The following is a 230,686-nucleotide window of genomic DNA, read 5'->3' as shown; positions in this document are numbered from 1 at the left end:
TTCGTGGGCGCGGCGAGCGCCCTCATGTCGATCTTCACCGACGACGGCACGCCGCCAGACCGCGCGCTCGATTCGCTCGTCGACATTTATGTGCTGTGCCGCCTGATCGTGATCGTGAGCGGCTTCTTCCTGCAGCCGGCCGCGCCGCGTCTGCGCCTGTTGCGCATGAGCGATGCGTGGGCCGTGTTCGTGCATCGCTGGGTGATCCGCATTGTCAGCGTGGTCGGCGTCGGCTCGGCGATTGCGGAAATCGGGCAATCGCTCGGCCTGAACGAAGCCGCGCATCTCGCGTTGATGAAGGTCGTCGCGCTCGCCGGCCACGTGATGCTCTCGATCCTGATCCTGCAATGCGCGAAGCCGGTCGGCGAACTGATCCGGCAGCGCGCCGCTACGCGGCCATCGCTCGAAATGTTCGGCAATGCGCTCGCCGATGCATGGGCGTGGCTCTCGGTGTTCGTCGTGATGGCGCTGTGGTTCGTCTGGGCGCTCGACGTGCGCAACGGCTATCACGCGCTGCTGCATCTGGGCGGCGCGTCGCTCGCGGTGCTGGTGGGTGCGCGCGTGCTCGCCATCGTGATCTTCGGTGCACTGGCGCGGCTCTTCAACGGACGCGAAGACGCCGACCGCTCGCTCGTGAACCGGCATGCGTACCGCTACTATCCGCTCGCCCGACGCGTGGTGGCGTGGATCATCGGCATCGTGACCGCGCTTGCGTTGCTCGCGGTATGGGGCGTCGATGTCGGCGAACTGTTCCGCGACGGCAGCGTCGGCCACCGGCTCGCGTCGGCCATCGTCACGATCGGCGTGGCGGCCGTGATCGCGCTGCTCGTGTGGGAAAGCGTGAACGTATCGGTCGAACGGCGGCTCGATCGCTGGACCACGACCGGCGACCTCGTGCGCGCCGCGCGCCTGCGCACGCTGCTGCCGATGCTGCGCACCGGCCTCTTCTGCGTGATCGCTCTCGTCGTCGTGCTGACCGGGCTGAGCCAGCTCGGCGTGAACATCGGGCCGCTTCTTGCGGGCGCGAGCATCTTCGGCGTGGCGCTCGGCTTCGGCTCGCAAAAACTCGTGCAGGACTTCATCACAGGCATTTTTCTGTTGATGGAAAACGCGATGCAGGTCGGCGACTGGGTCACGCTCGCGGGCGTGTCCGGCACCGTCGAATATCTGTCGATCCGCACGGTGCGTCTGCGCGGCAGCGACGGCTCGCTGTATACCGTGCCGTTCAGTTCGGTATCGACGGTCAACAACACCAATCGCGGCATCGGCAATGCGGCTGTCCGCGTCAACATCGTATTCGGCCAGGACGTGGATCTCGCGATCGACACGCTCAAGGAAATCGGCGCCGGCCTGCGCGAGGAGGAGAAGTTCAAGGACGGCATTCTGTCCGACTTCAGCTTCTGGGGCGTCGACGCGGTGGACGGCTCGGCCGTCACACTGGCCGGCCAGATGCAATGCCGCGACTCGGCTCGCTGGGGCGTGCAGCGCGAATTCAACCGGCGCATTCTCGACCGCTTCCGCGAACGCGGCATCGAAATCGCCAATCCGCAGCGCAACCTGCTGACGTGGGACCCGGAGAGCGTCGCGCCGCGCGTCGAAGCGGGCGAGCCGCCGAAGCAGGAACCGCAGCAGGAACCTTCGACGCATGCTTCCGGCGACGGTGCTTCGTCCGATGGCGCATCAAAGGGCGACGCGCCGGTGGAAGACCAGATCCCCGTCGACTCGAAGCCCGCGGGCGGGCCAGGCACGCCCGCGAATCCGGGACCGACCTCGCCGCACGAGTGACGTACTGACTGACAGGGCGCCGGGCGCGCGCTATCTATTGAACCTGCCACCAGCGAGGCAACAGGCGGCGCACCTCGGGCCGCCTGTACCGGTCGTCGATCAGATGCACGACGCCCTCGTCGTGCTCCGTGCGAATCACGCGCCCCGCCGCCTGCACCACCTTCTGCAAACCGGGGTACAGGTACATGTATTCGTAGCCGCTGCCGAAGCGCGCCTCCATCGTGCGGCGCATCTGTTCGTTCACTTCGTTCATTTGCGGCAAGCCGAGCGTCGCGATGAATGCGCCGATCAACTGCTGACCGACCAGATCGACGCCCTCGGAAAACGCACCGCCCAGCACCGCGAAGCCGACGCCCTGGTCGGTGCCGCGAAAGCGCGCGAGAAATGCGTCGCGGGCGGCTTCGTCCATGCCCGGCTCCTGCGCCCAGACAGGCACGTCAGGATTGCGTTCGCGCATCAGCGCGACGACGCGTTGCAAATACTCGAAACTACTCAGGAACCCCAGGTAATTGCCGGGCTGCGCCGTGTACTGCCTCGCAATCAACTCGACGATAGGTTCCAGCGAACGGTCGCGATCGCGCCAACGCGTCGACACGTTGCCCGCAACCCGCACTTGCAATTGCTCCGCGCGAAACGGCCCTTCGACGTCGAGCCATGACGTGTCCTCGGCAAGCCCCAACGTATCGCGGTAAAAATGATGCGGGCTCAGCGTGCCGGAGAACATGACCGTGGTGCGCGCGGCGGCGTAGCGCGGCGCGAGAAACGGCGCGGGAATCACATTGCGCACGCACAGCACGCAACTGGTTTTATCGCGCGGTGCGTGGCGGTCTGTCGTCAGCATGATGTCGAAAATCGAATGCTCGCCGAACTGTTCGGCGAGCGCGACGAAATGCATCGCGTCGAAGAAGAAACGCAGCGACGTTTGATCGATGGAAAGCGGTGCTTCGGCAAGCTGATCCGTCACCGCGCCGATCAGATTCTGCGCGGCCGATAACAGCTTGCCCGGTACGTCGGCGTAGACCTCGTATGAAGCGGTCTGCGCGCGCTTGAGCGCATTCCATTCGCGTTGCAAGCGTTCGAGCGGCTTGCGCAACGTGGGCGGCGCCGTGTTGCGCGCAAGCCGCAACGCCGCCTGATCCAGCGACGCCGTGTACATGCGGCGCGCGCGATCGAGCAGATTGTGCGCCTCGTCGACGAGCACGCCGACGCGCCACTGGTTGATCTGCGTGAGCGCGTAAAGCATCGCGCTGCTGTCGTAGTAATAGTTGTAGTCGCCGACTACGACGTCGGCCCAGCGCGCGAGTTCCTGCGCGAGGTAGTACGGGCAGACGTCATGCGCGAGCGCCGCTGCGCGCACCGCGGCGCGATCGAGACGCGGCCCGGCAAGCGCCGCGCTCCGTGCCGCGTCGAGCCGGTCATAAAAGCCGCGCGCGAGCGGACACGACTCGCCGTTGCACGCCTTGTCCGGATGCTCGCAGGCCTTGTCGCGCGCGACGAGTTCAAGCGTTCGCAGCGGCAACGGCGCAGCGCTCCGGCGCAGCGTTTCGATTGCATCGAGTGCGAGCGCGCGGCCTGGCGTCTTCGCGGTCAGAAAGAACACGCGATCGATCTGCTCCGCCGCGCAGGCCTTCAGCAACGGAAAGATCGTAGCGAGCGTCTTGCCGATGCCCGTCGGCGCCTGCGCCATCAGCGGCTTGCCGTCGCGCGCCGCACGATAGACGGACACCGCCAGTTCGCGCTGGCCGCTGCGAAACTGCGCGTGCGGAAACTGCAATGCGCCGAGCGCGGCATTGCGTGCCGCACGATGCGCTTCCTCCTGCACGGCCCAGTCGAGAAAGCGCTCGCATTGTTCGACGAAAAAAACCTCGAGCTCGCGCGCCGTATGCGTTTGCGTCAGCAACGTTTCCTTCTGACTGCCGACGTCGAAATAAACCAGCGCGACGGTCAATTGGCCAAGTCCGCGCGCGCGGCACAGCATATGTCCGTACACCAGCGCCTGCGCCCAATGCAGCGTGCGGTGATTCGCGGGCATGCGTTCGAGATCGCCGCGATGCGTCTTGATCTCTTCGAGACGATTGGCCGCCGGGTCGTAGCCGTCGGCGCGGCCTCGCACGGTCAGATTGCGATGCGTGGCAGTCAGCGTCATTTCGCTTTCGTAGCCGCTCGCGCGACGCCCCGCGACGGTCACGTGCCCCGCCATGCCTTCGAGCGAAGTCGGCGCGGGCGTGAACCGCAGATCGAGGTCGCCGCGTCTTGCGGTGAACTCGCACATCGCTCGCACGGCGACGATGTAGCTCATGCCGTGGGCTCCGCTGTGAATGTGGCGGGCGTGGCATTGCACTCGGCTTCGTCGGCCCAACGCACGACGACCACGCGCACCGGCATGCCATGCTGCACACAGTAAGCGAGCCAGCGGATCTGGTTGTCCTGCAAGCGGTCGCCGGGTCCCTTCACTTCGATCAACTCATAACGGCGCTCGGCGGGCCAGAAGCGGATCAGGTCGGGCAACCCCGAGCGATTGCCGCGCACATCGCGCAACAGACGTTCGAACCACGACCTCAGATGCGCGGCGGGCAGACAGTCGAGCGCCGTTGTCACGAGTTCGGGCGTGAGCAATCCCCAGAACACGAACGGCGATTGCACGCCGTCCTTCTCATGCAGATGCCGCAGAATCGTCTCGCGATACGCGCCGTTATCGAGTTGAGCCAGGCACGTGGCGAACTGCACGGCACGGCGCGCATGAAAATCCGGCGCGTGAAGATCGGCGGGACCGCGTTGAAACGGATGGAAAAACGCACCGGGCAACGCGGCGAATACTGGCTCCCAGCAGAGCAGGCCGAATAGCGAATTGATCAGCGCATTCTCGACGTAATGCACCGGCGCGGCGTCGCAAGCCAGATGATCGCGCACGACGAATTCGACGGCCTGCGGCGCTTGCGGCCTCGGCAACGTCAACGTGCTGCGCTCGGCCGCGCGCGCCGCCTGCACGCGAACCGCCGGCTCACCGAGCTTGCGCTGCAAACGCGGCAACATGCGTGCGATACGTTGCGCCTCTTCCTCGCTTTCCGGCGATGCCGCGGCCTGCGACGCGAGCGCGAGCGCCGCATCGAAACGTTCGCCGCGCTCGAGCACACGCATGCGCCGATGACGCGCGCCAGGCCACGCGCAACTCTCGTACACGGCGAGCGCCGATGGCCACATCTGCCGCCGTTCGCAATACTGGCCGATGCGAAACAGCAGCTTCGCGCGGCGCGTTTCGAGCCACGAGTTAGACGTTTCGACTGCACGAACGCGCGCGACAAGGGCGTCGATCGCATCGCTGTGCACTTCGTAATTAATCAGCGATGCGAACGATTCTATCGATTCAAGCTGATCGCGACATGCCTGCAACGCGAGATACACCTCGACGTCCGCGCGCTGCTGAAATGCACGCGACGCCGGCCCGAACGCGACTTTCTCGTACTGGAGCACGCCAAGATCGGCGAGCACGAACTCGGACCAGTCCTGCTGCAGATTGCCGAAGAACATCAGCCGAAAACGCTCGCAGAGCGGCGCAATGTCGACACGAAACACGCGATCGCTCGAATGCGCATGCCATGCGGACAACGGACGCGCGGCGGCACCGCCGTTCTCGCCCTCGTCTCCTTCCGCATAAAACGGACGCAATGCATCCAGCAACTCGGGCTTGCGCAGGCTGCGCGCGCCGGGAATCATGGCAAGCGCGTCCGCGAAAATATTCAGCAATTCGGCGCGCGTGGTGAGTGCAAAGAGATCGTCGAGCGTTAGATGCGGCGCCGCGTCCAGCCAGCCGAGCGCAGTAACAGGCGCGGCGGCGCGTAACGGGCAGCCGATTTCGTCGTAAGCCAGGCGGCTCGCACGAAACAGCGTGCCCTTGCGCATCAGCATGCGGACCAGCAATGCGCGCGACGCTTGCGGCAATGACGCAAACGCGCCGAGAAAAGCGCGCTCGCCTGCATCGAGCAGATCGTCGTAACGTTGCGCGAGCCATGCAAGCGCACGCTCGAAGTTCAGCAGATAGTAAGGAGCGCCGGCGAGGGAATCCGGCGGAGCATCGGTTGCCACGGAGTTTGCAGGACCTGTACGTTTATACAGTGATGATAGCAAACTCCACTGCCGCTACGGCTTTGCCGCGAGCCACACCACCGTCAGCGAACGCACGCCCTGCGCGCCGCGAATCAGCACGCCTTCAATGTCCGCGGTCGCGGACGGCCCCGTGACCAGCGCCGCATAACGCGCATCGCGGAAGTCGTTGCGCCGGTAAACGTCCTGCAAACCGTCCACCAGTTGCGCCGGATCGAGCAGCACCACGAGATGCTGCACGATGTAACCCAACGCGTTGACCACGTACTCGCGTTCGCTGAACCACACCGAGCCCGTCTCCGCGACGCCGAAACGCGCGCGCACCACGCCGACGTCGATGTCCTGCAGCGATGCGGGTTCGGTGTCGGCGGTCAGCATGCGCGTGCCGGGCACTTCGGCTGTAGCCGATGCGATCGACACGGCCGCGCCGAACCGCTCGCGGATCAACGCGGCGACATCGGACGCGGCTTGCGCTTGCACGCATGTGCCGCCCATCATTTGCAATGCAGCCGCGAAGCGCTCGCGCAGATCGCCGCCCATCGCGGGAAAGAGCGGCACATCGGGACGCGGACGCGCGGCCGGTTGCGCCTGCCGCACTTTCGCGAGAAAAGCCTCACGCGTTGCCATCGCCACCTCCGCGGTTTTTCTTGTACCAGGCGTGGAAGGTCTGCTTCGGCGCCTCGGGCAACTCGCGTTGCCTGCCCCAGATATTCAGCGGGTTATACAGCACGAAATTCGGCAGCCGCCGCAATGCGCCGCTCATCGACGCGACGGTCGCGCGATACAAGGTCGGACTCGCCAGCAGGCGCCCCGCCATCTTCAACACTTCCTGCTTCACGAACGGCACTTCATGACGCTCGGCGATTACCGTGCGCCATTTGTAGATCTGCTCGTGAATATTGATCTTCACCGGACACACGTTCGTGCAACTGCCGTTGAGCGTCGACGCAAACGGCAACGCGCTATAGCGCTTCAGATCGAAGGTCGGGTTGATGATCGCGCCGATCGGCCCGGAGTAAGTGCCGCCATACGACAGCCCGCCGCTGCGCCGGTAGACCGGGCACGTATTCATGCATGCGCCGCAGCGGATGCATTTGAGCGAGTACCAGAAGTCGTCCATCGCGAGCCGCTCCGAGCGGCCATGATCGACGAGGATGTAATGCATCTCCGTGCCCGGACGCGGCGCGCGGAAATGCGACGTGTATTGCGTGATCGGCGAACCCAGCGCGCTGCGCGACAGCATGCGGATAAACACGCCGAGGTCCGCGACCTTGGGAATCAGCTTCTCGATACCGATCGACGCGATATGCAACGGCGGCACGTTCGCCGAAAGATCCGCGTTGCCTTCGTTCGTGCACACCACGACCGTGCCCGTCTCCGCGACGGCGAAATTGCAGCCCGTCATACCGGCCGTTTTTTCGCGCACGAAATAAGGCCGCGTATTCATGCGCTGGCTTTCCGCGAGATAGTGGATATCGCTATTGTTCGGGTCGGTGCCGATGGTTCGGCCGAACAGTTGCGCCACGTCCGCGCGCAACTTGTGGACCGCGGGCACGACCATATGGCTCGGGTCCTGATGATCGAGTTGCTGGATGCGCTCGCCGAGATCGGTTTCCATCACCGTAATGCCGCGCGGTTCGAGATACTCGCGCATCTTGCATTCGTCGGTGAGCATCGACTTACTTTTGACCAGCGTGGTCATGCCGCGCGCGGACATGATCTGATAGACGAGCGCGTTGTGCTCTTCCGCCGTGGACGCCCAATGCACCACGACCCCGTTCGCCTTCGCTGCCGCGGCAAACTGTTCGAGGTACTCGGACAAATTCGACAGCGTATGTTCCTTGATGCCCGAGGCGAGTTCGCGCAGCGTCTCCCATTCGGCAATGCCGTGCGCCTGCGCGTCGCGCTTCTCACGCAAATCCCACAGACGCTTGTCGTGAAACGCAACGTGTTCAGTCTTCCTGATGAACTCGCCGGCTGCCTTCGCGTGGTCGATGCGGCTCATGCGCGTGCCCCGTTCAGCACCTGAGCGATGTGGATGAAGCGCGCGTCGGCCTTCATGCGTTCCGCGCAGCCTTGCTGATGCATCAGACACGACATGTCGCCCGATACGATGTATTGCGCGCCTGCGTTCAGATGATCGCGCACCTTGTCCTGCCCCATGCGCACGGAGACAGGCTCTTCAGTGACAGAGAAAGTGCCGCCAAAACCGCAGCATTCATCCGGTCTGGATGGTTTGACGAACTCGATGCCCTTCACGCCTTCGAGCAACGTGCGTGGTTTCGAAAACGGCTGCCCCGCGACTTCCGATACCGACGCTTCCTTCAGATGCCGCAACGCGCTGCAACTGTTATGCAAGCCGACGCGATACGGAAACTCAGCCCACGGAAATTCGCGCGCGCCGACCACGTCATGCAGAAACTCGACGAGTTCATAAGCACCTGCGCGCACGTTTCTGACTTCATCCGTCTGCTCGATCGCGGTCAGATGCTCGCGCACGTGATGGATACAGCTCGCCGAAGGTCCGACGATGTAGTCATAGCCCGCGAAGTTGCGCGCAAACACGCGCTCGGCGCCGGCCGCGTCCGCGTGCGCGCCGCTATTGGCCATCGGCTGGCCGCAACAGGTTTGCTCCTGCGGATAGTCGACCTCGATGCCGAAGCGCTCCAGCAATTCGAGTGTGGCGATGCCGACCTCGGGGTAAAACGCGTCGATAAAGCACGGAATAAAGAGGGCGACTTTCATGAGTTCATTGGACGGAACGCGGCAGGAGACAACGCCGGCGGTCATGTTGGCAAGGTTGGTCAGCTTGGTCTGACCAAAAATATAAGGAAGTCGCCGGTTCGTGTCAATCGGAACATCGCGACGGGCGCTGAGCGACAGGCGCCCGCGACCGCCCATAAACGTCTACAGCTTCGCCGCGTCTTCCTGATAAATCTCGCGCACGAAGGCGAGATGCCGTTCAGCGGCCTTGCGCGCTTTTTGCGCGTCGCGCGCCATGACCGCGTCGTAGATGGCCTGATGCTGGCTCATCAACTGCTTTTCCATCGCCTCGTCGTAATCGATCAGCCGATGGTACTGGCGCATGCCTTCGCGAATCAGCGTATGGATGCCGTGCATGACATGCGCAAGCGCGATGTTGTGCGTGGAGTCGGCAATGGCGAGGTGAAACGCGGCGTCCAGTTCCGCGAGATTGTCACGATCCTGCGATCGCGACGCCGCCTTCAACGCTTCGAACGCGGCCCTGATCTTGCGAAGATCGGCGGCTGTCGCGCGTTCGGCGGCATACACCGTCGAAATGGATTCGAGCCCCTGGCGCAATTCGAGAATATCGGCACTGGTACGCGGATTCTGCAAAAGCAGTTCGGCGAGCGGCCCCGAAATGAGCGGCGCGGTGAGTTCCACCACCGTAAAACCGCCGCGCCCTGACGTGGCGATATAACCGTCCGACTCGAGCCGGATCAGCGCCTCACGCAGCGAGGGCCGCGACACCGCCAGTTGCGTGGCGAGATCGCGTTCCGCCGGCAAGCGGTCGCCCGGCATCAGCACGCCGTCCGAGATCAATTGCTTGATCTGATCGGCGACCACGTCGGAAAGCCGCTTGCGCGTGAAGGACTGAATCGGGCGAAAGTGCATAGGCGGCGGCTCATAAAGCCGGATGGTTCAAGGTTCGTTGGCGAATGCAAGGCACTTGCAGGCACTTGCGGAATCGCGAATGAATTATACCGTCGCCACAAACGCCGCAATCCGCTTGCATGCCTCGGCAAGACGTGCTTCATCCACGACGAAGCCGAGGCGCACGAAGCCGTTAGCGGTCTCGCCGAACGCGCTTGCATCGAGCACCGACACGCCTTGCGCGCGAAACAGCCGCCACGTGAAATCCATCGTATCGAGACCTGTGCCGCTGACGTCGACCATCATGAACATGCCGGCTTCGGGAAGCAGGCAGCGCAAGCGCGGAATGCGGCTCAAGTGTTCGAACACGACGTCGCGGCGGCGCCGGTAAATCTCGCGCATTTCATCGACGATTCGCGCCTTCTCTTGCAGCGCCGTCTGCGCGGCCTGCTGGATGAAACCCGGCAAGCCGTACAGCATCGCGAGCGCGAGCCGCCCCATGTGTTCGATCAATTGCGTCGGCCCGATTGCCCAACCGACGCGCCAGCCGGCCATCGCATGCGATTTCGACAGACTGCCTAGCGTCACTGTGCGCTCCGCCATGCCGGGCAGCGACATGATGCTCACATGTTCGCGCTCGAACGTGAGGTCGGCATAGACTTCGTCGGACAGCACCCACAGATCGTGCTCGCAGGCGACGCGCGCGATCCGCTCGAGATCCGCGCGCGGCATGACGACGCCCGTCGGATTGCAGGGCGTCGCGAAGAAGATCGCCTTGGTGCGCGAGGTGACCGCTCTTTCGAGCGCGTCGCAGTCGAGGTGGAACGCACGCGCGGGGTCCACCGGCACCGGCACGAGCGTCGCGCCCGCCGCACGCACGCAGGCTTCGTACGTGAGGTACATCGGCTCGGGAACGATGACTTCGTCGCCTGCTTCGAGCAGACACAGCGACGTGGCGAACACGCCGTTTTGCGCGCCCGCGGTGAGGATCACGTTGGCCGGCGCGACGGCGACGCCGCTCATGCGCGAGTGTTCGCTCGCAATCGCCGCACGCAACGGATCGCGGCCGGAGACCGCGCTGTAGTGCGTATCGCCGCCGCGCAACGCGTCGATGGCGCGCTCGACGATCGGCGCGGGCGTCGCAAAGTCGGGGTCTCCGACGCTGAGCACGATCACGTCCTCGCCCTTCGCGGCCGCCTGCTGCGCGACCCGATGAATTTCCCACGCCGACGTGCGCCTGCCTTGCAAACCCTCAACCCGACTCGAATACTTCATCGCGCTCACCCGTTTCCGATTTGACCCGCCAATGTAATGGGGCGTGCGCGAAACGTCCAGATACGAAAAAGCGCCACGCGGGCGGACAGCCTCGCGTGGCGCTTCAGTTTCGATCGAATCACCGCATGCAACAAACGTCGAGCCGACTCAATTCGCGACTCAAACTCGCGGCTCAAACCTGGCGGCGCAACTCCGCCGGCGGCACTTTCATCAGATGACGATACTTCGCGACCGTGCGGCGCGCGACGAGCACGCCCTGATCGGCGAGCATCTTCGCAAGCGTTACATCGGACAGCGGATCGCGCGTGTTTTCCGCGGCGATCATTTCCTTGAGCAGCGCGCGCACTGCGGCGGCGGAACAGGTGCCGCCGCTTTCCGTGCCGAGTTCGCGCGGGAAGAAATGCTTGAATTCGAAAATGCCGCGGGGCGTGGCCATATATTTGTTGCCCGTCGCGCGCGAGATGGTCGATTCGTGAAGACCGAGTTCGTCGGCGACATCGCGCAGCACCATCGGCTTCAGCGCGATTTCGCCGTACTGGAAGAACGCCTTCTGATGCGCGACGATGCATTCGGCCACGCGTTGAATCGTATCGAAGCGTTGTTGCGCATTCCTGATCAACCAGCGGGCTTCCTGAAGCTGCTGCGCGAGCGGCGAACGGCTCGCGCCCGCGGACTGCGCGAACAGCTCGGCATACATGCGGTGAATCCGCGCGCGCGGCTGCACGGCGGGGTTGATCGTCACGACCCACTTGTTGCGCACCTGACGCACGATCACATCGGGCACGACGTAGTTGTCCTCGGTACGGCCATAGCAATTGCCCGGCTTCGGGTCGAGCTTGCGCACGAGCGCGCAGGCCACGCGCAGTTCTTCCGCGCTGCAGCCAATCTGCTTCTGCAATTCAGCCTGCTCGCGACGCGCGAGCCGTTCGAGATGATGCTCGACGATCTGCCGCGCGACGTCGCGCCCCGGCGTCTCCGCGGGCAACGCGTTGACCTGCAGCAGCAGGCATTCCGACAGCGAACGTGCGCCGAGACCCGGACGGTCGAGCGATTGCACGAGGCGCAGCGCCACCAGCAATTCTTCTTCGGTCAACTCGGGCTCGAGATCGACGCTGTCCGCGAGATCCGCGAGGTCCTGGCGTAGATAACCGTCGTCGTCGAGCGCCTCGATGATGAAGCGCGCGACGGCGCGATCGCGGTCGTCCAGCCGGTAAAGACGCAGCGCGTCATGCAACTGCTCGCGCAAGGTCGGCTGCGAGCGCGCCCATTCGGCGGGATCGCTGCCGTCGGAATCGCCGTTCTGGCGTGCCGAACTGCGGCTGCTGTAGTCGCCCGAGAAGTCTCCCGGCATGTCGTCCGGGCCGCCGCTGTCGAGCGTCTCGCTCGTCACCGCTTCGGCGGGCAATGCGTCGGGCTCGGCGGCCGCGACCGCATCGGTGGCGGGCAGCGCGCCGGCTTCGTCGGGGGTCGGCGTTGCGAGCGCGACGTCTTCCGTTTCCGACGAATCGTATTCGAGGAAGGGGTTCGTATCGAGCGCGGTTCGCAACTCCTGCTGGAACTCCAGAGACGATAGCTGCAACAGACGCACGGACTGCTGCAAGCGCGGCGTGAGTGCAAGAGACTGCCTTGTGCGAAGTTCAATTGAAGGCATCGTGTTGAGGTCCCATGAATAGCTGAAGTAAAGAGCAACCTGAACAGAGCAACTGCCGTACCAGCTTTTGCAACACGCTGTTTTTTCTAGCCTTTGCTTTTTCGGGCTTGCGAATTGCGGCCCCGCGCGGCGCCTTTTTTACAAGCGAGGCGGCAAATTCCGGGTTCACTTCTTATCTTTTGCTCCGCCCTTTCGTGGCGTGCTGAGCGCTTATTCATCAGCGGAAAAGCGCCGCTGCAATCGGGGCTCGACCGGCTTTGCACTGCGCGGACTGATCCCCGGGCACAGACTTTGCGACCCGGCTCTATGTGGACGGACGTGCGTCCTCGCATCCGGCGCTAATCGTTTAACGACTGAGGCGCAACGACTGCGAAGACCCGGCCGGTGTCGATAACGGGCCCTGACGGAACCGTAGCGGCAACGATCCCACGCGAGTCATCGGCGGCGCAGGCCGCGATCGACCGCAGGCAACAAGACCGCCATTTCATCAACACCCGAAGGAGGAACCATGAAGACCATCCATCTGTTGAAGACCGCAGGCAGCATCGCGTGTGTCGCATTCGCACTGAACGCTACCGCGCAAACCAGCGCCTCGGCGCCGCCCGCATCGTCGGAAAGCATCGGTCAGCATATCGACGACGGCACGATCACCACCAAGGTCAAGGCAGAACTGCTGGGCGCGAAGAACGTGAAGTCCACGCATATCCATGTGAAGACGCGCAAGGGCGTCGTGTGGCTCACGGGCACCGTGCCTTCCGCCGACGATAAACTCGCCGCCCAGGACGTCGTGGAAGGCGTGAAGGGTGTGACGAGCGTCAAGAACCGCCTGAAAATCGCAGCCGAGTAAATGCGGTTGCAGCAAGCCCGGCGCGTTTCATGAATTCCGCGCCGGGCAAAGAGAAAGCCGTCCGCATGCGGACGGCTTTTTTGCGTGAACGCGAGGCTTAGCCGTTAGCTCTTCGCCGCATACTGATCGCGCAGATCACGCACGCGGTCGTGGTTCTGCAGCACGCCCTGATATTGACGCTCAACGATCGCGCGCACATCCGCGGGCAATTCTTTTTCGAGCGCGTCGTGATAGCTCTTCTTCGCGACGTCCTCGCCCTTCTCGACCTCGACGAGTATCTGATGATCGCTGCGGTCCGTCACCGCCGACTTCATGTCGACCCAACCGCGATGCAGCGCGCCGCTCACGCTGCCACCCGTTTCCGGCTTGCCGCCCAAACGCTGAACCACATCCTGCAGTTCGCGTGCGCCGCGGGCGCAGTCTTCGGCACGCGTGAGGAAGAGCGTCTTCAACTGCGTGTCGCGCGCATCTTCGGCTGCCTTGCGAAAGCCCTTTTCTCCATCCTTCGATGTTTCGACGAGATCGTTCAGCACGGAAACAACGTTCGTAGCCATTCAATACCTCCAAGGGGTTTCGTTAATCGCGGAATCCGTCGCGAGGGTTAGCGCGTGTGTCGTTATGCGCGTGCCCTGCTTTGTCGTGAACTGCTCATGAATGCACGCGACGGAGTTCACTCAACTACTCGCACGGCGCGTGCCTGGCGTGTCGAACGACGCATGCACAGCAAGCTGTTGGGATTGGCATGTGCGTTGCTCCCTTCATCTCGCCCGCGCGATGTCATGCAGTGCACAAGAGTTGAAAAGAATCGCGGGCAGCAACGACAGGGAGAGCAACATCATGAAGATCAGCAGCGCAGAGCTTCTGGCCACCGTCGCGATCGTCACGTCGGCGGGGGTGTTTCAGATTCGTCAGCATATGGAGCCGCCTACAGGCGTTACCGCAAGCACGCCCGAAAGCGTACGAACAGCGCCTTCGTCGTGCGGCACGTCGCGCAACGGCATCATTCCGGCTTCATGCGAGCCGGCGCGCGAGCAACCGCCGGCGGAGCATGCGCTGCCTTTGCCGCAGCGCGGCGCCGCACGCGTCTGGGTATGAACCGCAAGGGTCCAAGGCAAGCTGTACGCGTGTTCCGCGGTTTGCGGTCCGTAATCGGCATAGGGGACGGCCATGAGGCCGTACCCCTGCCACACCACCCGGCATGCGGGTCCGCACCGGGCGGTTCGGGAAGTTGAGGTTATGAGAGTCGGGGTACGCCCAGTTGGTCGAAGTAGGCGATGGTCAGCACGCGCTTGAGCGCACCGTCGCTATTGCGCCACCAGCAACGACTGTTCGCCGCCACTTGTCGCGCCACAGCGGCCGATGCCCCCAGCGCACGCAGTTCCCGGTAGATGGTGGTGCCACGGCGCCAGTGTTTGAGATGGATCGCGCGCAACCGGTGACGCAGCCACTCATCCAGTGCCAACCACACACCGGGTGTTTGCGCCAACCTGAAGTACGCCTTCCAGCCTTGCACGTAAGGCCGTAGCTGTTCCACCACTTTCTTCATGCTGCGCCCGCCAGAGCGATGGGTCAGTTCACGGATGCGGTGTTTGAACGCCAGCAGCGGTTTGGCCGCCACCTTGCGTTTGACCACCCCACCCGCAGCCACCCACAGGCTGTAGCCCAGAAACTTGCGACCAAACACACTGGCCACCGCGCTTTTGGTCTCGTTGACCTTCAGCCGCAGTCGCCCATACAGACGCCGCAGCAGTGCCATCACCCGCTCACCCGCCCGGCGGCTACGAACATAGACATTCGCGTCGTCGGCGTAGCGCGCGAAGCAATGACCCCGCCGCTCCAGTTCCTTATCCACTTCGTCGAGCAGCACGTTGGCCAGCAACGGGGACAGTGGTCCGCCTTGCGGCGTGCCCTGATCCCGTTGCTGGACCACTCCGCCATCCATGATGCCGCTGCTCAGATACGCCCGGATCAGCCGGATTACGCCGGCATCATCGATTCGCTTCTGTAGACGGTCAATCAGGATGTCGTGGTTGACCCGGTCAAAGAATTTCTCCAGATCAACGTCCACCACGATTCGCCGACCCGACTGCACGTACGACTGCGCGGCTAACACCGCGTCGTGCGCACGCCGTCCAGGCCGGAAGCCGTGGCTGTGCTCGCTGAAGGTAGGGTCCAGAACCGGCTGCAGCACCTGTAGCAGCGCCTGCTGGATCAACCGGTCCGTTACCGTCGGGATGCCAAGCTCGCGCTCGCCTCCATCCGGCTTCGGTATCGTCACCCGACGTACCGGGCTGGGCCGGTACGTCCCCTTGAGCAACTGTTCACGGATCGCGGGCCACGCCGTCACCAGATGACGCGACGTCTGGTCAACGTCCAGACCGTCCACGCCAGCGGCTCCCTTGTTGGACCGGACCCGTTTGAACGCCTGCTTCAGGTTCTCTCCTGTCAGCGCCGCTTCCAGCAGCGCCGACCCTGTGTCCCCGGATTCATGTCGCGGGCAGCAGGCTTCATCGCTAGTCGGTGTACGCCGTGCAGCTTCACCGCACGTGACCCCCACCCGCCCCGCTTGCGCGGGCATCTGACGCATTGCCTGTCGCATCGACATGACGCTGGACACTCCTTCCCGTTTAGCCCTTCGTCACCAGCTTCGGCCTCATCAACCTGTCCTGTGACTACTACGGCCTCTGCTGACTTCTCGCTCCGGCTCGACGCCGTTGCCCTTTCAGGCACGAGGCGAGATCTCCCCAGGTAAGAACGCAATCCTTCACCGCACAACCGCCGCATTTACGTTGCCTGATCCTTGACCACGAGAGCTTCGCGCTTCTTTGCACGCTCGCCCTGATCGGCACCGCCTCATATCCGGTTCTTGTTCATCGGCTCGCGGTTTCGCTCCACGCTTCCTCCCCACGCTCGGTCGCCCTCACGCAGTTGCGCTTCACTTCGTTCGCTGTGGTCAACTCACGATGGGACTTGCACCCACAAGACTGCGCCCATGCTGGGCGCACAAAGAAAAGGCCCGACATTAAGTTGTCGGGCCTACTCGCTGTTACGCAGCGCTCGTACGAGCGTCCATCAAGCACGCTTCTCGCTGTACTCATTGAGCGGCACCGGCTGCTTCAACGGATCGAAGTCGGCCCAGCGCCCCTGCTGCCAACGGCCCGTCGCACGCTCGATCGACACACCGCCCGCTTCACGCAGCACGCGCGCCGCCTCGAGCTGATTGTCGGGCGATACGTGCACGGCGACGAGCACGCCCGAATCGCGCGCCTCCTGGTGAAACACCGCGCCGTTTCCTGCGTCGCCGTCCTTGCGTGTGCGCCACATAGCGCCGGCAAGCGAGCCGATATAGGCACCGACGCCCGCCGCGATCACAGAGACAAGCAGCGGTGCCGAGAACGCCGCAAAGATGCCGACGCCGATGATCGCGCCCGCCACCGCGCCGACCGTCACGCCGAGACCGGCGCCCTTCGGCGCGCCTTTCGCACCGGCGTCGGTATGCACGTCGCCGCCAATCGGAAAACGCGCATGCTGACCGCGCGGATTGACGAAGAAAAGCGTGACGTCTTCTTCGACGAAGCCTGCATTGAAGAGTTTTTGCGCCGCTTCCTCAGCGGCGGGAAAAGTCGTAAAGCGTGCTGCGACGATGAGTGACATAAGGCCTCCTTGCATCGTGATGCGTTTTTACAGACGACGCTCGCGAACCGCGGTGCGCCTTGTGGCGAGGAGTTGACGAAGACCGGCGGCGAGCAGCGGAGCAGCCGAGCAGCGGCGCGATGGACTCAGGCAGCGTTGCCGCGATCGGGTTCCATGCCTTCCACCCGGAACAGTCCGCTATGCAAGATTACGCCTTCGCCGTTGTTCTGGTCGAGCGCTTCGGCGCATACCGAACGGATCCGGTTGCGGCCCTTGTCGAAGGCCTCCATCAAGGCGCTTTCGAGCGGCGACTGTGCGCCGAAGTGATCCTCGAGCGCCTCGACGGTAATCGCGCAGACAACCGGTTCGCCGTCCACGCGCGCCATGAAGCGAACCGTCAGGTTCGCGCCGTCGAAGGTCGGCTTGTCGTCGGGGAAAGTGATCTGCATAAGGGAGTCCTCATAGGCAGGCCGCGGCAGGATAGCGTTCATGATGAAGAACCCTTCATGGTGCCGGCGAGCTGCTTCGCCATCTCGAGATGATGCTTGATGACGGGCAGCGCGCGCGCCGCCGCAGCCTTCAGTTGCGAGTCGGTGCCGCTCTGGCTTTGCTGCTGGAACAGATCGACCGCTCGCTGATGCGCCTCGACCCCGACCTGCTCGACGTACGCTTCATCGAACTGCTGGCCCTTGAGCGTTTGCAGTTTGCCGACGAGTGCCGAATCGGCCGCACCCGCCGCCGGCAGCCGCTTCTTCGCGGCGAGCGCGGCCATGCTTTGCGAGAGCTTTGTATGATCGGTGATCATCTGCTGCGCGAACTTCTTCACACGCGGATCACGCGAATTCTTCAACGCGATCTTGCTCGCGGCGATTTCGGTGGCGTCGGATTGCGAAGCGTCCTGGATGAACTGCTGATCCGCGGGCGAGAGCTGCGTGCCGCCCGCGGGCGCATCGCTTGCAGGGGCGTCGCTTGCCTGCGCGTGGACCGCGCCGGCCGACGCCACGCCAAGACCGAGCGCGACAGTCATCACTTGTAGGGAATACCGTAGTTTCATGCTTTTTCTCCCTTGCTTACGGAGTCACCGGCGCTGCTCGCTCGCCGCATGCGCGAATCGCGTTGCACCGCTCATGCCGCCTTGCGTTTCGACAGTTGCCCGATCAGCGCCTTGTTGAATGCGGGAATGTCATCGGGCTTGCGGCTCGAAATCAGGTTGTTGTCTTCCACCACTTCCTGATCGACCCATGTGCCGCCCGCGTTGCGAATGTCGTCCTGCAGACTCGGCCAACTCGTCACCGTTCGACCCTTGATGATTCCCGCCGATACGGGCAGCCACGTGCCGTGGCAAATCACCGCGATCGGCTTCTTCGCGCTGTCGGCGGCTTTGACGAAGGCCTGCGCCTGCGGCAGCAGACGAATCGCATCGCCGTTCACCACGCCGCCTGGCAACACGACCGCGTCGTAGTCGTCGGCGGTGGCTTTGTCGAAAGTCGAATCGACGTCGACCGTGTCGCCTTTCTCGACATGCTTGAAGCCCTGGATCTTGCCCGGCTTCTGTGAAATCACATGCACGGTCGCGCCCGCTTCGGCAAGCGCGCGTTTCGGCTCGACCAGTTCCGCCTGTTCGAAACCGTCCACTGCGAGTACCGCTATCTTCAGACCGTCGAGGCTGTTAGCCATTGCGTTCTCTCCTTCAGTTCCAGTGCGGGGCGGCACGCGTTCGACGCGGCCGCCTCCGTGATTCGCTACTCATTGACTATGCGGCAGCAAGGCATGTGCCTGCCGCCCGCGCGTGCCCGTTGATCTGGCTGCGCCGCCCGCTGGGCCGGCGTTGCGGCGCGTTGGGTGTGAACCGGACAGGTCGATTAAAGACCGGTGGGGTCCTCGTCGAGACCGTCGTCGCCGTCATCGGCTGCCGATGGCCGCACGATGTGATCGGGCTCGATGTCGCGATCGGGATCGAGCGTCGAATCGCCGTCGGCTGCGGCGCGCTCGCCCGTGCCGGCGCGATCGGTGTCGCTGGCGAGTTCGGCTTCCCCGGTTTCGAGCGCGTGATTGTCCAGTTCAGTTTCGACGTCGAACTCGTGACGCTTCTCGCCGGCGACATCGCTGCCGCTATCGGACGAATCGCTCGGTCCCAACGTGCCCGTCGTGCCGGAGGTCTGCTTCACCACCTGTTGCGGCTCTTCATCGGGATTCAGCGTGCTGCTCATGGCGCTCTCCTTTTCGGTTGGCTTTGCGTTTGCGTTGCGCTTGCGCTTGCGTTGATACGTATGACGTTGTTCGCAAGGACCGTTCCGCCCGCACACTCGCAGCGTATGCGCCAGGCACCGGCCTTGCTCCGGGCCATCACTGGCGCAACGCGCTTCACGCTTGAAAGTTCTACCTGCGAAGATGGCTATGACGAACAGCACAACTCAAAACGGTCATGCATCGACCGACGACAGCGCGAAGCAGGCCGCGCCCGCCGCGATGCCGCCTGGTTTGCGCCACGCCGACGACAGCAAGCCTGGCTACACACGCAAGCGCGAGAAAGAAGGCTTCGCGTATTTCGACGTCGAAGGAAAACGCATTGAGGACGAAGCGGAAATCCAGCGCATCAACTCGCTTGCGATTCCGCCCGCCTATGAGGACGTATGGATTTGCCCCGATCCGCGCGGCCACATTCAGGCGACCGGACGCGACGTGCGCGGCCGCAAGCAATACCGTTATCACCCGCGTTGGCGCGAAACGCGCGACGCGGACAAGTACGAACGCATGGCGGAATTCGGCCGCGCGTTGCCAAGGATTCGCGCCCGCGTCGCGCGCGATCTCGAACTGCCGGGCATGCCTGCCGACAAGGTGTTCGCGGCCGTCGTGCGGCTGCTCGATACGACGCTTGTGCGCGTCGGCAGCGTCGAATATGCGCGCGAAAACCAGTCATACGGTTTGACGACGCTGCGCAAGAAACATGTGAAGGTCGAAGCGGGACAGTTGCGTTTCAGGTTTCGCGGCAAGAGCGGCATCGAGCACGACGTCACGGTCGACGACCCACGCGTGAAGCGCATCGTGCGGCGCTGTGCGGAACTGCCGGGGCACGACCTGTTCCAGTATCTCGACGACGACGGCACGCGCCGCACCGTCGGCTCCGCCGACATCAACGACTATCTGCGCCGTGCAAGCGGCGCCGACTTCACCGCGAAAGACTATCGGACGTGGGCCGGCAGCGTGTATGCGCTCGCAACGCTGCGGCGGCTCGTGTGCGAGAGCGCCACGGAAGCGCGGCGCCATATCGTCGCGACCGTGAAGGAAGTCGCGGGCCTGCTGCGCAATACGCCCGCTGTCTGCCGGCGCTGCTATATCCATCCGGCCGTCATCAGCGCATTCGAAGCCGACGAATTGCAGACCTTGCCGCCGGGCCAGTCGAGGCGCGGTCTGAAAGTGGATGAAGTGGCGTTTGCCGCGTTGCTCGCACATGCGGAAAAACGCGCGGCGAAACTCGCGCGTCAGGCGGGCGCGAAGGGCCGCAAGCTGCGCGAAGCACAAGCCGCCGACAGCATCAACGGCTCGATTTCGACGCTGCTTCAGAAGTCGCGTGTGATTCGCAAGGAAGCGAACAAGGCAGCAGCGAAAGCCGGCGCAAATACCGGCCGGGCTGCCCGCGCTAAGGTCAACGAGGAAGTCACGGGAAAGGCCAGCCGGAAAGCCGGCGCGCGAAGCGCCCGGCGAGCTGCGGGGGAGCGCGTCGGCTCGCCGCCGCCCGCGGACAAACCGGCTGCGAGTTGAATCGGCTCACTTCGGATCAGCGCTGCGCTGCATGATTGCACCGCGTACACCGCGCAATTAGTTCGGGCAACGAATCACATTTTCTCTTCGAATGCGGCCATCACGAGCCACACGTCGCGCTCGCCGTCGCGGATTTCCGCGGCCAACGCATAAGGATCGCGCGGATCGCAAATCTGCGCGAGCGCTTCATGCGCGATCTCGCCGTTGGGGAACACGCGCTCGGTCAAGGGCCGGACTTCCTGCTTGCCTTCGAACATGCGCTGATCCCTGCGATACACGAGCGTCTGCGATTTCCAGTCGCGAAAGCATTCGAGTACATGCGCGAAATCGCCGCCGCAGATGTTCGACTGATAGTGAATTCGGTTGTTCATGATGAGGTCTCCCACAGATGCGTGGATTCATGATGCTCACCATGAATCGAGCAATCGACATGCCGAGCGCATTCTTTACAACGCGTTCGAAAGCACGGCACCGGCGCAGGAATTTCAATGGGGCGCGCATCATTTACGCGGACCGCGCGAGCGCGTGGCAAACGCTTGGCGAAAGCGGACGAGGAACGCGCGTTGCTGCACTCGTCATCACCCCCAAACCTGCGAAGGAGACAGATCATGGTCATGCAAAGTCAGACGCAAGGCACGCAAGGCGCACGCATCGTCGGTAAAGGCAGCGCGACGGCGGAAGGCCCGGGCCCGGACGTAATGGCGGCAGACACACTCGACGACAACAGAGTGCTCAGCAGCGACGGCGAGGATATCGGCAAGATCAAGGACATCATGCTCGACGTGCGCTCAGGGCGTATCGCGTATGCAGTGCTTTCGAGCGGCGGCTTCCTCGGCATCGGCGACAAACTGCTCGCCATTCCGTGGCACGCGCTCACGCTCGACACCGAGCAGAAATGCTTCGTGCTGAACATGCCGGCCGAGCGCGTGAAAAACGCGCCGGGGTTCGACAAGGACCATTGGCCGTCGATGGCGGACGCGACATGGGCCACGTCCGTGCACCAGTACTACGGCAGCGAGCCGTACTGGAGCCGCGACCGTTTCGATATGCGCGATGACGCCGGCGTCGGCGATATTCCGGCAGGCTCGTCGGACGCGCCGGAAGCCGGTGGCGTGAAGCTGTAATCGGCGAGGCACGCGAAACCGCGCGGTTCGCTGCGCGGTTTATAGACTACGCGCCGGCATGCCGCCGTTGCGGCGGCCGGCGCTTTTAATTTCGAACGAGAGAACGGCGTCGCGAATAGCGCATCACGAATCGCGCATCACGAATCGCGCATCACGCATGCAAAGCGAGTACGACCCGCAAACAGCACCAGACATCTGGCAAAGGAGGCGGCTCCGATGGCCACCAGCAAGACCACACGCAAGACGAAGCGCCCGAAGGCGCGAAGCCGGTCCGGACGTCCGCCGCGGCAACGTCACGCGCAGGCTCATGCGGCGCAGCACAAGAAGGCGTCGCGCGCGAACGGCGGCAAGAGCCCGCACAAGTGGTCGCATCACGTGATGGAAACGAGCGACGCGATGGACCTCCAGCGGGACATCTTCAAGAACGGCAACGCGGACGAAATCGCACAGTCGCTCAAACAGTCGTCGACGAAAAGCCGCCGCCGCAAAGGCACACCGTTTCAATCGGCGATGTCGATGCTCAACTTCTACATCAACCGCGCGGGCCGAAACCTGCCAAAAACTCGCCGCGCAACGCTGGAGCAAGCCAAGCGCAAGCTGCGCGAAGCGTTTGGACGCGCGCCCTGAAGCCGCTTTCGTCCGCATCCATTCGCCTTTCACCGCATTCATGCGCGCTCTGACGCATCATATGCGCTGCCATGCCCTCATGTGCGCGTGACGCATCAAGGCTTGCGCCCTTCCACCCCGGCCGGCACGCGCCGTTTGCATGCCGGCCTTGACTGGATGCTCATGCACGAAACTTTGTGGTTTCTCATCGTCGGCTCCGTGCTCGTTTTCATGGGCGTGGCCGCGACGACGCTGCGCCGCCTGCCCGTCAGCGCGGCGATGGTGTATGTCGCGATCGGCTACGCGCTCGGGCCGCCTGGTGTCGGGCTGCTGCATCTCGACATGGCCGCCGACGCGCACTTGCTGCGCATGCTCACCGAAGTCGCGCTGCTGGTGTCGCTCTTCGCGATCGGGTTGCGCCTGCGCGTCGGCGTGCTCGACAAACTGTGGATGGTGCCGCTGCGTCTCGGCTTTCTTGCGATGCTCGCGACCGTGCCGCTGCTCGCCCTCTTCTGCGTGTACGTGCTTCATCTCGGCTGGGGGCCCGCGATTCTGCTGGCCGCGATTCTCGCGCCGACGGACCCGGTGCTTGCCCACGACGTTCAGGTGCATAACCCCGGCGATCACGATCTGTTGCGATTCGCGCTCTCCGGCGAAGGCGGTCTGAACGACGGCATCGCGTTGCCTTTCGCGATGATCGGCCTCGCGTTTTGCGCGATGCACGGCGCGGGCGCGGGCGACGTGCTCAACCTTAAACTCGCCGCGTCCGCCGTGTGGGGCGTGCTCGGCGCCATCGCGATCGGCGCGCTGCTCGGCTGGGTGACGACGCATGCGGTCGCCTGGCTGCGCACGCGCTTTGCGCATGCGCTCGGCCTCGAAGGTTTCTTCGCGCTCGGGTTGATCGGCCTGTCGTTCGGCGCGGCGCAGCTCGCGCACACCTACGGTTTTCTCGCGGTGTTCGCGGCGGGCGTGTCGATGCGCCGCGTCGAATATCGCGCGAGCGGCGGCACGTCGCCGCGCGAAACGATCGGCACCGTCGATTCCGCCGACGTCGAAGCGACCGCGTCCGATCCCGACAAGGCGCACGCGTTCATGACCGAGTCGGTGCTCGGCTTCACGATCGAACTGGAACGTATCGCCGAAGTGATCATCATGGCGATGGTCGGCAACGTGCTCGCCACGCTCGCCGCGCCGCTCTTCACGTGGCAGGCGCTCGCGCTCGTCATTGCGCTCTTCATGTTCGTGCGGCCGGCGTCGGTCGCGTTGTCGTTGATCGGCTCGGCCGCTTCGCCGACGCAGCGCCGCCTGATGAGCTGGTTCGGGATTCGCGGCGTGGGCTCGTTCTACTACCTCGCGTATTCGCTCGAACACGGGCCAGCCGCCGACATCAAGCCGCTCGTGCCGCTCGCGCTCGCGGTGGTGACTGCGTCGGTGGTGATTCACGGCGTGTCGGCGACGCCGCTGATGAACCGCTACCGCCGGCTGCGTCGTAGCGAAAGCTAGAATACGGGCGGCCTTTCGCCGCACGCGTACCTTTCGTTTTCACCAGCCTTTGCTACCTCGCCCGCCGATGACTCCTTCCGATCACCCAGCACGAACGAAACGCGCAAGCGCCGGCGAGTCGCTGTTCGCCTTCCTCAAATCGCTGCCGTTCGGCGAGCGGCTCGTCGAAGGCAGTTTGATGGCATTGCAGGCGGTGACGGGCGCGAGCCTCGCGTTCGGCATCGGCCAGGCGCTCCACACCGAGCAGGCGTTCTGGGCCGCGATCACCGCCATTGCCGTGAGCCAGCACAGCTATATCGACACGCGCAAGCTGTCGCGCGATCAGTTCATCGGCGCGATGGTCGGCGGGCTGTGCGGGCTCGCGGGCGCGACGCTCGGCGACGGCTATTTCGCGGCCTACGCGGCGACGGTGGCGGCGGCCATCGTGATCTGCTGGATCGTCAACGTGGGCAGCGCGGCGCGGCTCGGCGGCATCACCGCGACCATCATGCTGCTGGTGCCTGGCATCGGCCCCGCGTGGGACAGGGCGATCCTGCGCCTCGGCGAAGTGACGCTGGGCACCGTGTGCGCGTTGCTGGTCGCATGGTTGATGTCGGTTGTCGAAAAACGCGTGTTCGGCGCGGGTGACGATGGGCGCTGAGGGCCAGGGTTCGCCGTCCGCGCCAGGCAGTTGCAGCCGGCGCGTTGTCGTGCGGTGGACGTCGGTAGCGGCGCGGCGTCACGTCGACGGTTTGCTGAAACGCTTTGCCGAGCGCCGCTTCAGATTGATAGCGCATCGTTTCGTCGATTTCCGCAACGCTGCGCTGTGTCCGGCGCTGCGGATCGCAGGCGATCGTCGATCGTCATACGGGTTTGCATGAGGAAATCCGTGCAACGGATCGCGCAGCGCGTTCAGCAGCAAGGCCGACGAACCCGGCGTATCGACGAAGCGGCCGCACTTCACGCAAAGCGTCACACCAGACGGCGCGCTTCCTCCAGTTGCTTGCGGCGCGCCTCGCCCTGGCGCGCGAGCATCCAGCCCGGATACTCGGCGGGCAGCGCGCTCACCTGATCGAGCTTCGCCAGGTCGTCAGCGGTGAGCGCGACGCCGGTGGCCGCGATGTTGTCGTCGAGTTGCTCGACTTTCTTCGCGCCGACGATCACCGACGTCACCACCCGTTGATGCAGCAGCCACGCCAGCGCGATCTGAGCGACCGACACGCGCTTAGCTTCGGCGATCTCGCGCATCGCGTCGATACAGCCGTACGCGCGTTCGCGATCGACCGGCGGGAAGTCGAACGTGGTGCGCCGGCTGCCCGCTTCACCCTGCTGCTCGCGGCCGTATTTGCCGCTCAGCAGCCCGCCCGCGAGCGGACTCCATACCATCAGTCCGAGGCCTTCGCTTTGCAGCATCGGCACCAGTTCGCGCTCGAGGTCGCGGCCCGCGACGGTGTAATAAGCCTGAAGGGTTTCGAAGCGCGCGAGCCCCAGACGCTCGGCGATGCCAAGCGCCTTCACGATCTGCCAGGCCGCCCAGTTCGACACGCCGACATAGCGCACGTGGCCGTGCTGCACGAGCGTATCGAGCGCGCGCACGGTTTCCTCGATCGGCGTGGCCGGATCGAAACCGTGAATCTGATACAGATCGACGTGATCGAGTTGCAGGCGCTTCAAACTGGCCTTCACTCCGTCGATGATGTGATACCGCGACGCGCCCCGCGCATTCGGAAACTCTCCGGTCGGGCCGAACACCTTGGTGGCCACCACGACCTTGTCGCGCGGCACCTTGAGATTTTTCAGCGCCTGGCCTGTGATCTGCTCCGAGAGACCTTCGGCATAGACATCGGCGGTGTCGATGAAATTGATGCCCGCGTCGAGCGCCCGGCCGACCAGCCGCTCGGCGTCCGCCTGCTGCAAATCGCCGATCTGCTTCCACATGCCTTCGCCGCCGCCGAAGGTCATCGTGCCGAGACACAGTTCTGAAACGAAGACGCCGGTACGGCCAAGCTGGTTGTATCGCATTGTCGGAACTCCGTTGTGGGTGAGTGGACGGGTTAGCCGTAAAGGGTACTGGAATTGGGTCGGGTCGGTTGGGTGGCGGGCGCAGCAAGTTTGCGGTCGAACCATCGACCGATGCAGCATTTGGCAAACCCCATCGAAACCTGCGAGACTGATTTCCCCATCCCGCGACTGCGGTTTTCTCGCAACGCAGGGGGTTTTCCGTCGTCTGGATATTGGGCATCGCGTCCCCATCTAAACACGTATGACTTCAGCCGCCACCGCCACCACGACAGCCGCCACGCCGCCCGCTGCGCATGCAGCCGAGCACGGCGGCCCGCTCGCGGCCTTCCACCCCGCGGTGGCCGGCTGGTTCCTGAAGACCTTCCCCGCGCCGACCGACGCGCAAGCCGCCGCGTGGCCGCAAATCCGCCGTGGCCGCTCGACGCTCGTCGCCGCGCCGACGGGTTCCGGCAAAACGCTCACCGCGTTCCTGTCCGCGCTCGACGATCTTGTCCAGCAAGGTCTCGCGAACCACGGCGCGCTGCCCGACGAAACGCTGGTGGTCTACGTGTCGCCGCTCAAGGCGCTTTCCAACGACATCCGCCTCAACCTGCAGATACCGTTGCAAGGCATCGCCGCCGAACTCGACGCGCGCGGGCTGCCGCCGCTCGACATCCGCACCGCCGTGCGCACCGGCGACACCACGCAGCAGGAGCGCAACGCGCTCCGAAAGCGCGCGCCGCACATTCTCGTCACCACGCCCGAATCGCTGTACGTGCTGCTCGGCTCGGACTCGGGCCGGCGGATGCTGTCGACCGTGCGTACCGTGATCGTCGATGAAATCCATGCACTCGCGGGCAGCAAGCGCGGCAGCCATCTGGCGCTCAGCCTCGAGCGGCTCGACGCGTTGTGCGGGCGCCGTCTGCCGCGTATCGGCCTGTCCGCGACGCAAAAACCGGTGAGCGCGGTTGCGCGATTTCTCGTAGGCGGCGCGAGTATCGACAGCGACGTTCCGGCTGATTGCGCGATCATCGACGTCGGCCATATCCGCGCGCGCGATCTCGCGCTGGAAATCCCGCCCGTGCCGCTCGAAGCGGTGATGCCGAACGAAGTCTGGGAGCGCGTCTACGACCGGCTCGCCGAACTCGTCGCGCTGCATCGCACGACGCTGATCTTCGTCAACACGCGGCGCATGGCCGAACGCGCCGCGCGTCATCTGACCGAGCGGCTCGGCAAGGAGGCCGTCGCCGCGCACCACGGCAGCCTCGCGAAAGAGCATCGCTTCGACGCCGAACAGCGGCTCAAGCGCGGCGAACTGCGGGTGCTGATCGCGACGGCGTCGCTGGAACTCGGCATCGATATCGGCGACGTCGATCTGGTCTGCCAGATGGGTTCGCCGCGCGCGATCGCGCCGTTTCTGCAACGCGTCGGACGCTCGGGCCACCAGGTCGGCGGCATGCCCAAAGGCCGGCTTTTCCCGACTTCGCGCGACGATCTGATCGAATGCGCCGCGCTGCTCGATTGCGTGCGGCGCGGCGAACTGGACGCGCTGCGCATTCCGCGCGCGCCGCTCGACGTGCTCGCGCAACAGATCGTCGCCGAGGTGTCGAGCGCCGAATGGAGCGAGGACGCGCTGTTCGACCTGATGCGACGCGCCGCGCCCTACGCGGAACTCACGCGCGAGCAGTACGACGCGGTGCTGCGCATGCTCGCCGAGGGCTACACGAGCCGCAACGGACCGCGCGCCGCCTACCTGCATCGCGACGTGGTGAGCGGCACGTTGCGCGGGCGGCGCGGCGGCAAACTCGTCGCCGTGACTTCGGGCGGCACGATTCCCGAGAACGCCGACTATGCGGTCGTGCTCGAGCCGCAAGCGATCAACGTCGGTACGGTCAACGAAGATTTCGCGGTCGAAAGTCTCGCCGGCGATGTGTTCCAGCTCGGCAACGCGTCGTACCGGATTCTGCGGATCGAAAGCGGCCGCGTGCGCGTCGAGGATGCGCAAGGCCAGCCGCCCAACATCCCGTTCTGGCTCGGCGAGGCGCCGGGCCGCAGCGATGAATTGTCGTTGGGCGTCGCGCGGCTGCGCGAGCAGATCGGGCGGCTGCTGGAGGCGGACGAGCCGACGGCGGCGGCTGCGCTGCTCGACGCGGACGAGGCGGCGACGGCCTCCGCGGCGCCGCTCATTGCGCAGTCGCCGAAGACGCGAGCGCGGTTGCAAAGCAAGCGGGCAACGAATGGCGAATCGCCCGCCGAAGCCAAGCAAGCCAAGCAACCCACAGAAGTCACCCTAGCGACACAACCCCGCAACGACCCCATGTCCGCGCGCCTCGAACGCGCGATCGACTGGCTCATCGCCGAGCTCGGCCTCGACGAAGCCGCGGCGCGTCAGATCGTCGACTATCTCGCGCGGGCGCGCGCCGCACTGGGCGTGCTGCCGACGCATGACACGCTGGTGATGGAGCGTTTCTTCGACGAATCGGGCGGCACGCAGCTCGTGATTCATGCGCCGTTCGGCAGCCGCGTGAATCGCGCGTGGGGCCTCGCGCTGCGCAAGCGCTTTTGCCGCCAGTTCAACTTCGAGCTGCAAGCGGCCGCGACCGAAGACGCGATCGTGCTGTCGCTGACCGGCAGCCACTCGTTCGTGCTCGACGAAGTGTGGCGCTATCTGCATTCGGCGAGCGCCGAACATCTGCTGATCCAGGCGCTGCTCGACGCGCCGCTTTTCGGCGTGCGCTGGCGCTGGAACGCGACGACCGCGCTCGGACTGCCGCGCTACACCGGTGGACGCAAGACGGCGCCGCAATTGCAGCGCATGCGCAGCGAGGATCTGCTGACGAGCGTCTTTCCCGAACAGGCCGCGTGTCTCGAGAACGTGGTCGGCGAGCGCGAACTGCCGCGTCATCCGCTAGTCGATCAGACCGTCGACGACTGTCTGCACGACGCGATGGACAGCGAGCGGTGGATCGCGCTGTTGCGCCGTATCGAAAGCGGCGACGTGCGGCTCGTCGCGCGCGATCTGCCTGCGCCCTCGCCGCTTGCCGCCGAAATCCTCAACGCGAAGCCCTACGCTTATCTCGACGACGCGCCCATCGAGGAGCGTCGCACGCAGGCCGTGCTCAACCGCCGCTGGACCGATCCGTCGAGCGCCGACGACCTCGGCGCGCTCGACCCCGACGCGATTGCGAGCGTGCGCGACGAAGCCTGGCCGCAGGCGCGCAGCGTCGACGAAATGCACGAGGCGCTCACGGGCCTCGCGTGCATCACCGAGGCCGAGGCACGCGGGAACGAAGGCTGGCCGCAATGGCTCGAGTCGCTCGCGCAGTCGGGCCGCGCGACCCGCCTGCAAATTGCCGCCGACGCCGCCGACGCCGCGCTGTGGCTGCCCGCCGAACGGCTCACCTGCTTCGCCGCGCTTTATCCGGAGCCGGACGGCCCGCGCTTCGCACCGCCGCTGACCGCGCCGAAGGGCTACGCCGACGAGTGGAGCGCCGACGACGCCCTCGTCGACGTGCTGCGCGCGCGGCTCACAGGCTTCGGTCCACTGCCCGCCGCTGCGATTGCGGACACGCTGCGGCTGCCGCAGACATCGGTCGAACAGGCGCTCATCCGCCTCGAAGCCGAAGGCTATGTGATGCGCGGCCGCTTCACGCCGCAAGCGCTCCAGGCACCCGACGCACCCGGCGACGAATGGTGCGAGCGGCACCTGCTCGCGCGCATCCACCGCTACACGGTCAAGCGCTTGCGCCGCGAAATCGAGCCGGTCGAACGCCACGACTTCATGCGTTTCCTGTTCGAGTGGCAGCATCTGACGCCGGACACGCGCAGCGAAGGCCGCGATGCGCTCGCGGCCGTGCTCGAACAACTGGAAGGTTTCGAGGCCGCGGCCAGCGCCTGGGAGGAAGACATTCTGCCCGCACGCGTGAAGGCGTACACGAATACTTCGCTCGACGAACTATGCCGCGCCGGCAAGATCGTCTGGACGCGGCTCACCGAGCGCTCGCGCAGCGCAGCGGGCCCCGTGCGCGGCACGCCTATCGTGTTGCTGCCGCGTCCACAGGTGCGCGTGTGGAGCGCACTGATCGATCCGGCGCGTCAGCCGGAGTTGTCGCCGCGCGCGCAAGCGGTTCACGACGCGCTGTCGCAACACGGCGCGATGTTCTTCGACGAATTGCTGCACGAACTTCGCGTCTTGCGTATCGAACTGGAAAACGCGCTCGGTGAACTGGTGGCGGCCGGTCTCGTGAACTCGGACAGTTTCGCGGGCCTGCGCGCGCTGCTCAAGCCGGCCGCCAAACGCAATGCTTATTCCGGCAGCCGGCGTGTGCGCTCGACGGCGCTGATCGGCGGAATGGACGATGCCGGGCGTTGGGCGCTCGTCAACCGCCCTGTTCCGGCGGCCGTCAGCGCGAACGAGACGCCGCCGCAATCACTGCAAAGTCAGCGGCGGCGCACGTTGCCGCCCGAGATCGTCGAACATGTCGCGATGACGTTGCTGCGGCGCTACGGTGTCGTTTTCTGGCGCCTGCTCGAGCGCGAAGCCGATTGGCTGCCGCCGTGGCGCGATCTGCTTCGTGTATATCAGCGGCTCGAAGCGCGCGGCGTGATTCGCGGCGGCCGCTTCGTCAATGGATTGGCCGGCGAGCAATTCGCGTTGCCCGAAGCGATTCCGTTGCTGCGCGAAGTACGAAGGCATGCGAACGATGGTGCTTTTGTGTGCGTCGGCGGCACCGATCCGTTGAATCTGGCGGGCACGCTGCTGGTCGGGGAACGGGTGCCGGCTGTGGGCGGCAACCGCGTTCTGTATCGTGACGGCGTCGTCGTGGCCACGCTGGTGGCGGGCGCGTTCTGGTTCGACGCGTCGCTCGAAGCAAGCCCGGCTGAGCGCGAGCGCGCGCGGAGCTGGCTGACGCGGCGCTTCTGATGCCTGGCGCCGCGTGAGCAGCGTGAGCCGCATCAGCCGCGCGCCCCATGCCCCATGCGCGACGCCCCGATGTAAAGAATGCCTCACCACGCACCCTCCCCACTCCCTTTTACCGATCGACGCGCGCGCCACACAACCGCGCGTCCTTCATTGTTTTATGGCCCGAATTTCAGTGGCTTCGCTACAATGGGCCCGTCTTTAAGTATGATGAAGACTGTCTGCCGCTATCCGCCATCAGGGCCGAACGGCACACCGCCCGGGGATTCCATGAATGACGACCAACACGAGCAGGTGCTTTTTGCGCAGTTCGGCACAAGCAGCCCTTGCTGGCGTCTGTCGAGCGACAGCAACGCGCTCGAACTGACGCCAGTCACCGGGGACGTGCCGGCCAACGTGGCCATTCCGCTGAATCCCCAGCAGGCATCGCAAATCCGTTGCCTCACGGGCATCACCTCGCATGTGGTTCTCGACGTTCGCCTGTTCGGCGAGCCGCTGCGGCTGCATCTCGTCGGCAGAAAAATCAACAGCATCAGTTGGGCGGGCACGGCCTCGGCTTATGACGACACGGAGTCGGTCGCGCGCGATCTGATGCATGGTTTGTCGTTCGCCGAGCAGGTCGTGTCGGAAGTCAATTCAGTGGTCGTGATCGTCGACCGGCATGGGCGAATCCAGCGCTTTAACCGCCTCGCCGAAGAACTGACGGGCGTGAAGGAAGAGAACATCATCGGGCGCAATGTGTGGGCGCTGTTCATGTCCTCGGAAGACGGCGCGGCGTCGAGTCAGAACATTGCGGGCTTCTTCAATCGCGGCGTGTCGTATGAAGTCGAGCGGCGCGTGAAGACGCTGCACGGCGAGCGGCTCTTCCTGTTTCGCAACAAGTTCGTGCAAAGCGGCAGCGGCATCGACGAGCAATATCTGATCTGCTCGGGCACCGACATCACCGAAGAACGTCTCGCGCAGGAACGCCTGAGGCAACTCGCCAACACCGACTCGCTCACCGGCCTGCCGAATCGCAATGCGATTCAGGACTACATTCGCACCGCGATCGAAGAAGCGGCGCCGGGCGAATCGGTGGGCGTGCTGTTTCTCGATCTCGACAACTTCAAGAAGGTCAACGATCACTACGGCCACGTATTCGGCGACCGTCTGATTCGCGACGTGTCGGCCGCCATCGGCATGTGCCTGAACGAAGGCGACACGCTCGCGCGGCTCGGCGGCGACGAGTTCATCGTGCTCGCGGCAAAAGGCACGGCGCACGAACTGGAAGCGACCGCGCAGCGCATCCTCGAACGCATGCGTACGCCGTTCAGCCTCGGGCTCGTCGAAGTCTATACGGGCTGCTCGATCGGCATCGCGCGCTATCCGGAACACGGCGACAACCTGGAGTCGCTGATCCGCTCGGCCGATACCGCCATGTACGTCGCCAAGGACGAAGGCAAGCGCACGCATCGCGTGTTCTCGCCGGAGATGAACCGCAAGGTCGCCGAGTACATGTGGCTCGACACGAACTTGCGGCGCGGCCTCGACGAAGGCCAACTGACGCTGCACTATCAGCCGAAGCTGGTGCTTTCAACCGGCGTGGTGCAAGGCGTCGAAGCGCTGGTCCGCTGGAATTCGCCGGAGCGCGGGCAGATCATGCCGGCCGAATTCATTCGTTATGCCGAGGAGTCGGGACTGATCGGCGTGCTCGGCCGCTGGGTCATGGAAACGGCCGCCAAACAGGCCGCCAAATGGAAAGCGGACGGCTACAACCTGCGCATCGCCATCAACGTGTCGGCGCGGCAACTGGTGGACACCGCCGTGGTCCGGCATTTCACCGAAGCGCTCGCCGCGGCCAATCTCGAACCCTGCCTCGTCGATGTCGAGTTGACCGAGAGCTGCCTGATCGAAGACGAAGCCGCGGCCATCGACCTCATCAAGCACTTCCGCCAGATCGGCGCGCAGGTGCATCTGGACGACTTCGGCACCGGCTATTCGTCGCTGTCGCAACTGGGCCGCATTCCGCTTGACGTCATCAAGCTCGACCGCAGTTTCGTGCGCTCGATCAACGCCGATACGAAAGCGCAAGCGCTGGTGCGCTCGATGGTCGTGGTCGCGCAGGAACTCGGCTTCAAGGTGGTCGCCGAAGGCATCGAGACCGAATCGGAAGAAGCCTTCATGAAGGGGCTGGGCGTCGAGTATGTGCAAGGCTATCTGTACGCTCACCCGATGCCCGCCGCCGATTTCGAGCGCTGGTTGCAGGACCGGCAGAAGCTCAGGCTGATCGCCTGAGCCTGTCAGCCGCGACGGGCACGGCGGGCCGCATCGCGATTGAGTGCGCTTGAATGCGCTTGGTGCGATAGAGTCAGCCGAAATTGGCCGCGCTCGCGGCCGTCTGCCGCAGGTTGGACGTGCGGCGGTTTTGCAGCATCACGAGCCGTTCCATGAAGGCGAGATCCTTCTCTTCGATCATGAACGCGGCGTCGACCCAATCCTCGGTGATCTCCATCAACTCGGCGCGCGGCAGTTGCAGCACGCGCTGACGTGCACGCAGCATCGCGCGGATGCCGTTCATTTTCGGCTTGAGCGTGTCCATGAACGTGCGGGTCGCCATATACGCGTCGCCCGGTTCGAACAACTGATCGACGAGCCCTTTTTCCTGATGCCACTCGGCCGTATGCGATTCGCCGCCGCCGATCAGTTCCTCGGCGAGGCGCATGCCGGCCTTGCGCGCGACGAGCGAATAGCCGCCCATGCCGGGGAACAGATTGAAGGCGATTTCGGGAAAGCCCATGCGCGCGTCCGACTGCGCGAGCAGGAAGTGATGCGCGAGCGCCGCCTCGAAGCCACCGCCGAGCGCCGTGCCCTCCACCATTGCAATCGAGATCGCGCCGGTATCGAAACCGCGCGCCGCCGCATGAACGCAGTCGACGCAAGCGCGCGCGTAGGCCATCAGCGCCTGACGCTTGCCCGAGCGGATCGCGTCGGCGAAGAAATCGAGGTCGCCGCCCACGTTGTAGATGTTCGGAATCAGCGAACCCGTCACCCAGAAATCGATCGGCAAGCCCGACTCGCGCGCTGCCTGCGCGAGCCCGAGAATGTCGTGCACCAGATCGAGATTGAAACAGGGACGCGGCTGCGCACGCAGCATCATCCACATGACATTGCGGCCTTCTTCGTAGTAAGCGGCGATTTGCGACAGATTGCCGGCTTCGAGGAACGGGCGGCAGGCGTGGTGGTTATGCAGATTCATTTTGAACGGTCCTTTAAGGTTAAACACTGATATTGCAGTGCGAGCCTAAAACAGACCGGAATCCGATGGGAGCGGGATAACCAACAGAGCAACGCAAGGAAATGTCAAACCCTTGCGCGGCGGGCGTCGCAGCGGGGCGATTCCGTGCCGTGACGTGCGCTGGCGCGCAAACGCTTGCGCGGCCAAAATGGTGCGAGATAGCGCGATGTTTTGCGCTATCGATGGAAAGGCCCGGTGGCGCGTGTGAGTGAAAATGCGCGTTGAAAAGGTGAAAGAAAAAGCAATAAAGGCCGATTAGACGAGCCAGTCGAAATTGCTGCTTGCGAATGGGGTTTTGTTGGTGGGGTGGCAGACGGAATATGTATATTGCATGAACGCGAAACCGCTCGTCCGGGCGATGAAGGCTATTGGAGCAACGCCGACCAGCGCGCGACTTCATCCGCGCTCATGCCGACCGCGAGTGCCGCCGCAGAGATCTGCGTCCACGTGGCGGCGTCGACGGGAACGCCGTTGGCTTCGCGCTCCGCGCGCGTGACGCGTTCCGGTTCGCCCGGCTCATAGATGCGCTCGGTGCCCACCGCGAGCGGCGAAGCCTTGACCCATGCGATGAAGGCGTCGGCTTCGGCTTGCGCGTCGGGGGCATCGAACGCGGCCGGATCGACGATGACCGACAGCATGCAGTTGATGATCGCGTTAGTCGTGCCGAGCGTGTCCGCATGCGTGGTGAAGCCGCCCGCGAGCGCGCCGCTGAATATCTCGCACATGGCCGCGAGCCCGAAGCCCTTGTGGCCGCCGAACGGCGTCAGCGATCCGAACGGCGCCTCGTGCATGACCTTGGGATCGGCGGTCGGCACGCCTTCATGGTCGACGAGCGCGCCGGCCGGCACCTGCTTGCGCTGGTTATACGCGACCCGCGTCTTGCCGTAAGCCACGGTGCTGGTCGCGAAGTCGAGCACGAGCGGCGGCTTGCCGGGCCGCGGATAAGCTGCGCAAAACGGATTCGTGCCGATACGGCGGTCGGCGCCGCCGAACGGCGCGACGAGCGGATCGCCGGCCACATTGACGAAGTGAAACGACACGAGCCCGGCGCGCGCGCACTGCTCGGCCCAGTGACCGATGCGGCCGATGTGATGCGCGCCACGCAAGCCCACCGCGCAAATGCCGATGCGCTGCGCGCGAGCGATGCCCGCTTCCATCGCCTCGAAGGCAACCACCTGGCCGAAGCCCTTGTGGCCTTCCACGGTGAGCACGGCGCCCGCGTCCTTGACGACTTCCGCATGCAGATTCAGTTGCAGTTGCCCGTCGGCCAGCGAAGCCGCATAGCGCGGAATCATGCCGACGCCGTGCGAATCGTGCCCCGTGAGGTTCGCCGCCACCAGATGATCCGCGACCAGCTCGGCTTCGCGCGGCGCGCTGCCGGCCCGCTCCCAGATCGCGCTCACGTAGGCGTGCAGTTGGTCGGCCGCAATGCGGGGCGTGCTGGATCGAGCGAGATTGTTATCGGTCATACGAAGTTAGGCGCTCGAAATCGAGCGCTCGAGTTGGGCACTTATCGGCAGCGAAAATTAGCAACGAAGATCAGCAACGAAAATCCGCCCCCTCAAGGCGCGGCTGCAATCACCTCAGCCACCGCCGCCGTAAGTTTCCTGCCATACGGCACATGCAGAAACTCATTCGGGCCATGTGCGTTCGACTTCGGTCCCAACACGCCGCAGACCATGAATTGCGACTTCGGGAAGCCCGCTTTGAGCACGTTCATCAGCGGGATCGTGCCGCCCTGCCCCATGTAGGCGACATCGGCGCCGTAATGCTCGCGCGATGCGTCGTTGAGCGCGGTGGCGAGCCACGGCGCGAGGTCGGGCGCGCTCCAGCCGCTCGCCGCGCCCGCGTCCGGCTTGAACGTCACCTTCGCGTTGTACGGCGGGTCGAATTCGAGCAGCGCCTTGAGTTCCGCGACGGCCTTCTCCGCTTCGATCAGCGGCGGCAGCCGCAGCGACAGCTTGAATGCGGTACGCGGACGCAGCACATTGCCGGCGTCGGCGAGCGCGGGCAAGCCGGCCGCGCCGGTCACCGACAGCGACGGACGCCACGTCGAATTAAGCAACGCCTCTTTCGGATCGGTCGTGGTGGGCAGCACCTGACGGCCGTCCTGGCCGCAAGCCCACGGCAGCTTCTTCCACACATCGTCGCCGAGGATCTGTGCAGTGGCTTCGGCTTCACGCAGACGGTCGGCGGGAATCGGGCTGTGAAAACCCTTCGGCAGCAGCGTGCCGTTAGCGGCGTCTTCAAGCCGGTCGAACAGTTGCCGCATGATGCGGAAGCTCGACGGCGCGATGCCGCCGTAGCCGCCCGAGTGGATGCCTTCGTCGAGCACCTGCACCTCGAGATCGCCGGCGACGAGTCCGCGCAGCGACGTCGTAAGCCACAATTGATCGTAATTGCCCGCGCCCGAATCGAGGCACACGACGAGCCCGACGTTGCCGAGCCGTTCGCGCAGCGCGTCGACGTAAGGCAGCAGATCGTAGCTGCCGGACTCCTCGCAGGTTTCGATCAGGCCGACGCAGCGCGGTCGCTCGACGCCTTGCGCGTCCAGCGCGGCGATCGCGGTGATGCTCGCGTAGATCGCGTAGCCGTCGTCGGCGCCACCGCGCCCATAGAGCTTGTCGTTCTCGAGCTTCGGCGTCCACGGACCCAGGTCGCTGCGCCAGCCGTCGAACTCCGGCTGCTTGTCCAGATGGCCGTACAGCACGATGGTTTCGTCGCTGCCGGAACGCGTGGCCGGCGTCTCGAAGAAAATCACCGGCGTGCGGCCCGGCAAGCGCACGATCTCCAGCTTCAGGCCGCGCACCGGCTGCTGCTCGACCCATTGCGCGGCGTCGGTAATCACGCGCTCCAGGTAACCGTGCTTGACCCACTCGGGATCGAACGCCGGGCTCTTGGCCGGCACTGCGATGTAGTCGGTCAGCGCGGGCACGATCTCGTCGTTCCATTTGCGGTCCACGAACTCGCGGAGTGTGTCGGGATTAAGGCGCTGCGTCTGCTGGGTCGTATCGTCGGAGATCATGGTCGCGGTCCGTAACGGTTTCGTTCACTCGAAACGAACATGATAGTCCTGATGGCGAATGTGCTGAAGGGTTCGTCGCTTATCGGTGCAGTGCTGCACGCGCGGAAGCCTTTCAACGAAGCTGCACGTGGCAAACAATCGCGCGACAATCGATGTGAGGTGCCTACGTCGCGTAAGACACGCAGGTCGCGTTTCGGGGAGGCGGCATATGAATGAGCGTGTTGCCATTCAGATCATCGCCGTGGTGATCGCGCTGGCGCTGTATTTCCTGCCGGCGATTCTGGCCGACCGCCGCAAGCGCGTCGACGTGCTGACGCTCGCGCTGTTCAACGCGTGCATGGGCTGGACGGTGCTTGGCTGGCTGCTCGCGCTCTACTGGGCGTTGCAGCCGAACCCGCCGAAGGATCTCGCGGGCGAGGTGGTGGAAAAACGGAAGCTGGTGCGGATGCGCGCGTTTTCGTCGGCGCTGCTGCTACGCGTGCAAAGACGCGACACGGCGCGCGATCATCCCGACAGATAACAAGCGCGCAGCCGTGCGCTCACAGACGACGGCCTTACGCCGCGCGGCCGATCCGATTCCACTGCACGGAGCCGGCCGGAATGCAGCGCGGCTCGGCGCGCACGCTGGAAGGCGAAAACATTTCGCGGCGCAGTTCGCCGTGGTCGTCGAACCATTCGCAGATCAGCCACTCGCCAGGATTGAGCGCCACCGGTCCCGCATACGTGACAGTCATGCGCGGGCCTCCGTCTTTCAACGTGACGACGTCGCCGGCGGTGAAGCAGGCGGGCGGCGCGGCAAGTGCGTCAATGGTAGCGGTTAGCATTTTCAATCCTCTACGGAACCGTTGGCAGTATTTGAATGATTGCGCCAGGCATCGGTCCGACTTGTTCAGGACCGACTGAAGAACACCTCTAAAGCGCGTTCAGATTAACAATCGAAATTAAAGACGGCAAGCGCTTTTTATTGAAAGCGATTTCATAGCGGCGATAAAGACATTATGACGCACTGCAATTGCGGGTTAAACCGGAGGCGCTCCCCGCAAGGCCCGCGGACAGCCGTGTGCGGGAGCGCACAGACCGCAAGAATTACTGCCACGGGCCGTGGTGCGGGTAGAAACTGCATGGCCAAAAATGCTTCATAAGTGAAACAGATTTCGGCGCGGATAACGACATGATGCTATTTGCCAGCGATTCTCAATTACCTATGAATGACTCGCTCATCGGTAAATGCGCTGCAATTAAAAATGAAAACCGTGTGAAACAGCTTAATAATTTTCGCGATGTTATAGCGATGAAATCGATTACCTGGCGCGTCGTTTTCAAAGCGTGCGCGCCGAGCGCCGCAACACGAGCTGCTGATGGCGCACGAGCAGCACGCTCAAGCCGATGCAAACAAACATCAGCACCGCGTTAATGGCCAGGCTCAACTGGAACGCGTGGGCGTACGCGGCCGGCGTCGAACCTGCGCCGCTCCCGCCGAGTGCGCCGAAGAATGCGCCGCTGATCGCTGCGGTGCCGAACGCCGAGCCGATCTGCAAGGTCGATGAAACCACGCCCGACGCAAGCCCCGCTTTTTCGGGTGCGACTTCGAGCAGCACGATGCGCATGATCGACGGTAGCAGCAAACCATGACCGACGCCCGCGCACACGAGACCCGCGTAGAACGCGAGGTCCGGCGCGGCGGCTTCGCTTGCGGCCCAGCCGGTTATCGTGAAGCCTAGCGTCATCATCGAAAAGCCCAGCGTGAGCACATGCCCGCCGATGCGCTTCACGACCGCCGGCGAAGTCAGCGGCCCGATCACGAAGCCGATCGCGAACGGCATGATGGCGATACCGGACGCGAGCGGCGTCCAGTGAAGGCCGGTTTGCAGATAGATGCCGTAGGTCAGGAAAAACGCGCTGTTGCAATAGAACAGAAACGCGAGCACGAGGCCAAGCGCGAACGCGCGGTTGCGGAACAATTGCAGATCGACGAGCGGATGCCCGCCGCCGCGCTCCACGCGCTTTTCGGTGGCGACGAAGAGCGCGAACGCCGGCACCGCGAGAGCGAACATCGCGAAGGTCCATGCGGGCCAGCCGGCATCGCGGCCGTGCGTCATCGGATAGATCACGAGCAGCAACACCGCGGAAAGCAGCGCGACGCCCTTCATGTCGAGGCCGGTGCGCGTGGCCGGCTGGTTCTCGGGCACGAACTTCCAGGTGCCGAAAAACGCCGCGACACCGATCGGAATATTGATCAGGAAGATGATTCGCCAGTCGAGGCCGAATGGGTGATACGTAATCAGCGCGCCGCCGCCGAGCTGCCCGACGATCGACGAGAGGCCGAATACGAAGCCGTAAAAACTCATCACGCGCGTTTGCTGATGCAGCGGCACGACGGCGCGGATCGTGGCGAGCACTTGCGGCGCCATGATCGCCGCGGCCATGCCCTGGACGATGCGCGAGATCACCAGCATGTGGCCGCTCGTCGCGAAACCGCACAGCGCCGACGCGATCACGAAGGCGGCCATGCCCGTCATGAACATGCGGCGCCGGCCGAACAGATCGCCGAGCCGTCCGCCGGTAATCAGCAGGACCGCGTACACCGACGCGTAGGCGGATACGACGAGTTGCAGTTGCGCGTCGGTCGCGTTCAGGCCGGTGCGAATCGACGGCAGCGCGAGGTTGACGATGAAGTAGTCGAGCGGCGCGAGAAAAGCGCCGACGAACAGCACGGCCAGTGCAAGGCCCTGGCGCGCGAAGCGCGGCGCGGGCGGGTCGGCCGCAGGCGCGGTGTGCGCGCCGTGCGCGGCGCTCGCCGCAACCGAGCCGGGACACACGGCGACACGCGAGGCGCTGCAACCTGCTGCGCGTGACACGCCGGCCAACGCAGCGGACGAAGAGGACGAGATAGACGAAGACGGCGAAACAGGCTCAGATTTCATGACTGATCGTTCAATAAATCGGCAAAAAAATTTAGACGAGGGCTCGCATCGCGACATCGACGATACCGGTCAGCGCGTCTTCCTTATGGGCGACGCGGCCCAGCACGCGCAGACCCTGCATGACGCACAGCAGGAAATCGCCGACGGCTTTTTCGTCGAGCGTGGAATTGAATGCGCCGCTTGCCTGACCGCGGATCACCGATGCCGCCAGCAACGTAGCCATGCGGCGCTGAATGGCGGCGACGCGGCTGCGCAACTCGTCGTCGCCGGGCTGCATTTCGAGCGTGGTGTTGGTGATGAAGCAGCTCCGCTCGCCGGACAACCCGCACGCGACCCGCGCGTAATGCAGCAATGCATTGCGCAGCGCCTCTTCCGGCGGCACCGGCGCGTTCAGCCGCTCGGCGAGACGCGCCACCGAGCCCTCGGCGTAATGATCGAGCGCGGCGAGCATGATGCCGTGCTTGTCGCCGAATACGCCGTACAGACTGCCCCGCTGCAGACCGGTGGCTTTGCAAAGGTCGTCGATGGAGGTGGCGTGATAGCCGTGGTTCCAGAACACCTGGCTTGCGCTGGCGAGCACGGCGTGCGTGTCGAACTCGCGTGGCCGGCCGCGCGAGCCGATAGGCCCCGCCTTCTTCGGCGAGGAATGGGGTTGACCGGTTGGCTTCATGCAACCGATATTATGACTAACCGTTCAACAAATCAACCCGGAATCTCGTAGGCTGCGCGGCGCGTGCATTGTCACTTGTCCCTGCACAATAGACCGCAAAAATTGAGCAATAGACTCGGAAACGCCGCGGGACTGCCGCGCGTTAGGCCTCGAAAAATGGAAGCTGTTTTGAATCTTTGGTTGTCGGCTGCTTTCGCGCAGGGTCGACCATGGATACTCACCGTTGCAATAGTTCCAGACGTCTTTGCCTCGCCCGCAGAGCCGCACCGACGCTCGATCAGCGTCTTTGGCTCTTGCGACAATAAGGCGCAAATAAGGCGCAAAACGCAGAGATATCGGCAGGCATGCACAGGGCCAGCAGCTATTCTTCAGACGCTGTGACCAACGCATTTGCGCTCGGCTCTGCGGGTCATCTGCAGCCCTTCCGCTCGTACGCGGAGAAGGGGGGTGTATGTCACATCCAAAACTTGCTCGGCCTGCGCGACGCACACTGCGGCGTCAACATTCAAACGCAGCCTTCCTGCTGGCCATCGGCATTTCGCTGAGTGGGCTGTCCCTGACACCTGTGGCGCTCGCGGCGGGCGGCCTTCCACAAGGCGGCACATATGTGGCCGGCACCGGCGCGATCGCAAGCCAGGGCAACGGCCTCCTGATCACGCAGCCAGGTTCAACGCGCGGGGTGATCGACTGGAACAGCTTTTCGATCGGCAAAACCAACAGCGTCACGTTCGATAACGGCTCCGGCGCGACGCTGAACCGGGTGACGGGTGGTTCACCCTCTGCCATCCTCGGCAGGCTCGGTGCGACGGGCAGCGTCTATTTGATCAATCCGCAGGGAATCGTCGTCGGACCATCGGGCGTTATTACGACCGGCGGACGTTTCGTTGCGTCGACGCTGGACATCTGCAACGACGCGTTCATGCAGGGCAGCGGATCGCTCACGCTGTCGGGCACCTCGAACGCATCCGTGATCAATCTCGGCAAGATCAGTTCGAGCGGCGGCGACATATTCCTGATTGCGCGACACGACGTCGTCAACGCCGGCACGGTCGCAGCGCTCAACGGCACGGCGGAGCTGGCCACGGGCGAGCAGGTGCTGCTGCAGGATTCGGCCGGCAGCAAGCAGGTGTTCGTGCAGACAGGCAGTCAGGGCACGGTCTCCAACAAGGGGCGGATAACCGCCGCTCAGATCAGTCTGCAGGCCGCCGACGGCAATGTGTATGCGTTGGCGGGAAGAGGCACGCGTATCCGCGCGACGGGCACCGCGAGCCGCGACGGCCATGTGTGGCTCGTCGCCGACAGCGGCCGTGTCGGGCAGTTCGGCAAGATCGCCGCAAGCAACGCCGACGGCAGCGGCGGAACGGTCGACATGCAAGCGGCGCAACTGGAATTGGGCGGGCACGCGGTGGTGCATGCACGCCAGTGGAATCTCTCGACGCCTGCTTTCACAATCGACGGCGCCGCTGCGCATGCGTTGCGGCGCAGCCTGAACTCGGGCACCTCTGTCGATATCACCGCGACGGGTGCCAACGGCGCGACGGGCGACCTGGGTGTCGCATCGAGCGTGCGCTGGCACGGTCCCGCTTCTCTCACGCTTGCCGCCTACCACGACGTCTCCATAGCGACGAGTACCACCCTCGCGAACGACGGCGCAGGCAATCTGACCTTGCGCGCCGACGCATCGGGCATCGACAACGGCGGCAGCGTCATCAACAACGGCACGATCGACTGGTCGAAGAGTACGGGCATCGTCCGCGCGCTCTACGACATGAACGGCAGCTATACCGCCGGGGATAAACCTCGCAAACGCCGCATGGACAGCGGCTCCGTATAGCGGTCTCGTCACGCAGGTGACCGGCTATAAGCTGGTCAATTCGTTGACCGACCTGCAGAACGTCTCGCTCGACCTCGCGGGCAACTATGCGGTGGGCAAAGATCTCGACGCCAGTGCGACCGATACCTCATTCGCTTTCTCTTCGCTCGGCAATGCCACCACTCCCTTCTCCGGACAATTCGACGGCATGGGCCACGTTATAGACAGGTTTTCACAGCGCGAACAAGGTTCGCCGGTGCCGGGGCTGGGACTGTTCGGTGTGATCGGGCCGACGGGAGTCGTGCGCAATGTGGGGATGACGAATGCGAAGCTCAGCACGTATGTCTATTTTCCAGCGGGAATCGCTTTCGGCATTCTGGCCGGCCTGAACCAGGGCACGATCACGTACGCCTATACGAGCGGGACGCGCGGCACCGCATCGTTCGAAGGTGCGACGAGCGGTGGACTGGTGGGACGCAACGACGGCCTGATCGAGCGCTCGTGGAGCAGCGCGTTCGTCGGGTCGGCCGGTTTGCTCGGCGGACTGGTCGGCCTCAATGAAGGGACAATTCTGCAATCCTATGCAACCGGCGTTGCGAGTGCGGGCAATCACGGCGTGGCCGGAGCGCTGGCAGGCTTCAACGGCGGTAGCATCTCCCAGTCGTATGCAACGGGCACCTCATATGGCAGTCTGAGCACCGGCGGCCTCGTCTATGAGAACGCCGGCACAATCGAGCAGTCGTTTGCGGCCGGGCTGGTGCAAGGTTATTGCTGCGCGCCGCCGGATACGCCCACCAGCTTCGGCGGCATCGCGGCGTACAACCACCCGGACCCCAACGCGGGGATCTCCGCCAACGTCTACTGGGACAAACAGACGACGACCCGCAGCGTCAGCGCCGGAACCGGCCCGCAACTGCCGGCATCCAACGGCCTCACCACCGCGCAGATGAGCGATCCGGCAAGCTTCGTCGGCTGGGACTTCGGACCGACCGGCGCGTGGGTCATGCCGGCCGGCGCGAGTCACCCTGTCCTGCGCTGGCAACCGGGCCATTAACCGGGCTATTGGCCGACCTATTCACTTTCGCACCGAGCCGCCCTTCCTTCATCCTGGCGGGATGTGCCTGGTTGCGGCCAGTGGCGCCTTTGCTGTTGATGCAATTTGCGCTGCCGCTGGCGGCAATACTGCTCAACGGTGTCTCGTAGTACAGCTTGCCAGCGCGGCGCAATCAGGCGGTAACCGCTAGAATCTGCGGTTTTAGACAGGAATACGCCAATGTCTTTTGCGTCGCTTGGCCTGATCGATCCCTTGCTGCGTAACATGCGGGACCTCAATTACCAGACACCTACGCCGGTGCAGGCCAAGGCGATTCCTGCTGTGCTCAGTGGCAAGGACGTCATGGCTGCGGCACAAACCGGTACTGGAAAAACGGCGGGTTTTGCGCTGCCGCTGTTGCAACGGCTGGGGCAACAGGGCCCGGCGGTGTCGAGCAACCGCGCGCGTGTTCTGGTGCTGGTGCCCACCCGTGAACTGGCTGAACAAGTGCTGCAAAGCTTTATCGATTACGGTAAAGGCCTCGATTTACGATTTCTGGCCGCCTACGGCGGTGTGAGCGTCAACCCGCAGATGATGAAGTTGCGCAAAGGCGTCGACGTGCTCGTTGCCACGCCGGGCCGTTTGCTCGATCTCAATCGCCAGAACGCAGTGCAGTTCGATCAGGTACAAACGCTGGTACTGGATGAAGCCGACCGCATGCTGGATCTGGGCTTTGCGCGCGAGCTCAACGCTGTGTTCGCTGCGTTGCCCGCAGAGCGCCAGACGTTGCTGTTCTCCGCCACGTTTACGGATGATATCCGCGCCCTGGCGGCGGGCATTCTGCGTGGCCCCGTCGACATCAGCGTCAGCCCGCCCAATGCCACGGCCAGCAAAATCAGGCAGTGGGTGGTGCCGGTGGATAAAAGGAACAAGCCTGATCTCTTCATGCACCTTGTGGCTCAGAACAACTGGGAGCACGCGCTGGTGTTCGTCAAGACCCGCAATGGCGTGGATTACCTGGCGGCCATGCTGGATGAAGCGGGCTATGCGGTCGACACCATCCACGGCGACAAACCGCAACCCGCGCGCATGCGTGCGCTCGAGCGCTTCAAGACGGGCGAAGTCAATATGCTGGTCGCCACCGATGTGGCTGCGCGCGGGCTGGATATCGACGACCTGCCGCTGGTGATCAACGTTGATCTGCCGATCGTGGCGCAAGACTATGTGCACCGCATTGGCCGTACCGGCCGCGCTGGCGCCAGCGGCGTAGCGGTGTCCCTTGTGTGTGCCGACGAAGCGCCGCAACTGGCCGCGATTGAAGCGCTGATCCGGCAAACGCTGCGCCGTGAAGAGGAGCCGGGTTTTGAAGCCGAACACCGCGTGCCGCAAACCAGTGCGATGGGCGAGACCATCAAGAAACCCAAAAAGCCCAAGAAGCCCAAAGCGCCACAGGCTGCGCCGGGCGCCAGCCAACTGACCAGCAAAAAGCCGCGCCCGCAAATTGGCGAAAACAAACGCAAGCCTGCGGCGCAGCGCGCAGTGGCCGCGGATAAAGCCACAAGGTTGTCCAGCGGTAGTCCATTCAGCGTGCAAAAGCCGCGCAGCAAAGCCGCCAGCAAACCAGTTGCGAATTCAGCCAAGCCGGCTGGCAAACTCGCTGGTGGCCGCGGCAAACGCCAACCCTGATCCGTGGGGATGAGTAAGCGCAGCCCTGGAACAGCGTGGCGGCATGCGGCCAGCTTGCAGGCAAACCGTCCTGGAGCTAGATCCGCTCCGCGAGCGCACCGGCCAGAAAATCCGTCGCACTGCGCACGCGGGTCGGCACAAACCGTCGCTTGGGCCAGATCAAGCTGACCTCCCTTGGCTGCTGCACGAAATCATCCAGTACGGTGACGATGTCCGATTGCTGGAACTCGCCGACCAGCGAAGCGCGGTGAAACATGCCGATGCCGACGCCGGCCAGCACGCCCGCAAGAATCGTCTCCACGCTATTGGACGACAGATTGCCCCGCACCGGCAAATTGAACGGCCCCTGCGGCCCGGCGAACGGCCAGTCCGTCATCTCGCGATAGACCAGACAGTTGTGATCCGCGAGATCGGCAGGAGTACGAGGTACACCGTGCTGCTCGAAATAACGGCGCGATCCGGCGCACACGAGTGAGGTGGCAGCCACACGACGCACCACCGAATCGGGCTCTTCAACGGGACTCACGCGAATCGCAAGATCGATCCTGTCTTCCACCATATCCCGCACGGCGTCCGACAGCACCATATCGATCCGCAAGCCAGGATGTCGCGCCAGCAATCCGGGAATCAGTGGAAGCACGTGCAGGCGACCGAACGTCGACGGCGCCGCGATCCTGATGAGGCCCGAAACCTCGAGCGTGGTGCTGGTCAGCTCGCTATCCGCGACCTGGATCTCGTCCACCAGTGGACGCATGCGGTCGTAGTACAGCCGCCCCTGATCGGTCAGCGTCACCTTGCGCGTACTGCGACGGAGCAGCGCCACGCCGAGGCGCTTTTCCAGCGCGTTCACGGCCTTACTGATGGCGGACTGCGACTCGCCAATCCTTCGCGCGGCTGCGGAAAAGCCGCTTGCCTCCACGACGGCAAAAAATGCGTTCAATTCGTCAAACCGATCCATCCCGCGACTCCGGCTACGTCCATTCGTCAACTAATTCCAGTTTGGAATAGATCCTATGATAGTTAGCGTGATTATCATTCGATTCGGCGCAAATTACTATTCTCCGCAAGCTAACTCAAAGCAGGAGAACAAAGATGAACGGGGCTCGCTCCGCGTAGGCGGCTCGCTCGTACAGGCGAGAGGCCGCAACTGGGCGCCGCTCATCTTCCAGGATCTCATCAAACCCGAGTGAGTCCCGCGCCGGGCCTCACTCGGCAGCATCAATCCATCGCTCACCCGTTAGAGAACCACCATGTACGAAACAATCAAGTGGCCCGAGGAGATGAAACCGAGCCGCTCTCCGATCCATTTCACCAACGAGCTCGAGGTCTCGGCATCCGTCGAAACAATCTGGTCCCTGCTCACCGATTTCGACTCCTGGCCAGCTTTCTATCCCGGCGTTCAGCACGTGCAGCCGCTTGACGGAGGCGATCACTTTGGCCTTGGTACGACATTCGAGACGAACCTCGCCGGCCAGGACGTCTTCGCATCCGTGCAGGAGTTCGAGCCGATGACCCGCATCGCGTGGGGCGGCTATCCCAAGGTCTCCACAACGTCCAGGGCCTACCACGCCTGGATCATCACGCCTACCGCAAGCGGGTGTCATCTGTGGACCGAAGAGACGATGCAGGGACCGCACTGGCTGGAACTCGCGAAGCAGGCACCCGATGTGTTCTGGCTCACCCACGAGAAGCTGCTCAGGAACCTCGCGGAGATCGCCACCGCGCGTGAGCATTCCCGCGGCTAACCCAACCGAAAAAGAGGGATTCGATACATGATCGACAAAGTCAACTGGCCGGAACGCTATGACCCGCGTACCTCGGCAATTTACGCGCTCAACGACATCGACGTGAAAGCGCCACCGCAAGTGGTTTGGAAACTGCTCGTCGACGCGGAGCGCTGGTCGCGATACTTTCCGGCCGAAGATCAGGTCCGGATATTGTCCGGCGAGTCGGAACTCGCGCTCGGCACACGCTACAGCCGCGTGACGGTCGGCTATCCGATGTCACTGGTCGTCACTGAATGCGTGCCGAATCGCCGGCTCGCGTGGGCCACAACGGTCGATGGCGATGAAACGGGTTCGAGCGCCTATCACGGCTGGGTGATCACGCCAACGAAAGAAGGTTGTCACCTGCTGACCGAAGAGACACAGCAAGGCCAGTTCTTTGTGGAACTGATCGGTAGCAGACATCCTGGCGCGCTCTATCGCTATCACCAGGATTGGGTCGAGTGCCTTGCCCGGGCCGCCGAAGCAGAACTAGAAGCAGAACGGAGATAAGCGCTATGAAGATCGAACTCAATGGCCGCAAGGCAATCGTTACGGGCTCCACTGCCGGCATCGGACGGGCAATTGCCGAAGGGCTCGCGCGCGCGGGCGCTGCGGTCGTACTTAATGGCCGAACCCAGGAGCGGGTCGATGCTGCGCTGCGCGAGATGCGCGCCATTCTGCCGACTGCGGAATTGACCGGCATTGCCGCCGACGTCGCGACACCCGAACGCTGCGCGGCCCTGTTTGCACACGCGCCGGAGGCCGACATTCTTGTCAACAACGCAGGGACAGCGCGGCTAAACGACTTTTTCGCACAGGACGACAGCGAATGGCTCGACCTCTTCCAGCTCAACGTGATGAGCGGCGTTCGCACCGCCCGCTATTACGTGCCCAAAATGGCGAAGCAGGGCTGGGGGCGCGTCGTGTTCGTCAGTAGCGAGTCAGGGCTGAATATCCCGAAAGAAATGATCGACTACGGCGTGACCAAGACCGCGATGCTCGCGGTGTCGAGGGGGCTGGCCGAACTGGTTGCCGGTACAGGCGTGACCGTCAATGCCGTGCTGCCCGGCCCGACCAACTCTGAGATCCTTTCGAACTGGATGAAGGCGACCGCGCGAGAGCAAGGGATCACGCAAGAGCAGGCTGAACAACAGTTCCTGAAGAACTCGCGGCCCACATCGCTGATCAATCGTTTCGCCACTACGGACGAAGTTGCGAACATGGTTGTGTATGCATGCTCTGAGCAGGCGTCCGCAACGACGGGTGCAGCGTTGCGTGTCGATGGGGGCGTGGTTCGTTCAATTGCGTGATTGCATGGGCAGATATTCACTATCCATGAGCCGCATGCCACGACTCACGCGAAACCTGCACAACAAAGTCCCTATTGAGCTTCTCGATCCTCGGACATCCCAGCAATGCGAGGTCTACGTCGATCTCTCTTCTTAGCAACTGCAACGCATGCCGAACGCCCGCATGACCGCCGACGGCCAGGCCGTACATCGCTGGTCTGCCCACGAGGACCATACGCGCTCCCAGCGACAGCGCCTTTATAACGTCTGTGCCGCGGCGAACGCCACTGTCGAGGATAACCGGCATGTCGCCGGCAACGGCAGTAATGGCCGGAAGCGCATCGAGCGTTGCAAGCGCGCCGTCGAGCTGCCGCCCGCCGTGATTAGAGACAATAATGCCGTCCGCGCCTGCCTGTTTGGCCCGCAGGGCATCGTCGGGATGAAGGATTCCCTTCACCACCAGAGTCCCTTTCCACTGACTTCGAATCCAGTGGATGTCGTTCCAGCAGAGCGCTGCACGGCCACTGCGGTGGTCGCCGGTCGCGCCGGTGATGATCGGTCCGCCCCGGTTGGCCGTGAAGTTTTCGAAATGCGGAACACCTTGCGTAAGCAGCGTGCGTCCAAACGTCGACAGAAGCCATCTGGGCCTTGCCAGACCACCATAGACCAGGCGGCGGCTTAGCCGCAGCGGTACGCTGAAACCGTTGCGCAGTTCGTTTTCCCGTTGCGCGGCCAATGGCACGTCAACAGTAATCACAAGAACACCGAACCCGGCCCTTTCGATACGCGCGAGCAATGGCGTGATCGTCGATCGGTCGGCACTCAAATACCCCTGATACCAACTGCCGGGTGCTGCCATTGCCACCTTTTCGAGGGGAACGGTCGACGCTGCGCTCAGAACGAAGGGCACTTTCGCGTCGCGAGCGGCCGCCGCGAGTTGCAGGTCACCCTCATAGGCACAGAGCCCGGCGAGCCCCATCGGCGCTATTCCCACCGGCGACGTGTAACGTTGCCCAAAAATCTCCACTTCCTGCGAGCGCTCGGCGACGCCAGTAAGCATTCTCGGTACGAGTACCCAGCGATTGAAAGCCGTGCGGTTTCCCACTACGGCGCGGTGGTCTTCCGCCCCACCGCTTACATAGCCGAAAATGCTGGCCGGCAGCCGCCGGGACGCGCTTCGCTCCAGGTCCGCGATCGACAGGTGATTGCTGAGACGCATCAGACCCCCGGACCGATAATCATATTTGGCGTGAGCAGGTTGGGATCGGTGCGCAGGACGAGAACTGCCGGGCGGCCTGCCTCGCGTGCGCGTTGGAATGCGTCTGGAAAGTCCACCGTGCGCTCAACGCTTTCCGCGTAAGCACCATAAGCGCGGGCAAGTCCGACAAAATCGGGACTCTGCAATGTCGTGCCAATGACCCGTCCAGGATAGTGACGATGCTGATGCATTCGAATGCTGCCGTACATGCCGTTATCGACAACGATCACAATGACTCGCGCATCGTACTGCACGGCAGTTGCCAGTTCCTGACCGGTCATGAGGAAGCATCCATCTCCAGCGAAACAGACCGCAGGCCGATCAGGTTTCTGAAGCGCCGCGGCGATGGCGGCGGGCAATCCATATCCCATCGCGCCACTCGTTGGAGCAAGCTGAGTGCGCCAACCGCGATAACGGAAGAATCGTTGAACCCAGAGTGTATAGTTGCCCGCGCCGTTGCTTACGATCGCATCCTCGGGCAACGCTTCGTCGATGTGAGCCATGACAGCGCCCAGATCGATTGAACCGCTATTAGGGGGAGGCGCGCGTCGAGCCTCATAGTCGGCGTGCGCGGCCTGCGTCCAATCGGTCCACACGGGCTTGTTCGGCGATTCAAGCCTGGCGACGGCGCGCGCGAATTCCGCCATACCCGAATTGATGGGGAGATCCGCCCGGTACACACGTCCCAGTTCGTTCGCGTCGCGATGCACATGCACGAGCTTCACTGCGGGCGTTGGGATAGAAAAAAGCTCGTAGCCGAGGGTGCTCGTCTCGCCGAGGCGAGGTCCAATCGCAAGCAGCAAATCCGCTTCCCGTAAGCGCGCGGCAAGCGCCGGGTCCATTCCCAGACCCGCTTCGCCGGCGTAATGTCGATCGCGGTTGTCATACAGGTCTTGTCGCCGGAATGTGCAGACAACCGGCAAATCGAACCTGGTCACGAACTGGCGGAGATCGTCGCAGGCCTCGCGGCTCCAGGCCCCGCCGCCGAGAAGAACGATCGGCTTGCATGCCTCGGACAGCAGCTTCTCAACGCGGGCCAACTGTTCGCTCGCCGGTTGCATGGTGATCGTCTGATAAGGGAGTGGGGGCACGGCCTTTTCTACTGGTGCGGTTTCAACGAGCATGTCTTCCGGCAAGGCGATCACCACAGGCCCCGGACGACCCGACGTTGCGACGTGGAAGGCGCGGCTGATCAACTCGGGGATCCGGGCTGCCGAATCGATTTGAGTGACCCACTTGGCCACCTGACCAAACATCTGCCGGTAGTCGATTTCCTGCCACGCTTCCCTCTCGAGCGTATCGCGTGCGACTTGCCCAACAAAAACGATCATGGGCGTGGAATCTTGCCGCGCGGTGTGTATTCCGATTGATGCGTTTGTCGCCCCTGGCCCTCGCGTCACGAAACAGACGCCAGGTCGATTGGTCAGCTTGCCATGCGCCTCCGCCATGTTCGCGGCTCCACTCTCGTGCCTGCAAACCACGAGCTTGATGTCATCTGCGACATCGTACAGAGCGTCCAGCACCGCCAAAAAGCTCTCGCCTGGAACGGTGAAGATCGTGTTGACCGACTGCGCACGCAATGCATCGACCAGGATGCGTGCGCCGGTAATGTCCCGGTTTTCGTTTGCCATACGTGTCTTTTGAAAAACAGTCAGAGTTTCGTCAGTCGCCCGTCCAGCACCAAAGCTTCGCATCGCTAATCGTCACGCTCCAGGCATGCCGGCTTCGCTTCTTCGGCTCGCCTCCAGATTGCCTCGTGTTTCCGGGACGATGAATGCCCCGACGAGGAAGAGCGCCGAAACACCGAGAAGAAACCACGACAGCGTCGCGGGCAACTGCTGCTCGCTTGCTGAGAGAAGCGAGACGAACGTCGGCATCATGCCGCCAAGCGCAAATCCGATATTCCACGAAAGCCCGGTGCCGCTCGCCCGAATCGCTGTGGGGAAGCGCTCATTCAGAAAGATCAGCAGCGGCGCGTAACTTGCCCCGCCTAGAACTGCGAGGAGCAGCGTGTAGCCCGCCAATAGAGGCACGCTGTCTGTCTTCGTCATCAATATGTACAGGATGGGAAGCAGTGCAAGGCGCAGAACGCCCGCTCCGATGAATACTTTCTTTCGGCCGAAAAAGTCACTCGCCGCACCGATTGCTATCGCTGCTGCTATTGAAAGCAAACCAGTCGCCATGAGAATGGTTGAAGTCGTACCGTTCGGCAGGTGCTTGACGACCTTCAGGAAGGTCGGCAAATAGCCAGAGCAGAGGTAATAACCCGCACCGCTAGACGTTGTCATGATGACGTTGACGATCATGACCCGGCGATATTCGGAGGAAAAGAGTGTTCGCAGCGGCGAAGATTGCTTCGACACGGCGGCCTTGCGTGCAGCCTTTCGCGCATGCTGCTCTTTCCAGAACGGAGACTCCTCGAGTCTCAGGAACAACAGCGCGCCGAGGAGCGAGGTTATCAATCCGGCAAAGAACATGACGCGCCATCCCCACACTTCGAATTGCGGACCCGGAAACAGCGCCGACGCGATGAAAAAGACAATAGAGGCAAGCAGTCCGCCGATGCCGGCCCCACCCCCGCCGATCAGGCCCGAAACCGCGCCTCGCCAGTGAGGCGGCACGGATTCCGTCCCCAACGTGTGCGAGGAAGCAACGACACCGCCCACAAACACGCCCTGCACCAGGCGAAGAAGCACAAACAGGATGGGCGCTATGACACCAGCCTGTGCAATCGTCGGCAGCGTCCCAAACACGGCCGTGCTTATGCCCACGCCGAACACGGCAATCTGCATTGCACGCTTGCGCCCATTCCGGTCCGCGTACGATCCAAAGAGAGCGGAGCCGATGGGCCGCATCAGCAGCGTCACGGCGAACGACGCATACACGCCTGCGAGAGACAGCGTTGGATGATCCGATGGAAAGAACAGTTTGCCGACGACAGGCGCGACATACAGCAGAATGAACAGGTCAAACAGGTCGAGCGCCCATCCAAAACAGGATGCGGCGGCGGCTATAACAATGCTTCTATTGCTTTGCGTCGCCGTATTCCGCGCGCCAGCTAATGTCGTTTCCATCAATTGTCTCCTTCAATGTACGTCGCCAGAAACGTCAAGGTGTTGCCGGTAGCCGTTGTCCGCGGCGTCATGTTTGTTTGTTGTTGTGCTGCGGATGGCTGAGTGCTTCGGGCCTAGCTGCCGCGAAACACCGGTTTGCGCTTGCCGTGGAAAGCCTCCACTCCCTCGCGGAAATCGTCCGACGCGCGCAGCCGGCTATAGCAATGCCCTTCGAGTTCGATCGCAATCGAGAGCGGCGAGTCTTCCGTATCGTTCAGCAGCTTCTTCGCGGTGCGTTGCGCGAGCGGCGAGAACGCGCGCAGTTCGTCGACGAGCGCATCGGTCGCCGACTCCAGTTCCGCATCGGCTACGCAGTCCACCGCGATGCCCCAGTCGTACGCCTGCTTGCCCGGGATGCGGCGCGAGCGCATCACGATGTCCTTCGTGCGGCCGATGCCGACCATCGACTGCAAACGCGCCGAGCCGCCCGAGCCGGGAATCTGGCCGAGCTTCTGCTCCGGCAGCGCATAAAACGTCGTATCGGTGACGATGCGGAAATCGCATGCCAGCGACAACTCGAAGCCCACGCCGAAGCAGAAGCCGCGATTCGCCGCGATCACCGGTTTCGAGCAGCGCGCGGGCGCCGCGATATTCCACGCGAGCTTCGATACGTGTTCCGGCGACGCTTCCAGAAAGCCCTTGATGTCGCCGCCGCTCGAGAAGTGCTCCCCCTTCGCGCGCACGACGATCACGCGCACGCGGTCGTCCTCGTCGAGGGCTTCGAACACGGCGCGCAACTGGTCGCGTGCGTGCATCGAAATGACGTTGAACGGCGGACGGTGCAGCACGATGTCCGCGCGCTCGCGCTGCGCGTCGATGTCGACCGAGAAGCCGTCGAGATCTTGCAGCAGCGTCTGGCCGCGGTGGTTGAGATCGCTCATTGTGGGTTACTCCTTGGTGATTGTGGTTTCTGCAGGTCGTGCGGCCTGCGTATTCGAATCGGTCGTGTACTCGCCCGCTTGCAGCTTGCGGCGCAGAATCTTGCCGACCGGCGACTTCGGAATGTCGTCGACGAAAACGTAATCGCGCGGACGCTTGAAGTTGACGAGATCGGACTGGCGGCACCATGCATCGAGCGATTCCGAATCGACGTACTCGCGGCGCTTGATGAAAGCAACCACGCGCTGGCCCCAGCGCTCGTCCTTGACGCCTGCGACCGCGACTTCGTCGACGGCGGGATGCAGCGACAACAGCGATTCGATATCCACCGGCGAGATGTTTTCTCCGCCGCTGATGATCATGTCGTCGACGCGGCCCGTCACATAGAGATCGCCGTCGCGGTCGAGATAGCCTGTGTCTCCGGTGAAGTACCAGCCGTCGCGCAAGCTCTTCGCATCCGCGTCCGGACGATGCCAGTAGCCTTCGAAAGCTTCGTCGCCGAGCAGGTCGACGATGATCTGCCCTTCTTCGCCGGTGTCGGCGAGCTCATCGGGCGAAAGAGCATCGAGCTTCACCACGCGCAGCCGCGTATTGATGCCCGCGCGGCCCGCGCTGCCGGGTTTCCTGGTTGCATCCTGATCGATGCTGAACGTGTAGACCTCGGACGAACCATAGTGGTTGACGAACAGCTCCGGCTCGAACGCGGCCGAGAGGCGCTTGAGCAGGCCGTCGTTCATCGGTGCGCCGGCGAAGCCGAGCTTTCTGACCGACGAGGTATCCGTGTTCGGGAACGCGCTGTCGGCAAGCAGATCGTGATAAAGCGTCGGGACCAGATAGAGGCAGGTGAGCGCGTGCTTCGAGATGCATTCGAGCGCGAGCTTCGCGTTCCAGCGCCGCACGCAAACGAAAAGGCCATCCACGAGCGCCATGGCGAGCAGCGAGCGCACGCCCATCGTGTGATAGAGCGGCATTACGCCGAGCGTGCGTTCGCCGCGCCGGTAGAGGTTTTGCGCGACGTGCGCGAGCGCGCCCGCGCGTTCGTGCCGATGCCGGCGCGGCACGCCCTTCCCTTTGCCCGTCGTGCCCGATGTGTAGAGGATCAGCGAGATGTCGTCGGCGGTGGCGTGCGTCGTGTCGCTCGCAGCGCCGCTGCGCGTTCGTTCGACGATGAGCGTATCGAACGTGGCGGTGGCACCCGAAGCATCGTCGAGTCCGATGCGCGGCACTTTTTGTGCGGCGGCGCTCTGCGCGACGGCAGCGGCGCTGACGGGTTCGTAGACGATCGCCTTCGCTCCCGAGTCGGTCACGCAGTAGTCCAGTTCGTCCGGCTTCGCGCGCCAGTTGATCGGCACGATGACGATGCCTGCAAACTGTCCGGCCCAATGCAGCGTCGCCATTTCCCAGCGGTTTTGCAGCACGACGAGCAGCCGGTCGCCGCGTTGCAGGCCCAGTTCGCGCAGACCGTCGGCGACACTCAGGATCATGCGATGCCACTGCGCGTAGGTCAGTTGCACATCGCCATCGACGAGCGCGAGCGCGTGCGGGCTACGCTCGACGCTCTGCAGGAACGTGCGTCCGAGATCAAGCATGTTCGACCTCCGTCGTGCCTGCCTCGGCCCGGCGGCGCGCCGCAACGTCGAGCACCGCGGCCACGATGGGTGTGTAACCCGTACAGCGGCAGATATGACCCGACAGCATCTGCCGCACCTGCTCTTCGGATGGATTCGGCACGCGCCGCAGATAATCCGCGCACGACATCAAAATTCCCGCCGTGCAGAAGCCGCATTGCAGCGCGTGATGCCGCTGGAACGCCTGCTGAAGGTCGCCAAGCGTCTGATCGGGCGCGAGGCCCTCGACGGTATCGATACGCCGGCCATTGGCCTGCACGGCAAGCATCAGACACGAGCGCGCCGCGACGCCATCGACCTGCACGGTACATGCGCCGCATACGCCATGCTCGCAGCCGACGTGCGTGCCCGTCGCGCCGAGTTCGTGCCGAATGAAGTCCGACAGCAGTTCGCGCGGCTCGCAATGGCCGCTTCGTTCGCGGCCGTTCAGCGTCAGCGCGATCCGCTGCGCTTCGCCGTGCCGCATGATGGTGTCCGTCTTGCTCACTTTGCCTCCTCGATCACGCGCCATCCGAGTTGCCGCACCAGATTCCGGCGATATTTCGCGCCGATGTGCGCGTCGTCCTGCGCGTTCAGTTTCCAGCTCAAATCGTTCAGTGCGCCGCGCAGGTCGTCGCCTTGCAGACGAGGCCATTGCTCAGTGACCGGCCGGTCCGCGACGCCGCCGACTGCGATACGGATCGACTCGTCGGTGACGACGGCCGCACACGCGACGATCGCGAAATCGCCGTGCCGCGCGGAAAATTCCGTGAACGCGTAGCGCTCGCCCGGGCGGCGCAGCGGAAAGCGCACCGCTTCAACAAGTTCATCCGGCTCGCGCGCGGTCATCAGCATTCCCTGAAAGAAGTCCTGCGCGGCGAGCGTGCGGCGCTTTCTTCGCGAGCGCAGCATCACGTCGCCGCCAAGCGCGGAAAGCACGAGTGGCAACTCCGCGCTCGGGTCCGCATGCGCGATCGAACCGCACACGGTCCCGCGATTGCGAATCTGGAAGTGCGAGATATGCGGGAAAGCCATCGCGAGCAGCGGCGCTTCGTCGGCGAGCGTGCTGCGCCATTCGACGCTGCCTTGCGTCGCCGCGGCGTTCACGACGAGATGCCCCGCTTGCGTGTCGACGCGCACGGCATCGAGCTCCGCAGTACGCGAAATGTCGATAAGCACCTTGGGCTGTGCGAGCCGCATATTGAGCACTGCCATCAGCGACTGGCCGCCTGCCAGCACGCGCGCGTCTTCGCCGTATTGCGCGAGCGCGTCGAGCGCGTCTTGCGCGGTCATCGCGCGCAGGTAATCGAACGGTGCGGGCTTCATGCGTGTCTCCTGAAACGGGCGAGGAGTCTTGCGATCCACGATCCATGCGCTTCTACCGGCTTGCCCGCCGCCTGCCGTCCGAGCGATTCGAACAACTGCTTCAGCACGACCTTCGCAGCGCCTTCGAGCATGCGCGCGCCGACCGCCGCGACCTTGCCCGACACCTGGGCTTCGTAGTCGTACGTGAGCCGCGTGCCGCTGCCGTGCGGCGTCAGTTCGACGAGACCGTTGCCGCGCGCGCTGCCGAGCGGCGAGATGCCCGCACCCGCGAGACGCAGGCGACGCGGCGCCTCGATCTCCGACAAGCCGATACGCGCTTCGAAACGGGCCTTGATCATGCCGACGCCGACGGTCACGTCCGCGCGATACTGGTTCGGTGCCGTTTCTTCGAGCGCGTGGCAGCCGGGAATGACGTTCGCCAGCGCCTTCGGATCGAGCAGCACGGCGAACACGGCTTCGGGCGTCGCGGGCAGATCGACCGCGCCCTGCGCCGTCAGCGCGCGTCCGCCGCCCGGCGTCGCGGGCTTCGTGGCAGGCGCTTCGCGATATTCCGGCCGCGACGGTTCGGGATCGTCGATGCCGATCATCGCCATCACTTTGGGCGGCGTGAGCGGCAAGCGAATGTCTTCGACACCGAGCGCATCCGCCACCGCATTCGCGATGCACGGCGGCGTGCTCATGTTGTTGCCTTCGCCGAGGCCCTTCGCGCCGAGCGGCGTGAAAGGCGAAGGCGTTTCCAGATGCACGATGAGCGGATCGGGCACTTCGCATGTCGTCGGCATCAGATAGTCGGCGAGCGTGCCCGACTGGAAGCTGCCGTCCGCGCCGTAGCGGAACTCTTCCATCAGCGCCGCGCCGACGCCTTGCGCGAACGCACCGCGAATCTGGCCATCGGCGAGTGCGGGGTTCAGGATGGTGCCGGCGTCGTGCACGGTCACATAGCGGTCGATGCGCACGCGTCCGGTCGTGCGATCCACTTCGACACCGCACATGTCGAATGCGAAGCCATACGCGGCCGATGTATTGATGCGGTCGTGTTCGTCGGGCGCATCCATGTGCGGCGGCGACCAGAACACGGTTTCGCGCAGGCCCGGCTCTTCGCCTTCGGGCAGGAGCGCGGGCGCCCAGTGCGGCGCATTGCTCGCTGCGCGCGCGAACGGCAACGCGCGGTCGGCGGCGTCGCGCGGATAGACGCGCCCGCCTTCGAAGCGCACGTCGTTCGCCGCGCAGTCGAACTGCCTGGCGAGCACGCGCGCGAGTTTGTCGCGCACGCGCGTCGCGGCGAGATGCACGGTGCCTGCCACCGCGCCCGCGAAGCGGCTCGAATAATTGCCCGCCGCGACGGACCAGGCGTCCTTGTGCGTATCGAACTCGACATTGACGACGATGTCCTTCGGATCGAGCCCGAGCACGTCGGCGACGACTTGCGCGCACACCGTCATGTGGCCCTGGCCTGCGGGCGTCGACGCGATGGTCACCACCACGCCGCCGAGCAGATCGACGCTGACCGTCGCGCTCGCGATCGCGCCGTTCTTCGGTCCGGCTTTTTTGCGCGCGTCGGCGGGCATCACAGTCGTGATGTAGCCCATGTTGGAGACCGACGGCTCCACGATCGCCGCGAAGCCTATGCCATAGAACCGCCCTGCGCGTCGCGCGGCGTTGCGGCGCGCGACGAGTTCGTGGTATCCGCCATCGTCGATCGAACGGCGCAGCGCTTCCTGATAGTTGCCCGAATCGAGCAGCGCGCCCGCTGCCGCGCGATACGGGAAGGCATCGGCGGGAACGAAGTTGCGGCGATAGACGTCGAGCACATCGAGCTTCAACTCGATGGCGATGCGCTGGATCAGCCGCTCCAGTGCGAAGTACACCTGCGGTCCGCCGAAGCCGCGCACGAGTCCGGTCGGCGTCTTGTTGGTCAACACGACGCGGTTGCGCACGAGCAGATTCGGGATGGCGTACGCGCCCGTCAGACAGCCGTGCATCCGGTAAAACGTCGCGGGCTCGGGCGCGCGCACGTAGCCGCCGACGTCTTCCAGTTGATCGTAGGACAGCGCGACGATGCGGCCATCCGCTTCGACCGCCGCTTCAATTGTCGAGAGGCGCGCGGTCGCCGATGTGGCCGCGCTCAAATGCTCGAGCCGGTCCTCGACCCATTTCACCGGCGCGCCCGCCTTGCGCGACGCGAGGCACATCAGCACCACGTACGGAAACACGGCCTGCTTCACGCCGAAACTGCCGCCGGAATCGCGCGGTGCCTTATGACGCAGACGATTGGCGGGCACGTTCAACGCCATCGCCATGACGGCGTGCAGCGAGAACGGTCCCATGAAATTCGACGTGACGTCGTAGCCTTCATCGCCGGAAAGGTACTCGGCGATGACTACGCCGCACTCGATCGGCGCACAGGTATTGCGCGGATAATGCGCGACCAGCTTCACGCGATGCGGCGCGCGTTCGAAGGCCGCTTCGGGCTCGCCGTAGCGGAAGTGCCGGTCGCTGATGACGTTGCTGCCTACGCGCTCGTGCAGCGCGGGGCCTTCGTTGCTCGCGGCCTGTTCGATCGACGTCACGGGATCGAGCATCGCATAGTCGACCTTGATGAGATCGAGCGCGTCTTCGGCGAGCGCACGCGATTCCGCCATCACGACCGCGACCGGCTCGCCGACGTAGCGCACGCGGTCCATCGCGAGCGCCCACTGCTCCATTGGCGACTTCACGCCGACGACGAAGGGACGCGACCACGCACGCAGATCGTCGCGCGTTAGCACGGCGCGCACGCCGGCGAGTTTGGCTGCGGCTTGCGTATCGATCGACAGGATCTCCGCGTGCGCGTGCGGCGAACGCAGAATCGCGGCGTGCAGCGTGCCCGGCTTCACAGCGATGTCGTCGCCATAGCGACCGCGGCCTGTCAGGATCGCAGGGTCTTCGAGGCGCTGCATCGAGCGCCCGATGTGACGCCGCGGTGTGCTCGCGTCGCGCGTCCCGTTGTCGGCGACACGCGCGTTTATGTCGGCAAATGCGGTTTCGCGCTGATTCATGACGTTACTCCTCACGCGCGGCGCGGCCGCCGAATTCGTCGGCAAGACCGTTCCAGCGGCGCGCAATTTCCTCATGGTCGATACCGAACAGATCGAGAATCCGCCCGACCGTGTGATCGACCACGTCCTCGATGGTCTGCGGATGCGCGTAGAACGCGGGCACCGGCGGCATCACGATCGCGCCCATTTCCGTGGCGAGCGTCATGTTGCGCAGATGCGCGAGATTGAGCGGCGTTTCGCGCGCGACCAGCACGAGGCGGCGGCGCTCCTTGAGCATCACATCGGCCGCGCGAGTGAGCAGGTTGTCCGCGAAACCGTTCGCGACACTCGCAAGCGTTTTCATCGAACACGGGGCGATCACCATGCCTTCGGTCAGAAACGATCCGCTCGCGACCGCGGCGCCAATGTCGCGTACGTTGTGCACGACGTCGGCGAGCGCGTCGATGTCGCCGCGCGCAAGGCCGAGTTCCTGCGCCGCCGTCACCGCGCCGGATGCGGACACGACCAGATGCGTTTCGTGCGTGCCGAGGCGGCGCAACGCGGCGAGCAGGCGCACGCCGATCACAGCGCCGCTCGCACCCGAAATACCGACGACGATGCGCTTCTTGCGTTCAGTCATGATCGCGCGACAAGTAGGCGTCGAACGCGCTGTTGTCAGCGGCGACGAGTGTGTGCAGATCCACCGAGTCTTGCCCCGGAATGCGCACGCGTGTGAACACATGCGCGGGATACACGACGGGGCGCGTCGCATCGAGGCCCATCTTTGCGCTCACGCCTTGCAGATGCGACGGCGCGTCGTCGGGTTGGCCGACGGTCGTCGACGGATCGAGCGGCGAACCCTGCGCGCCTTCGATCACAACGAGATCGCGGTCGGCCTGGAAGCGCGTCGCGATGGCCCATTCGATTTCGGCGGGATCGTGCACGTTCACATCGGTATCGACAACGACGACCTGCTTGATGTCGTAATGCGCGCCGAACGCGCACAGAATGACGTTCTTCGCTTCGCCTTCGCGCTTCTTGTCGAACTGCACCCACAGGTGATAGCGGCACACGCCGCCGACAGACAGATGAACGTCCTTCACCGCCGGATGGCTGCGCTGCAGATGCGCGAGCAGCGTTGCTTCGCGCGGAATTGCGCCCAGCAGCAGATGCTCCATTTCGGCGGGCACGATCGTATGAAAGATCGGATCGCGCCGATGCGTCACCGCGGTCACCTCGATGACTTCGCGCGCTTCCCTCGCGCTGTAGTACTTCGGAAACTCGCCGAACGGGCCCTCGGGCTCGCGGACGTTCGGCAGAATCCGCCCTTCGATGACGATCTCCGCAAACGCCGGCACGTGCACACCATTCGTCACACATTGCGCGACCGGCAGCGGCGCACCATGCAGCGCGCCCGCAATTTCCAGCTCGTCATGATCGATGGGTGTGATCGCTTGCGACGCAAGCATCGTGAGCGGATCGACACCGATCGCGATTGCTACGTCGAGCGCGTCGCCTGCAGCTTCTGCCTCGCGATGAAATGCGTAGAGATGCCGCGGCAGCAGCAGGATCGCCATGCGATTCTGGCCATGCACCTGAATGCGGTTGATCGAAACGTTCTGCACGCCGGTGCGCGGATTGCGCGCGATCACGAGGCCCGCCGTAAGGTAGGGGCCGTTGTCGTACTCGCTGTGCGTGGGAATCGGCAGCAGCGCGTGAAGATCGATGCCGCTCGTATGCACCACTTGCTGACACGGCGCCTCTTCACGTCCGACGACTTTCGATTCGAGCGGCGCGGCGGCCGCAGCGGAGAAACGCGCGAGCAACGCGGATTCGTCGACGCCCATCGCTTCCGCAATCCACGCACGCTTCGACATGAAACCGCTGACGACGGGCACCGCATGGCCGCCCGGCTGCGTGAAGAAGGCCGCCTGCGTGCCGTCGAGGCACTTGGCGATCGCGGCGAGTTCGTGCTCGAGCGCAACGGGCTTGTCGATCGCCGCGACGCGGCCGCTCCGACTCAGATGTGCAAGCCAGTGACGCAAGGTGCGCGCAGGCCCGACGTCGTTCGCCGGGGCGCCCAGGGACGTCATCGGCGAGCTTTCGCGTGAATTCATTTTGAGTCTCTCTCCATTGCTGCCGGCCTCGGAGGTGCTAACACCGGCAGATTGAAGAGCAGAATATCGACGCCACGGTATAAGCGATAATATTAATTTTTGAACCTAGGCATCAGAAGTACTGATGTCCGTACGGATACTGATGCAAGACAGTCCCCGTTTTGATACCAAGTAAAAAAGGGAAGATGGACCGGGCTTTTGATACGCGCCAACGGTACGAATCGCAGCACACCGGCAAATATGTTGATACCTCGACTCATCGCGTATCAGCGCATATGATTGGCGAAACAGGTATCACGACGAGCGCTGCCCAATGGATCTCAAACAAATTCAGTACTTCATCGCTCTCTTCGAAGACGGATCGGTAACTCGTGCGGCCAAACGGCTAAACATAGTTCAACCGGCTTTGAGCATGCAGATCGCCAAGCTCGAAGACGAGTTGAAGCAGACCTTGTTCGAGCGCGGCGCACATGGAATGACTCCAACTGCTGCCGGCCGTTTGATGTATCGCCTTTATTTGCCGATCATGCGCGATCTCAAGCAAGCGCAGACACAACTGATGCAGCGCGATGAGGTCGTGTCTGGACACGTTTCCCTGGGACTGATTGCGTCTGTCAGCGAGAGCGTGCTTGCGGATGCGCTTTCGCGCTTTCACGAGCAGTACCCGCACGTCGAAGTAACGGTAGCCGACGGCTACAGTGCGACTTTTATCGATCTCGTGACAGGCGGACAGCTTGAAGCCGCGTTGATCAACCGGCCACGCGCCCGCTTATCTCTCGACTCGGAGCCATTGCTGGACGAAGAAATGGTGTTGGCAACCGGCGTGAATGGCGGACCCACATTGCCGCCCGTCATTGAGCTCGCACAAGTGCAGGAACTGGATCTTGTGTTGCCGACAAAACGTCACGGCTTGCGCGGCGTGCTCGACGCGGCCGCGCAATCCGCAGACGTGCTTCTGGCGCCCCGTTTCGAGATCGATGTTCTGAGCGCCATCGTCAAGCTCGTCGAAAACACGGGGTTCGCCACGATTCTTCCTCGCATCGTGGTCGAACGTTCGGTGCAGCGCGGCACCATGCGCGCGCATCCGATCCTTGCGCCGCGAATCGTGCGGCACATCGTGCGAATCAGTCACCCTCGCCGTCCGATAAGTGCTGCTACGGAAGCGCTAACAGCGATCATTGCCGACGAACTACGGAAGGTATCGGCCGGCGCATCCGACCCTGTCGATTCTTAACAACCACGCCCACTGGATAGTTAAATGGAAAGAGACGCTATGAATTGGATCGCCGGCGAATGGGCCGGCAAGCCCGTGCTCGCAAGCTCCGATCCTTCGAACGGAGAGACGCTCGGCCGGTTCGTCAGCTCGAACACGCAAGACGCGGACGCCGCCGTCTCGGCTGCCCGCCATACGTTCGATCACACAACGTGGGCACAGGATGCCCGTCGACGGCAGGATGTTCTGCTTCGCTGGGCGCAAGCTCTCGAGTTGTCGGTGGAACCGCTAGCGGAATTGCTGACGCATGAAAACGGCAAGACTATTGGGCAGGCGCGAGGAGAAATGCGCGCCGCAATTTCCGAAGTGCGCTACTACGCGGGACTCGCGCGCCACATTGCCGGTCACGTCATCGAGCCCGAGCCAGGCACCATCTCGACGATGTTGCGCGAGGCCGCCGGCGTTGCTGCGATCATCGTGCCGTGGAACGCTCCCGCCGTGCTGCTCGTGCGGTCCCTTGCGCCCGCCCTCGCTGCCGGATGCACGGCCATCGTCAAGCCGGCTGCCCAGACGTCATTGATCACCGCGGCAATGATCCGTTGTCTCGACCAGCCGGCGCTTCCCGCCGGTGCTGTCAATCTGCTTCTCGAAAACGGCGCAGAAGCCGCTGCGCGACTGGTCGAGTCCGCCGATGTCGATGTGATCAGCTTTACGGGTTCGACGGAAGTCGGCAAGCGAATCATGCGCGCCGCTGCAGACAGCATGAAGCGATTGTCGCTTGAGCTGGGCGGCAAATCGTGTTGTCTCGTCTTCGAGGACAGCGACGTTAAGGCCATTGCACCTCGTCTTGCCCGGGCCGCGACCATCATCTCCGGACAACAATGCACCGCTGCACGGCGAATACTCGTGCATGTGTCAAAGGCGGACCAAATGCGAGACGAACTCGTCAAAGCACTCGCAAGCCTCAAGGTTGGCCCAGGGATCGATCCCGCTTCCGACATTGGCGCGCTGATCGATGCTGCGTCCCGCGACGCTGTCCAGACCACGGTTGAACGAGCGTGTGACCTTGCAGATCGCGTGCTCTTGCGCGGGACTTCGAGCGGACCGGGCGCCTTTCTGTCACCGACGCTGGTCGAGCACGGAGAACCTCACGCCTTCTTTTGCCAGGACGAGATCTTTGGCCCGTTCGTCACGTTAGAGACCTTTGTGACCGAAAAGGAAGCCGTTGAAAAGGCAAACAACACCGTTTTTGGCCTGTCCGCGAGCGTGTGGACCCACGACTCGGCTCGGGCTTTCCGGATTGCGCGTGCGCTGCGTGATGGGACCGTCTGGATCAACGACCACAACAGGTTGTTCGCAGAGGCCGAAACTGGCGGCTATCGGCAGAGCGGACTGGGCCGGTTGCACGGCTATGACGCGCTAGCGGACTTCACGGAGATCAAGCATATCTGTGTCGGTGCAGGAGTCCTGGAAGGCATCGAAGTGCTTGGCTCGTGACGGAATCAGATAACCATTGACCTCGATTGCAAAAAAGCGCGATGACCCAAATCAGAACACGGCACGCAAATATGGGTCCCGCGTGCATCAGGATGGCGGGCTTAAGGGAATGCGTGACGGTCTGGATCGGCCTGCTTTTCCAATACGGACGGACTCAGCCGTCGCCAGCCTACTCTCCGAACCCCACCATGTTCCGGCGCCTTAGCTGCGCCACATCGCGAAGTGGAGGCGCCCCAAAGAGCCGGCTATATTCGCGGCTGAATTGGGAAGGGCTGTCATACCCGACCCTGATCGCCACCGACCCAACATCGCCGTTCTGCCCAAGTAACATTCTCCGGGCCTCTTGCAGTCGCAACTGTTTCTGGTATTGCAGCGGGCTCAGCGTCGTGACGTTCTTGAAGTGGTGATGGAGCGACGACACGCTCATGTTCACGTGCTGCGCGAGCATCTCCATCCGCAAAACCTCGGTGTAGTGATTCTGGATCCACTCAATCGCCCGCGCGATCCGGTTCGTCGGACTCCCGTTGACGGCGATATGCCGCAGCCGCTTGCCCTGCTCGCTTGTCATCAGCCGATAGAGCAGCTCCTTCACGATAAGCGGCGCGAGAACCGGGATGTCATTCGGAGTATCGAGCAATCGCGCGAGCCGCAGCGCCGCATCGAAAACCGGCGCCGACAGCGAGCCGACGGCGATGCCTTCGCCCGCCGACGCGGCGCCCGGTTCCGGCAGACGCACTTGCGTCGCCAGCTCGGCGATGCACTGCGGATCGAGTGCGAGCTTCACGCACAGGTACGGCGCGTCGGACGACGCTCGCGTCACCCGCGACGTCATCGGCAGATCGACGGACGTCACGAGGCAATGCAGATGATCGTAGTCGTAAGCCTGCCCTCCGACCACGACCCGCTTGGCGCCTTGCGCCGCGAATACCAACGCGGGGCTCGCCACGCCGCAGCCGAGATCGACGGGCGTGGAGTACCGGTAGAACGCCAGCGAGGGAATCGCCGTCTGATGCGCGCCGTCCACGGGCGCGAAGCGGCTGACGAGCGCGGCAAGCTCGCGGCGTGCCGTTTCGCGCGACGCCGAAGCATCCAGCCAGGAAGAATTCTGTTTCATGCGCGTTGAGCTCCGTTGACGGAACCGAGCATAACCAGGCGCTGCCGCGCAACGACGGTTGTGCTGCTCCATTTGCAGCATTGTTCAATAATTTTGCAGGATTGTGTAAGCGCAACGGCACGCACTCGGTCACACTGCCGCGTACACCCGGCGCCAAGTTCGGGCCTTCCCCACGGAGAGGTTCCATGTCCACATCGTTTGTCCTGAACGGCAAGAACGTTACGCTCGATGCCGATCCCACTACCCCGCTTCTCTGGGCGATTCGCGAGAACGCGGGCCTGCACGGCACGAAGTTCGGTTGCGGCATGGCGCAATGCGGCGCCTGCACGGTTCATCTGGAAGGCGAAGCCACGCGTTCGTGCGTGCTGCCGCTCGCCGCCGTCGCGGGTAAGCGCATCACGACTATCGAAGGTATCGAAAGCCGGCCTGCGAAAGCGATCCAGGCGGCATGGGTCAAGCTGCAGGTGCCGCAGTGCGGATACTGTCAGTCCGGTCAGATCATGTCCGCGACCGCCTTGCTCGAACGCAACGCCACGCCCACCGACGCCGACATCGACGCCGCGATGAACGGCAATCTGTGCCGCTGCGCGACCTACGCCCGCATACGCGCGGCCATTCACGAAGCCGCCGCCACCCTGAAGGCCTGACCATGACGACCGATCTCGATCTCCCGGATGCCGTGCGCCCGTCGCGCCGGACCTTCCTCAAAGCAGCCGGCGCAGTCGCGGCAGTCGGCCTCACCATCGGCTTCGAATGGGCGGGTACGGGCCGCCGCGCGCTCGCCGCCACGGCGCCCGAGGCGGCGTTCGCACCCAACGCCTTCCTGCGCGTCGCGCCGGACAACAGCGTGACCGTCATCGCGAAGCACGTCGAGATGGGCCAGGGCGCGTACACCGGCATCGCGACGATCGTCGCCGAGGAACTGGATGCGAACTGGCAGGACGTCCGCGTCGAAAGCGCCCCCGCTGACGCGAAGCGCTACGCGAATCTCGCGTTCGGCATGCAGGGCACGGGCGGCAGTTCGGCGATGGCCAACTCGTGGATGCAATTGCGCGAAGCCGGCGCGAAAGCGCGCGCGATGCTGGTCTCCGCCGCCGCCGCGCAGTGGCGGACGCCTGCGTCCGAGCTGACGACGCGCGACGGCAGCGTTCATCACGCGGCCACGAACCGGACCGCGACGTACGGCTCGCTCGCGTCGGCCGCGGCCCGGCTACCGGTGCCGGACAAGGTCGCGCTCAAATCACCGAAGGATTTTCGTTTGATCGGCCACCAGGCGCCGCGCGTCGACGTCCCTCCGAAAACCGACGGCACCGCGCAGTTCACGCTCGACGTGACGTTTCCCGGCATGCTGGTCGCGTTGCTGCAGCGTCCGCCTCTCTTCGGCGCGACGGTCAGATCGTTCGACGCGTCGGCTGCGAAAGCCGTGCCGGGCGTGGTTTCGGTCGTGCAGGTGCCGGGCGGCGTAGCGGTGGTCGCGAAGGGCTTCTGGGCGGCCAAGCAGGGCCGCGACGCCCTGAAGATCGAATGGGACGATTCGAAGGCCGAGAAGCGCAGCTCGGACGCGATCATGGCCGAATACCGGCAGCTCGCCGAACAGCCCGGCGCATCCGCCCGCAAGGACGGCGATGCGACGCAGGCGCTCGCGGGCGCAGCGAAGAAGATCTCCGCCACCTACTCGTTCCCCTACCTTGCTCACGCGCCGATGGAGCCGCTCGACGCCGTCGTCAAGCTCACCGCCGATAGCTGCGAGATCTGGGCCGGCGACCAGTTCCAGACGGTCGACCAGGGCAATGCCGCGCGCACGGCGGGGCTCGACCCGCAGCAGGTCAAGATTCACACGTTGTATGCGGGCGGCAGCTTCGGGCGGCGCGCGAACGCGCGGTCGGACTATATCGTCGAGGCCGTGTCGATCGCCAGGGCGCTGGGCGCGAACGGCACGCCCGTCAAGCTGCAGTGGACCCGCGAGGACGACATCCACGGCGGCTTCTACCGGCCGATGTACTTCCACAAGCTCGACGCGGGCCTGAGCGCGGACGGCAAACTGGTCGGCTGGCGGCACAGGATCGTCGGCCAGTCGATCCTCGGCGGCACGCCGTTCGCGAGCGCCATGATCAAGAACGGCATCGACGCGACCTCCGTCGAGGGAGCCGCCAACATGGCATACGCGATTCCGAACATCTCGGTCGAACTGACGACCACGCAGACCGGCGTGCCGGTGCTGTGGTGGCGGGTGGTCGGCAGCTCGCACACGGCGTTCGCGGTTGAGGCGTTCATTGACGAAGCCGCGCATGCAGCGGGCAAGGACCCGTTCGTGTTCCGCCGCGATCTGCTCGCGCACGAACCGCGCATGCGGGCCGTGCTCGAACTCGCCGCGCGGAAAGCGGGCTGGGACCCGGCCAAACCGTTGCCGAAAGGCCGCGGACGCGGCATCGCAGTGGCCGAGGCGTTCAAGACGTTCGTCGCGCAGGTTGCGGAAGTCTCCGTCGACAAGGACGGTAACGTGAAGATAGAGCGTGTCGTCTGCGCGGTGGATTGCGGTACGCCCATCAATCCCGACATCATCGCAGCACAGATGGAAGGCGGGATCGGCTTCGGTCTCGGCGCGGTGTTGCACAGCGCGATCACGCTGAAGGACGGCAAGGTCGAGCAGAACAACTTCGACGGCTACCAGGTACTGCGAATCGCCGAGATGCCCAAGGTCGAAGTGCATATCGTGCCCTCGGGCGAGGCGCCCACGGGTGTAGGCGAGCCGGGTGTCGCGCCAGTCGGACCCGCGGTCGCGAATGCGATTTTTGCAGCCACCGGCGAACGGCTTCACAGCTTGCCGTTTCCGGCCGCTGCGAAGAAAAGCGCCTGACGGTCGATTCTTCCGCCCCTTTGACGCCGAGTGTTCGGCCTGTCCTACGTGAAGGTGACGTCGCGAACGGTTCCATACGTGGATCCGTTCGTGCCTCGCTCAAAGGGGGTTGGAAAATCAGGCGGTAGCGTCGCTGAATGCACCGTCGTCGAACGATGAGCGCGTTGAACAGCGTCGCGGTATCGGTCGCACCTTGGGACTCGCTGGAGGGCTCCGACGGCTGGCGGCACGGATCAAAGTTCAATGTTCGACTTGCCAGCGCAGCACCGGATGCGTGGCGCCGGCCGGCATCGCCCACGCGCCATCGCTGCCGAAGTTCCAGCCCACGAAGCTCTTTGGGTCGCTCATCTGCGCAGTGGTCAGTCCGTTCGAAGCGGGCAGATTCCCGCCGCTCTGGGCCTCTCCTGTCGTTTCGGTATTCCAGTACACGTCGCTGCCAAGACCGGTGCAAGATATGCAGACGCCACCGCGCAGGGTTGAGTAGACGCCGCCTGTCGCGAACGCCTCCGATACCGTTCCGCTGTTGTCGTGTACAAGCCCGGCGGATGAGCCACGCGACGCAACCGCGTACACGATGCCAGTAGCGTAGGACTGCGATATCGTTCCCTGATTGTCATAGACCAGACCGCCACCTGCGCTGCCGTGGTAGACCCTGGCACTGCTTCCGGAACGCCCGATCGTTCCATAATTGGTGCCGACGAGGCCGCCCATCGACGTGGTCGAGAAATTGGACTGCGGGCCGATGACGCCCGACGTAAACGTATTCATAATTTTGCCGTGATTGCTCATGGCAAGAATGCCGGCGAACAGTCCGGACGGTAGTGAATATCCCGCTGACGCGTCGAGGAGGCTGACGTCGCGCACTACGGCGTTTGCGGCAATATCACTGATGAACGAGATGTCTGGATGGAGATTCGACACGCTATGCCACATGCCGTCGAACTGCCCGGTGAACGCAGTCTTGCTCGCGAAGCCGAGCGTCTTGAATGCGTAACCCGTCGCGTCGATGTCGTGGCCGAGCGCGTAGTTGCCGTTCATATCGCTCTCGATGTTCTGAAGATCCTGCGCCGTATTGACCAGCTTGTAGCCGGTGATCTGCGTAACCAGTCCACTGTAGTCGGGCGCCACCCACGCACTGTTCGCGAGCAGGGTGCCGGGCGAATAACTGCCGTTCATGTCATACAGCGCGCTCACCGTGCCGGTGCTTCGCGACCAGTCGATCGTGCCGTTGTTCGTAAGGCTGCCGCCATTGTTCACGCTCGCCGCGTCCGTGCGCAGTGTCAGCGCGCCGCTGCCCTGGTTGCTCAACGTGACGCCCGGGCTGACTGTCAGGCTATGCGCCGCGTTCAGCGCGAGCGATGCGCCGCCGGTCCATTGAATGCTTTGATCAGCAACGAGGTCGCCGCTCTGGCCGTTCGCGCCGGTGGTCGTCATCGAAATGGATGTGCCGTCGTTGAGGCTTCGCGTGAAGGAGCGCGATGCGCCGTTGTCGAACGTGTAGGTGGGCAGCCTGACGTTCCACTGACCCGCCACGACCTTCGCGAAGTCGCCCCAGAAGGTGAAGAGCCCGGTGTCCATATCGACCGTGCCGCCTTTGCCGTCCGCGTTCTTCGCGGCGATGTTGCCCGCGAGAATCACCTGTCCTCTCGGACCGGCGACGAGCCACACGTGACCGTCGCGCAAAGCGGTGCCGGTCGCGCGCAAGACGTCGGCGTTGCCGGCGAGCGCGTAGATGTTGCCATCGACGGCCTGAAGGTTCAGCTGCGCCGCTTCCACTGCACCCGTGTTGACGATCGCGCCGCCGCTCGCCGTCTGCACGAACAGCTGTTGCGAACTCGACGAGTCCTGCAAGAGCACCTTGTTGCCTACCGCGATCTCGGCGGTGCCATTCGGCGCGCTGATGTTGCCGTAGTTGTCGACTTCGCTCGCGGCAATAAGCAGCACATCGCCGTTGGTCGACCCAATGTTGCCGAGATTCACCACGCGCTGCGTCGACTGACCGGAAAACGTGAGAGGACCGCCGGCCATAAACGATTCGTTGTCGGTGTCGAGTGTCGAGGCAACGAAGCGCCCGCCTGTTGTGATTACGCCCTGCTGACCGACCACCACGCCTTGCGGGTTGATCAGATAGACACTGCCCGTTGCGTTGAGCTTGCCGAGAAGCATCGACGGCGTGCCGCCTGTTACGCGATTGAGCGTCGCGCCCGCGCCGTTGTCGATGTTGACGGTATTGGTCTTGCCGATCGAGAAACTGTTCCAGTTAATCACGCCGCGCGATGAGCCCGGTTGCGTGATGGTCAGTCTATTGCCGGAAGTCGAGATGGAGCCGCTACCGCTTACGTAGGCGCCGCCTTGCGGCAGGACGCCGGCGGCGAGCACCGGGGCGGCGCACGAAAGACCTAGAAGGCAGACGATGACGGAGACAGCAGGTAGGCTCCGCGCACCATCGGGCGCGAGCAGTGACGATGTATTGAGCGGCATATTTTCCTTTCCTGCAAAAGGATTGGGATGCCACTCGGCCCAGCGGGGTGTTTCAGGGTGTGGCCTTCAAAGCATAGACATAACCTGAGTACTTAACTAACAGCAAACTTTCAACGTTTTGCGACGTCATTCCCTGACTTTGCGCCGGATTTGACGAACTGCATATGGGCACGACAGCCACACTGGATTGCTACGAGTCGGACGACGGGAAGACGTCGTGGCGGCTGTATGAAGAGCTGTTCGAGTCGGGCGCGGTCGACCTCGAACTCACCGCGCAGGCGCAGACCCGCCTCGTGATGCGCCTGCCACTCGACATGGCCAAGCGTCTGGCGACCGCGAACGTTACGACCCGAAGCGGCGAGGTCGGCAGGACCTGCCACAAAATTTTCCGAAAACATTGTCGATTCCCGACCATCAGCTTCGTCGTCAGTACATACCCACTCAAAGGACCTCCTATGAAATACCTCGGATTGGCCTACTTCACCCCCGAAAGGTTTGCCGCGATGCCACCGGACGACGTCAAGGAACTGGTGAGCCGATGCCCCGCGTTGGACGAGAAGATGCGCGCTACCGGCAAGGTTCTGATTTCCGCGTCGCTTGGCGATCTGGACGGCTGGAGGACACTTCGCCCGCGCAGTGGCAAAACGCAAGTGACCGATGGACCGTACACCGAGTCGAAGGAAGTCGTGGGCGGCCTGTTTATCATCGAAGCAGATAGCCTTGACGAGGCGTTGCGCATCGCGTCCATGCACCCGGCCGCCACTCTGGGCGAGGAAGGCGGATGGGCCGTTGAACTTATCCCCATGGATTTCTACCTGGCTCGATAACTGCCGCAGCGCCTGTCTCAGGAATGAGTGGGCGCCTTTCCACAAACACGTTCCAGGCTTCGTCGTTTCTGCCCCACAGTGCGCGTTCCCTATCGGACCGGGAGGAATGGCGCGCGCTGGGTCCTATCAAGCAGGTAATGCGGACCAGGTCAGGTTAGAAGGTATGACGAACGCCGACCGCAAAAGTATTGCCAGTGGGGTGCGCGCTCAGCTTGTCGTAAGAGTAGATCGCGTAGATGTCCGTCCGTTTGGACAGGACGTGGTCGTAACCAAGCTCTTCGGAGTTCCAGCAGGGTGTATCCGCGGCCTTCGTGCGGTCCATCTGAGGGCTACCAGGCGCTGGGTGAGTTGGTGATGCTACGCGTGCCTTGTCACCCCGGCGTCGGCCACTTTCGCTCGGCGGTTGCGAAGGACTCGTTGAGTTCGTTGCCGCTCGTCGCGTCCTTCGTGTAATTGAACGTGCCCTCGTCGCGAATCTCATGCGCGGCGCGCAAGAAGGCGCCGAGCGCCGCGCGCGCCAGCGAGCCGCCGACGCTCACGCGGCGCACGCCCATCGATTGCAATTCATCGACGCTGAGCAGCACGCCCTGCAAGCCCATCAACACGTTGACGGGACGTTCCAGTGCGTTCACCACGGCGGCGATTTCCTCGCGCGTCTTGAGCCCCGGCGCATACAGTACGTCGGCGCCCGCTTCCTGATAGGCGAGCAGGCGGCGGATCGTGTCGTCGAGGTCCGGACGCCCGCACAGGTAGTTCTCGGCGCGCGCCGTCAGCGTGAACGGAAACGGTTGCGCGCGGGCGGCTTCGACCGCCGCGCGCACGCGCTCGACGGCGGCCTCGAATGGATAGATGGGTTCGTCGGCGCGGCCAGTCGCGTCCTCGATCGAGCCGCCGACCACGCCCGCCTGCGCCGCCAGGTGGATGGTCTTCACGCACTCCTCGGGCGCGTCGCCGAAGCCGTTTTCCAGATCGGCGCTGACGGGCAGATCGGTCGCACGCGCGATTTCGGCGAGGTGGACAATCATCTGCGCGCGGCCTACTGCGTTATCCGGCAAGCCGCGCGAAAACGCATAGCCGGCGCTGCTGGTGGCGAGCGCCTTGAAGCCGGCCAGCGCGAGCAGCCGCGCCGAGCCGATGTCCCACGGGTTAGGAATGACGAACGCTTCTTGCGCTGCGTGCAGCGCCTGGAATTGCGCCGCTTTTTCGGCCTGGTTTTTCATCGCGGATGCCATTGAGAAGCGCCGCGCCGGCGCAAGATGCCGGCACTGCGGCGCGGGTTGCCGGGAAGTTTTGAAGCGCGGCGAGGCGATGCAATGCGATGCGCGCCGGCATCGCTCGCCGCTAACCGCGTGCCGAGGTCCGCTCAGGTTTCGAGCTTCGCGTCCATCGTGATGGTCGCGTTCAGCACCTTCGACACCGGACAGCCCGCCTTCGCGTCCGCGGTGGCTTTGTCGAACGCAGCCTTGTCGCCGCCGGGAATTTTCACCGCGACGTCCAGATGCACGGCGGTGATCGTGAAGCCGCCGCCGTCCTTGTCGAGCGAAATGGTTGCGGTCGTGCCGATACGTTCCGGCGTGATGCCCGCCTTGCCCAGTTCCGCCGACAACGCCATCGAGAAGCAGCCCGCATGCGCGGCCGCGATCAGCTCTTCCGGATTGGTGCCGATGCCGTCCGCGAAGCGCGTGGAAAACGAATATTGAGTCTCCTTGAGGACGCCGCTGTCGGTGGAAATGGAGCCCTTGCCGTCTTGCAGACCGCCTTGCCAGACTGCTGATGCCTTGCGCTTCATCGTTCTCTCCTGTTTGTGCCCTGCTTCGCACGCTGCACGACTGATCGCGAGTACCGCCGCGGCGGTCCAGCCCGAGGTTTCCGCGGCTTGAGGCGTCGGTCGCGAGTGCGGCGCTGCGTGACGGGCGCGGACGTGGACCGACCTTCATCATAGGCGGTTCCGTGTGCCAATGCCGTGAAGGTGTCCATGCGCCCGCGACGGCCTGGCGCGATACGGCCGCCAAGCCGTCCCGCTGCCGACGAAAAAAACTATTCGGCGAACGGCAGACTCTGTTGCCCGTTGGCGCGCATGTCGAACACGTTGAGCGTCATCGCGACGAGCGCATAGTAGCCGAGAAGCCCGACGAGATTGATCACGACCTCATGCCCGAAGCGCGCGAGCGCCCTCGCATACGTCGCGTCGGACACGCGCTTCGTGTCGTACAGTTCGCTTGCGAAGTCGTAGATAAGCGCGTCGTCCGCGTCTTCGAAGTCGGGCTGCAGTCCGTTGCGGATCGCTTCCGCGTCGGCTTCGCGCACGCCCGCCTCGAGCGCAATCGGATAGTGGATGTACCACTCGGCCTGCGCCTGCCAGCGCGCCGCCGTCACGAGAATCGCGAGTTCGGACAGACGCAGCGGCAAGCCCGTGCGATAGCGGCAGAACGCGCCCAGGCGCTGCGCCTGCTGCGCGAGTTCCGGGCTATGAATCCAGCCGAGAAAGGGTCCGTTCAGGTTGCCGCGCGGCCCGGACAAAATCTCGTCGAGAACGGCCTTTTGTTCGGGCGTCGCATCGGATAGCTGGAAGGCGGGCAGGCGCTCGGTCATGGTGGTCTTTCTCTCTCTGGTGAAAATGAAGGCAATCGCAGCGGACGATTGCAACCGCGGCGGGCGGGGCCTACGCTCACATGGCGGCCAGCGCGCCGTCGATCGCATCGGCGAGGCGGCTCACGATTTCGTCGATGTCGCGCGCGGTGCAGATAAACGGCGGCGCGAGCAGCACATGATCGCCGATCTTGCCGTCGACCGTGCCGCCCATCGGATACACCAACAAGCCGCGCGCGAATGCTTCGCGGCGAATCGCGGCATGCAGCTTCAGGCTTGCGTCGAAAGGCGCCTTGGTCTCGCGGTCGCTGACCAGTTCGACGCCGACAAAAAGTCCGCGCCCGCGCACGTCGCCGATATGCGGATGCTTCGCATAATGCTCGCGCAACAGCCCGCGCAATTGCTCGCCGCGCGCGAGAACGTTGGGCAAGAGCTTGTCGTCGGCGATCACGCGCTGGACTTCGAGCGCCGCGGCGCAAGCGGTCGCGTGACCGATGTACGTGTGGCCATGCTGAAAAAAGCCCGTTCCGCCGACAATAGCCCGATAGATCCGATCGCTCACGAGCACAGCGCCGATCGGCTGATAACCGGCGCCGAGTCCCTTGGCGATGGTCAGGATGTCCGGCGCGACGCCGTCTTCCTCGCACGCGTACAGATAGCCGGTGCGGCCCATGCCCGACATGATTTCATCGAGAATCAGCAGCACGCCATAGCGGTCGCACACCGCGCGAATCTTGCGGAAGTATTCGCGCACCGGCGGCACCGCGCCGGCAGTCGCGCCGACCACCGTTTCCGCGACGAAAGCCGCCACCGAATCGGCGCCGAGTTCGAGAATCTTCTGCTCGAGTTCATCGGCGAGTCGCTGGGCGAATTCGGTCTCGGTTTCGTCCGCGCGCTGCTCGCGATATGCGTAACACGGGCTCACGTGATGCGCTTCGATCAGCATCGGCAGGAACGGCTCGCGCCGCCACGCGTTGCCGCCAATCGCGAGCGCTCCGAGCGTGTTGCCGTGATAACTCTGCCGCCGCGCGATGAAATGACGCCGGCCCGGCTCGCCCTTTTCGACGAAGTATTGCCGCGCGAGCTTCAGCGCGGCCTCGATTGCCTCCGAGCCGCCCGACACGAAATACACGTGCTCGAGACCTTGCGGCGCGGCGGCGACGAGCCGGTCCGCGAGTTCCTCGGCGGGCTGCGTCGTGAAGAACGACGTGTGCGCGTAGGGCAACTGTTGCGCCTGCCGTTTGATCGCGTCGATCACGCGCTGGTTGCTGTGGCCGAGGCACGACACGGCGGCGCCGCCCGATGCGTCGATATAGCGCTTGCCGGTGGAGTCGATGATCTCGATGCCGTCGCCGGCAACGGCAATCGGCAACGACTGCTTCGGCGAACGATGAAATACGGTGGACATGGCTTTCACTTATGAAGAATGGCGGCGCTCGATGAGGAAGCGGACTGAGGCGCCGTGCGGGGAATGAACGTGTCGAAGACGCGCTGGCCGTCGCGCACGACCTGCATCGACACGCCTGCATTGCCGATTTCGAAGAGCGCGGTGGCCAACGTGTTTTCGTCGTCGGGATCGGAGGGATCGTCGCGATAGACCGGCAAGCCCGCAGCCGCGCGATCGTGCAGCATGGCCAGCAACGCGTCTCCATTCAGCGGACCGGCCGCGGCGCGCAACAGCGCATCCACGCGAAGCTGCCTGTCGCGAGACGACTCGGTGACGATCTGCGCCTGCGTTTCGCAGCCCGCGTGAATCATATGGTTCGCGTGACCGGCGCGCGTGCCGACGCTTTGCACCGAGCAGCGCTGCGCGGTGGCCTCAACGCTGAACACGCGCGGGTCTCCGGTGCAACCGAGCGTGTGATGAAAGCCGCTCGCAGCCGGCGCAGTGCGCAGCGTGTGCAGCGCTTCGTCGAGCGAGCCGGCGTCGAGAACGGCCCGCGCCAGAATCATGCGCGGCACGCCGACCGTGGGCGTGCGAATACGCAAGTTGTTGATCGTCTGCACGAGGCCGGCGCGGTTCGCCGCGAACGTATGTCCGGGCAGCGAGCCTGGGTAATAGAAGCTCACGAAGCCCGGCTTGCCGATGGGCTGCACGTCGACCAATACACAGCGCTCGCGCAGGAAAGGATCGCCGTCTTCGTTATGGGCGATGAGGCGTGCATCGGCTCCAATGGCGGCGAGCGTCGTGCAGCCGTCGGGCACGTGATGAATCAGTTCGCCACGGCAGTTCCATAGCAGGACGTCTTCGACAGGCCAGCGCAGGCCCGCCGCCATGCCCTCCAGTTCGGTCAGCAACGCTGGAAAGTGGACACGGGCCGCGTCGCGCAGCGCCGCTACGAAGGACGCGCCGCGCCATCGGCTGACCGCGCGCCACGCGCTGCTTTGCGCCATGTAATCGGCGAACACGGGCTTTGCCAGTTCGCCGAGGGCGTAGCCGATTTCATACGGCTCGCCTTTTATCTCCACCACTTGCAAATTTCGCATGAATCGCACCGCTCCCGCTCACTCAACAATCGGTACGCATTTATACGTTGAAACAACATTTGTTGTCAAACAGGATAAAACGGCACCACCGGTCGTCGAGGAACGGAAATCAAGGCACGTAAGCGCCCTTCGCGTGCAGCGATTGTTCGGCGATGCCGAGTTGCTCGACGGCGTCGGCGCCTTCGAGTGCGAGCAGATGCGCGACCAGCGATTCGGCGATGGCCGTGGCCGCCACGAGCGACGGAAAGAACGAGGGGCTTTCGTGCGAGAAGATCAACACCTTGTCCGCATTGAGCGCGATGGGCGACACGGCGCTGTCGGTGATCGCAATGAGCTTGCTGCCCTTTTCGAGCGCGGCTTCGGCGACGCGCGCGGCTTCGACGGAATACGGCGCGAAACTGATCACGATGGTGGCGCTGTCGCGCTCCACGGTGCGCAGTTGCATTTCCAGCGTGCCGGCCTCGCCGTTGAGCAGCGACACCGACGAGCGAAAGAACCGATAGCCGTACACGAGCCCGAAGGCGACGGAGTAGCACGAGCGGAAACCGGCGACATGAACATGCGGCGCGCGCCGCAAGAGCCGCGCCGCCTCGACGATTGCGCGGCCGTTGTGCGCCGCGGTGACTTCGAGATTGTGCTGCTGCGCGACGAGCAGATCGTTGGCGAGCGCGTCTTTCGATTTGACCAGCGAGCGCGCGCGGCTCGTCAGCGGCTCGGGCCGCGTGCGCACGCGTGCGACGAACAGGTTGCGCAATTCGTTCCAGCCAGGAAAGCCGAGCTGCTGCGAAAGACGCACGAGCGACGCCGGCTGCACCTGCGCGCGCTCCGCGACTTTGCGCATCGACGAGACCGCGACTTCGTCCGGATGATCGAGCAGGAAGCCCGCGCCCATCTGGAATTGCGGACTCAGTTCGGAGAAGCGCGCCCGGATCAGGGCGGCGAGCTGGTCGAAACTGTCTGGCATGCGATGGTCCGGCGAAGGGTTGTAGAGGCGACAACAAATGTTACCACCGGGGGGTGGGCACAGAAGCGCGGTGCGCCTTCTGGTGGCTCGCAAACAATACCTGTGCTGTCGCAATTCAACTTGTCCTGGCAAAACTTCGCAAATCAAACTGGCCTATGGCTCGCCAGACCGGACCAAGATTCGAAATTCAAACTGGTCTGAGAGCCGTAGCCCGTTGATTCCAAAGCACGCCTTCCCAGCGGACCGTGACGCAACAAACATGTTCCAAACTACGCCGCGCGGCTGTTGCAATATTTACAAGCGAGAGCACCATAACGGAAACGCAAATTCGGCCATCGCCAACCGCCGTGCAATCAATAGGCTAGCTGAAGCGCTTGCAAACAAAACTGGCCTGCGAGAAAGCAGTTGCAAACGATATCTGGCCTGGTCAAAGAACCTATAACCATCTGATTTACAAATGTTTTCGACGCTGTCAGTTTTTGTTGGAGCGCGAAAGAGTATTTCGACTCTTGTCGTGAGCGGCTTAGGATTGAATCAACAAAAAAGCCTCAGTCGTTGACCGAGGCGTCGTTGGGCAATCGATGGAATCAGTACGCTGTTGACCAGAGCAGCCGGTCATACCCGAACGGTCTCGGTCCACAGGAGCTATCCCCCTCTCCGCGGATTAGGTGGACGCCCTACCATCGGTAGCCTTGGCGGCTGCGGCTTTCGCGGCCGCAGCCCTTAGCAACCTCCGCTGTCCGCTCGGCAAAATTCGTGGTGAGTCGCCCCGGCCAAGCATTGTCTTGGGAATGGTATGCACCTCGATTTTTGCGCATCTTACGGAGCGAGTCTTCCTCGCTAGCACAAAAATATGATGCGCTTATCCGCGCTGCACCGCAGATGGGCCATAGTCGAACCGGTCGGCCCCATGAACTTCCGTCGCCGCAGCGACCTACTTTTCGTGATTACGCTGGCGCCGGCGCAGTGTCGCTTCCGGCGAATAACGCGGTGTTGTTGCGGTCACGCTCCACTTTTATGAGGGCTTTCCGCGGGATTGTAAGTGCGCCTTGCCGCTTGACGTTTTCGACGGCTTGCGTGGTGCATTAGCGGCAAACCGTTCGCAATTCTTCGTCGATTTGCCATCGGGGTCCGTTTTATGGATTCAACACGGAAGGCGCGACGGTGCACCAAGGCGTCATTCAGAACTGGGGGCGTCAGGGCATGATGGGCAGAGCGCCAGTGACGGCGTGCGACATGGCGCGCTCACCCCCGCATTCAATTGCCTGCGATGCCAGTTGAACGCCCGCGCTGCGTTAGCGACGCGCTCGACGGCCGCAGCCTCGTCTCGCTGGCTCTTATCTGCTCCATCAGTGCTTCGTCTATCCGTTATTTCGGTGCATCGCTCGGTGCCTTTGACACTCCGGCCGGTCGGCCGTCACGCCGTGCCTTGTGCGCTCCCTGCTGGCTCGTTCGCCAATTGTCCGTCCGGCTCCGGCAGTGGCTGCGGCTCGACCAGTTTCCACTGCAGCCCTTCTTGAACTACCGGCGCCCAGTTCCGCCAACTGAAGAAGCTGCTCGGGTGACGAACAAACAAGAGTCTCACCTGCCGGCCGCTCTTCGTGCGAACAGTCCCTGTGCTTGGACGGAATCGACCGACTTTCGCCGGATGCCGCCTAATAAGGCATTCCAGTTCGCGTGCGCTCGAAGCCAGTCGCAGTGAGCTGACCGACTCCACTCCAAATACGAGGCATTGCTCGACACCGAGCACGTCGAACAAGTCCAGAGCGGCGCCCCACCCTTTCTGATATTGGTCTTGACTCGGACGATGCTTCACAGTTTGCATCGCATCCAGCACGAGGTTGTGATAAGCAACGGATGACCAGAGCGTCTGCTTCTGCGTATCGCTCGGATTGCGCCGCTGGAATATAGCTCGCTCAATGTTGCGAACGTAACGTGAGTTCCTGTCAAAATCCAGGGCGAGGTTACTGTGGGTCTCGCGTAGAGCGGAGGTCAGCGCATAGCGCTTGTCAAACGCCTCGCCCTTGGACCAGCGGTAGACGCTCTCGCCCAATATCAACGTTTCAACAGTTGTGCGCGCAAACTCACTGCCCACCCAAGGCCACCACTTAAGATGCTCGCGAACTTGGAATAGCGGGTCGAACGACAGGTCTAAGTAATTCATAGGGACTTGTTTATCTATTCTTCTTCCGCGCGAGGCGTTGGATTGCGAGCACGCCTGCTTCCATTTTCGCGCGCGCTGAACTGTTCGCAGAATGTACGTAAATTTTGGGTGGCCGGAAGCCTCGCAGTTCGACGGCCTCTTCTATCCACCGTACCACGTCGTACCCAGTGCCGCGCTCGTCGTCCCCGAGGTCATGGTCGAGGCTAATCTCGTCGACGGCTCCGGTTTCAAGCAACCTGATTGCCTCTTGTGGCCAGTAGCCGCTTCTGTCATGCGCCTCTGCTCGATGAAAGCCGGTTTGACTATCCCGTTTGCTCTGGACATGCACGGGCGCCTCGTTGCCGCGGGCGACCTGCCCAGGCACGCTGCGGGTCCGTTCCTTTGCGCTGCCTGCCAAAGCCCGGTGATTCTGAAGCAAGGGGAAGTGCGGGTCTGGTATTTTTCACACTTGCCCGGCTCGGACTGCGGAAGCGGTTTCGAAACGGCCCTCCACCTGCTGGCAAAACAGATTCTGCTTGAGCATTGGCACCTGCGCGTGCCGGCACTGGTCTGCGTAGATGATAGTTCGCTCGATGAGAACATCACGGTGTGCGACGAGCACACCATTCGCTGGCATGCGGCGGGCGAACCTGAGAAATGGATGGATGGCATCCGGCCGGATTTCGTGGCCGACTACGGCGACCAGTTGCTCATCATCGAAGTCGTCGTAACGCACGAGCCCGATACCAACAAGCTGGCTCAGCTCGACCGTCTCGCGATGCCAGCCCTCGAAATTAACCTGTCCGACGTCGCACGCAACATCACCATCGACGCACTGACACACCGTATCGTCGACACGGTCGACGGCAAGCGATGGCTTTTCTATCCAGGGTGGGCCGAGGCACAGGCCCTGCTCGACGCTCGGTTCGTGGAAGAAGAAGCTCGACTCAAGGAAGAGGAAGTCGAGGTTGCGGCAAAACTTGCACAGGAACGAGCGCAGGCGCCGCGTGAACGCGCAGCGGCCCTGGCGCGACAGGCCGCTGCCCGGCAAAAGATTGAGCAGGCGAACGAGCGGTTTCGCGAAGCTCCGGACGCGGACAAGCGGACGTACCTGGCTTGGAAGCTCGGTCTCGCCGAACGGGACTGGCCACCGGCGTTCGGCAGCACGGTGCGCGGCGCCTCCTCCGTAAAGGCGAATGCTCGAACTTGGCAAGCCGACGTCTTCCGGAAGTTCATCCACGGCCAGCGGGTCTTACGCACAATGCCCGAGTTGACCGTCGACCGGGTGGCCGAATGGCTAGCTCAGCGCTATGCGGTCTTGCCGTCTGCATCGACCTCTCTCCGGGTCGCGGTATGGGACTTCCTGTCCTTGCTCGAAACGCACGGTTATCTTCGTCGGAAGGTTCGCCAGGAATTTGAGATTCTGAATGACGTGCTCCTCGCGGAAGGACAACTCGAACCCACCCATGCGCGAAGTCCGGCCGTATCAGCGACGCGTGGGTTGTTTTGGACGTGCAATATTGTGGGCGAAACGGAAATCCGACATGCGGCTAAGCAGACCGATGTGCAAGTTCCGGACACGGTGATTCGACGCATGAAGAGAACTCAGAAAACGGCGAGCATTCGCCTCAGCAAGGGTGAATACGCGCACGGCGTGTCGGTGGCTTTGAGCCTGCCGCTCGAGCAGACGGTTGAGCTGCTGGTGGCGGCCGGTGTCTTCGTGCGCGTCTGACGGCGTTTTTATACAACCAGGCGCTTGCGGGTTGCTCGCGGGAATCAGCGCAAGAGCTGGTGCGCGCCCCCCAGCAACGTGACTGCGGTCAGATTCCCACGATGTTCTCGTGAAACCAGTCGTTGAACGTGTCGAACCCTTGCACAGTAAGTCCAAGTCGATTCGAATTCTCGCAGGCACGCACCAGCATCCAGCACGCGGCTTCCTCAAGGTCTGCAACGAAATGCGGCTCGTCGGCGCTGTCAAAGTGCCGCAGCGCGTTGAAAACTCGGTTCTCCGTTTGGGCAAAATTCTGTTTGGTCAGCGGCTGTCCGTGAAGCTGCATATGCACCAACGCTGACAGGTCGAATTCACAGTCCAGCACAGCCTGCTCACCTCTGTGCCGCAACGCCTGCCCAAACACACGCTCGGCAGCGCCAGACAACGTGATGGCCGAAGCGAAGCTTCGATGTTCGAGGAACAGCACTAGGGCTGACTCGAGCTGCTCGCGCGCGAGGTCAATCCGGTTGCAAGTTTGCGAGCTCATCAAGGGGTTCCTCAGGATGTACGGGAGACGATACGCTCATTATGCGAATGCTGCGGCGTCAATCCGCCAGCGGTTGCAGAACTTCGCTTCTGGTGACCGCAGCGTCGGAGCCGGAAGCGATGCCAGTCCAACGACTTTTACTTCGTAAGTCGCCAAGCTGGCGCCAGATTGCGGTGCTCGCGAATCACGCTTTGGGCAAGGCCTAATGCAGCGACGCCCTCCAGTCCGTTCGTCGAGCGTTTTGGCGTGGGCGCACTTGCGAACCGACAGCCGCTGATTGCAGTATCGGTAAAACGCGTTACCGACGGATGGGCGAGTGTTCGGAACGGTTCGTCAAACCGGTGACGAACATAGTGGGTCGCAGCACACAGGACCAGCTTTCAGACCAGGGAGCCGCCGTGTATTATTGTTCTCGATTTGTCGTGCGGCTCCAAGGCCTAGTGCAATTCAATCGTTGCTTGGCATAGTTGCAGTTTGTGTTGACCGCGTTGCCAAAGCGCGATGACGTACAGACGCTCGGGCTGATGGAAGCGTTGCAGCTTCGGCCCCCGCGGGGGCACGCATTTTAATGCGACGCTGGTCATGCAACCGAGTGCCGCCCCGGGCGGCACGGCGGACGGCAAATGTCTCAAAGACATCGCGAATGTCAGTGCATCCATATCAAACTTTGGGCTTACAGATGCGCCATGTCTATCTTGACCACAACTTCGTCACGCGACAGCAAATGGCGTTCGGCCGTTGTGGCAATAGTGGTGCGAGTTCGAACCGTCATCACGCGCGCTCCGCGTCGTGCCTGTCTTGATGTCAACGCTCACACCATCGACAGCTCACTTCGGCTCACGATTCGATTGTGCGGAAAGGACCGCTCTTATGTGGGGCCTGAGTCGCCGTACCTGGAACTGGAACACGAACGTATAACTTAAGTACAAGGTCACGGAAGTAATGATGGTCAGATTGCTACTCGAAATTCTGGGCTCTGCTAGGCGATTGAAAAGAACTGTCGATACTCCGGCGAAGACAAGCCATCCTAAGAAAAGCCGGAACTGGCTGCGGCCTTCCGCGGTCCCCGCGAGCGCCCGCGCAGCCTTCCGTATGACCTCCTTACGCTCTCCGCGAGGAACGCAGGCAAGTTCCGGAACCGAGCTGTACGAGAAGTAGATGTGCATCGTGATGTCCTCTGCGCCAAACGCTCCCTCTATCGCTCTATCGTCACGTCATGGACGCGCGACATCGTCAGGCCGTAGTTGTCGATTTCGAACAGCCTGACCGAGATGTTGTAGTCATAGAGAAAGGCTTCTCGAACCTGATACTTTGGTTCATCCGTACGAGATACTGCCCGGCAACTAACGTCCACCGCATCGCCGGTCAATCCTCGAAACAGCTTTGACGCTGGATATTTCCCGTACGTTTCACATTCGTAGTTACTGACATCGTCAGTTGATGGCTGCGTTGCTGGCATCTGGAACATGCTGTCGGGTTTAGGCACAAAGTTGCTTTCGCTCGCCTTCGGAAATTGCGAACGAGGAAACAACTGTGGTGACAAAATTCGAATTCCAGTCCCGACCTCCTGATTCCTCAATCCTGCGAACCCGTACTCTGTCTGAAAGAATCCCCAGACAGTCTGCTTGCCTTCATCAGCACGGCTCAAAAAGCTCGCGACAGTGCCCGAGTCGTCAAGATTCCAGTACGTTTTGCGATACCTACCAGCGACTTCGGGGTGTGAGCGGTTCTCCCACTCTCCTTCTATTACCAACCTCCGGAAACCTAATTGTCGGGTCCTCGGCGGCGGGAGTCGGCTGGCTAGCTCCGCAGGCAACTTGTCTCTCCCGAATTCATCGTTGGCGTAATCGTCCGCTGTCTGCAGGACATGCGTGCTGGCAAGACCATGCCAAGGCGACGATAAGAAATCCCAAGTCGCCACGGTCCTAGCAGGCTCTGGCGCATTAAGAAATGCACGAATTGTTGCCAATGCCGCGATGCACGAATGCTTGCCCTCGAAGATTGCGGGCATGTCTTGCATCTCGCTCGCATCAATCTCTTTGGTCTTTCGGAGTTCCGCCTGGCTGAGCATTTCGACGGTGCTGTCTGCATCCAGCGCCTGAGCGATTGAGTACGATTCCTTCGGACCCTCGACGTGCGCCGTCCTTTGGACGGCGGAATTGACCACCGACAGAAGGGCATCAAGCTGTTTGGCCGACAGGACGTTGGCGCCAACCGGCGGTCCGTCTCCTCCGCGCATCTTGCTGCACTCGTCTGGCTTTAATCCCGATATTGCGCTCAGAAGCACACGGAGCAGCGCCTCGCGCTCACGAGGCGATAACGCGGTGCCCAACCGGCGCATCAAGGAACCGCTGCCGCCCGGCTCGCCGCTTGATGACGCCACGACTGTCTGCCACGCCGGGTCTGTTGCAATTTGAATCAACCATCGCTTAATGACTTTTCCAGCGTCGCTGTTTGGCTCAAAACCAAACCGCCTTACCTGCGCATTAAGCGTGTCGTCGGCGGGCGCGGGAATGGCAGGCGCTGCAGCTGTCACGGCGTATGGGCGAGCTCCATCCACGGCAACAGCCGCTTGGCCCGACAGAAAAAGACAGACGCCGACGGCGAAAAGTGGGAGCTTGCTCATGGATTGTACTTGGGTGATAGGCAGCGCCGACGAGAGCTACTGATATAAGGTCGTCCGACAGTGATAACCCACATACATGCGGCGCGCTAGTCGGAGAGTTCCTGCAATCTAGGCAGATTTGTCAGCCACCTTGCTTCTTGAACAGTCGCTCGTGCATCCAGCCTTCGTTGGTTGCAACCAGAACCGCCTTGTCTCCAGGGGACCCAGTCACATCATGTGGGACTGATGGGTATGCGGCCTGTATTGCAGGCTGGTTCATCCACGCCGGAGCGTCATCGACCTCGTAGAGGTAGTTGACCTGCGAAATCTTAGTGCCGAACATGTCCGCCGGCTGAGTGAAGTTCTCGACATCCTTCACCTTGTACTTGCCACCACAGAAGGCATCCCAGTTGCCCAAGTTGCCGGCCGCACCCTTGACGAGATACTTCTTGCCCTCGTCGGTTAGCGAGTATTGCACTCCCGGCACCAGCTGATTGCCGAACATAGCCTTGACCTCAGTGTCTTTGGCCGTGAGTAGGCCCGCGCTCACCAGCGCTGCGGCTTTCTCTGGCGCGCTAATGAAGTCCATGCCGCCCGACTTCTGAAGCGTGAAAGGCAATTCTTTGGCGGGCACCATGACGCACACGCCTTTCTTGGTATCAAGATAGTCTTGGATAGCAGACTGGAAATTGCTCTTATTCGCATCCTGCTTGCTACCGCAGCCAGCCAAAGCCAAAAGACTACAAGTAGCGGCCGCAATAACACTTGCCTTCAACATTCAATCACCCCTATGCGTCATGGATATTTATTTGGTCGCGTTCGACAACGCGCGGCAACAATTATCTCTGCCTTATGTCTTTGCTCCAAGCCGGTTGTGATTATTTCCCCTCAATTTGTTCAACCTGGGCCAGGATTGGCAACGGATACATCCCCAGCCCATGGGTTTCGATGAAGTACGCTCCAAAGAACCGCTGCCTCAGCGTTCTGCGCACGGACTCGTGGACACAGAAGTCGCTCAACGCTTTTCAGTATCGGACCGTCTACTACAGCCCGGAGAGCGGCGAGAGCCAGGCTCTGTTCTATGAGTTCATAAATCAGGACGGTTCGTGGCTATTGAATAACGCGTACTACTGACCGGACTAACATGGTGCCGACTCTATATCCAGAACATCCCGCAGCTGGTCCGCGCGACAGCGACATTGTTGTCATATTGGACTCATACCCGTTACCAGCATCGGGCGCAACAGAGCCGTTCGTTGTTGGCAATGAAGGTCAGGTGGCATTGGCATATCGAGTCGCGCCAGTCGACGTGGAGCGATTCGGACTTCCCGCCGATAATAATGAACCATTCTGCGTTCTGCTCTTCCAGAGGGCGGCGTTTCATCGGCTTGGCCCTCCGAACGATGAAGGGTTAGGTAGACATCCGTTGGCGGCTGCGGGGCTGCAGTGGTACTCGATACACGAGGTACTTAACTCGTCCTTTATGAGGGACCATTGGAAGCTTGCGTCTCCGCATCACCTAGGTCGCCATTTTGTTTTGACGTTTCAGGACAGCACGTTTGAGTGCGTGGCGGCCGACTGCGTTATTGCCGGAGTGTATGGCTCACGGAGCATCGCTGCCCGGGAAGCGTGTGGTCACTTCTGCTGACGACACGCGCGATGAGCGCCTGGCAGCGCACATCCTCGACTGTGACTTTCGAACACACAGGCTTGTCCGCTCCCGAGCAGCCACCCCTTACGGTGTTACCAATTTCGCACCGCCGTTTTACCTGTGTCCAATCGAACCGTCGACCGAACTCTTCGACCGCATCTGCTGGGCACGGTTCATCTGTTACTTGGTCTTGACCCAAGCAACAGAATGTCTACCAGTCGCTTCGCACTTTGCTGCCAGTCGGGAGCTGAAGCAACGTTCGCCACGCCGACCAGTGCGCGCAACAAGTCCAAAGGTTCCACGTCTGCGCGGATGTCTCCACTCTCGACCGCACGCGACACAAGTGTCTGGATTGCCGCCTTGATTTGCTTTCCCGAAGATTCGAACAGCTCCGTCGTGGCTCCGCCGACGATTGAGTTCAGCGCCGTCGCAATGATTTTCTTCGTCGCGATGTAGTCGACGAACAGCAACATCCATTCTCTCAGCGCCTTGTCAGCTGGCAGCTCCTGTGTAAGCCGTCGCTCCTCTTCCGCCAGGCTTTGGACCTCGGCGCGGTAGACGCTCTCAAGCAATGCCTCGCGGGTTGGGAAGTGGCGATAGAGCGTTCCGGGCCCTACACCAGCCTGCCGCGCGACCTCATCGAGGCTAATGTGGCCTCCTTCGTTGGTGAAGGCCTTCTTTGCCTCTTCAAGGATGCGCTCACGGTTGCGCAGCGCGTCGGCTCGTGGCTTTTTCTCTTTGGGCGTGGACGCAGTCATGGTGCAATTCGCACTTGCAGACGGAGGGACAGTCCGCTTAGTATATTGAAAACGGAGACGGTCTCCGTTTTATGGAATTGTAAAGACGGCCTCAATCTTACAGTGACGAGGGAAAGCATGACGAAGCAGTTGGGAGCGACATCGACGACTGACGATGTATTGTCGGGCACACGGCTGGACGGAAAGCGGATTCTCGTCACGGGCGCATCCGCGGGACTTGGCGTCGAGACCGCGCGAGCCCTCGCGGCACGCGGTGCAACGGTCGTCGGCGCTGCGAGAGATTTGGATAAAGCAGGACGTGCAATCACCGCTGCGCGGCAGGAAGCCGTTGCGGGCGGCGGCAGCATCGAACTGGTTGAACTGGACCTGGCGAGCCTTGCTAGCGTTAGGGCCTGCAGTGACAAACTGCTCGCCGAGGCTAAGCCGTTTGACATCATCATCGCGAATGCGGGCGTCATGGCTACACCTTCGGGAAAGACCGCGGACGGCTTCGAGACGCAATTTGGGACCAATCACCTAGGGCATTTTGTGCTTGTGAACCGGCTCGCGTCCCTGCTCCCGGACGGAGGACGCGTGGTGGTGCTCGCATCTTCAGGCCACCGGTTCGCGAACGTTGACCTTGACGACCCGGGCTTCGAGCGTACGCAATACGAGCCGTTCGTGGCGTACGGCCGCTCGAAAACCGCAAACATTCTTTTCGCAGTTGCGTTCGACCAGCGGCATCGAGCCAGAGGCGTACGAGCGGCGGCTGTCCATCCTGGGGGAATCCGGACCGAACTCGGACGGCACATGGGCGAAGAACAGCTGACACATATGGTCGACGCGATTAACAAGCAACTCGCGTCTGAAGAGAAAGCGCCTTTCCAGTTCAAGACCATCCCACAAGGCGCGGCCACGTCTGTCTGGGCTGCTGCGGTAGCGTCCGGTGAAGAGGTCGGTGGCCGATACTGTGAGAACTGCCACGCGAGCGAGGTTGTTCCTGACGATGCAGTGATTACCCCTGTTAGCGAGGGTGTTCGAACCTATGCCCTCGACCCGGCTAACGCGGAAGCGCTCTGGCGTAAGAGCGAGCAATTGGTAGGAGAAACGTTTCCTCCGGCTGCGTGACCGTGACAACGGGTCGCCAAGTCTAGCCTACAGAGGAGGTCGCTAGTGGCAGCCTCCGCTCTTATTGGCTGCGTGCATACTTCGATGCAAGCTCACGGTCCAGTACGCTGTCGAAAGAGATGCCGGTTATGTGGTCGCTAGTTGCTGCCAGTGATTTGATAAAAGTGCGCACTGCCGCCGGCGGCTTGTTGTAGCTCGGTGACCTGACCCGCAGCGGATAGCCGCTATCCACCAGTGGCGCGAGGACAGCGTCCAGCGCGCTCTGCCGAATCAAACACCGGTCCTTCGCACTGTTGTGCGCCACCGAATCTGACGAGAGTTCGTCCCGCACCACGAATACGGCTTGGACCTCGGGGATGAGTTCCGGTATTCCATCGGCCCAAGCTACCGCAGTTGTGAGTTCTCCGTTGACGGCAAGCAGCATGATTCTCGGCACAAATAGCGATTGGCCGAACTTCGCCTGCGTCTGCTCGATGAGCAAGTTCCATCGCCAGATGCGTTCGAGGTCGGCGGAAGGCAGCGTATAGAGTTTGCGCGTCGGTTGCTGCATCTGAAGGATGCCTCCATACGCGGCCTCGTTGCCCGTATTCCATCCCGAGAGAAAGCGCTCTCTCGCGTAGGAAACCATCCCGCCCATCTGGGGGTCCTCAACTTTGGGCGAGAAACGAGCAACGAACGCGCGTACCTCTGGCTCGGCCTCCAAGCCGAATACATGAGGCCGGAAATAGTTCATGTTGAAGGCGACGCGGCTAACACGGTCCACCGCCGAATCGCGCGGCCAGTTGAACTGGAAATACACGCCAGTATTTGCGTTTTGATAAACGGCTGCGTCATTCACCTGATAATGCGGCCGCTCCCTGAAATGACGCTCAATGTCCGCGCATAGCGTAGGTTGTGACAAGTCAAAATAGAGGTCGTAGCTCATACTAGCTCTCGGTCGATTATGTGGCGCTGATACCGGTGACTTGCGATGGTCATCCAGATTCGTTGGCGCGGTGGCCCTTGACTATCTGGTCCTGCCGATGGACCCAATGTGCACGCCGAGTCGGCTGATGGACTGATGCACCAGAACTGCGGTTGCGCCGCTCCAATATTGCGCGTCGTACGTGTCACAGACCTTGACTGCGTGCCGCAAAGTCGGCTCCTGCACGACCAGGAATCTCTTGCAACCCTTGCGCGTATCGCGCATTTCCATCTGAAAAGGCCGCTCGTAGACGTATTCTTGCGCCGGAGCGATGCGCATTTCGAACGACTGCGCGTAATGACCAACGACTGTTGTAGAGCCGGCGATAAGCAACACGGCCGCAGCAATGTCGCTAAGCCAGACGGCGGCATTAGCGCGGACCGGGCGCGCGAACCACTGGGCTACAACAAAAATCAAGCATGCCGTGCCCAAAGCTGCAAAGACGGCCATTGCGGACCTTGCCCAACCTCCATACGGTGCAAGCCCGTCGAGGTAATAGCGGTCTCCGTCTAGCAAATAGTCCACTATTGGCAAGCAGACTGACGTGAAGACGCAACCACCGATGAGCCAATGTTGGCTTAATGAGCGTCGCCGCTCCTGCGGCAAGTTATCGTCGGTAATTCGTGAGCGTGACCAGGCGTCCAGCCTTACAGCGACGCCAATCGTATCCCCTTCGGATTCGCTACCGGCGAATCGTTGACGAGCGCCAGCGTAATGCAGTTCAATCTTGAAACGTGGGACCTTCCTGGTAACCTTGACACACGTGGCAGTGAACGGTCCCGGGTATCGCCATGTCCAGAAAGCCTGCCTAACCGCCCCTGAAGCCGTTATATGAATTGGCGACCTAAGAACGCCGTAGTGAACAACGGCATGTAAGAGGACGCCAAAACCTAGCAGGCACACAGGAACAAGGAGCCAGCCTTCCGACAAGAGGCTGGGTCTCGCAACGCATGCTGCATAACCGACGAGTGCGAGAGCCATAGCTGCAGCGGCGATGCAAAGTGCAGACGACCACTGGGACCCGCGAGAGTAGCTGGCAGTAACGCCGTTATAGTCTTCGTTCAACCGGAGCATTTCTGACGTTCTCTCTGTCCAAGACCAACATTCGCCGGTCATGTGCCGCATAGATGCAGGTCGTTCACCGTAACTGGCACACGCGTGATGCGTCCTTCATTTACCTGCAGCTCATCGATGACAAGCCGCGTCGGATTTTGGGGGACGTGAACACTGTCAACTCATAGTCCTTGAGTGCCATTCCGACACCCCACGAATTCTTTCAACGGAGTCAATAACGGCATAATCAACGCAAGACTTTAACCGCACAACGTGGCGAGGTCAGCAGCTTTGTCTCAGTCGTGTATTGACAGGCCGATGACAAGGACCACGGCGTCGACTTGCAGACTCGAACTTCAATGTACTCCTGCTTCGAGTCGGAGTTGCTCTTGCACAATTTGGCGGTCCGAGAATGCGACGAATTATGTCCGGTCTATGTCTCGGGGTGTGACTGCACTGCGGCGGTCCGAATGGAACAGTCCAGCCAGCGGTCGGCCCGCTGGAAAATTCAGGCGAAGCCGGGCATATGGCTGCGCATGCAATCGCTCTTTCTCTGCACGGACTCGAGATAGCTCATACACCGCGTCGCGGCCATGTAGATGCGGAAAACCGACGGCCACGGCACTTCTTCATTTTCCCGAGTCCGAGAGCTGTTGGCCGTGGGCGAAACTCTGCTCAAGTCGCCCTCGTCCGAGGGCTCGGAGCAGAGCTAGCCAGCGGCAGCACGTCCAACGCTATGGGCACGGACGAATCCAGAAAGTCGGACCAGCGCGTCCGCAGGCCGTCCTGGACATCGAAGATATGCACCCATTGAGAATTGAAGAGTTCGCCTGTCGACTCCGTTGCCGACGCAACGAAGCCGATTACGACAATCTGCTCACCCATGTCGATGAAGTCATCGGGCTCAAAGCTGGTGATTCTTTCCGAGGAGAAAAGGTCACCGAAATACTTCTGCACGTCTACCGGCGTGCGGCATACGATGCCGTGGGGCCGACTTGCCGGCCCAACAATTCTCCATTCGATGCCGGCTGGAATGAGCACGAGGAGCGGGCCAGCATCGCCCCGAGCAAGTGCGTCGTAAGCGTCTGCGACGAGCCTCATCGCGATTCGCATATTTGGTCCCCCCAATGGCGATTGCTAAAGCAGTGAAGGTGCGCTGACAGATACGCCGTGCTGCTCGATACCTATGCGTCGAATGATAGGGCGTGTTGCGCCACGATTCACGCTGCAGCGCAGTTGCCTCCTCGCAGCCCGTCGACGGTCACGCCAATGCGCAACGATGACGGACATCAAGGGGCAATCACTGCAGCCCCAATGTTCAGTGCCGGGACGCGGCAAACCGACTGCTATCAGCCTGGCACCCGGCGTCGGAATGGATTTCGCACGGCGGCGCGACTTCTCCATCAAATGGCCCTTGTCGTTTCCTTGACCTTACGCCGTTCCGTCCTACACTGGTCTTCATCCGTCGAAAGAACGAATATCCGATGACAACGTACTCCCGATGGGATATCCACGCGCGGTCAGAGCTCCTCACTTTTCTCGTGATATCGCATCTTTTTACGAAGCACATCACCGGTCGCTGGATGACACCCGCGAATACGGTCGAGTCAGCCGAAAGCTGGGCGAGGAAGAATTCGCGCGACGGAGACTTGCTTAGTCGTGTGAAGCTTGCATGCTGGGCACAGAACGTCGCCGAGTGCATCAGCTCTGAGACCGGCGTTGCGCTGAATGCCAATTTCTTCGCGTCGATGTTTGATAGCAGACTTCGCCTTGACTTTGCTGCTCCGACGACGAGGAGCATCTATCGTACGTGTCAACGCCACCTGCTCGCGATACCAATGAACTAATCGGAGCAATTGTCGCTCGCTGGTCGATTTATAAGGCGTTGGGGATTTCTGCTGTGAACGGTCTTCGATTTGAATCGAGGCTGTGCGCGGCACCTCAGCCTTGACTACATCACGTGCGCCATCGTGCTATCGATGGTTGCAAATCTACGCGCCTGCGCACTGATTGCCAGCAGTCGAAGGAACCGTTGGTCAGGTGCCAGCGGAGCATCAAAGCGTTCAGCATCTTGAGTTCGTTCGAGCCTAGCTCCTGCCGCTTTGCCCAGCTCTGTGCATTGTGCAGCCTCCGCCTAAGTCGAGCGCCCCCAAAGAGCGGCAGTGTTGGACGCCAACGCAGCTCATCTTGCCCCTGCGCCCCCGCCAGTAATTCGTTGTTACCACTCTCGCACCGCCGTTTCACATGTGTCCGGCGCCCGCTCCTAAACTCCGAACCGTAGTGATTGACATTGCACTCGAATGTGCGAGGAGTGGGAAAATGAACAACAAGATTCTCGGCGCAGCATTGGGCCTTGCAGTGCTTGCAGCCTCAAGCGCAGCATCAGCACACGTCGACGTAGCTATCGGGCTGGGTGTTCCCGGAGCCGTGTATGTGCCGGCGGAACCGGTGTACGCATCGCCTCCTGTGGTGTACGGTCCCGCACCCGTGGCAGTCGCCTATGGCGATGACTGGCGAGCTCGCGAATGGCGGGAACGCCGCGAGTGGCGCGAGCGAGAATGGCGCCGTCATGAGTGGCGTGAACACGAGTGGCGCGAGCGTCACGGATGGCGCGGCTATTGAAGCGACGCAATAAGGCGTCACATCCCGTCAATCGAAACTCTGAGCGTATTCGAATGAACGCTAGCTTGATAAGAACCAGCTTGATGGCAGCGGCGCTTGCCTTCGCAATGGCAGGCACGGCGAACGCTGCAGGATGCCTGAAGGGTGCTGTCGTCGGCGGGGTCGCCGGACACTACGCTGGCCACCATGCTGTGGTCGGTGCGGTCGGTGGCTGCGTTGTGGGTAGACACCTTGCCAAACAACACGCACAACAGCAGGCTCAGCAGCAAGCCGCACACCGTCAGGCAGCAGAGGCGCAATAAAAAGTCGCCGGCTCAATGTCCCCGGTGGAATCAGGAAATCGCTGGTCCACCGGGCACCTGACAACTATGATTAGGTCGTCAACTCGGCGCCAGACTCGACTGTGGACACCGGAGCGGGCACCGCCACGCTCTGGCGCGACGCTTTTTTCGCCGCGGCTTTCTTTGCCGGTACCTTCGCGCTCATGGCCTTCTTGGCAGCAGTTTTCTTCCCCGCCGGGGTCTTCTTCGCAACTTCCTTCGTGACCACCGGTTTTGCATCGGCCGCAGTGCTGTTGCCATCAATCAAAAACTTACTGCGGTGCCTGGCACCAGCCAGCCACGCCGGCGCCGGTCCACGACCGCTCCAAGTCGCACCGGACTTAGGGTCGCGATATTTGGCCGGCTGCGGCCCACGCACATAGTTGCCGACGGCTTCTGTTCGGCTGGCAGTCTTCGACGTCTTCTTGCCGGCAGGCTTGGATTTGCCCGCAATCCCCTTAGTCCCAGCTACCGTCGTTGGAGCGCCGTCTGCAATCAGGAATTTACTGCGGTCCCTGACTTTAGCAATCCACGCCGGCGGCCGAGCATGACCACTCCATGTCTCTCCGGTTTTCGGATTGATGTACTTGGGGGGCAACTTGCCCTTAGTTTTGCTGATTGCTTGCACCGCGTTTTTGGCAGCCTTGGCGCCCGGCTTGGGTCCACGCTTTTTGCCGCCAGTGTGCGCATCAATGTCGGCAGTCGTTAGACCGTGTTCCACCATCAGGCCGCGAATCTTCTCGATAACAGCGCTCGATTTTTTCGCGAGGAGCGCATCCGCTTGGGCTTGCAATTTTCTAATCTTCGCCTGCATTGCTTCCAAAGTCGTAGCCATCAGGTAGCCTCCAAGTGAATGTGGTCGCAATATGCCACGGTCGCGCTAAAAAAAGCTAGTGGGTGGGCTGGAAAGGCGTATCGCCATCGAAATGCTTCTCACGCTGGCGGCATCAAATCAGTGTGAACGCGTCTTGTGGCAAGGAAAGCTGCTTCACGCGTTCTAGTACCGTTTCTCGCACAGCGTCAGTGAAAACACTGGCCGCTTTCGATGGCGTCTTGCCCAATGGAAACAAGAAACCGTACTCAAGTGGCACGTCTTCGGCGAACGCTCTGATTACAAGGTTCGAAGTCCCCGATGAGATGGCGATGAAAGGGTCAGCCAGCGCGACTCCTAACCCTTGTGCAGCGAGTTCGCACGCAACGAGGCCGTTCGTCGTCTCATAGCGGATGTTTGGCTTCCGCCTTTCCTCGCGGAACATGCGCTCAAGCTGCTGGCGCAGTAAGGACCGCGAATGAGTCGACACCAACGGCAGGTCGAGAATATCGTCGAGTGAGACGACGTCTTGTGCGGCGAGAGGATGTCCTTCGGACATAACTATGACTGCCCTTGTATGCAGGAACGGCTCCACGACGATGCTTGGATTGTCTATAGGCAAAACACAGACCCCGACATCGAACTGTTCGCGCGTAATCCAGGTTTCGATGTCGAGCCGCACGCGCGAGGCTACCTCTGCGGTGAGTGCCGGCAACTTCTGCTGGACGAGCACAAGCGCCCGCGAAACGAGCGCATTGGTCACGTGCGGCGCGACCAGGACTCGAAGATGGTCCGACGCACCCGAGCGAATCTGACCGGCCGACCTCGTAAGAGACTCGAGTTCCCGAATGACGCGGTCGACTTCTTCATAGAACCGCCAACCCTCCTGCGTTGCGTGAAGACGCTTGCCGACCCGGTCGAAGAGCCGAAAGCCGACCGTTTCCTCCAGAGACGTCAGTAGGCGCCCGACCTGCGGCTGCGTGCGTCCCAGTCTGTCCGCAGCCAATGTAACGGAGCCGCATTCGATAAAGGCCCTGAAAGCCTCAAGTTCTCGTACGTTCAGCATGTCCTATCCATGTGCGTTTTCCGCACATTATGAATTGTTTTTCGCATTTGACGCATGACCGCTGTGGTCGTCAAATGCAGATACGCGGTCTAGCTGGACCATGGGCGGGGCCCTGCAAACACGAGGACTCCTGGAGAATGAAATAGATGCCTTCTGAGCAATTGCACAGGGCGGGAGAGAGAGCATGTCTAGCGTTGCAGCACGCCTCGAACGGTTGCCGTTCTGTGGCTTTCACAAGAAGCTGTTGTTCATGGGCGGCCTCGGTTACACGTTCGATGCCATGGACTCGTCCTCAATGGCGTTCGTGTTGCCTGCCATTGCGAAGGCGTGGCACCTCTCGCCCTTCCAGACGGGTCTTATCGCCAGTAGTACCTACACCGGATTCTTCTTTGGAGCGCTGCTCGCAGGGTTGGCCGGCGACCGTTTCGGACGGCGGTTTGTCATGATGACCGCGCTGGTGATTTTCTGTATCGCCTCGCTCATCAGCTCGCAAGTCAACAACTGGCAAGCCTTCTACGGCATTCGAATCTTCGCGGGCTTCGGCGCCGGGGCAGAAAGTGCAATCGTCGCGCCGTTCCTCTCTGAATTCGTGGCTCGAAAATATCGAGGCGCCTTTACCGGCGCGCTTGCTGGCTTTTTCGCGTTTGGCTACGTGATGTCGGCGGTGTTTGGCAATCTGATAATCCCGCACTTCGAGGGAGGTTGGCGCTACGTCGTAGTTATCACGTCGCTGCCCATCTTCATCCTGCTGTGGTGGAGACGTGACCTGCCTGAGTCGCCGCGTTGGCTCGAGAGCAGAGGTCGCACCGCCGAAGCAAACGCTACACTGGACCGAATAGAGGCACTGGTTCTTAAAGAAGGCCAGACCTTTGAGCCAGTCGCCGAGTCCATTGTGCAAGCGGCAGCGCAAGTCGCCCCATCAAGCTTCTTCGGCAACTTCGCCAAGATTTGGTCGCCCAGGCTTCGCAGGACGACGGCGATGTCCTGGACGATGTGGTTCGCCATTGCCTTCAGTTACTACGCGTTCTTCACCTGGATTCCGAGCCTGCTGATTCAGCATGGCATGACTATCACGAAGAGCTTCGGATTCTCGTTGCTGATGTACGCCGCACAAATCCCGGGCTACCTGTCGGCCGCGTACCTGAACGAACGCCTTGGACGGCAAGGCACGATTGCAACGTATATGGTGCTGGGCGGTCTCTCGGCAGTTGGAATGGCGTTCTCTGACGCGACCTGGCAAATCGCGGTCGCGGGTATCTGCCTCTCGTTCTTCATGAACGGAACGTTTGGTGGTGTGTATGCGTACACGCCGGAAATCTTCCCCACGAGCCTTCGCGCAACCGGTGTCGGCACCTCGTCTTCGTTCGGTCGAATTGGCGCCATCATCGCCCCAATCCTCGTCGGTCTCATCTATCCGACGCTTGGCTTCGCTGGCGTGTTTGGCGTCACGACGTGCATCTTGCTCACTGGTGCGGCTGTCGTCCTTATCTTTGGCATCCCGACTCGCGGCTTGGCGTTGGAGGAGATTGCAACCGCGGAAAGTAAGCCTGCCCGTCACGATGGTGGCCTGCCGGTTCCCTCGCGGAGCGACGCATGACGCTCTCTGAAAAACTCGTCGCTGGGCTACGGAACATCACCGAGGCTCACGCACGGATTGACCAGCCCCGGTCGACTCTAGAAGCACTGGACAGTGCAATCGCCGAAGTTGTTGGCCGCAAGCTTCTCACAGTACTCGCCGTCCATACCGACAAGGGCATTGTCAGCCGGGCCTACAGCAACGTGAGCCACTCTTACGCGTCGGGCGGCATCAAACGCATTGACTCCGCACCTCGCTTACAGAAAGTCCTGGCGACCGGGCAGCCATTCATCGGCCGCAATCAAGCCGACATCGTCGCCAACTTCACAGACGCGGAGGCGATTCTGGCGACTGGCTGCTCGAGCATTCTGAACGTGCCGGTGTTCTGGATGGGAAAGATATTGGCGACGGTCAACCTTCTTCACACGGAAGATTACTACCAGGACGAGCACGTTCCGGTAGTTCGATGCCTGGCACAGGCCGCGCTGCCCGCCTTTCTTTACGCCGAACCCGTGCGCGCCGAGAGTGCTGCCCTGAACACAAAGTAAGGATTCCACGATGTCTGACCGCGACGATAAGAACTCGGCCTGGAGCGTTCCTCCGAGCCAATACCTCTCCAGCCGGCCCGCAGAATTTCACCTTCCCGCTGCACCCGCATCGCAATATATAACGATGCGCGACGGCTGCCGTCTGGCTGCTGACATTTATGTTCCCCAAGGCAATGAGTCGGCTCAGCAATTCCCGACACTGCTCATTTTCACTCCGTACTACCGGCGCTTTCAGACCGATGGCAGCGTTGCAGAACCGGCACCGGCCGCCGCCCGCTATCGTGACTTCTTTGTGCCTCACGGCTACGTCGTTGTGGTCGTCGATGTGCGAGGCACGGGCGCGAGCTTCGGCACACGCGACGCGCTGCGTTCTCCGACGGAACGTGATGACTATCGCGAAGTCGCACAATGGACCGTCGAGCAGCCTTGGTCGAACGGTGTCATTGGTTCGACTGGCATCTCATACGTCGGCGCGGCTGCATGTTTCCTCGCCAGCACGGGTCACCCGGCTGTCAGAGCAATTGCGCCGCTCTTCGGTGTGTCGGACATCTACAGCGAGCAGTTGTACCCAGGCGGCCTGCTCTCAAAGGTTTGGACGCAGGCCTATTCAGACCTGATGGTGGCAATGGACCATGACCGTCGCGACCTCATCAGCAAGTTCTCGTACTATGAGGACCCGGGGCTCCAGGGGCCGCACCGTGTCGATGAGGACACTGATGGCACCCTGCTCGCTTCGGCAATCCGCAAGCATCGCAGCAACTTCTCGCTGGCAGAAGCCGCACCTGAATTCTCCTTCCGGGACGAAGGGATGCTGCACAACCCCGAGTTCAACCTTGCCGTGTGCAGCCCCTATCACTACCTCGACCAGATTTCGAAGGACGTTCCCATCTATTCGGTCTCTGGCTGGTACGACGGCGGTGGCTACGCCAACGGCGCCATCACGCGATTCCTGACTCGCTCGAATCCCAATGACCGCTTGCTTCTTGGCTCGTGGGACCACGGTGCGCGGACTTTTGTTTCGCCGTGGCGAGAGCAAGCAGCTCCGGCGTTCAACCTGCTCGCAGAGCTGCTGCGGTTCTTCGACACACATTTGCTGGGGCAAAAGACGGGTCAGGCGGACGAAGCGCCGATTCACTATTACAACGTCCACGCGGAGCAGTGGCAATCTGCGACCACGTGGCCGCCCGTTCCGGAAACCACGCGGCTGAGCCTGTCTACTGGAAACTCACTGACCCAATCTCCGGGCGAATCTCAAGTGAATGTATTCAAGGTCGACTTCGAGACGACCAGCGGCTCCCAAACGCGATACGAGCGCCTTGGTGCTGCGAGCATCGTGGACTACTACCCCGATTGGCAGGAGCGGTCGGCCTCAATGTTGCACTACGACACTGAGCCGCTGACTGCACCAGCGTCCCTCGAAGGACATGCAGTTGCAAACCTTCGTCTTGCAATCGACCAGGGCGACGCGTCGATATTGGTCTACCTGTCAGAGGTCGACGTTGAAGGAAACGCGTTTTACATGACCGAGGGTCTGCTTCGGGCAATTCACCGAAAGACGTCCGACGCGCCAGCGAACTATGTGACGACGTGGCCGTTCCGCTCCTACCATCGCGAGGATGCAGCGCGCGTTGAGGCCGGCGTTGTAACCGAGTTCGTTATCCCGTTCCTGCCCATAGCCTGGACGTTGAGCAAAGGTAGCAAGCTGCGTGTTTCAATTTCCGGCGCGGATGCTGGGCATTTTGTGCCGATGCCATATGGCCGGCCGCCCGTCTTCTCGGTTCACACGGGTCGAGGCGGCAGCTTCATCGAGTTACCGCTCCAAAGGTCCGGTAAGTAAACAAAATCCCTCGCCTCCAGGTCACAAAGACCCGCCGAAAGGCGGGCAATTTCATCATGACGACTCCCGCCGAAGCTTTGCAGCCGACTTCCTTCCGCCCGCCGGTAACCGGACCGTTCAGCCGGTTCACGGCTGAATTGGTGCCGCAGTCTCGTCTGCTGGACTTCGTCGCTTCGTAATGTCGACGGTTGGGCCGTCGCGTTCTGGCCGGAGGGCCAGCCGTAGAACCGTCACTACCTTCTTTTTACATTGGCGAGACCGTGAGGTCACCGAGCGTCACACCGGCGAAAGCCCAAGGGCATCGGGCTCATTTTAGCTAGACGCGTAGCCTCGTTGAACACAAAGCGGTTTAGCCGAGGCTGAACCTCAATGGGCTGGCGCCAATCAGACACTTAGCGAGCCCATGGTCTGCGACGCCACCAGCTTTGGAAGCGGCTGACATTTGCACTGGCACAAATCGTTCTCGAGCGCGACCTGCTTACCCATAACGTTCACGTTGTGAGGCGAGCCATCAGTGACGATGATGCCTTCGAAGTTGCACGTGTGACACATCACAGGCGCCCCGAGATAAGCCAACGGCCGGCCGTCGAAAGATGAACCCGCGATGCCGTCGAGCACTACGCCGTTGTGGTCCGTCCTGTCGTCTTTTAGAATGAATCTGCGACTCATGTTAGGGCACCCTCGTTTTCACTCAATACCAATATCACATGGCCTCAACGCCGCTTCAGTGATGTCGCGATGGCGTGAACATCATTTGGCCGCTTGACGCCGCGCAAGGCCTAGCTTCCGCTCTGCTCCGATTTGCGAAGCGCCTTCGCGTTTTCAATATCCTGCTTTTCCAGCGCACGTAGTGCCGTCACAACAGCGTTGTCCGGGCCAAGACGGCTCTCAAGCACGCCGACCGACATACGTGCGTGGCGCAGTCATGCAGCCTCGCCCTTAGCGTGCTCTCATCCAGCGCGTCTTTTCCATCGCCGGTCTTCGCGTCCGACCATACCTCGCCTGACGACCAAGAACCACTTGTGCCATGCTGTTGCATGCGCGCGTGAATAGCGTAGGCTCCCGGTTCGTCAGTTGCGCGCTGTAGCGCAGTATCGAGAGCAGAAATATGAGCCTTTTTCTTTTCCGCTCCAAGTCGCCCAAGGAAGTCCGGTGGAAGGTACTCATCGGCAATTGCAAAAGACGGTATCTGTAACGAGTCAAACTCTCGCTACCACCGCTGGCTGGGCATTGCTGCATGCAGCCTCGACATCCTCCGGCCATATCGGTTCGCGACAGGTTAGCTGTGCAATGTAGTGAAGCGCCGACAGCAAAAGGACCGGGGCACTGAGCACGATGGAAAAAATGCGCAGTCCTGCGCTAACGCCGCCAATATCGCGCAGCCCGTAGAACCAAACGCTCACGGAGGCGCGAAGAGATGGCCCACGCGGCAGATATCTTTTCACAGGTGGCAGCGAATCCGGACCGCTTTCCATATAGCGGCGAATAAACTCGAAGTTGGCCTGGACCTGATAAAGCACCTGTTTGCCGTAGCGCGTGGACTCTTTCGCTCCGTTGACCGTCCGCAGCCCAAAGCTGAACGTATCAACGATTTTCTTGCCGGAGTCGTCAAGAACGAAACAGCGCATCAGAGTGGGTGCCCCGCCAAACATTGAGTTCGAGGGCGACCGGTGTACATAGAAGAATGCTTTATCCCACGGAACAGCGATGACACCGCCCGGGCCGTTGTGCCGAAACGCATACACCATGCGAGTCTTGCGATTGAATCGTACTGATTTGTGCCGATAATTGAAGCAGTCGCGCAGGAGAAGCACTACCGTGAACGCGCAACAAAGCACCCCCACCACGGCAAGAACCCACATCCCGATGCTGAAGGCACCTTGCTCGCCGTTCCTCACCATAGCGGGGTTCACCTCCACAGCGCCCTGTATCGCGATGACCGTGAAAAATACGAATGCAGGGAATCCAATCAGGAAGGCAAGCAGGCACCACCCGACCTGCGAATATGAGGCATCACAGACCTCCAAGAAAACATCGTTCATGCCGAACACGGCATAGGCGTCAGCAGCCTCGTCTGCGACCGGTTTGCGGACGTCGATGCGCCTTGCTGCTTCATCCTCGTCGACCGGACGGTTCAAGGCTACCCGGGTCATGTGGTCATACGCCATATCTTTTTCGCTTACGATGTCAGAGCTTCAAATTGCTTGCGTTCATCCTGCTCGGAGAACTTTTCCTCTCCCGTACCGAAGACGCACTTGTTCAACCATTCATTGATTTCGCGGCGCTTCTTCCATGCTATCAGTATGCCGATGATAATCAGAATAATGATAAGCGGGAATATCAGGAACGTGGCTCCTGCGATGGTGGCGATGCACAAAAGGATACTCGCACCCATGGACCCCAGATATAGCCATGCCAGCATTGCATGGCCTTGTTTGCTCTCAGCCTGATACTGCTTGTAGTCATACCACGCTCCGACCACACCTGCTGCGGCGCCAACCACACGACCGCCAATTTCAAGGAAAGGCCCGTATTTCGCCATGACCGACGAAAAACGCAGTTCCAGTTCGCCGAGTGCTTTCATGGCATTGCCAACCGTCTGCGTGGTCGCAGCGCAGGTCGAAACGATAGCGGCTATGAACTTGTCGCGATTTTCCTTGCGGTTGAGGGCATTAGACTTTTCCAGCTCCTTGCTTGCCAGCATCCAGTTGACCACATTAAAGATGACGCCAATCACGCCGTAGCCGGTCTCGCCCTGGGTAATTGCCCGGAACTTCGGAAGAAAGCTTTCATTGATATTTTCTTCCGTCAATACCGCGCGGACGCCCGGAGCGAAGATTGCGGCCCCCCTGCCTCTCAGGGACGTTGCCCCCGACGACGCTCCAACGGCTTCGCTGGCATCGAACACGATGAACTGAGGAACCTTGATTGGACCTTCTTTGGGAGACGATTCCCGAAAGGACTTACGCAGGTTGGCGTTGAGCGAGCCCAGGCTTGGACGTTTGTTCGCGGGCATCTGCTCGTACATCTGTCGCGCCATGTAGGAAATCCATTGGTTCACTGTTCCTTCGACGGGCTTGTAGATAATGGTCGTGTGCGTACGAAGACTCATGCACGCAGTGAAAATCCGAACGCTTGCTACGTCGCCAGCCTTAGCTACGAAGTTGGCAACAGGCCCTGTCACTTCATGCAGTATTCGGGCTACAACCTTATCCGCTCGGGCGACAAGGCCTCCGCCTCTTTCCTCGAGCACCGCGTTTGCCGCATTGTTCGATTCAATCATCTTTGCGAGCGGCTCGCGCAGCTCGACTAGCGGAAATCCCGCGGCCTCTTTCGCTTTTTCTGCCGTCGGGTCGTGGTTCAATATCAACGACCGCAGCAGCGGATTGTGCCGGTCCTTCACGTCTCCGTCCGCCCACTCAATGACCAGGTCAAGAATGGCTTTCCTGTCGGCGGTCCCTGCAATGCAGGCATGGAACAGCTCGGCATAGTTGATACCCCGGACAGGGTCAAACTCATGGTAATCCCACGCGAAGACCGTTCTCATCCCTGTCTTGAGCCACGCCACGTGGTCATCGGCCAACGGGTTGAGCGTACTGTCTTCAACCTGCCGAAGCTGCTTGGCCATGTCACTTCGAAATTGCGTGACGGCGTTGACGCTGTATGACTCCGCATACGGTTTCCAGGCATCCTCCTTTACCGAGGCCATCTCGCGGTCTTTCTGCTCGTCGATGGACTTGACTTCCTTTTCGTAACGTTTGCCGCCATCGAAGATTGAGTAGAGCGCGTAGGTCTCTGCGGCTTGTCCTTTCATTTGCTCAGCAGCGGCGTTCTCGTCTTCCTCCGCACCTTCTTCGACGGCATCCTTGAGTCCGTCGATAGCACTGGCAGTCCACATCTTGCGTTGGTAGGGTTTGAGCGCAGCGCCGTAAGCGACGAGATGCTCCGCATTCAGTTCCTGTGTGATGCCTGCAGGGTCCCAAAGTGCAAAAAAAACACCATCGCCCTTGTCATGCGTGTCCATAAGCTGCTTGAGTCCACCCACTTCACTTGCGCGATTCTTGAAGGCGAACGGCGAGCCAGATGCTGCTACATCCATACCGCCTTTGTACTCGAGCACATAGTCTGCGACGTGCGAAATGGTCTGGGCATGCTTCTGTGTATGGTTGCCGCCTGCCCAACCCGCCGCATCGAACGGTTGCATCCGGAAATCGCGACAACCGTTCACATTGGCTTCATAGCGCTTGCGCACGGCAGCCGTCCAGCGCACGTCGCTGAAAGCCAGATAGACCTTGCCGGCCTTCTGCGGATGGTCGATGCTGATGCATTGCGCGAGTTCCTTGTGCCCGGTCTGCTGGCAATTGAATCCCTTCTCCGGCGTTTCGGGCAGGTCGACGTCGAGTGGGTAGTTGAAGACGTAGCCCTCCGACGTCACCCCATAGATTTGCCACTTGTTTTGCGACAGGTAGTAGACGTGGATGAAGCCTTTACGCACGGAGCGCAGGAAGTAGGTCGCCTTCTTCGCGCTCACGCTTGTGACGCCGTTACCAAACGGTCCCTTCGGCAATGCAAGCACCGTGGCCGCGCCGAGATTGTGAGCATTTGTCGCGGCAGCTGCCGCATACCGTACCGGCAGAATCAGAAGACCATTCTTCTCACACATGTTGCAAGACTTCTGGCACGCTGCATTGGCTTTGGCATTTGCCGATGCGGCCTGGACCTTCGGAATGGTTCCCATCGTTTTCTCTCTGCCTTGCGTTATGTATTGTTGCGTTACGCGTACAGCGCCGCTTCCTGTGCAATCTGCGCCCAGCTCTCATCGGTCCACAGAGCGGTGATTTCCGAGTACGACGATGTCTGTCCCGGCTGAAGCGCCGCGGCGACCTTCGGATGTCGGTCGAAGTTCGGTGAGACCAGCAAACCCTGTACGGCAAACACCGTCAGGTCCTCTCCAGCGAGGCGATATCGGGTTCCCTTCGTGAACAGGGCGTCGAGCTGACGAGGGGTGCGCTCATCAACGGGCTCCCCAGCGTCCCGTATGGACTGCAGTGCCTGCTCGACGAAATGCAGGCGGCGTAGCGATGCCCACTGCTCAGTCGACGGCGACAGGCGTTCAGCAGGAGTGACCGCCGGGCGCTCCACTGTCAGCCATCCGCTGTCTGAGAAATAGCGCCAGCGCAGCACCGGTCCGAACAGGAGCGATAGCTGTTCCGGTCGAAGCACCCATCCAAGGTTGCGAACCACCCGAGGGTCATAGAATCGGAATACTGAGTGGCCCTCGGGTTCGCGCGGCAGCGCAAGCATGCCACTGACGTGCCGCATCAATGCATCGGCGCTTGCATCAGTCTCAAGCAGCGCACAAACGCGCGGTGGGAGGCCCCCGTGCAGGTCCCGGGCCGCAATGGTCTCGATAGCCGGAAGTTGCTGTTCAGGGTGCTCCACTGCGTAAAGCATCGGCATCACCCCTTTGAGTTCCGGCATCGCAGCCGGGACAATCTCGCCGACTTCGTACATCCGTGGCGCCGTGCCAAGGTCAACGAGGCCGTTGTCGGGCTCCACAATCAGGTACTGGTCCATGGGTACGCCTAGTCGACAATGGCCGCACCGGCCTGCGAGGCCGAAGCGAATTTTTGTGCGCACGCCTCGGTCACGGGTAGCTGTGCCGCGACGTTCTCGCTCGCGGGCCCTTGGAACGAATGCTGAGTACCCTTGATTTCGACCTGACCCGGCGCATGTATATAGATGTTGCCCCCAGCCAGGCGAATCGTTGCACCACCCGCCATCAGTTTGATTTCCTTATCTGCCATCACATTGACGGCATCAGAAGTCGAAACAATCTTGACGGTCCTGTCGGCCGTAATCTCGACGTTATCAGACTGTGCCTGCAGCTCGACCTTTCCTTTGCCCGCAAATAGCTTCATGCCCGCGTTCTGCACGAAGAAGCTGAGTTTCTCGCCCACGCTTGCAATGAGTGACTTGGACGCCGCAATGTGCGTGCTGGCGCCACTCACGATGTTGACGTGCTCTGTCGCCGCGGCCTGGATGGATTTCTGCGTCGAAAGGCCGATACCGGAGGGGCTGGCCAGAAGCATGACGGGCTGAGCAAATCCGTTCGCCTCGCCGGTTCCACCACCGGCGGTGTTGCCGCCACTCGAGTTTGCCTGCCGCGCGCTCTGTGTCGCGGCTGCGAAATCGTTGATGGTGTCTTGGGCGTCCTGCAAGCCTTCGGCTTGACTGCCAGTTGCAACTTCGGAGCGCCGCTCAACGACGCCGCCCGACTCGACAAGATGCTGATGTGCTTCCTTAACATCGAGCGGCCGGGTCGACGTGCCGACCCGCGCGTATGTCGACAGATACATACCTTGCGAAGCGCGCACAGCGCCATAAGCTTCGGTCTTGAGGTCAAACCCGTTTCCCAGAAATGAGCCGCGAGTATTGCCTTGCTGGTCGATGAGATAGCCAAGATGCAAATAGCTTTGAGCCGTGCTGCTGAAAAGTTGCACGCGGTTCTGGCCCGTCGAATCGTCCATCACGAGCTGGTTGTAACCTGCGCCCTGAAATTCCTTGGATTTGTAGCCCGACAGCAAGCCGTTGGAGTGCCATTGCGGCGTCTGCTGTCCGTTGAACAGACTGCCGCTGACGACCGGCCGGTCACAATCGCCGTCCAGGTAGACGATTGCCACTTCATGGCCAACCCGCGGGACAAACACCCCGCCGAGCGTCCCACCGGCATTGGGTGACATGACACGCAGCCAGCAGGAAGCCTTTTCGTCACCGCTGTTCAGCCGGTCCCAGTGCATCAGCACTTTGACCCTGTTGAGGCTGTCCGTAAATACTTCCTCCTGATTCGGGCCGACCACTGTCGCGGTCTGGGTATGCATCAGGGGCTTACGGTGTTCGAAGGGACTGCGAAACGGAACGGTGCGTCGCTGCGTTTCCAGTTCGGCGAGGAAGAAACCTTCGCCACCCAACGCGTCCTTTACATTGAAGACGTCGGACGAACCCGCGTGATATGAGCGAGCTTCGGCTAGTTGTGACTGGAGGCTGTGGCGGAACTGTGTTCGCGTCGAAACGGGCAGGTTGTTCTCGATGTACCAGGTGACGGCCAGAATCGCAAACTGACGATTTTCCGCACTGTCGGATGCGAGAGCGGTAGCGCCCTCGAGTTGGAACCAGCGTCCCACATCGGCTCGCCGTACGCTGCCCGCCGCGAAGAATCGCTTCGCGCGGGACTCCCATTCTTCCATCCGGGTTTTTGACAAAGTGTCGCCACGAGCACTGTCGCCGTACGTATACGCGCCTGTGTACTCGTAGACCTCGGCTTGGTCGGGCAGGTCGCCTTGCCTGTCCACCGTGGGCGTGGACAGTTCCTTAGCGAACGTTGGATTCTTGTAGTCGAACGTGCGCGCGGTGTAGGTCACGCTCTGCAAGGTGCGCGCTCCCCCCCACTGGACTATCGCATCTGTTTCGCTCCCCGCACCGGCGCGATAGAACGGCACCTCTTGCGGCGTCAGCGCCTTAACCGTGTAGAGGTCGTCGGTGATGACCAACGTATGCGCTTTCCCATCTTCTGCCTGCTCGAAATAGCCGAAAAGACCTTCGGCTTCCATAATCCGGTGCACGAAGTTCCAGTCGTCCTCATATTGCACGCAGAAGGACCGTGGAGGAAGCTGGTTACGGAGGTCAAAGCGATAGGCGCCACGCGACTGCGGATGCTCGTCAAACACCGCCGCGAGAATGTCCTCTGCGGTCTTGTCCTGGAATATTCGGGCGTCACTGCGAAATTTCAGGAAATGCAGCCATGAAGAAAAACTAATCTGATAAAGCTGAACGCTGCCGTCCGAGCCCAAGTGCCGCGCAGTGTGAACGTACCCGTGACGAGGCAGATATGACAGGTCTGTCTGTTGCGTCCACAGCGTCACCGGTTTCGCGATGAGCGACTTGAGTTCAATGGAGTCTTTCTGGGAGGCGACATCGACAATAAAGTCGTAATTGCGCCCAATGCGGGAAGTACCGACGACACGGACTGGCACCAAGGCACTTCCACCCAATGGAGTGTCCAGTTTTAACAGGCGTCGAGACTGGTCTATCCCCGCGCCGAGTACCGCTGACAAGTCATTTACCGTCACTTTTAACTTCCCGCCGATTGCCACGCGAGATAATATGACGAAATTGCTGAGGCAACAATTTTTGTTAATTTAATATCGCGGTCGGCTTACAGTTGCGGAAACATTTTCTCGCTCGATATATAAGGTAATTTTTGCTTCAACGTTGAGTCAAGCGGAAACCTCCGCGAGAAAGTGATACGTGTCGGCGTACCTGCCTGGTAAGCCGGAGGCTGCCGTTTGACAGGTGGACGGCTTGGCAGCGCGGCAAAACCGTGTGCGCAGCGGCGGCCTCTCATAATACCGAGGGGTAGCTTTCCGGCACAAAAACTAGCAAACGCACGAAGCCGTCGGGTAATCAGCGCCTCATTGACGTTAAACATTGTAATGTGAGCCAGCTGTAATCGTTTGGAAGGCATACTGTTCCAGCCCTCGTATGCCGTTGACGGCAATCACTGCAGTCGAGTGAAAGTGAATAATGCGCGCCAACTAGCACAGGAATTATCAGCGCCCTTCGATAACAGTTTTATGCGAGATGAATAGAGACACGCGAAGGGCTCGGCCGAAATTCAGAGCGCCATCGCCTAAATCCGCGGTTCTTCCGGGAACATTAGAGTCCGTGCAGTCGGTTTCGCTGCGCAATCACTTGGCGCTCGCAGCGTTGCGCACTGGCAAGGGAAACGGGCACCTGCTCAGCGACCTCATACATGTGTTGTACATGTCCTGGTATCTTCGGGAGGCTGGCTTCGGAACTGCTGACGGCGCACTGTTTCGAGACGCTGCCGCGGCACTTGAGCGCTGCGCGGCTCTGGCAACAGCAGCAGACGTATGGCAGGTGAGCCCGGCTGACGCTGCGGCTCTGGAACGGCTGCTCGCACTTCACGACGAACAACTTGCGAGTACGCCGGTCGGCGTCATGCACGGCGCGCAGAAACGGATAGCGCGATTTGCGAGAAGCGACCGAAAGGTGCCGTGGCAGGAAACAGGCCCTTGACCAGGAAAGACGAGTGGGTTGCGCTCACGCGCGTAACTTCGGTGCGTTCGCGACAGCCGGTAAAATCGGCGCATCGGGAGTGACGGGGAGAATCACCATGCTTGCAAGAGGCGCCTTCGGCGCGATGACGCTGATTACCGAATACGACGCCGCTGGCAACCGCATTCGCTGGCTGCGACTGGAACCGGCGACCGATGGACGAGCCGTCGTGCTGGTGGAAGTCGATGAGCGCAAGCCCGGCATACACCGCGAAATGCGCTATGAGATAACGCCTTCAGAGCTGATTGCCGTAATTCGTGCGCACGGTGTGGCGTTGACAGCCGTTGTCGTCCCAACGTAAGGCCCCATCGAGACGATGGCGACTACAAATGCTGCCTACAGTGCGCCCCTCCATCTTCGGGCGACAACCGATGCACTCAGGCACAGACCATTCGGCCTATGCGGCGGCTGCACCGTTATGACCGACTGCTTGCCCAGCGGATGGAGCGACGGGCGCAGCAACACATGTCGCCGGCGCAGGCCTGTGCAGAACCGAGTCAACCGGCGCACAAAAAGACCATCCCCGTCCCGACGGCGCTGGACGCTGGTATCCCCCCGGGCGGTCGCAATACTGCCTCAGACCTTGCACGGCCGTTCCAAGGGTTCTAGAGGAACTTCGACGGCATAGACAATCCAGGCAACATGCGCTCATTTTGGTCTAGGCGCAAGCGGTGAACGACGGCAACGCGCGAGTTACGGTGGCGCCGCGCCTTGTTCTGAAGATGACTCTAATCATTCCGCTGGGAAGCGAGCGCCCGGTCCTTTCCTCGTTGTGCCGGACGCTGCCAGTTTGTTTCTAGCTCCCACCGAAAAAGATGTTGCATTGTGGGGTCGTGCCGCAGGGTCTTGCACGTTTCGCGCCGCCTTGCACTTTCGTATCGGGCATGCCGCCGTATGCCTGAGTCGCCGCACTCGGGGCGACATCTGAAGTCACAGCATTTTGAGGTGCGGCAGGCTGTGTCGTATCTGGCATTCCTTGCGAATGCGCCAGGCCGGCCAAAACAATCAGCCCTGCTGCGGAAGCAACCATCAGTCGCGTTTTCACGTTGGCTCCTGAAATACATTGAGTTTCCAATCGATGTGATTGGTCATTCGCGAACGCCGGAATCGTCGTTCACCTGAGATACTCAGACACGCGTCCTTCAAGTCTGCGGGCCTGATGCCCGAGGCCAAAGTTCTAGGTCGTTGGAAAAAACAGAAGTGCAGTGCGTCGAACGGAGTTCCCGGACGGAAGGTGGCGTGCGAACTGGCAGTGTCGACGAATTTTGTGGACCCTCGGCACGTAATAATCGCCCTGCATCTATGTTATAGGGCGTGCGATACCGATGCGGTAGCGAATATTCATGGCGGGTTCTACTCGCTGCCCCCCATCGCGCCTTTTTACGCCATCTCTAGGCGTAATCGCTGACCGTCTGGCGGATTTGACCAGCGACAGGTTTAGACGAGTTGCCACCGACATTAAACCGCTCTTTGGCGACGAGACCTGATGGCTTTCACCACGTCGCTTCGAGCAACCGCACCGGAATTCCTGCCGTCGGGATTCCCATGTACCTCAAATACTCCTTTTCAGAACTGATGGGCCGGGTCAGCATTGTGGACGTCCGAGGCGTATCAGAATGCTTTTCCAGCGCATCTGACGCGGCCTGACTTCCCGTGCGGCGCCCCCGATGCGCTTAAGTGCTGCGGCCTCCGGCGAGACCTTCATTTCTGCCATCACGTCCTGGTCGCCAGCGCGGCTAATGCCGCAAAGTCATGATTGATTGGACATCATGGTTACGCGGCTCCGTGCCTCGCCATGAGACATCACCCACAGCGTGCACCACGGCGCGGACTCGTCGGGAATCGGCACCACCAGTTCCTCGATAACTTGGGACAACGTGTTCCAGACAGGCGAAGCGGCGTTTGGGCGTTTGGGCGATGAAAAAAGTTGTGCGACACCCAGCGAGGGCGCGACAGCGGTCAGGCTGTAGTCAGCGGGGACGATAGTGCCTGAGAAGGCGCCGCAGTGGCCCTACAGTGCGGCCGAACGGAACGGCGGGTAGACCGTCGGTGCCGCTCTCCCTCAGACTGATTCCGGCGCTACCGGCGCCGAGCAGGTTCAGCGCCATATCGGCTAGCGTCTGCAGCACGGCGCCTTCAGCGGCGCGAGCGCTCGCGCCAGCCGGTGCAACGCACTTTTGTCGAAGCCTGCCCCCATAGCCCGACGGATAAAGACGATTCGCACTCGCCTGAAGGGACGTGGTCCAAACGCACTACGTCATGCGCTCACACGATAAAGCATCCCGTCGGCGTCCCCTGCCGTAACTTCCACGGTCACACCTGGCAAACCGCCGACCGGCGACATCGCGTTGAAAATGAAGAAACGCATCACTTCAGTCCCGCCCCGGACGCAGTCCTCCGTTCTGGCATTCGTTCTTGTACGGCGCCTTGCGGGGGACTATCTTTAAGTTGCTTCTCATTCAGGAGACGGCCATGGACTGCAGGGTGGTAAGTGTGCATTTCGACAGCCGGCACCTGTTTGTCGACCTGGCTGACGGTCGGGCTGTCCAGTTTCCACTGGACCGGTTCCCTGTCCTGCGGGCAGCGACAACAGCGGAGCACGGGCATTTCGCAATCTCTTTGGACCGCCAGCAGTTGTACTGGCCGGAACTGGACGAAGAGATGAACATCACCGCCTTGTTTCAGTCCTCGCGAGACCACACGCAACACTAGCGGCTTTTTCTGAAGAGCAAATGCTGCAAGCAGGGTGCCGAGCGCCTCAAACAGCCACACTATTTACCCGGTCGGTTCGGGAAAATGGCGTTTGGTTACTGAGTGGTTATGCCAGTAAGCCGCGAAATAAAAGTCCACGGTTCATCGCGCCAGTAGACGATATGCTGCCTTGCGACGGCAGACTTGGCAGGCCGCGCACCTGCGAGACTCATTGATGCTGAGTCCTTCATCGTGGCGCGATGCTCCCTGCACAAAGCTAACACAATCCAGGTGGCCGGCTCGTCGCCGGCTTCGCTGGTCCCCGCATCGCTCGACCGTATCACGTGCGTGCATCTCGACCACCTATACTTACGAACCATCCGCCGAAATCAATCGACGGGGATATCGGCAAAGAGTTCAGAATATATGGCACATCAGGGTATTGAAATCGCTCAGCTGCGCGCACAACAAGAAGCATTGAACAAGCAACTGGCTGAAGCCAAGGAACGAGAGACCCTCCTCGTGTTGAACGAAATCGTGCAAAAGATGGGTGAATACCGCATCTCGGTCTCCGAGCTGACGGGGCGCAAGGTAGGCGTTCACGCAAATGAGCTGGCAGCAAAGTACCGCGACCCCGTAAGCGGCTCAACGTGGAGCGGCCGTGGGCGAGCACCCGCCTGGATTGCAGGCAAGGACCGCAATGAGTTCCTAATGGACAAGCGTGCCGCTTCGCACGCTAGGGCGCAAGCGGTGCTGTTTTCTGAAGGGCATTGAACAAGTCGCGTTGCTCCACGCTCTCGTCTGGGGTTGTGATTCCACCGGTCCGTTAAACACGCCGCTCGCTTTGTACGAGTTGAAGAACACGAATGAGCATCCCTAAGTTGTGAGTCTAGAAGTGGCTTACACCGGTGCCCGCGGAGACAGCTTATTTGACCTGAGGAAGAACAACGCGCGTCCTGGAAGACGTCTGGACGCGCACGTAGCGTCGCGGGCCCGTTCTTTTGTGTCTGAACGATGACGTCAGTGGTACGTATTCCCGCAACCGGCCAACGGCGGAGCTTGACCACCGAGCATCCTCTCATGCGGCGACCGACCCTGCCCTCTGACGGCGGTCGCCGCTTCGCCGCAGTAAATCGTAGCGCTAACAATTCAACGCGGGGCGCGCGAGCACTTTGGCGCGATGCGCTGATAACGGAATAGGACGCAGCTGGCCCTCGCGTAGCGTGTGTATTGTCATTGCGTTTTCGGGAACCCAGCATATAAATAAACCAGTTCCTTGCGCCTAACAGTAGCTGGCACGAAGTCGAACTGACAGCGGTGGCCCGAGTGCCTTCTGTGTTGGCTTGCCGCCAACATGAAAGAGCACGGCCAACAGAATTCTGAGGTGACCTATGGCAGCGATACAGCACGTTTTCGTTCTGATGCTTGAGAATCGTTCGTACGACAGCGTGTTTGGATGGTCAAACCTGACTGGGGCCACACCGGGAGGTGAGACCACAACCGCCAACGGACTGCCGGCGACGCCCGTAGCCAATTTCGGACGAGCTGGGACGGCTTATCAACTCGGCAAGGGTGCGCCCTATGCGCTTGGCTTCGACCCCGGACACGAGTTTACCGACGCCTGTGTCCAACTGTGCGGGCTACAGGTCGCCAGTGGAGATACCGTGCGTAATGACTCCCTCGTTTTCGGCCCGAACGGCTATCCACCATTTGCGACGGACACTTCGACGATGGGCTTTGCCGCGACGTACGAAGACCATTCCGACGCGGTAGCCGACGCTTTCAACGCCTTCACACCGGACCAGCTCCCAGTACTGAACTTCCTGGCCCGCCAGTACGGTGTGTGCGATAACTGGTTTGCATCGATGCCGGGACCAACGTGGCCGAATCGTTTCTTTGCCGTGGCGGGCACCTCGTCCGGGCTCGACCATTCTCCGAGCGACGCCCAAGTTGTGGAAGCGGTGTTCTTCAACGCGCCACTTTTCACTTTTCCGAACGGGACCGTTTTCTCCAAGCTTCAGGACGCCGACTGGCTTATCGTGCAAGGCGACGTTGCACAGGCCCGCGGTATTCACGGGATGCAAAATCTGCTCAGTCGTTTCGTTCGAATGGATACGCTGCTTTCCCGGCTTGCTGATAACTCATTGACCGAGAAATTTATCTTTATAGAGCCAACGTACGATGCGAAGAATGACTTCAGGAACGGCAATTCGATGCATCCGGCTGGCGACGTTCGAAAAGGGGAAGCGTTAGTCAAGCAAGTGTACGATGCCATCAGTGGCAGCAAACTATGGTCGAGCAGTGTCCTCCTCATCGTCTTCGATGAGCATGGCGGCTTCTTTGACCATGTGACACCTCCTAATGCGGAGCCGCCGGGCTCGCCGGAAAATGGCCGCCTGAAAACCCATAACTTTGCGTTTGACAGGCTAGGCGTACGCGTACCGGCCATCGTCGTCTCTCCATTCGTTCCTGCTGGCACCATAGACCATTCGGTGTACGACCACAGTTCAATTCTGAAAACAACGGATACGCTGCTTGGGCTCAACGGAGCCCTCAACTTGACGGCGCGCGCGCGCGCAGCGGACAGCTTCTCGAAGATGTTGAGCCTTTCTACCCCTCGCTCCGATATCCCGCAATGCCCGTCGCCCGTCGCTGGAAGCGGTGACTCGCGGCCCACGAGCGAAGGCGCTCCGCGGTCGAAGGACCCTTTTCTGCCACTCTATGCGCATCGCTAGAACCGGCGGCTCACACTAGGACATCCGGCCCCCGACAAGCGACCATCGTAGTGAACTCAGGCGACCGCCTCCTTCTGGCGACTCCGAGTGGCAACTTCAACCGCAGACTGGCGGAAAAGAAGCGCATGCCGCGACAGCGGAACGTCAGTCATTTCATCATAGGCCCCGACGTGCCAACCGTCGTCGCTGCCCTCGGAGTCGCGCGTCTCGGCTGGTTAGCGGCTGTTGGAGATTTCCCGGATGTCGCGCGCCCGCCACCTATATCGCAGGCGTTCGTTCCTAACGGAGGCCGGCGCTCAATGCTCGTGGAGCGGTTGGCCTCGTTCCAAGCGTGGTACAGCCAACTATCGCCATTTTTCCCAACGTGAGGTTGCCAAGGACGGAGCCGAAACTCTTCGCTCGAGTCGAGCATTACCCTTCAAATCTCTACCTGCGCTCCCAGTTCGATGACCCGATTGGGCGGAATCTTGAAGTAATCAGCCGCGTCGCGAGCGTTGCGAGACATCGCGGAATACAAGGCCTCCCGCCATAGCGCCATGCCGGATTTCGGCGTGGCGAGGACTGTCTGGCGGGCGATAAAGAAGGAGGTTTGCATCGGGTCAATCGAGAGTCCAGCATGCCGACCTTCTTGCAAAGCGCGTGGTATGTCGCGCTCATCCGAGAACCCATAGTAGACGTTGACTTGATAGCAGTGGTGTCCAAGCGGGACCACCTTGATGCGTTCCCTATCCGGAACTCTGGGGATGTCGGTGGCGTACACAGTCAAAAATATCGTTCGTTCATGTAGCACCTGGTTATGCAGTAGGTTATGCAATAGCGCATGGGGTACGCCGTCACCTTCCGCACGGAAGAAGATGGCCGTACCAGGCACGCGCAGTGGTGGATTGATGAAGAGCGACTGGAGGAACTCGTCGAGAGGGATGAGTTGGCGTTGCAGGCTTTGGAATACCAGTTCGCGCCCTCTACGCCACGTCAGCATGAGCATGACCATCAGCGCACTGATTGTTAGCGTAAACCAGCCGCCGCTAATGATTTTCAAACTCGTGGAAGAGAACAAAGCGACGTCAATCGTCAAAAAGAATCCGGTCGCTGCGACCGAAAGCAACAGCGGAAATTTCCAGCCGAAACGAACAACGAAGAACGTCAGCAGCGTCGTCGTCAACATCGTAGCGGTCGCAGCAATGCCATAGGCGGAAGCTAAATTGGAAGACGAGCCGAATCCCACGACGGCCAATATGACAGCCGTTAGCTGGAGCCAGTTGACGAGTGGGATGTAGATTTGCCCCTTTTGACTTTCAGAGGTCTGGCGGATGCGCATACGGGGCAGGAAGCCCAGCGCAATAGCTTGCTGAGTCACTGAAAATGCACCAGAGATTGTCGCCTGCGATGCGATAACGGTCGCCATCGTCGAGAGCACAACAAGCGGATAGACGCTCCAAGGGCCAAGTTGCAGAAAGAAAGGATTCGAAACCGCTGCCGGATTCGATAACAGCAAGGCGCCTTGCCCGAGGTAGTTGAGTGCCAGCGCGGGAGCGACGATAGAAAACCAGGCTAAGCGAACGGTCTTCTTGCCAAAATGGCCCATGTCAGCATACAGCGCTTCGGCACCGGTGAGCGCCAGGACAACTGCACCGAGGGCGACGAAGGCCAACCACCCGTTGTGGATGAGAAAGCCGAGGGCGTGGAGCGGATTGAAGGCAATCAGAATGACCGGGTTCTTAGCGATATTAGCAAGGCCCATCGCAGCAAGCGTAATGAACCAGACCAGCACAATCGGGCCGAACCATTTTCCGATACCAGCTGTGCCCCTGCGCTGCAACAAGTACAGTGCAACCAGAACGGCCAATGTCACAGGGATAACATACGGCTTAAGAGCAGGTGCGGCCACTTCCAACCCTTCAATGGCCGACAAGACTGAAATGGCTGGCGTAATCACACCGTCGCCGAAAAACAGCCCTGCGCCGACCATGCCAAGTAGCATCACCGGATAGTACCAACGGGATTTCTGAGTGACCGACGATAGCGCTAACGCGGTCATCGCCATAATGCCGCCTTCCCCTCGGTTGTCCGCCCGCAAAACAAGAGTTACGTACTTGAGGGAAATCACGATTATTAGGCCCCACAAAATCAGCGAGACCACCCCCAGCACATTGACGGGGACAGGCGAAAGACCGTGATGTTTCGCGAATACCTCCTTCATTGTGTAAAGCGGACTGGTTCCAATGTCGCCGTACACAATTCCAATGGCAGCCAGCGTCAGCGCAGCAATGCTACTTTTATTGGAGTCTGTAGTCACGACGCCGCCTCATTGTTGAGCCTCAAAGCATCTAACGGCGGAGCGAACTGCTGCTCCAGCCCACTACAACATCTGCAACCGTCGCATCGCATCCGACCTTCTCTTACGTTCCAGCAGTTCCCCGCGACGGCGCTTCCCAACTTTTGATAGTGATTATAGGCGGGGGCCATTCTTGCCCGCTCCGAATCCGTAGCCGCGAAGTTCGCGCAAGTCTATGCATTCGGGTTGGCAGGACGCTGCATGGAAGTATGCGCACTCCAAAGCAAGACGTTGGCTTGCCGATACTCATGGCGGTGATGGAGGTCTTCCCGGGAGCCCTTTATGCATTCGTGGTATGTCGCCGGCCAGCGGGTCTGGTCTCAATGTTTCGTGGGAGCTGGCGCGGTCTCGAAACTGGGTAGCGGTCATATCGGCCCGAACGCGCAGGTCGTGGCGGTAAATGCCGAGACGCACAACTTCTGCTTTCCACTCAAAAACTTTCGCGGGCACCTGTCCTATCGCCTTTAGTAGACGGTGCCTTGGTTCTTACAGCGCTGGGCGAGTAGACTTGTTCCAGTGCGCCGAGGGAGACGTTCAGGAAATGACCAAGGATTCTGCAATCAAAGCTCTTCTATTCGATGTCTTTGGCACCGTCGTTGATTGGCGAGGCGGTGTTGCGCGACACGTGGGCCCGTTTCTCGGCCGTCGCAACATGGCCGTCGACGCCACCGAGTTCGCAGATGCATGGCGACGCGAATATTCGCCCGCTATGGAAGAAATTAGAAGTGGACGACGGTCGTTTGTCCGCCTTGACGTTCTTCACAAAGAGAATCTGGTCAAGGTCTTGCGCAGCTTCGGCATTGACATCGACTCGGTCACCGCCGACGAACTTGACGAGCTGAACCTTGCCTGGCATCGGCTAGACCCTTGGCCCGATTCTGTGGAAGGGCTATTGAGGCTCAAGCGTCAATTCATTATCGCGCCGCTTTCAAATGGAAATATTAGACTGATGGTGGACATGGCGAAGCGTGCCGCGCTTCCTTGGGACGCCATTCTCGGCGCGGAAGTAGTCAGAGCGTACAAACCATCGCCGCAAGTCTATGCTGACACAACCGATATTCTCGGATTTAGCCCCGCCGAGGTTTGCATGGTCGCGGCGCATAACGGCGATTTGGCGGCAGCGCGTCAATGCGGCCTGAAGACCGCGTTTGTCCTTAGGCCAGTCGAACATGGCCCCGGCCAACAGAGCGACTTACGCGCTGAACAGTCATGGGATTATGAGGCGGCAGACCTAAACGACCTTGCGACACAACTAGGTTGCCCGACTTAACGGTTCCCCAACGTTGAGCCGCTGCCCCCGCTTTGAGCAACCGCGCATCGAACAGGACCGAGCTTGCGACGAAAGGCTCGTCGGGTCGCTGGATGCTGTGCTCAACCAGCAAACGCATCCTGGATTTCCTGCTCCTCCGAGTCCGTGCGGAAGCTTCGCGCTGGCCGTTCATAGATGATTTCTTTCCCAGCTATATTGCGAATGACGCTCATCGCTTACCGAATACGACGCCGCGGGCAATCCCAGTCGCTGGCTGCGACTGGAATCGGAGACCGATGGACGAGCCGTCGTCCTGGTGGAAGTCGATGAATGCAAGCCCGGCATACACCGGGAAATTCGCTATGAGATAACGCCTTCAAAGCTGATTGCTGTAATTCGTGCGCACGGTGTGGTGATGCCAGCAAAGCCGCATGCTGACACGGCCGTAGCGGACCCGGGCTGAGCACCGCCAAGACGCCCCTTTCCCGTCGACGAGGCCGGTGCGGCCTTAGACTGTCGTGTTCTTCGTGCCTTGGATGGCCGCCCTCAAAGCCCTCGTGCATGCTTGCCGCACGATAAACGGCCGACGCTCTGCAAAAACTACGTCGCAGGCTCGCCCAGACATAGCTTTTCGGGCGGCCCACCATTCCAAGGGGACGGCTGCCTGCGCAATGCGCCGTTACAGCGAACAACGCGGGTCGGCGACGCTTTCCGCAGAAGCAATCTGAAGCCACTCACTGTGCACTGGAGGCTGCGGTATCGGATGCGCCTTTGGCCTGCGAGTCCTTTTGCGGCTTTCGGGTGGGTGGCATCGTCGCATGCGAACCTTTTGACATCGACGTGGCACCGGCAGTACCTCCCGAATTCGGCGCATTCATACCTGCGCCGCCCTGGCCAGCACCGTTCGCGCCACCAACGCCAGCCCCGCCAGCACCCACGCTCGTACCACCGCCACCACCACTGCCACCACCGCCGGCGCCCTGAGCGAACGCGGCACTGACAGACGCCAGCGCCAGAGCTGAGCAAAGTACTGCTGCTTTCATCGTCTTCATGATTGCATCCTCGATAACTCGGACGCCGGCTTCCGCGCACGCAGAGCCGGCGTCCATGAGAACCGTGTTCAGATGTCGCTCGGCGGCAAGTCTTCTACGCCGCGGGTCGACGACCAGTACGGTTCGCGGTTGTAATACTGATGAACCGTGGTGCCCCAAGTGGTATCCGCCATTGACGGCCAGTGGTCCTTGTCAAAGCCCGGGTCGTCCTTGATGCGTTGAGCATCAATGCTGACGCGAAAACACTTCGCGTCGGTATCGAGCGTGAGCGCGTTCCACGGTATTGCATGCAGGTTCGTGCCCATGCCGAGGAAGCCGCCTTCGGACAGTACTGCGTACGCAATCCTGCCGCTGCGTACGTCAAGCATGATGTCGGAAATTTTGCCCACGTCCTCGCCGTCCGACGAAATCACCTGCGTATCGTCGAGCGTCGCGGCGGCCATCACCTCCGGCCCGGGGCCGTCTCCGGTCCCGCTGCCTACAATGTCCGCGCCGCCCGTTCCCGAGCTGGTGCCTTGCGGGTCTAATGTGCCCATGATGTCCTCCATGTGTAATCGTGCGGAGCTTTATGTGCAACGCATATGCCAGCAGCGCGGGACATGGCGCCGCCATTGGGTCGGTATTCTGCAGACGAATCAGCGAGCCCGTGCGGCGAGTGTCATTGGCGCGCCAGCACCTTAGGACCGGCTTAAAACAGCGAGCGAGCCGCGAACGCGCGTAGGTACGCGGCTTGCGAAATATGGATACTGCTTTTTCGACCATTTCGCATGATGTCCGCTGTACTGCTCGTCGACGATGACTTTCAGAACCGATGGGCGCTGCAACTGGCGTTGGAAAGTCGTGGATATCACGTCGTGCTGGCGGAGAACGGACGCGACGCACTGACGAAAGCCGTTGCACATTTTCCAGAACTGGTAGTCACGGATTTGCACATGCCGGAGATGGACGGCAGGGAGCTATGCCGACGTCTGAAATGCATGCCTTCGTTTGCCGAAATACCGGTAATCCTGCTGTCGGCCATGCCCGAGCCCGTCGATGAGATTCGCTGCTGGACCGCTTTTCTGCGAAAGCCTGCGTCAATCGAGGTGTTACTGGACACCGTCGATAGGTTCGTCGCTGCACGCCTGACATACGCGCGGGCGGCATACCCCTCGGAGCACCATATCGCGGCGCGCTGGCAAGCCATCGATTCCCGGTGCTGGCCTTAGGCCAACGATGGTGGAACACGAAGGCATCGTTGTCAGGACAGCGACTGACGGCAACTGAGCGCGCTCAGTGCCACGAATCGCAGGGCCAATTCCCACCACCTACGCCGCCAAAGACGTTCGAGCGCTGCTGGCGACCGCCCTTCAGTTGGCCGGCTGCATGGCTTTTCGGCGTCACGGCCGGTTGCAATGTCTTCTCGAGACGTCGGGCGATATCCACTGGGCGGACAGCATCACCTGCTGCATCACGTCGGCGCCGCCTCCGTTTGTTTTGAGCCAGAGCAGCGTTGACTCGACGACATTCGAGACCGAGAGCCATTCGCCGTCATCTGCCGGGCAAGCAGATGCGCTGCGACCAGACACGCATGCAGTTCCGGTAAGTCAATGGAAGCATCGGGTGTCCCGGGCCATGTCCAAAGCGAGGAGGACGCTCAACTTGCGGGCCTCAAACGTGCCCACGCTCGGGTCTTGCGGGTAGGGGTAACTACAGAGGCAGACTAATGAGCGCCGCTTGCAGAAAAACGTTCCGGGGCTTCACGCGGCGAGATGACCTTGCCAATGGAACACCCGGTTCCTGCCAAGGCGCTTGGCTTCATACAGTGCCGCGTCGGCTGCGCGGAGCAGGTCAGCTGCATCACTCGTTTCAAGGTCGGTCGTGTGCACAATGCCGATGCTGACCGTGACTTTGCTAAACGGGCTGGAATCGTGACTAATAGAAAGCGCCTCGATTCCGCCGCGAATTCGTTCCGCCGTCCGGGTCGCTACGGCAAGCGAGCACTCCTTGAGGAGGACGACGAACTCTTCGCCGCCGTAACGAGCCGGGAGGTCAACCTTTCTAATCCCGGTTTGTATGTGCTTTGCCACCGTCCGCAAACATTCATCGCCTCGCTGATGGCCATAACGGTCGTTGAACTGCTTGAAATAGTCCACGTCGATAAACAGGACCGCCATCATCAGGTCATCGCCATTCTCCGGTGTAGCCATGAGCCTCCGCGCGAATTCGACGTCGAAGTACCGCCTGTTCCAGAGTCCTGTCAGACTGTCGATGTAGGCCAAATCTTCGAGTCTCCGTTGCTCGGCATCGCGTTGCTGCTGCGCAAGAATATGCTCGTCAATGTCTCTGAGCGTGAACAACAGGGATGGCTTGTTGTCTCCCGGTCCCACTGGCATGGCAGCCATGAAGCTTCGCACCCAGATAAGAGAGCCGTCTTTGCGGCGAATACGATACTGAACTGACTCGTTCGATTGCACCGAGGCCGCTTGCCTCATTGCGAGTTGAACACGTGCTACATCGTCTCGGTGCAATAGCCCGGATATGTGTGCTCCGACGAGATGCGATGCAGAGAAGCCGAGAACCGACGTCACCCGGGGTGATACGTATTGAAAGACGCCGTCGGGGTCGAGCTGCAGGATGACTTCTTCAGTGTGTTCAGCCAAGGTGCGAAATTGGCGTTGTCCGTCCGTGAGCAGGACAAGAAGGCGATGTCGCTGAACCTCCAATGCCGTAATGGGTAGCACGATTGACAATGCGGCTAGCGTGAAGACCTGAAGGGCCAGTATCCGCTCCTCCATCGTATGAAATCCAATCAACCACAGCGGACCCGTGCCTCGCACCGTGAACGGCACCGCAATGCTGATGCAGATAAGTATCCCCAGGAGGACCGTGGAAAGCTCTGCGTGAAATGCTAACAGGGCGAGAGGAGGCAGAACCCAGTAAAGCAGAGAGTGAGTGTTCTGTCCAAATATCAGTGCGGTAACGCAGCCAACCAACAATAATAGAGCTACAGACTTCGCCCGGCTACCGGGCTGCAGAAAACTGCGCCACTCTCCCGATATCATGTTGATGGTTACCGGCGTGAATATCAGAATACCTAGCGAATCAGATATGACCCAGTTGGAGAAAGAAGAGAAGGGGTGTGTTGTAAAGACCCCCTCAAGCAGAAGTACAGCAGCAAGCCCTGAAATAAGTGGTGCAAAAATCCCTGCGATGATGACGAAGCGGAAAAGGATTCTAGGGACTATCAGTTCATTGGCCGAATGAACCTGGGGCAAGAGCAAGGCCGCCGCACATACCTCAATTAACCCGCAAGCGGTAAACGATAGGGACACGTAGAGACTTTCTCCTCCCAGCAGATTTGCCGCAAGATTGCCCACGAACCCACCAATAAGGACGGATGCTTTGCGGTGTCGAGGAACTGTCAGCAGGTGCCCGAGCAGGTAGCCGGCGGCTATCCACACCGCAACGATTTCACCCGCCATTGTCTTCAACTGACCACTAACAACTACGAGACAGAAAGATGCGATGGCAGCGATGGTAACCACGCGCATCTGGTTACGTGTGTCAATCGGCACTGCGGTTAGCGTTGGAGCCCCGTCGTCATCCATCTTCCACCCTTGCCTGATTTGTTCGCATTGCGAGAAGGTCTGCTGAAGCTGCTGCATTCAGCCCCTTTGCCAATCGCATCTCCGGTAGCCATGCGCAAACTGACGGCAAGCTGGAGGACCCCGCGCTTGTTTACCGCCAGTTCTAGTGCCCTCGCTTTTGGCCATTTTCGTATGTTGAAAAGCGCAACGGCACAACTGACCAAAGGGACAAGACGAAAGTGCGCTCAGCGTATGCACAGTCGGTGCCAACTTCCTGTCCGTGTCACGTCTTTTGCAACAAATTCTCCGGCCCGTAAAGCGGGCCGCGTGGGCGCGTCCACAGACGCATTGCAATGCAGTCTCAAATGGAGACCCGACCGATGCCGGCTGGGACGGCTCTTCGGGACGAATGGAATATGGCTCGAAACATTTCATCCCCGATACGAGACGCGTCAAAAAATCATGCGACGTTCGCCATCGCTTCGTCAGACACCGCCATATCGCGAATGGAACCCTTCTCATTGTTGAGCGCTCGCTCGCAGTCGGGAAACGTTGCACTTATGAAAAGCGAAATCGTCGATTAGCGCTCCTCCATCTTCGGTCGGCTTACCTGAAAGGACGCCAAGCTCTTGTTGGCCTGATGCATTCATGAAACGCCGACGGTGTTGTTTAAAGCGAGAAGAGTGCTGTTCCAGCGTGCAAGAAGAGACGACGTCTATGCGGATGGCGGCGACTGCGTTCTGCTACTCCTCGCGCTCCCCTTCATACGGTGCCAAGGGGAACGGGTCGGGCTTCATGCAGGCCGGCGCAATGAACGCGCGCGTCACATATCCGGCTAGCGTCGGTCAACGCCTCTTCTTACCGCCTGCCCGTCGGTAATTGGTCGTTATCCCCAGCGCCTTGTTCCGACGGATGATGAATACGCTGAGTATGATTGCGATAACAATCAGCACTGTTAGCACTCCGGTCAGCCGGATTCCGCGGCTAGACGCGTTCATGCGGTTTCCGGAAGAGGTGACCCCTGGCGACGGGGCATTACTCGCGGCAGCTTGCGGCAGCGTGGCGCCGGCCTCGCTGCCTTGAAGCGCCTGGGAGGCTCCAGACGGCGGCGATGCTGCAGATGCAGGAAGACTGTCGCCGTCTGACATAACAGCGTCTGCACCAGATGCAGCTGCAACAGGAGCCGGTTGTGATACGGAGGCCATGTCCGCAGCGGGCGCAGCCGCAGTGTTCGATTCAACGGCTTTGGTTTGGATTTTCCCTCGTCCGAACGCCGTGTTAATGCAAAGGATGTCGGCGCAGGCGCTCCTGCGTTGTCTCCATTGGGTGAGTCGCGCGGCTAGCTTCCCGCCGCGGAGCAGCGCCTGCGGCTCAGCGACGATATCGTGGCGCTCGTCGCTGCGAATGGCGTGGTCACAGACGACGCGCCCGACTGACGGGCGGGTTGCCGCGCATTCAATGTCTCGCGCCCATACTAGTGTCGAAACGAAGGCTGCCATGTACACCAGCAGGTCCAGACACTGCCTCGAACGCATCAGACCTCCTTTATTCCGTGACCGCCGTTGGGCATCTGTCGAAGCCCATCATGGCACATTGGTATCCAAAGGTTTCAGCCCGAAACCATTACGCGGCAAGAAGCGCGTTTGAGAAGTCTCCGGCATACAAGCCTTCGAGTGCCCGAGCCTTTGCTTCCAAGGTGTCGTTGTCGGAAGCCGCGCCACTCGGCGCCCCGTAACGCAGGCTTCCCATCGCTCTCATGTTGTCGCGCGAGCTGGCGCCGTTTTGGGAACAGCCGTTGCGCATATGTTGGAACACACATCAACAGGAGCGTCAAAATGGCTACACAACCTACCGAGCAGCGCGCGCCCGACGACAAATCCGAGAAGGACGTCGATGCAGCAGTCGAAGATACGTTTCCCGCGAGCGACCCGCCGTCGACAGGTGGAGCGACCAAAATCGGAGCAGACGAGAACGCTGGAACGCAGACGGACAGCGACGTGCCGGGAACCGAACCGGACGAAGACGTTCCCGACGAGGAGACACCTCCGGAGCCGTCTCCCGGCGACGAGCCGCTGGGCGAAAAGGCACCGTGAACGGTAAATTCAGGTGTACAACCAAAAAGGAGGCCCGCAAGATTTGCGGCGGGCCCATTCGGGCTGGCAACAAGGGCATGCGATGGGTGTGTCGCGCCCATCCAGTGTCCCGTTGCCCTGCCGGCGATGCGGATATGTCGTTTAGTATGAACGACCCGTTCGAACGGCGTTAGCGGTTCCACGCGGCCCGTTAGTCACTGTGTCGTGCGCAGAAGATTCCGCCAGCTTCCGAACTTTGAACGCGCAGCTCTCGAGTGCGCGCCAATGTCCAGCCCTCGCGTGCCTCGCAGGGTGCGCGTTTTGCTTTGAGCCGCCTCGGCCGTTAGCGCGGTACTGGCGCCGATTCTGCGACTATCAAGTCAGTTGTGAAACCAGCGTTAATAACTGCTCCACGACCACCGGCTTCTGAACATACGCATCGAAACGGGGCGCGTGCCGGTCTGTTGGCTGCGGGCCGTCGGATAACAGGATGACAGGAAGCCCTTTGCCCGGGTCCGCGTGTCGTAGCAGCTTGCTTAAGGCGAGTTTGTCGAGCATCTTCGAGTCCGTGACAACCACGTCCGGGAGTCTTCCCGATACCATCTCCAAGGCCTCCAAGCCATCCAGCGCCGTCATGGTGTGATGCCCCCTCAACTCCAGACAAACGCGCAGGTCCTCAATCAGATTGGGCTCTTTGCCGACCAACAGTATTCTGCTCATGGACTTCCTCGCTTGGCTACTTTACAGGCGCATGGGACGTGCCTAGTCGTGCGCGTGGCGGAGAGCCGCTACTGGAAGCCGGCAGGCTCCGTTGCCACCTCGAGCGACGTGCATCTCGCTAGTGCACCGCCACACGCCGCACTCGCAAGCGAGGGCGGCAACGCCGCTTCTTCCAGCATGGAATGTGTGGTTGCGAAAGGAGGAACTCGGAGGAGGGCCGACCGTATCGTGGCGCCGGTGAATCGTCTTCAAACCGCCGGCCCCAAGCTGACCAAGCCGGCTATTCATCCGGCAACCACGCACAGGCGGTACATGCGGCGTCACCTCTCCTTGTCGTCGCCAAGTTCGGGATGCAAGCGAATGTGCAGGCATGCAAGCCAGCGCCCACGAAAGGTTGGACGAATTGAGATTATGCGCGGCGGGCATCCTTCAACAACGACATGGCGTTGTCGAAGCGCTGCGTCGAATGCTCGACGTGCGTCAGAAAGCACCCATCGGTAACCGAGCAACACGGTTGCCGCACCATACAGAACGAGAGCAGTCGGGGAACGGCGCCTGCGTTCAGGTCGACAACAAGTGAAAGCACTATCGCGCTGGTCTCGGCGATGGAGGCCGCAATGACAGCTACCGTTAGTTGAGCCTTTAGTTTGGCTATGAGACCTGGTTTCAAGTCGAGCCTCGTTGACACTTTGCGACTCACACCGCTTGTAGTGCATATCCCCCGATGATGGCGATTCGAAGCCTCGGATAGGGAGCGACGTCAAGAGGCCCCAGCAGGACCGCCGGGCTACGGGCTCTCCGTCGTCGGCCCGGTGTCGGCCGATTTGTCGGTGGGTTTGTCTTCGCCAAACGGGCATCGTCTGGGCAGACAACGCCGGTTGCAATCTCACCTTTCGCTCCGTCCCCATCGGCGGTCCAGCCGGGCCTTCGCGTAAGAAACCGCGTATTCACACGCCGCTTTCTCACTACAGAAATATTTCAACGGCCCATAGATGCGCTGTTTGCCGACCCCATTGGTAACAATAGCAGTCGCGACATACCCACGTACCGATAACGACGCCACAGGCATTATGATAGCGCCCGCGTACTCAACCGGTTCGGCGTGCATGGTAGGTACCTCCCCAGCCCGGCAGACTAACAAAGATGACGGCGAGTTACGCGCGTGCGCTAGCAAACATGACTGACCGCACCTGAGCGTTTGTCAGCACGCACAATGCCTGCGACTGCAGTTATGGAGCAGGCGGTGATGCAGGTTGTTTAGTGGACGAAAGGTGGCGACAACAGTGGCGGCTTTCGTGGCCCGCTTACGGGTGCAACGTTGGGCCTCTGTCGGCGCGTGTACAGAACATCGGAAAGAGGAATGCATCCGGCCGAACCGCAATCATCGACACCACCGGAACCAGCGCGGCTGCTCTGGGAGCCGCTCTCCGTCCTACGTCCGCTAGTCACGCGCATTTGGCGTCAAGATGCGTTGGCCACGTCACTCGGAGAAGATACGACGGTGCAGCTCTTCTTACCAAGGTCCATTGGGCAGAAACTGCCGCCACAGGTCGGTTCTCCGACTGAGGGCCCTTCACTGGGCACCGCATCGAGACGCGTCTTGCCAATGGAGCACAATCACGGCGTCGCTGCCGCATTGGAGGCTGTTCTTGAATCCATGGACCCACGGCAACGCATGTCGCAAGCATCTGACGATGCGCTAGTGGTCCTGCAGTCTGGAGCGCGTTACGAGCTCGTCCTTTCCGACGTACAGATGCCCGAAAAGACCAACGGCATCGACCTTACGGAGTGAGCAAAGCAGAACAGACCTCACCAGACGATAGCGCTCATGACCGGATATACCGACGAATTGGACAGAGCGCGGCGTACCGGGTGCCAATCGTTGCAAAACCATTCGGCAGTAGTGAACTAGTCGCGCTGCTCGCCCAGGTTTGCCGTAGGAGCTCAAGCGGGTCGTCTCAATCTCGCCGCTGCGCGCAACGATGAAGCGAGCATTGGCATGACGGGGTCGAGCTCAATGCATCGCTTGTCTGCGTCTACTGAAGCGTCGTGGCGTTTTAGTCCCGCCCGATGACAGCGCCCTTAAGCACAGTTGTGCGTCGTCAGGAAAAATTCTCCGGCGCTATGGCACGGACAGAGAGCACCTCGTCCCTACGCGTGTTCGGTCTGCTTCCTCGATTTCAACTACGCGCCACCCGTGTCTCTATCGCCGCGGCGACCGGCCAACGGTCGAAAGGTCAGTCCGCGTGCGCACGACCGATACGGCCGGCTGGACCGTGTATTCCGACGCACTGACCGCCCAAAGTTTCGCGTGCGATGCGCCGCCGCCGGACGCCGCGAAGCGGCTGAAGCGGACAGGGAACTGAGAGCCGAAACACAGCTGCCGGGCTTCAGTTCTGGATGTCGGCCACGTGCAACTGCCAATTGAGGCTTCCTGACGTTCTCCTGAGGAAGTCAAGTATCTCTGCCTTCGGGGTCGAAAATATCGGAGGTCTCGTTATCATGGACTTCTCCGGAACCGTAACATCGTGTGCAGAGCTGCCAGCGCTCTCCGTCGCATTTTGGGCACGTGATGGTGTTGGACGTGCGAGACACGTCTGAAACAGTCTCAATTTCGGTTATCTGCAGCTTTCCCGTCCCGCCACATTTTTCGCACTTGATTTTTCCTTGGCCACCACATTGCTGACAGGTAGTCATGGTCTCCCCTCCTGGTGGTTAGGTGGACATGACCATACTACTCCGAGCGCCTGAGAGCACGAAGCCAGATACTGGCCTCCACGAACTCGCGCAGTTACTTGCCGGGCGACGAGAATCTGTCGGCGTGGTACTGGGCCAATCGTGCCTTTTTGAGAACACGTGACGGACCTACGCGGCGCTCAGCGACCCGCCCCGACCCGACAGCGACAAGGCGTTCGCTTCGCTCGTGAATAAGACAGTGGAACTGGCGAAAAGCAAAACGGCGCTTGGACTACAGGGCTACCTCGGACCCGAAGGCTGACGGGTCAAGAAAGGCCGACGCTTGCGTCGTCCGCGCCGGCTGCGCATGCGCGAAAGGTCCAGGCAGCAAAGCTAAATGCGAAAACACTAGCGACCCATGTTCTCGGGTCGGTATGAAAGCAACGCTGGAACGTTCACGTCCTCATCTATTTCGGGCGCAGAATATTTGCGCATGGTCTAGCGAGATGGCAAAGTGTTCACGCTCGGCTGCTGAGGCTGCCTGCAGCACGGGAAACCAGTCCAGTGGGAATTGAACCGCGGGACCCTCGGACATGTCGAGAAACAGGTTCACGCTGTCAAAATGCACGTCCACCGCAGTGCGCTCCATGGTCGCCTCCTCAATCAGAATCATCTTGAAGATAGGTCGCGGCAAAGCTGCGCTCAAGAGTGCATTTAGTTCGAGAATCCAGCCAGAATGCTCAGTGTGCAACGGCAGCCGGACGTTCCCATGCAGGTGAGTCAAGACTTATCCACTTGCGTCGCGGACAACATAGGATAAGGTTGTCCTGGCAGCAGGTTGTCAACCTGCCTCTCAGTGGCACAGCGCGGCGGAAAGTGACAGACGATGAACGAATATCCGATGTGTGAAACGGTTCACTAACCTTGGAACCTCCTGGGCGACGCCTTCGCGCAGTACTATGTTCGCGCGTAGCAATAAACGACTTGCGGGAGTCTCTCACCTTGGCGGTCGACCAAAGCAGTGAGCCCGATGTACCGATACCGGCGCGCAATTTCGAGGTGACGCGGCGCGTGCTCGCCGTCGTCCTGTTTTTGTCGGTCCTTGTTCCTCTCGGTTGCGTCGCGGGCTATGGCTACTTCGACTATCAGCGGCGTATTACCGACTCAAGCGACATAGTGGACCGCCTGACCAGGGTGGCCCAGGAGCACGCGCTGAAGATTGCCGACATGAACCACGAAATCGAAACGCGCATTGTCGAACTCCTCGATACCGACAATGACGACGAAGTGCGCAGGCATGAGGGCCCTGTACATAGCAGGCTTAGCACAATTGCGGCGGACTACCCGCAGCTTGCAGCCATCTCCGTGTTCGGTACCCACGGCGACTTGCTGGCGAGCAGCCGCTTTTTCCCGGTGCCGCCAATTTCCATCGCCGGACGCGAAGACTTTCGAGGGGCACTGGCGTCAGCGCCCGCTCCCTACTTCTCCCGGCCGTTATCCGGCAAAGTTATGCAGTCCGACATTTTCACGACAAACATGGCACGGGTCGGGAAGGACGGAGTTTTGCTCGGCGTTGTATCCATCGCGCTAAAGCGGCAGTATTTCAGCGAATTCTACGCGGACTTGACCAATTCCAACCCGGCGTTACTCGTTGGACTGTATCGGCAGGACGGGACCATTCTGGCTAGACTTCCGGACGTCGGGACCTTGAGCAATCCCGCGCCAGATACTCCCTTTACGATTGCGCTTGGACAGGCGGTGAAAGTTGGCCGGGTCAATATGGTCTCCACGGTTGACGGTGTCGAGAGAATCCTATCGTTCCGGCGCGTCGGAAGGTACCCGCTGTACGTCGCGAGCGGCTATTCCACGGCGGCAATACACGAGCAATGGCGCAAACACTTCATGGTCGTCGCGATGTTCACACTTGTCCCGTGCATCGCGCTCTGGTCACTGATTGTTTTCTCGCATCGTCAACTGCGAACCGAGGAAGCGGCATGGAATCACTGGAAAGCGGAGTGGGTACGGCGAGCGTCCGCTGAAGCCTCGAGCCGGCAGCTACGGCGCATGGGCGCGCTGGGAAATCTGGTGGCGCGAGTGGCCCACGATTTCAACAATCTGCTGATGGTGGTAGCCGCAAATATGGAACTAGCGACGCGAAAGAACTATACGAACGTTGAGAAGGAGGTTACTGCTGTAAAGCGAGCGACAATCGGAGCGGAAGAACTTGCCCGTAGGCTCATGAGCGTCGCGCGTAAGCAGCCGCTGAAGCATGAAGTCGTTGACCTTGCTACGTGGTTTGGGAGTGCCAGTGACATCATAGGCACGGCTCTCACCGAGAAAATCCAGATGACCTTGGACGTCGCGCCAGGTACCGGGTTAGTCAAGGTGGACGCCACCGAGCTCGAGTCTGCGATTCTCAACATTGCGGTGAATGCGAGGGATGCAATGCCGGATGGAGGACGTTTCTCTATCCGATGCTCAAATATTCACCTGAGAGAAGTCGAAACCAGACTGCCCGCAGGAGAATACGTGCTTATAGCGCTTTCGGATGACGGGCACGGGATGCCTCCGGCGGTGAGAGAGCACGCGTTCGAGCCGCTTTTTACCACCAAAGCGCTCGGCGCCGGCACCGGTCTTGGTCTCGCGCAGGTACTGGCAACGTGCGAGCAATCAGGTGGAACTGCGATGATAGAAAGCGAGCCTGGCAGAGGAACAACACTGAAACTGTTTTTGCCTCCATACATAGGTACAGAAGGTGTTGTCCAACCGGCGTCGCCGAAACAAGCTGCTGCCGCAGCGCCTACGCCTCAGCACGTGTTCGTAGTAGAAGACAACCCGGAAGTGGCCGCCGGACTTTGCGCCGTTCTGGAGATGCTCGGATGCACAGTACGGCACGCGATGACGGCCGACGAAGCCCTTGAGGTGCTCATCCAGGGCGCCGCTTTCGACTTCGTGCTTTCAGACGTGCATCTGCCCGGCAAAATGAGCGGTATCGACTTTGCAGAACACGTCCGGAGCAGATGGCCGGCGCAGAAGATTGCCTTGATGACCGGCTACGCCGACGAACTGGAGCGCGCAAAACTGGGCGGCGTAATCGTTTTGGCAAAGCCGTTCAATATCGACGAACTGACATTGCTGATGAGCGACAGCGTTGCCTTCGCCCAGCCGTAGCCGTAGCCGTAGCCATAGTCATAGCCAGCGCACATAGCCAGAGCCATTAGCTGCTCTGCGTTTCAGCAATGCGTTGAGCCGGGCCAATGTGGTTTCCCCTTTCCTTGCGCATGAGGCTTCCTTCGAGCATCCACAGGATGCGGTTGCCCGCCCTAAAAAGAGTCTCATCCATTCATGGCTTTAATGTCTAAGAGACTCTTCGAGATACGAATGAGTAAAGACATATCTAGCGAACGAGGTTTTAACTTTTCTGAAGGCCACTTTAGGCGGGAGCGCCACTCCCCGCAGACCGATTCTTCCATGCTAGCGGCTCTGGAAAGCTGCTCTTTCGAGAAGGCGCTCAATTCATCGCGCATCGGTAGCTTCAATCCGTCACAAAATGACTTATGCCGGTGCCGCTTGCAAGCCATTCCCGAGGTTGATTCCTCACAGGCTTGCGCTTCCGCAACGGCGTAACTCGTATTCGCAATTCCGCGAAAACCCGCGAGAGGGCCGCAATTGAAGGAATAGCCGTGCAACCGGACAGTGCGCACTTGGGCAAGGGGTTGGCGGGTACTAACGAGGTTCAACAGGAGGCTGGAAAGGAATTGGCTTGACTTCCTGCTCGAAGTCACTACTACAGACGTGTGTTGCTGTCGGACCTACATCATGGCCTCTGCGACGAAAAGCGGAACCAATCCACATGCGCTTCATCGAGCGGCGCAGTACATCCGCATGTCGACTGACCACCAGGAGTATTCACCGCTGTTCCAGCGGGAGGCTATCGCGGAATATGCGCGCGCTCACAATTTCCGCGTCGTTTGCGATTACGAAGACGCGGGCCTGAGCGGGCTCACATTCAGGCAACGTCCGGCGCTTGTGCAACTGCTGCTGGACGTTGAGAATCCACGCCGGAGATTCAATACCATTCTGGTCTTCGACGTGAGCCGTTGGGGCCGCTTCCAGGACGTGGATGAAGCGGCTTTCTACGAGTACGCGTGCAGGCGCGCAGGCGTAAACGTAATTTACGTCGCGGAGTCGTTCTCGAACGATGCGAGCCCCGCAACGTCTGTCATGAAAGCACTAAAACGGGCGATGGCGGCAGAGTTTAGCCGGGAGATGTCCCGTAAGGTCTTCCTTGGGCAATGTCTGAACGCGCAGCGCGGATTTCATGCGGGTGGGCCACCCGGTTATGGTCTGCAACGTATTCTCATTGATTCGAAGCATGAGACAAGACGCGGCCTTGCACGCTACGAATACAAGAGCGTGCAGAGCGACCGCGTCGTCATCGCGCCCGCATCCACGACCGAAGCGTCGCTGGTCAGGAAGATGTACGAATGGTATGCAACGCAAACGGTCACAGGCGTTGGCATTGCGAAGCGCCTCAATGATTTTGGCCTGCGCAACCGCTCGGGGCGGCCTTGGGACGCCCAGAACATTCTGCGCATCCTTCGCAATGAAGCGTACGTCGGTACTAACGTTTACAGCAGGACGTCCTCAAAGCTCGATGGAGCATGGCAGCAGGTTCCGCGTCAGGAATGGATACGTCTCGAGAATGCGTTTGAGCCCGTAGTCGACAGGCGGGTCTTCGCGGCCGTGCAAAAGAAGATGGAGGCGAACCGGAGGCAGTCTACGCGCGCAGAGATACTCGATGGCTTGCGCAAAGTTATAGCGAAAGCCGGCAAGCTCGACCAGGCGACCCTGAGGTATTACCGGAGCGCTCCGTCGGTTGAGCAGGTCATGCGCGAGTTTGGGAGCCTTTACAAAGCGTATGACGAGGTAGGTTACGTACCGAGGCTTGCGTCCGAACGGTCTTTGAACCGACGCACCGAGCAGAACGTGGAACACCACGTCGCGGACGTCACTCTCGATGCGTTGAGGAGGCAGGGCCACGATGTCCGTTACGAAAAACATACCAGCACGTTTTGCGTCGATAAGTGGCTGAGACTGAACCTTGCCGTTCGCAGTCCGTGGCTCATTGGCGGCCACCTGCCTTATTGGGTCGCGCGTTGGCCGGACCGCTTCCCTGTCGACTTCCTGGTCTATGGCCGCATTGAGCGGGCAGGCGCAGAGCTGCTCGACTTCCACATCTTCCCGCGAGGAAGTCTGGTGCCTGGAGCATTCACCGTTGTCTGCCGCCACGGACAGACACATTTCGGCATGTACCAGCGGCCCGACCTGCGCTCACTGCTGGTTATCGCCGAGAGCGTTCCTTTCGAAATAACGCCAGTTGATGGGACGACCGGGAGCGGACAATGAAGCCGGCACACGGCGGTGCACGAAGTGTCGCGGGGAAAGCTGCACCTGGTGGTCGGCATGACAAGACGGTGCCTCATGTGCGAGGCGCGCGCGGTCGGGCAACGCCGGAGTCGAAGCCGCAATCGGTTCTGACAGAGGAACTGCGCCGACAGCGCAACATGGTGAGTCGCATGAGCGATACCGACCGGGAGATTACGCTGGTACTCGACATTCTGCGCGAGCTGACGCGTGACCCGGGGTTCGTCGCGCTGATGAACACCCGGGGCTTCACGACGCTTCCCCGGCTCCTTCACGAGCGCCTGACCGGCCGTCCGCGATGAGGAAAGCGCAAAGCCCGCGATTCATATGCCGCACCGTTAGCTCAGGCAATCGGGTGCCCGGGAATTTCTGCCCCGAAGCCGCAGCGATGGTGGCGGAACAAACGTTGCCAGCGCGGACAGCGCAGGCGCTCCAAAAAATGTCCCCGGCGCGCCAGGTTGAGGCCGTCTCCACTATGGTCCGGCAGGACAACCTCACCGGCGATTTCGCTCGCGCACTGCTGACAGCGACGCCCGCGAGCATGCGTGTAGATGCTGCGCATGGCCACGTTTCACCTCCTGATTGCGTGCGTCGACTGGGTCGCATTGTGCAAAGACTCACCGCACTACAGCAGGATGCGGAATGCCTGCGGTCTCGCCATGACGGGAACCTGCTACTTCTGACACTTGCCGCGGGTTGGGCCAGAGGATGGGTTCGCGACGCCGTCATCGCGCAATGGCTTCAGGCGCGCCGACCCGATTACGCTGCGGTGCTGGAGCGCCTTGTACAGGACGCGGACTACGCGATTGTGCCGGGCCGCCGCATGAAGATTGCCTACGAAGTTGCCGGCGGCATGGTAGCTGCCGCCCATCGAAGCAAAGGACGTAAAAAGAGGTGTCTGTAGACAGTTGAAACCTTGCTTCAGAAAGAGCCCGAATCAACCAGGTGTGTGAGGCAGTGCTGGTAGATTTCCCGGGCTAAGGGTGAGCGGAAATCGAGCCGCAGGTTTTCGCAAAAGAGCGCGGGGACGGATTTGGGCGTCACGGCCGGTTGCAATGTCTTCTCGAGACGTCGGGCGATATCCACTGCCTGGGCGGACAGCATCACGCGCTGCATGACGTCGGCGCCTCCTCCGTTCGTTTTGAGCCAGAGCTGCGTTGACTCGACGACATGCGCGGCCGACAGCCATTCGCCCGTCATCTGCCGGGCAAGCAGATGCGCTGCGACGAGGTAGGCAAGCAGTTCCGCGCGGGCGCGCAGGTCAAGGTTAAGCGGGTTGTTCACTCTGTCGCATCAGCCATAGTTCGGTTAAACGGAGTCAGGCGGCCAGCCGATGCTTGTAGTATGGCCGGTCCCTGTCGTCCAGTATCGCGTACATTGCCTCCAGGTTCGACGGGTCAGGGTTGAGCCAGGCGTCGACGTTTTCCGGTTTGATGGGGATGATGCACCGGTCGTGACCGGCAGCTGCAATCTCCGGTGGCGGCTCGTCGGTGATAGCGGCGAACGAGAGTAAGTCGGGCTCACCGGGCGCAGTCCATCGCGACCAGAGGCAAGCCACGTGCATCAGTTCGCCGTTTGCCGGACGGAATTCGAGCACTACGTTCTCGTCGCGCTCGTGCGTCTCGAGAAGCGTGCCTTCAAATTTAGCCTTGCTCACGTTCTCGTAAAACACCTCGACCAGCAGAACGCCGTGAGTATGTCCAAAGCACGGTTTCCAGAATCCTTGCAGGCTGTCCCTGCGGGCGTTATAGGTTCCGGGGAATTTGATATCGTAAGACGCCGGCTTACCAGCAATGCGGCATTGATAACGCATCGGCTTCACAACGCGCTTTCCATTTTCTGAAATCATCACGGGCGCGTAGTGACCTGGGAAAATGCGCGAGTCACGCGGTTCAGGCTCCGTGCGCTGGAGGTCGTCAATTCTGGCTTTGGCCCAGGCAATCTTGTCGGTTGCTATGCGGCGACTTTCGCTGGCCGCCTTCGTAACTTTGGTCTCCAGAGCGCGCTCGGCATCGGCCAGCCGCTTGCGCTGTTTGAACAGCTCCTGCTCGAGCTTTGTCGCCTGTGCGGCATTGAACCGGCCGATGAGGGTAGCGATTTCTCGTTCCGCTTCGTTCTCTGGTTGCGCGAATGCGGCCTCCATGGCCTTCGGTACCTTCGCCTTGCTGATGTCTTCGGCTCGCTCAAAAAACAGGCGCGCAAACTCATGAATGTCCATGATGGCGCCGAAGGTCCGCACAAATTTTCGGTAGTCCGCGACTATCTGGGCCGAGTAGCACATCAGTTCCTCCGGTATCCATCACATGAGTGGGCGGCTGATGAAGTGCCCCTAGCTGGAATCTACACCTTTACTGCTCGCCGGCGGTCGGCGTCGGCAACCGCATGAAGCGGTCAAGCGTCAGCAGAAATTCCTGCTGACAGAATGCAGGCCGCCCAGCAGATGCGACATGTCGACAAGCCGCTGCGCTACCAGATGCCGCACCTCGCCCTGACACTGCCAGACCCCATAGACCGCCAGCAGCGACGCACTGAGCGCTTCCTTGCGCTGCTTCTCGAGCAGTGTCGGCCAGATGATGACGTTCACGTTACCCGTTTCGTCTTCGAGCGTGACGAACACCACGCCCTTGGCCGTGCCCGGCCGCTGGCGCACGGTGACGAGACCACAGCCCCGCGCGAGCCGGCCGTCCCGGTAGGTGCGCAACGTGGCCGCGGGCATGAGGCGATTGGCGAGCAACTGCGGGCGCAACAGTTCCAGCGGATGACGACCGAGCGTCAGGCCCACCGAGCGATAGTCCGCCAAAATGTCGTTCGCTTCCGAGGGCGCGCCGAGTTCAGGCGTTTCGTCCTCGACGGCCGCTGCGGCCAGCATGTCTTTCTCGGGCACGGCCGCCACCGACTGCCAGAGCGCCTCGCGCCGGTTGCCGGCAAGCGCAGCGAGCGCATTCGCGTCAGCGAGAATATGCAGGTCCCGACGGTCGAGTGCCGCACGGCGCGCGAGGTCTTTCACGCTCGCGAAAGGCCGTACCGCGCGCGAGTTTTCAATCCGCTCGGCCGTGCCTTCCTTCATCCCTCGCAGCAGCGAAAGACCGAGGCGCACGGCGGGCCGCTTCTCGCCGGCCATAGGTTCGAGGGACGAATTCCATCCACTAATGGTCACATCGACAGGCAGCACTTTCACGCCGTGGCGCTGCGCATCCTGCACCAGCTGTGAAGGCGAATAGAAGCCCATCGGCTGGCTATTGAGCATCGCGGCGAGAAATGCCTCCGGCTCGTGACATTTGAGCCAGCTGCTCGCGTACACGAGCAGCGCGAAACTCGCCGCATGACTTTCCGGAAAACCATATTCGCCGAAGCCCTTTATCTGCTCGAAGATGGCTTCGGCAAACGCAAGGTCATAACCCCGCTCCTGCATCCCAAGCACGATGCGGTCATAGTATTTTCCGAGGCCACCCTTACGCTTCCAGGCGGCCATTGCGCGCCGCAGCTGGTCTGCCTCGCCCGCGGTGAAGCCCGCGGCGAGAATGGCGACCTGCATCACCTGCTCCTGGAAAATCGGCACGCCGAGCGTGCGGCCCAGTGCGGTCTTCAGAGCATCGCCCGGATAGGTGACCGGCTCAAAGCCCTGGCGACGGCGCAGATAGGGATGAACCGCCCCGCCCTGAATCGGACCCGGTCGCACGATGGCCACTTCAATCACCAGGTCGTAGAACGTGCGCGGTCGCATCCGTGGCAGCATCGACATCTGCGCGCGCGATTCAATCTGGAAGACGCCTACCGTGTCGGCGGCCGAAATCATGTCGTAGGTGGCCTTGTCTTCCGCGGGAATGTCCTGCATCTCGAAGCGCTCACCGCGCTGCTCCGACACGAGGTCGAGCGTGCGGCGGATGGCTGAGAGCATGCCAAGCGCGAGTACATCAATCTTCAGCAGTCCGAGCGATTCGAGGTCGTCCTTATCCCACTGGATGACGCTACGCTCGGGCATCGCGGCGTTCTCAACCGGAACGAGCCGTGTCAGCTTGCCCCGGCTGATGACGAAGCCGCCTGAGTGCTGCGACAGGTGCCGCGGAAAACCATAGAGCTGTGCGGCGAGCGAGGCCCACGCGCGGATGAGCGGCGTGTCTGGATTCAACCCGCACTCCTCGAAGCGCTTGAGCAGGTCCGCGCTGTTATCGAACCAGTGATGCGACTTGGCGACCGCATCGACTATCTGCAGGTCGACGCCCAGCGCCTTGCCCGTTTCGCGCAAAACGCCCCGCGCGCGGTACGTCGACACAGCAGCAGCAATCGCTGCGCGGTCGCGCCCATACTTTCGGTAAATGTACTGTATGACTTCTTCACGCCGCTGGTGCTCAAAGTCGACGTCGATATCCGGCGGCTCGCCGCGCTCCTTCGAAATGAACCGCTCGAACAGCATGTTGCCGCGTGCGGGGTCCACCTCCGTGACACCGAGGCAGTAGCACACCGCGGAATTGGCTGCCGACCCCCGCCCCTGACACAGGATGTGCTGACTGCGCGCAAAGCGCACCAGGTCGTAGACTGTCAGAAAGTACGGCTCGTACTGCAGGTCGCCAATCAGTTCAAGCTCGTGCTCAATCTGCTCCTGCACGTGATGCGGAATGCCCGACGGAAAGCGCCGCTGTGCGCCGATGTACGTCTCCTGTCGCAGATAGGCGCCCGGCGTGAATCCAGGCGGCACCAGTTCGTCCGGATACTCGTAGCGCAATTCATCGAGCGAGAACGTGCAGCGCGCGGCAATGTCGACGGTTGCGGCAAGCGCATCCGGCGAATACAGATTGGCGAGCCGCAGGCGCGAGCGCAAATGCTGTTCGGCATTGGGCGCGAGGTCGTAGCCGCATTCATGGACTGGCTTGCCGACCCGGATGGCGGTTATCGTGTCCTGCAGGGGTTTCCTCGAGCGCACATGCATCAGCACTTCGCCGAGTGCGACCACTGGCACGTCGCGGTTGCGCGCGACGAACTCCACCGCGCCACGGTGAATGTCGTCCATCGCCCGCTGATGCAGCACGAGACCGACCCACGCGCGTCCCGGAAATGTCTCGTCCAGCCATTCGACCTGCGCGTCGAGCACGTCTTCCTTTGCCGGGAATGACGGCACGAGAATCGCCAGGCAGTCCGGCACGCCCAGCAGGTGCCGGTATTCCTTGTCGGGCCGCGACAGGTCTTGTGGCGTGAGCCGGTATTCGCCCTTCGGCGCGCGCGTGCGGGCGAGCGTGATGAGCTCGGAGAGGTTGCCATATCCTTCGCGATTTCTGGCAAGCAGGATGAGCCCGAATGCCGGCGAGCCGTCCGCGTTCACCAGACGGAAGTACGAGCCGACGATAAACGGCAGCTTCGCTTCTTTCGCCGCCACGTGCGCCCGCACGACGCCAGCGAGCGAACATTCGTCGGTAATCGCGAGCGCCGAATAACCGAGCTGCGCGGCGCGCTCAGCGAGTTCCTCTGCGTGCGAGGCACCGCGCAGGAACGAGAAGTTCGACAGGCAGAAAAGCTCGGCATACGCCGGCAGCATGGTGAAGATGGTGTCCACGGCGCGTCATCCAAAGAGGCCGTGCAGGAACCAGCGCTGGTCTTCTTCGGCGTCACGGCTGCTCACGCGCTCGCGGTAAATCCAGTAACAGCTCTGGTCGTCGGCCTGGGCGACGAAGTAGTCGCGTGTAACCAGCTCGCCATCGAACCAGCCCGCCTCGATGCGCTCGCCCGGCGACACCATGCGCAGCGGCGAACCATAGAACGGGCGGTGCTGGCGCATGAGCAGGCGCACCGGCGTATCGAGCATCCACGTCGGTCGCGGCAGGCCTTCCGGGATGACCACGGGCTTCGCGGTTTGGGTGACCGGCACCCATGAGTTGGCGACTTCCGGGCGATGGTCAGCGCTTGGCGCCGGCCGCAGTACATTGTCTTCACCGAGCCGCGCGACGAGTAATTCGAGTAGCCGTGCGTGGTCTTCCTTCGAGCCCCCCGGCTCGGGGAAAAGCGTGTCGGACGCCGGCGCGGCGGACTCGACCTTTGATGCGTCAAGACGCAATGCGATAACCGGCGCGGTGAGCTCGATGCGATGCAGCCGCTCCTTGAGCAGCCTCAGGAGGTGCTCTTCCCGCCAGGTGGGCTCACCCAGTGCAATGTCGATGCTGGTCGGTTCGATGGCGTCACGCCCGCGCTCGTGCTCGAGCGACAGGCGCACCGCGCTCACCGCGAGCTGTTTTGCGCAGAGCCACCCGCACAGTTGCACGATAAGCCGGTGTGCGCCGAAGACTGCACCGTCCGCGTGTTCAAGCCGGTCAGGCATTTCGATGCGCGCGGAAAACGTGGGTGGCAGTTCCAGCCAGTCGAACAGTTCCGGCGCGGTGCCAAACGCACGGTCGAGCGAATCGAGCAGATGTTCGCCACAGCGCCGCTGCAGTCCAGCGCGCGGTAGCCGGCGGATGTCGGCGATGGTTTCGCAGCCGAGCCCGCTGAACCAGTCGGCGAACTGCCGTACTTCGGGGACGGCGACCATGGGCAGACTGGCAAGCCGCTGTTCGAGCGTGGAAAGTTTGAGCACGCGCCGCGCACCATGCCCTTTCGCATACCGGGCCAGCAGCCATGCACCCTGCCCGGTCGGCGCGGCACTGATGCGGGCGGTGAGACCTAGCGTGGCGAGCAGCGCCTTTGCTTCGCGGCACAGCGCAAGCAGTCCGCCAAAGAGGCGCAGGCTCGCGCCGACCTCGACCACCATGGTCGCTTCATCGAGCAGCGTGACTTCGGGCGAAAAGCGCATCAGCGCAATGCCGACATCGCGCTGCACCGCCCGCTCGCGGGCGAAGTCGCGCTCGTGCATTTCCGTGTCCGGCGAGAGCGTCAGTACGCCACCGCGCTTCATCCCCAGCCGCACGCCTGCCGCGCGCGCGACGCTGTCCGCGATGACGACCTTGTCCTTCTCGAGTACGACGCTGCCGTGAAGCGGCTCAGGCGACCACCTCGGCCTGAAGACTTCGAGCGGCAACTTCGGCAGGTGAACGGCGAGAAAGACGCGCATGTCGTGACAGCAGAACAGGAGTGGGTTGAAGGGGAATCGGGAGAGGCTCCGTGCGCGAGGGCCCTCGTCGTTTCACGATGTCGACGGTCAGACCGTCGGCCGATGGTTTGAGCGCCAGGCGCAGGAGCGCTGGCGACGCGTCCTGTGCGCTCGCAAGCGGGCGCACCATGACGAATAGCGTCTGCGACGACTGCGCGGCCAGATGCAGGCGCCGCAGCGATGAAGCCTGCGCGTACTGCGCCCAGAAAATCAGCGCACCGCAGCTTCCCGCGCGGAGAATCTGTTCCGCAGACCAGAGCGCATCCGCGGTTTTCTGCGCCTTCACGCGCAGCACCTGCTCCAGCGACAGACCGATGTAGCTGAGCCCCAGGCCGTCCGGGGTATGCGGCGGCTGCAGAAATGCGACTGGGCGGTCGTCTACGGCACTCAGCGCGGGCCGCAGCAGCCGCAGTTCACCCACGCCCGGTTGCTGCACCAGCAGGTCCACCAGCGCACCGACCGGCCACCCGCCTCTAGGCAGTTCGGAAGAGAGCGCCGGATAGCCCGTATCGACCACCCGCCCCCGGCCCCGCGCGAGCTGCGACGCCCGCCACAGGGACGGGTGTATCGCTTCGGGGGACGGCAAGGGGGATGTCATTGCGGGAAAACCTGTATGGATGTACAGTATCCTACACGGATTTCCGTAACGGCGAACAGGCACTTTTTTCGGGAGCGAGACGATGGATATGCGTGTCCATGAACCGGTCAGCCATCCGATGCCGGAAATTGCGGCGTTTGTGGCGCAGATGAAATCAGCGTTCGGCGAGCAGGAAATCAACGAGGCGATTCGCCGGGGCAAGGCTGGCGAGCCGACGTTCTACGCCGCCGAAAACGGTCATACCGTTGGGACAGCGAGTCCACTCACCGCAAATGCATGGCGAGTCACGGAAGTCATTCGGGCACGCCACTATTGCGCAGGCTGCCACGGTGGATGCCTCAACCAGGCGGTGTCCTGCAAACTGTGGCAGCAGCGAGAAGCGGCCAAGGAGAAATCGTGAGAAAACTTGGAGTTGCGTTACTGGCCGTGGCGTTCGCGCCGGCGGCTTTTGGGGCTGGCACCTATTCGGAAGTGTGGAATCCGCCTGAGGCACGCGCGACTGCCCCGCACCGGGTGGGTACCGCACAAAGGCTCGCAGTACGACGCCACGTGGCCTTGCACGCGAAGAAGGTGCGTTCGCCGCGCGAGTTAGCAACTGCTCCACGGCTCGTGGCGAAGCAAGGCAATGCGCAAAAAACCTTGCGCAGGGACGAACCGGACATGTCCGAGATTCCGCGGCAAACCACTCCGGAAGGCAACGTGCTTCGCGTGAGAGGCCACGCGGCATCCGCTCACGTCGTCCGCTAATGCAATCACAGAAGTACCGCGGCTATGACGTATGGGGTCATGCCATCGTTCAAGAAAACGACGGCGTCCATCGGCCAGCTCGTTATGCAGCGAGCGGGACCATCACCCGTGGCGGCAATGGCGGCAAGCTAATTCAGGCATCGGGCGTTCTGGGCGATTTTGAAAGTGAGGAGGACGCTCAGCTTGCGGGGCTGGAATGGGCCCGCGCCTGGGTCGACGCACATGACTGAGCTCACCACTTGGTCTGCGTTTCTACAAAACGTCAATGCACGAGATGGAGTCGCACGTTCGGCTTGTGTTCTACTCCTATAGCCCGGACTTCCAGCACTTCCATCACGTGAGTGCGGGGGTTGAGCGTGTGTTCGGCATCACCGCTGAACAGCTTGCCACCACGCCTTCAGCGTGGCTCGAACTGGTGTGCGCCGTGGACGTCGGTCCTCTTCGTGCGGAGATGCATCGCATCGCGTCTGAAGGCGTCGAGGGCCGCTTCGAGTACCGCATCCGGCGCCCGGACGGTTGCCTGCGTTGGATTAGAAGCACGGCATACCCGGTGCGCGATGAAACGGGAGCCGTTGTCCGCATTGTTGGCGTGAGCGAGGACATCACGGTCGAGCAGGAACGGCTGGCAGCGCTCGACCGGCTCGCTCACACTGACGGGTTGACGGGCTTAGCTAACCGCAGCGCACTTGTTCGGCAGATGAAGACGCTTTGCAGTTGCGACGCCGCATTCGCTCTGATGTTCATTGACCTCGACCGCTTTAAAGTCCTTAACGACACTTTGGGGCATACGGCCGCTGACCGTCTGTTGAAGAACATCGCCGAAACCATCCAGGCAGCGCTTCCTGATGATGCATGTGTTGCGCGCCTCGGAGGCGACGAGTTTGCCGTCATCCTTAACGGCGAAGCAGACAAGGGGAGACTGGCGACGTTGGCGCGCACTCTGCTCAGCGCGTTTTCGAGCGGTGTCCCAGCGGACAGCGCCGACCCATTTGTCACGGCATCTATTGGCATATCGGTTTACCCCGAGAACGGACGAGACCACGAATCGCTGCTGACAAGCGCTGACATCGCAATGTACGCGGCAAAAAAAGGAGGCCGTAACGGCTTCAGGTTTGCCGGTAAAGCGTCGAGCGACGTGCTCGGTGATTTCGAACTTGAGCGAGTTCTGCCTCTAGCCCTGGCGTCCGGCCAATTTGTCCTCCATTTCCAGGGTATTCACCAGCCGACGTCTTTGGCGATGACGGGCGTTGAGGCGCTTATTCGATGGAACCATCCGGCGCGAGGCATGGTGCGGCCCGCCAGTTTCATTCCTATACTCGAAGAAAGCGGATTTATTGTCGAGGTTGGCGCATGGGTGATGGATGCTGCTCTCGCGCAGCTGGCCTACTGGCGAAACGCAGGCGAAAAGGACCTTCGCATGTCGGTGAACGTGTCAGCGCGCCAACTCAGGGATAACACCCTCGTGGCCATCGTCGACGAAGCATTGCGCAAGCATCAATTGCCGCCGCGCTGCCTTGAAATCGAATTGACGGAAAGCGCACTGATGGAAAATACTTCCCTCGCACAAGAGACGCTCATAGCGCTCAAGCGCCTTGGCGTACGCATCGCCATCGATGACTTTGGAACGGGCTACTCCAGCCTCGGCTATTTAGCTGACTTTTCGCCCGATACGGTGAAGATTGACCGCTCGTTCACCGCAAGGCTTGGTCGCGACGCGGCAGCCGCTGCGATAGTCCGCGGCATTATTCAGATGTCGCACGAACTAGGCATGAAGGTGACAGCCGAAGGCGTCGAGACAAGCAAACAGCTGCAAACCCTGCGTGAGGCGAGTTGTGACTTTGCTCAGGGGTATCTCCTGACAAAGCCCGCGAGCGCTGAGAGCCTCATGCTCGCGTGTCGCTCCGTGACTACAGGACACGACGCATAGTCTGCCCTCGTGGCTGTTTCCGATGGCCGCGACTTACTAGTCAAGAGTTGATTTACCGGCGTAACGCCGTGCAATCGGCAATGAACACCGAGTATGCGGACCAGGCCGCAACTCCGCGAGACTGACGCAACTCTGCTGGCGCCTGTTCGAAGCGTATCAGCGTCAGCACTCGAATGAGACGGAGCAGGCGCGGCTTAATGCCTTCGAGTCCCGGTAGCCGACTTTCCCCTGTCGATGCGACCGCACGCGTTGGCAAGGCAATCAATAGGACCAATCGGTTGACGGAGCCGGAAAGCCGCAGCAGTCGTCCACTGCCCGCCGTTACTCGCCGTCAGGACGGAGGTGGCTTCTGGGTTATCGTCGCGTCCCCGCTCGCACAACTCAGACGTTTGTCCGACCGAGCGCCCTCCACACCCGCGGTATCGCGAAATTCATTGACTTCGCGGCATTGCCCCGTACAATGAATTTTGTTGCAGCGCAGCATTTGCCTTACTCCCCCTCGTGGCGTGCGGGTCTGGTTCTGTTTGGACCCCCCGTCCTTCTGCCGCCTGCCTTACCCTTACGGAGCAGTGATGAGCACTCTTATTCCCCAACAACTAGTTACCGCCCAGCAATCCAGCCTGGAAACACTTTTTGGTCTAACGAGCAAGGTGTTCGAAGGTTTCGAAAAGCTGGTCGCGTTGAATCTGCAGGTTAGTAAAGCGGCTATCGTCCAAAACCACGAAAATGTCACTAAAGCCATGTCGGGCGGCAACCCGGGTGAGCTGCTCGCACGGCAAGCGAGTCTTTCCCAGCCCGCGGCGGAAAAGGCGGTCGCCTACGGTCGTCAGGTTCACGAAATCCTAGTCGGAGTCCAGAGCGAAATCTCAGCCGCCGCTACAGCGCAGGGCCAGCAGTTCCAGCGGGAGGCACAAGGGTTCGTCGAAAACCTCACGAAGAATGCCCCGGCAGGAAGTGAATCGGCCATTGCAGCATGGAGCTCGGCCTTCTCCACAGCTAGCACCGTCTATGAATCGGCCAACAAGGCGGCAAAGCAGTTCGTGTCGAAAGTTTCCACCGTTCAGTAAGCGTCCTCGTCTCTCTCGCGGACCTTATACGTCTATAAATGCGAACTCCGGTTCGCATTTCTGCTTTACGAAAGGCGTGTCCTGAAGCGACGAATGCTGTGCAGGTTTTCGCTAGCGGAGTGCCATGCTCCGCGAGCACATATTGACCGAGATGCGACACGTTCCAGGCGATGACGCGCTGGCGCACGAGGTGTCGCGCCGGAACACGGCGCGTCTCGCTAGCGACGAAATGAACGGACAATTGCAATGGACGACCGATTTGATAGACGGGAACTGCTGCTTCATCTTGGCGATATTCTCGAAGCATTGAACTGTTTAGCCCAGATGGGCCGCCCCGACGCTATGGTGGTGCAGCTCGCGCAGAGAGAAAACTCTTTGCAGGACCTCGAGTTCCTCAGGGCGCTGCCGTCAAGAATGACGGTCGCGGAATTTACTAAACGGGTCACCAGCGCATTCTGCGTGTGGCCAAGGGAGCTGCTTGAGGTGGAGCTCAACCGGGACGCACTGGCGTCAACGGTACAGCTCAACCTTTTTGACGGTGACCCTCACGGCTGGAAGGCGTATGTCAGCCATGTCCAGAACAAAGTGAAATGGTTCGGGACCGGGCTTTCGAATATTAAAGAGGGCGCTCGCGCCGAACCGTCGCACGATGCCACCCATGCGGCGAGTCCGGTCCAGGCACCGGATACGGCCGTGTCGCCCGTGGAGGCGGATGTGCGCAATGAAAAAAGAGGTTGGCCTTGGCCCGAGCCGAGGCCTAAGTCGTGACGCTTGCAGCTGTTGCTACGAGGAATCCGTCAATAAGCGGCAGATAGGCAGGGCCTTGCCCGTCCCTCGCATCGGACGACGTTTAACTTCAGTACTCCTGTCAGCACAGGCCCTAATCGGCGGACGCAGTGACAAGAGATAAGCAGTTGTAGCGTTTCCCGACAGTCTTTCGCCAGCGTTTTCGAGGCATATCGCTTCGGACGGTGTCTGGCGCCTCAGCTTACCTCCAAACAAGGCGCCGACGCAGGAGCGGAGCCCCATCCCCAACGTGCTCCAGAATCACGCGGACGATACCGACGCCAAGTTTCGCCCCACCAGCTTTCGCGGCCACGCCGCCCAGAACGGCCAACGAAATCGAAGTGGAAACGACGATGGCCGGTACCATTCTCGGCGCTGACAATGCTAATGTCCGCCAGTCTCGTGTTTGCACTGCCTTGCTTGTCGTGCGTTCCGAATTTTTCAACCATTGTCGCGCTAGCCCGATTCAAGCCTCGCCCGTCGATTCCTGACGTCGTCACTTTCGCCTTCTGCTGGAGCGTCGAGTGGCTGAACCGTACTGCCATAAAGAAAGCAATCGCTGACCGTATCGAAACGAGAAACACCGCCCACACGACGGTCTGGTATCCGCGCGTGAAGCTGCATGCCGGCAGCGGCAATCGGCACGATTCCCTTCACGGCGTTCGAAAGAAAGGAAAGCATGCGATTGACCGCTTCACCTCGGCACTGCTCGGCCACGCTTGCGTTTCCCGGCAAGTGCGGCTGGTGAGACATAATGGGGTAAGCAGCCGGGCTTGCCATCAATGCAAGCTGGTATCTCTGACCGGAGGACTCATGCCCAGTGCTGAAGCGTCGACCGAGTCGCCCCAGTCGATAGCCCGTGACATAGCGTTGATATCGCGCATCGGAGCAGTGCCTTCGATGCTCAAGATGATTTGCGATGAGACCGGAATGGGTTTCTCCGCTGTCGCTCGGGTAACTGACCTCAGTTGGACCGCTTGCGCGGTCCAGGACAATATCGGTTTTGGGCTGAAGCCTGGCGAGCAACTCGAGTTGCACAGCACGTTGTGCTGTGAGTCGCGTGTTGCTCGCACCCCAATCATCATCGACGATTTCAGCCTTGATGCTACCTATCGGGACCATCACACGTCGAAGATATACAAATTGCGGAGTTATATCTCCGTGCCCATCATCACACCGGGTGGCAGTTACTTCGGGAATCTGTGCGCCATCGACCCAAGTCCGGCGCGCGTTTCCGAGCCGCGAGTCGTCAGGATGTTCGAGGTCTTCGCTACCCTGATTGCCATGCAGATTGACAGCGAACAGCGACAGTCATCGACTGAGGCGCAACTGACCACCGAGCGGGAGACGGGTACATTGCGCGAACAGTTTATCGCCGTGCTAGGGCACGACTTGCGCAATCCTCTCTCAGCGGTTAATGCAACGGCCGAATATCTGGTTCGCCGCACTGACGACACGAGTCTGGTGAATGCAGGTAACCGGCTGAAGCGCACCGTATCGAGGATGGCGCGGCTTATCGATGACGTAATGGATTTTGCCAGGGGGCGGCTCGGGTCCGGAATGGCTGTTTCGATTCAGCCCGTTGACGACCTCGACGAGCGTCTGCGAGCAGTGGTTGAGGAGCTGAGACTCGCCAATCCATCGCGCGATATAGTCACTGACTTCGCGCTGACTGGACACGTCGATTGTGACCCATCCCGCATGCAGCAACTGCTATCGAATTTACTTGGAAACGCCTTGACACACGGCGCGGCGGACGAACCCGTCGTTGTTCGGGCGGCGACTCACGACAACCATATCTGTATCAGTGTGGCCAATCGCGGCGAGCCGATTCCGTCTGAAGTGCTGCTAAAAGTATTCGAGCCGTACTGGCGACCGCCGTCGAGTTCGCCGGGTGGAGGGCTCGGACTCGGTCTTTTCATTTGCAAAGAGATTGTCGAGGCGCATGGGGGCACTATTGAGGTTTGTTCGTCGGCTGGGGACGGCACCTGCTTTACGGCGCGGCTCCCCGTCCTGAAGTGCGGCGGTGGACGAACGACCATCCCCTCTTAGCAGACCCGGACCTCGCGACCAGAACGCAGTTCCATGTCCTCACGAGCGGCGTCCCGAGCAACGCCTCTTTGAGGTATGCCACTGCAGCACATGCGCACGGTGCACGCCCCCTTGAGTGACCAGCGGTGCGCCGCTCGAAGCGCCGCACCTTTACAGCACGAGGCACCATCGACAACGCGTTAGTCAGCGCAGCTGTGCAGCGGGACAGTTGCCCAAGCGCCTGCTGTGGGAATGAGTGCAGACGTGTCCGGCATTCCTCCCGACAGATGAGTCCCGAGGAACAGTGCTCCGCGTCACAACGCGAGAGACAATCTGAGCTCGAGCGCCGATGCAGTCGCGGCAATTAGCGGCTACAACGTTTGGGGCACGACATCCCCAGCAGGAAGACATGCAATGTCCGTCACTCGATGCAGTATGCGGAACATCGCCATGAACGGCGCGCTAGTCGAGGCTTCGGGTGTGCTCGCGCAGTTCGACACTGAACACGTCAGGGGCATCCTGCCGTGAGGTACCCGCCGGCGGCCGCTGGGCAATGCACCGGGTACGTTACTTGCGCGCTACCTCATACTTACAATTGGGTCTCCCTCTGATGTCTCTCATAATGCTTGTCGATGACGACGCGGAGAACCGATACGCCCTCAAAATGGCGTTTGAGAGCCGCGGGCATCATGTGCTCGTCGCAAACAACGGGCGGGACGCCTTGCGCAAAGCGTCGTCAATGCTTCCAGAACTAATTGTCACTGACCTGCAGATGCCCGAGATGGGCGGCGAAGAGCTCTGTCATCAATTGAAGCGCCGGCCGCCATTCGCCGCCGTCCCGGTAATCTTGCTGTCCGCCGTGCGAGAGCCGGCCTACACCGTCCGCAACTGGGCTGCGTATTTTCGCAAACCGGCTGTAATTGGACGGTTATTAAGTATGGCCGAGGCGTTCATAGCCGCGCGCGGTGGATACCGCCGGGCATTCCGCGCTTCCGAGTATCACGGAATGTCGCGCAGACAAGGCATCGACTCACGACGTTGGCCATGAGCGTTCAGAGCGCGGCTCGCCGCGAAGGAAAGCGCACTTACGATTCGGGCTTCACCTGTTGCCGGTTCGGCGCATTCCGTGGCTGGGTTTGCTGCAGCGTGCGCGTGTCGCTCAATGGCCACGTCCCAGGACGTTGGCGAAGGAAAAACCCTGGGAGGACGAAATAGGAATCCATAGCAAGCAAACAGCGGAACGCGCGCCAACGGCACCCGGGCCACAACAATTGGTGCGCCGATGCCCGGATATCATTTCGCATCGAAGCTGCCCCTCGCTTCGACTGTCTCAAGCAACATCGGTTTTATGAAAACCGCGACGGATGCTTCCGGCTAAGACGGCTTTCGGTTGTTAAGACTTTGAAAACGGTTAACGAAATAAGGTGATTTCTGCCTCCAAATAAGGAGTACGCTGAATTTTCCGGCCGCTCCAATGGCCGACTGCAATAGCTGTCGGCACGCCCGTCAGACGACGAACACTTCTTGCCCGCAGGTCCCCATCAAGCACCGGCTTCCATTGAAACGGACGCAGTGGCGTGCAGGACTCGTGTCGCACTATGCGCGCGCCTTGGCTCGCAACCAGCCACTCCTTCTTCGCCGAACCCATCCTCAATTGCATGAACGGCGGGCAGGCTTTTACGCGATTGACCTTCAATGAGGGGCGCATCATGTTAGTTAGAGAACGGATGAAAGAAGCGGTCTGCGTTAGACCGGACCAGACATTGGCCGCGGCAGCGCGCCTTCTTAAGCGGGAAAATATTGGGTGTCTTCCAGTGTGCCAGGACGACACGGTTCTTGGGATGATTACTGACCGCGACATTGCAATGCGCGGCGTGGCTGATGGTTTCGACTCAAACGTTATGAAAGTCAGCGACGTGATGTCGCTGGACGTCATTCATTGCAGCGAAGACGACTCAGTTGAGTCGGCAGTACTGACAATGCATGCGGCTCATGTACAAAGGCTCGCTGTTACGGACGGCGATGGACATCTGGTCGGCGTCATCTCCATGAGCGATGCGGAGGGTGGCGCCTCAGAACGCCGCCCATACGAAGTCGTCTTCTACAGGGAAGTTCTGGGAGATGCGGGAATGCCGCATCACAGTGAGCTAATGCGCGTTGCCGTGGCCCAAGGGACGAAGGAGGAGGCCGTGCAAGCAGCAATCGCCCAGTTTGAGAAAGCCCAGCATGTTTCGAGTTGGGCGGCGATTGCCAACGGATACGATGTCGTCACCATGTCAGTCGATGCAAACGGCAAGCACATCGAGGAGCTCGAGTGCAGCTCCGAGCGTGATGCTCGTATTCGCCCCCGCGCCAGAGCATTGTGGGAAGAGGCCGGTGCCCCCCAAGGGCGGGACGTGCAATTCTGGGAGCAGGCAGCAAACGAAGTCGATACGGACCGTCGGCCAGCGAATGATGCACATTAAAAACGCGGTGTTCGCAGGACGATTCAACACGCTCCGGTATGCCGCGGAGCGCTCTTGCGTGTTGAATTGCGGTAGAACCTGACCCGTGGGAAGGCTACTGGCGCGCACGGCAGGGCATCACTGCTGCCATGCGCCGGGCGGTCGGCATGACGCGGTAGTTTGAATGGGAAATTTGTCAGCAGACGCCGACACACCAATTCGGCTGTTTAACCAGCCTGGGTCGCGATAGTCGTTGCCGCCGAGCCGCTCAAGTACTTTCACGGCGCCGAACATGCCGGCGATTTCCAGCCTGCCTTGATGCGGCAAACGCGATTGAGAAGCCTTTGTTTTTCATGAATGGTGTGCCCCCATGGCATATCCTTCATATGCCGCGGGGGCCGTATACTCTCCTGCTGACACTTATAGGAGGGGTATCCGTCGGCGGTTGCGATGAATGACTACCTGCCGGCCAAGCGCCTACAATCTTTTTAGCCGAGCGGTCGCTCCAAGACATCTATTCCATGTTCACACGCCATAACGCCGCCTTCACTGCACTTCTGGCAGCCGCGCTCTTCGGCGCGACTACACCACTCGCCAAGACGCTGCTTGGCACGCTGTCGCCTTTCATGGTCGCAGGACTTTTCTACCTAGGCAGTGGCGTTGGTCTTGCCATCGGAATTCTTGTTCAGCGCCTGCGTCGCACGACTGCAGAACGCCGGAACGAAAACCAGATTCAGGTCGTTGAAGTACCTTGGCTTCTCGGCGCAATCGCAGCTGGCGGGGTCGCTGGGCCTGCGCTGCTGATGCTCGGTCTCACCACGACCTCCGCTGCAACCAGTTCTCTGGTCCTAAATCTTGAAGGTGTGTTCACGGCGGTAATCGCCTGGGTTGTGTTCCGCGAGAACGTGGACGTGCAGGTATTTCTTGGCATGGTTGCGATAGTGGCAGGCGGCGTTCTCCTTTCGTGGCAGCCTGGCGACACTCCGGTTTCGCTCGGCGCACTGCTCGTCGTCGCAGCGTGCGTGGCCTGGGCAGTCGACAACAATCTGACGCGGAAGGTGTCGGCGAACGACGCGATGGTCATCGCCTGCGTGAAAGGTCTTGTCGCCGGCCCCGTCAATGTGTGCATTGCGCTGCTTCTCGGCGCGCATCTGCCAGGCGTCGGAAAGATGGCTGCCGCCATGCTGACCGGCTTCGCTGGCTACGGCGTGAGCCTCGTTCTTTTTGTCGTCGCCCTTCGAAATCTCGGCACCGCCCGAACAGGTGCGTATTTTTCTGTGGCCCCAGTGTTCGGCGTCGCGTTATCGCTTTTCCTGTGGCCGGAGGTACCACCGCTGTCTTTCTGGACCGCGACCGTACTTATGGCTTTGGGAATCTGGCTTCATATCCGTGAGCGGCATGAGCATTCTCACACTCATGAGGCCCTGGACCATAACCATCGACACTGGCACGACGAGCACCATCAGCATGTGCATGGATTTAATTGGGACGGTGACGAGCCGCACACGCATCCTCATCAGCATGCGCCTATTACTCATACGCACGCCCACTTTCCCGACATCCATCATCGGCATACCCATTGATTTGCGGAGGACAATAGAAGCCTATTTGGGTCTTCTGTTGACGTGCGGCAGCATCAGCAGCGTCAGCAACTGGTGCTGGCAAAAGGTCACTCTAGGAACAACCAGTCGCCGGGCGAGTCCGATTACACCGCATGCGAGCACGACCGTTACCACTCCGACCTTGAACCGAAACAGTGCGACGGCTAACTCGCTCGCGTCACTTGTCTCTGCCCTTGTAGGCTCTACTGCGGTACGCGGTCCCAGTGGGCGAACTTATATTCTGACCAGCCGGGGGAAATGTTGTGGACAAAGCGGAATATGAAGGTGCAATCAATCGGTTGGTTGCTGCGGTAGAGCTGGTAGTAGCTGGTGCGTCGGAAGAGCAGAGACTGGATGCTCTCGGGATGTTGGCGTCCCTCCGGCTGCGGCGCGCACGCATCGCCGAGCAGGGTCTTCCACAAATCTCGGACGAGAACCTATTCAGGGAGACCGCGACTGCAGCACTCGCGATGGCGGGGCGCAAGGAGCTTCTCGCGGCATCCGCGCTTTTGGCCCAAGCGCAGACGCTTATTGAGGCCTAGCTAGTCTCGAGCCGGTTGTTAAAGCGTAGACGGTTCGTCGTCTTCCGTCTGAGTGTCGAAATATCGCCTTGCTTTTTCTTCCAACTTTTCCGGTGCGCTGAGGCCTCGCCGGCGCGGCAGTGGTTTTACGACACATTCAATCGGACGTTGAACCAGGGTTAAGCGCTCGCGCTGCGACAAGAGGCAGAGAATCTACGGTGACGTCGCGTTGATAGAAGCCAGAAAATTGCTCTAGGTGGCGGGCCGCCTCCGTCGGGTTGAGTCCGTCGTTGAGCACCGCGCTGGAGAAGCCGGTTCGCGCCATCTGCAGCAGTTGGTCGACCTGGACGTCACCCGTTGCCCGCAAATCTCCCGTGAAGCGTAGCCTACGGCGCAAGAGATACGCTTGGCTATATGCTCGGCCGTCGGTGAAATGCGGAAAATGCAGTTCAATTCGCTCCACGCCGGCGAGCTCGCCTGCTAGCGTCATGGGGTCCGCATCGTTGGGCAGCTTCAGAACGCTGGGTTGGCCGGCGTCTAGAGCCGCGCGCCTGTCGATGACTTGAAAGCGGGGAATATTGTTCACGCCAGCACCTCATCTTTGTTTCGAGCGCCATTAGCCGCCGCCTTGAAGGGGTCAAGGCCGACGCGACGCAACGTCTCGATGAAGCGTTCGTACCGCCCTTGTTCTTGGTGTTCCCGAAGGTCGCGATATGTGCCGAGGATGGCCTCGATTGCATCAGGAACTTCGGCAGCAGAAAACGACGGACCAATTACCTTGCCTGGCTGCGCGGTGCCGCTGGCCTGGCTCCCGTCGGCCCCACCCAACGTAATCTGGTACCACTCCTTCCCATCCTTGTCGACGCCCAGCACGCCGATATGCCCGCTATGGTGATGGCCGCAGGAGTTGATGCATCCGCTGATATGGACATCGATGTCACCGATGTCGTCGAGTTCGTCGATGTCTTGATACCGTTCGGCGAGGGCCTGCGCGACAGGAATCGAACGCGCATTGGCCAGCGCGCAAAAGTCTCCTCCCGGGCACGCGATGATGTCTGTCATCAAACCGATGTTTGTGCTGGCAAGACCGAGTGCGCTCGCAGCCTCCCACAGCGCGAATAGCTTGGACGCGGGCACCCAGGGTAGAACGATGTTCTGGCTGTGGGTGACCCGCGCCTCACCACCGGAGAAACGGTCTGCCAAGTCTGCCAGGCGCTCCAACTGCTCCGCCGAAGCGTCCCCTGGCGCGTGGCCCAGCCGTTTGAACGACAGCGTCACGATGCGCAGCGCCGGTTCCCTATGTGGCGCCACGTTCTGCCGCATCCAGCGCGCGAAACGGTCCGAGACGGCGGGTGCATCGGCTTGCGGACTCCAGGTAGTCTCGGTGACTGTCTCGGGCGGCACAAATGCGGCGGTCACACGGTCGAGTTCTGCTTGTGTGATGGTGTGCGGAGCGCCGTCAAGTTCGACGATTTGCCGGAACTCCTGCTCGACGTCGGCAACGTAGCGCTGCCCTTCCGCCTTTACCAGAATCTTGATGCGCGCCTTGTACTTGTTGTCGCGCCTGCCGTAGCGGTTATACACCCGCACGACCGCTTCAATGTAGTTCATGATTTGGTTCCATGGCAGGAACTCCCGCAGAACCGTCGCAATCATTGGCGTTCGGCCCATACCACCGCCGACCGAAACGCGGAATCCCAGGTCGCCCGAGCTGTTTCGCACCAGTCGGAGACCTACGTCGTGCCAGTCGGTCGCCGCTCGGTCATCGGTGGCTCCGGTGACTGCAATCTTGAATTTCCGCGGCAGATAGGCAAATTCAGGGTGCAGTGTTGTCCACTGCCGCATCAGCTCAGCGAAAGGCCGTGGGTCGGCAATTTCGTCAACGGCCACGCCAGCACGCTCGTCGCATGAAATGTTTCGGATGCAGTTTCCGCTCGTCTGAATGCCGTGCATGTCGACAGACGCCAGCAGGTCCATGACATCGGCAGCTTTGGCCAAGGGAATCCAGTTGAATTGGACGTTCGTCCGGGTGGTGAAGTGCGCGGTATTCGTTGGCAGCTGCGTCGAACCGAGCTTTGCCTGAGCTTCCATGGCGCTGCGGTACACAGATTCGGTCGGGGTATCGTATTCGCGTGCGATGCGGGCGAGAGCGCGCAATTGCGCGCTCGACAACTCACCATAAGGAACCGCCACACGCAGCATCGGGGCGTGCCTCTGCACGTACCATCCGTTCTGAAGTCTCAGCGGGCGAAAATCGTCTTCGCTCAGTTGCCCGCTTTGCCACCGCTTTAGCTGGTCGCGAAACTGCGCTGCACGGCTTTTGACGAAGGCTTTGTCGAACTCGGTATATCGATACATGGGTGATGAGCTTCTCCAGTCACGTCCTTCCAAACGCGCGCTTGGCGCGCGCGAGGTAAACAGCGACGGTAGATGCGTCAAGACCAACCCGGAAGGAGCAGTTGCCGACGATTTCTGCGTAGCAGTGGGCCGTGGCAGGCTCGGCGACCTGAGAGACGTTCATTCCGGGGTAGCATGCAGCCTGAGAGACGACTCGTGGCTCCTCGTGTCAAGCAGTGCTGCGGGTCCGGCTTGGATAACGCGCACCAAGGTCCAACAATGACTCGGTTTGAAACCATTGCTAACAACCTGGCAGAACAAATCCGCGCGGGCCAAATTCCGGTGGGCGCCCGGCTTCCGTCGTTGCGCCAAATCATCTCGCAATATGGCGTCAGTCAGACGACGGTCTTCCGAGCCTACTATCTGCTCGAGCAATGGGGTTTAGTCCGCGCGGAGGAGCGTGCCGGCTACTTCGTTACGCCAGGCGCGGCAGTTCACGCTGAGGTCCCCAAGCAGAAGCAGGACGACGCGCCAAAGAAAGTCGACATCAGCGACCTCGTGTTCTCGGTCCTGGAATCGACGCAGCATCCCGATATTGTGCCGTTGGGCTCGGCCTTTCCTTCGCCAACGCTGTTTCCGTCGTCGCGGCTGTTGAAATCGCTCGTTGCCGGAACGCGCTCGCTCAGTCCCTGGAGCACGGTTGAAGACCTTCCTGGCAGCGACCGTCTTCGCCAACAAATCAGGTTGCGATATGTGGGAATTGGGCTCGCAGTCGCATCCAAAGAAATCGTTGTGACCAACGGAGCTTTGGAAGCATTGAATCTCTGTCTGATGGCAGTCACGCGGCCAGGCGACGCCGTGGCCGTAGAGTCGCCGGGGTTCTATGCCGCCTTGCAAGCAATCGAGCGTTTGGACCTGAGAGCAGTCGAAATTCCCGTGAACCCAGTCTCGGGCCTAGACCTGGGCGCACTGCGACGCGCACTAGAGCAGCACCCCATCCGAGCTTGCTGGTTCATGCCCAACTTCCAGAATCCGACGGGAACCTCCTTGTCGATTGAAAAGAAGCGGGCTCTGGTTGAAATGCTGCGTCAAAAGCAGGTTCCGCTCATTGAGGACGACGTTTATCAGGAGCTCCATTTCAGCCGCGACCGTCCCCTGCCAGCAAAGGCGTTCGATACTGAAGGACTCGTCATGCATTGCAGCTCGTTCTCGAAGACGCTCGCACCCGGTTACCGGGTTGGATGGGCCACAGCGGGCCGATTTGCCGACAAAGTTCGGCGACTCAAGCTAATGACAACACTGTGTGCAAGTATCCCCGCCCAAGCTGGCATAGCCGACTACCTGGAGAACGGCGGCTACGACAGGCATCTGCGCTCGCTACGCTCATCGCTTCAAACGCAACTTGGACAGATGGAGGCCGCGCTGCACCGATGGCTGCCCGACGCGGTCAAGTGGACGCGCCCACACGGAGGCTACATGCTGTGGCTGCAACTCCCACAGTCTGTCAACGCGATGGAGCTTCACACGCTGGCGAGCGAACGCGGCGTCAGCATTGCGCCAGGCCCAATGTTCTCGGCGACACACGCTTTTCAGAACTGCGTACGGCTCAATTTCGGGCACCCTTGGGATGCCCGCTTCGAAAATGCAGTTCGAGCACTTGCCGAGATTCTGGACTCACCCGGAGTTCGCGCCTGACGATGTCGCGAAGCACAGACGCGCGCTGCGACACATGTCCGCAGTCAAAAACCCTGCGCTGAACTTGTTCCATTGACAATCAGCTCGACTACACCAAGGATGAGCAACCCAATCATTAGAGCCAGCGCTACTGCGACAAAGGGTAGCAGCACCATGTTGACCTTGGCCAAATCGGCTTCATGGTTTGCACGCTTGCGCACGCCGAAGAAACTGGCCAAAACCATGCCGACCATACGTAGCAGTTCCACGACCTTTCTCCTCAAAACATAAGTCACGCACCCATATTGGAGAACGGCGAGGGCCGCGGGAAGCAGCAGATACCGCGTGATGCAGGTAAGCAGCCTCGATTACTTCGTTACGGCAAATGGCCGCCGCCCCGCTCGTGACCTGCTCCAGGCCGCCGTCCGGATTAAACGCCGGTAGCCCGCTTCGCGCCGAGTCCGCCCGCGTGACGCCGCAATAGGTTTGATTGAAGCCTCGGCTGACCGACGTCGCGCCCACGCCAGCACCGACGAACACGCACGGCGTCGCCTTTTCTGCTTTCGGTATCAATAGGCCCGCCGGCAGCCAGGACAACAGTGCGGCAATCCGGTCAGTCGGCCACGACTACTTTGTCACCGACGTCACTAAGCATCTGCTCCTGAAGGCCCACCCGATAACCAGCAAACGCACCATCCCGCATTTCGCCAATGTCTGCTGTCGCAATGAATGAGCGTCCTGACTAAACGTCCGCCCGGGCATTACTTGCATCCAATGACTTTGTGACCGCTTGCCCTCAATTGCCCGTCGATTCGACGAAGCGTCTCACTTGCGTGCCCGGACCTTTGCTGGTAGCGCCTCTTTGACGCCCGTTTTCGGTGTCGCGCGCTTGATAGGCTGGGGAGGTTTCGCGGCAAGAACTCGACTTCGGCGGGGGAAGTCTTTTTCGTCTCCGGCCGTCTTCGTCGCTGCCGTCCTTATCGTGAGGGCGGCCACGTTCGTTCGAAAGAGCAATGCAGCAGCGACGCCGAGGTTTGGCGCGCATCGTCCGCACGAGTCACGAGGGAGGAGTGTCACCGGCAGCGCATCGACTGCCGCCGGTTGAGAAGAAGTTAAGACGGCGGTTGCTGTAGGCCGTCAGGTGACCGAGCCTTGAGCACCATTTTCGCGACCGGCAGATGCGGTCATGTGCTGTACCAGGTTTTCTCGCGCGAATTCTGTGTGTCGCATGCTGAGTTCAGCGGCAAGCGCTTCGTTTCCATCTGCGATAGCGTCAGCTATCGCGGCGTGTTCGTCCCAGACTGTCTTGCGCTGGCCTACTACCTGATGAACGGCGCCCATCACGCGCCGCAGATGTATCCAATGAAGACGCGCATTCTCGACTATCAATGGATTCCCAGACGCCGAATAGATAGCAGTGTGAAAAGCCATGTCAGCCTCAATCATGGCCTTGATGTCGCCGCCCTTCGATGCCTTGCGGCCGTTAGCAATCAAAGACTTATCCAGCTTAACCCGCTGCTTCGCGGCCAGACGGGCAGCAAGGGCGTCCAGCGCGCCTCTCAGTTCGTAGAGGTGACCGACTCGTCGCGCGTCGAGCGGCGCAACCTGCAACCCGCGTCCGGGTGCGTCCTCGACCAGACCGTCCTTCTTCAAGAGCCGAAATGCCTGCAGCACGGGCGACCGAGATACCGCGAGTTGCTCCGCGATTTCCTCCTGAACGATGCGCGTTCCCGGAGCAAGCGAGCCCTCGCTAATGGCGTCCAGCAGCACTCTGTAGACTTCGTCTACATAGTCTGGTCGCGACTGCAATTTCAAGAGTTTGGCTGGCATGATGACAAGCACTGTGAATACAGAATACTGTCAGCTTACCAGCATTGCCAGGCGCGATGGGTTGTCTGAAATCAAAGGGGACACATTTGCCCTGCTGTCCATCGGTATCAACGGACGACTGGGGACAAGCACGCGAACCAGAGCGGGATTTCCGAATGGAGCCTGGATTCGTACAACAGGTCCGGTTGCACATAGCTCGCCATGAACGCGCTTTCAAGCGCCTCCCGTGCCTCGCGACCACCGTTCGCATCACTTTGCTGAACAAGTACGACAGCAGAAGTCGCGCAATACCTCTCGGCTTGTCTGATGCCGAAGGCAGCATCATCATGCAGGCCTTTCGCGCTGCAGTACTTTGCATCCCGCACGACAATCGACACAAGCCCACCGGTCGTCCGACCAAGAACCCATCCGGCGCGAAACCGCCCGAATCCGTCAACCTCGGTTAGCACACGTAGCAGACCGGTCAGTGCTTCAAACTGCCCTTTTGATTGCAAGACTGCACGGGCCGCCAGCGGAATCGCATCTGCGTCTATCCACAAAGTGAGCGCCGAATTGGGCCGTTCGGTTTCCTTGAAGGAAAAGCCCGTCTCGCCAATCGGGTATGCCATCCGTGCAGGCGCCACGCCTTCTGACACCATTAGGTAATCGCGCATTTTCATCGCGTTTGTTCCTTTTGTCTCCAGATTGAAACAGTCGGCGATGGCTCAAGCGAATGCATTCCGGCTACCGACTACGGTATACAGAGAGCGTAGGCGTTCGAAGAAGGGCGGCATATCCGTACAAACACCAAGGACATAGAGGACGGCGCCGATTGTTCAAAGTCGACAGCCGAACCTCAAATGCGGGTTGAAAAACAGGCGCGTACTTGTGCTCAGAAAACGGGAGGACCGTCTCAGCCAGCGGCATAACGGCTTCGTAGCGCGACGCGGATTCACGTTCCACGTGCGACTCGATGGAAAGAGAACGTCGAAAATCACACAAATTCAATAACTTGCCCCGTCACCCTCGAAGGCGCTCATTCCCCGGGCGACGCTGCCACGCGCCTCCCTAGACCGCAAAAATCCTACGCCTGGGTGTTTACCCATAGAGACATTAGCGCAATGCGCCCTTAATCTTTGGATACAGAGTTCAGAACACGGTAGTCGGTAGACGGTTCTGGCGATAACATGTGAGTGTGGTCCCATCAATTCTTGGAGGCAGGAAGTCATGAGCGTCAAATCGGACAAGGTGGATGAACAGAAGCGCACCGGAGGAGATTCGGCTCTGGTCGCCAAGAAGCTGATTCCGTTCGGCGGTTACTACGCGAACCGTACACCCGAGCACGACCCCGAGCTCACCGAAACGGGGCCAGGCACCCCGACGGGCGAATTCATGCGCCGGTTCTGGCATCCGGTGTGTATGTCGATGGAACTGACCGACACGCCCCGCTTCCTCAAAATCATGAACGAAGAGCTCGTCGCGTTCCGCGACAAGAGCGGCCGTGTCGGCGTGCTGCATGCGCATTGCGTGCACCGTGGCGCGTCGCTCGAATACGGCGCCATCCAGGAGCGCGGCATCATGTGTTGCTATCACGGCATGGTGTTCGATGTGGACGGAGCGTGCCTCCACGTGCCGTTCCCGAAGGGCGAAGAAAAGGAGGCCGAGAGGTACGCATGCTCGATTCGCCAGGGCGCTTACAAGGCCGTTGAGCGCAATGGCCTCGTCTTTGCCTACATGGGCCCGCCGGAAGAAGAGCCGCCGTTCCCGGAATGGGAAGGCGATTACACCGTGATGCCCGGCGACGAGTTGGTCCCGTACAGCAACTTCCAACACTGCAACTGGCTGCAGGTTCAGGACAACGCAGCGGACAACTATCACCCCACGGCGCTGCACGCCGGCAAGAATGTTGTCGACGGAAATTACCAGGGAACGACGTTCGACGAAGTCGGTGCTGCGTCGATGGAAGTTGCCCCCGACATGAACTTCGTGCCGGTTCAAGGCGGTCGCAGCCTCGCGTGTGCCGGCGCGCGTCGTGTCAACAAGGACAGGTTGTTTGTGCGCGTCCAGCACCAGGTCCTTCCGAACCTGAGCCTGCACGCATACACGTCGGAAGATGGCTCGAAGAAAAAGTACTTTAGCCGCTTCCATATCATCCGCTGGACGGTGCCCGTCGATGACGAAAACAGCAAGATGATTGGCTGGCGTGTCATGGGCCCGGGCATCGACACCCGAGGCGTGGGTAACAAGGAAATGGTCGGCTACGAGACCATCGACTTCCTCGAAGGCCAGGTCGCGATGCGCCGTCCGGAGCGCTTCGGCAAATACAAGCTCGAAGACATGCCCCCGATTCCGCCGAATCATCGTGAACGCGCGATTTACAAGCAGGCTCAATACGCACCGGGCGACTACGAAGCCATCATCAGCCAGCGCCCCATCGCAGTCCACGCGCTGGAAAACCCGACGAAGTTCGATGCGGGCCTCTATCAGTTTCGCAAGATGCTGCGTGACGCAGTTCGCGGCACGAATGCAGCGGCATCCGCTCAAGGTTTCGCCGAATGGTTCCGTGCCTTGGGCGGCTCCCCTAATAGCTTCTGCTCAGGCAACGTCTTCGAAATCGCCGAAGGCGCAACGCTCGAAGAAGAAGTTGCGCGTCGTCGCAAGGTTCTGAAGACGGTCGTCCAGATTCTCACCGAAAGCGACGGTATGAAGGGTGAAGAACGCGGTGAGTTCGTCCGCAACAAGTTCGAAGAACTCGAACAGTCGCTTAAGGGCTAACACGGCTGGCGCACCACTCCTGCGAGTCGGTGCGCACCGGTACCAGTCGCGAGCACCTGCGGCTGGCTACTCGCCAGGAAGGAAATGACCATGGACACAGTATTGGAAAGAGAAGAAGCGGTTGAAGATATCGAAGCCGCTACGCTCGATGTTCGTGTGACGCAGATTCGTTACGAAGGCAAAGGTATCAATTCGTACGAACTCACAAGTCTGAACGGAAAGGCACTACCCCGCTTTGAAGCCGGTTCGCACATCGACATGCACCTGAAGAACGGCGCCATCAGGCAGTACTCTCTCTGCAACCCGCCCGCCGAGCGCAACCGCTATGTCATCGCCGTACTCAAGGACGACAACGGTCGTGGCGGCTCGCGCGCGGTTCACGAAAGCATCGCCGCTGGGGACATTGTTACCATCAGCAAGCCCCGGAATCACTTTCCGCTTTCCGAAGACGCGAAAAAGGTCATCATGATTGCCGGCGGCATCGGCGTCACGCCGTTGAAGGCGATGGCACACGAACTGGAAGAGCGCGGCATTGATTTTGTAATGCACTATTGCGCCCGAAGCGCGGAAGCCGCGGCCTTCGGTCCAGAACTCGAACGCATGCAGCGCTCAGGAAGGCTCCGCTATCACTTCGACGATGGCGAAGTGACGAACCGTCTGGACTTACGCGCGCTGTTGCACGAGCCTACGCCAGGCACGCATGTGTATTACTGCGGCCCGGGCGGGTTCATGGCGGCTTGTGCTGACGCAGCAAATCATTGGCCGAAAGGCACCGTGCACTTCGAGCATTTCAAGGCACCCGAGCAACCGAATCGGGAGCCCACTGACGTTGAACATCAGGACGGATGCGACGTCACGATTGCCAGCACGGGCCAGGTCGTACATGTTGGACCCAGCCAGAACTTCAGCGAAGCACTGAATGAGGCGGGTATCGAGGTTCCCACCTCATGCTGCGCCGGCCTGTGCGCGACCTGCAAGGTTCGCTATCTCGAAGGCGAAGTCGAGCACAACGATTTCATCTTGGATGACGCCGACCGAAAGGAATTCCTCACGATTTGTGTCTCCAGACCGGTGAGCAAGACCTTGGTGCTCGACCTGTAACCACGAACAAACTGAACCCGGACTGCGTCTCCCGCGTGGTTCGACTTCAACGCGTTATCGCTCAAATACGCACCCATTGGTGCACAAATCTGGAAATAGCATGAAAGTCTTCTACGATAAAGATGCCGACCTTGCCCTTCTGAAGAACCGAAGCGTCGCAATCATCGGCTACGGTTCGCAGGGTCACGCCCACGCGCTCAACCTGAAGGACAGCGGAATCAATGTGTGCGTCGGATTGCGCAAAGGCCCGTCTTGGGAGAAGGCAAAAGCCGCTGGCCTACCCGTGAAAAGCATTGCCGACGCAGTCAAGGAAGCCGACATCGTCATGATGCTGTTGCCCGACGAGCAAATCGCCGGAGTCTATCGGGCGGAAGTCGAGCCGAACGCTCGCAATGGGGCGGTACTCGGTTTCGCACATGGTTTCAACATCCATTACGGCCAGGTCAACCCGCGCGCTGACCTCGACGTGATGATGGTGGCCCCGAAAGCACCGGGACATACCGTTCGAAGCACCTACGCCTCGGGCGGTGGTGTTCCGCATCTCATCGCGGTTGCGCAGGACAAGTCTGGGTCTGCCCGCGATATTGCCCTCGCGTACGCGGCGGCAAATGGTGGCGGCCGTGCAGGCATCATCGAAACTAGCTTCCTTGAAGAAACCGAGACCGACCTCTTCGGTGAGCAGGCAGTTCTCTGCGGCGGCCTTGTCGACCTAATCAAGGCAGGTTTCGAAGTCCTCGTGGAAGCTGGCTACTCTGCAGAGATGGCGTACTTCGAATGTCTTCACGAAGTTAAGCTCATCGTGGACCTCATCTACGAAGGTGGCATCAGCAATATGAACTACGGCATCTCGAACAATGCCGAGTTCGGTGAGTACGTCACAGGTCCGCGAATCGTGACGGCAGAAACGAAGAATGCAATGAAAGCAGTTCTTCACGACATTCAGACAGGTGAATACGCGAAGAGCTTCATTCTCGAAAACAAGGCTGGTGCTCCGACGCTTCAGGCCCGCCGACGCATCACGTCCTCACACCAGATTGAAGTCGTGGGTTCGAAGCTGCGCGCAATGATGCCTTGGATTAGCAAGAACGCGCTCGTCGACCGCTCAAAGAACTAGGTTTTCGGGCCTTGTCACGCAAGGACGTCCTGAAGACGCTCAAGCGTGGACGCCGACTCAACAGCAACGGAGTACAAGATGACATCGAAGTTGCTCAAGATTCAGTCGCGCACCGATTACGTCGACGAGGTTTACAACACTCTCGCTGATGCCATCTGCGAGGGGGCGCTTGGTCCTGGCACTCCATAGTCATTTCGCCGCCATCCGGCCGAATTAGTTTCATCAATAAGCTGTACGAATTTAATATGTAAATCGCACGCGTACATTGTGAAGAACAGTCGTTTGTCTAGCGTTCCCCAACTCGATGAAGGAGCATCTGATGTCAACAGTCTCTGAAGCACAATCGGAAACCAAGCAGGAATCGATTCTCAAACCGGGAAGAATCTCGATTTACGAGCCGGACCAGGAGGGGTTGATTTTCCCCACGATGCCCAAATTCAAGAGCGCGCAGGAGCATCGCACCTATCTGAAGGAGCGTCTGGTTGCCGCGTGCCGCGCGTTCGCCCTTCAGGGCTTTGACTACGGCTTCGCCGGTCACCTGACGGTTCGTGACCCGGAAAACCCGGGCCTGTACTGGACGAACCCGATGGCCGTCCACTTCTCGCAGGTGAAGATGTCGAATCTCATCTGTGCAGACCATCAGGGCAACGTCGTCGAAGGTGAATACGCCATCAACCGCGCAGGCTTCGTCCTGCATGCAGCGGTCCACGAGCAACATCAGGATATCGTCGCCATGTGCCATGCGCACACGACATACGGAACTGCATTCGCCTCGCTCGGCAGGCCGCTGGCCCCGATTTCGCAAGACGCAGCGGCATTCTATGAAGACCACGTCGTCATTGGTGACGAGGCCGGCAAGGTCGCGGTGGAAGTCAGGGGTGGCAACAAGGTCGCGAATTCCTTCGCAGGCGTCAAAGCTGCCATCCACCAGAATCACGGGCTCCTGACCGCGAGCCGTCACAGCATCGATTCAGCCGCGTTCTGGTTCATCGCGCTCGAGCGCTGCTGCCAGCAGCAGTTGATGATTGAAGCCACCGGTATTACCCCGAAGGAAGTCACACCGGAGCGCGCCCGTTACAGCCGTGAGCACGTGGGCAGCGACTACATTGGCTGGTTGCACTTCCAGACCATCTGGAGCGACCTGGTTAATACCCAGCAGGATATGTTCGACTAATCAGAGAGCGCAGTGCAAGCTCGTGCGCGCCGATAGTTTGAAGCGCGCGCAAGAATCACACTTCGGCGGAGAAGAGTCAAAAAATCAGACACCCGCCGCTTACACGAAGGCCTCTAGGAGACACACCGTGAGTTCCCATATCCCCGCCACCTACGTGGAAAGCGCGGACATGTCCGCTTTTACGAAAGCGACATGGCGCCTACTACCGTTCCTGTTTGTCTGTTATCTGTTTGCCTATCTTGACCGCATCAACGTCGCTTTCGCCAAGCTCCAGATGCTGAGCGACCTTGGCTTTAGCGAAGCGGTCTACGGATTTGGCGCAAGCGTCTTTTTTGTCGGTTATCTACTCTTTGAAGTTCCAAGCAATTTGCTGCTCTTGCGTGTCGGGCCGCGGCGCTGGATTGCGCGAATCATGGTGACATGGGGTCTTATCTCAGCCGCAATGATGTTCGTCAACACTCCGACAATGTTCTATGTGATGCGGTTTCTCCTTGGCATTGCTGAAGCGGGCTTCTTTCCCGCAATTGTGCTTTACCTGACCTACTGGTTCCCGGCATCGCGGCGTTCGAAAGTTACCGCACTTTTCCTCACTGGCATCCCCATGTCCGGCGTGATTGGAGGGCCGCTGTCCGGCTGGATTATGACGGCATTCAACGGTTCGCACGGATTTGCCGGCTGGCAATGGCTTTTTCTGGTCGAGGGAGTTCCGACTGCGCTGCTGGGTATCGTCGCATTCTTCTACCTTGACGACAAGGTACGCGACGCGAAGTGGCTGAGCGAAGAGCAAAAGGATTTGATTGAAGAAAAGCTCAAGGAGGAAGCTCCCGCGAGCGCGTTGCATTCCCTGAAGGATGGATTGCTGAGTCCGAAGGTACTTCTGGTCAGCGCCGTCTACTTCTTCTACACAATGGGCTTGTATGGCGTCAGCTTCTGGCTTCCTACTCTGATTAAATCAAGCGGCGTATCTGACCCGTTCCATGTGGGCTTGCTGACTGCGGTTCCCTACGCCGCCGGTGCGCTGGCAATGGTGTTGGTAAGTCACAATTCAGACCGCACAGGCGAACGTCGTTGGCATCTAATTGTCCCGGGACTCGTTGGCGCGTTTGGTCTCGCGATGAGCGTATGGTTCTCGGGTTCAACCTTGGCGGCGATGATTGCGTTGACGGTGGGCACAATGGGCGTAATGACCACCATCTCGCAGTTCTGGGTTATTCCTCCCGCCTTCCTCGGTGGCGCAGCCGCAGCTGCAGGATTGGCATTGGCCAACTCGGTCGGCAGTATCTCCGGCGTGGTCAGCCCGTCGCTGATTGGGGTCATCAAGCAAGCTTCTGGCTCGGCGGGCGCCGGGGTGCTTGCGCTGGCAGTGAGCCTCGTTATCGGAGGGCTGCTTGTCCTCTTCGTTCCGGCTGCCCTCGTGAACAATCGTCGCCGATAGCATTATCGCTACTGTGAAAAGCCGGCACGAGCAGACACTCGTGCCGGCTTCTTCGTCATCAAGCTTCCTGTGTTGACAAGGAGCACTCAGTTGTTTGACGCGCGATGAAGAGAGAGAAATTTCGAGTGTCAGGGTACGGCCGGAGAGGCTATTCATACCGTGTAATTGGAGCGCTTCGGATGCGCGTTCCAACGATGATTTACGAGGGTCAATCACCGCAACTGCTGTGTACAGTGGCTCAACATCAGTCGGCTCTGTGTCGTGCAGGCCTTCGTACATTTTGACGGCAGTGCGTGACCACTCTGCTGCCCACGCCGCAGCCGCTTGTTGCAACGATTTGAAATCACTGTCGTCGCTGAGCATTTGCAGAGGGCTGCGGTCACCGAGGCTTCCACGCTGCGACGTTAGAAAGTCCAGCCGGGAGCCCTGGGGGCCCGGAACAATGATTCGGCAAACTGCTTGCAATCTGTAGCGGCCCAGGTCGGGGGCTGCAAGCATGGCTGAGTAGTATGCCGTGTCGTCGACGTCCATCGCAAACGTCCCCTTCCTTGAGCAGAGTGCGCAGACGCCGCTATTTGCCTCCAATGACTTTGTGAACGCGCTCCGCGAGCGCCACTGCCTCGCTTGGCGACATGGGCAGCGGCTCAAGTGGTGCTACGTTCACGACCCAGTCGGCCAACCGGCTGACAAGCGAGACGTCGTCTGCGTTCAGCCCGAGGGCCGCCAACGACTGCGCCAACGATTCCAGCTGCAGAGAACAGCAATAAATGGCATCAAACGCGGCACGTACGCGCGTGGACTCTGTTAGCCCGGCATCGCGAGCATCGGCAATCAAATTCTCGTATCGCACATCAGCTCCAGTTTTGTCTTCTGTTCCGCAAGCACTGGGGGCTCGCTCCTACTGACGAGCGGGTCGGTCCGCGCTGAGTTTTCGCGGCACCACGCGGACTGCGCTAGCACATCTTCGAGCATTGCACGTCTGATGCTCGTCCAATACCACGCATATGCGGTCGTCAACCAGCACGGACGACGCTCGGCAGCACCTTGCACGCAATCATTGCGACGTCATCGTCCAACGCGTAAGGAACGCTTTCAGTGTCTACCCTCGGAAAGTCTGCGGACACTATGCTCGCACTCGCTCCTCCGTTGTGCGCATGGATATCGAGAGGTGCGAGGGGCTGAATTTCGCTGCCTAGTTTGTGACCAACAATTAAAACAGTCGCTGAGCGGTTGCGGCATGCTGCACTGGTCGGCACGTATCTCGAGCAACTTCATGACCTCTTTAAAGAGCGAAAAGCGCGCTCCGTCGTGCGCGGGACGGCGGCTTTGATGCTGCCAAAAACGTGCGAGCCTTCGTGCAGCTGTTTGCTACCAGTTGAGCAACGCTCGCAGCCGTTGGATTAGCCAGCCCGCCTCCACAGCCCTTACCCAACCCTTGTCTTCAATCGCGCGTCTTATTCGCTGCAGCGTGACCTCGCGCGAACGATGCGGATACTTCGCGGCTTCTTTTCGAGCCTTTGCGACGAGTTGCTGGGCGAGGTCTTCACATATTTCCCATCGTGCGCAGCGCTCGTCGTCGGTCTGCCCGACAACAAACTTGCCGTCGATGAGACGCGCGGCGAGCTTAGGCTGTGCCCCAGGTAGCGACGCTGGTAGAACGTCTCGGGGGAAGTCGTCAGGCACGTTTCGCATTGGTGAGATGAGCGATGACTCGCTTCGCAATATCAATAAGGCCTTTGTGATTGCCCGTAGGCATTGTCCTTGACCTAAGCGTTGCACCGGGCGCAGCAACAATCCGGATGCGGATATCTTCGCCGTCCACTACGATTTGAACGCAAGCCTCTGGCGTCGGCGCACTATCCCCAGCTGTTTGTCGCTCAACAAAGAGGGTGAATTGTCGGACGTCCGTATAAGGGCCAAGCGGCCATTGGTATCCATGGGCGTGAAGCGCCTCCGAGGCGCGCTCCCATAGCGGCCGTCGAGGGTCAATTTCCGCGGTCGCTGTGTACAACGGCGAGACGTCATTTGGCTCCGTCTCGTGCATTCCCTCATACATTTTCACGATGGTGCGCGACCACTGCGCGGCCCACGCTACTGCTGCTTGCCGTAGCGTCTTGAAATCGTTGTCGTCTTCGAGCATGTCCAGCGGGCGTCGGTCGCCAAGACTCCCGTTCTGCGACACCAGGAACTCCAGTCGGCTCATCGGAGGCGCAGGCACTATGAGCTGGCAGATTGCCTGCAGACGCTTCCTGTTCAGCGACGGGTTGGCCAGGACAGCGGGCACGTATTGAACTCCGTCGACCTCGATTGCAAATACGCTGCCGTCATCTAGCAAACGTGCGAGCCGCTTGTCGCTCGCGCCGATGCGCGCTCCGAAGTCCGCAGGCGTCAACAGGTCCCCGCATGCGACCATTTCTCGACGGCCTTCGAGTGCTTGCTGCCAGAGATGCTCGCGCAGAATGTCGCCGCCGACGTCTTCTCCAGCTTCGAGGTAAGCATCGCGAACGATGTCTTCTATGCGAGCAATGACCTCGTCGGGGAGCCTTGCGAACTTAGTACGGTCCGCGGTCGAGAGCCGGAAATTGTTTGTTGCGATTCTGCGCACGAGGGACGACGCCAAAAATTGCGGGACGTCATAGATAGCGTCGATACGTCGCATAGCGATGTCCCAGCCGGAGTCAACCATATCGCGCCTCCGGCATTGCTGACCGTATGACGACTTGGTCAGGCGGCCATTGCTCCGTCGACGTGGCCCTTCCCACGATAAGTCCATAGGAAAACGAATGGTGAACATTGAAAATCTCACCGCTTTCGAAGAAGCCCCTTTCACATGTCCACAGCTCTTTCGCCCACGTCACGGCGCACGCTCCGTCAGCCTCGCTTGCATCGGCGCCGGGAGGCGGCCATAGTACGACGCATCAGGGTCGACGTCTCGCAATCTCGACAGTAGGTCTCGCACTTTCGTTAGTGGCCATGTCCTGGCGGCCCAAGACTGTTCCCCTGATGCAGGTAACTGCTCACAGTAGCAAAGATGGTCGACATGCCATTCGCCTTGATACAAAGCTTCATACGACCGGCCCTTAGAGAGGCCGCGCTCGCGCGTCCAACGCATACTAGCGGGATAAGCGCGTCGAACGTGTTGCCCATCCGTCTTGCCGCTATCGCGTGGCAACAGCATCACGGTAGACTCGCTCAAAGTCACGGAACAAATGCAGGGTTCGATGACTTTCATGATGCGGTCCTTAGTGGAATCTCCGACGCGACGCAGCCGTCAGGACGCTCCTGGATATAGTGACAACGTCGTCGCCTACGAGATACGGAAGGGGCGCAAGTTCCGTCTGCAAATTTGCCGTTCCCACACTCGCGTATGCAAACTTCTCGTCGCAAGAGACCTTAACGCTATATGTCTCCAAAAAGCGATGGTCAGCGTCCGTGACAAGCCGAGTTTCATAGACGAGAATCATGAAATGCTTGGCGACAGCGAACGGGCCTCGAGGAGACGGTCGTGCAAGGCAATCAACAGCGCGCTCCCATATCGAGCCTTTGGACCGTTGGGACACCCCGTCGCAGACTACCTCTAGCGTGGTGCCGCCGCCGTCCCCCAAATAAACGGAGACTCCCGTCTGAACCGGAGCATCACCGGGGTGTAAATGCTCGTCGGCGCTCATGTCCACTTTTCCTTCCTCGCCGCAGCCTTCGGCTCAAAGCCGGTCCGCCTATCGCCCCGCTCAAAAACATCGCCCTGCGCGCAACTTGGACCTTCTGACTGACGCGACGCCGTACGTCAACGCGATTCTCCCGCGATTCATTCGAAAATAGGCAGCTCGCTCGAGCTTCGCAGTTAGACGTGTTTGTTTTCGTTTTCGGACAACCACGCGCGACTGAGCTAACCCGCCCTCCCCAGCGCCACCAGCTTGCAACGTAATACGACTACTACGTTCTGCCACCTACTGATTGAGCGCAAACGCGAATCTCCAGCGTCACCGTTGAGTCGCTCGTCTGTGTCGCCGTCGATTGCTGCGATACATGCTCACGCCCCCCGACTTACCCCTATCTTCATCGCACTCCTATCTGTCTCGGCGAGCGCATCGACTAGCCGTCGCCGGTACATCGACAGAGGCAGTGCGCCTGCTCGGAGGGCGGAGTCGCCCATATTTCCGGCAAAGCCTCCGCCGACGCGGCAAGGTCAAGGTCGAGCGGATAATGACGGAGCAGTTGCAATGCAACCGACCGAACAAGACCCCACATAATCTCATCTTGGGAGCCGTGAAGGGTCTCCAGGAACAACCGCGTCTCGGTCACGGCGCGCGTGCGCTCTTCAGGTTTGGTCATTGAAGCTCCCTTCGGGGCGTTGAAGCCCCTACTTTCGCGCCCTACTTGATGGGCAGTTCTCGCATGGAGCCCAGTCGCTCATGTATAAATCGCTTCAGAACGCGCTCGACCATGCAGGGCCGGCCCCAGCCGACTGCACTGTTAGAGGCCTCCACAAAGGGTCGTTCTGTGCGTCGACTGCCCGTTTCACAGCTAGACTATGCCACATACGCGATTTTAATCACACATATGCGATTTCATATTGCAAAATGGTCTGAGCGGCTACGGATTCATGCCCTGCGGTTATATGACAGGCGTTCGCGGGACTTTCGCTCGTAAGCTCGCTGGAGGACAGTGGCCGACGCAGCAGCGACGATTGGAAAGGGCTGTTGGCGCCGGTGCCGCGTTCCAGCACCTAGGACGGCGCCCCCCTCAAGCGGACGGCAGACTTGCAGCCCCGGACTTGCAAACGCAAGGACACTGGCTAGCCGATGCATTGCCTTCAGGTGACGACAGCGCTGGTAAGAGGCGTCAATTGTCGAGGTTGCACCCCGGTGCCGCCCCTCCATCGGTAGCAACGCCGTCGGAATCCATGACGGCTAATTGGCAATGTCCGTGAGGTCAATGTGAGCCGTGGGCCGGCCCAAGGCTTTCATGACCTGCAGATAGAACGCGAACGAAAAACTACCTCGTGACATCTTGCTCGCAACTGAGCGCTCGGTTTCGACGACGCCGAGTTGCGTTAGTAGCTCGGCAAGCTCGCGATAGCTCACCCCCTGCCGAACCAGTTCGGCGCGAAGTACGTTTCGAGCTAATTTGTACCAGTCTGCCATCCGCCCAGCCTTAACTCAGCGCAAAAGGCGGATTATTCCTTGCCTCCCTCGAATTCGGTCCTATAATCGCACATATGCGATTTAAGGTTCATATGTAAGATTCACTTTAGGCACTATCTTGCGTGTGCGACGACCGCCGCCACGTCTGTCCCCGGACTCGTTTCCGCGTCCGATTTGCCCACGAATACGTACGACCTTCACCCGCGACCGCCGACTCGGGAGCAAGCGCTCCCACGCGCGCAGGGATTTTAGTGTTGATTTGCACTGAATCCTGACCCACCCTACGCAGTAATTTGCATCGAATATTGACCCACGTAGAACACTGACCTGCTCGGGAACGGGCAGGGGAACGGAGTGATCGACGTGGCTATATTGAGCATCATCCGACGCTGGCACTTTCGCGATCATGTCTCGTTGCGCGAGATTGCCAAACGACTGGGCGTGTCGAGAAACACGGTCCGGCGTTACATTCGGGCCGGTACGGTCCTGCCCGCCTATCCGGAACGACACAGTCCCAGCAAGCTCGACGGGTTCGCTGCGAAGCTCTCGAGCTGGCTGAAGACCGAAGCGAACCGGCCCCGCAAGCAGCGAAGAACCCTGAAGCAGATCCACGCAGATCTGTGCGCGCTCGGCTTCACCGGCTCTTACGACCGGGTGGCGGCGTTCGCTCGGCGCTGGCGGCAGGAGCAGCACGAGCAGGCAAAGACAACGGGACGGGGAACGTTCGTGCCGCTGCGGTTTGCCGCTGGCGAAGCGTTCCAGTTTGACTGGAGCGAGGACTGGGCCGTTATCAATGGCGAGCGCACCAAGCTGCAGGTCGCACAGCTCAAGCTCAGCCATAGCCGCGCCTTCTTCCTGCGCGCCTACCTGCTTCAGACTCACGAGATGCTGTTCGACGCGCACTATCACGCGTTCGTCGCCTGGGGCGGCATTCCACGCCGCGGCATCTATGACAACATGAAGACCGCCGTTGACAGAGTGCGACCCGGCAAGGTGCGCGAGGTCAACGCGCGCTTCAGCGCGATGGTTAGTCACTACCTGTTTGACGCCGAGTTCTGCAATGTCGCCTCGGGCTGGGAGAAGGGGCAGATAGAGAAGAACGTCCAGGACAGCCGTCACCGGCTTTGGCAGAAAGCGCCGGCGTTCGGCTCGCTCGCCGCGCTTAACGACTGGCTGGCCGACCAGTGCGTGCTGCTGTGGCAACAGACGCGGCACCCGGAGCACGACACGACCATTTGGGATGCGTGGGCGGCCGAGCGTCCACACCTGATGCCGGTGGGCCAGCCATTCGATGGTTTCGTCGAACATACCAAGCGCGTTTCGCCCACCTGCCTGGTGAACTTCGAGCGCAACCGCTATAGCGTACCGGCGTCGTTTGCCAACCGGCCCATCAGCCTGCGCGTGTATGCCGCAAAGCTTGTCTTCGTCGCCGGAGGTCAGGTGATCGCCGAGCACGAACGGCGTATCAACCGCAGCCACAACCACGGCGAGACCATCTACGACTGGCGTCACTACCTGGCAGTCCTGCAGCGCAAACCGGGAGCGCTTCGCAACGGTGCACCCTTCACCGAGTTTCCAGCTGGCTTCCGCAAGCTGCAGGGCGTGCTGCTCAAGCGCCCGGGGGGCGACCGGGAGATGGTCGAGATTCTGGCGCTCGTGCTGCTGCACGACGAACAGATGGTGCTCGCTGCCGTCGAGCTGGCATTCGAGGCTGGCGCGCCGAACAAGCAGACGGTGCTGAACATCCTGAGCCGCCTGCTTGACAGCCCGCCTGTGCCACCGCTGCAGACGCCACAGGCGTTCACGCTGACCGTCGAGCCGCAGGCCAATGTCGGCCGGTATGATCGGCTAAGAGACCGCGAGGACAATCATGCAGCCTGACGTGATGATGCAGATGCTCAAGTCACTCAAGCTGCACGGTATGGCTCAGGCACTGGGCGAGCTCGCCGCTCAGGACTCGCCGGCCTACAAGGCGGCTTCACTGGTGCTTGCCGGATTGCTCAAGGCAGAAATTGCAGAACGGGAAGTGCGCTCACTCGCTTACCAGATGAAGGTGGCGCGCTTCCCGGCGTATCGCGATATCGGCGGCTTCGACTTCAGCTGCAGCGATGCCAACGAGGCGCTGGTGCGGCAGTTGTACGAGTGCGAGTTTATCGACTCGGCGCACAACATCGTCCTGGTGGGCGGACCCGGTACGGGAAAGACGCATCTGGCAACCGCGATCGGTGTGCAGGCTCTCGAACATCATCGCCGCCGGGTGCGCTTCTTCTCCACCATCGAGCTGGTCAACGCACTCGAACAGGAGAAGCTCGTGGGCAAGCCCGGACAGCTCGCCACACGACTTATGTATGCCGATCTTGTGGTGCTGGACGAGCTCGGCTATCTGCCCTTCAGCCAGACCGGCGGTGCGTTGCTGTTCCACCTGCTTAGCAAGCTCTACGAACGAACCAGCATCATCATCACCACCAATCTGAGCTTCGCCGAGTGGGCCAGTGTGTTTGGCGATGCCAAGATGACGACCGCGCTGCTCGACCGGCTTACGCACCACTGCCACATTGTAGAAACAGGCAACGATAGCTATCGTTTCAGAAACAGCACGACACAGCCCAAAAAGGAGAGAAAGAAGACCCAGATACCCACCGAATAACCCGCAAAGCTGGTCCAACGGGTGGGTCAGAATTCAATGCAAATCGTGGGTCAGGATTCAGTGCAAATCAACAGATGAGGCGGCACCACGGCTTAACAGTGCCTATCACCCTCTGTCGCTGACGCCGCGCCCCGCACCGCACCGAATCGCGACCCGCCCAACTCGTTTTCCTGATTTCACCTCTTGCAATCAGTTGTTGGCCGATGCCCTCGTTTTCTGCAATAACGGCGGAGGTTGACATGGACACGCTTCTCAGGAATGACGTGTTCGAGGGAAAGGACGGATGTCAGTATCGCGTCGTCAGCAATACGTCATCCGCCAATCACGGCTGGGTCATTAACTTGTCGCAACCCCACGCATGGCCCGTCGAGCGCGAATTCAATGTGCTTCGTCACCATAGCGAACATCGCAGCCACACCACGCGGGAAACGCTACCAGAGTTCGCGTTTTACTCGGAGAAGGCCCGCGCGCGCGCGAACGCAGCGTATGAAGCCATCAAGCCGCTCGTTCTCAATGACGATGGAACCGAGAACAAAGCGCTCTTCTGTGAAAAGACTCGTAGTGCGTTGGTTCGAGCGCGAGCGGCGGAGTTGGCCATATCGAAGACGACCATCTATAAGTATCTGAAAGACTGGTGGACGCTCGGTCAGACGAGGTACGTGCTGATTCCTGCGAGCGCAAGAAACGGTAAAAATCAGCCCGCGGGGACCGGCAGCCGGGGGCGCCGTCCAGACGACGACCGCTACGCTGTCTTCCAGATGTCGGCCAACGACATCAAGTGGGCAAAGGAAATCATCCAGAAACGATACATCGGCAACGAACATGCGTCACTTGTAGGAGTCCATAGCGACCTCATTGCACAGCGGTACTCATTATTGGACGGAAACGGCGCGAGAATCAATCTTCCCGAGGGCGAGCGTCCATCCATACATCAACTGCGCTCCGTTCTAAAGAAGTACTTTACTCAAGAAGACGTTGAGAGAGGAAAGCACGGTGATAAGAACTTTGAACGCGAACTCAACCCGATGCTCGGCAGTTCCCTCGAGGAATGCGTTGCGCCAGGGCATATTTACGAGATTGACGCTACCATTCTTGACGTGTTTCTGGTCGCTCAAGCCAACCGTAACAGCATAATTGGCAAGCCTACGTTGTACCTGATATACGACCGGAAAACTCGCCTGTGCGTAGGCTTCTATCTGGGTCTGGAAAACGCCTCCTGGACTGGGATGATGCTTGCCATCTTGAGCATCGCCGTAGACAAACAGGCACTGTGCAGGAAGTACAACGTCCCGTACGACCCTGCGGATTGGCCGGCTCATGGCGTCTTTCCTGCCAAATTCCTCGCAGACCGTGGCGAAGGCGCTTCGCACAACAGCGACCGAATCTGTGACGGCATGGAAGCGACCATATCCAACACTCAGGCACTGTTGCCAATCCGAAAAGGTCTCGTCGAATCTGGATTCAAATCGGTCCACACTGCAATCAAGGACGAGGCACCTGGCTACGAACCGCCGCGCGACGCAGTCAAGCGGCGCAGCCCAAAGTACCACTTGGACGCCGCCCTGACTTTAGACGAAATCGTCTCCATTATCCTGGGACAGATAGTGAGGCACAACCGCTCCAAGATGCGCCGCTTTCCACTGGCCCCAGAGAACGTCCTCGACGGCTGGGCTGCGATTCCCCGAGAGCTGTGGACCAGAGAAGTCAGCCATGGCGGAGGCGTTGGTACAAGGTACACACATGAGTATTTGCACAAACAGCTGCTTCCCGTGGACACCGCCCAGGTGACGCAACAGGGAATCACCTTCCGCGGATGCTTCTACAAGTCATTGGAGCCGACTGTCCGTCAATGGATGGTCCAGGCTGCCGTGAAGAAGGGATTTGCAGTCAGGTGCTCTTATGACCTCCGCCTGGTTGACGAACTGATTGTGCACGATTCGAACGGGAAAAGTTACACATGCACGCTCACTGCCGATAGCAAACGGTTCGCAGGCTATTCATACGCTGAAGTGAAGTATCTGCTCAGTCGCGAGCTGGATATGAAGAAAGCAAAGGCTCCGGAGTCGGAACAGGCGCGCGCGGACCAACGGGCTCAAGCAAAAGCCGTAGTTGACCACGCGATTGCTGCGACCAAAGCAGCGCGAACTGGTGCGGCTCGTTCCGCTCGCCGCGCGGATACTGCCGCTGCGCGTGGCGCAGAGCAGACAACACGACGTCGCGAGGAAGTCACGATGCCCCCAACCACAAACATCGAAGAGACAAAAGGCAAGGTAGTGCGTTTGCGACCGGAAGGCTCGGCGGCAACGCCTTCGGCTGAAATTCAGATGCAATCCGTAAGCGACGCTACACCGACGACGGGTTCGTCTCTCCAAGATTTACTCCGCAACCTAGCTCTGGAGCATACAAATGAATCGACCGCTAAATAATCCTTTCGCCGTAGAAGCCCGATACACGGAACAGCGCATCCCACAATACCGTGGAAACGCTTTGATTGGCGCCCTTCCTGCCAGCCCGACCGACGAACAGCTCGCCGGTCAGCTTTTTGACGTACCTGAGTTCAAGCTTGAGCAACGCAGCTGGGAAACATGTGACCGTCTGGAAATGGTTTCGCAGCTCTCAACTTTTCTCTTTCCGCTGGCGCGCCATATCACGCTGGCGCGAGCTTTCGACTCGCTCATCAAGACTGGATATGCTCGCCGTGGCATCCGAACACCCGAACATATCGCTACCTATCAGAGCCTGTATGAGGCGCAGCAAGAAGGAAAAGCCTTCAAAAACAGCTCAATCCGCGCTGCAGGGGCGCAACTCTCTTCTGCGCTCATCGGTTGGTCTGGGACGGGTAAAACTTCAGCTATCCGCAGAATTTTCTCGCGGTACCCCGAGGTGATATGGCATCCCGAGCACGACATTACCCAGATTCCGTACTTGCACATTGAGTGTCCACACGACGGCATTTCAGGCAAAGGTCTTGCCGCATCCATCTTCAGAAAGCTGGACCAGCTCGTGCCCGATTGTAACTATTCTGCGCTCTATCAGAAGTCATCGGCCGGAGCCGAGACCTTGCTTAACAACGCCGCACGTGCACTCCACAATCACTACGTGGGAGTGCTGGTCGTCGATGAAATCCAAAACCTGAAAAACGCTGGAAAGTCGAAGACGTCGTTGATGTCGTTGCTAGTCAGTTGCGCAAACGAGCTCAACGTCCCTATCGTGTTCGTCGGAACGCATAAAGCACTGAACGTGTTGGGGATAGACATGAGTCCTGCTCGGCGCAGTTCCGCTGCGGGGTTCGCACTGTGGAAGTCGCTCGAACGCAGCGGTGACCTCCAAAGGCCAGAGGAATGGGAAGATTTCATCACGTCGCTCTGGCGCTTCCAGTGGAATCGGAAGCCCGTTAAGCTGGATACCTATCTCGCAAACTTCATGTTCGAATGCTGCCAAGGCATCCCGGACATTGCAATCAAACTCTTTGCATGCGCACAGTGGCGCGCCATGCTCAACGGCGATGAGACCTTCTCGATTGAAACGCTCGACGCGGTTATGACGAATGAGCTCGTCCGTGCCGAGCCGATGCTCGGTGCCATTCGCTCAAATGACCCGGAGGCGATGAGCCGATACGAGGACATTGCGCCACTTCACTTTTCGTCGCTCCTTGACGATGCAATGAACGCTTACGAGGGGGTCAAACAAGTCGGTGCAGCAGTGACCACCGGACATGTGAGCTTCGTTCCTCGTGTAACCAGCGTGCTCGTCGAGGCGGGCATTTCCGGGAAACGAGCCGAATCAATGGCACAGAAAGTCGCCGAAGAAGGGAAGGTCGTAGGCATTGCAGAAGGCGCCCGGGCTGCACTCGAACTCGCAAAGCCTCCCTCCCGCGCGCGCCGCAAGTCGAAGACCGAAGAAACGCAGCCGGCCGAACTGGCACCCGACGATTATCGAAATGCGGTTCGCAAGGCGCGAGAAACCGGAAGCACTGTTTTCGATGAACTCGCAAGAACAGGCGCTGCACGACCTCTGGATGAACTTGTGGGCGTTGGGTTCTGATGTACTTCCCAAAACCATACCCGGATGAACTACTCGGAAGCCTGCTCATCCGCGCGTCTCACCATCTGGGCCTGCCACCGAAGACGATAGGCTGTCTGCTTCACACAAATACGGACTTGTCCTTTTTGTATCCATCGGCTTTGGATGCAATTTCAAGGCTTACGAACATACCGGCGCAAAACCTTCTTCGCAAACACACGGTCTACCCTTATTCTGCGTTGAGCTTACCGATAGACAAACGGGATGCGCTCGAGCGCGCGTTGTTGACAGGGTCAGCCCGTGGGAGCAGCGTGCGGTTTCGGGCGTCGCTCGGCCTGCATATCGACGCGCTTTCCAGACTGCGCTACTGTGAGCAATGTTGCTTCGCGGAATGTCAGCGTATCGGCGAAAGTTACTGGCATCGCCAACATATCCTGCCAGGCGTATTCGTGTGTCCTCTACATGGAGACACACTTCGCATCTCAAGCATTTCCGTGCTGCCAAAGTTGTCGGCCACGAATGTCAAGCTTCCGCAGGAGGTCACGGGAGATGCAGTCAATTGGGCTATTGACGGCGACCATTTGCGGGAACTGGCTGCAGCGGTCATGGAAGCGATGCAGCGCCCGATGGGTACGTGGGACTGTACCGCCCGACACTTCCGTGACATCGCAACATTAGACTTCCGCAACAGTAGCCATCATGAGTGGCTTGTCGACCCTTTCGTGCATCAATTCGCTAAGTTTTACGGAACTCGATTCCTTGAGCAAGTAGGCCTCGGACTAACGTCTTTGGGCGCTGACGCGTGGCCCGCACAAGTGGCTCGTGGTGCCCGTCCGACCGTCCTGCTTCAATTGCGCCACATCATGCTCCACCTGTTCCTAAAACGGCTCGGCAACCTGTCTTCATTTTAGGTATCGCCCGTATAGAATTTCACAACTCCCCTCGCTATACGCTCCATACACATCTGGAGCGCGGGACATGTGGTTGCAATCGGTACAACGAGTAAGCGGAAAGCTGATGGCCGAATTGAGGTTAGATAGCGGGAAGACTGCCTTAACGGAGCTCGATTCGATTTGGGAGCTTGAGCTACCTTTAAGTACGCGAAGCAAGCTCTTCGCAGTAACGCGCCTCGCTGAGTGGGAAACCATTGATGCAACGGAATACCTCGCGGAGATGGGAATCGCGACCGACCTCCCCGGAAACCGCCATCAAGCATTTTCGATAAATCACAATGGGTTAAGACTTATCATTCCGGCGATTCTCATGCTGAAGGCGCTCTTCAAGCCGAACGCGACTGTTTTCCAATATCTCTTCAGACCGTCGGGGCTTGATTGCCTGCTGGCACCGGTGCCGAATCCCGGTTCGATGTCCGTGGCGTTACTCCCTACTCGCATCCGGCAACACATGCCTATCGCCGAACGTGGTCTTGCGCGGTTGCAATGGCTCTACTGCTTCCCGACCGCCCGCAAGGCGTTCGATTCTGTCTACACCAACGCGGCTCGTGGAGTCTTCGGTCTTGTCCTGCCCAATATAGAAGCAAGGATTTCGGTCCGGGGCGAATTGCGGGGACGCACACTTTTGGTTTCAACGCTAACGATTAACTCGTGCCGCCCGTTGGACGCTCCGTTCGCGTGGGCCGGGATGCAACCTCAAGAGTTTGCCCTGACAAGCTACCGCCGGTTCGCGCAGTTGAATCCCGTGCTCAAGAATCCCGACCTCGTTGAGGGAGCGGCCGGCTGGGGATTGTCCGATGACGAGTGGTTTCAATTGGAACATCTGTTCCCGCCACGCGCAGGCCGAATCACTGGAGACCGCGCCCGACTGCTTATCGACGCAATCTTGCTTAAGCTGGGAACAGGCGTCGGATGGGGGCCGGTGAATGCGCAATGCGGGACCACAGCCGCCGTGAGCTCTTACTACCAGGCGTGCCGCCGTTCCGGAACATGGGAAATCATTCAGGCTACTCTTAGGGAGACAAGAAGCCGCACTGCTTCGTCGAACTCTACAGCTTCCCACGATTGACTCGGAAGACAACGCTACCCCCGGATTCATCGAGCACAAAGACCGTCCAGTTGGACGGTCTTTTTTTGTGTCGCTATATAAACGAGAGCAAAGGTTCGGTCTAGGGAACGCAAGAAGGCGCTCCATGCGCCCTTGCGCTGGGACAATTTCAAAAGCGAGTAGCGGGACAGGTATCGATTGCGAATTCAATTTTTTGTCGTGCGGAGCATGGGCCAGTTTTGATTGCAACCGTGTTTCTTTGCAATATTTACAATCCCCTGCTGCTCAACAAGATACGCGCGCGCGTTGGGACAGATATCGTTTGCGAGCCACCACTTCTAAACCATCCCCCTCCGGGCAACTCCCCATAAAGAACAGCCGTCGTCCGCCGATAAGACAAGGAACCTAGCTCCGCCCCGCACTAATTCGAGCGGCCTCATGGCAGTCAATCTTTCCGTTTCTGAGTCGATCCTCGCGACGCCGCCCGAACTCGGCGCAGCCGTGTGTCCGTCTATCCGCGCCCGTCTGTTGTCGACGCTTTTCGACAACCGGCGGCCGCTTGTCATGTCGATCGTCGCCAGCGCGTTCGTCGCCGCGGCGGCTTATGTGCGCTTGCATCAGCCGTGGACGATCGTCTGGCTGTTCGCCGACGTCTGGCTATTGCTAGGACGCCTGAGCATCATCCACGCTTACGTCGCGCATAGCCGCAAGGGACCGGCGAATCCGGGCCCGTGGGCCGCCGCGTACGCGCCGTTGTGCGTCGCGACGAGCCTCATGCTCGGGCTCGGGACGATGGGCTGCGTGCGCACCACCGACACTACGCTCGCAGCACTCGCCATCATGGTCGCCTCGGGCATCCTGGGCGGCGTCGCGTCGAGGAACGCCGCGGTGCCGCGCCTCGCGATCGCGCAGATATGCGTGGTGTCGATACCTATCGGCGTCGGCGCGCTGCTCTCGCCGACCGATGGTTCCTGGATACTCGTGCCGCCGCTGCTTCTGTACGTCGGGGCGATGACGTCCATCGTGCGGCGCCACTACCGCGGACTCGTCGCGCTGATGACCGCCGAGCAGAATCACGCCGAACTCGCGGCGCGTTTCGACGCCGCGCTCACGCACATGCCGCACGGTCTGTGCACGCTCGATCCCGCGGGCAAGGTGGTGATTGCGAATAGCCGCACGGCGCAGTTGTTCGGCACGAGCGTCGATATGCTCAAGCTGAATGTGCCGCTGCCCGAGTTCATCAGCCATGCCGGTTTTGCACAGTTCGACGACGCGCTGCGTCAGCAGTTCGTCGAACGATGCACCGCCTGGCTGCAGGAAAAACGGCGGCCGCTGGCGCTCGAATTGCGCAACGGGCGTCAACTGGAGTTGCGGCGAAATCCGGTGCCCGACGGCAGCGCGGTCGTCATCATCGAGGATGTGACGGAACGCCGCCAAAGCGAAGCCAAGGTGCTGTACCTCGCCCGCCATGATTCGCTGACAGGGCTCGCGAACCGGCGCGAACTGCGCGAGTGTCTCGACCGAATCCTGTTGCGGAGTCACACGCGGCGCGAAACGCGCACGGCGGTGCTGTACCTGGATCTCGACGGCTTCAAGCAGGTCAACGATCGGCATGGCCATACCGCCGGCGACGAGGTGCTGGAGACGGTCGCGGCGCGCCTGCGCCAGACGCTGCGCCACGGCGAATTCGCGGCGCGCCTCGGCGGAGACGAGTTCGCTGTCATCGTCGAAGAGGCGACGCTGAGCGCGATCGTCGCCATCGCGCAGCGCGTGATCCGCGAAATCGCGAAACCGTATGCGCTCACGGCGGGCGGCACGATCAGCCTCGGCACGAGCATCGGCATTGCGCTGGCCGAGCCGCACGAACCTGTCGACAGTCTTATCAGGCGCGCCGACGAGGCTATGTACAGCGCGAAGAACGCGGGTAAAGGCACCTATCGGATTGCTGGGAACGACGGCGAGTTGGAGACGGACGCGGATTACGACGCGAGCGTCGGCGCGGCGTAGAGCGGTGCGGCGTAGCGACGGGACGCGCGGTTTGGCGCGAGGGCTGTAGCTGCGGCGCGGCGAGATTTACGTCGTTCTGGCTCGGGCCGCTTGGTTCGGCTCGCCAGGCTCGATGCGCCGGAGTCCGCTTGGGTCCGCTGATCCGCTTGCGTCCACTGATCCGCTTTGGTCCACTGATCCGCTTGGGTCCGCTTGGGTCCGCTCGGGTCCGCTCGGGTCCGCTCGGGTCCGCTCGGGTCCGCTCGGGTGCGCTTGGTCCGCTCGCTCCATTCGGTCGACTCGGTCAACGTTCGTCCGCCTCGATCCGCATCAGTCCGGCTACGTCCGCCCCACCCCACCTACTTACTAGCCGCCCCCTCCGACGCCGTTGCGCCCATCGCCCCCTTCTTCTGCTTTTTCATTGGCTTGTGCGACGAGCCCATGCCGTCGGACGGCGAGGCCATCGTCCCGCTTGCATTCGGCGTCGGCATGCCGTTGCCGCCCTGTCCCGCGCCGGCGCCACCGCCGGCGTTCGTTGCCGCTCCCTCCGCGTAGACCGCGCCCGACAAACCGAGCATCAACGCCGACATCACGACGCCTTTCGTAGTCACTCGCATGATGGCCTCCTCCATTGCAATGCGCTGGTTGCAGCCCGTGTGCAACACCTGGCGCATGCAGCGACGCAATCCGCGTGCCGCCGCCCGACGCGCAAGCGGCCAAAGCCCGCCGGTCGGCGGCTCCGGGCGAGCAGGAAAAACGGCGTATTTCCCCCGGATTGACCCGCCTCGCCGCGTGCACTAACAATCCGATATGCATATCGGCGACGCTTATCCGGCGATGCCCGCCAGCGACGCCGCGCGCGAACGCCGAAGTCAGTGGAGGACGCCATGATGCTCGCGAGACTTGCCGCCTTCGCAGCGTGGACCCTCGTGATTGCGGGAACGGCCTACGCGCAGGGGACGAACGCAGGCGCAGGCCGCCCGCGTTCCAACGCCGGCTCGACGGGCGGCGCGCGGCCGCAAGCGCCGCAGTCCGCAGCGCCTCCCACGCCGGCGTCCCTACCGACGACCGGCAGCACGTCGCTCTTGCCCGGCGCGGGCCTCATCGTCGCTCCCGAGGACGGCGCGAGGCCGCCGCGTCCCGAGGCGTCGCCGGGCACGCCTGCCAACCCGAGCGGCCTCAAAAAGCCCGACTGAGAATAGGCCAATTGGAGGCCAATCGAAGGCTTAACGAACGGCTCCATCGAGCGGACTGGCCGCCAAGCCGGATCACCGCACCGCCGCCCTCACCCGCCCCCTCACAACAACGCAACCACCCGCACGTCGCCCTGTTCCGCGGACGCCACCACCTTCTCGCCGATGCGGCGGAACGTGATCGACACCGACGCGTCGCCGACCCGCAGATCGCCCAGCTCAAGCCAGTCGATGCCCTCGGGCAGCATCGGCTGCTCGATCAACACCTCGCGGCGTTCGGCGTCGATGGTGATGCCGAGACACGCCTCGAGCATCATGAACGGCGAGCCGGCCGCCCACGCCTGCGGCAGACACGCGACCGGGTAAGCAGTCGGCGGCTCGCCGCGCCGGCGCGGGAATCCGCAGAACAGCTCCGGCAGACGCATGTCGAAATTGACCGCTGCCTGAAACAGCGCCTGCAGCAGCCGCACCGCCGCCGCCTTGCCGCCGTAGCGCGACAGGCCGCGCGCGCAGATCGCGTTGTCATGCGGCCAGACCGAGCCGTTGTGATACGCCATCGGATTGAACCGCGACTGGCTCGCGGCGAGCGTGCGCACACCCCAGCCGGTGTGAAAGAGCGTCGAGTCCAACGCGCGCACCACCGATTCGCCGCGTTCGCGCGAAGGCAAACCGAAAGCCAGCAGGTGCCCCGCATTCGACGCCATCACGCGGCACAATTCGCCGTGGCCGTCGAGCGCGATGCCGTAGAAGCCCGACTCCTCCATCCAGTATTTTTCTTCGACGCACTCGCGCAGCTTTTTCGCCCGCGCCTTGTATTGCGCGGCGGCGTCGTGCATGCCGCGCAGCTTCGCGTAGTGGGCCATCGTGTCGAACGCGGCGCTCGCATACGCCTGCACTTCGACGAGCGCGATCGGGCCATCGGGGAAGCGGCCATCGGCATGGAACACCGAATCGTGGCTGTCTTTCCAGCCCTGGTTCGCGAGGCCGCCGTCCGACTCGCGCTGATAGTCGAGCAGCCCGTAGCGGTTCTTGTCGCACACGCCCGCGACCCAGCCGGCCGCGCGCTCGAGCGCCGGCCACAATTCGTCGATCAGACCGACGTCGCCCGTGCGCGCCGCATAGGCGCCGGCCAGCACGATGAAGAGCGGCGTGGTGTCCACGCCGCCGTAATACAGCGCGAACGGCACTTCGCCGGTGGCGGCCATTTCGCCCTTGCGCATCTCGTGCATGATCTTGCCGGGCGCGGCATCGCGAAACGGCGAGTTCTCCTGCGCCTGATGCTCGGCGAGAAAACGCAGCACGCCTGCGGCCAGTTGCGGCTGCAACCACAGCGTCTGCAACGACGTGATCACCGCATCGCGGCCGAACGGCGTGGAGAACCACGGAATGCCCGCATACGGATACGGGCCGGTCGCGAGGTCGGTGGTCAACAGGCCAAGGTCCGCGAGCGACCGGTCGATCCACGCATTGAAGAGCGGATTGCTCGAGCGCACGCGCGCGGTCACGCGCCGCCGCTCGCGCATCACGAGGTGCGCGTCGACCAGCGCCGCGCGCACCGCGGCCCGGCCGACCCGCGGGCGCTCGGTGTCGATCTGCGACATATGCGCTTCGCTCAGCGGATGAGTCGGCGACGACACGCCCGCGCTCGGCGCATCGGGCGTCTTCGAGACCACCTGAACCGAGACCGACAGATAGATCGACACGCACGCCTGCGCCGGCAGCGTGACCGTGTAGTCGGCGCGATCCGCAAACAGCTTGTCGGGCCGCGGCGCGAAGGCGATCTGCACATTGCGCGCCACGTCGTCGAGGCCGAGATAGCCGAGCAGCACTTCGTCGTTCTCGACGCGCGCCGGCTCGATACGCCCCTGCTTCGCGCGGCTCAGGCCGCGCACCTCGAACATGTCGCGGAAGTCGCTGGCAAAGGAAATGGACAGCGGCACGACGGCGTCGCTCGTGCCGTAGTTGGTGAGTTCGATGGCTTCGTTCAACACCGTGCCCGACAGCACGCGCACGCGCTCGACGTGGATCACGCCTTCCGGCGTGCTGGCGCCGCCGAGCGGCGGCAACGGGCGGTTCGTCAGATGCGCGGTGAACGACGTGTTGTCGCTGCTGACACTGCCCGAGAGCAGCGACGGCGCGCGGCCGCCGAACGTCAGGCGCAGTTGCGAGAGGACGCGGGTGTCGTTGACGAAGAGGCCGTCGTCGACGCCCGTAATATCGCCGAGAGGATCGTTGACGATGAACGTGTCGCCCGACTTCAGCACATGCTGCGTGGCGCTTGCAACGTTGAGATTTTCCGTCGGGATGAATACGCCGTCCGGCTCGGATTCGCGGTGATCGATTCCGCCCGAGTGGGACAGGCCGCCGAGGGCTTCAGGCTGCTGCATCAGGGTCGCTCCTATGGTTCGCTGCTGCGTATGCTTCGCTTGCGGTTGCCGCCGGTCGGTGCCCGTTCGTGCTCATTGGTGCCCGTTAGTGGCCGGCCGCTTCCGATTGTAGAAGCTCTCGTCTCGTCAGACGAACTTATCGCAGGCGAGTTTCGGTTTTTTTTCAGTGGCATGCGACGTGCAGGCAGGCGCGACGTAAGGGACGAGATGGGCCGCTAACCGAAACAATGTTTTGCTGGCGCGGCACTGAGTGGCTGAGGGTGCGTCTGCGATACTCGGTTCGTGTTTCGCTTGCCCGGCGAACACATCGCTGTCTTTGGCCCGCTGTAGAGGCGGGCCTTTTTTAATCAGCCAGAGCAGTCAGCCGAAAGAACAGGAAGAACCGAATGAACGCCTCTCTTGAAACGCTTTTTCCGGACCACGTCCATCGCGACGACAGCGCGGTTAGCGCGCTGAACCATCAGGACATCGTCGTCGCGTTGTCGGCGGCTTTGAAGACGCAGGATGTCGCGGTGCTGCACATGCTTTATCCGCGCACCGACGCGCGCACGCATCGCAGCCTCGATGCGCTCGTCGATGTGTTGCATGGACACGGTCTGCACGAAGTCGCCGATCTGATCGCGCACGAAGCGCACTATCTGCTGTTCAAGGACCCGGCGAAGGCGTGGAAAGCCTTCCACGAAATTCGCAACGATTCGCTCGCGATCGGCGTGCATCTCTACTATCACGGTCTCGTCGGCGAGGCAGCGGAACTCGCGCTCGACAAGGATGCCCATCGCAAGGGCTGACGAAGCCGCGCGGAACGCTCACCGGCGATTCGCCGCGCGAGCGAGTGAGTGAGTGAGCGTGCGTGCGTGCGTGCCTATTTATGCAGGCACTGTCGCGCGCTGCCGCACGATTGGCCTTCGACTCATTCGCAAGCGAATTCGTCGACCATGCCGGTCGCGGCCGCGGCGCCCGCGCCGCGCACGGCGCAGGTCAGCGGTTCGTCGGCGACGCGCACCTCGAGACCGAGCTCGTTCGTGAGGCGCCGCTCGAGATTGCCGAGCAGCGCGCCGCCGCCGGTCAGCACGATGCCGTTGTGCGCGATATCCGTGATGAGTTCGGCCGGCGCCATTTCAAGCCCGCGCTTCACCGCGCCGATCACCTGGCGCAGCGGGCCTTCGATCGCATCGGCGATATCGTGGTTGCTCAACTGCACCGTGCGCGGCAAGCCGTCGTCGACGCTGCGCCCGGTCGCGTTCATGTGCTCGGCGGGCACGTCGCGCACGGCCGTGCCGATGTTCTTCTTCACGTGTTCGGCGGTCTGCTCGCCGAGCAGCACGCCGTACAGATTGCGCACGTAACTGACGATGGCCATATCGAAGCTGTCGCCGCCCACGCGGATCGAGCCGCTGTACGCGGTGCCGCCGAGCGAGAGCACGCCGACTTCCGTCGTGCCGCCGCCGATATCGACGACCATCGAACCGGTCGCCTCCGTCACCGGCAAGCCCGCGCCGACCGCCGACGCCAGCGATTCGCCGATCAGGCTCACCTTCCACGCGCCGGCCGCGACGGCCGCTTCCTTGATCGCGCGGCGCTCGACCTGGGTCGCGCCGGCCGGCACGCACAGCGTGAACGCGGCGCGGCGGCTGAAGAATTGCCGCGGACGCGCCATGTCGACGAATTGCCGGATCATGTGCTCGGCAGCGGAAAAGTTGGCGATCACGCCGTGACGCATGGGCCTCACGGCTTCCAGATTGCGCGGCGCGCGGCCAAGAAGCTGGCGCGCCTCGGCGCCCACCGCCGTCACGCGTTTCGCACCGCCCGCATGATCCTTCTCGAAGCAGACGACCGACGGCTGATTCAGCACGATGCCGCCGTCGTCGGTATAGATCAGCGTGTTGGCGGTGCCGAGGTCAACGGTCACTGCCTGGCGGAACAGTCGATCGAAAAGCGGGTGATGCGGCGTCGGTGTGGCCATAAGAAGGCTCTGTTATGTCGCTCGGTAGCGTCGCGCTCGCGTCGCCGATTCGCGTCGTTATTCCATGCGCGGCAGTGTGAAAATGCGCCCCGTCGCCCAGCCCGCGAGCATTGCGCAGTCCCGCGACGGGCGTGATTTTCGTGCTATGAGCAGTTAACGGCAAGCCGATCAATAACTTTAGCCCCGCTTTTCGTGCGGACGTATCAATCGCGCGACAATGCGCCGAGCGTGCGCTCCAGCGCGGCCTCGCCGAGCGCGACGCCGTCCGCGCTGATCGTATGGCCGACGCCCGGCAATGCGTACGCATCCACCGTGTAGCCGGCCGCGCTGAACGCGTCGGCTGCATGTTCGAGCGCCTGCACCGGGATCACCTCGTCTTCCTCGCCGTGAATCAGCGTGAGCGGCGTGCCGTTGCGCGCGAGCACGGGCGACGCGAGCCGCCCCGAGTATGCGACGACGCACGCGGCGCCTTCCGCGCTCGTCGCCACATGATGCAGCGCCATGATCGAACCTTGCGAAAAGCCGACTAGCGCAAGGCGTCCGAAAGCAAGCTGCCAATGCGCGAGCTCGGCTTCGAGCATGCGTCGCATGGCCGCGTACGCGGTCGTCGCGCGCGCCTCGCGGTTGGCCTCGTTGATGTCGCGCAGACTGAACCACTGACGGCCGCCGAAGCCGCCGTCGAAGGGATCGGTGCCGTCGAGCGACGTGAAGGCGATGTCCGGCAGACGCTCGCTCCAGATGTCGGCGAGCGGCATGAGGTCGCGCGCGTTGCTGCCCACGCCGTGCATCAGGATCACGACCCCTTTGGCGGGCGCCTGCAGCGGCGCACGCCGCCAGCCATGTTCGAATTGTTCCCAGGCCATATTGCTTTCCTTTCCTTTTTGCTTCAATTGATTCGCGGTTGATTCTCGGTTGGTTCGCGGTTGGTTCGCGGTTTGATCACGTTTAATGGCGATTGATCGCGCCGCGCTCGACGTCGCGCTATGCGGTTTGGTTCTGTCCAGCCGCGAGCATACGCTGTCGGCTTCGTTCACGGCGCGTTGCAATGCCCGCAGCGGCGACGTCGAAAGATGAATACAGGTATGCTTTTGCGAGCATCCAGCGGACCCGCCGCGTAATACGGCCACACGCAAAGCCGCGCGCGAGGTCCGCGGCATATCGATCCGGGAGAATGTCTTGAGCCAATCCACGTCTGCGGAGTCGCCCGCGCCCGCGCCCACGTCCGCGCCGCCCGCGCCTCCGCCGCCGCTGAAAGGCGGCCAACTGGTGCTCGCGACCATCGCGGTCGCGCTTGCCACCTTCATGAACGTGCTCGACACGTCGATTGCGAACGTCGCGATTCCGACCATTTCGGGCAACCTGGGCGTTTCCGTCGACGAAGGCACGTGGGTCATCACCGTGTTTGCCGCGGCCAATGCCGTGTCGATTCCGCTCACCGGCTGGCTCACGCAGCGCATCGGCCAGGTGAAACTGTTTGTCGGCGCGATCCTGATGTTCGTGATCGCGTCGTGGCTGTGCGGCATTGCGCCGACGCTGCCGATCCTGCTGCTCGCGCGGGTCTTTCAGGGCGCGGTGGCGGGCCCGCTGATTCCGCTGTCGCAAGCCATTCTGCTCGGCTCGTATCCGAAGGAAAAAGCGTCGACCGCACTCTCGTTATGGGCGATGACCGCCACTGTCGGTCCGATCGCGGGTCCTGCGCTCGGCGGCTGGATCACGGACAGCTATAGCTGGTCATGGATCTTCTATATCAACATTCCCGTTGGACTATTCGCAGCCGGCGTCACGTGGATGATCTATCGCACTCGCGAATCGCCCACGCGCAAGCCGCCTATCGACGTGGTCGGCCTCGGGCTGCTGATTACCTGGGTCGCGTCGCTGCAGATCATGCTCGACAAAGGCAAGGATCTCGACTGGTTCGCGTCGCCCGTCATCGTGATTCTCGGGCTGACCGCGCTCGTCAGCTTCGCGTTCTTTCTCGTGTGGGAATTGACGGAAGAAAATCCGATCATCGACTTACGGCTCTTTCGCGAGCGCAACTTTCTTGGCGGCACGATTGCCATTTCCGTCGCCTATGGCGTGTTCTTCGGCAACCTCGTGCTATTGCCGCAATGGATGCAGGAGTACCTCAACTACCGTTCCGTCGACGCTGGCCTCGTCACCGCGCCGCTCGGCATATTCGCCGTGATTCTCGCGCCGGTGATGGGCCGCGTGCTGCCGCGCTCGGACGCCCGCATCATTTCGACGATGGCGTTTGTCGGCTTCGCAATCGTCTTCTATATGCGCTCGAAATACGTGATCGAAATCGACACCTGGCATCTCGTGATACCCACGCTATTGCAGGGTATTCCGATGGCATTGTTCTTCGTGCCGCTGACGTCGATCATTCTGTCCGGACAGCCGCCCAACAAGATTCCTGCGGCGGCCGGCCTGTCGAATTTCGTCCGCGTGTTTTGCGGCGCGGTGGGCACCTCCGTCGCGGGCAATGCCTGGAACAATCGCACGGTGCTGCATCATGAACGGCTCACCGAACGCGCTTCCGTCGACAACCCGTTGTTCAATCAACAGATCGATTCGACGCAATCGCTGCTGCATCTGAATACGCAATCGGCGCACGCGCTATTCGATTTCACCGTGAATACGCAGGCCGCGATGATGGGCCTGAACGACATCTTCTTTGTATCGGCGGTCATCTTTATTCTGATCATTCCGCTGATATGGATTACGCGGCCCGCCAAAGGCGGCGGCGGTGATGCAGCCGGCGCGCATTGACCGTATCACGCGTATCGCACGTATCGCACGTATCGCAGAGCGCAATCGAACCGTTCGCGGATGCTTGCCAGTAGAATCGCGGCTCCACCAAATTGAGCCTCATGAACTACGCATCCATTCTCGAGCAGATTCATCGCGACTTGCGGCCTTATCTCGGCACGGGCAAAGTTGCGGATTACATCCCGCAACTGGCTAAAGTCCCGGCCGAGAGCTTCGGCATGGCAATCGTCACGGCGTCGGGCGAAGTATTCCGCACCGGCGAAGCGGACACGCGCTTTTCCATTCAGAGCATTTCCAAGCTATTCGCCTGCACAATGGCGTTCCGTCTGCTCGGCGACGCGCTATGGCAACGCGTGGGCCGCGAGCCGTCGGGCAATGCTTTCAATTCATTGGTCCAACTCGAGGCGGAGCACGGCAAGCCGCGCAATCCGTTTATCAATGCGGGAGCGCTGATCGTCACCGATGTACTGTGCCGGCGTTTCGTGCAAGCCGAAACCGCACTCGTCGAATTCATGCGGCGCGTAACGGGCGAGACGAGCATCGACTACGATTCGCGCGTCGCTCAATCGGAATTGCAGCACGCTCACCGCAATCGCGCGATGGCGCATTTCATGGCGAGCTTCGGCAACATGGAGATGCCGCCGGAAGTCGTGGTGGACGCGTATTGCCGCCAATGCGCAATCTCCATGAGTTGCGTCGAATTGGCAAAAGCAGCGCTCTTTCTCACCAATCACGGCGTTGTGCCTTCCACCGGCGAGCGGATTCTCGACACGAGTTCCGCGAAACGTCTTTCGGCACTCATGCTGACTTGCGGCACTTACGACGCCGCGGGCGACTTCGTGTACCGCGTCGGCTTGCCCGCTAAAAGCGGCGTGGGCGGTGGGATCGTCGCGGTACTGCCCGGAGAAATGGCGGTATGCGTATGGTCGCCGGGACTCGACGCAAACGGCAATTCATTAGCCGGTGTACTCGCGCTCGAATGGTTGACGACGCATACAGGCAAGTCGATCTTTTAAGTGCGAATGAGCGGCGGCGTACAGACTCAACGATAAATAACGAGTAAGCGAATAGCGCGGTGCCCGGTTTGTTTTTAAACGCAAGCGTTGCGTCGCGCTATTCGTTATTTGCTTTTCGTCTGTAGTTCGCAGCTTTGGGTAATTATCGAGCGCCGCGCCTCACGAGTTCGGCCAGTACTGTCCGATAAGCGGTCTCGCCGATCACATGCTCGTTCGCGCCACCCTCGAAGTCGATCCATCCGGAGTTAAAGCCGTCGAGCATTTCAATGCGCGGCGTCGGCCACGCCGTGCCTTGCGACTGGAACCGCGCTTCCCATTCGGCGCGCGGCACCGCCTGAGCCTTCACGTCGCGCTCCAGTACACTGCCCAGCAACGCCGCGATCTCATGCTGCGTGTAACGCTGCGGCCCTTCTATTTCGATGACGCGCCGCCCCTGCCACGTCTGCGTGAGCGTATCGGCAATCACGCGGCCGATGTCCGCCGTCGCGACCATCGGATAAGCGCGCTCGAGTGGCTGCAGAAAGCCCGGCATGACGCCCGTATCGCGCGCCGGTGCAACGTCCCATAGCGAGTTCTCCATGAACCACGCGGGCCGCATGATCGCAGTGGGTATGTGCAAAGCGGGCAGTTCCGCCAGTGCCTGCTCCAGAATGTGCACTTGAGTAATGAGCCCGAGGCCGGATTCACGGTGCCCGCCAACCGACGACAATGCCGCCACCCGCTCCGGCCGCGCATCGACTAGCGCCTTTTTCAGCACTGCAACTGCCCGATGTGCGTTCGGATAACCGGGCTCCGGTGCGAAATTCGGCGCGAGCATCACAAACACGCCTGCGGTTCCGCGAAATGCTGCGGCGAGCGCGTCGGCGTCTTCGAATGATGCAATGGCTATTTCGGCACCGCGCTCACGCCACTGCGCGGCCTTCGTCTCGTCGCGCAATACCGCACGCACCTCATGTCCCGCAGCCAGTAAAGCGCGAGCCGCCGCGCCGCCCACCTGCCCTGTCACACCGGTAATGGCATACATATCGATCGCTCCTTGAATGGTTAATGCGGTAGTGCGACGCATTCTCGCTGTTTAACCGTCATTTCACGAGAGCATGAATGTCATTTGTCTAATGACGGACCGGCATGCATATGTTTCAGGAATGTTGCGCGCGAAACCAACGTGCTCGTTACTTGCTCGTTAAGCGGACAACCGTTCAACGTTTCGCGCCGCGCTCGACTCGCGCCGCCTCGCGATGTCTATGCTTGGTTGCAATGCAACAGATCGAACAGCGCCAGTACTTTCGTATGAATCGCTGCGGAATCAGGAGACCTTCCATGTGCGGAATCGTAGGAGCAGTGGATCGCCGCGATGTCACTTCCACGTTGACCGAGGGCTTGCGGCGACTCGAGTATCGCGGCTACGACTCGTGCGGAATCGCGGTTCTTCAGCAAGGCGCACTGCGTCGAGTGCGCAGCGTCGCGCGCGTCGCGAGTCTCGCGGCAGAAGTTGCCGAAGCTAACCTGTCGGGAATGATCGGTATCGCACATACACGTTGGGCGACTCATGGAGCGCCTGTCACGAGGAATGCCCATCCGATCTTCTCCAGCGGCGAAATCGCCATCGTGCATAACGGCATCATTGAAAACCACGAGGCGTTGCGAGAAGAACTGGGAGTACTCGGCTACGTGTTTGAGTCGGACACCGATACGGAAGTTGTCGCGCATCTGATTCACCATGCGTGGAAAAAGCAAGGCGGAGAACATGAAAGCGACCTGCTTTCTGCCGTGCGCCATGCGCTCGAACGGCTTCACGGCGCTTACGCAATTGCCGTATTCGCGAGTAGCGATCCGGGCCGGGTGATCGGTGCACGGGCCGGTTCACCGCTCGTCGTCGGCCTGGGAGAGCAAGGCAACTATCTCGCGTCCGACGTCATGGCGCTTGCCGGGACGGTGGAGAACTTCATTTATCTGGAAGAAGGCGATATAGCGGAATTGACACTGGACGGTGTACGGGTCGTCGATCGCGCCGGCCATGCGGTGCAGCGCGAAATCAAATTGCAGCGATCGAGCACGAGCGCAGTGGAACTCGGCCCGTATCGGCATTACATGCACAAAGAGATCTTCGAGCAGCCAAGTGTCATTGCAGACGCAATTGAAAACGTTCACACCATTACCGCCGACCTATTCGGCGCGGGGGCGCGGCACGCGTTTCGCGAAATCGACTCGCTTCTGATAGTGGCGTGCGGCACGAGTTATTACGCGGGCATGACAGCGAAGTACTGGTTCGAATCGCTCGCCAAAGTACCGGCGCAAGTGGAAGTCGCGAGCGAATACCGGTATCGCAGCAGTGTGGCGAGTCCCAATACGCTGGTCGTGGTCGTATCGCAATCGGGCGAAACCGCCGATACGCTCGCCGCGCTCAAGCACGCTCAATCTCAGGGCCATCGGCACACGTTGGCTATTTGCAATGTCGCAAGCAGCACGATGATGCGGCAGGCGCAGTTCCAGCATCTGACTAGTGCGGGACCGGAAATCGGCGTTGCGTCGACAAAAGCCTTCACAACGCAGCTAGTTGCGCTGTTCCTGCTCGCCTTGACGCTTAGCAAACAGCGCGGGCGCCTTCCCGCTGCACAGGAGGCGGCGTTTCTCGATCAACTGCATCGCTTGCCGGCGAAACTGAACAGCGTGCTCGCGCTGGAAACGCAAATCGTCGCGTGGGCAGAAGCGTTCGCGCGCACAGAACATGCACTCTTTCTCGGCCGCGGCCTGCATTATCCGATCGCGCTCGAAGGCGCATTAAAGCTGAAAGAGATCTCGTACGTGCACGCGGAAGCCTATCCCGCAGGCGAATTGAAACATGGGCCACTTGCACTGGTGACGAGCCAGATGCCGGTCGTCACGGTGGCGCCCAACGACGCGCTGCTCGACAAGCTCAAATCGAATATGCAGGAAGTCAGGGCACGCAGCGGCCAATTGTATGTATTCGCCGATGCGGATTCACGAATTGCGAGTGGCGATGGACTTCGCGTGATCCGCATGCCCGAGCACTACGGCAGCCTGTCGCCGATCCTGCATGTCGTGCCGCTGCAACTGCTTGCGTATCACACCGCATGCGCACGCGGAACCGACGTCGACAAGCCGCGAAATCTCGCGAAGTCCGTCACTGTCGAATGAGGCATAGCGCACAGACGCACTGCGCGCATGGGTGTACAAGCAAACGGTTGCGCGGACATAAACCGCGCGCCGCAATGTAATCGGAACTCATTGGCGGGCCACTGCCTCGCTTATTCGCGCAAGGAAAGCGAACATGCAGATCTATCCGATTCATCCGAGCTTTACTGCGGGAGCCAGCTTTGAACTCGCGGTGCAGCCCGGCAGGCGCTTTAGCATCGCCATTTATCAGCAGCAGGACGACGACTCGCTCACGAGCCTGTGCGGCGTGGTGGTTACAGGTAAGAACAATGTGACCGCCAATCTGCTGGACGGCAAATACGTATTCCAATCTACAGGCAATAGCGCGGCAAAGCGCTTCGACGAGGATTGGAATTGGCCGACAATCGACATTCGCCCGAACGTCGCGAACTTGCACAGCGGCGCCTATGTGGCGATCGCCTATGAAGTCGACGCCGCAGGAAAGCCGACGCAGGAACTCGGGCGCGCGTGCGCCGCGCATCGGCCGATCTTCGCAGCACGGCCCGACAGCGACAGCATGGCGCTTGTGATCGCACGGCCACGCACGCCCACCGCCACGCTCGCGTACATCATTCCGACGGCCACCTACCACGCCTATAACTCCACGGGTGGCGGAAGCTTCTACGACGACCGCATCCACCGTTATCGCGCCGCAAACAAAGTGAGCTTGCTCCGCCCCGGCGGCGGCCTCGGCGCACGGCTCGGCGAACCGGACGACCCCTACGACACACGCTCGACCCGTCAGCAATTCGCTCACTGGGACGCGAAGTTTATCCGGTGGCTGCGCAACGAAGGCATTGCCTGCGACTTTTATACGGATCTCGACTTACACAGCGCCACTGCGCTAGACCTTACGCGCTACCGCTGCATGCTGAGCGTCGGTCATCACGAGTACTGGAGCGAGGAAATGCGCGCACATGTCGCGTATTTCGTCACGCAAGGCGGAAACGTCGCTGTTTTCAGCGGCAATACGTGTTATCGGCCTGTGAGGTTTATCGGCGCTGAACCGGGTCAACTCAGCGAGATGCGCAAGCTTGCGGACAACTGGGATGTACTCAAGGAACAGATCGATCTCGATCCGCGCGTAAGCGGCAATGAAAGCCATTTGATTGGACTGACCTATAAGCACGGCGGCGGCCACTGGGGCACGTGGTCGCGGTGGCGTCGCCGCTGGGTGAAGTGCGAGCGTCAGGCAATTGGCTTTACCGTCAAACGGCCGGACCATTGGGTATTTGCAGGAACTCAACTGCAACAAGGTGAAAGCTTTGGCGCAGAAGATCGGCTCGTCGGCTATGAAGCGGACGGCATCCCGCCGGACTGGCCCGACGATGCAATCGAAAGGCTTGCGGTTACCGAACGGCTCACAGGATGGGAAATGGGCGGTGCTGGCGCGATCGGCTTATTTCGTCCACTGCTGCGAGACGGCCGCCGCAGTGCGGGAGAAGTCTTTAATGTGGGTACGACAGACTGGGCTCGTGTGCTGACGGACAGCACGGCGCAGAGCCATGACGTCGTGCAGCAGATCACCCGCAACGTGATTCGCCAATACACCGGCGCACAAGAGCTAAACGTATCACAGCAGAAGCGTCCGCTGCACGAAGCGGCCGATGCAGGCGGCGAAGCCGCATTGCAAACCGACGCGGGTTGAGCGCAACGATGGTCATGAAAACAGTGACCGTTGCGCACACGATGTTGTCCGCTCATGACGCGCTTGAGTCGATGCTTCAAGCGTGTGAACAAACGCTTTCTACGGTATTTAGCAGCGCTTCTCAGAACTTTCGAAACGGGCTTCATTACGCGTTTTTCTTGCCACATTTCTTATCGGTTTAACGCCTTTGACACAGTACTCGAACCGGCGGTTGAACCGTCCGGCGCCCGCGCTCGTTCGTCGCGCGGCACGCCATCGAGCACCTCTACGTTGTCAGCCAAGGTTGGCCGGTGGAGGCTGAATTTAGGTGAGCACGCAACCAGCCTTACAGCGTATCCTTCCATTCAAATCCCAAACGAAGAAAGATTGCGTAAGCATCGTCTTCTCCAACGCTTCTTCGCTCGCGCCCAACACAAGCACTGTCATACCTGAGCGGCATTACCAATAACTCGTTAGACCTCGAACACCAGGAGACAGCATGAATAAACTCGGCCCCGCTAGTTGCCTCCTGCCGACTGATAAAGCGGCACAAGTACTTCGTCTAATTAATACGAATGCACATATCGACATCGTTTCAAGCCGCGATCTTCAATCCGGCGAAAACGAAATGCATCTCGATCAATCGGCTACTGCAAACGCGATGTCTATTCCTCGCGCGCCCGAGCACGCCGATAAGATGCAAATGCTGATTGCGCCGGATACGGATGCAACTCTCGCCTCTATCGTAAGGTCCAATTTGAATTGTCAAGATTTAATTGCGCCGGTATGGATCCTGGACCACACAGTTCAGGGCGCCGTGATTGCACGCGCCGCCGAAATACGCATCAGCTTCTTTCCGCAGGCAGATGATGCAAGCGGCGCAACGTCCGTTAAGCCGAAGCGCGAAGACGAGAAGATTCACGCGCTCGCGCAGTGGCTCACTGAAAACTGCGAGCACGACATTTCGATTGCCGAAGTCGCTCAGCGCGCCGCGATCAGCGAACGAACCTTCTTGCGCCGGTTCCGGCAACAGATCGGCACGCCGCCTTCCGAATACCTGTTGAGGGCTCGGCTCGACCGGTCGCGCAGGCTGCTAGCCGACTCCGATCTTCCGGTCGACAAGATCGCTCGGCGCAGCGGCATGGGCAACGGGTCGCAACTCGCGAAGCTCTTTCGCAAGCGCTTCGGAGTCTCGCCAACGGAGTTTCGGCGCCGCGCCCGCACGGGTTCCGCCTAAGCGAGTGCGACCATGGAAGAAGGCCGGCCGCGGGGTCACTGGCGAGACCAGCCCTTGGCTTCGCGTGCCGAAAGGTTTGCGTTCACCGTGATATTGACTGGCTTTGCAACGGTTTATGTCGCGGCGGTGATTGTCGTTTTTCTGGTGGTGGCGATTGTATTGATTCCGGTGCGGATTTTCTGCTCCATTGCCGACGCTATCCGGGCCGCAAAGCGGCGCGGATAACCGCGGTTTCAGAAGATCCGCGCATTGGCGAGGCGCGACAAGCAATTGGCGGCTGCGCCGCCGATTAGCGGACTTTTACCGAATCCGCGCTCACTACAATTCAGGCTGTTGCCAGACTTTTAGTGCATTTGATAAATATATTTGGAGCCCTAATCGTGATGGATCTCGTTGAACTCTCCAGGCCGCACGTCGATGAGAAGCCCGACTGTCTGGAACCGCCGAGGCACATTGGCCTTCTCGTGTCGCAGAACTTCTTCACGGCAAGTACTGGCGCGATTGGCGATGCTTTTCGCCTTGCGAACATGGCGCAACTGCATCGTGGCGAAGACCCGCCGTACCGGCTTACGGTATTGTCAGAAGAAGGCGGCGTCGTCACGAGTTCGTGCGGCATTTCGATCTTCACGGAACAACTGAGCCGTTACAGCGTGGGCGACTTTCACGCGTTCTTCGTGGCGTGCCGCGACACGGCGGCGCCAACGGAACCGAATGACCGGCTGCATTCATGGATCACGCGTCACGGCGCAATGGCATCGCTTCGCATCACGCAAGGGTCGAAGCTCGCAGTGGTTTACAAAAACGCTTCACGGCTGGCAGTACCTGTCTTTCTATTCGACGATGACTTCGTGGCGTCCCGCATTAACGGCGCAACGCCCGCCGAGCTGGCCCTTTCGCAGATCGAGCGCGACCTCGGTCCGCAGATCGCCAGAAAGGTCGCGCTTGAACTGCAGACGAATGCGATCAAGCACACAAGGCCACGCGAAGGCGACGCCAAATCGCTCACCACCGCAAGCAAGGTTCGCGAGTCGGCACGCTGGATCCAGGAGAACTACAGCAAGCCGATTTCCGTTGCGCAGGCAGCCGAATCCGCGGCAATGAGCAAGCGCAATTTCCGGCGCCGTTTCAAGCAGGAGTTCGGCATGACGCCGCTGGAGTACCTGCTGCGCACGCGCTTCGACGTGGTCCGGACAATGCTGAGTTCCACCAATATCCCGGTGGGGAAAATTGCGCGGCGGTGCGGAATGGGCGACGGCAATCGTCTGGGCCGTCTCTTCAAGGAAAGGTACGGCATGTCGCCCACCGAATTCCGTGCACAGCGGCATTTGAGCCTGTAGAGCGGCTTGACGCATGAGGAAAGCCACTATTGCACCAGGCGTATTTTTATGACGACTCCGATTCGCAACACGCTGTTCTATCTGATTCTGATTCAGGGCGGCAATTACATCGTACCGTTGCTGATGTTGCCGTACCTGGGTCATGTACTCGGTGCAAGAGAGTTCGGGGTGTTGGCCTATTGTCAGGCTGTCGCGCAATACATGGTGCTGCTGACCGACTATGGCTTCAACTTCACCGCAACGCGACTCGTATCGGTCAAACGCGGCGACGCTCACGGGCTCGCCGAGGTCTATACGAGTACATCGGCCGCGCGGCTCGTACTGGTTGCAGCGGCGCTTCTTCTGATCGTAGCGGGCATTGCATTCGTGCCGGATCTGCGAGATCACGCCGATGTACTCGGCGCGCTATTTCTCGGCATCGTCGCCAACGCGGTTACGCCGGTATGGCTGTTTCAGGGCCTGGAACGCATGCGCGCGTTGGTGTTGCCGACGTTTGTTTCGCGGCTTCTCGGTCTCGCCTTCGTCTATCTTGCAGTGAAAGGACCGGGCGATGCCGCGCTTGCTGCATTGGGCGTCAGTCTCGGCAATGTACTGCTCGCCATTTGCGCGCTGTGGATTCTTCATCGCAACAGGCTGGTGAAACTCGTCGGCATATCCACGAGAAAGATTGTCGACGCGCTGAAAGACGGCTTTCCGTTGTTCCTCTCTTTTGTATTGATCAGCTTCTATGTGAACTTCAACTCGATTCTTCTGAACTACTTCCACGGACCGGAAGTGGTCGGTCAGTTCGCGATGGCGGACAAGATTCGCGTGGCCGCGCAGGCCATGTTCATGGTGATCAGTCAGGCTTTCTATCCGCGCATCAGTCAATACCACGCGACCGATCCGCAAGCCGCGCAGCGCCTGATGCGAATGGCGATGCTCGCCGTGTTCTCGACATCGATCAGCCTTTTTGTCGGCATCGAATTGCTCGCGGCGTGGGGTATCGAAACATGGGTTGGGCCGCAGTTTCATGCATCGATTCCTCTCCTGAGACTCGAAGCCGTCTTGCCGCCCATCATCAGCGTCGCTGTCGTATTCGGCGATCTCGGGTTGCTCGCTCAAGGCCGCGCGCGTTCGCTCACGAATGTGTTTCTCGGCGCGACGGTTCTGCATCTTCTCTATGTGGTTCCGCTCACCCGCTACGGCGGCGCGAAAGGAACGATCGTCGCCGTGATCCTGACCGAGGTGGTCGGCGCGGTGGCCTTCATGTGGCTGTATTTCCGCGGCGTTGCACCTGCCTCGCGAGGCGCGGCGCTCATGCCGGTTGCATCCGGGGCGCGTCAGGAAGCACGCGGCGCGGATGCTGGTTGAGTTGCGGTTCTGCTATCAAACAATCGAGGTGCCTTATGCCCGCTTTTTCCATCATCGTGCCGGCCTACAACGTTGAGCACTATCTCGACGAAGCGCTCGCGAGCGTTGCGGCCCAGTCCTTCACGGACTTCGAGCTGATCCTTGTCGACGACGGCTCCACGGACGGCACCGCCGCGATTGCACAGCGCTATTGCGACAGCGACCCGCGCTTTCGCTACGTCTATCAGCCGAATCGCGGGCAATCCGCGGCACGCAATCTCGGCACTTCGCTGACCACGGGCACGTATGTGTACTACATGGACAGCGACGACCTGATCGACACCGACACGTTGAGCGTCTGCCACCGCGAATTCAGCAATCCCGAGATCGACGCGGTGATGTTCGAAGCCGCGGTATTCCCGAACGATGCGCCGATGTACAAGCAGGAAGTCAACGGCTACCGCCGGCCGCTCGGAAGCGCGACGTTGTGGTCGGAAGAGTTCGTCGTCGAATCGTTGCGGCAAGGGCGCTATTTTGTTTCGCCGTGCTGCTTTATCACGCGGCGTTCGGCCATCGGCAATCTGCGTTTCATAGAAGGCATCGTGTATGAGGACAATCACTTCTTCGCTGCGTTGTTGCTACAGCAACGACTTAAGCTGGCAGTGCTGAACCAGGCGCTCTTTAAAAGAAGATTGCGCATGGATTCGACGATGTTCACGACGAAGACGCTGCACCACTACAACAGCATGTACCGGTTGCTTCACGAGGTGTCGGCGCTGTCTTTCATTGCGCTCGATCCGCCGGAGCGCGCGCGCATCAAGCAGGAGATCATCGGCAAGACGCTCGGCGATCTGCATTTTGCAAGCGCGCTGGTCGGCCCCGATCTGAAGCTGCGCAGCATGAATGTGGCGGCGACGTGGTATGTGGCCACGCATATCTCGCCGCGGCTTTTTTCGGCGAAGCGTCTGTTGCTCGCGCTCGTGCCGGAACTGTATCGGCTGAAGCCGGAAGTTTGAGTTGCTGTAAAGCTGAGTCGCTTTTAGAGCGCGGCGCCGCTACTTTGCTGCGCCGCGCGCTAATAGCGGTACTGCATAAAGGCACTGCCTTCACATTCCGGAAGTTGCCATATCCTCTTCCACGAAACGCAGAATCGCCTCTGTCAGTGCCTCGCGAGGGTAGGCATTTTGCGTGACGAACAACGATGCGATCGTCGTGTGCGTTCGAGAGACAGGCACGGCCAGTGCCCAATGATCCGCATTGACGTAACCCATCAAGACGCTGCCGGGCACGACCTGATCATAGAAGATCACCTGGCTGTCGTTGCGGGCGTCGACTCGTGAGAGTTTTTCGTAGCTCGATTCGAGTATCGACGAAATGCGCTCCGGCTGCGGAAAGGTCACGAGCGAGTAGTAGCGCAGATCGCGCGGAAGCGGATGGTTGGCCATCCACGCCCTGCGCGTGACGGGCCGCAGGCTTTGCACGGCCCCGCCGTCTCCCGAGTGGCAAGCCGCGCCCGGAAAGTGCCGCAGCATGTCCGCCTGGTATTGCTCGGCGTCGTTGGCAAGCGGCGATCCGCCAACCGCCCCCGCCGCGCTGACGACAGCCGCCACGCGGCTGCGAATCTCCGGATACGCGACGACGGCCTCGAGAATATCGGCCGCGCCCTTCGAGTAGCCGATCAGCACCAGTTGCGCTGCGCCTTCGGACATCGGCATGGCCATCACGGCGTCGCGGATCTGGCGTGCATTGTTCGCCGAGCCCGACAGCCCGTCCACCTTCAGCATGATCCCGTCGTAACCGGATTGCCGCAGGTTTTGAACGACGGTGTTCGGAGGATTTAGCCACGGCCTGAAGCAGTCGTACCCGATGCCGGGCACCACTGCCGCGATGAGGTGGCGTGCCGATTGCCCGAGATCGACGGGCGCACCTGTACCGGCAGGCTCGGCGCCCACGCGTGTGAGTGCGTCTTCGCAGGGACGGTAGTCAGGCAGCGCTGAGCCGTGCGCTTCGAGCACCGCACAGTAAATCTCGCGAAAGCGGGCCCGCTTGTCTTGCACGCCGGCCTGCGATGCCGCCACGAGAGCGAGGGGCGGCGTCTCCGTCGAGTAGGGAATGAGCGGCTTCGTTGCGCATGCCGTTAGCGCAAGAATGACCGCTAGCGCCGCGCCGTGCATGCAGTGCCTGCTCCATGCCCGCCGATGCACAACGCGCCGGCGCACCGCGCCGCTTCGTTGCTGACAGACCGCCTTACTTGCCGGCATCGCCACCCTCCCGGTTCGTGGAGGACTCGCGCTGCTCGAGGTATGGCACCCACTGGAGCATTTCCACGTTCGCAAAACTGAGCGGACGAGTGGCGAAGAACATCACGGCGCGTAGTCCGTCGGTGTCATACGGCGCGCCGTTCAGCGTTGTCCGCGGCTGTGCCTGTGGCGATGGACCGACGCCGTACACAAAACCGAGCTTGTCGAGACCGCCCGAATACATCATGTCCTGGATGAGGAAGTTCCTGGCCTCGTCGACGTCATCATGAAGCGTGTCATCCGCCGTATCGTGATGCGCGAAGCGGCCCCCGACAGGACGTCCGGCTTGCGCGACATACACCGGGTCGCCGTTAAAGCGAATGGGCGTGAGCCACGCGCGCAATGAAGTCGACAACGCACCCGCCTGGGCCTGCTTGCGCAGCACGACGTCGGGCGTGCGTCCAAATAGCCACTGCGAATAGTCGCTCTTTCGCATCTCCCGGCGATAGCTACGGCGCACCATCGCGGCGCCGATGTCTCCCAGTTTGCCGATCACGATCACATTCAGAGGATCGCCTTCGGTCTCGCCATTCTCGCTCGTCGCGCAGCGCGGCATCCGTTCGAGCGCGGCCCGCAGCGACGCGAGGTCGTGGTAGTCGGTGAAAGCCGCCTGCTGGTACTGGAATGGAGTGAGCGCGAAACGCGGGTCGGCGGCATCGTCCGGTACGGGTAGAAACAGCGAGAAAGGAATCAGTGTTCTGCTTGCGAAAAGATCGATGTTGACGAGCTTGATCTGCCGGTCAGGATTGGCGAAAAGAAAGCCGCTGCGCGTTTCTCCAGCCGGGACGGGATTTTTGAATCCAAGCTTGTTCAAGTGGCTGTCGATGTCCGCGTTCGTCGCGCCGCCGAGAAGCGTGTGCATGGACCATGCGACTTCGAGTGGCGAAAAGTAGTCCGGGTCGGTTCCGGAGTGCAGCAACCATAACGCTTGCGGTGTATGGTTCTCGACTTCGATCCAGAGCGGCTGAATGTTGCTGCTGCCGATGTCGGCGCCGATCATGCGCCTGCTGTCGTCGGCGCCTAGAACGGCTACGCTGACGCGCGCGCCTTGCCTCGTGTCGCTCACCGCACGCTGCCGCAGCGGCGCATCGTCGGTGCTGACGGGCGCGGTCCAGGTCGCACAGCCGCCACAAACGAATAGAAGCACAACGCTGCCGGCAACGCGCGTCAACGCACGCCAAAGCGTTGACCATTCGTTCATTGATCTGCTCCCGCGGGCACGGCGTTGAACTTTGCAACCGACTCCCATGGAAAAAATTCGATACCCGAGAGCGAGGTGGGCTGCCGGTCGAATACGAGGACCTGGCGAAGGCCGTCGGTGTAGTACGGGTCGGTAGTCAGATTCTGGCCCGGTGCGTTTTGCGGGGCTGCGCCGACTCCTTTCACGAAGCCGATCTTCTGCAGGTTCTGCGAATAGGCCATGTCCTCGGTCAGCGCAGTACGTGCTTCGTCTACATCGGGATCGATCTTGTGCGTCGTCAGCGTGGGTGAGTGAAATGTCAGACGCACGCCGATATCCCGGCTGATCTGACCGACCCACACGGGCTTGCCACGGTAGCGCATCGGGCTGAGCCAGAGCCGCAAGTGATTGCGCTGGTGGATGGTGTCGCGCGCCTTCTGCAATGCGAGGTCCTGCGCCCGCCCGAACAGATAGAGATCGCTCACGGGTGCATTGACATAGCGCTCGCCGGAAAATGCGGACGTGACGGTCTTCATGATCGAGCCGGACCATTTCTGTTCGGTCGGACTCCAGCCTCGTCTAACGAGTGCGGGAAATGCGTCGTCGAGACCGCCCACGATAACGAGATTGAGCGGGTCGCCATTCTTCGCGCCGTCTTCGCTGGTTGCGCAGCACGGAAGCGATTCGAGCGCGGCGCGCAACGCGCTGTCGTCGGTGTAGTCCACCATCCTCCCCGGCGGATAGACCTCACGGCGAAACACCGCGCTAACGTGGTAATCCGCGTAAAAGCCGGGCACCACCATGAGGAAGGAAAATGTTTGTGCCCGACCGCTTGCGACAAGATCGAGCTGAATGAGCTTGGCGCCCTCGGAGAGATTGGTCAGGATATAACCGGACACAGTGTGGCCCGGCAGCACGGGGTTACGGAAGGCGAGTGCGCGAAAACGTCGCTCGATGTCATCGCCTGCCACCGACGATTTGCTGCCGGCGAATGCTTCGGCCGCTTCGGAGGCGGGAAAGAAGTTGGGGTCGAGGCCCGGCGACATCAGAAAGTAGCTGGACGTGTCGTCGTTTTGCACCTCGACCCATACGGGCTGAATGCCCTTTTTTGCGAGCGCTACGCCATAAACGCTCTCGCTCTCTTCAGCCGAAAGCACCGAGCCGGAAACACGGAGTCCTCGTTCGCTACGTGTGACGGCGCGGCTTTGATAGTCGAGTCCGCCGGCGCCCGGCAACGTGATGGCGCAACCGCATAGCATGAAAGCAACGACAACTGCAGGCAGCAGTCGATTCACGATGTGATCCATCGCGTCACCCATTTGCCGCGACCCGGGGCGGCGTTCCCGTCAGTGAACCGGGGTGAATGCTTCTGGAGGCAGAGTCATTTGAGTACCTGTTCGCCGCCTAAAGGCAGCCTCCTACATCTCCCATCGCATTGCTGCCTCCCCCGCTACCTGCACGGAAGCCGACCGACGTTTTGCTATTACCCGTCCACGATGGCCGCACCACGGCGGCTGCGCCACCCGGAGGCTGCTGACCTGGCACATAGACATCCATGGCCTGGTCGTTCGCCACGATCACCTGCGATATGACCTGTTGTTGCGACCGGTCGGCCCAGTCCTTCGCGATGCATTGCGCGACGACAGGAGCAGACCGTTGGCTTTCTCCGACCGCTTGCGCGCCCGGCGGCATGGGTTGGTTTGCACAGGCTGACACAGCAACGGTCACGACAAGAAGCGATAACGGTTTCATTTTTCACGTCCGGTTGAATGTTGCTTTTGAAAAGGCGCGTGGATCAACGCCGCGGTGGTCCTCGAGTTACTGCTGACGGGCCGGCTCCAGAGCATGGGCACTGGATACGGTTACCGTCGCGGCGGATTCAGAGGGTGGTGGCAACGCGACCTCGCTAGCCGCGATAGAGCCAACGGCAGACGGCGTCACGGCAGCGACGGCGGCAGGCGGTTCCGGTGTACGCGGAGCCGCTATAAGAAAGCCACTCGATGTCAAAAAGATTGCGAGTAACAGGACAAATTCCACGGCCACTCCAGTTCGATATCATTGCAGGCTCGCATGGCACCTGTGAGTACTTGGCAGCTCATCGGTCCATCCGCTCGCTCTTTACAAGCTTAACCAGCCGATATACCAGGCCAATAGGACCTTGGTCCTACACCTCGCGGGGCTGGTTTAAAAACTGGGCCGCGTGGCGCCTTTCAAGCTGCGTAGTTATTTGCAGAATGACATTTGATCGGCGCGCAACGTTGGCTATCTTTGATTCACGAACGTCGGAATCAACAGGAGAGGCAATCATGAAAACACCGCACGCCGTGAGTTGTTTTGTCTTCGCGGGATGTGTCGCGTTAATGCCAAACGTCCATGCGCAAACCGCCAACGCCATGCCGGTGGCGTCGAGTCCCGGCGCAGGTTCAGGCAGTGCCACGCAGGCGGACAAGAAGCTGGCCCGCGACGTTCGCAAGGCGTTGTCGAGAGCGCCCAACTTCAACGTATCGAACGTATTCGTCAAGGCGCGTGGCGGTGTCGTGACATTATCCGGAAGCGTGCCGGACGGTCCTCAGATCGAGCAGGCAGCAGAGGTGGCGATGAGCGTGCCGGGTGTAACGTCGGTGAGCAACCATCTCTCGCTTTACACGAAAGGGTATTAACGCTTCGCCGCGGACAAGCGCGGCGCTTGCGACGATCGTCAAGCCGCTCGCGGCTCGAATGCAAACCGCTCGACCTCGCCGCCGCGCGCAACCACCGCCGTGCTCTCCGGAATCTCCTGCCACCAGCCCGGCAAATCGGCGAGCGGCTCCGACACGACCAGAAACGCGTCCTGCCCGGCCATCGCAATGCGCGGATCGTCGGGATACAACTCGTGCATTTGACGGAACGACGTATTGTGAAACAGCGTGCGGGACTGCCGTTCGCTCGAATAACGCACAGCGATAATCTGCTCGCCGTCGGTTGCACAGACGGTCATGTTCAGCGGCTCTTCAACGCCGTGGCGGCGGCCCGTTTCTTCGACGAACGCGACCATCCTCTCGAGCGCAGTGACAGGCGCGAGTTCCAGACCAAAGGTTAGCGCGAGGAAGAACAGCACTTCCGAGTCGGTCGAGCCCTCGATAGAAGCGAACAGTTCGGGCGCAATCGCGACCATCAGGTCGCGGCGCACGGCCGGATACTTGCGCACTACTCCGTTGTGCGCGAACAGCCAGCGGCCATGACGAAACGGATGACAGTTGGTCTCCTGTGACGGCGTGTCGGTCGCGGCCCGGATGTGCGCCATGAACATCGGCGCGTGGATTGCCCGCGCCGCTTCGCGCAGGTTGCGGTCGCTCCATGCCGGCTGAATGCAGCGGTATCGAAACGGAATGTCGGTCGGATGGCCGTACCAGCCGATCCCGAAACCGTCGCCATTGGTCGTCGTGTGGCCGAGACGCGAATGAAGGCTTTGATCGATCAGCGAATGCTTCGCGTTGAAAAGCACCGTTTCAAGCTGAAGGGGATTGCCGGAATAAGCGAGCCAGCGGCACATGAGATGTCTCCGTGTATCGGATACGCGCTAATTCCGCCAGCCAGTTGCAGCGGAGCGCTATCCAGAACGTCATCAAGAAGGGAAAGAACAAACCGCCCGCGCCACTCGGGTGAGAAGCTGGTCCGCAGCACGCACAGTGCTATCGTGAGACCGGCTTCTTTTTGCTGGAGAGGCCTGGAACGGATATCAGGTTGAGCGCAATCACCGCGATCGCGATACCCAGAAAAACCGCGAGTACGCCATAGCGGAATTCGGGTTGGCGGTCGTACAGCAAGCCAGTGATGGTCGCATAGAGACCAGCCAGCCAGATAGCGACGCCGACCAATGCGATTGCAACCCGTCTTTCCGATTTTTTCATCACGACCTCGGCAATCAGCGCTGGTTCTCTAAACATATTAGTGCGGCGGAGCCATGTTTTCCAGAACTGGTCGTATACGTGCCGAAGAAAACCAGCGCCGTTCAACGCGAGCGCCGTGCAGCGGTGGCAGGAAGACATGAGTCGCATTCTTCTCGCCGCCCGCTGCGTTAAAAACTCACAGCGAAGCCGATCGAAACGCCGTGCACGTTGTGCCCGAAAACATACCTTGCGATCAACCGTGTGCGGGTAATGACAACGGGATACCTGCTGCTATCGAGTTCAAGTCCCACACCCAATGACGTCAGGTCGTTGAATCCGAGCACGCCCGCGCTGTCCCCGAAATAGTGCGAATAGGCAGTTTCGAGCACGTAGCGCACGGGCCGGTCCAGCGCGTGCCAACCGGTAGGCGCGCGCCAGCGGGCCCACAGGCTGAACTGCTGCGCGGTCGCCGAACCCTGCACCGCCTCGGACGAGCCACCGAAGCTGCGAAGATAGATATCCGTCGCACGAAGTTCGACGTCGATTTCATAGTTCTCCCGATAGTGCTCGTAATCGAGCATGAGCGAGCCGCCATAGCCGTATGCGTCGAGTGAGCCGTTGTCGAGAAACTGCAGATTGCTGTCCGTGACGCGATTGATAACCGTCTGCCCTACCCTCAGATCGCTCGAAACGCGCCCGATGGTGCCGTTCAGTATCGGCCGAAATACCAGTTCATCGGTGATGTGGAAGTCCCACCCGATGCCCGCCGTCGTGCTGAACGTGTTCCAGCGCGTCGGCAATGGCCGCTGTTGCGCGCCATCCGTGGCGACAAATGTCGGATCGTAGCGGCTATACGCCAGCGTGCCTTCCAGATACAACGGAAATGACTTGCTGAGCGTGAAGCCACCGCCCAGTTGTGTCTGGCCGAATCCGGGATTGCCAGTGGTGCCGCTATTGATCGAAAGCGAACTGGTGGTCACATCGGGTACTGTCGTGTAGCTCATGACGGCGAGTACCGCATCTGCGTGCCGTTTCACGTTACCGCCTACAACGGCGCGGCTCGACAGCGCATCCGGCGCGACCTGCGCGCGGGACTGCAAGGAGATCACAATCAGGACGATACCCGCGCACGTTATCGCCCTACTGTTCGCACGGTGGCGCCGCGCGCGCAACTGGTTTGAAGCCGACTTCATGGCTGTGCTGCGCATACGCACTCCAGTTCGTATCGGCACCTCTCGGGCCGGCGGTACATTTCAGACATCGTCATGAAAAATCCGCCAATCGCCCGCGAAGCCATTCGATGAATGAATGGCGACCGTGTCACGCTCTCGCAATTGCCCCGAGCGCCGCATCGATTAACGAAGCGTAGCGGCTCGCGGTGAATAAAACTTCGCGATCTGCCGCATGAAATCGGCAAATGATGTCGGCATTAAGGTTCCAACATCCCGGGGATGTTCTAAGATTGTATTAAGCACTATTTCGTGTTCAGCATAGTATCTGCAATTCACCGTCGTTCACAACCGGCCCGATTATTTCGGACACCTTCTTACCATCCCGAAGGAGCGGCCATGTTCCTGTGGAATCAACGATGGAGCACGGCGCTATGCCGGTGGTCACTGGTCGCCCTGACCGTCGCCATGACGACAGGTATCACGCATGCGCAAAACGACGCTGCACCGCCAACGCAGCCCTTCAAGCCCGAAGAAATAGAGGCGCTGGTCGCGCCGATCGCTCTCTATCCGGACTCGGTGCTGTCGCAGGTGCTCATGGCCTCCACGTATCCGCTCGAGATCGTGCACGCGGCGCGCTGGGTCAAATCCAATCCGAAAGTCAAGGGCGACGCCGCCGTGAAAGCCGTCGAGAATCAGCCGTGGGATGTCAGCGTTAAATCGATGGTTGCCTTCCCGCAAATTCTCGAGCCGATGAACGACAAGCTCGACTGGACGCAGAAACTCGGCGACGCATTCCTGGCGCAGCAGAAAGACGTACTCGATGCCGTTCAGAGACTCCGCGCCCGCGCCAAGGAATCGGGCAACCTGAAGTCGAACGAACAGCAGAACGTCGTGGTGGAGCAGGCGCCCGCCGGTGGGCAAACCATCGTCAAAATCGAGCCTTCGAACCCACAGGTCATTTACGTACCCGCGTATAACCCGACTGTGGTCTACGGCTCGTGGAGCTACCCGACTTATCCGCCGACCTACTGGCCGCCCTACCCAGCCTACTACCCGGGCGGCGCGCTGATGACCGGCTTCGCATGGGGCGTCGGGCTGGCGGCCGCGGGTGCGATCTTCGGTAATTGCAACTGGGGAGGCGGCGACGTCAACATCAACGTCAACAAGGCCGCCAACATCGACCGCAACTTCGACCGCACCAAGGTCCAGGGCGGCGGACGCTGGCAGCACGACGGCAGCCATCGCCAGGGCGTCGCGTATCGCGACAATGCCACTCGCGACAAATATTCGCGCAACGTCGGTGGGGCCGAGGGGCGTAACGACTTTCGCGGCCGCGACTCCGGCAACGGCGCACGTGCCAATACTGCCGACCGTGCGAACGCCGGCGATCGAGGCAGAACCGGCGACCGCACGAACGCGGGTAATCGCGATTCGGCAGCGGACAGATCGAATGCGGGTAATCGTGATTCGGTGGCGGACAGGTCGAATGCAGGCAATCGCGGAGGAACAGCGGACAGGTCGAGCGCAGGCGATCGCGGCGGCGTCTCGAACCGCCCGAGTACCGGCGAAGTGTCCCGCGCCAGCGACCGCGCAGGCGGCGCAGGTGGCGGCGTAGGCGCAGGCAGCGCAGGCGGTGCTGCCGGCGGAGGGCGCGACAATGCCTTTCAGGGCGTAGGCGCGGGCGGCGCAACTCAGCGCAGCGCCGATCGCGGGCGTTCCAGCATGCAAAGCTCGAACTTCAGCCGCCCGAGCGGCGGAGGCGGAGGCGGAGGTGGCATGCGCGCGGGCGGTGGACGCGGTGGAAGACGTTAGGGAGACCACAACATGTCATCGATGTCACGAAGCCGGCGGCGCACCGTAAACAGCGCGTTGCGCATCTTCACGTTTGCATGTGCAATGGCTCTGGGCGGATTGCCCTCGGCGCATGCGGAGCAAGACTTCCGTTCTCCCGATGCCGCGATGAACGCATTGGGCGAAGCGGTCAGCCGCAACGAAGAGACGGCACTGCAATCCATTCTCGGTCAGAACTTCCGCACGCTCATTCCACCCGTCGGCGCCGAGATCCGCAGCCGCTTTCTCGATGAATGGGCTCAGTCGCATACAGTGCAGCAGATCGACGATCGTCATGCGCGCATTGCGGTCGGCACCGACAACTGGACCTTTCCCATCCCACTCGTGAAGCGGACAACAGGATGGCAGTTCGACATGAAGGCGGGCGCCGAAGAAATGCGGGAACGCCGGATCGGCCGCAACGAACTTGCCGTCATCCAGACCATGCTTGCTATCTATGACGCTCAGCATGACTACGCGCTCACGGATCACGACGGCGACGGCCTGCTTTCCTATGCGTCGAAGCTCGCGAGTTCGCCCGGAAAACAGGACGGCCTCTACTGGCCGACGCAGGCAAACACGCCGGCCAGCCCGTTGGGACCCGCGTTCATTCAGGCGCGCGCGCGTCAGTCAGCGGATGCCGGTTATCACGGCTACCAATACAGGCTGCTGACCTCGCAAGGACCGCACGCACCAGGCGGCGCTTACGACTATCTCGCGCATGGCAAGCTCTATGGCGGCTTTGCTGTCGTCGCGTGGCCCGTGCGATACGGCGACACGGGTATCAAAAGCTTCATGGTCAGTCACGCGGGCCAGGTCTACGAGCGTGACCTGGGTCCGGACAGCGCGGCCAAGGCGAAGGCGATGACGTCGTTCGATCCCGGACCCGGCTGGGCAGAAGTGCAGCCACAGCGTTGATAATCAGCCGGACCTGGCGTTCGGCCACCACAATCGTCAGGCCCCGCTCTGTCGAGCAAATTGCGCGATACGTCGCGTGACTGGCACTGCCGCCCTGCAGAGTGGCGACGCATTGCCGGCTTCTGTTCGCTGCAACGCTCGTGAATGCACAGCACACCAGGCCGACGCATTTCCTATTGAGGCGCGCTCGTCTGAATGGCCGCAGCAATCTCGCGGCTCACGCCGCCGAGCGCCCGGTCGCTGGCCGACACCAGGGCCTCGTAACCCGGCGTGCTCATCTCCTCACGCACAAGCGACTTTCCGGCAAGGGGCACGGCTTTGCCCGGGGGCAGCACAGTCCACAGCGCCTCGATCGTGACCGATTCGCCCAGCATTGCATCGAAACGCATCACGTCCACCCGCACGCGCCACGTACGCGTTGCATCCAGACCGGTATCGAAGATCGACGCCCGTTGAGATCCAAGCAGCGTCGCCAGGTTGCCGGCGACCGCACGCGCGATGCCGCCCTTGAGCGGCTGCCCCCAGCGGGCAAACTCGTCGAGCGTCACCTGGTTACTACCGAGGCGCGTCACGATCTGCGGCCTGTCCAGTATGTCCGGCACGGTGACCGGACTCACCACCACGTTCACCGGCGTAGCCGGCGTAAGCGGCCCGAGCGTGCGGTCAGGGCCGAGCGTGTAGAAGCTCGCCGTAGCCGACCTGCCGCACGCGCCGAGCAGCGAGCCTGCGAGCACCGGCAGCACGATTAGTGCGGCTAACATCGCGACGATAAACAAAGGCCCGCGTCTCATGGCTGTTCCTCCCGCTTGCCGCGCACCAGCGCCTCGGGGTGGCGCTCGAGGTAATCCGCGAGCGTGCGCACGGCGGCCGCCGTTTGCGCGAGCTGATTCATCGCGTCGCCGACATTCTGTTGCAGCGCCGAGTCCGGCTGCAGCGCGCCGTTCGCGGAAGTCATGGTTCCCTGCGCTGCGGTCAACGCGTCTCTCGCTGACGGAACCACGTCCTTGTCGACATGCGTAAGCAGCGAATTCGCGCTTTGCAGGGTTGCTTGCGCGTTCTTGCCGATCGCCTCGAACGGAATGGTGTTCAGTTTCGCCACGAGCCGCGACATGGAATCCTGTAGCGACTGCAGCGTGTTGGGAACGGTCGGGTATTGAGGTGGATTTTTGTTCCAGTCTATTTTGCTCTTCGGGGCATCGGGGAAGAAGTCCACTGCGAGGTAACGCTGCCCGGTCAGCAGATTGCCGGTTCTCAATTGCAGGCGCAGGCCTTTGGAAACGAGGTAATCGGCGAAATCGCGCGTGTTCTTCACCACTGGCCCGCCCGTCGGTCCACTCTCATAACGGTTCGTGAAGCGTTCGGGATAGAAGGCGACCTCCACCACGATACTGAGCTTTCTGGCCTCGCGGTCGAACCGGGTATAGATGCCGCTCACCTCGCCGATCGTGATGCCGCGAAAATCGAGCGGCGCGCCGACCGTCAATCCACGCACCGAGTCGTCGAACTCGGCGACGAACCGGGTGACAATGCGGTCTTGCCGCTTCATTGCTTCGCCGAGGTTCTCGAACAGCGTGAACGATGCGCCGGCCGCGGCCGGCGGCTCGTTAAGCGAATGCTCGAGCGTGTCGAAAGCGACGCCGCCCACCAGGATCGACACGAGCGATTGCGTGTTGATCTTCACGCCATTGGTGTCCAATGCAATGTCCACGCCGCTCGCATGCCAGAAGCGCGTGTCCGGTCTCACGAACTTGTCGTACGGTGCATTGACGAACACGTGCAAGGTCACGCTTCTGCCATCCGGATCGAGAGCGAAGGAGGTGATCTGTCCCACCTGCAACCTCCGGTAAAAGATCGGCGTGCCGGCATCCACCGAGCCCATGTCCTTGCTTTTGAGCACGAAAGCGCGCCCTGGAATATCGCTTGCGATGACGGGCGGCGTCTCGAGCCCGGTGAATTGCTGGCGCGCCTTGGGCGAACCTCCCGCATCCATTCCGACAAACGAACCGGAGAGCAGCGTCCCAAGGCCCGATACCGTGCCGCCGGAAATGCGCGGGCGCACGACCCAGAAACGCGTGTCGTCCACGAGCAGATCGGACGCATCCTTCACGACCTCGGCGGTCGCGATCACATGCTTGTGGTCTCTCGACAAACTGACTTCCTTGACGACGCCGATATCGACATCGCGGTATTTGATCCTGGTCTTGCCCGCCTCCAGCCCTTCGCCAGTGATGAATGTGATGGCAATCTTCGGCCCCTCGTCGAGAACCGCCTTCACGGCCAGCCATCCGCCGATCAGCACGGCGACGATCGGCACGAGCCATACGACTTGCAGCCGCCAGCGTGCGCGCGGCGCAGCCACGGCCTCCGGAAGATCCGGCAGCTCAGGTGTGTTTCCGGATTCCGGCATGATCTTGCGTGGCCTCGTCCCAGATCAGACGCGGGTCTAACGACATGGCGGCGAACATGGTCAGTACGACGACCGCGCCGAACGCGACGGCGGCCGGTCCTGCCTGGATCGTGGCCAGCGCCTTGAACTGGACGAGAGCGACCAGCATGGTGATGACGTAGATATCGAGCATCGACCACCGTCCGACCAGTTCGACCACCCGATAGATGCGCGCGCGCTGTTCGGGATTCCAGCGCGAATGAAACTGTATCGAGAGTGAGAGAAATGCGATCGCCAGTATCTTCAGCATCGGCACCGCGATGCTCGCGATGAACACCACGAGCGCGAGCAACCACGAGCCCGATGTCCAGAGATAAACGACGCCGCTCATGATGGTGTCTTTCGCGGCCCCGAAAAGCGAACTCGTGTACATGACCGGCAGCACGTTGGCGGGAACGTACAGCACCATTGCAGCGAATAGAAACGCCCAGGTGCGCGCGAGGCTGTCCTGCTTGCGACGATGCACCGAGGCTCCGCAGCGCGGACACGACAGCTCGTGCGCATGGGCGGGCGCCCTCGCAAGCAGGCCGCAGTCGTGACATTGCACCAGCCCGCACTCGGCCGCGCTCAGCCAGCCGCGCAGCACGGAACGCTCGCCGGACGCGTTGCTGCCGCCCTGCTCCAGCGCGCCGATGTGCAGCCACAGGCTGCGTGGATCGAAGGCCGCGCCCACCGCGGCGAGCGTCAGCGTGAGCGCGCCGAACGACCACAGGCCGATGCCCGGAACGACGCTGGCAATGTGGGAAAGCTTGACGAGCGCGACCAGCAGTCCAAGGATCAGCACCTCGATCATGCCCCACGGCTGAACCAGACGGGACAGCCGGAACACGACGCCGGCGGCCCACGGCACACGATTCAAACGCAACGGCACGAGCAACCACAGCACCGTAGCAATGTGCAGGATGGGCGTGAGAATGGTGGTGGCGAAAACGAGCCCGGCGATAGGCCACATTCCGTCCCTGTACAGCACGCGGACCGAGCCGATCAGCGTGGTGTTGACCAGCGTGCCGTTCACCGAAAGCCCCACGATCGGAAACGAGTTGGCGATCACGAGCAAAACGGTCGCGCCTAACGAGAGCGCGAACGCGCGGCCCAGCCAGTCAGCCCGATTGCGGTAAAGCTCGCCATGACAGCGCCGGCACCGGAGCACGCCGCCTTCGGGAACACCTGCATCCCGTTGCAGCAGGTCGCATTCGTGACAGGCGAGAAGAGTGGCGCGCGTCATCGTTGGGCCTCGGCTGCGGGCACGCCCGCTATCGGCTGCTGGACGGCGGGCGGCTGCGTCAGTTCCTGTGCCTTGATAACCCAGCCGCCGCCCATTGCCTTGTACAGATTCACGAACGACGTCAACTGGACGCCCTGCGTCTGCGTGTAGCTCAACTGCGCGTTGAAGAGACTCCGCTCGGCGTCGAGCACCTCGATGTAACTCGTATATCCGCCTTCGTAGCGCAGCCGCGCGAGGTGTGCGTACATGGCGAGCGCGTTCACCTGGTCGCCCTGCACGCTCAGTTGTTCGCCCGACTTTTGCAGGTTGATGAGCGCATCGGAGACTTCCTGGAACGCGACCTGAATCGCCTTTCGGTAGGCGAAAAGCGCTTCCTGTTGCCGTGCCTCAGCCTGATGCACTTGCCCTTCGATATTGCCGGCCGTGAAGATCGGCAACGACACCGCACCGGCGAACGACCATATGCGAGCGGGTCCGGAAAACAGGCTGGCGAAGTCGGTGCTGAGCGAGCCGAACAGCCCGGTCAGCGAGATCGACGGGAAATACAGCGCACGGGCTGCGCCGATCAGCGCATTTTGTGCGACCAGATTCTGCTCGGCCTGCAGCAGATCGGGGCGGCGTTCGAGCAGATCGGACGGCAGCCCGGACGGGATTGTCGGCGCGGCCAGCGCATCGAGATCGTGGCCGCGCACGATCGGTTCGGGATTGCGTCCCAGCAGCACGGCGAGCGCATCCTCCTGCACTGCAATCTGCGCTTCGAGTTGCGGAAGCGTCGCGCGGGCCGCCTGATATTCGGACTGGCTCTGCGCCAGTTCCAGTTGCGATACCTCGCCGCCCTTGAAGCGCAACGTGAATACGTTGACCGAGTCGGCGCGACTCTGCACGGTCGCTTTGGCAATGTCCAACTGTTTGTCGAGGCTGCGCAGATTGATGTAGGACGAAGCGACGGAAGCCACGAGAGAAAGAATCGTCCCGCGGCGGCCCTCTTCGCTCGCGAGCAGATTCGCGCGCGCGGCTTCGCTTTGACGCCTGATTTTGCCGAACAGATCGATTTCCCACGACGCCGACACACTCGCATCGACCTGGTTATAGACGGCGCCGACACCGGCCGGCAGCGGCACCGCGCCGCTCTGCGACGCGCGCTGGCGCGACGCATCGAAGTTGGCTCCCACTTGCGGAAAGAGTCCGGAGCGAGTCGTCACGAACTGACCGCGAAATTCTTCGACGCGCGCAGCGGCGATCTTGACGTCCAGGTTATCGGCGAGCGCCGCGGCGATCAGTTCGTTCAGAACGGGGTCCTGAAACTGCTCCCACCAGACGGTGTTCGCGGTCTCGGCGGTTTGTTCCATGCTGAAGCGGAACGTGGCCGGCACCTCGGTTTTTGGCCGCTCGTAGTTCGGCCCGAGCAGACAGCCGTAGAGGCTGGTCAGCACAAGAACCGCAAGCAGGCGCTCGAATGCCGGTCCACGCATGTCAGTCGTCCTCGTGCCTGGCTGAAGGCGTGGCGTTGGGCGCACCGGGACCGCCCGCAGCGGGCACCACGGGCACCACAGGCGTCACCGGCACGGGGGTGCCGGCGTCCGCCCCCGGCTTGGTCTTCGGTCCGCTCTTGCGTGACGACCACGATTCGAGCACGTAATAGAACATTGGGATGAAGAACACCGCGATAACGGTTGCGCCGAGCATTCCGCCGATCACGCCGGTGCCGATCGAATGCCGGCTGTTCGCCGACGCGCCCACCGCGATGGCGAGCGGAACGCAGCCGAGAATGAACGCGAGCGAGGTCATGACGATCGGGCGCAGCCGCTCTTCGGACGCGCGCACGGTCGCATCCAGGACCGACGCGCCCGCCTCCCGGTTGATCACCGCGAACTCGAAGATGAGAATCGCATTCTTCGCCGCGAGCGCGACCAGCATCGTGAGACCGATCTGGAAATAGATGTCGTTTTCGAGGCCGCGCATCATGATCGCGAGGAATGCCCCGAATAGCGCAAATGGAACCGCCATCAGCACGCCGACCGGCAGCGACCACTTTTCGTACTGGGCGGCGAGGATCAGGAACACCATGATCAGGCCGAAGATGAACACCGCGCCGGAGGTCCCGCCGGACTTGCGTGCTTCATAAGCCTCACCGCTCCACGCTACGCCGTAGCCGGCGGGCATCTGCGCGGCGAGTTCTTCCAGCGTGCTGATCACCTGGCCCGAACTGTAGCCGGGCGCCGCATTCGCCGTGACCAGAACCGCCGGGAAATTGTTGAAACGCGTCAGCAGATCGGGACCCGTGACGTATCGGTAAGTCGCGACCGCCCTCAGAGGAATCATCGATCCGCTCTTGCCGCGCACGAAGATCTGATCCAGATCCTGAGGCCTGAGGCGGTACACCGGATCGGCCTGCAAGATGACCTGCCACAGCCGGCTGGAGCGGTTGAATTGCGAGACATAGAGGGAGCCGAACATCGTCTGCATGGAGCTGTAAATGTCTTCAATCGGCACGCCGAGCGTCTGCGCCCTCTCACGGTCCACCTCGACCAGCAACTGCTGCGACGAAGCGTTGAACGTCGTCGTGACGCGCGAAAGTTCGGGGCGCTTGCGCGCCTGCTCGATGAATTGCTGAACGACGCCGGCGAGCTGATCAATCGTCGCGTCGCCCTTGCTCTGTATCCAGACTTCGGTTCCGCCCGTTGTGCCGAGGCCTGGAATGGATGGCGGATTGACCGGAATGACGAGCCCGGCCGTCACTTTCGACAAGGTCCGGTAAGCGTCCGTCAGCACCGCTTTTGCGTTTTGCGTGCTGCGGTTCGCGCGCGTGTAGCGCTCGTCGAAACCCTTCAGGCCGACGAAAAAGGTGCTGGCGTTATTCTTGTTCTGGACATCCAGCAAGCTGTAACCGTCGACCGTGGTGATGCTGCCGACCGCCTCCTGCTTCATGAAGTACTCGGTAACCTGGTCGGACACCGACGCCGTGCGATCCAGGCTCGCGGCATCGGGCAACTGGACCGCGCCGAGCAGATAGCCCTGGTCCTCGGGCGGCAGGAACGCACCCGGAATGGCTTTAACGATCACCACGGTCAGCGCGATCATGCCCACAAAGATCAGCAAGCCTAGTACGAAGCGCTTGATGATGAACTGGATCGCGCGCGAGTAGCCGCTTGTCATTCGCGCGAACGCATTCTCGAACCAGCGGAAAAAGCCCTTCTTCTCCTTGTGCGTGCTCTTGAGCAGCACCGCGGCCAGCGCCGGCGACAAGGTCAGTGCCACGAGACCGGAGATGACCACCGAGATCGCAATCGTGATAGCGAACTGCTTGTATAACTGACCGGTGATCCCGCTCACGAACGCCACTGGCACGAACACCGCGCACAGCACGAGCACGATCGCGATGACCGGTCCCGCGACCTCGTCCATCGCCGCCTTGGCAGCTTCCTTCGGAGGAAGCTTGTGGACCGTCATGTTGCGCTCGACGTTCTCGATCACCACGATCGCGTCGTCAACCACGATGCCGATCGCGAGCACCATCCCGAAGAGCGTCAGCATGTTGATCGAGAAACCCAGCAGCGCCATGCCCATGCACGTCCCGACAATCGAAATCGGCACTGCCAGCACCGGGATGAGCGTCGCGCGAAGACTTTGCAGGAAGATGTACACGACGATCACGACCAGCACCAGCGCTTCGAAGAACGTGTGGATCACGTCGGAGATGGACGCTCGCGTGAACTCCGTTGTATCCATCGCGATGTCGTATTTGATGCCCTCCGGGAACGACTTGCTGAGTTCCGCAAGACTCGCGCGCACCTGCTTCGATACATCGAGCGCGTTTGCGCCGGGTTGCTGATAAACCGCGATGATCGTCGCGGGCTTGCCCTGGAAACGGCTGCGGATCGAATAGTCTTTTTGCCCGAGTTCGGCCCTGCCTACGTCCTTCAGCCGCACGATCGCCGAACCTTCGCTGGCGGCGCGCAGGATGATGTTTTCGAACTGCGCCGGCTCGGCGAGACGGCCGCTTGTCGTCACCGCGAAAGACTGTTCGACGGGCGATCCCGTAGGCGACTGCCCGATGCGGCCGACCGCGAACTGCTGGTTCTGGTTCTGCACCGCGGTTTGCACATCGGTCGCCGTGATCGCGAGCTGCGCCATGCGGTCGGGCTTTAGCCACACTCGCATCGCGTAGTCAGGCGTACCGAAGATGCTCGACTGGTTGGCGCCGGGAATGCGCTTCAGTGCATCGAGCACATAGATGTTCGCGTAGTTCGCGATATACGTGCTGTTAAAGCGCTGGTCCGGCGAATAGATGGCGATGACCATCATGAATGCCGACGACTTCTTCTGCACCTGGACGCCCTGCGCCTGAACCGACTGCGGCAGTTGCGGCAGTGCCAGGTTCACGCGGTTCTGTACGTCGACCTGCGCGAGCTGCGGATTGGTGCCGATTTCGAAGAACGCGTTAATGGTCAGATTGCCGGTCGACGAACTCGACGAGTTCATGTAAATCATGTTGTCCGCGCCGTTCACCTGCTGCTCGATCGGTGCGGCCACATTGTTGGCGACAACATCGGCGCTCGCTCCCGGATAGGTGGCGGAGATCGTGATCTGCGGCGGCGTGATATCCGGATACTGGGCGACGGGCAATGAGAACATCGTCAACGCGCCGCCCAGCGTGATGACGATGGAGATCACGGACGCGAAGATCGGCCGGTCGATGCAGTAGTGGGAAATACTCATCGTTGCCGTCCTTTATTGCGTGCCGCCGGCGCTTGTCGGCCGCTGGACGATTTTTAGCGGCACGCCGGCCGTCACGCGGATCGCGCCGTCGACGACGACACGCTCGCCGGCCTTCAGTCCGTCCGTGATGAACCAGTCGTCGCCTTGCCATTCACCGACTTCGACGACCCGCTGATGGCCCTTCGATTCGTTGTCTACGACCCACAGAAAGTGGCTCTTCGAGCCTTGCAGCACCGCGCGCTGAGGCACGAGAATCGCGTTGGGCCGGATCGCGCCGGCCACGCGCGCGCGCACGAATTGTCCGGGACGCAGGACGGACTTCGCATTGTCGAACACGGCCCGCACGAGGAAGGTTCCCGTCTCCGTGCTGAAAGCAGGATTGGCAAAGTCGATGGAGCCTTGCTCCGGATAGACCCCGCCGTCGGCCAGGACCAGCGACACCGTGAAGCCGTTATTCGGAGGGAAGCGCAGACGTCCGGTGGCAATCTGATCGCGGTATCTCAGCATTTCATTCTCGGAAATGCTGAAGTTGACCCACATCGGATCCAACTGATAGACGGTCGTCAGCAATCCCGATTGCGTCGCCGTGACGTAGCTGCCATCCTGTTGCCGCGCGAAGCTCGACAGGCCGGTCAGCGGCGATTTGATCGTCGTATAGCTGAGGTTCAGGTTCGCGGTGTCCACTTCGCCTTTGGCGGCGATAACCGCCGCGGCGGCTTGCGCCTCGCCGCCGACCGCGTCGTCGAGATCTTTTTTGCTCAACGCGTTCTGCGCCACCAGCGGTTGCACGCGCGCCAGATTGGCCTTTGCCACCTGGTGCCGCGCCTGCTGCTGCGCCAGTTGACCTTTTGCGGTACGCAGCGCGGCCTCGAACGGCTTCGGGTCCATCAGAAACATGGTCTGCCCGGTCTTCACCAGCGAGCCCTCGACGTACGCGCGCCGATCGAGGAAGCCGTCGACCCGCGCGCGTATCTGAACTTCGCGCGAGCTCTCTGTCTGCGCGGTGAATTCAAACTGCACAGGCGTGTCGCGCGGCGTCACCGTCATCACAGTGACTTCGGGCGCACTGGGTTGCGGCAATGCCTCACTCTTGCCGCAGCCCGCGACGAGCGCGAGCAGCGCAAGAGCCAGCATCGACATCAGCAACGGGATCAGCAACTGCCGCAGTGTCGACTGCGAATGCCGGATAGGCCCAGCATCGTCGGGCGTGCCCGTCAGCGCTCGAGAAAGACGCACCGGCAGCCCTGGCAGCAAGCAGGTAACGGAGGCAGTATTCATCGCATGCTCCGGCTAAATGCGTCCGGGGTCTTTATCACCGTATTCTCCGGATGGCGTCAGCGCGGCTGACGGCTGCGGGAATTCCAGTTTGGTCATCGCGCAAAGGCAGGGCAATGGGACTTTGGTCTCATATCGCGGCGCGTGCGCCTCTGCGTAGCAGACGCGGCAACAGCGGCGTCAGGGCGTGAGCGGAATGCCCAGCGCCATCTGGACCGTGCGGATCAGGACCGAACCGTTGAATGGTTTGCGCAAATAGCCGACTGCGCCTGCGGCCAGAACCTGCTCCCGCACGGCGGCATCGTCGTGAGCCGTTATGATGACGACGCGAATCAGACTTCCCGCCAGCCGGCGCTGCACATCGAGTCCGCTGATGCCGGGCATCTGAACGTCGAGAACCGCGCAGCCAGGACGGAATGACGGAACCGACGACAGCCTGTCGAGGAACTGTTCCCCTGTGGTGAAGACCTCGGCCTCCATGCCAACCGACCTCAGCAGGCGCTTGATCGCCCTTCCGACCGACTCTTCATCGTCGACCACGGCCGTTGTTGGTGTGGCATTACCCATATGGTGTGTCGGACCTTTCAGACGGTGCGGCAAAAAGGCGATTGAGTAGAGAAGCGTAGCCGTCCGGCGCGTAGACGGAAATAGGACTTTGGTCTCGTCCCTGACGGATTGCGAAGGATTACGAGGAATTTCAACGATTTACGGATAGGCAGAACGCCCGTACCCGGGCGACACGCATGCGTTCTGCTAGCGCCCGGGGTCTGCGCTCTGTGCCAAACGAGCCTTCTCGGCAAGACGGACGAGTTCAGCAAGCGAACCGGCTTTCATCTTTTCCATCACACGTGCGCGATGGATCTTGATGGTCTTTTCCGCCGCCCCGAGTTCGCTCGCCACCTGCTTGTTCAGATAGCCTTCCACCACGAGCATCATCACCTCGCGCTCGCGCGGCGTAAGCTGATTCAGGCGGCTATGGATGTCGGCGAGTTCCGCGCGCGCCGCGAAAATGCGCCGTGCCCGTTCTAGCGCACGTTCGAGCACGTCGAGCAACACGGCGTCATGGACAGGCTTCGGCAGGAAGTCAGCCGCGCCGGCCTTCATTGCATCGATGGCGGAATCCAGGTCGCCATGACCGGAGATGACAATGACCGGCACGCACTCGTGCAACCGGCGTTGGAGCGCGAGTCCGCTCAGATCGGGAAGTTGCAGGTCCAGCAACAGACATGCCGGAGACGCTTCCAGATCGGCGTCTTCGATAAACGCTTCCGCACTGGCGAACGTTTCCACGCGATGCCCCGCGGAGCGGATCAGTCGTGCCAGAGCAGTGCGGACGTGTTCGTCGTCATCGACGATGAACACCACGGGAGCGGAAGCGTTCACGACGTATAGCGAGAACCGGATGCCAGGCCTTCAGCGTCGCCCGCCGATGGAAGCAGGATGTGAAATGTTGCACCCCCATCATCGTTGTTGTCGGCCCACAGACGGCCGCCATGCATCGAGATTATCGAACTGCTGATCGACAGGCCAAGGCCGAGCCCATGCATCTTCGACGTGAAAAAAGGTTTGAATACGTCGCCGACCTGGTCCGCATTGAGCCCCTGCCCCCGATCGTTCACGGTGATGCTGACGCCTGCCTGCTGAGGCGCTGCCCTGATTCTCACCGAGACCACGCGATGTTCCGCACTGCACTGTTCGACGGCGTCGAATGCGTTTTGCAACAGATTGATCATCACCTGCTGCAACTGCGTGTTGTCGCCGCGTACTTGCGGCAAATGCTTTTCGACGTCGAGCGTGACGCTTACGCCAAGTGCGAGCGCACTGCGGCGCATCAGGTGGGTCGCGCCGCGCACGAGCGTATCGATAGCGAGCGGCCGCGTTTCGGGCGTCGCGCCTCTGACCAGTTGGCGCAGTTTGCGAACAATTTCAGTGGCTCTGAAGCTGTCGTCGACGATGTCCGCGAGCGCTTCCCGCAAATTGTCAGGGTCGCTTACGGGCGACTGGAGAAATCGCTGCGCCGCCTGCGCGTTGCCGAGAATCGCGGTGAGCGGCTGATTGATTTCATGCGCGAGAGCCGCCGCCATTTCGCTCAGATCCGACACCCGCGCGGGTTGCACACTCTTCAGGTCGTCTGCGGAGGCGTGCGCGTGTTCGCACGGATCCACGATAGTCACGATCCACGGCGATGCGCCCGCTTCATATCGCGTGCATTGCACGCTGACCGGACGCTCGCCGCCGTCCCTGCACCGGGCGACCGCCATGCGTCGCACGCCTGCGGTCCCAGCGCGCGAACCCGGCACGAAGGCGCCCGAGGGTATGGCCTGCTTATCTGTGTCGTCGGCTGTGTGATCGGCTGTGTCGTCGGCTGTGTCGTGCGCGGTGTCGTCCGCCATGCGCGGACACAATTGCATGAAGGACAGGCTGCACAGTTCGTTTGCCGTATACCCGAAGAGCGCCGCCGCCGGTTCATTGACCTGCATGACCCGATAGTCGTCATCGATGACCATCACCGCAACCGGCATCGCATCCAGCAGCGGCCTCAGATCGGCGCCTGCGTAGCCAGACGGCGCGTCGTCAGCGCGGCGGTGCCACCAGGGTATATATCCGGCTAGCACAGCGCTCAATCGGCTCGCCCGTCCGGCTTGAGCTACCGCGGAATGCCTGCGCGCGCGTGTGCTGCGCGGGTCCCGACGCACCGTATTCTGGCCCGCTGCCGACCGGTCGCGGGGGAGATGGAATCCTGCGTCGTGCAGATGCATGGGTGTCTTAATTGTGCCCGCCATAAGCTCGAGCGCTGAACCGGAAGCGGCGGCGCGAACCCGCCCTGGAGAAATGAGCCGCTCAACTGCTGCCACGACTTCGGACACTACGTTGCGATGATGATGCCTGAGACCATTCATGATCGAACTCTCCGTAGGATGCCTTACGGTGTCGAGCAGCAACGTCGATTTGCAGCAGTTTGCAGCCGATGCTTGCCGCGTGGCCGCGAACCTTCTCGCTGACGAGCCAGCGCACCGACCTGTGAATTCAGCAGCGATCCACTAATAGCGAAGTATTCGACCGCGGACCCGGCTAAGACGATGTTCTGTCTGCGCGTCTTTTGAGAAAGATATACTTAAGCGTAATGAAATGACAGGCTTGTTGTCAGATTTTCCCTAATATTTGACTGACCCTCGATCTCGACCAAGTAAAAAAGACTGAATGATTCACCGGGTCTATTAAGGCTGTCCGCACATAGCCTGAACGCCGTTGGAATGACGTGCCGCATTGCGTTTCAGGGCTGGAATACGGACATGAAGCGCCGTCACACCGCCGAAGGTTCGAAGCGCTGATATATCGTGTGCAAGTCGTCTGGATACGCAAACCGTATAACCCGTGTCAAAATTTTTCGGGTACATATTTATACGGATAAGCGGGCTCCTGATAGCTCTTCGCCTTCTGTCGCGACGGCAATTGAATTGCTTCGCGTCGCACGGGCTCATACGGAATCTGGCTCAATAGATGGCTAATGAGATTCAGGCGTGCCCGCTTCTTATCGTTCGAGATCACGACATGCCACGGTGCGAATTCCGTGTCGGTCATCGCGAACATATCGTCGCGGGCGCGTGAATAATCGTACCAGCGCCGGTACGATTCGATGTCCATCGGAGAAAGCTTCCAGATCTTGCGCTCGTCCTTGATGCGCGCTTCGAGCCGCCGCGTTTGCTCCTCGGGACTCACCTCCAGCCAGTACTTGAGGAGAATCACGCCCGAATGAATAATCGCGCGTTCGACGAGTGGCACGACGCGCAGAAACTCCTGCACCTGTTCATCGGTGCAAAAACCCATGACGCGCTCGACGCCCGCCCGGTTGTACCAGCTTCGGTCGAACAGCATGATTTCTCCCGCTGCTGGCAGGTAGGGCAGATAGCGCTGAATGTACATCTGACTCTTTTCACGCTCGGTGGGTGCAGGCAGTGCGACGACCCGGAAGACGCGCGGACTGACGCGTTCTGTAATCGCTTTAATGGTGCCGCCCTTGCCCGCGCCATCGCGGCCCTCGAAGATCACGCATATTTTCGCGCCGCTTGCTTTCGTCCATTCCTGAAGCTGGACCAGTTCGACATGAAGCCTCGCAAGCTCCTTCATATACGCCTTGTTGTCGAGCTTGCGCGCACGTCCGGCGTCTTCGACGTTGCTGGCATCGGCCATTCTGGACATAGTCTCGCCTCCATATTCTGTGCCCGCGCGGCACCGCTTGCCTTCTCGACTATCGACGCCGGATAAGACGCGGGCAATAGGACCTTAGGCCGATGTTGGCGAGCAGCCACCATGATCCAATGCATTGCGTAGCCGCTTCAACGCAGCGCGCATCTGTCGATAGCGCAAATAGCCGCGCCCGAAGAAGCCGTCAGGTAATGAACAATGAACAATCGGTAAGAGGTGTTCATGGAGCAGGATAAGCGTGTGCCGTTGCTCAATCTCATCGATCGCGTCTCCGAAATCCTGTTCGGCCTCCTCATGGCCGTGACAATTATGGGCTCCGTATCGATAGCTTCCACCTCGCGCGACCCGGCCCGTGCGGCGAGCATTGCCGCCCTCGGCTGCAATATCGCGTGGGGACTTGTTGACGCAGTCATGTATCTGATGCGGACCGCGACCGAACGCACGCGGATACGCCGCATCGCACACAAGGCGCTCGGCGCGGACGCGAACGGCGCACGCCGACTGATTGCCGATGAATTGCCGGAGCACGTGCGGGTCATTACGGGCGACGACGAACTCGAAGGTATGCGCAGGCGTTTGCAGACGATCGAGCCGCTTCGTCGTCACGCACTCGGGCCGCGGGACTTTGTCGAAGCCGCCGGCATCTTCGCGCTAGTGGTCATTGCCACTTTTCCGGTGGTCGTCCCTTTTCTGCTGTTGAGCGACGTGAAGGCCGCCATGAACACGTCACGGGTAATCACCGTCGCGATGCTGTTCGTGCTTGGCGTCGCGCTTGGCCGCTACGCGGAATATCTGAAGCCGCTGCGCACGGGCCTTGCTATGGCCTTGCTCGGCGTCGTGCTCATCGCGGCGGTGAAAGCGCTGGGAGGTTAGCGTGGCTGCATCGGGACAGAGGCCATGCGGAGAAACCGGCGCATTAGAGCGACCGCCGTGCGCGTGTAGGACTTTGGTCTAATTGCCAGGGTCAACTGCCGCCTTCAGGATCAAAGCGATGGCGAGCCGCCCGCCGCTGATCCCGCGCTTGGCCCGAGAGCCGCCGTATAGCGGCGGCGGCGTCAACCTCATGGCCCGACCGATGAATTGACGGACACTCAAGGAGCGCATCATGGCCGATCTCTGGATAGGAAACGTCGAAGAGAGCACTTCGGACGACGAAATCAGGGACTTTCTTATCAAGTACGGATTTCCGCCGTTTGATCAGGTCATGCGCTATCACGGAACCGGAGCGCGGCCCGCGCTCGTGCTCACCTTCCACGACACTCCGCCGGACGCATTGCGCCGCCTGCAGTCGCGAATCCACAACATGTTCTGGAAGAGCCGGACCATCGTCGCGCAGGTCATGCCGGAGCACGACGACAGCTAGGAGAAGCCGCGCACGTGGCGCGGCGCGTTCATATCGTCAGCCGGGTCACTTTCGCGCCGTTGACCGACGCATCGGCCATCAGACCGACATTGGTCAGCACGAGCGCCACGACTTGCGACGACGCGGACGTCGTATCGATAGCCCCGTTGGCACCGACCTTGGCGATCGACACCCCCACATCGCCACCCGCCGACCAGCCTGCCGAACTTTGGAACGCAGCGAGCGAATCCTGGGTCATGAAGAGGAAAATGACCGCGGTCGACTGTGCCCCTGCCTGGAACCCAAACGACGCTCCCGCCACGCTGAAGTAGCCGGCCGTCTTGCCGCCGGAACGCAATGCGCCCTCGCCATACTCGGCGCCGACGATAAACGCCGCCTTCTTCACGTCCGGGAACACGAGGATGCCTTGAGCCTTTGACATGAGCTCGCGCGAACCTTGCACCGTCGATGACAGCCGGCTCAACGTGCCATCGACGCTCGCATCTATCGCCTGGCGCTTCGAAGCATCGGTCTCGCCACTCTTGCCGCTGCTGGACGTCATCGTGCAACCGGCAAGAACCAGAGTCCCGGCGGCCGCGGCAGCAGTAGTCGTCAGCACAAAATGCCGTCTGTTCATTGTTCACCTCCATAGTGTTGCCGTGGCGAAACTTTCCGTGCCCGATTACATGATGTCATGGCGGCTGACTCGGCGAATCGGACTTTGGTCTTACAGCGCGCTCGTATCCGCGTCGCGGGAGGCGCGCAACTCGTTGCGTCGCTTAGGATCCCTCTTTCGCCTCATTTCACCGAATATCCTCGCCCTTGCATGCATGCGGCCCACGCCCGATCATAAGTATCGATAGCCCCTTGCGATTGAGCCTGAGTGGAGGCCGCTGCAGCCCGTTGATTGTTGCGAGCCCGCGCGCCGCCGGCCATCGTGCCACCCGCTGCACCGATTGCGGCGCCCTTGCCCGCGTCACCGGCAATCGCGCCTATCGCTGCGCCTCCAGCGGCGCCGCGCGCGGCGCCTCTAACACGCTCGCCGCCGCCGACCGCAGGTCCCGAAGGTGGTGGCGGGCTGGTGTTCACCGTCGCTGGATCGATGCCCGTGTTGCTCTTGGCCCACGAATAGCATGCGCCGTCGTCCTTCTGCTGCTGTTGCTGGCTTTGCCCTTTGGCGGGATAGGCAACCGGCTTGGCCTGCACGGCGGAGCCAAACAACACTCCGCTCGCAAGCACCGCGCAAAAGCAGCGTTCCCTGTAAGTGTTCACAGCGACTCCTCGATTGGGCGCGCGATGACGGCATCGGATTGCATCTGCCCGTGCGTGCCGCGCCGTCGGATACAGCGGCCCGCATGCGGCGCCGTCGACGCATATCGTCATGGACGCTGACGAACCTCACCGCCGCGCCGAAGCCCATCGACCGTCGGCCGCCGTCAGCGTGTCTGTGCGACTCGTCCCTATCCGTCACGCACGCGCGCAGGTCGCGCAGGCGCGCCGCGAACCTGGGAACGCACAGTCCTGCTTCGAAGATTGTGTCGCCTGCCGGGCGAACACAATCGGACCATGGTCGTATCCGTTCGACGATGCCATCGGACAGCCGCAATCTGCACCAGGACCAAAGTCCGATGTGCACCGGTTCTCCCCCGCACTATGCTGAACAATCGGTACATGATCGTCGCCGTGAATGGGTGACGCCCGGACGGCTCTGTTCGCGCCCCGCTACGAGCTCGAACCGGCTCCGCGAAAGGAGACCTCGCGATGAGCGACCCGCCTCGCCCACAGCCATCCATGTTGAACCCGGAGCGTGTCGCCGGCTGGCGTGCGGTATTTCCCGTCGCGCAGTGGCTTCCTGCCTACCGCGCCGAGTGGCTGAGGCACGACGCGATTGCGGGCGTGACGCTTGCGGCCTACGGCATTCCCGTGTCGCTCGCGTATGCAACGCTTGCCGGGTTGCCGCCCCAATACGGCATCTACTGTTATCTGCTCGGCGGCCTCTGCTACGCCATCTTCGGATCCTCGCGGCAGCTTGCGGTCGGACCGACATCGGCCATTTCAATGCTCGTCGGCGTGACGGTCGCGGGCCTCGCAGGTGGAGACCCTGAGCGCTTCGCGTCCATCGCGGCGCTGACGGCAATACTGCTGGGAGCGATGTCCGTCGTCGCATGGATACTTCGGCTCAGCTCCCTCGTCAACTTCATCAGCGAAACGATTCTGCTTGGCTTCAAGGCCGGCGCGGCGCTCACGATCGCGCTCACGCAGTTGCCCAAGCTGTTCGGTGTCCAGGGTGGAGGCGAACAGTTCTTCGAGCGCATCGTCGTGCTCGCCCGGCAACTGCCCGATACGAATTTCACGGTGCTCGCGTTCGGGCTAGCCGTCATCGTCCTGCTGCTGCTCGGAGAACGGCATCTGCCGGGGCGCCCAGTCGCGCTGCTGCTAGTCGTGGCCTCCATCATCCTGATGTCGGTCACACCGCTCGCATCGATGGGCGTCAAGGTCGTCGGTGCGATCCCACAGGGCTTGCCCGCGTTTCATGCGCCGGGCCTACGCTTGCGCGACGTGGACGGAGTGATTCCGCTCGCCTTCGCCTGTCTGCTGCTCGCTTATGTAGAAAGCGTCTCCGCCGCGCGCGCCATCGCGCACACGCGAGGCTATGAGATCGATCCGCGTCAGGAATTGCTGGGCCTCGGCGCTGCGAATCTGGCGGCTGGCTTTTTTCAGGGTTTCCCTGTGGCCGGCGGACTCTCCCAATCGTCGGTGAACGACAAAGCCGGCGCAAGGACGCCCCTCTCGCTCGTGTTCGCTTCCGTGACGATCGGGCTTTGCCTGATGTTCCTGACAGGACTCCTCGCCAATCTGCCTAACGTGGTTCTCGCGGCGATCGTGCTCATCGCGGTTAAAGGTCTCATCGACATCGACGAACTGCGCCACGTATGGCGCGTCAGCCGCTATGAATTTCTCGTTGCGATGGTGGCTTTTGCCGCGGTGCTGCTGCTTGGCATTCTGAAAGGCGTCATCTTCGCCGTGCTCGTTTCCATGTTGCTGCTTATCAGACGCGCTGCCTGTCCGCACGTCGCGGTTCTGGGCCGCATTCCCGGCACGCGCCGCTATTCGGATATCGAGCGCAATCCCGACAATCAGCCAGTACCTGGCGCATTGATGTTCCGGGTCGAAGCATCGTTGCTCTACTTCAACGCCGACTATGTTCGCGCCACGGTGTGGGCACATATTCGCGCTTCCGCGCAGACACACTCGCTCGTGATATGCGATCTCTCCGCTTCGCCGTTCGTCGATCTTGCGGGCGCACGCATGCTGGCGGCGTTGCACGCCGAACTGGCAGCGGCCGGCATACGCCTGCGGCTCGTCAGTGCTCATGCAAGCGCGCGCGATATCCTGCGCGCCGAGGGAGTGGAACAACAGGTGGGTTATATCGGACGGCGCGTGTCGGTGGCCGATGTCATCGATGAGTGGCATGGCGTTGCCAGCGCCGGCGTTACCGCGCCGCCCAACTGACAGCCACAGGGAGGAACTGCAAACAGACAGAAGAAGGCGTCCAACGATCCGGCATGCCAATGCCTTGCTTGCCCTGCTTTGCACCTGGTGGTCCAAGGCATGGCGGATTCCCGGCATGTTCGGACTGTCAACGAAAGAGTGTCCTCACCCAATGGAGAATTCAATGAAGCACAGAACAGCGCTACTCATCGCCACGATGATCGCCATCGCCCCGACAGCGTGGGCACAGACGGAAAATGTGGAGACGATGAAAGCTCCCGGCCACGCCAGCATTAAAGGCACCAGCCGGATGACGGCGACCGTGGACTCCATCGATGCTGCGACCCGAACTGTCACGTTAAAAACGCAGCAAGGAAAAATGGTCGAGGTCGAAGTCGGCCCCGAGGCGCGCAACTTCGACCAGTTGAAGGTAGGCGACGTGGTGACAACGGTCTACCGCGAATCGCTAAGCCTCAGTCTCAAGAAAAACGGCACTGAGCCCGCGTCGATTTCGGAACAGCCTTCAATGGAGCGCGCGGCCAAAGGCCAAAAACCCGGCGGCACATTAGGGCGACAAGTCACAATCGTCGCCGACGTGATCGCAGTTCACCCCAAAACCAAAACCGTCACGCTGAAGGGTCCGAAGGGCAACATAGTGGACCTGGTTGTTGAAGATCCGGAACAGATCGCGAACATAAAAAAGGGCGATCAGGTGGAAGCCGTGTATACCGAAGCGCTTGCCATCTCGGTCGAACCGGCCGTCAAGAAATAATGCTTTTGCGCTGACTTGGGGTCTCGCAAAAAAACGGCAAAGCCGACGAAACTGCACCAAATAGGACCAAGGTCCGATACATCGCGAAATGTCGGAAATGTAATCTTGATAGGGTCGCGAAAACAAGGCGTCGCAGAGAAACTGTATCGGACCAACTGCTTCCTTTGGACGGAGTACTTTCCATCAGGAGTGCGTATGTCATGGCTCTCGGAAACACTACGCAGTTACCCGGAAATTGCAATTTTCCTGTCTCTTGGAATTGGCTATTGGGTCGGCGGAAAAAGCTTCAAGGGATTTAGTCTCGGCGCGGTGACGGCAACGCTTCTCGCCGCCATAGCGATAGGCCAGCTAGGCATTACTGTTTCGCCGAATGTGAAGTCAGTTTTCTTCCTGATGTTCCTCTTCGCAGTGGGATACGGCGTGGGTCCGCAATTCGTACGGGGCATCGCGAAGGACGGCATTCCGCAAGCGCTTTTCTCCGTGGTTCAGTGCCTGCTATGTCTGGCGGCGCCTGTGGTCGCGGCAAAAGTCGCGGGTTACAGCATCGGCTCGGCTGCCGGGCTGTTGGCCGGCTCGCAAACAATCTCGGCGTCGATGGGCCTTGCCACCGACGCCATCAATCGCCTCGGCTTGCCGGCGGACGAGAGCAAGGCGCTTCTCAACGCCATGCCGACCGCCTATGCCGTCACCTATATATTCGGCACGATCGGCTCTGCACTGATACTCGCCACGCTCGGCCCCCGGCTATTGCGCATCGACCTCGTGGCCGCCTGCAAGGAGTATGAAGCAAGCCTTGGCGCCACGCGCGAACTGGGCGGCGCTGGTCAGGCATGGCATAAATTCGAATTCCGCGCATATCGTGTTCAAAGCAACGGGCCTGCCGCAGGGTTGACAGTTGCACAGGCCGAAACAATGGCTGCGGTAAACAGCAGGCTTTTTATTGAACGCATCAGACGCGACGGCCAGATACGGGACGCCACACTCGATCTGGTTTTACAACCCGACGACATCGTCGCGGTGGCGGGACGCCGTGAACAACTTGTCAACGCCATCGGGCCCGCGGCACTGGAGATCGACGATCCCGATCTTCTCGCGGTTCCTGTCGAAGGCGTCGACATCTACGTGACCAGCAAGGCAATCGACAACAAGACGCTGCAGGAACTGAGCACACTCCCCGCTGCAAGAGGAGTGTTTTTACGGAAGATCAAGCGCGGACCGACTGAGACGCCCATTCCGATACTGCCCAACACCAGGTTGCACCGCGGCGATGTGA

188 protein-coding genes and 3 pseudogenes (2 of these 191 running past the window's edge) are annotated in these 230,686 nt (G+C 61.1%); 85 read left to right on the top strand and 106 right to left on the bottom strand.

The genetic code is table 11. The features are described 5' to 3' along the window. A protein-coding gene (locus BGRAMDRAFT_RS02025) for a mechanosensitive ion channel family protein (RefSeq protein WP_006046974.1) crosses the window boundary here: on the top strand, positions 1-1,785 show its 3' portion. Its footprint begins 963 nt before the window's first position; the window shows 1,785 of its 2,748 coding nt (coding positions 964-2,748); its start codon lies off the left edge, out of view; it ends in the stop codon at positions 1,783-1,785. Positions 1,786-1,819: 34 nt separating this feature from the next. On the opposite strand, the gene BGRAMDRAFT_RS02020 is transcribed toward BGRAMDRAFT_RS02025, so the two are convergent. The 9 genes from BGRAMDRAFT_RS02020 to BGRAMDRAFT_RS34365 all read right to left on the bottom strand — a co-directional run bounded on the left by BGRAMDRAFT_RS02020 (position 1,820) and on the right by BGRAMDRAFT_RS34365 (position 12,596). Next, the gene (locus tag BGRAMDRAFT_RS02020) at positions 1,820-4,084 is read right to left on the bottom strand and encodes an ATP-dependent DNA helicase (protein ID WP_006046973.1); all 2,265 of its coding nucleotides are present in this window, start codon (positions 4,082-4,084) and stop codon (positions 1,820-1,822) included. Continuing rightward, positions 4,081-5,868 carry a VRR-NUC domain-containing protein gene (locus BGRAMDRAFT_RS02015; protein WP_006046972.1) on the bottom strand — a complete coding sequence of 596 codons (1,788 nt, stop codon included), beginning with the start codon at positions 5,866-5,868 and terminating at the stop codon, positions 4,081-4,083. The genes BGRAMDRAFT_RS02020 and BGRAMDRAFT_RS02015 overlap by 4 nt, the downstream gene beginning before the upstream one ends. Positions 5,869-5,922: 54 nt before the next feature. Beyond that, a complete protein-coding gene (locus BGRAMDRAFT_RS02010; protein ID WP_006046971.1) occupies positions 5,923-6,513 on the bottom strand; it encodes a LutC/YkgG family protein in 591 nt (196 codons plus the stop codon). Next, positions 6,500-7,891: a lactate utilization protein B gene (locus BGRAMDRAFT_RS02005; protein ID WP_006046970.1), complete on the bottom strand. Its 1,392-nt coding sequence runs from the start codon at positions 7,889-7,891 to the stop codon at positions 6,500-6,502. Before BGRAMDRAFT_RS02005 ends, BGRAMDRAFT_RS02010 begins: the two co-directional genes overlap by 14 nt. Beyond that, on the bottom strand, positions 7,888-8,631 hold the full coding sequence (locus BGRAMDRAFT_RS02000) for a (Fe-S)-binding protein (protein ID WP_029970513.1): 744 nt from the start codon (positions 8,629-8,631) through the stop codon (positions 7,888-7,890). Before BGRAMDRAFT_RS02000 ends, BGRAMDRAFT_RS02005 begins: the two co-directional genes overlap by 4 nt. 162 nt (positions 8,632-8,793) lie before the next feature. Then, complete coding sequence (locus BGRAMDRAFT_RS01995; RefSeq protein ID WP_006046968.1) at positions 8,794-9,522, bottom strand: FadR/GntR family transcriptional regulator; 729 nt, start codon at positions 9,520-9,522, stop codon at positions 8,794-8,796. Positions 9,523-9,606: 84 nt separating this feature from the next. Continuing rightward, a complete protein-coding gene (locus BGRAMDRAFT_RS01990) occupies positions 9,607-10,776 on the bottom strand; it encodes a pyridoxal phosphate-dependent aminotransferase (RefSeq protein ID WP_006046967.1) in 1,170 nt (389 codons plus the stop codon). Positions 10,777-10,948: 172 nt separating this feature from the next. Continuing rightward, the gene (locus BGRAMDRAFT_RS01985) at positions 10,949-12,427 is read right to left on the bottom strand and encodes an RNA polymerase factor sigma-54 (RefSeq protein ID WP_006046966.1); all 1,479 of its coding nucleotides are present in this window, start codon (positions 12,425-12,427) and stop codon (positions 10,949-10,951) included. Then, complete coding sequence (locus BGRAMDRAFT_RS34365) at positions 12,414-12,596, bottom strand: hypothetical protein (RefSeq protein WP_132384603.1); 183 nt, start codon at positions 12,594-12,596, stop codon at positions 12,414-12,416. The genes BGRAMDRAFT_RS01985 and BGRAMDRAFT_RS34365 overlap by 14 nt, the downstream gene beginning before the upstream one ends. Before the next feature lie 339 nt (positions 12,597-12,935). On the opposite strand from BGRAMDRAFT_RS34365, the gene BGRAMDRAFT_RS01980 reads away from it, so the two are divergent. Then, on the top strand, positions 12,936-13,274 hold the full coding sequence (locus tag BGRAMDRAFT_RS01980; protein WP_006046965.1) for a BON domain-containing protein: 339 nt from the start codon (positions 12,936-12,938) through the stop codon (positions 13,272-13,274). A 104-nt stretch (positions 13,275-13,378) separates the two neighbouring features. Here BGRAMDRAFT_RS01980 and BGRAMDRAFT_RS01975 read toward each other — a convergent pair whose 3' ends face one another. Beyond that, positions 13,379-13,828 (bottom strand): ferritin-like domain-containing protein, encoded by a 450-nt coding sequence (locus BGRAMDRAFT_RS01975; RefSeq protein WP_006046964.1) that lies wholly within the window; start codon positions 13,826-13,828, stop codon positions 13,379-13,381. A gap of 283 nt (positions 13,829-14,111) precedes the next feature. On the opposite strand from BGRAMDRAFT_RS01975, the gene BGRAMDRAFT_RS01970 reads away from it, so the two are divergent. Continuing rightward, positions 14,112-14,369: a hypothetical protein gene (locus BGRAMDRAFT_RS01970; protein WP_006046963.1), complete on the top strand. Its 258-nt coding sequence runs from the start codon at positions 14,112-14,114 to the stop codon at positions 14,367-14,369. A gap of 139 nt (positions 14,370-14,508) precedes the next feature. Here the strand turns inward: BGRAMDRAFT_RS01970 and ltrA are convergent, their stop codons facing one another. The 6 genes from ltrA to BGRAMDRAFT_RS01940 form a co-directional block, all read right to left on the bottom strand. Further along, positions 14,509-15,879, bottom strand: a complete 1,371-nt coding sequence (ltrA, locus tag BGRAMDRAFT_RS01965) for a group II intron reverse transcriptase/maturase (protein WP_006046962.1) — start codon at positions 15,877-15,879, stop codon at positions 14,509-14,511. Between the two features lie 467 nt (positions 15,880-16,346). After that, entirely contained in the window at positions 16,347-16,928 is a 582-nt protein-coding gene (locus BGRAMDRAFT_RS01960; protein WP_006046960.1) for a hypothetical protein, read from the bottom strand. Between the two features lie 125 nt (positions 16,929-17,053). Continuing rightward, a complete protein-coding gene (locus tag BGRAMDRAFT_RS01955) occupies positions 17,054-17,398 on the bottom strand; it encodes a DUF1488 family protein (protein WP_029965663.1) in 345 nt (114 codons plus the stop codon). Continuing rightward, positions 17,395-17,961, bottom strand: coding sequence for a DUF4142 domain-containing protein (locus tag BGRAMDRAFT_RS01950; protein ID WP_006046958.1), 567 nt, complete (start codon positions 17,959-17,961; stop codon positions 17,395-17,397). Before BGRAMDRAFT_RS01950 ends, BGRAMDRAFT_RS01955 begins: the two co-directional genes overlap by 4 nt. A 71-nt stretch (positions 17,962-18,032) precedes the next feature. Next, a complete protein-coding gene (locus tag BGRAMDRAFT_RS01945) occupies positions 18,033-18,584 on the bottom strand; it encodes a type 1 glutamine amidotransferase domain-containing protein (RefSeq protein WP_006046957.1) in 552 nt (183 codons plus the stop codon). A gap of 185 nt (positions 18,585-18,769) precedes the next feature. Beyond that, complete coding sequence (locus BGRAMDRAFT_RS01940; RefSeq protein ID WP_006046956.1) at positions 18,770-19,117, bottom strand: hypothetical protein; 348 nt, start codon at positions 19,115-19,117, stop codon at positions 18,770-18,772. Between the two features lie 181 nt (positions 19,118-19,298). Here BGRAMDRAFT_RS01940 and BGRAMDRAFT_RS01935 point away from each other — a divergent pair, with 181 nt between their 5' ends. Then, entirely contained in the window at positions 19,299-20,669 is a 1,371-nt protein-coding gene (locus BGRAMDRAFT_RS01935) for a DNA topoisomerase IB (RefSeq protein WP_044020089.1), read from the top strand. A gap of 74 nt (positions 20,670-20,743) precedes the next feature. Here the strand turns inward: BGRAMDRAFT_RS01935 and BGRAMDRAFT_RS01930 are convergent, their stop codons facing one another. After that, complete coding sequence (locus BGRAMDRAFT_RS01930; protein WP_006046954.1) at positions 20,744-21,040, bottom strand: hypothetical protein; 297 nt, start codon at positions 21,038-21,040, stop codon at positions 20,744-20,746. 237 nt (positions 21,041-21,277) lie between these two features. Here BGRAMDRAFT_RS01930 and BGRAMDRAFT_RS01925 point away from each other — a divergent pair, with 237 nt between their 5' ends. The 4 genes from BGRAMDRAFT_RS01925 to BGRAMDRAFT_RS01910 all read left to right on the top strand — a co-directional run bounded on the left by BGRAMDRAFT_RS01925 (position 21,278) and on the right by BGRAMDRAFT_RS01910 (position 24,542). Next, entirely contained in the window at positions 21,278-21,793 is a 516-nt protein-coding gene (locus BGRAMDRAFT_RS01925; protein ID WP_006046953.1) for a PRC-barrel domain-containing protein, read from the top strand. A 216-nt stretch (positions 21,794-22,009) separates the two neighbouring features. Further along, on the top strand, positions 22,010-22,420 hold the full coding sequence (locus tag BGRAMDRAFT_RS01920) for a DUF3175 domain-containing protein (RefSeq protein WP_006046952.1): 411 nt from the start codon (positions 22,010-22,012) through the stop codon (positions 22,418-22,420). A 162-nt stretch (positions 22,421-22,582) separates the two neighbouring features. Continuing rightward, the gene (locus BGRAMDRAFT_RS01915; RefSeq protein WP_006046951.1) at positions 22,583-23,902 is read left to right on the top strand and encodes a cation:proton antiporter; all 1,320 of its coding nucleotides are present in this window, start codon (positions 22,583-22,585) and stop codon (positions 23,900-23,902) included. 67 nt (positions 23,903-23,969) lie between these two features. After that, the gene (locus BGRAMDRAFT_RS01910; RefSeq protein ID WP_006046949.1) at positions 23,970-24,542 is read left to right on the top strand and encodes an FUSC family protein; all 573 of its coding nucleotides are present in this window, start codon (positions 23,970-23,972) and stop codon (positions 24,540-24,542) included. A 311-nt stretch (positions 24,543-24,853) separates the two neighbouring features. On the opposite strand, the gene BGRAMDRAFT_RS01900 is transcribed toward BGRAMDRAFT_RS01910, so the two are convergent. Then, positions 24,854-25,903 (bottom strand): aldo/keto reductase, encoded by a 1,050-nt coding sequence (locus tag BGRAMDRAFT_RS01900; RefSeq protein ID WP_006046948.1) that lies wholly within the window; start codon positions 25,901-25,903, stop codon positions 24,854-24,856. A 241-nt stretch (positions 25,904-26,144) separates the two neighbouring features. Here BGRAMDRAFT_RS01900 and BGRAMDRAFT_RS01895 point away from each other — a divergent pair, with 241 nt between their 5' ends. Both BGRAMDRAFT_RS01895 and pdeR read left to right on the top strand, forming a co-directional pair. Further along, a complete protein-coding gene (locus BGRAMDRAFT_RS01895; protein ID WP_006046947.1) occupies positions 26,145-30,806 on the top strand; it encodes a DEAD/DEAH box helicase in 4,662 nt (1,553 codons plus the stop codon). A 267-nt stretch (positions 30,807-31,073) separates the two neighbouring features. Further along, positions 31,074-33,077 carry a cyclic di-GMP phosphodiesterase gene (gene pdeR / locus BGRAMDRAFT_RS01890; protein WP_006046946.1) on the top strand — a complete coding sequence of 668 codons (2,004 nt, stop codon included), beginning with the start codon at positions 31,074-31,076 and terminating at the stop codon, positions 33,075-33,077. Positions 33,078-33,150: 73 nt separating this feature from the next. Here pdeR and BGRAMDRAFT_RS01885 read toward each other — a convergent pair whose 3' ends face one another. The 3 genes from BGRAMDRAFT_RS01885 to BGRAMDRAFT_RS01875 form a co-directional block, all read right to left on the bottom strand. After that, positions 33,151-34,038, bottom strand: coding sequence for a crotonase/enoyl-CoA hydratase family protein (locus BGRAMDRAFT_RS01885; RefSeq protein WP_006046945.1), 888 nt, complete (start codon positions 34,036-34,038; stop codon positions 33,151-33,153). Between the two features lie 404 nt (positions 34,039-34,442). Next, a complete protein-coding gene (locus BGRAMDRAFT_RS01880; protein ID WP_006046944.1) occupies positions 34,443-35,546 on the bottom strand; it encodes a malate/lactate/ureidoglycolate dehydrogenase in 1,104 nt (367 codons plus the stop codon). Positions 35,547-35,638: 92 nt separating this feature from the next. Next, the gene (locus tag BGRAMDRAFT_RS01875) at positions 35,639-37,102 is read right to left on the bottom strand and encodes a M20 family metallopeptidase (protein ID WP_006046943.1); all 1,464 of its coding nucleotides are present in this window, start codon (positions 37,100-37,102) and stop codon (positions 35,639-35,641) included. A 208-nt stretch (positions 37,103-37,310) separates the two neighbouring features. Between BGRAMDRAFT_RS01875 and BGRAMDRAFT_RS01870 the strand changes: the two genes are divergently transcribed. Continuing rightward, positions 37,311-37,622, top strand: a complete 312-nt coding sequence (locus BGRAMDRAFT_RS01870; RefSeq protein WP_006046942.1) for a superinfection immunity protein — start codon at positions 37,311-37,313, stop codon at positions 37,620-37,622. 34 nt (positions 37,623-37,656) lie between these two features. Here the strand turns inward: BGRAMDRAFT_RS01870 and BGRAMDRAFT_RS01865 are convergent, their stop codons facing one another. From BGRAMDRAFT_RS01865 to BGRAMDRAFT_RS01855, 3 genes are all read right to left on the bottom strand, one after another. Next, positions 37,657-37,926: a YodC family protein gene (locus BGRAMDRAFT_RS01865; RefSeq protein ID WP_006046941.1), complete on the bottom strand. Its 270-nt coding sequence runs from the start codon at positions 37,924-37,926 to the stop codon at positions 37,657-37,659. Positions 37,927-38,421: 495 nt separating this feature from the next. Beyond that, a complete protein-coding gene (locus tag BGRAMDRAFT_RS01860) occupies positions 38,422-40,026 on the bottom strand; it encodes an MFS transporter (protein ID WP_006046940.1) in 1,605 nt (534 codons plus the stop codon). A gap of 31 nt (positions 40,027-40,057) precedes the next feature. Then, entirely contained in the window at positions 40,058-40,696 is a 639-nt protein-coding gene (locus BGRAMDRAFT_RS01855; RefSeq protein ID WP_006046939.1) for a TetR/AcrR family transcriptional regulator, read from the bottom strand. Between the two features lie 451 nt (positions 40,697-41,147). On the opposite strand from BGRAMDRAFT_RS01855, the pseudogene BGRAMDRAFT_RS01850 reads away from it, so the two are divergent. Together BGRAMDRAFT_RS01850 and BGRAMDRAFT_RS01845 are read left to right on the top strand one after the other, a co-directional pair. Further along, positions 41,148-43,563 (top strand): annotated as a pseudogene (locus tag BGRAMDRAFT_RS01850) (two-partner secretion domain-containing protein). Positions 43,564-43,782: 219 nt separating this feature from the next. Further along, positions 43,783-45,228 (top strand): DEAD/DEAH box helicase, encoded by a 1,446-nt coding sequence (locus BGRAMDRAFT_RS01845; protein WP_006046936.1) that lies wholly within the window; start codon positions 43,783-43,785, stop codon positions 45,226-45,228. A 76-nt stretch (positions 45,229-45,304) separates the two neighbouring features. Here BGRAMDRAFT_RS01845 and BGRAMDRAFT_RS01840 read toward each other — a convergent pair whose 3' ends face one another. Further along, positions 45,305-46,186 (bottom strand): LysR family transcriptional regulator, encoded by an 882-nt coding sequence (locus BGRAMDRAFT_RS01840; protein WP_006046935.1) that lies wholly within the window; start codon positions 46,184-46,186, stop codon positions 45,305-45,307. A 292-nt stretch (positions 46,187-46,478) separates the two neighbouring features. Here BGRAMDRAFT_RS01840 and BGRAMDRAFT_RS01835 point away from each other — a divergent pair, with 292 nt between their 5' ends. The 3 genes from BGRAMDRAFT_RS01835 to BGRAMDRAFT_RS01825 are packed head-to-tail and all read left to right on the top strand — an operon-like array spanning position 46,479 to position 48,304. Beyond that, positions 46,479-46,973, top strand: a complete 495-nt coding sequence (locus BGRAMDRAFT_RS01835; protein ID WP_006046933.1) for an SRPBCC domain-containing protein — start codon at positions 46,479-46,481, stop codon at positions 46,971-46,973. A 27-nt stretch (positions 46,974-47,000) separates the two neighbouring features. Beyond that, positions 47,001-47,504, top strand: coding sequence for an SRPBCC domain-containing protein (locus BGRAMDRAFT_RS01830; RefSeq protein WP_006046932.1), 504 nt, complete (start codon positions 47,001-47,003; stop codon positions 47,502-47,504). A 5-nt stretch (positions 47,505-47,509) separates the two neighbouring features. Beyond that, entirely contained in the window at positions 47,510-48,304 is a 795-nt protein-coding gene (locus BGRAMDRAFT_RS01825; RefSeq protein WP_006046930.1) for an SDR family NAD(P)-dependent oxidoreductase, read from the top strand. 19 nt (positions 48,305-48,323) lie between these two features. On the opposite strand, the gene BGRAMDRAFT_RS01820 is transcribed toward BGRAMDRAFT_RS01825, so the two are convergent. The 10 genes from BGRAMDRAFT_RS01820 to BGRAMDRAFT_RS01775 form a co-directional block, all read right to left on the bottom strand. Beyond that, complete coding sequence (locus BGRAMDRAFT_RS01820; protein WP_006046929.1) at positions 48,324-49,502, bottom strand: alpha-hydroxy acid oxidase; 1,179 nt, start codon at positions 49,500-49,502, stop codon at positions 48,324-48,326. Continuing rightward, entirely contained in the window at positions 49,502-51,172 is a 1,671-nt protein-coding gene (locus BGRAMDRAFT_RS01815; RefSeq protein WP_006046928.1) for a thiamine pyrophosphate-binding protein, read from the bottom strand. Before BGRAMDRAFT_RS01815 ends, BGRAMDRAFT_RS01820 begins: the two co-directional genes overlap by 1 nt. A 72-nt stretch (positions 51,173-51,244) precedes the next feature. Further along, positions 51,245-52,615 (bottom strand): MFS transporter, encoded by a 1,371-nt coding sequence (locus BGRAMDRAFT_RS01810; protein ID WP_006046927.1) that lies wholly within the window; start codon positions 52,613-52,615, stop codon positions 51,245-51,247. Positions 52,616-52,728: 113 nt separating this feature from the next. Beyond that, the gene (locus BGRAMDRAFT_RS01805) at positions 52,729-53,535 is read right to left on the bottom strand and encodes an enoyl-CoA hydratase/isomerase family protein (RefSeq protein ID WP_006046926.1); all 807 of its coding nucleotides are present in this window, start codon (positions 53,533-53,535) and stop codon (positions 52,729-52,731) included. A gap of 6 nt (positions 53,536-53,541) precedes the next feature. Then, positions 53,542-55,122 carry an AMP-binding protein gene (locus BGRAMDRAFT_RS01800; RefSeq protein ID WP_006046925.1) on the bottom strand — a complete coding sequence of 527 codons (1,581 nt, stop codon included), beginning with the start codon at positions 55,120-55,122 and terminating at the stop codon, positions 53,542-53,544. Further along, entirely contained in the window at positions 55,115-55,648 is a 534-nt protein-coding gene (locus BGRAMDRAFT_RS01795) for a (2Fe-2S)-binding protein (protein WP_006046924.1), read from the bottom strand. The genes BGRAMDRAFT_RS01800 and BGRAMDRAFT_RS01795 overlap by 8 nt, the downstream gene beginning before the upstream one ends. Further along, entirely contained in the window at positions 55,645-56,466 is an 822-nt protein-coding gene (locus BGRAMDRAFT_RS01790) for an FAD binding domain-containing protein (protein ID WP_006046923.1), read from the bottom strand. Before BGRAMDRAFT_RS01790 ends, BGRAMDRAFT_RS01795 begins: the two co-directional genes overlap by 4 nt. Then, the gene (locus BGRAMDRAFT_RS01785) at positions 56,463-59,504 is read right to left on the bottom strand and encodes a xanthine dehydrogenase family protein molybdopterin-binding subunit (RefSeq protein ID WP_006046922.1); all 3,042 of its coding nucleotides are present in this window, start codon (positions 59,502-59,504) and stop codon (positions 56,463-56,465) included. The genes BGRAMDRAFT_RS01790 and BGRAMDRAFT_RS01785 overlap by 4 nt, the downstream gene beginning before the upstream one ends. 4 nt (positions 59,505-59,508) lie before the next feature. Next, complete coding sequence (locus BGRAMDRAFT_RS01780; protein WP_006046921.1) at positions 59,509-60,123, bottom strand: UbiX family flavin prenyltransferase; 615 nt, start codon at positions 60,121-60,123, stop codon at positions 59,509-59,511. After that, the gene (locus tag BGRAMDRAFT_RS01775; RefSeq protein ID WP_085962904.1) at positions 60,116-61,576 is read right to left on the bottom strand and encodes a UbiD family decarboxylase; all 1,461 of its coding nucleotides are present in this window, start codon (positions 61,574-61,576) and stop codon (positions 60,116-60,118) included. The genes BGRAMDRAFT_RS01780 and BGRAMDRAFT_RS01775 overlap by 8 nt, the downstream gene beginning before the upstream one ends. A 337-nt stretch (positions 61,577-61,913) precedes the next feature. On the opposite strand from BGRAMDRAFT_RS01775, the gene BGRAMDRAFT_RS01770 reads away from it, so the two are divergent. Beyond that, positions 61,914-62,834, top strand: coding sequence for a LysR family transcriptional regulator (locus BGRAMDRAFT_RS01770; RefSeq protein ID WP_006046919.1), 921 nt, complete (start codon positions 61,914-61,916; stop codon positions 62,832-62,834). Positions 62,835-62,858: 24 nt separating this feature from the next. After that, complete coding sequence (locus BGRAMDRAFT_RS01765; RefSeq protein WP_006046918.1) at positions 62,859-64,310, top strand: aldehyde dehydrogenase family protein; 1,452 nt, start codon at positions 62,859-62,861, stop codon at positions 64,308-64,310. A gap of 169 nt (positions 64,311-64,479) precedes the next feature. Here the strand turns inward: BGRAMDRAFT_RS01765 and BGRAMDRAFT_RS01760 are convergent, their stop codons facing one another. After that, complete coding sequence (locus BGRAMDRAFT_RS01760; RefSeq protein WP_006046917.1) at positions 64,480-65,424, bottom strand: AraC family transcriptional regulator; 945 nt, start codon at positions 65,422-65,424, stop codon at positions 64,480-64,482. 185 nt (positions 65,425-65,609) lie between these two features. On the opposite strand from BGRAMDRAFT_RS01760, the gene BGRAMDRAFT_RS01755 reads away from it, so the two are divergent. Both BGRAMDRAFT_RS01755 and BGRAMDRAFT_RS01750 read left to right on the top strand, forming a co-directional pair. Next, entirely contained in the window at positions 65,610-66,071 is a 462-nt protein-coding gene (locus BGRAMDRAFT_RS01755) for a (2Fe-2S)-binding protein (protein WP_006046916.1), read from the top strand. Positions 66,072-66,073: 2 nt separating this feature from the next. Then, entirely contained in the window at positions 66,074-68,281 is a 2,208-nt protein-coding gene (locus BGRAMDRAFT_RS01750) for a xanthine dehydrogenase family protein molybdopterin-binding subunit (protein ID WP_006046915.1), read from the top strand. Positions 68,282-68,521: 240 nt separating this feature from the next. Here BGRAMDRAFT_RS01750 and BGRAMDRAFT_RS01745 read toward each other — a convergent pair whose 3' ends face one another. Further along, on the bottom strand, positions 68,522-70,762 hold the full coding sequence (locus BGRAMDRAFT_RS01745; protein ID WP_006046914.1) for a two-partner secretion domain-containing protein: 2,241 nt from the start codon (positions 70,760-70,762) through the stop codon (positions 68,522-68,524). A 455-nt stretch (positions 70,763-71,217) separates the two neighbouring features. Here BGRAMDRAFT_RS01745 and BGRAMDRAFT_RS01740 point away from each other — a divergent pair, with 455 nt between their 5' ends. Then, positions 71,218-71,589 (top strand): YciI family protein, encoded by a 372-nt coding sequence (locus BGRAMDRAFT_RS01740; protein ID WP_029965714.1) that lies wholly within the window; start codon positions 71,218-71,220, stop codon positions 71,587-71,589. 154 nt (positions 71,590-71,743) lie between these two features. On the opposite strand, the pseudogene BGRAMDRAFT_RS35220 reads toward BGRAMDRAFT_RS01740, so the two are convergent. From BGRAMDRAFT_RS35220 to BGRAMDRAFT_RS01710, 7 genes and pseudogenes are all read right to left on the bottom strand, one after another. Then, a pseudogene (locus BGRAMDRAFT_RS35220) lies at positions 71,744-71,860 on the bottom strand (porin); the annotation flags it as partial. A gap of 100 nt (positions 71,861-71,960) precedes the next feature. Then, positions 71,961-72,809 carry an isocitrate lyase/PEP mutase family protein gene (locus BGRAMDRAFT_RS01735; protein ID WP_044020084.1) on the bottom strand — a complete coding sequence of 283 codons (849 nt, stop codon included), beginning with the start codon at positions 72,807-72,809 and terminating at the stop codon, positions 71,961-71,963. A 143-nt stretch (positions 72,810-72,952) separates the two neighbouring features. Continuing rightward, positions 72,953-73,378 carry an OsmC family protein gene (locus tag BGRAMDRAFT_RS01730; protein WP_006046910.1) on the bottom strand — a complete coding sequence of 142 codons (426 nt, stop codon included), beginning with the start codon at positions 73,376-73,378 and terminating at the stop codon, positions 72,953-72,955. Between the two features lie 248 nt (positions 73,379-73,626). Next, entirely contained in the window at positions 73,627-74,181 is a 555-nt protein-coding gene (locus BGRAMDRAFT_RS01725; RefSeq protein ID WP_006046909.1) for a carboxymuconolactone decarboxylase family protein, read from the bottom strand. A 76-nt stretch (positions 74,182-74,257) separates the two neighbouring features. Further along, complete coding sequence (locus tag BGRAMDRAFT_RS01720; protein ID WP_006046908.1) at positions 74,258-75,586, bottom strand: aspartate aminotransferase family protein; 1,329 nt, start codon at positions 75,584-75,586, stop codon at positions 74,258-74,260. Positions 75,587-75,591: 5 nt separating this feature from the next. Then, positions 75,592-76,665, bottom strand: coding sequence for a C45 family autoproteolytic acyltransferase/hydolase (locus BGRAMDRAFT_RS01715; RefSeq protein WP_006046907.1), 1,074 nt, complete (start codon positions 76,663-76,665; stop codon positions 75,592-75,594). Positions 76,666-76,774: 109 nt separating this feature from the next. Then, complete coding sequence (locus BGRAMDRAFT_RS01710; RefSeq protein ID WP_006046906.1) at positions 76,775-77,629, bottom strand: MurR/RpiR family transcriptional regulator; 855 nt, start codon at positions 77,627-77,629, stop codon at positions 76,775-76,777. A gap of 1,049 nt (positions 77,630-78,678) precedes the next feature. Between BGRAMDRAFT_RS01710 and BGRAMDRAFT_RS35215 the strand changes: the two are divergent. Further along, positions 78,679-78,847, top strand: a pseudogene (locus tag BGRAMDRAFT_RS35215) (alpha/beta fold hydrolase); the annotation flags it as partial. Between the two features lie 199 nt (positions 78,848-79,046). Here the strand turns inward: BGRAMDRAFT_RS35215 and BGRAMDRAFT_RS01705 are convergent. Beyond that, positions 79,047-79,793, bottom strand: a complete 747-nt coding sequence (locus BGRAMDRAFT_RS01705) for a hypothetical protein (protein ID WP_006046905.1) — start codon at positions 79,791-79,793, stop codon at positions 79,047-79,049. A 10-nt stretch (positions 79,794-79,803) separates the two neighbouring features. Continuing rightward, positions 79,804-80,121 carry a cyclic-phosphate processing receiver domain-containing protein gene (locus BGRAMDRAFT_RS35210; protein ID WP_044020083.1) on the bottom strand — a complete coding sequence of 106 codons (318 nt, stop codon included), beginning with the start codon at positions 80,119-80,121 and terminating at the stop codon, positions 79,804-79,806. Here BGRAMDRAFT_RS35210 and BGRAMDRAFT_RS01695 point away from each other — a divergent pair. After that, entirely contained in the window at positions 80,065-81,504 is a 1,440-nt protein-coding gene (locus BGRAMDRAFT_RS01695) for a competence protein CoiA family protein (RefSeq protein WP_332309980.1), read from the top strand. The two genes, BGRAMDRAFT_RS35210 and BGRAMDRAFT_RS01695, sit on opposite strands and share 57 nt — an antisense overlap. An 88-nt stretch (positions 81,505-81,592) precedes the next feature. Here the strand turns inward: BGRAMDRAFT_RS01695 and BGRAMDRAFT_RS01690 are convergent, their stop codons facing one another. From BGRAMDRAFT_RS01690 to BGRAMDRAFT_RS01670, 3 genes are all read right to left on the bottom strand, one after another. After that, a complete protein-coding gene (locus tag BGRAMDRAFT_RS01690) occupies positions 81,593-82,030 on the bottom strand; it encodes a hypothetical protein (RefSeq protein WP_006046903.1) in 438 nt (145 codons plus the stop codon). A gap of 1,195 nt (positions 82,031-83,225) precedes the next feature. Further along, positions 83,226-84,656 (bottom strand): hypothetical protein, encoded by a 1,431-nt coding sequence (locus BGRAMDRAFT_RS01675; protein ID WP_006046900.1) that lies wholly within the window; start codon positions 84,654-84,656, stop codon positions 83,226-83,228. 121 nt (positions 84,657-84,777) lie between these two features. Beyond that, on the bottom strand, positions 84,778-85,413 hold the full coding sequence (locus BGRAMDRAFT_RS01670) for a hypothetical protein (RefSeq protein ID WP_006046899.1): 636 nt from the start codon (positions 85,411-85,413) through the stop codon (positions 84,778-84,780). 170 nt (positions 85,414-85,583) lie between these two features. Here BGRAMDRAFT_RS01670 and BGRAMDRAFT_RS01665 point away from each other — a divergent pair, with 170 nt between their 5' ends. Next, positions 85,584-85,769 (top strand): hypothetical protein, encoded by a 186-nt coding sequence (locus BGRAMDRAFT_RS01665; protein WP_006046898.1) that lies wholly within the window; start codon positions 85,584-85,586, stop codon positions 85,767-85,769. Between the two features lie 690 nt (positions 85,770-86,459). On the opposite strand, the gene BGRAMDRAFT_RS01660 is transcribed toward BGRAMDRAFT_RS01665, so the two are convergent. After that, complete coding sequence (locus BGRAMDRAFT_RS01660) at positions 86,460-87,044, bottom strand: TetR/AcrR family transcriptional regulator (protein ID WP_006046896.1); 585 nt, start codon at positions 87,042-87,044, stop codon at positions 86,460-86,462. Between the two features lie 117 nt (positions 87,045-87,161). Between BGRAMDRAFT_RS01660 and BGRAMDRAFT_RS01655 the strand changes: the two genes are divergently transcribed. Then, positions 87,162-88,151, top strand: coding sequence for an SDR family NAD(P)-dependent oxidoreductase (locus BGRAMDRAFT_RS01655; RefSeq protein WP_006046895.1), 990 nt, complete (start codon positions 87,162-87,164; stop codon positions 88,149-88,151). Positions 88,152-88,212: 61 nt separating this feature from the next. Here BGRAMDRAFT_RS01655 and BGRAMDRAFT_RS01650 read toward each other — a convergent pair whose 3' ends face one another. The 3 genes from BGRAMDRAFT_RS01650 to BGRAMDRAFT_RS01635 all read right to left on the bottom strand — a co-directional run bounded on the left by BGRAMDRAFT_RS01650 (position 88,213) and on the right by BGRAMDRAFT_RS01635 (position 91,281). Beyond that, the gene (locus tag BGRAMDRAFT_RS01650; RefSeq protein ID WP_006046894.1) at positions 88,213-89,076 is read right to left on the bottom strand and encodes a hypothetical protein; all 864 of its coding nucleotides are present in this window, start codon (positions 89,074-89,076) and stop codon (positions 88,213-88,215) included. Between the two features lie 81 nt (positions 89,077-89,157). Next, on the bottom strand, positions 89,158-89,565 hold the full coding sequence (locus tag BGRAMDRAFT_RS01645; RefSeq protein WP_044020081.1) for a hypothetical protein: 408 nt from the start codon (positions 89,563-89,565) through the stop codon (positions 89,158-89,160). Between the two features lie 1,278 nt (positions 89,566-90,843). Further along, entirely contained in the window at positions 90,844-91,281 is a 438-nt protein-coding gene (locus BGRAMDRAFT_RS01635; RefSeq protein ID WP_006046892.1) for a nuclear transport factor 2 family protein, read from the bottom strand. Positions 91,282-92,487: 1,206 nt separating this feature from the next. On the opposite strand from BGRAMDRAFT_RS01635, the gene BGRAMDRAFT_RS33470 reads away from it, so the two are divergent. Both BGRAMDRAFT_RS33470 and BGRAMDRAFT_RS35205 read left to right on the top strand, forming a co-directional pair. Then, positions 92,488-92,790 (top strand): hypothetical protein, encoded by a 303-nt coding sequence (locus tag BGRAMDRAFT_RS33470; protein WP_006046891.1) that lies wholly within the window; start codon positions 92,488-92,490, stop codon positions 92,788-92,790. Between the two features lie 53 nt (positions 92,791-92,843). Then, on the top strand, positions 92,844-93,092 hold the full coding sequence (locus BGRAMDRAFT_RS35205) for a hypothetical protein (RefSeq protein WP_232292207.1): 249 nt from the start codon (positions 92,844-92,846) through the stop codon (positions 93,090-93,092). Between the two features lie 70 nt (positions 93,093-93,162). On the opposite strand, the gene BGRAMDRAFT_RS01620 is transcribed toward BGRAMDRAFT_RS35205, so the two are convergent. Next, positions 93,163-93,945 carry an H-NS family nucleoid-associated regulatory protein gene (locus tag BGRAMDRAFT_RS01620; protein WP_006046888.1) on the bottom strand — a complete coding sequence of 261 codons (783 nt, stop codon included), beginning with the start codon at positions 93,943-93,945 and terminating at the stop codon, positions 93,163-93,165. Positions 93,946-94,057: 112 nt separating this feature from the next. Continuing rightward, entirely contained in the window at positions 94,058-94,987 is a 930-nt protein-coding gene (locus tag BGRAMDRAFT_RS01615; RefSeq protein ID WP_006046887.1) for a LysR family transcriptional regulator, read from the bottom strand. 184 nt (positions 94,988-95,171) lie between these two features. Between BGRAMDRAFT_RS01615 and BGRAMDRAFT_RS01610 the strand changes: the two genes are divergently transcribed. From BGRAMDRAFT_RS01610 to BGRAMDRAFT_RS01600, 3 genes are read left to right on the top strand one after another with little or no spacing between them, the layout of a single operon-like run. After that, entirely contained in the window at positions 95,172-96,584 is a 1,413-nt protein-coding gene (locus tag BGRAMDRAFT_RS01610; RefSeq protein ID WP_006046886.1) for an MFS transporter, read from the top strand. After that, positions 96,581-97,111: a hypothetical protein gene (locus BGRAMDRAFT_RS01605; RefSeq protein ID WP_006046885.1), complete on the top strand. Its 531-nt coding sequence runs from the start codon at positions 96,581-96,583 to the stop codon at positions 97,109-97,111. Before BGRAMDRAFT_RS01610 ends, BGRAMDRAFT_RS01605 begins: the two co-directional genes overlap by 4 nt. A 10-nt stretch (positions 97,112-97,121) precedes the next feature. Further along, positions 97,122-98,948 (top strand): CocE/NonD family hydrolase, encoded by a 1,827-nt coding sequence (locus tag BGRAMDRAFT_RS01600; RefSeq protein WP_006046884.1) that lies wholly within the window; start codon positions 97,122-97,124, stop codon positions 98,946-98,948. A 384-nt stretch (positions 98,949-99,332) separates the two neighbouring features. On the opposite strand, the gene BGRAMDRAFT_RS01595 is transcribed toward BGRAMDRAFT_RS01600, so the two are convergent. The 5 genes from BGRAMDRAFT_RS01595 to BGRAMDRAFT_RS01575 form a co-directional block, all read right to left on the bottom strand. After that, the gene (locus BGRAMDRAFT_RS01595) at positions 99,333-99,617 is read right to left on the bottom strand and encodes a PAAR domain-containing protein (RefSeq protein ID WP_006046883.1); all 285 of its coding nucleotides are present in this window, start codon (positions 99,615-99,617) and stop codon (positions 99,333-99,335) included. Positions 99,618-100,147: 530 nt separating this feature from the next. Then, positions 100,148-101,101: a DUF6708 domain-containing protein gene (locus BGRAMDRAFT_RS01590; protein WP_232292206.1), complete on the bottom strand. Its 954-nt coding sequence runs from the start codon at positions 101,099-101,101 to the stop codon at positions 100,148-100,150. Positions 101,102-101,127: 26 nt separating this feature from the next. Continuing rightward, positions 101,128-103,686, bottom strand: coding sequence for a T6SS effector BTH_I2691 family protein (locus tag BGRAMDRAFT_RS01585; RefSeq protein WP_006046881.1), 2,559 nt, complete (start codon positions 103,684-103,686; stop codon positions 101,128-101,130). A gap of 35 nt (positions 103,687-103,721) precedes the next feature. Next, positions 103,722-104,525, bottom strand: a complete 804-nt coding sequence (locus BGRAMDRAFT_RS01580) for a DUF4123 domain-containing protein (protein WP_006046879.1) — start codon at positions 104,523-104,525, stop codon at positions 103,722-103,724. Positions 104,526-104,533: 8 nt separating this feature from the next. Continuing rightward, positions 104,534-107,077, bottom strand: coding sequence for a type VI secretion system Vgr family protein (locus BGRAMDRAFT_RS01575; protein ID WP_044020071.1), 2,544 nt, complete (start codon positions 107,075-107,077; stop codon positions 104,534-104,536). Positions 107,078-108,144: 1,067 nt separating this feature from the next. Between BGRAMDRAFT_RS01575 and BGRAMDRAFT_RS01565 the strand changes: the two genes are divergently transcribed. The 4 genes from BGRAMDRAFT_RS01565 (at position 108,145) to BGRAMDRAFT_RS01550 (ending at position 113,512) form a co-directional block, all read left to right on the top strand. After that, complete coding sequence (locus BGRAMDRAFT_RS01565; protein WP_006046876.1) at positions 108,145-108,387, top strand: hypothetical protein; 243 nt, start codon at positions 108,145-108,147, stop codon at positions 108,385-108,387. 2,171 nt (positions 108,388-110,558) lie between these two features. Beyond that, the gene (locus BGRAMDRAFT_RS01560) at positions 110,559-110,798 is read left to right on the top strand and encodes a DUF2442 domain-containing protein (RefSeq protein WP_006046874.1); all 240 of its coding nucleotides are present in this window, start codon (positions 110,559-110,561) and stop codon (positions 110,796-110,798) included. A gap of 405 nt (positions 110,799-111,203) precedes the next feature. After that, positions 111,204-111,551, top strand: coding sequence for an H-NS histone family protein (locus BGRAMDRAFT_RS01555; RefSeq protein ID WP_006046873.1), 348 nt, complete (start codon positions 111,204-111,206; stop codon positions 111,549-111,551). A gap of 617 nt (positions 111,552-112,168) precedes the next feature. Continuing rightward, the gene (locus tag BGRAMDRAFT_RS01550; RefSeq protein ID WP_006046872.1) at positions 112,169-113,512 is read left to right on the top strand and encodes an alkaline phosphatase family protein; all 1,344 of its coding nucleotides are present in this window, start codon (positions 112,169-112,171) and stop codon (positions 113,510-113,512) included. A 418-nt stretch (positions 113,513-113,930) separates the two neighbouring features. Here the strand turns inward: BGRAMDRAFT_RS01550 and BGRAMDRAFT_RS01545 are convergent, their stop codons facing one another. Beyond that, positions 113,931-115,808, bottom strand: coding sequence for a potassium transporter Kup (locus BGRAMDRAFT_RS01545; RefSeq protein WP_006046871.1), 1,878 nt, complete (start codon positions 115,806-115,808; stop codon positions 113,931-113,933). Positions 115,809-116,388: 580 nt separating this feature from the next. On the opposite strand from BGRAMDRAFT_RS01545, the gene BGRAMDRAFT_RS01540 reads away from it, so the two are divergent. Both BGRAMDRAFT_RS01540 and BGRAMDRAFT_RS35200 read left to right on the top strand, forming a co-directional pair. Further along, the gene (locus tag BGRAMDRAFT_RS01540; RefSeq protein ID WP_006046869.1) at positions 116,389-117,117 is read left to right on the top strand and encodes a haloacid dehalogenase type II; all 729 of its coding nucleotides are present in this window, start codon (positions 116,389-116,391) and stop codon (positions 117,115-117,117) included. Positions 117,118-117,370: 253 nt separating this feature from the next. After that, entirely contained in the window at positions 117,371-117,559 is a 189-nt protein-coding gene (locus BGRAMDRAFT_RS35200; RefSeq protein ID WP_083803790.1) for a hypothetical protein, read from the top strand. Positions 117,560-117,830: 271 nt separating this feature from the next. Here BGRAMDRAFT_RS35200 and BGRAMDRAFT_RS34845 read toward each other — a convergent pair whose 3' ends face one another. Both BGRAMDRAFT_RS34845 and BGRAMDRAFT_RS01535 read right to left on the bottom strand, forming a co-directional pair. Next, entirely contained in the window at positions 117,831-118,148 is a 318-nt protein-coding gene (locus BGRAMDRAFT_RS34845) for a hypothetical protein (protein WP_006046868.1), read from the bottom strand. A gap of 68 nt (positions 118,149-118,216) precedes the next feature. Beyond that, positions 118,217-118,684: a PRC-barrel domain-containing protein gene (locus BGRAMDRAFT_RS01535; protein ID WP_006046867.1), complete on the bottom strand. Its 468-nt coding sequence runs from the start codon at positions 118,682-118,684 to the stop codon at positions 118,217-118,219. A gap of 231 nt (positions 118,685-118,915) precedes the next feature. On the opposite strand from BGRAMDRAFT_RS01535, the gene BGRAMDRAFT_RS01530 reads away from it, so the two are divergent. Further along, positions 118,916-119,356, top strand: a complete 441-nt coding sequence (locus tag BGRAMDRAFT_RS01530) for a response regulator (protein ID WP_006046866.1) — start codon at positions 118,916-118,918, stop codon at positions 119,354-119,356. A 531-nt stretch (positions 119,357-119,887) separates the two neighbouring features. Here BGRAMDRAFT_RS01530 and BGRAMDRAFT_RS01525 read toward each other — a convergent pair. After that, positions 119,888-121,795: a sensor domain-containing diguanylate cyclase gene (locus BGRAMDRAFT_RS01525; RefSeq protein ID WP_006046865.1), complete on the bottom strand. Its 1,908-nt coding sequence runs from the start codon at positions 121,793-121,795 to the stop codon at positions 119,888-119,890. 1,757 nt (positions 121,796-123,552) lie between these two features. On the opposite strand from BGRAMDRAFT_RS01525, the gene BGRAMDRAFT_RS01515 reads away from it, so the two are divergent. Further along, positions 123,553-123,810, top strand: coding sequence for a hypothetical protein (locus tag BGRAMDRAFT_RS01515; RefSeq protein WP_006046863.1), 258 nt, complete (start codon positions 123,553-123,555; stop codon positions 123,808-123,810). 354 nt (positions 123,811-124,164) lie between these two features. Here BGRAMDRAFT_RS01515 and BGRAMDRAFT_RS01510 read toward each other — a convergent pair whose 3' ends face one another. The 3 genes from BGRAMDRAFT_RS01510 to BGRAMDRAFT_RS35195 form a co-directional block, all read right to left on the bottom strand. Further along, positions 124,165-124,509, bottom strand: a complete 345-nt coding sequence (locus BGRAMDRAFT_RS01510; protein WP_006046862.1) for a response regulator — start codon at positions 124,507-124,509, stop codon at positions 124,165-124,167. 409 nt (positions 124,510-124,918) lie between these two features. Beyond that, on the bottom strand, positions 124,919-125,179 hold the full coding sequence (locus BGRAMDRAFT_RS01505; protein WP_044020067.1) for a hypothetical protein: 261 nt from the start codon (positions 125,177-125,179) through the stop codon (positions 124,919-124,921). Positions 125,180-127,648: 2,469 nt separating this feature from the next. After that, positions 127,649-127,969, bottom strand: coding sequence for a DUF2442 domain-containing protein (locus BGRAMDRAFT_RS35195; RefSeq protein ID WP_232292204.1), 321 nt, complete (start codon positions 127,967-127,969; stop codon positions 127,649-127,651). A gap of 218 nt (positions 127,970-128,187) precedes the next feature. Between BGRAMDRAFT_RS35195 and BGRAMDRAFT_RS01490 the strand changes: the two genes are divergently transcribed. From BGRAMDRAFT_RS01490 to BGRAMDRAFT_RS01480, 4 genes are all read left to right on the top strand, one after another. Further along, a complete protein-coding gene (locus BGRAMDRAFT_RS01490) occupies positions 128,188-130,356 on the top strand; it encodes a hybrid sensor histidine kinase/response regulator (RefSeq protein WP_006046856.1) in 2,169 nt (722 codons plus the stop codon). Between the two features lie 648 nt (positions 130,357-131,004). Next, positions 131,005-132,594, top strand: coding sequence for a recombinase family protein (locus BGRAMDRAFT_RS01485; RefSeq protein ID WP_006046854.1), 1,590 nt, complete (start codon positions 131,005-131,007; stop codon positions 132,592-132,594). A 170-nt stretch (positions 132,595-132,764) separates the two neighbouring features. After that, positions 132,765-132,914 carry a hypothetical protein gene (locus BGRAMDRAFT_RS34360; RefSeq protein ID WP_157140568.1) on the top strand — a complete coding sequence of 50 codons (150 nt, stop codon included), beginning with the start codon at positions 132,765-132,767 and terminating at the stop codon, positions 132,912-132,914. Next, positions 132,911-133,516, top strand: a complete 606-nt coding sequence (locus BGRAMDRAFT_RS01480; protein WP_006046852.1) for a plasmid partitioning protein RepB C-terminal domain-containing protein — start codon at positions 132,911-132,913, stop codon at positions 133,514-133,516. The genes BGRAMDRAFT_RS34360 and BGRAMDRAFT_RS01480 overlap by 4 nt, the downstream gene beginning before the upstream one ends. Positions 133,517-133,533: 17 nt before the next feature. On the opposite strand, the gene BGRAMDRAFT_RS01475 is transcribed toward BGRAMDRAFT_RS01480, so the two are convergent. The 5 genes from BGRAMDRAFT_RS01475 to imuA form a co-directional block, all read right to left on the bottom strand. Beyond that, complete coding sequence (locus BGRAMDRAFT_RS01475; protein WP_006046851.1) at positions 133,534-133,896, bottom strand: hypothetical protein; 363 nt, start codon at positions 133,894-133,896, stop codon at positions 133,534-133,536. Positions 133,897-133,930: 34 nt separating this feature from the next. Beyond that, a complete protein-coding gene (locus BGRAMDRAFT_RS01470; RefSeq protein WP_006046850.1) occupies positions 133,931-134,893 on the bottom strand; it encodes an SOS response-associated peptidase family protein in 963 nt (320 codons plus the stop codon). 117 nt (positions 134,894-135,010) lie between these two features. Further along, positions 135,011-138,160: an error-prone DNA polymerase gene (locus tag BGRAMDRAFT_RS01465; protein ID WP_006046849.1), complete on the bottom strand. Its 3,150-nt coding sequence runs from the start codon at positions 138,158-138,160 to the stop codon at positions 135,011-135,013. A gap of 6 nt (positions 138,161-138,166) precedes the next feature. Beyond that, on the bottom strand, positions 138,167-139,648 hold the full coding sequence (locus BGRAMDRAFT_RS01460; RefSeq protein WP_175130946.1) for a Y-family DNA polymerase: 1,482 nt from the start codon (positions 139,646-139,648) through the stop codon (positions 138,167-138,169). Further along, positions 139,578-140,285: a translesion DNA synthesis-associated protein ImuA gene (gene imuA / locus BGRAMDRAFT_RS01455; protein WP_006046847.1), complete on the bottom strand. Its 708-nt coding sequence runs from the start codon at positions 140,283-140,285 to the stop codon at positions 139,578-139,580. The genes BGRAMDRAFT_RS01460 and imuA overlap by 71 nt, the downstream gene beginning before the upstream one ends. 82 nt (positions 140,286-140,367) lie before the next feature. On the opposite strand from imuA, the gene BGRAMDRAFT_RS01450 reads away from it, so the two are divergent. The 10 genes from BGRAMDRAFT_RS01450 to BGRAMDRAFT_RS01400 all read left to right on the top strand — a co-directional run bounded on the left by BGRAMDRAFT_RS01450 (position 140,368) and on the right by BGRAMDRAFT_RS01400 (position 151,430). After that, positions 140,368-140,685 (top strand): hypothetical protein, encoded by a 318-nt coding sequence (locus BGRAMDRAFT_RS01450; protein ID WP_006046846.1) that lies wholly within the window; start codon positions 140,368-140,370, stop codon positions 140,683-140,685. Positions 140,686-141,031: 346 nt separating this feature from the next. Continuing rightward, the gene (locus BGRAMDRAFT_RS01440) at positions 141,032-141,262 is read left to right on the top strand and encodes a hypothetical protein (RefSeq protein ID WP_006046844.1); all 231 of its coding nucleotides are present in this window, start codon (positions 141,032-141,034) and stop codon (positions 141,260-141,262) included. A gap of 35 nt (positions 141,263-141,297) precedes the next feature. Next, positions 141,298-142,959 (top strand): putative bifunctional diguanylate cyclase/phosphodiesterase, encoded by a 1,662-nt coding sequence (locus BGRAMDRAFT_RS01435; protein ID WP_006046843.1) that lies wholly within the window; start codon positions 141,298-141,300, stop codon positions 142,957-142,959. 572 nt (positions 142,960-143,531) lie between these two features. Then, positions 143,532-144,026, top strand: coding sequence for a TIGR01841 family phasin (gene phaP / locus BGRAMDRAFT_RS01430; RefSeq protein WP_006046842.1), 495 nt, complete (start codon positions 143,532-143,534; stop codon positions 144,024-144,026). Between the two features lie 246 nt (positions 144,027-144,272). After that, positions 144,273-144,794 (top strand): hypothetical protein, encoded by a 522-nt coding sequence (locus tag BGRAMDRAFT_RS01425; protein ID WP_006046841.1) that lies wholly within the window; start codon positions 144,273-144,275, stop codon positions 144,792-144,794. Between the two features lie 405 nt (positions 144,795-145,199). Further along, a complete protein-coding gene (locus BGRAMDRAFT_RS01420) occupies positions 145,200-146,864 on the top strand; it encodes a GAF domain-containing sensor histidine kinase (protein ID WP_232292203.1) in 1,665 nt (554 codons plus the stop codon). 601 nt (positions 146,865-147,465) lie between these two features. Continuing rightward, positions 147,466-147,891, top strand: a complete 426-nt coding sequence (locus BGRAMDRAFT_RS01415; protein ID WP_232292202.1) for a response regulator — start codon at positions 147,466-147,468, stop codon at positions 147,889-147,891. Between the two features lie 550 nt (positions 147,892-148,441). Beyond that, positions 148,442-149,308, top strand: a complete 867-nt coding sequence (locus BGRAMDRAFT_RS33170) for a CBS domain-containing protein (RefSeq protein WP_052303179.1) — start codon at positions 148,442-148,444, stop codon at positions 149,306-149,308. 500 nt (positions 149,309-149,808) lie between these two features. Beyond that, positions 149,809-150,870 (top strand): DMT family transporter, encoded by a 1,062-nt coding sequence (locus BGRAMDRAFT_RS01405; protein ID WP_006046836.1) that lies wholly within the window; start codon positions 149,809-149,811, stop codon positions 150,868-150,870. Between the two features lie 281 nt (positions 150,871-151,151). Beyond that, entirely contained in the window at positions 151,152-151,430 is a 279-nt protein-coding gene (locus BGRAMDRAFT_RS01400) for a hypothetical protein (protein ID WP_044020060.1), read from the top strand. Between the two features lie 136 nt (positions 151,431-151,566). Here BGRAMDRAFT_RS01400 and BGRAMDRAFT_RS01395 read toward each other — a convergent pair whose 3' ends face one another. Then, positions 151,567-151,995, bottom strand: coding sequence for a DUF934 domain-containing protein (locus tag BGRAMDRAFT_RS01395; RefSeq protein WP_006046834.1), 429 nt, complete (start codon positions 151,993-151,995; stop codon positions 151,567-151,569). After that, on the bottom strand, positions 151,992-153,767 hold the full coding sequence (locus BGRAMDRAFT_RS01390; protein WP_006046833.1) for a nitrite/sulfite reductase: 1,776 nt from the start codon (positions 153,765-153,767) through the stop codon (positions 151,992-151,994). The genes BGRAMDRAFT_RS01395 and BGRAMDRAFT_RS01390 overlap by 4 nt, the downstream gene beginning before the upstream one ends. Before the next feature lie 258 nt (positions 153,768-154,025). Between BGRAMDRAFT_RS01390 and BGRAMDRAFT_RS01385 the strand changes: the two genes are divergently transcribed. Then, a complete protein-coding gene (locus BGRAMDRAFT_RS01385; protein WP_006046832.1) occupies positions 154,026-155,441 on the top strand; it encodes an aminotransferase-like domain-containing protein in 1,416 nt (471 codons plus the stop codon). 44 nt (positions 155,442-155,485) lie between these two features. Here BGRAMDRAFT_RS01385 and BGRAMDRAFT_RS01380 read toward each other — a convergent pair whose 3' ends face one another. Together BGRAMDRAFT_RS01380 and BGRAMDRAFT_RS33445 are read right to left on the bottom strand one after the other, a co-directional pair. Then, positions 155,486-155,689: a DUF2970 domain-containing protein gene (locus tag BGRAMDRAFT_RS01380; RefSeq protein WP_006046831.1), complete on the bottom strand. Its 204-nt coding sequence runs from the start codon at positions 155,687-155,689 to the stop codon at positions 155,486-155,488. Further along, entirely contained in the window at positions 155,619-155,942 is a 324-nt protein-coding gene (locus BGRAMDRAFT_RS33445) for a MipA/OmpV family protein (protein WP_232292220.1), read from the bottom strand. Before BGRAMDRAFT_RS33445 ends, BGRAMDRAFT_RS01380 begins: the two co-directional genes overlap by 71 nt. On the opposite strand from BGRAMDRAFT_RS33445, the gene BGRAMDRAFT_RS34355 reads away from it, so the two are divergent. After that, the gene (locus BGRAMDRAFT_RS34355; RefSeq protein WP_157140566.1) at positions 155,911-156,153 is read left to right on the top strand and encodes a hypothetical protein; all 243 of its coding nucleotides are present in this window, start codon (positions 155,911-155,913) and stop codon (positions 156,151-156,153) included. The genes BGRAMDRAFT_RS33445 and BGRAMDRAFT_RS34355 overlap by 32 nt on opposite strands. Positions 156,154-156,557: 404 nt before the next feature. Here the strand turns inward: BGRAMDRAFT_RS34355 and BGRAMDRAFT_RS01375 are convergent, their stop codons facing one another. Together BGRAMDRAFT_RS01375 and BGRAMDRAFT_RS01370 are read right to left on the bottom strand one after the other, a co-directional pair. Beyond that, positions 156,558-157,250 carry a GntR family transcriptional regulator gene (locus tag BGRAMDRAFT_RS01375; RefSeq protein WP_006046830.1) on the bottom strand — a complete coding sequence of 231 codons (693 nt, stop codon included), beginning with the start codon at positions 157,248-157,250 and terminating at the stop codon, positions 156,558-156,560. Between the two features lie 107 nt (positions 157,251-157,357). Beyond that, positions 157,358-157,909: a hypothetical protein gene (locus tag BGRAMDRAFT_RS01370; RefSeq protein WP_006046829.1), complete on the bottom strand. Its 552-nt coding sequence runs from the start codon at positions 157,907-157,909 to the stop codon at positions 157,358-157,360. Between the two features lie 547 nt (positions 157,910-158,456). Here BGRAMDRAFT_RS01370 and BGRAMDRAFT_RS01365 point away from each other — a divergent pair. From BGRAMDRAFT_RS01365 to BGRAMDRAFT_RS01345, 5 genes are all read left to right on the top strand, one after another. Then, positions 158,457-160,004 carry a Rieske 2Fe-2S domain-containing protein gene (locus BGRAMDRAFT_RS01365; RefSeq protein ID WP_006046828.1) on the top strand — a complete coding sequence of 516 codons (1,548 nt, stop codon included), beginning with the start codon at positions 158,457-158,459 and terminating at the stop codon, positions 160,002-160,004. Positions 160,005-160,094: 90 nt separating this feature from the next. Continuing rightward, a complete protein-coding gene (locus BGRAMDRAFT_RS01360; protein ID WP_044020058.1) occupies positions 160,095-161,105 on the top strand; it encodes a PDR/VanB family oxidoreductase in 1,011 nt (336 codons plus the stop codon). A gap of 100 nt (positions 161,106-161,205) precedes the next feature. After that, a complete protein-coding gene (gene ilvC, locus BGRAMDRAFT_RS01355) occupies positions 161,206-162,219 on the top strand; it encodes a ketol-acid reductoisomerase (RefSeq protein ID WP_006046826.1) in 1,014 nt (337 codons plus the stop codon). A 319-nt stretch (positions 162,220-162,538) separates the two neighbouring features. Further along, on the top strand, positions 162,539-163,393 hold the full coding sequence (locus BGRAMDRAFT_RS01350) for a class II aldolase/adducin family protein (protein WP_006046824.1): 855 nt from the start codon (positions 162,539-162,541) through the stop codon (positions 163,391-163,393). Between the two features lie 127 nt (positions 163,394-163,520). After that, a complete protein-coding gene (locus tag BGRAMDRAFT_RS01345; RefSeq protein ID WP_006046823.1) occupies positions 163,521-164,828 on the top strand; it encodes an MFS transporter in 1,308 nt (435 codons plus the stop codon). A gap of 571 nt (positions 164,829-165,399) precedes the next feature. On the opposite strand, the gene BGRAMDRAFT_RS01340 is transcribed toward BGRAMDRAFT_RS01345, so the two are convergent. The 4 genes from BGRAMDRAFT_RS01340 to BGRAMDRAFT_RS01315 all read right to left on the bottom strand — a co-directional run bounded on the left by BGRAMDRAFT_RS01340 (position 165,400) and on the right by BGRAMDRAFT_RS01315 (position 169,972). After that, the gene (locus BGRAMDRAFT_RS01340) at positions 165,400-165,678 is read right to left on the bottom strand and encodes a hypothetical protein (protein ID WP_006046822.1); all 279 of its coding nucleotides are present in this window, start codon (positions 165,676-165,678) and stop codon (positions 165,400-165,402) included. A gap of 825 nt (positions 165,679-166,503) precedes the next feature. Then, a complete protein-coding gene (locus BGRAMDRAFT_RS01330; RefSeq protein ID WP_006046820.1) occupies positions 166,504-167,514 on the bottom strand; it encodes a hypothetical protein in 1,011 nt (336 codons plus the stop codon). A 1,406-nt stretch (positions 167,515-168,920) separates the two neighbouring features. Continuing rightward, positions 168,921-169,160: a BPSL0761 family protein gene (locus BGRAMDRAFT_RS01320; protein WP_006046818.1), complete on the bottom strand. Its 240-nt coding sequence runs from the start codon at positions 169,158-169,160 to the stop codon at positions 168,921-168,923. 578 nt (positions 169,161-169,738) lie between these two features. Further along, on the bottom strand, positions 169,739-169,972 hold the full coding sequence (locus tag BGRAMDRAFT_RS01315; protein WP_006046817.1) for a DUF6471 domain-containing protein: 234 nt from the start codon (positions 169,970-169,972) through the stop codon (positions 169,739-169,741). Positions 169,973-170,326: 354 nt separating this feature from the next. Between BGRAMDRAFT_RS01315 and istA the strand changes: the two genes are divergently transcribed. From istA to BGRAMDRAFT_RS01280, 7 genes are all read left to right on the top strand, one after another. Next, positions 170,327-171,853, top strand: coding sequence for an IS21 family transposase (gene istA / locus BGRAMDRAFT_RS01310; RefSeq protein WP_044020054.1), 1,527 nt, complete (start codon positions 170,327-170,329; stop codon positions 171,851-171,853). Then, the gene (istB, locus tag BGRAMDRAFT_RS01305) at positions 171,843-172,619 is read left to right on the top strand and encodes an IS21-like element helper ATPase IstB (protein ID WP_006046815.1); all 777 of its coding nucleotides are present in this window, start codon (positions 171,843-171,845) and stop codon (positions 172,617-172,619) included. Before istA ends, istB begins: the two co-directional genes overlap by 11 nt. Positions 172,620-172,858: 239 nt before the next feature. Further along, positions 172,859-175,045 (top strand): hypothetical protein, encoded by a 2,187-nt coding sequence (locus BGRAMDRAFT_RS01300; RefSeq protein ID WP_006046814.1) that lies wholly within the window; start codon positions 172,859-172,861, stop codon positions 175,043-175,045. Beyond that, entirely contained in the window at positions 175,026-176,663 is a 1,638-nt protein-coding gene (locus tag BGRAMDRAFT_RS01295; RefSeq protein WP_006046813.1) for an AAA family ATPase, read from the top strand. The genes BGRAMDRAFT_RS01300 and BGRAMDRAFT_RS01295 overlap by 20 nt, the downstream gene beginning before the upstream one ends. Beyond that, complete coding sequence (locus BGRAMDRAFT_RS36040) at positions 176,663-177,553, top strand: TniQ family protein (protein ID WP_006046812.1); 891 nt, start codon at positions 176,663-176,665, stop codon at positions 177,551-177,553. Before BGRAMDRAFT_RS01295 ends, BGRAMDRAFT_RS36040 begins: the two co-directional genes overlap by 1 nt. A 67-nt stretch (positions 177,554-177,620) precedes the next feature. Next, positions 177,621-178,664, top strand: a complete 1,044-nt coding sequence (locus BGRAMDRAFT_RS01285) for a transposase (RefSeq protein ID WP_006046811.1) — start codon at positions 177,621-177,623, stop codon at positions 178,662-178,664. Positions 178,665-179,081: 417 nt separating this feature from the next. After that, the gene (locus BGRAMDRAFT_RS01280; RefSeq protein ID WP_006046810.1) at positions 179,082-180,650 is read left to right on the top strand and encodes a sensor domain-containing diguanylate cyclase; all 1,569 of its coding nucleotides are present in this window, start codon (positions 179,082-179,084) and stop codon (positions 180,648-180,650) included. A 338-nt stretch (positions 180,651-180,988) separates the two neighbouring features. On the opposite strand, the gene BGRAMDRAFT_RS01275 is transcribed toward BGRAMDRAFT_RS01280, so the two are convergent. Continuing rightward, a complete protein-coding gene (locus tag BGRAMDRAFT_RS01275) occupies positions 180,989-181,246 on the bottom strand; it encodes a hypothetical protein (RefSeq protein ID WP_044020168.1) in 258 nt (85 codons plus the stop codon). Between the two features lie 270 nt (positions 181,247-181,516). Here BGRAMDRAFT_RS01275 and BGRAMDRAFT_RS01270 point away from each other — a divergent pair, with 270 nt between their 5' ends. Beyond that, positions 181,517-181,825, top strand: a complete 309-nt coding sequence (locus BGRAMDRAFT_RS01270) for a hypothetical protein (RefSeq protein WP_006046808.1) — start codon at positions 181,517-181,519, stop codon at positions 181,823-181,825. A gap of 101 nt (positions 181,826-181,926) precedes the next feature. Here BGRAMDRAFT_RS01270 and BGRAMDRAFT_RS01265 read toward each other — a convergent pair whose 3' ends face one another. Then, positions 181,927-184,209, bottom strand: coding sequence for an amylo-alpha-1,6-glucosidase (locus BGRAMDRAFT_RS01265; RefSeq protein ID WP_006046807.1), 2,283 nt, complete (start codon positions 184,207-184,209; stop codon positions 181,927-181,929). Between the two features lie 386 nt (positions 184,210-184,595). On the opposite strand from BGRAMDRAFT_RS01265, the gene BGRAMDRAFT_RS01260 reads away from it, so the two are divergent. After that, positions 184,596-184,997, top strand: coding sequence for a hypothetical protein (locus tag BGRAMDRAFT_RS01260; RefSeq protein ID WP_006046806.1), 402 nt, complete (start codon positions 184,596-184,598; stop codon positions 184,995-184,997). Positions 184,998-185,119: 122 nt separating this feature from the next. Here BGRAMDRAFT_RS01260 and mreB read toward each other — a convergent pair whose 3' ends face one another. Both mreB and BGRAMDRAFT_RS01250 read right to left on the bottom strand, forming a co-directional pair. Next, complete coding sequence (mreB, locus tag BGRAMDRAFT_RS01255; RefSeq protein ID WP_006046805.1) at positions 185,120-186,172, bottom strand: rod shape-determining protein; 1,053 nt, start codon at positions 186,170-186,172, stop codon at positions 185,120-185,122. A 203-nt stretch (positions 186,173-186,375) separates the two neighbouring features. Then, positions 186,376-187,035 carry an alpha/beta hydrolase gene (locus BGRAMDRAFT_RS01250; protein WP_006046804.1) on the bottom strand — a complete coding sequence of 220 codons (660 nt, stop codon included), beginning with the start codon at positions 187,033-187,035 and terminating at the stop codon, positions 186,376-186,378. Between the two features lie 313 nt (positions 187,036-187,348). Here BGRAMDRAFT_RS01250 and BGRAMDRAFT_RS01245 point away from each other — a divergent pair, with 313 nt between their 5' ends. Next, positions 187,349-188,941 carry a DHA2 family efflux MFS transporter permease subunit gene (locus BGRAMDRAFT_RS01245; RefSeq protein WP_006046803.1) on the top strand — a complete coding sequence of 531 codons (1,593 nt, stop codon included), beginning with the start codon at positions 187,349-187,351 and terminating at the stop codon, positions 188,939-188,941. Between the two features lie 101 nt (positions 188,942-189,042). Beyond that, positions 189,043-189,957: a glutaminase gene (locus BGRAMDRAFT_RS01240; protein ID WP_006046802.1), complete on the top strand. Its 915-nt coding sequence runs from the start codon at positions 189,043-189,045 to the stop codon at positions 189,955-189,957. Positions 189,958-190,099: 142 nt separating this feature from the next. Here BGRAMDRAFT_RS01240 and BGRAMDRAFT_RS01235 read toward each other — a convergent pair whose 3' ends face one another. Next, the gene (locus BGRAMDRAFT_RS01235) at positions 190,100-190,981 is read right to left on the bottom strand and encodes an NmrA family NAD(P)-binding protein (protein WP_006046801.1); all 882 of its coding nucleotides are present in this window, start codon (positions 190,979-190,981) and stop codon (positions 190,100-190,102) included. A gap of 296 nt (positions 190,982-191,277) precedes the next feature. Between BGRAMDRAFT_RS01235 and glmS the strand changes: the two genes are divergently transcribed. The 7 genes from glmS (at position 191,278) to BGRAMDRAFT_RS01200 (ending at position 199,683) form a co-directional block, all read left to right on the top strand. Then, positions 191,278-193,116, top strand: a complete 1,839-nt coding sequence (glmS, locus tag BGRAMDRAFT_RS01230) for a glutamine--fructose-6-phosphate transaminase (isomerizing) (RefSeq protein ID WP_006046800.1) — start codon at positions 191,278-191,280, stop codon at positions 193,114-193,116. Positions 193,117-193,249: 133 nt separating this feature from the next. Further along, positions 193,250-194,782 carry a N,N-dimethylformamidase beta subunit family domain-containing protein gene (locus BGRAMDRAFT_RS01225; RefSeq protein WP_006046799.1) on the top strand — a complete coding sequence of 511 codons (1,533 nt, stop codon included), beginning with the start codon at positions 193,250-193,252 and terminating at the stop codon, positions 194,780-194,782. A gap of 478 nt (positions 194,783-195,260) precedes the next feature. Continuing rightward, complete coding sequence (locus BGRAMDRAFT_RS01220; RefSeq protein WP_006046798.1) at positions 195,261-195,998, top strand: AraC family transcriptional regulator; 738 nt, start codon at positions 195,261-195,263, stop codon at positions 195,996-195,998. Between the two features lie 12 nt (positions 195,999-196,010). Further along, entirely contained in the window at positions 196,011-196,223 is a 213-nt protein-coding gene (locus BGRAMDRAFT_RS01215) for a hypothetical protein (RefSeq protein ID WP_006046797.1), read from the top strand. A gap of 158 nt (positions 196,224-196,381) precedes the next feature. Then, positions 196,382-197,335, top strand: a complete 954-nt coding sequence (locus tag BGRAMDRAFT_RS01210; protein ID WP_006046796.1) for a GlxA family transcriptional regulator — start codon at positions 196,382-196,384, stop codon at positions 197,333-197,335. Between the two features lie 48 nt (positions 197,336-197,383). After that, positions 197,384-198,688: a flippase gene (locus BGRAMDRAFT_RS01205; RefSeq protein WP_006046795.1), complete on the top strand. Its 1,305-nt coding sequence runs from the start codon at positions 197,384-197,386 to the stop codon at positions 198,686-198,688. A 35-nt stretch (positions 198,689-198,723) separates the two neighbouring features. Continuing rightward, positions 198,724-199,683 carry a glycosyltransferase family 2 protein gene (locus BGRAMDRAFT_RS01200; RefSeq protein WP_006046794.1) on the top strand — a complete coding sequence of 320 codons (960 nt, stop codon included), beginning with the start codon at positions 198,724-198,726 and terminating at the stop codon, positions 199,681-199,683. Positions 199,684-199,773: 90 nt separating this feature from the next. Here the strand turns inward: BGRAMDRAFT_RS01200 and BGRAMDRAFT_RS35185 are convergent, their stop codons facing one another. The 4 genes from BGRAMDRAFT_RS35185 to BGRAMDRAFT_RS35180 form a co-directional block, all read right to left on the bottom strand. Next, positions 199,774-200,841 carry a hypothetical protein gene (locus tag BGRAMDRAFT_RS35185; protein ID WP_006046793.1) on the bottom strand — a complete coding sequence of 356 codons (1,068 nt, stop codon included), beginning with the start codon at positions 200,839-200,841 and terminating at the stop codon, positions 199,774-199,776. 73 nt (positions 200,842-200,914) lie between these two features. Next, a complete protein-coding gene (locus BGRAMDRAFT_RS01190) occupies positions 200,915-202,168 on the bottom strand; it encodes an LssY C-terminal domain-containing protein (protein ID WP_006046792.1) in 1,254 nt (417 codons plus the stop codon). Next, positions 202,165-203,454 carry an LssY C-terminal domain-containing protein gene (locus tag BGRAMDRAFT_RS01185; protein WP_044020164.1) on the bottom strand — a complete coding sequence of 430 codons (1,290 nt, stop codon included), beginning with the start codon at positions 203,452-203,454 and terminating at the stop codon, positions 202,165-202,167. The genes BGRAMDRAFT_RS01190 and BGRAMDRAFT_RS01185 overlap by 4 nt, the downstream gene beginning before the upstream one ends. A gap of 97 nt (positions 203,455-203,551) precedes the next feature. Further along, a complete protein-coding gene (locus BGRAMDRAFT_RS35180) occupies positions 203,552-203,899 on the bottom strand; it encodes a hypothetical protein (protein WP_006046790.1) in 348 nt (115 codons plus the stop codon). Positions 203,900-204,453: 554 nt separating this feature from the next. Here BGRAMDRAFT_RS35180 and BGRAMDRAFT_RS01180 point away from each other — a divergent pair. Next, positions 204,454-204,807 carry a BON domain-containing protein gene (locus BGRAMDRAFT_RS01180; RefSeq protein ID WP_006046789.1) on the top strand — a complete coding sequence of 118 codons (354 nt, stop codon included), beginning with the start codon at positions 204,454-204,456 and terminating at the stop codon, positions 204,805-204,807. 38 nt (positions 204,808-204,845) lie between these two features. Here the strand turns inward: BGRAMDRAFT_RS01180 and BGRAMDRAFT_RS01175 are convergent, their stop codons facing one another. The 3 genes from BGRAMDRAFT_RS01175 to BGRAMDRAFT_RS01165 all read right to left on the bottom strand — a co-directional run bounded on the left by BGRAMDRAFT_RS01175 (position 204,846) and on the right by BGRAMDRAFT_RS01165 (position 207,224). Beyond that, positions 204,846-205,679 (bottom strand): class II glutamine amidotransferase, encoded by an 834-nt coding sequence (locus BGRAMDRAFT_RS01175; protein ID WP_006046788.1) that lies wholly within the window; start codon positions 205,677-205,679, stop codon positions 204,846-204,848. A gap of 139 nt (positions 205,680-205,818) precedes the next feature. After that, positions 205,819-206,175, bottom strand: coding sequence for a DUF2964 family protein (locus BGRAMDRAFT_RS35175; RefSeq protein ID WP_232292200.1), 357 nt, complete (start codon positions 206,173-206,175; stop codon positions 205,819-205,821). A 29-nt stretch (positions 206,176-206,204) separates the two neighbouring features. Next, positions 206,205-207,224, bottom strand: a complete 1,020-nt coding sequence (locus BGRAMDRAFT_RS01165) for a hypothetical protein (RefSeq protein ID WP_006046786.1) — start codon at positions 207,222-207,224, stop codon at positions 206,205-206,207. Positions 207,225-207,584: 360 nt separating this feature from the next. Between BGRAMDRAFT_RS01165 and BGRAMDRAFT_RS01160 the strand changes: the two genes are divergently transcribed. Both BGRAMDRAFT_RS01160 and BGRAMDRAFT_RS01155 read left to right on the top strand, forming a co-directional pair. Then, positions 207,585-209,000 carry a DUF3300 domain-containing protein gene (locus tag BGRAMDRAFT_RS01160; protein ID WP_006046785.1) on the top strand — a complete coding sequence of 472 codons (1,416 nt, stop codon included), beginning with the start codon at positions 207,585-207,587 and terminating at the stop codon, positions 208,998-209,000. A 12-nt stretch (positions 209,001-209,012) separates the two neighbouring features. Next, positions 209,013-209,936 carry a DUF2950 domain-containing protein gene (locus tag BGRAMDRAFT_RS01155; RefSeq protein WP_006046784.1) on the top strand — a complete coding sequence of 308 codons (924 nt, stop codon included), beginning with the start codon at positions 209,013-209,015 and terminating at the stop codon, positions 209,934-209,936. Positions 209,937-210,109: 173 nt separating this feature from the next. Here the strand turns inward: BGRAMDRAFT_RS01155 and BGRAMDRAFT_RS01150 are convergent, their stop codons facing one another. The 10 genes from BGRAMDRAFT_RS01150 to ppk2 all read right to left on the bottom strand — a co-directional run bounded on the left by BGRAMDRAFT_RS01150 (position 210,110) and on the right by ppk2 (position 223,801). Next, the gene (locus BGRAMDRAFT_RS01150; protein ID WP_006046783.1) at positions 210,110-210,727 is read right to left on the bottom strand and encodes a PqiC family protein; all 618 of its coding nucleotides are present in this window, start codon (positions 210,725-210,727) and stop codon (positions 210,110-210,112) included. Then, positions 210,724-212,343: a PqiB family protein gene (locus tag BGRAMDRAFT_RS01145; RefSeq protein ID WP_006046782.1), complete on the bottom strand. Its 1,620-nt coding sequence runs from the start codon at positions 212,341-212,343 to the stop codon at positions 210,724-210,726. The genes BGRAMDRAFT_RS01150 and BGRAMDRAFT_RS01145 overlap by 4 nt, the downstream gene beginning before the upstream one ends. Beyond that, complete coding sequence (locus BGRAMDRAFT_RS01140; protein ID WP_006046781.1) at positions 212,318-213,607, bottom strand: paraquat-inducible protein A; 1,290 nt, start codon at positions 213,605-213,607, stop codon at positions 212,318-212,320. Before BGRAMDRAFT_RS01140 ends, BGRAMDRAFT_RS01145 begins: the two co-directional genes overlap by 26 nt. Continuing rightward, positions 213,604-215,079 carry an efflux transporter outer membrane subunit gene (locus BGRAMDRAFT_RS01135; RefSeq protein ID WP_006046780.1) on the bottom strand — a complete coding sequence of 492 codons (1,476 nt, stop codon included), beginning with the start codon at positions 215,077-215,079 and terminating at the stop codon, positions 213,604-213,606. Before BGRAMDRAFT_RS01135 ends, BGRAMDRAFT_RS01140 begins: the two co-directional genes overlap by 4 nt. A gap of 1 nt (position 215,080) precedes the next feature. After that, on the bottom strand, positions 215,081-218,326 hold the full coding sequence (locus BGRAMDRAFT_RS01130) for an efflux RND transporter permease subunit (protein WP_006046779.1): 3,246 nt from the start codon (positions 218,324-218,326) through the stop codon (positions 215,081-215,083). 12 nt (positions 218,327-218,338) lie between these two features. Next, positions 218,339-219,466, bottom strand: coding sequence for an efflux RND transporter periplasmic adaptor subunit (locus BGRAMDRAFT_RS01125; RefSeq protein WP_371026833.1), 1,128 nt, complete (start codon positions 219,464-219,466; stop codon positions 218,339-218,341). 315 nt (positions 219,467-219,781) lie between these two features. Further along, on the bottom strand, positions 219,782-220,168 hold the full coding sequence (locus tag BGRAMDRAFT_RS01120) for a response regulator transcription factor (RefSeq protein WP_029965773.1): 387 nt from the start codon (positions 220,166-220,168) through the stop codon (positions 219,782-219,784). Between the two features lie 186 nt (positions 220,169-220,354). After that, a complete protein-coding gene (locus tag BGRAMDRAFT_RS01115; RefSeq protein ID WP_006046776.1) occupies positions 220,355-220,984 on the bottom strand; it encodes a response regulator transcription factor in 630 nt (209 codons plus the stop codon). Further along, positions 220,981-222,216 (bottom strand): PAS domain-containing sensor histidine kinase, encoded by a 1,236-nt coding sequence (locus BGRAMDRAFT_RS01110; RefSeq protein ID WP_232292216.1) that lies wholly within the window; start codon positions 222,214-222,216, stop codon positions 220,981-220,983. The genes BGRAMDRAFT_RS01115 and BGRAMDRAFT_RS01110 overlap by 4 nt, the downstream gene beginning before the upstream one ends. A gap of 763 nt (positions 222,217-222,979) precedes the next feature. Further along, positions 222,980-223,801: a polyphosphate kinase 2 gene (gene ppk2 / locus BGRAMDRAFT_RS01105; protein WP_006046774.1), complete on the bottom strand. Its 822-nt coding sequence runs from the start codon at positions 223,799-223,801 to the stop codon at positions 222,980-222,982. Positions 223,802-224,029: 228 nt separating this feature from the next. On the opposite strand from ppk2, the gene BGRAMDRAFT_RS01100 reads away from it, so the two are divergent. Then, the gene (locus BGRAMDRAFT_RS01100) at positions 224,030-224,680 is read left to right on the top strand and encodes a hypothetical protein (protein WP_006046773.1); all 651 of its coding nucleotides are present in this window, start codon (positions 224,030-224,032) and stop codon (positions 224,678-224,680) included. 232 nt (positions 224,681-224,912) lie between these two features. Then, positions 224,913-225,170, top strand: coding sequence for an RNA recognition motif domain-containing protein (locus tag BGRAMDRAFT_RS01095; RefSeq protein WP_006046771.1), 258 nt, complete (start codon positions 224,913-224,915; stop codon positions 225,168-225,170). 28 nt (positions 225,171-225,198) lie between these two features. Here BGRAMDRAFT_RS01095 and BGRAMDRAFT_RS01090 read toward each other — a convergent pair whose 3' ends face one another. Both BGRAMDRAFT_RS01090 and BGRAMDRAFT_RS01085 read right to left on the bottom strand, forming a co-directional pair. Beyond that, positions 225,199-225,786: a BPSL1445 family SYLF domain-containing lipoprotein gene (locus tag BGRAMDRAFT_RS01090; RefSeq protein WP_006046770.1), complete on the bottom strand. Its 588-nt coding sequence runs from the start codon at positions 225,784-225,786 to the stop codon at positions 225,199-225,201. 161 nt (positions 225,787-225,947) lie between these two features. Further along, the gene (locus tag BGRAMDRAFT_RS01085; RefSeq protein ID WP_044020158.1) at positions 225,948-226,388 is read right to left on the bottom strand and encodes a glycine zipper family protein; all 441 of its coding nucleotides are present in this window, start codon (positions 226,386-226,388) and stop codon (positions 225,948-225,950) included. Positions 226,389-226,910: 522 nt separating this feature from the next. Here BGRAMDRAFT_RS01085 and BGRAMDRAFT_RS01080 point away from each other — a divergent pair. The 3 genes from BGRAMDRAFT_RS01080 to aspT all read left to right on the top strand — a co-directional run. Continuing rightward, entirely contained in the window at positions 226,911-228,662 is a 1,752-nt protein-coding gene (locus BGRAMDRAFT_RS01080; RefSeq protein ID WP_006046768.1) for a SulP family inorganic anion transporter, read from the top strand. A gap of 163 nt (positions 228,663-228,825) precedes the next feature. Continuing rightward, positions 228,826-229,413 carry a hypothetical protein gene (locus BGRAMDRAFT_RS01075; protein WP_006046767.1) on the top strand — a complete coding sequence of 196 codons (588 nt, stop codon included), beginning with the start codon at positions 228,826-228,828 and terminating at the stop codon, positions 229,411-229,413. A 195-nt stretch (positions 229,414-229,608) separates the two neighbouring features. Continuing rightward, on the top strand, positions 229,609-230,686 hold the 5' portion of the coding sequence (gene aspT / locus BGRAMDRAFT_RS01070) for an aspartate-alanine antiporter (RefSeq protein WP_006046766.1). The gene runs 614 nt beyond the window's last position; only the first 1,078 of its 1,692 coding nucleotides appear in the window; its start codon is at positions 229,609-229,611; the stop codon falls past the right edge of the window.

Source organism: Paraburkholderia graminis C4D1M (genome assembly GCF_000172415.1).
Classification (GTDB): Bacteria; Pseudomonadota; Gammaproteobacteria; order Burkholderiales; family Burkholderiaceae; genus Paraburkholderia; species Paraburkholderia graminis.
The sequence above is the reverse complement of the archived record's forward strand: the minus strand, read 5'-3'. Positions and strand labels throughout refer to the sequence as shown.

Coding starts and splice junctions, on each gene's coding strand:
- BGRAMDRAFT_RS02020 (WP_006046973.1), bottom strand. CDS start 4,084: ATGAGCTACATCGTCGCCGTGCGAGCGATGTGCGAGTTCACCGCAAGA.
- BGRAMDRAFT_RS02010 (WP_006046971.1), bottom strand. CDS start 6,513: ATGGCAACGCGTGAGGCTTTTCTCGCGAAAGTGCGGCAGGCGCAACCG.
- BGRAMDRAFT_RS02005 (WP_006046970.1), bottom strand. CDS start 7,891: ATGAGCCGCATCGACCACGCGAAGGCAGCCGGCGAGTTCATCAGGAAG.
- BGRAMDRAFT_RS02000 (WP_029970513.1), bottom strand. CDS start 8,631: ATGAAAGTCGCCCTCTTTATTCCGTGCTTTATCGACGCGTTTTACCCC.
- BGRAMDRAFT_RS01995 (WP_006046968.1), bottom strand. CDS start 9,522: ATGCACTTTCGCCCGATTCAGTCCTTCACGCGCAAGCGGCTTTCCGAC.
- BGRAMDRAFT_RS01990 (WP_006046967.1), bottom strand. CDS start 10,776: ATGAAGTATTCGAGTCGGGTTGAGGGTTTGCAAGGCAGGCGCACGTCG.
- BGRAMDRAFT_RS01985 (WP_006046966.1), bottom strand. CDS start 12,427: ATGCCTTCAATTGAACTTCGCACAAGGCAGTCTCTTGCACTCACGCCG.
- BGRAMDRAFT_RS01980 (WP_006046965.1), top strand. CDS start 12,936: ATGAAGACCATCCATCTGTTGAAGACCGCAGGCAGCATCGCGTGTGTC.
- BGRAMDRAFT_RS01975 (WP_006046964.1), bottom strand. CDS start 13,828: ATGGCTACGAACGTTGTTTCCGTGCTGAACGATCTCGTCGAAACATCG.
- BGRAMDRAFT_RS01970 (WP_006046963.1), top strand. CDS start 14,112: ATGAAGATCAGCAGCGCAGAGCTTCTGGCCACCGTCGCGATCGTCACG.
- ltrA (WP_006046962.1), bottom strand. CDS start 15,879: ATGTCGATGCGACAGGCAATGCGTCAGATGCCCGCGCAAGCGGGGCGG.
- BGRAMDRAFT_RS01960 (WP_006046960.1), bottom strand. CDS start 16,928: ATGTCACTCATCGTCGCAGCACGCTTTACGACTTTTCCCGCCGCTGAG.
- BGRAMDRAFT_RS01955 (WP_029965663.1), bottom strand. CDS start 17,398: ATGAACGCTATCCTGCCGCGGCCTGCCTATGAGGACTCCCTTATGCAG.
- BGRAMDRAFT_RS01950 (WP_006046958.1), bottom strand. CDS start 17,961: ATGAAACTACGGTATTCCCTACAAGTGATGACTGTCGCGCTCGGTCTT.
- BGRAMDRAFT_RS01945 (WP_006046957.1), bottom strand. CDS start 18,584: ATGGCTAACAGCCTCGACGGTCTGAAGATAGCGGTACTCGCAGTGGAC.
- BGRAMDRAFT_RS01940 (WP_006046956.1), bottom strand. CDS start 19,117: ATGAGCAGCACGCTGAATCCCGATGAAGAGCCGCAACAGGTGGTGAAG.
- BGRAMDRAFT_RS01935 (WP_044020089.1), top strand. CDS start 19,299: ATGGCTATGACGAACAGCACAACTCAAAACGGTCATGCATCGACCGAC.
- BGRAMDRAFT_RS01930 (WP_006046954.1), bottom strand. CDS start 21,040: ATGAACAACCGAATTCACTATCAGTCGAACATCTGCGGCGGCGATTTC.
- BGRAMDRAFT_RS01925 (WP_006046953.1), top strand. CDS start 21,278: ATGGTCATGCAAAGTCAGACGCAAGGCACGCAAGGCGCACGCATCGTC.
- BGRAMDRAFT_RS01920 (WP_006046952.1), top strand. CDS start 22,010: ATGGCCACCAGCAAGACCACACGCAAGACGAAGCGCCCGAAGGCGCGA.
- BGRAMDRAFT_RS01915 (WP_006046951.1), top strand. CDS start 22,583: ATGCACGAAACTTTGTGGTTTCTCATCGTCGGCTCCGTGCTCGTTTTC.
- BGRAMDRAFT_RS01910 (WP_006046949.1), top strand. CDS start 23,970: ATGACTCCTTCCGATCACCCAGCACGAACGAAACGCGCAAGCGCCGGC.
- BGRAMDRAFT_RS01900 (WP_006046948.1), bottom strand. CDS start 25,903: ATGCGATACAACCAGCTTGGCCGTACCGGCGTCTTCGTTTCAGAACTG.
- BGRAMDRAFT_RS01895 (WP_006046947.1), top strand. CDS start 26,145: ATGACTTCAGCCGCCACCGCCACCACGACAGCCGCCACGCCGCCCGCT.
- pdeR (WP_006046946.1), top strand. CDS start 31,074: ATGAATGACGACCAACACGAGCAGGTGCTTTTTGCGCAGTTCGGCACA.
- BGRAMDRAFT_RS01885 (WP_006046945.1), bottom strand. CDS start 34,038: ATGAATCTGCATAACCACCACGCCTGCCGCCCGTTCCTCGAAGCCGGC.
- BGRAMDRAFT_RS01880 (WP_006046944.1), bottom strand. CDS start 35,546: ATGACCGATAACAATCTCGCTCGATCCAGCACGCCCCGCATTGCGGCC.
- BGRAMDRAFT_RS01875 (WP_006046943.1), bottom strand. CDS start 37,102: ATGATCTCCGACGATACGACCCAGCAGACGCAGCGCCTTAATCCCGAC.
- BGRAMDRAFT_RS01870 (WP_006046942.1), top strand. CDS start 37,311: ATGAATGAGCGTGTTGCCATTCAGATCATCGCCGTGGTGATCGCGCTG.
- BGRAMDRAFT_RS01865 (WP_006046941.1), bottom strand. CDS start 37,926: ATGCTAACCGCTACCATTGACGCACTTGCCGCGCCGCCCGCCTGCTTC.
- BGRAMDRAFT_RS01860 (WP_006046940.1), bottom strand. CDS start 40,026: ATGAAATCTGAGCCTGTTTCGCCGTCTTCGTCTATCTCGTCCTCTTCG.
- BGRAMDRAFT_RS01855 (WP_006046939.1), bottom strand. CDS start 40,696: ATGAAGCCAACCGGTCAACCCCATTCCTCGCCGAAGAAGGCGGGGCCT.
- BGRAMDRAFT_RS01845 (WP_006046936.1), top strand. CDS start 43,783: ATGTCTTTTGCGTCGCTTGGCCTGATCGATCCCTTGCTGCGTAACATG.
- BGRAMDRAFT_RS01840 (WP_006046935.1), bottom strand. CDS start 46,186: ATGGATCGGTTTGACGAATTGAACGCATTTTTTGCCGTCGTGGAGGCA.
- BGRAMDRAFT_RS01835 (WP_006046933.1), top strand. CDS start 46,479: ATGTACGAAACAATCAAGTGGCCCGAGGAGATGAAACCGAGCCGCTCT.
- BGRAMDRAFT_RS01830 (WP_006046932.1), top strand. CDS start 47,001: ATGATCGACAAAGTCAACTGGCCGGAACGCTATGACCCGCGTACCTCG.
- BGRAMDRAFT_RS01825 (WP_006046930.1), top strand. CDS start 47,510: ATGAAGATCGAACTCAATGGCCGCAAGGCAATCGTTACGGGCTCCACT.
- BGRAMDRAFT_RS01820 (WP_006046929.1), bottom strand. CDS start 49,502: ATGCGTCTCAGCAATCACCTGTCGATCGCGGACCTGGAGCGAAGCGCG.
- BGRAMDRAFT_RS01815 (WP_006046928.1), bottom strand. CDS start 51,172: ATGGCAAACGAAAACCGGGACATTACCGGCGCACGCATCCTGGTCGAT.
- BGRAMDRAFT_RS01810 (WP_006046927.1), bottom strand. CDS start 52,615: ATGGAAACGACATTAGCTGGCGCGCGGAATACGGCGACGCAAAGCAAT.
- BGRAMDRAFT_RS01805 (WP_006046926.1), bottom strand. CDS start 53,535: ATGAGCGATCTCAACCACCGCGGCCAGACGCTGCTGCAAGATCTCGAC.
- BGRAMDRAFT_RS01800 (WP_006046925.1), bottom strand. CDS start 55,122: ATGCTTGATCTCGGACGCACGTTCCTGCAGAGCGTCGAGCGTAGCCCG.
- BGRAMDRAFT_RS01790 (WP_006046923.1), bottom strand. CDS start 56,466: ATGAAGCCCGCACCGTTCGATTACCTGCGCGCGATGACCGCGCAAGAC.
- BGRAMDRAFT_RS01785 (WP_006046922.1), bottom strand. CDS start 59,504: ATGAATCAGCGCGAAACCGCATTTGCCGACATAAACGCGCGTGTCGCC.
- BGRAMDRAFT_RS01780 (WP_006046921.1), bottom strand. CDS start 60,123: ATGACTGAACGCAAGAAGCGCATCGTCGTCGGTATTTCGGGTGCGAGC.
- BGRAMDRAFT_RS01775 (WP_085962904.1), bottom strand. CDS start 61,576: ATGACGTCCCTGGGCGCCCCGGCGAACGACGTCGGGCCTGCGCGCACC.
- BGRAMDRAFT_RS01770 (WP_006046919.1), top strand. CDS start 61,914: ATGGATCTCAAACAAATTCAGTACTTCATCGCTCTCTTCGAAGACGGA.
- BGRAMDRAFT_RS01765 (WP_006046918.1), top strand. CDS start 62,859: ATGGAAAGAGACGCTATGAATTGGATCGCCGGCGAATGGGCCGGCAAG.
- BGRAMDRAFT_RS01760 (WP_006046917.1), bottom strand. CDS start 65,424: ATGAAACAGAATTCTTCCTGGCTGGATGCTTCGGCGTCGCGCGAAACG.
- BGRAMDRAFT_RS01755 (WP_006046916.1), top strand. CDS start 65,610: ATGTCCACATCGTTTGTCCTGAACGGCAAGAACGTTACGCTCGATGCC.
- BGRAMDRAFT_RS01750 (WP_006046915.1), top strand. CDS start 66,074: ATGACGACCGATCTCGATCTCCCGGATGCCGTGCGCCCGTCGCGCCGG.
- BGRAMDRAFT_RS01745 (WP_006046914.1), bottom strand. CDS start 70,762: ATGCCGCTCAATACATCGTCACTGCTCGCGCCCGATGGTGCGCGGAGC.
- BGRAMDRAFT_RS01740 (WP_029965714.1), top strand. CDS start 71,218: ATGAAATACCTCGGATTGGCCTACTTCACCCCCGAAAGGTTTGCCGCG.
- BGRAMDRAFT_RS01735 (WP_044020084.1), bottom strand. CDS start 72,809: ATGAAAAACCAGGCCGAAAAAGCGGCGCAATTCCAGGCGCTGCACGCA.
- BGRAMDRAFT_RS01730 (WP_006046910.1), bottom strand. CDS start 73,378: ATGAAGCGCAAGGCATCAGCAGTCTGGCAAGGCGGTCTGCAAGACGGC.
- BGRAMDRAFT_RS01725 (WP_006046909.1), bottom strand. CDS start 74,181: ATGACCGAGCGCCTGCCCGCCTTCCAGCTATCCGATGCGACGCCCGAA.
- BGRAMDRAFT_RS01720 (WP_006046908.1), bottom strand. CDS start 75,586: ATGTCCACCGTATTTCATCGTTCGCCGAAGCAGTCGTTGCCGATTGCC.
- BGRAMDRAFT_RS01715 (WP_006046907.1), bottom strand. CDS start 76,665: ATGCGAAATTTGCAAGTGGTGGAGATAAAAGGCGAGCCGTATGAAATC.
- BGRAMDRAFT_RS01710 (WP_006046906.1), bottom strand. CDS start 77,629: ATGCCAGACAGTTTCGACCAGCTCGCCGCCCTGATCCGGGCGCGCTTC.
- BGRAMDRAFT_RS01705 (WP_006046905.1), bottom strand. CDS start 79,793: ATGAATTACTTAGACCTGTCGTTCGACCCGCTATTCCAAGTTCGCGAG.
- BGRAMDRAFT_RS01695 (WP_332309980.1), top strand. CDS start 80,065: ATGCGCCTCTGCTCGATGAAAGCCGGTTTGACTATCCCGTTTGCTCTG.
- BGRAMDRAFT_RS01690 (WP_006046903.1), bottom strand. CDS start 82,030: ATGAGCTCGCAAACTTGCAACCGGATTGACCTCGCGCGCGAGCAGCTC.
- BGRAMDRAFT_RS01675 (WP_006046900.1), bottom strand. CDS start 84,656: ATGAGCAAGCTCCCACTTTTCGCCGTCGGCGTCTGTCTTTTTCTGTCG.
- BGRAMDRAFT_RS01670 (WP_006046899.1), bottom strand. CDS start 85,413: ATGTTGAAGGCAAGTGTTATTGCGGCCGCTACTTGTAGTCTTTTGGCT.
- BGRAMDRAFT_RS01665 (WP_006046898.1), top strand. CDS start 85,584: ATGAAGTACGCTCCAAAGAACCGCTGCCTCAGCGTTCTGCGCACGGAC.
- BGRAMDRAFT_RS01660 (WP_006046896.1), bottom strand. CDS start 87,044: ATGACTGCGTCCACGCCCAAAGAGAAAAAGCCACGAGCCGACGCGCTG.
- BGRAMDRAFT_RS01655 (WP_006046895.1), top strand. CDS start 87,162: ATGACGAAGCAGTTGGGAGCGACATCGACGACTGACGATGTATTGTCG.
- BGRAMDRAFT_RS01650 (WP_006046894.1), bottom strand. CDS start 89,076: ATGAGCTACGACCTCTATTTTGACTTGTCACAACCTACGCTATGCGCG.
- BGRAMDRAFT_RS01645 (WP_044020081.1), bottom strand. CDS start 89,565: ATGGCCGTCTTTGCAGCTTTGGGCACGGCATGCTTGATTTTTGTTGTA.
- BGRAMDRAFT_RS01635 (WP_006046892.1), bottom strand. CDS start 91,281: ATGCGAATCGCGATGAGGCTCGTCGCAGACGCTTACGACGCACTTGCT.
- BGRAMDRAFT_RS33470 (WP_006046891.1), top strand. CDS start 92,488: ATGAACAACAAGATTCTCGGCGCAGCATTGGGCCTTGCAGTGCTTGCA.
- BGRAMDRAFT_RS35205 (WP_232292207.1), top strand. CDS start 92,844: ATGAACGCTAGCTTGATAAGAACCAGCTTGATGGCAGCGGCGCTTGCC.
- BGRAMDRAFT_RS01620 (WP_006046888.1), bottom strand. CDS start 93,945: ATGGCTACGACTTTGGAAGCAATGCAGGCGAAGATTAGAAAATTGCAA.
- BGRAMDRAFT_RS01615 (WP_006046887.1), bottom strand. CDS start 94,987: ATGCTGAACGTACGAGAACTTGAGGCTTTCAGGGCCTTTATCGAATGC.
- BGRAMDRAFT_RS01610 (WP_006046886.1), top strand. CDS start 95,172: ATGTCTAGCGTTGCAGCACGCCTCGAACGGTTGCCGTTCTGTGGCTTT.
- BGRAMDRAFT_RS01605 (WP_006046885.1), top strand. CDS start 96,581: ATGACGCTCTCTGAAAAACTCGTCGCTGGGCTACGGAACATCACCGAG.
- BGRAMDRAFT_RS01600 (WP_006046884.1), top strand. CDS start 97,122: ATGTCTGACCGCGACGATAAGAACTCGGCCTGGAGCGTTCCTCCGAGC.
- BGRAMDRAFT_RS01595 (WP_006046883.1), bottom strand. CDS start 99,617: ATGAGTCGCAGATTCATTCTAAAAGACGACAGGACGGACCACAACGGC.
- BGRAMDRAFT_RS01590 (WP_232292206.1), bottom strand. CDS start 101,101: ATGACCCGGGTAGCCTTGAACCGTCCGGTCGACGAGGATGAAGCAGCA.
- BGRAMDRAFT_RS01585 (WP_006046881.1), bottom strand. CDS start 103,686: ATGGGAACCATTCCGAAGGTCCAGGCCGCATCGGCAAATGCCAAAGCC.
- BGRAMDRAFT_RS01580 (WP_006046879.1), bottom strand. CDS start 104,525: ATGGACCAGTACCTGATTGTGGAGCCCGACAACGGCCTCGTTGACCTT.
- BGRAMDRAFT_RS01565 (WP_006046876.1), top strand. CDS start 108,145: ATGCTTGCAAGAGGCGCCTTCGGCGCGATGACGCTGATTACCGAATAC.
- BGRAMDRAFT_RS01560 (WP_006046874.1), top strand. CDS start 110,559: ATGGACTGCAGGGTGGTAAGTGTGCATTTCGACAGCCGGCACCTGTTT.
- BGRAMDRAFT_RS01555 (WP_006046873.1), top strand. CDS start 111,204: ATGGCACATCAGGGTATTGAAATCGCTCAGCTGCGCGCACAACAAGAA.
- BGRAMDRAFT_RS01550 (WP_006046872.1), top strand. CDS start 112,169: ATGGCAGCGATACAGCACGTTTTCGTTCTGATGCTTGAGAATCGTTCG.
- BGRAMDRAFT_RS01540 (WP_006046869.1), top strand. CDS start 116,389: ATGACCAAGGATTCTGCAATCAAAGCTCTTCTATTCGATGTCTTTGGC.
- BGRAMDRAFT_RS34845 (WP_006046868.1), bottom strand. CDS start 118,148: ATGAAGACGATGAAAGCAGCAGTACTTTGCTCAGCTCTGGCGCTGGCG.
- BGRAMDRAFT_RS01535 (WP_006046867.1), bottom strand. CDS start 118,684: ATGGGCACATTAGACCCGCAAGGCACCAGCTCGGGAACGGGCGGCGCG.
- BGRAMDRAFT_RS01530 (WP_006046866.1), top strand. CDS start 118,916: ATGATGTCCGCTGTACTGCTCGTCGACGATGACTTTCAGAACCGATGG.
- BGRAMDRAFT_RS01525 (WP_006046865.1), bottom strand. CDS start 121,795: ATGCAGCAGCTTCAGCAGACCTTCTCGCAATGCGAACAAATCAGGCAA.
- BGRAMDRAFT_RS01515 (WP_006046863.1), top strand. CDS start 123,553: ATGGCTACACAACCTACCGAGCAGCGCGCGCCCGACGACAAATCCGAG.
- BGRAMDRAFT_RS01510 (WP_006046862.1), bottom strand. CDS start 124,509: ATGAGCAGAATACTGTTGGTCGGCAAAGAGCCCAATCTGATTGAGGAC.
- BGRAMDRAFT_RS01485 (WP_006046854.1), top strand. CDS start 131,005: ATGGCCTCTGCGACGAAAAGCGGAACCAATCCACATGCGCTTCATCGA.
- BGRAMDRAFT_RS34360 (WP_157140568.1), top strand. CDS start 132,765: ATGAGCGATACCGACCGGGAGATTACGCTGGTACTCGACATTCTGCGC.
- BGRAMDRAFT_RS01480 (WP_006046852.1), top strand. CDS start 132,911: ATGAGGAAAGCGCAAAGCCCGCGATTCATATGCCGCACCGTTAGCTCA.
- BGRAMDRAFT_RS01470 (WP_006046850.1), bottom strand. CDS start 134,893: ATGTGCTACTCGGCCCAGATAGTCGCGGACTACCGAAAATTTGTGCGG.
- BGRAMDRAFT_RS01460 (WP_175130946.1), bottom strand. CDS start 139,648: ATGCGCGTCTTTCTCGCCGTTCACCTGCCGAAGTTGCCGCTCGAAGTC.
- imuA (WP_006046847.1), bottom strand. CDS start 140,285: ATGACATCCCCCTTGCCGTCCCCCGAAGCGATACACCCGTCCCTGTGG.
- BGRAMDRAFT_RS01450 (WP_006046846.1), top strand. CDS start 140,368: ATGGATATGCGTGTCCATGAACCGGTCAGCCATCCGATGCCGGAAATT.
- BGRAMDRAFT_RS01440 (WP_006046844.1), top strand. CDS start 141,032: ATGCAATCACAGAAGTACCGCGGCTATGACGTATGGGGTCATGCCATC.
- BGRAMDRAFT_RS01435 (WP_006046843.1), top strand. CDS start 141,298: ATGCACGAGATGGAGTCGCACGTTCGGCTTGTGTTCTACTCCTATAGC.
- phaP (WP_006046842.1), top strand. CDS start 143,532: ATGAGCACTCTTATTCCCCAACAACTAGTTACCGCCCAGCAATCCAGC.
- BGRAMDRAFT_RS01425 (WP_006046841.1), top strand. CDS start 144,273: ATGGACGACCGATTTGATAGACGGGAACTGCTGCTTCATCTTGGCGAT.
- BGRAMDRAFT_RS01420 (WP_232292203.1), top strand. CDS start 145,200: ATGTCCGCCAGTCTCGTGTTTGCACTGCCTTGCTTGTCGTGCGTTCCG.
- BGRAMDRAFT_RS01415 (WP_232292202.1), top strand. CDS start 147,466: ATGCTTGTCGATGACGACGCGGAGAACCGATACGCCCTCAAAATGGCG.
- BGRAMDRAFT_RS33170 (WP_052303179.1), top strand. CDS start 148,442: ATGCGCGCGCCTTGGCTCGCAACCAGCCACTCCTTCTTCGCCGAACCC.
- BGRAMDRAFT_RS01405 (WP_006046836.1), top strand. CDS start 149,809: ATGTTCACACGCCATAACGCCGCCTTCACTGCACTTCTGGCAGCCGCG.
- BGRAMDRAFT_RS01390 (WP_006046833.1), bottom strand. CDS start 153,767: ATGTATCGATATACCGAGTTCGACAAAGCCTTCGTCAAAAGCCGTGCA.
- BGRAMDRAFT_RS01385 (WP_006046832.1), top strand. CDS start 154,026: ATGACTCGGTTTGAAACCATTGCTAACAACCTGGCAGAACAAATCCGC.
- BGRAMDRAFT_RS01375 (WP_006046830.1), bottom strand. CDS start 157,250: ATGCCAGCCAAACTCTTGAAATTGCAGTCGCGACCAGACTATGTAGAC.
- BGRAMDRAFT_RS01370 (WP_006046829.1), bottom strand. CDS start 157,909: ATGAAAATGCGCGATTACCTAATGGTGTCAGAAGGCGTGGCGCCTGCA.
- BGRAMDRAFT_RS01365 (WP_006046828.1), top strand. CDS start 158,457: ATGAGCGTCAAATCGGACAAGGTGGATGAACAGAAGCGCACCGGAGGA.
- BGRAMDRAFT_RS01360 (WP_044020058.1), top strand. CDS start 160,095: ATGGACACAGTATTGGAAAGAGAAGAAGCGGTTGAAGATATCGAAGCC.
- ilvC (WP_006046826.1), top strand. CDS start 161,206: ATGAAAGTCTTCTACGATAAAGATGCCGACCTTGCCCTTCTGAAGAAC.
- BGRAMDRAFT_RS01350 (WP_006046824.1), top strand. CDS start 162,539: ATGTCAACAGTCTCTGAAGCACAATCGGAAACCAAGCAGGAATCGATT.
- BGRAMDRAFT_RS01330 (WP_006046820.1), bottom strand. CDS start 167,514: ATGGTTGACTCCGGCTGGGACATCGCTATGCGACGTATCGACGCTATC.
- BGRAMDRAFT_RS01320 (WP_006046818.1), bottom strand. CDS start 169,160: ATGACCAAACCTGAAGAGCGCACGCGCGCCGTGACCGAGACGCGGTTG.
- BGRAMDRAFT_RS01315 (WP_006046817.1), bottom strand. CDS start 169,972: ATGGCAGACTGGTACAAATTAGCTCGAAACGTACTTCGCGCCGAACTG.
- istB (WP_006046815.1), top strand. CDS start 171,843: ATGCAGCCTGACGTGATGATGCAGATGCTCAAGTCACTCAAGCTGCAC.
- BGRAMDRAFT_RS01300 (WP_006046814.1), top strand. CDS start 172,859: ATGGACACGCTTCTCAGGAATGACGTGTTCGAGGGAAAGGACGGATGT.
- BGRAMDRAFT_RS01295 (WP_006046813.1), top strand. CDS start 175,026: ATGAATCGACCGCTAAATAATCCTTTCGCCGTAGAAGCCCGATACACG.
- BGRAMDRAFT_RS36040 (WP_006046812.1), top strand. CDS start 176,663: ATGTACTTCCCAAAACCATACCCGGATGAACTACTCGGAAGCCTGCTC.
- BGRAMDRAFT_RS01285 (WP_006046811.1), top strand. CDS start 177,621: ATGTGGTTGCAATCGGTACAACGAGTAAGCGGAAAGCTGATGGCCGAA.
- BGRAMDRAFT_RS01280 (WP_006046810.1), top strand. CDS start 179,082: ATGGCAGTCAATCTTTCCGTTTCTGAGTCGATCCTCGCGACGCCGCCC.
- BGRAMDRAFT_RS01275 (WP_044020168.1), bottom strand. CDS start 181,246: ATGCGAGTGACTACGAAAGGCGTCGTGATGTCGGCGTTGATGCTCGGT.
- BGRAMDRAFT_RS01270 (WP_006046808.1), top strand. CDS start 181,517: ATGATGCTCGCGAGACTTGCCGCCTTCGCAGCGTGGACCCTCGTGATT.
- BGRAMDRAFT_RS01265 (WP_006046807.1), bottom strand. CDS start 184,209: ATGCAGCAGCCTGAAGCCCTCGGCGGCCTGTCCCACTCGGGCGGAATC.
- BGRAMDRAFT_RS01260 (WP_006046806.1), top strand. CDS start 184,596: ATGAACGCCTCTCTTGAAACGCTTTTTCCGGACCACGTCCATCGCGAC.
- mreB (WP_006046805.1), bottom strand. CDS start 186,172: ATGGCCACACCGACGCCGCATCACCCGCTTTTCGATCGACTGTTCCGC.
- BGRAMDRAFT_RS01250 (WP_006046804.1), bottom strand. CDS start 187,035: ATGGCCTGGGAACAATTCGAACATGGCTGGCGGCGTGCGCCGCTGCAG.
- BGRAMDRAFT_RS01240 (WP_006046802.1), top strand. CDS start 189,043: ATGAACTACGCATCCATTCTCGAGCAGATTCATCGCGACTTGCGGCCT.
- BGRAMDRAFT_RS01235 (WP_006046801.1), bottom strand. CDS start 190,981: ATGTATGCCATTACCGGTGTGACAGGGCAGGTGGGCGGCGCGGCGGCT.
- glmS (WP_006046800.1), top strand. CDS start 191,278: ATGTGCGGAATCGTAGGAGCAGTGGATCGCCGCGATGTCACTTCCACG.
- BGRAMDRAFT_RS01225 (WP_006046799.1), top strand. CDS start 193,250: ATGCAGATCTATCCGATTCATCCGAGCTTTACTGCGGGAGCCAGCTTT.
- BGRAMDRAFT_RS01220 (WP_006046798.1), top strand. CDS start 195,261: ATGAATAAACTCGGCCCCGCTAGTTGCCTCCTGCCGACTGATAAAGCG.
- BGRAMDRAFT_RS01215 (WP_006046797.1), top strand. CDS start 196,011: ATGGAAGAAGGCCGGCCGCGGGGTCACTGGCGAGACCAGCCCTTGGCT.
- BGRAMDRAFT_RS01210 (WP_006046796.1), top strand. CDS start 196,382: ATGGATCTCGTTGAACTCTCCAGGCCGCACGTCGATGAGAAGCCCGAC.
- BGRAMDRAFT_RS01205 (WP_006046795.1), top strand. CDS start 197,384: ATGACGACTCCGATTCGCAACACGCTGTTCTATCTGATTCTGATTCAG.
- BGRAMDRAFT_RS01200 (WP_006046794.1), top strand. CDS start 198,724: ATGCCCGCTTTTTCCATCATCGTGCCGGCCTACAACGTTGAGCACTAT.
- BGRAMDRAFT_RS35185 (WP_006046793.1), bottom strand. CDS start 200,841: ATGCACGGCGCGGCGCTAGCGGTCATTCTTGCGCTAACGGCATGCGCA.
- BGRAMDRAFT_RS01190 (WP_006046792.1), bottom strand. CDS start 202,168: ATGAACGAATGGTCAACGCTTTGGCGTGCGTTGACGCGCGTTGCCGGC.
- BGRAMDRAFT_RS01185 (WP_044020164.1), bottom strand. CDS start 203,454: ATGGATCACATCGTGAATCGACTGCTGCCTGCAGTTGTCGTTGCTTTC.
- BGRAMDRAFT_RS35180 (WP_006046790.1), bottom strand. CDS start 203,899: ATGAAACCGTTATCGCTTCTTGTCGTGACCGTTGCTGTGTCAGCCTGT.
- BGRAMDRAFT_RS01180 (WP_006046789.1), top strand. CDS start 204,454: ATGAAAACACCGCACGCCGTGAGTTGTTTTGTCTTCGCGGGATGTGTC.
- BGRAMDRAFT_RS01175 (WP_006046788.1), bottom strand. CDS start 205,679: ATGTGCCGCTGGCTCGCTTATTCCGGCAATCCCCTTCAGCTTGAAACG.
- BGRAMDRAFT_RS35175 (WP_232292200.1), bottom strand. CDS start 206,175: ATGTCTTCCTGCCACCGCTGCACGGCGCTCGCGTTGAACGGCGCTGGT.
- BGRAMDRAFT_RS01165 (WP_006046786.1), bottom strand. CDS start 207,224: ATGCGCAGCACAGCCATGAAGTCGGCTTCAAACCAGTTGCGCGCGCGG.
- BGRAMDRAFT_RS01160 (WP_006046785.1), top strand. CDS start 207,585: ATGTTCCTGTGGAATCAACGATGGAGCACGGCGCTATGCCGGTGGTCA.
- BGRAMDRAFT_RS01155 (WP_006046784.1), top strand. CDS start 209,013: ATGTCATCGATGTCACGAAGCCGGCGGCGCACCGTAAACAGCGCGTTG.
- BGRAMDRAFT_RS01150 (WP_006046783.1), bottom strand. CDS start 210,727: ATGAGACGCGGGCCTTTGTTTATCGTCGCGATGTTAGCCGCACTAATC.
- BGRAMDRAFT_RS01145 (WP_006046782.1), bottom strand. CDS start 212,343: ATGCCGGAATCCGGAAACACACCTGAGCTGCCGGATCTTCCGGAGGCC.
- BGRAMDRAFT_RS01140 (WP_006046781.1), bottom strand. CDS start 213,607: ATGACGCGCGCCACTCTTCTCGCCTGTCACGAATGCGACCTGCTGCAA.
- BGRAMDRAFT_RS01135 (WP_006046780.1), bottom strand. CDS start 215,079: ATGCGTGGACCGGCATTCGAGCGCCTGCTTGCGGTTCTTGTGCTGACC.
- BGRAMDRAFT_RS01130 (WP_006046779.1), bottom strand. CDS start 218,326: ATGAGTATTTCCCACTACTGCATCGACCGGCCGATCTTCGCGTCCGTG.
- BGRAMDRAFT_RS01125 (WP_371026833.1), bottom strand. CDS start 219,466: ATGTCGATGCTGGCTCTTGCGCTGCTCGCGCTCGTCGCGGGCTGCGGC.
- BGRAMDRAFT_RS01120 (WP_029965773.1), bottom strand. CDS start 220,168: ATGGGTAATGCCACACCAACAACGGCCGTGGTCGACGATGAAGAGTCG.
- ppk2 (WP_006046774.1), bottom strand. CDS start 223,801: ATGTCCAGAATGGCCGATGCCAGCAACGTCGAAGACGCCGGACGTGCG.
- BGRAMDRAFT_RS01100 (WP_006046773.1), top strand. CDS start 224,030: ATGGAGCAGGATAAGCGTGTGCCGTTGCTCAATCTCATCGATCGCGTC.
- BGRAMDRAFT_RS01095 (WP_006046771.1), top strand. CDS start 224,913: ATGGCCGATCTCTGGATAGGAAACGTCGAAGAGAGCACTTCGGACGAC.
- BGRAMDRAFT_RS01090 (WP_006046770.1), bottom strand. CDS start 225,786: ATGAACAGACGGCATTTTGTGCTGACGACTACTGCTGCCGCGGCCGCC.
- BGRAMDRAFT_RS01080 (WP_006046768.1), top strand. CDS start 226,911: ATGAGCGACCCGCCTCGCCCACAGCCATCCATGTTGAACCCGGAGCGT.
- BGRAMDRAFT_RS01075 (WP_006046767.1), top strand. CDS start 228,826: ATGAAGCACAGAACAGCGCTACTCATCGCCACGATGATCGCCATCGCC.